This window comes from Streptomyces gottesmaniae, assembly GCF_031845845.1.
GTDB lineage: Bacteria > Actinomycetota > Actinomycetes > Streptomycetales > Streptomycetaceae > Streptomyces > Streptomyces akebiae.
The window spans coordinates 113,729-286,548 of the sequence record NZ_JAVRFJ010000006.1 but is presented as its reverse complement, the minus strand read 5'-3'; the positions used below and the strand labels follow the sequence as shown (position 1 = coordinate 286,548).

The 172,820-nt window shown below is 70.4% G+C and carries 140 protein-coding genes, 1 tRNA gene, 7 pseudogenes and 1 riboswitch (1 of these 149 cut by a window edge); of the genes and pseudogenes, 76 read left to right on the top strand and 72 right to left on the bottom strand.

Annotated features, from left to right (window positions below; genetic code table 11):
* Positions 1–273, bottom strand: a pseudogene (locus tag RM704_RS10015) (hypothetical protein); the annotation flags it as partial.
* Positions 274–546: 273 nt separating this feature from the next.
* Here RM704_RS10015 and RM704_RS10010 point away from each other — a divergent pair.
* The 3 genes from RM704_RS10010 (at position 547) to RM704_RS10000 (ending at position 4,840) form a co-directional block, all read left to right on the top strand.
* Positions 547–1,551: an SCO0930 family lipoprotein gene (locus RM704_RS10010; RefSeq protein ID WP_033532432.1), complete on the top strand. Its 1,005-nt coding sequence runs from the start codon at positions 547–549 to the stop codon at positions 1,549–1,551.
* A 335-nt stretch (positions 1,552–1,886) separates the two neighbouring features.
* Positions 1,887–2,699 (top strand): SAM-dependent methyltransferase, encoded by an 813-nt coding sequence (locus tag RM704_RS10005; RefSeq protein ID WP_033532433.1) that lies wholly within the window; start codon positions 1,887–1,889, stop codon positions 2,697–2,699.
* The gene (locus RM704_RS10000) at positions 2,696–4,840 is read left to right on the top strand and encodes a putative bifunctional diguanylate cyclase/phosphodiesterase (RefSeq protein ID WP_033532434.1); all 2,145 of its coding nucleotides are present in this window, start codon (positions 2,696–2,698) and stop codon (positions 4,838–4,840) included. Before RM704_RS10005 ends, RM704_RS10000 begins: the two co-directional genes overlap by 4 nt.
* Positions 4,841–4,971: 131 nt before the next feature.
* Here the strand turns inward: RM704_RS10000 and RM704_RS09995 are convergent, their stop codons facing one another.
* Positions 4,972–5,856 carry a LysR family transcriptional regulator gene (locus RM704_RS09995; RefSeq protein ID WP_033532435.1) on the bottom strand — a complete coding sequence of 295 codons (885 nt, stop codon included), beginning with the start codon at positions 5,854–5,856 and terminating at the stop codon, positions 4,972–4,974.
* Between the two features lie 93 nt (positions 5,857–5,949).
* On the opposite strand from RM704_RS09995, the gene RM704_RS09990 reads away from it, so the two are divergent.
* From RM704_RS09990 to RM704_RS09965, 6 genes are all read left to right on the top strand, one after another.
* Positions 5,950–6,675, top strand: coding sequence for a succinate dehydrogenase (locus RM704_RS09990; RefSeq protein ID WP_052146611.1), 726 nt, complete (start codon positions 5,950–5,952; stop codon positions 6,673–6,675).
* 2 nt (positions 6,676–6,677) lie between these two features.
* On the top strand, positions 6,678–8,636 hold the full coding sequence (locus RM704_RS09985) for a fumarate reductase/succinate dehydrogenase flavoprotein subunit (protein WP_033532437.1): 1,959 nt from the start codon (positions 6,678–6,680) through the stop codon (positions 8,634–8,636).
* Positions 8,633–9,382, top strand: a complete 750-nt coding sequence (locus RM704_RS09980; protein ID WP_033532438.1) for a succinate dehydrogenase/fumarate reductase iron-sulfur subunit — start codon at positions 8,633–8,635, stop codon at positions 9,380–9,382. The genes RM704_RS09985 and RM704_RS09980 overlap by 4 nt, the downstream gene beginning before the upstream one ends.
* 192 nt (positions 9,383–9,574) lie before the next feature.
* Positions 9,575–10,600, top strand: coding sequence for a hypothetical protein (locus RM704_RS09975; protein WP_033532439.1), 1,026 nt, complete (start codon positions 9,575–9,577; stop codon positions 10,598–10,600).
* Between the two features lie 159 nt (positions 10,601–10,759).
* Positions 10,760–11,551, top strand: a complete 792-nt coding sequence (locus tag RM704_RS09970) for a GNAT family N-acetyltransferase (RefSeq protein ID WP_033532440.1) — start codon at positions 10,760–10,762, stop codon at positions 11,549–11,551.
* Positions 11,552–11,555: 4 nt separating this feature from the next.
* Positions 11,556–12,419, top strand: a complete 864-nt coding sequence (locus RM704_RS09965; RefSeq protein ID WP_078937571.1) for a lysophospholipid acyltransferase family protein — start codon at positions 11,556–11,558, stop codon at positions 12,417–12,419.
* On the opposite strand, the gene RM704_RS09960 is transcribed toward RM704_RS09965, so the two are convergent.
* The 6 genes from RM704_RS09960 to RM704_RS09935 all read right to left on the bottom strand — a co-directional run bounded on the left by RM704_RS09960 (position 12,383) and on the right by RM704_RS09935 (position 23,161).
* Entirely contained in the window at positions 12,383–13,363 is a 981-nt protein-coding gene (locus tag RM704_RS09960; RefSeq protein ID WP_033532441.1) for an LLM class flavin-dependent oxidoreductase, read from the bottom strand. The genes RM704_RS09965 and RM704_RS09960 overlap by 37 nt on opposite strands.
* Before the next feature lie 292 nt (positions 13,364–13,655).
* A complete protein-coding gene (locus RM704_RS09955; RefSeq protein ID WP_033532442.1) occupies positions 13,656–18,854 on the bottom strand; it encodes a family 43 glycosylhydrolase in 5,199 nt (1,732 codons plus the stop codon).
* A gap of 247 nt (positions 18,855–19,101) precedes the next feature.
* On the bottom strand, positions 19,102–20,061 hold the full coding sequence (locus tag RM704_RS09950) for a GNAT family N-acetyltransferase (RefSeq protein WP_033532443.1): 960 nt from the start codon (positions 20,059–20,061) through the stop codon (positions 19,102–19,104).
* 278 nt (positions 20,062–20,339) lie between these two features.
* Positions 20,340–21,062: an FAD:protein FMN transferase gene (locus RM704_RS09945; protein ID WP_033532444.1), complete on the bottom strand. Its 723-nt coding sequence runs from the start codon at positions 21,060–21,062 to the stop codon at positions 20,340–20,342.
* 4 nt (positions 21,063–21,066) lie between these two features.
* Positions 21,067–21,798 carry an FMN-binding protein gene (locus tag RM704_RS09940; RefSeq protein ID WP_033532445.1) on the bottom strand — a complete coding sequence of 244 codons (732 nt, stop codon included), beginning with the start codon at positions 21,796–21,798 and terminating at the stop codon, positions 21,067–21,069.
* 19 nt (positions 21,799–21,817) lie between these two features.
* Positions 21,818–23,161, bottom strand: coding sequence for a ferredoxin reductase family protein (locus tag RM704_RS09935; RefSeq protein WP_192829881.1), 1,344 nt, complete (start codon positions 23,159–23,161; stop codon positions 21,818–21,820).
* 148 nt (positions 23,162–23,309) lie between these two features.
* Between RM704_RS09935 and RM704_RS09930 the strand changes: the two genes are divergently transcribed.
* From RM704_RS09930 to RM704_RS09915, 4 genes are all read left to right on the top strand, one after another.
* Positions 23,310–23,999 carry a response regulator transcription factor gene (locus tag RM704_RS09930; RefSeq protein ID WP_078937572.1) on the top strand — a complete coding sequence of 230 codons (690 nt, stop codon included), beginning with the start codon at positions 23,310–23,312 and terminating at the stop codon, positions 23,997–23,999.
* Positions 23,996–25,441 (top strand): sensor histidine kinase, encoded by a 1,446-nt coding sequence (locus tag RM704_RS09925; protein WP_033532447.1) that lies wholly within the window; start codon positions 23,996–23,998, stop codon positions 25,439–25,441. Before RM704_RS09930 ends, RM704_RS09925 begins: the two co-directional genes overlap by 4 nt.
* A gap of 493 nt (positions 25,442–25,934) precedes the next feature.
* Positions 25,935–27,119, top strand: a complete 1,185-nt coding sequence (locus tag RM704_RS09920; RefSeq protein ID WP_033528402.1) for a sensor histidine kinase — start codon at positions 25,935–25,937, stop codon at positions 27,117–27,119.
* Between the two features lie 70 nt (positions 27,120–27,189).
* On the top strand, positions 27,190–27,834 hold the full coding sequence (locus RM704_RS09915; protein WP_033528403.1) for a response regulator transcription factor: 645 nt from the start codon (positions 27,190–27,192) through the stop codon (positions 27,832–27,834).
* Between the two features lie 47 nt (positions 27,835–27,881).
* Here RM704_RS09915 and RM704_RS09910 read toward each other — a convergent pair whose 3' ends face one another.
* From RM704_RS09910 to RM704_RS09900, 3 genes are all read right to left on the bottom strand, one after another.
* Positions 27,882–29,351, bottom strand: coding sequence for a DUF1996 domain-containing protein (locus RM704_RS09910; RefSeq protein ID WP_033528404.1), 1,470 nt, complete (start codon positions 29,349–29,351; stop codon positions 27,882–27,884).
* Positions 29,352–29,599: 248 nt separating this feature from the next.
* A complete protein-coding gene (locus RM704_RS09905) occupies positions 29,600–30,643 on the bottom strand; it encodes a zinc-dependent alcohol dehydrogenase (protein WP_033528405.1) in 1,044 nt (347 codons plus the stop codon).
* A gap of 111 nt (positions 30,644–30,754) precedes the next feature.
* Positions 30,755–31,522, bottom strand: a complete 768-nt coding sequence (locus RM704_RS09900; protein WP_033528406.1) for an SDR family NAD(P)-dependent oxidoreductase — start codon at positions 31,520–31,522, stop codon at positions 30,755–30,757.
* Between the two features lie 244 nt (positions 31,523–31,766).
* On the opposite strand from RM704_RS09900, the gene RM704_RS09895 reads away from it, so the two are divergent.
* The 7 genes from RM704_RS09895 to RM704_RS09865 all read left to right on the top strand — a co-directional run bounded on the left by RM704_RS09895 (position 31,767) and on the right by RM704_RS09865 (position 40,225).
* On the top strand, positions 31,767–32,486 hold the full coding sequence (locus RM704_RS09895) for a response regulator transcription factor (protein ID WP_033528407.1): 720 nt from the start codon (positions 31,767–31,769) through the stop codon (positions 32,484–32,486).
* Between the two features lie 412 nt (positions 32,487–32,898).
* Positions 32,899–34,140, top strand: coding sequence for a cytochrome P450 (locus RM704_RS09890; RefSeq protein WP_033528408.1), 1,242 nt, complete (start codon positions 32,899–32,901; stop codon positions 34,138–34,140).
* Positions 34,141–34,370: 230 nt separating this feature from the next.
* Positions 34,371–34,568, top strand: a complete 198-nt coding sequence (locus RM704_RS09885) for a ferredoxin (protein WP_033528409.1) — start codon at positions 34,371–34,373, stop codon at positions 34,566–34,568.
* The gene (locus RM704_RS09880; protein ID WP_192829697.1) at positions 34,565–35,794 is read left to right on the top strand and encodes an NAD(P)/FAD-dependent oxidoreductase; all 1,230 of its coding nucleotides are present in this window, start codon (positions 34,565–34,567) and stop codon (positions 35,792–35,794) included. The genes RM704_RS09885 and RM704_RS09880 overlap by 4 nt, the downstream gene beginning before the upstream one ends.
* The gene (locus RM704_RS09875; RefSeq protein ID WP_033528410.1) at positions 35,763–36,602 is read left to right on the top strand and encodes an SDR family oxidoreductase; all 840 of its coding nucleotides are present in this window, start codon (positions 35,763–35,765) and stop codon (positions 36,600–36,602) included. Before RM704_RS09880 ends, RM704_RS09875 begins: the two co-directional genes overlap by 32 nt.
* Positions 36,603–36,674: 72 nt before the next feature.
* Complete coding sequence (locus RM704_RS09870) at positions 36,675–38,507, top strand: flavin-containing monooxygenase (protein ID WP_033528411.1); 1,833 nt, start codon at positions 36,675–36,677, stop codon at positions 38,505–38,507.
* A gap of 17 nt (positions 38,508–38,524) precedes the next feature.
* Positions 38,525–40,225: an NHL repeat protein gene (locus tag RM704_RS09865; protein ID WP_033528412.1), complete on the top strand. Its 1,701-nt coding sequence runs from the start codon at positions 38,525–38,527 to the stop codon at positions 40,223–40,225.
* On the opposite strand, the gene RM704_RS09860 is transcribed toward RM704_RS09865, so the two are convergent.
* Positions 40,210–41,097 (bottom strand): LysR family transcriptional regulator, encoded by an 888-nt coding sequence (locus RM704_RS09860; protein ID WP_052146136.1) that lies wholly within the window; start codon positions 41,095–41,097, stop codon positions 40,210–40,212. The two genes, RM704_RS09865 and RM704_RS09860, sit on opposite strands and share 16 nt — an antisense overlap.
* Positions 41,098–41,165: 68 nt before the next feature.
* Here RM704_RS09860 and RM704_RS09855 point away from each other — a divergent pair, with 68 nt between their 5' ends.
* The 6 genes from RM704_RS09855 (at position 41,166) to RM704_RS09830 (ending at position 46,557) form a co-directional block, all read left to right on the top strand.
* Positions 41,166–42,110 (top strand): EamA family transporter, encoded by a 945-nt coding sequence (locus RM704_RS09855; RefSeq protein WP_078937201.1) that lies wholly within the window; start codon positions 41,166–41,168, stop codon positions 42,108–42,110.
* Positions 42,111–42,219: 109 nt separating this feature from the next.
* Positions 42,220–42,885 (top strand): GntR family transcriptional regulator, encoded by a 666-nt coding sequence (locus RM704_RS09850; protein WP_033528413.1) that lies wholly within the window; start codon positions 42,220–42,222, stop codon positions 42,883–42,885.
* A gap of 66 nt (positions 42,886–42,951) precedes the next feature.
* Positions 42,952–43,707, top strand: coding sequence for a PIG-L deacetylase family protein (locus RM704_RS09845; protein WP_033528414.1), 756 nt, complete (start codon positions 42,952–42,954; stop codon positions 43,705–43,707).
* Positions 43,707–44,426, top strand: coding sequence for a 4-carboxy-4-hydroxy-2-oxoadipate aldolase/oxaloacetate decarboxylase (locus tag RM704_RS09840; RefSeq protein ID WP_033528415.1), 720 nt, complete (start codon positions 43,707–43,709; stop codon positions 44,424–44,426). The genes RM704_RS09845 and RM704_RS09840 overlap by 1 nt, the downstream gene beginning before the upstream one ends.
* A 37-nt stretch (positions 44,427–44,463) precedes the next feature.
* The gene (locus tag RM704_RS09835; protein WP_033528416.1) at positions 44,464–45,552 is read left to right on the top strand and encodes a 4-oxalomesaconate tautomerase; all 1,089 of its coding nucleotides are present in this window, start codon (positions 44,464–44,466) and stop codon (positions 45,550–45,552) included.
* Positions 45,553–45,606: 54 nt separating this feature from the next.
* Positions 45,607–46,557, top strand: a complete 951-nt coding sequence (locus RM704_RS09830; protein ID WP_033528417.1) for a catechol 2,3-dioxygenase — start codon at positions 45,607–45,609, stop codon at positions 46,555–46,557.
* A gap of 381 nt (positions 46,558–46,938) precedes the next feature.
* On the opposite strand, the gene RM704_RS09825 is transcribed toward RM704_RS09830, so the two are convergent.
* Positions 46,939–47,895: an alpha/beta hydrolase gene (locus RM704_RS09825; protein ID WP_033528418.1), complete on the bottom strand. Its 957-nt coding sequence runs from the start codon at positions 47,893–47,895 to the stop codon at positions 46,939–46,941.
* A 78-nt stretch (positions 47,896–47,973) separates the two neighbouring features.
* Here RM704_RS09825 and RM704_RS09820 point away from each other — a divergent pair, with 78 nt between their 5' ends.
* Positions 47,974–48,492: a MarR family winged helix-turn-helix transcriptional regulator gene (locus RM704_RS09820; protein WP_192829699.1), complete on the top strand. Its 519-nt coding sequence runs from the start codon at positions 47,974–47,976 to the stop codon at positions 48,490–48,492.
* A 45-nt stretch (positions 48,493–48,537) separates the two neighbouring features.
* Here the strand turns inward: RM704_RS09820 and RM704_RS09815 are convergent, their stop codons facing one another.
* Positions 48,538–49,635 carry an NAD(P)/FAD-dependent oxidoreductase gene (locus tag RM704_RS09815; protein WP_033528420.1) on the bottom strand — a complete coding sequence of 366 codons (1,098 nt, stop codon included), beginning with the start codon at positions 49,633–49,635 and terminating at the stop codon, positions 48,538–48,540.
* A gap of 133 nt (positions 49,636–49,768) precedes the next feature.
* Between RM704_RS09815 and RM704_RS09810 the strand changes: the two genes are divergently transcribed.
* Complete coding sequence (locus RM704_RS09810) at positions 49,769–50,257, top strand: phosphatase domain-containing protein (protein WP_033528421.1); 489 nt, start codon at positions 49,769–49,771, stop codon at positions 50,255–50,257.
* A 36-nt stretch (positions 50,258–50,293) separates the two neighbouring features.
* On the opposite strand, the gene RM704_RS09805 is transcribed toward RM704_RS09810, so the two are convergent.
* The 5 genes from RM704_RS09805 to egtA form a co-directional block, all read right to left on the bottom strand.
* A complete protein-coding gene (locus RM704_RS09805; RefSeq protein WP_033528422.1) occupies positions 50,294–50,509 on the bottom strand; it encodes a dodecin in 216 nt (71 codons plus the stop codon).
* A 207-nt stretch (positions 50,510–50,716) separates the two neighbouring features.
* Entirely contained in the window at positions 50,717–51,679 is a 963-nt protein-coding gene (egtD, locus tag RM704_RS09800) for an L-histidine N(alpha)-methyltransferase (RefSeq protein WP_033528423.1), read from the bottom strand.
* Entirely contained in the window at positions 51,676–52,485 is an 810-nt protein-coding gene (gene egtC / locus RM704_RS09795; protein WP_033528424.1) for an ergothioneine biosynthesis protein EgtC, read from the bottom strand. Before egtC ends, egtD begins: the two co-directional genes overlap by 4 nt.
* Positions 52,485–53,831, bottom strand: a complete 1,347-nt coding sequence (gene egtB, locus RM704_RS09790; RefSeq protein ID WP_033528425.1) for an ergothioneine biosynthesis protein EgtB — start codon at positions 53,829–53,831, stop codon at positions 52,485–52,487. Before egtB ends, egtC begins: the two co-directional genes overlap by 1 nt.
* A complete protein-coding gene (gene egtA, locus RM704_RS09785; protein WP_033528426.1) occupies positions 53,828–55,102 on the bottom strand; it encodes an ergothioneine biosynthesis glutamate--cysteine ligase EgtA in 1,275 nt (424 codons plus the stop codon). Before egtA ends, egtB begins: the two co-directional genes overlap by 4 nt.
* A gap of 308 nt (positions 55,103–55,410) precedes the next feature.
* Here egtA and RM704_RS09780 point away from each other — a divergent pair, with 308 nt between their 5' ends.
* On the top strand, positions 55,411–56,265 hold the full coding sequence (locus tag RM704_RS09780; RefSeq protein ID WP_033528427.1) for a TIGR02452 family protein: 855 nt from the start codon (positions 55,411–55,413) through the stop codon (positions 56,263–56,265).
* Positions 56,266–56,370: 105 nt separating this feature from the next.
* On the opposite strand, the gene RM704_RS09775 is transcribed toward RM704_RS09780, so the two are convergent.
* The 6 genes from RM704_RS09775 to RM704_RS09750 all read right to left on the bottom strand — a co-directional run bounded on the left by RM704_RS09775 (position 56,371) and on the right by RM704_RS09750 (position 62,415).
* On the bottom strand, positions 56,371–56,817 hold the full coding sequence (locus RM704_RS09775) for a type II toxin-antitoxin system PemK/MazF family toxin (protein WP_033528428.1): 447 nt from the start codon (positions 56,815–56,817) through the stop codon (positions 56,371–56,373).
* Between the two features lie 96 nt (positions 56,818–56,913).
* Positions 56,914–58,317: a flotillin family protein gene (locus tag RM704_RS09770; RefSeq protein ID WP_033528429.1), complete on the bottom strand. Its 1,404-nt coding sequence runs from the start codon at positions 58,315–58,317 to the stop codon at positions 56,914–56,916.
* A gap of 160 nt (positions 58,318–58,477) precedes the next feature.
* Positions 58,478–58,696, bottom strand: coding sequence for an NfeD C-terminal domain-containing protein (locus RM704_RS09765; protein WP_498076432.1), 219 nt, complete (start codon positions 58,694–58,696; stop codon positions 58,478–58,480).
* 40 nt (positions 58,697–58,736) lie between these two features.
* Positions 58,737–60,161 carry an amidase gene (locus RM704_RS09760; protein WP_033528431.1) on the bottom strand — a complete coding sequence of 475 codons (1,425 nt, stop codon included), beginning with the start codon at positions 60,159–60,161 and terminating at the stop codon, positions 58,737–58,739.
* Positions 60,162–60,265: 104 nt separating this feature from the next.
* On the bottom strand, positions 60,266–61,306 hold the full coding sequence (locus tag RM704_RS09755; RefSeq protein ID WP_033528432.1) for a helix-turn-helix domain-containing protein: 1,041 nt from the start codon (positions 61,304–61,306) through the stop codon (positions 60,266–60,268).
* A gap of 134 nt (positions 61,307–61,440) precedes the next feature.
* Positions 61,441–62,415, bottom strand: coding sequence for an alpha/beta hydrolase (locus RM704_RS09750; RefSeq protein WP_033528433.1), 975 nt, complete (start codon positions 62,413–62,415; stop codon positions 61,441–61,443).
* A 532-nt stretch (positions 62,416–62,947) separates the two neighbouring features.
* Between RM704_RS09750 and RM704_RS09745 the strand changes: the two genes are divergently transcribed.
* Positions 62,948–63,982 carry a LacI family DNA-binding transcriptional regulator gene (locus RM704_RS09745; RefSeq protein ID WP_033528434.1) on the top strand — a complete coding sequence of 345 codons (1,035 nt, stop codon included), beginning with the start codon at positions 62,948–62,950 and terminating at the stop codon, positions 63,980–63,982.
* 112 nt (positions 63,983–64,094) lie between these two features.
* On the opposite strand, the gene trxA is transcribed toward RM704_RS09745, so the two are convergent.
* Complete coding sequence (gene trxA, locus RM704_RS09740) at positions 64,095–64,463, bottom strand: thioredoxin (protein WP_192829700.1); 369 nt, start codon at positions 64,461–64,463, stop codon at positions 64,095–64,097.
* Between the two features lie 130 nt (positions 64,464–64,593).
* On the opposite strand from trxA, the gene RM704_RS09735 reads away from it, so the two are divergent.
* Positions 64,594–66,060, top strand: a complete 1,467-nt coding sequence (locus tag RM704_RS09735; protein WP_052146177.1) for a dihydrolipoyl dehydrogenase family protein — start codon at positions 64,594–64,596, stop codon at positions 66,058–66,060.
* A gap of 82 nt (positions 66,061–66,142) precedes the next feature.
* Here the strand turns inward: RM704_RS09735 and RM704_RS09730 are convergent, their stop codons facing one another.
* Positions 66,143–66,799 (bottom strand): peptide deformylase, encoded by a 657-nt coding sequence (locus RM704_RS09730; protein ID WP_033528436.1) that lies wholly within the window; start codon positions 66,797–66,799, stop codon positions 66,143–66,145.
* A 180-nt stretch (positions 66,800–66,979) separates the two neighbouring features.
* Here RM704_RS09730 and RM704_RS09725 point away from each other — a divergent pair, with 180 nt between their 5' ends.
* Entirely contained in the window at positions 66,980–68,392 is a 1,413-nt protein-coding gene (locus RM704_RS09725; RefSeq protein ID WP_033528437.1) for a PepSY-associated TM helix domain-containing protein, read from the top strand.
* Between the two features lie 135 nt (positions 68,393–68,527).
* On the opposite strand, the gene RM704_RS09720 is transcribed toward RM704_RS09725, so the two are convergent.
* Both RM704_RS09720 and RM704_RS09715 read right to left on the bottom strand, forming a co-directional pair.
* Positions 68,528–68,977 (bottom strand): winged helix DNA-binding protein, encoded by a 450-nt coding sequence (locus RM704_RS09720; RefSeq protein WP_033528438.1) that lies wholly within the window; start codon positions 68,975–68,977, stop codon positions 68,528–68,530.
* The gene (locus RM704_RS09715; protein WP_033528439.1) at positions 68,974–69,462 is read right to left on the bottom strand and encodes a MarR family winged helix-turn-helix transcriptional regulator; all 489 of its coding nucleotides are present in this window, start codon (positions 69,460–69,462) and stop codon (positions 68,974–68,976) included. The genes RM704_RS09720 and RM704_RS09715 overlap by 4 nt, the downstream gene beginning before the upstream one ends.
* Before the next feature lie 85 nt (positions 69,463–69,547).
* On the opposite strand from RM704_RS09715, the gene RM704_RS09710 reads away from it, so the two are divergent.
* On the top strand, positions 69,548–70,513 hold the full coding sequence (locus tag RM704_RS09710) for a pirin family protein (protein ID WP_033528440.1): 966 nt from the start codon (positions 69,548–69,550) through the stop codon (positions 70,511–70,513).
* A gap of 633 nt (positions 70,514–71,146) precedes the next feature.
* A tRNA-Ile gene (locus RM704_RS09705) sits at positions 71,147–71,293 on the top strand.
* A gap of 292 nt (positions 71,294–71,585) precedes the next feature.
* Here RM704_RS09705 and RM704_RS09700 read toward each other — a convergent pair.
* Both RM704_RS09700 and RM704_RS09695 read right to left on the bottom strand, forming a co-directional pair.
* Positions 71,586–71,723, bottom strand: a pseudogene (locus RM704_RS09700) (IS110 family transposase); the annotation flags it as partial.
* A 71-nt stretch (positions 71,724–71,794) separates the two neighbouring features.
* A complete protein-coding gene (locus tag RM704_RS09695) occupies positions 71,795–71,989 on the bottom strand; it encodes a hypothetical protein (RefSeq protein WP_033528441.1) in 195 nt (64 codons plus the stop codon).
* A 162-nt stretch (positions 71,990–72,151) separates the two neighbouring features.
* Here RM704_RS09695 and RM704_RS09690 point away from each other — a divergent pair, with 162 nt between their 5' ends.
* Positions 72,152–73,867, top strand: coding sequence for a DUF262 domain-containing protein (locus tag RM704_RS09690; RefSeq protein WP_311590488.1), 1,716 nt, complete (start codon positions 72,152–72,154; stop codon positions 73,865–73,867).
* Between the two features lie 846 nt (positions 73,868–74,713).
* On the opposite strand, the gene RM704_RS09685 is transcribed toward RM704_RS09690, so the two are convergent.
* On the bottom strand, positions 74,714–75,733 hold the full coding sequence (locus RM704_RS09685) for an ImmA/IrrE family metallo-endopeptidase (RefSeq protein WP_157856712.1): 1,020 nt from the start codon (positions 75,731–75,733) through the stop codon (positions 74,714–74,716).
* 431 nt (positions 75,734–76,164) lie between these two features.
* Between RM704_RS09685 and RM704_RS09680 the strand changes: the two genes are divergently transcribed.
* The gene (locus tag RM704_RS09680) at positions 76,165–81,516 is read left to right on the top strand and encodes a sacsin N-terminal ATP-binding-like domain-containing protein (RefSeq protein ID WP_033528444.1); all 5,352 of its coding nucleotides are present in this window, start codon (positions 76,165–76,167) and stop codon (positions 81,514–81,516) included.
* A 1,878-nt stretch (positions 81,517–83,394) separates the two neighbouring features.
* A complete protein-coding gene (locus RM704_RS09675; RefSeq protein ID WP_033528446.1) occupies positions 83,395–83,916 on the top strand; it encodes a hypothetical protein in 522 nt (173 codons plus the stop codon).
* Positions 83,917–84,653: 737 nt separating this feature from the next.
* Here the strand turns inward: RM704_RS09675 and RM704_RS09670 are convergent.
* Positions 84,654–84,953, bottom strand: coding sequence for an integrase core domain-containing protein (locus RM704_RS09670; protein WP_157856713.1), 300 nt, complete (start codon positions 84,951–84,953; stop codon positions 84,654–84,656).
* A gap of 6 nt (positions 84,954–84,959) precedes the next feature.
* Between RM704_RS09670 and RM704_RS09665 the strand changes: the two genes are divergently transcribed.
* From RM704_RS09665 to RM704_RS45535, 5 genes and pseudogenes are all read left to right on the top strand, one after another.
* Positions 84,960–85,259 (top strand): hypothetical protein, encoded by a 300-nt coding sequence (locus tag RM704_RS09665; RefSeq protein ID WP_157856714.1) that lies wholly within the window; start codon positions 84,960–84,962, stop codon positions 85,257–85,259.
* Positions 85,256–85,762, top strand: a complete 507-nt coding sequence (locus RM704_RS09660) for a hypothetical protein (RefSeq protein ID WP_033528447.1) — start codon at positions 85,256–85,258, stop codon at positions 85,760–85,762. The genes RM704_RS09665 and RM704_RS09660 overlap by 4 nt, the downstream gene beginning before the upstream one ends.
* 178 nt (positions 85,763–85,940) lie before the next feature.
* Positions 85,941–86,063 (top strand): hypothetical protein, encoded by a 123-nt coding sequence (locus RM704_RS09655; protein ID WP_311590487.1) that lies wholly within the window; start codon positions 85,941–85,943, stop codon positions 86,061–86,063.
* Between the two features lie 336 nt (positions 86,064–86,399).
* Positions 86,400–86,909: an endonuclease domain-containing protein gene (locus RM704_RS45165; protein ID WP_078937206.1), complete on the top strand. Its 510-nt coding sequence runs from the start codon at positions 86,400–86,402 to the stop codon at positions 86,907–86,909.
* Positions 86,910–87,448: 539 nt separating this feature from the next.
* Positions 87,449–87,577, top strand: a pseudogene (locus tag RM704_RS45535) (IS110 family transposase); the annotation flags it as partial.
* Between the two features lie 141 nt (positions 87,578–87,718).
* Here RM704_RS45535 and RM704_RS09645 read toward each other — a convergent pair.
* The gene (locus RM704_RS09645) at positions 87,719–88,501 is read right to left on the bottom strand and encodes a S1 family peptidase (protein WP_078937207.1); all 783 of its coding nucleotides are present in this window, start codon (positions 88,499–88,501) and stop codon (positions 87,719–87,721) included.
* 277 nt (positions 88,502–88,778) lie between these two features.
* Here RM704_RS09645 and RM704_RS09640 point away from each other — a divergent pair.
* The 4 genes and pseudogenes from RM704_RS09640 to RM704_RS09625 all read left to right on the top strand — a co-directional run.
* Positions 88,779–88,952: pseudogene (locus RM704_RS09640) on the top strand (transporter); the annotation flags it as partial.
* Between the two features lie 367 nt (positions 88,953–89,319).
* Positions 89,320–90,252: a site-specific integrase gene (locus tag RM704_RS09635; RefSeq protein WP_311590486.1), complete on the top strand. Its 933-nt coding sequence runs from the start codon at positions 89,320–89,322 to the stop codon at positions 90,250–90,252.
* On the top strand, positions 90,249–92,948 hold the full coding sequence (locus RM704_RS09630; protein ID WP_311590485.1) for a tyrosine-type recombinase/integrase: 2,700 nt from the start codon (positions 90,249–90,251) through the stop codon (positions 92,946–92,948). The genes RM704_RS09635 and RM704_RS09630 overlap by 4 nt, the downstream gene beginning before the upstream one ends.
* Complete coding sequence (locus RM704_RS09625) at positions 92,869–93,456, top strand: DUF6262 family protein (RefSeq protein ID WP_033528450.1); 588 nt, start codon at positions 92,869–92,871, stop codon at positions 93,454–93,456. The genes RM704_RS09630 and RM704_RS09625 overlap by 80 nt, the downstream gene beginning before the upstream one ends.
* A gap of 364 nt (positions 93,457–93,820) precedes the next feature.
* On the opposite strand, the gene RM704_RS09620 is transcribed toward RM704_RS09625, so the two are convergent.
* Positions 93,821–94,732: a hypothetical protein gene (locus RM704_RS09620; RefSeq protein ID WP_052146138.1), complete on the bottom strand. Its 912-nt coding sequence runs from the start codon at positions 94,730–94,732 to the stop codon at positions 93,821–93,823.
* A 193-nt stretch (positions 94,733–94,925) separates the two neighbouring features.
* Positions 94,926–96,047 (bottom strand): S1 family peptidase, encoded by a 1,122-nt coding sequence (locus RM704_RS09615; protein ID WP_052146139.1) that lies wholly within the window; start codon positions 96,045–96,047, stop codon positions 94,926–94,928.
* Positions 96,048–96,710: 663 nt separating this feature from the next.
* Between RM704_RS09615 and RM704_RS09610 the strand changes: the two are divergent.
* Positions 96,711–97,391, top strand: a pseudogene (locus RM704_RS09610) (DUF5655 domain-containing protein); the annotation flags it as partial.
* 217 nt (positions 97,392–97,608) lie between these two features.
* On the opposite strand, the gene ligD reads toward RM704_RS09610, so the two are convergent.
* The gene (gene ligD / locus RM704_RS09605; RefSeq protein ID WP_033528452.1) at positions 97,609–98,583 is read right to left on the bottom strand and encodes a non-homologous end-joining DNA ligase; all 975 of its coding nucleotides are present in this window, start codon (positions 98,581–98,583) and stop codon (positions 97,609–97,611) included.
* A 185-nt stretch (positions 98,584–98,768) separates the two neighbouring features.
* On the opposite strand from ligD, the gene RM704_RS09600 reads away from it, so the two are divergent.
* On the top strand, positions 98,769–100,628 hold the full coding sequence (locus tag RM704_RS09600) for a protein kinase family protein (protein WP_033528453.1): 1,860 nt from the start codon (positions 98,769–98,771) through the stop codon (positions 100,626–100,628).
* Here RM704_RS09600 and RM704_RS09595 read toward each other — a convergent pair.
* Positions 100,625–100,999 (bottom strand): hypothetical protein, encoded by a 375-nt coding sequence (locus RM704_RS09595; RefSeq protein WP_311590484.1) that lies wholly within the window; start codon positions 100,997–100,999, stop codon positions 100,625–100,627. The two genes, RM704_RS09600 and RM704_RS09595, sit on opposite strands and share 4 nt — an antisense overlap.
* 272 nt (positions 101,000–101,271) lie before the next feature.
* On the opposite strand from RM704_RS09595, the gene RM704_RS09590 reads away from it, so the two are divergent.
* Positions 101,272–101,484, top strand: a complete 213-nt coding sequence (locus RM704_RS09590; protein ID WP_157856715.1) for a hypothetical protein — start codon at positions 101,272–101,274, stop codon at positions 101,482–101,484.
* Positions 101,485–101,693: 209 nt separating this feature from the next.
* Here RM704_RS09590 and RM704_RS09585 read toward each other — a convergent pair whose 3' ends face one another.
* Genes RM704_RS09585 through RM704_RS09575 form a run of 3 tightly spaced genes read right to left on the bottom strand, consistent with a single transcriptional unit; the run spans position 101,694 to position 105,347 of the window.
* Positions 101,694–103,733 (bottom strand): DUF3732 domain-containing protein, encoded by a 2,040-nt coding sequence (locus tag RM704_RS09585; protein ID WP_202808139.1) that lies wholly within the window; start codon positions 103,731–103,733, stop codon positions 101,694–101,696.
* Positions 103,673–104,149 (bottom strand): three component ABC system middle component, encoded by a 477-nt coding sequence (locus RM704_RS09580; protein ID WP_033528458.1) that lies wholly within the window; start codon positions 104,147–104,149, stop codon positions 103,673–103,675. Before RM704_RS09580 ends, RM704_RS09585 begins: the two co-directional genes overlap by 61 nt.
* Entirely contained in the window at positions 104,142–105,347 is a 1,206-nt protein-coding gene (locus tag RM704_RS09575; protein ID WP_033528459.1) for an ABC-three component system protein, read from the bottom strand. The genes RM704_RS09580 and RM704_RS09575 overlap by 8 nt, the downstream gene beginning before the upstream one ends.
* A gap of 783 nt (positions 105,348–106,130) precedes the next feature.
* Between RM704_RS09575 and RM704_RS09570 the strand changes: the two genes are divergently transcribed.
* On the top strand, positions 106,131–107,675 hold the full coding sequence (locus RM704_RS09570) for an NHL domain-containing protein (RefSeq protein ID WP_498076431.1): 1,545 nt from the start codon (positions 106,131–106,133) through the stop codon (positions 107,673–107,675).
* Between the two features lie 51 nt (positions 107,676–107,726).
* On the opposite strand, the gene RM704_RS09565 is transcribed toward RM704_RS09570, so the two are convergent.
* Together RM704_RS09565 and RM704_RS09560 are read right to left on the bottom strand one after the other, a co-directional pair.
* The gene (locus tag RM704_RS09565) at positions 107,727–108,269 is read right to left on the bottom strand and encodes a hypothetical protein (RefSeq protein ID WP_033528461.1); all 543 of its coding nucleotides are present in this window, start codon (positions 108,267–108,269) and stop codon (positions 107,727–107,729) included.
* 43 nt (positions 108,270–108,312) lie between these two features.
* Positions 108,313–109,416, bottom strand: a complete 1,104-nt coding sequence (locus RM704_RS09560) for a hypothetical protein (protein WP_033528462.1) — start codon at positions 109,414–109,416, stop codon at positions 108,313–108,315.
* A gap of 400 nt (positions 109,417–109,816) precedes the next feature.
* Here RM704_RS09560 and RM704_RS09555 point away from each other — a divergent pair, with 400 nt between their 5' ends.
* The 3 genes from RM704_RS09555 (at position 109,817) to RM704_RS09545 (ending at position 113,753) form a co-directional block, all read left to right on the top strand.
* Entirely contained in the window at positions 109,817–110,539 is a 723-nt protein-coding gene (locus RM704_RS09555; protein WP_033528463.1) for a hypothetical protein, read from the top strand.
* A 70-nt stretch (positions 110,540–110,609) separates the two neighbouring features.
* Positions 110,610–112,457, top strand: coding sequence for an FG-GAP-like repeat-containing protein (locus RM704_RS09550; protein ID WP_033528464.1), 1,848 nt, complete (start codon positions 110,610–110,612; stop codon positions 112,455–112,457).
* 243 nt (positions 112,458–112,700) lie between these two features.
* Positions 112,701–113,753 (top strand): PLL family lectin, encoded by a 1,053-nt coding sequence (locus RM704_RS09545; protein WP_157856716.1) that lies wholly within the window; start codon positions 112,701–112,703, stop codon positions 113,751–113,753.
* A 462-nt stretch (positions 113,754–114,215) separates the two neighbouring features.
* Here RM704_RS09545 and RM704_RS09540 read toward each other — a convergent pair whose 3' ends face one another.
* A complete protein-coding gene (locus RM704_RS09540; protein ID WP_033528465.1) occupies positions 114,216–114,728 on the bottom strand; it encodes a hypothetical protein in 513 nt (170 codons plus the stop codon).
* A 100-nt stretch (positions 114,729–114,828) separates the two neighbouring features.
* On the opposite strand from RM704_RS09540, the pseudogene RM704_RS09535 reads away from it, so the two are divergent.
* The 3 genes and pseudogenes from RM704_RS09535 (at position 114,829) to RM704_RS09525 (ending at position 118,203) form a co-directional block, all read left to right on the top strand.
* A pseudogene (locus RM704_RS09535) lies at positions 114,829–115,679 on the top strand (IS5 family transposase).
* 470 nt (positions 115,680–116,149) lie between these two features.
* Positions 116,150–116,620 (top strand): hypothetical protein, encoded by a 471-nt coding sequence (locus RM704_RS09530; protein ID WP_033528466.1) that lies wholly within the window; start codon positions 116,150–116,152, stop codon positions 116,618–116,620.
* A gap of 305 nt (positions 116,621–116,925) precedes the next feature.
* Positions 116,926–118,203, top strand: a complete 1,278-nt coding sequence (locus tag RM704_RS09525; protein ID WP_078937208.1) for an IS701 family transposase — start codon at positions 116,926–116,928, stop codon at positions 118,201–118,203.
* Between the two features lie 224 nt (positions 118,204–118,427).
* On the opposite strand, the gene RM704_RS09520 is transcribed toward RM704_RS09525, so the two are convergent.
* Positions 118,428–118,955 carry a terpene synthase family protein gene (locus RM704_RS09520; RefSeq protein WP_311590483.1) on the bottom strand — a complete coding sequence of 176 codons (528 nt, stop codon included), beginning with the start codon at positions 118,953–118,955 and terminating at the stop codon, positions 118,428–118,430.
* Positions 118,956–119,698: 743 nt separating this feature from the next.
* On the opposite strand from RM704_RS09520, the gene RM704_RS09515 reads away from it, so the two are divergent.
* The 3 genes from RM704_RS09515 to RM704_RS09505 all read left to right on the top strand — a co-directional run bounded on the left by RM704_RS09515 (position 119,699) and on the right by RM704_RS09505 (position 122,124).
* Positions 119,699–120,586 carry a magnesium and cobalt transport protein CorA gene (locus RM704_RS09515; RefSeq protein ID WP_311590482.1) on the top strand — a complete coding sequence of 296 codons (888 nt, stop codon included), beginning with the start codon at positions 119,699–119,701 and terminating at the stop codon, positions 120,584–120,586.
* A gap of 115 nt (positions 120,587–120,701) precedes the next feature.
* Positions 120,702–121,307, top strand: a complete 606-nt coding sequence (locus RM704_RS09510; RefSeq protein WP_033528469.1) for a dihydrofolate reductase family protein — start codon at positions 120,702–120,704, stop codon at positions 121,305–121,307.
* A 184-nt stretch (positions 121,308–121,491) separates the two neighbouring features.
* A complete protein-coding gene (locus RM704_RS09505; RefSeq protein ID WP_311590481.1) occupies positions 121,492–122,124 on the top strand; it encodes a DUF2461 family protein in 633 nt (210 codons plus the stop codon).
* A gap of 386 nt (positions 122,125–122,510) precedes the next feature.
* Here RM704_RS09505 and RM704_RS09500 read toward each other — a convergent pair whose 3' ends face one another.
* The 5 genes from RM704_RS09500 to RM704_RS09480 form a co-directional block, all read right to left on the bottom strand.
* The gene (locus tag RM704_RS09500; RefSeq protein ID WP_369015704.1) at positions 122,511–122,816 is read right to left on the bottom strand and encodes an aromatic-ring hydroxylase C-terminal domain-containing protein; all 306 of its coding nucleotides are present in this window, start codon (positions 122,814–122,816) and stop codon (positions 122,511–122,513) included.
* 221 nt (positions 122,817–123,037) lie between these two features.
* The gene (acnA, locus tag RM704_RS09495) at positions 123,038–125,740 is read right to left on the bottom strand and encodes an aconitate hydratase AcnA (RefSeq protein WP_107072326.1); all 2,703 of its coding nucleotides are present in this window, start codon (positions 125,738–125,740) and stop codon (positions 123,038–123,040) included.
* Entirely contained in the window at positions 125,740–125,913 is a 174-nt protein-coding gene (locus tag RM704_RS09490; protein WP_157856718.1) for a hypothetical protein, read from the bottom strand. Before RM704_RS09490 ends, acnA begins: the two co-directional genes overlap by 1 nt.
* Positions 125,910–126,629: an aspartate/glutamate racemase family protein gene (locus RM704_RS09485; RefSeq protein WP_052146143.1), complete on the bottom strand. Its 720-nt coding sequence runs from the start codon at positions 126,627–126,629 to the stop codon at positions 125,910–125,912. The genes RM704_RS09490 and RM704_RS09485 overlap by 4 nt, the downstream gene beginning before the upstream one ends.
* Positions 126,626–127,717, bottom strand: a complete 1,092-nt coding sequence (locus RM704_RS09480) for an isocitrate/isopropylmalate dehydrogenase family protein (RefSeq protein ID WP_052146144.1) — start codon at positions 127,715–127,717, stop codon at positions 126,626–126,628. Before RM704_RS09480 ends, RM704_RS09485 begins: the two co-directional genes overlap by 4 nt.
* A 311-nt stretch (positions 127,718–128,028) precedes the next feature.
* Here RM704_RS09480 and RM704_RS09475 point away from each other — a divergent pair, with 311 nt between their 5' ends.
* Entirely contained in the window at positions 128,029–128,715 is a 687-nt protein-coding gene (locus RM704_RS09475) for a GntR family transcriptional regulator (RefSeq protein WP_033528472.1), read from the top strand.
* 1 nt (position 128,716) lies between these two features.
* Complete coding sequence (locus RM704_RS09470) at positions 128,717–128,878, top strand: hypothetical protein (RefSeq protein ID WP_157856719.1); 162 nt, start codon at positions 128,717–128,719, stop codon at positions 128,876–128,878.
* A 12-nt stretch (positions 128,879–128,890) separates the two neighbouring features.
* Here the strand turns inward: RM704_RS09470 and RM704_RS09465 are convergent, their stop codons facing one another.
* Positions 128,891–129,775: a helix-turn-helix transcriptional regulator gene (locus RM704_RS09465; protein ID WP_033528812.1), complete on the bottom strand. Its 885-nt coding sequence runs from the start codon at positions 129,773–129,775 to the stop codon at positions 128,891–128,893.
* A gap of 229 nt (positions 129,776–130,004) precedes the next feature.
* On the opposite strand from RM704_RS09465, the gene RM704_RS09460 reads away from it, so the two are divergent.
* From RM704_RS09460 to RM704_RS09445, 4 genes and pseudogenes are all read left to right on the top strand, one after another.
* Positions 130,005–131,021, top strand: coding sequence for a zinc-dependent alcohol dehydrogenase family protein (locus RM704_RS09460; RefSeq protein WP_033528473.1), 1,017 nt, complete (start codon positions 130,005–130,007; stop codon positions 131,019–131,021).
* A gap of 27 nt (positions 131,022–131,048) precedes the next feature.
* Positions 131,049–131,459, top strand: a complete 411-nt coding sequence (locus tag RM704_RS09455) for a (R)-mandelonitrile lyase (RefSeq protein ID WP_033528474.1) — start codon at positions 131,049–131,051, stop codon at positions 131,457–131,459.
* A gap of 51 nt (positions 131,460–131,510) precedes the next feature.
* Positions 131,511–132,068, top strand: a complete 558-nt coding sequence (locus RM704_RS09450) for a cyclophilin-like fold protein (RefSeq protein WP_052146179.1) — start codon at positions 131,511–131,513, stop codon at positions 132,066–132,068.
* Between the two features lie 136 nt (positions 132,069–132,204).
* Positions 132,205–132,557 (top strand): annotated as a pseudogene (locus RM704_RS09445) (SDR family NAD(P)-dependent oxidoreductase); the annotation flags it as partial.
* Between the two features lie 37 nt (positions 132,558–132,594).
* On the opposite strand, the gene RM704_RS09440 reads toward RM704_RS09445, so the two are convergent.
* Together RM704_RS09440 and RM704_RS09435 are read right to left on the bottom strand one after the other, a co-directional pair.
* Positions 132,595–133,254: a response regulator gene (locus RM704_RS09440; RefSeq protein WP_033528475.1), complete on the bottom strand. Its 660-nt coding sequence runs from the start codon at positions 133,252–133,254 to the stop codon at positions 132,595–132,597.
* A gap of 1 nt (position 133,255) precedes the next feature.
* Positions 133,256–134,398, bottom strand: coding sequence for a sensor histidine kinase (locus RM704_RS09435; protein WP_033528476.1), 1,143 nt, complete (start codon positions 134,396–134,398; stop codon positions 133,256–133,258).
* A 234-nt stretch (positions 134,399–134,632) separates the two neighbouring features.
* Between RM704_RS09435 and RM704_RS09430 the strand changes: the two genes are divergently transcribed.
* Positions 134,633–135,262 (top strand): hypothetical protein, encoded by a 630-nt coding sequence (locus RM704_RS09430; protein ID WP_052146145.1) that lies wholly within the window; start codon positions 134,633–134,635, stop codon positions 135,260–135,262.
* A 95-nt stretch (positions 135,263–135,357) separates the two neighbouring features.
* Here the strand turns inward: RM704_RS09430 and RM704_RS09425 are convergent, their stop codons facing one another.
* The 6 genes from RM704_RS09425 to RM704_RS09400 form a co-directional block, all read right to left on the bottom strand.
* On the bottom strand, positions 135,358–136,056 hold the full coding sequence (locus RM704_RS09425; RefSeq protein WP_033528477.1) for a nitroreductase: 699 nt from the start codon (positions 136,054–136,056) through the stop codon (positions 135,358–135,360).
* Between the two features lie 119 nt (positions 136,057–136,175).
* Positions 136,176–136,910 (bottom strand): NADPH-dependent F420 reductase, encoded by a 735-nt coding sequence (locus tag RM704_RS09420; protein ID WP_033528478.1) that lies wholly within the window; start codon positions 136,908–136,910, stop codon positions 136,176–136,178.
* Positions 136,911–137,014: 104 nt separating this feature from the next.
* A complete protein-coding gene (locus RM704_RS09415; RefSeq protein WP_033528479.1) occupies positions 137,015–137,608 on the bottom strand; it encodes a TetR/AcrR family transcriptional regulator in 594 nt (197 codons plus the stop codon).
* Between the two features lie 136 nt (positions 137,609–137,744).
* Positions 137,745–138,584, bottom strand: a complete 840-nt coding sequence (locus RM704_RS09410; protein ID WP_033528480.1) for a helix-turn-helix transcriptional regulator — start codon at positions 138,582–138,584, stop codon at positions 137,745–137,747.
* 425 nt (positions 138,585–139,009) lie between these two features.
* Complete coding sequence (locus RM704_RS09405; protein ID WP_033528481.1) at positions 139,010–139,759, bottom strand: SDR family oxidoreductase; 750 nt, start codon at positions 139,757–139,759, stop codon at positions 139,010–139,012.
* Between the two features lie 1,319 nt (positions 139,760–141,078).
* On the bottom strand, positions 141,079–142,263 hold the full coding sequence (locus RM704_RS09400) for a mandelate racemase/muconate lactonizing enzyme family protein (protein ID WP_192829701.1): 1,185 nt from the start codon (positions 142,261–142,263) through the stop codon (positions 141,079–141,081).
* A gap of 91 nt (positions 142,264–142,354) precedes the next feature.
* Here RM704_RS09400 and RM704_RS09395 point away from each other — a divergent pair, with 91 nt between their 5' ends.
* Positions 142,355–143,035: a GntR family transcriptional regulator gene (locus tag RM704_RS09395; RefSeq protein WP_033528483.1), complete on the top strand. Its 681-nt coding sequence runs from the start codon at positions 142,355–142,357 to the stop codon at positions 143,033–143,035.
* A gap of 76 nt (positions 143,036–143,111) precedes the next feature.
* On the opposite strand, the gene RM704_RS09390 is transcribed toward RM704_RS09395, so the two are convergent.
* The 4 genes from RM704_RS09390 to RM704_RS09375 form a co-directional block, all read right to left on the bottom strand.
* A complete protein-coding gene (locus RM704_RS09390) occupies positions 143,112–143,714 on the bottom strand; it encodes a TetR/AcrR family transcriptional regulator (protein ID WP_033528484.1) in 603 nt (200 codons plus the stop codon).
* Positions 143,715–144,062: 348 nt separating this feature from the next.
* On the bottom strand, positions 144,063–144,644 hold the full coding sequence (locus tag RM704_RS09385) for a hypothetical protein (RefSeq protein ID WP_033528485.1): 582 nt from the start codon (positions 144,642–144,644) through the stop codon (positions 144,063–144,065).
* 389 nt (positions 144,645–145,033) lie between these two features.
* Positions 145,034–145,606 carry a TetR/AcrR family transcriptional regulator gene (locus RM704_RS09380; protein WP_033528486.1) on the bottom strand — a complete coding sequence of 191 codons (573 nt, stop codon included), beginning with the start codon at positions 145,604–145,606 and terminating at the stop codon, positions 145,034–145,036.
* 134 nt (positions 145,607–145,740) lie between these two features.
* Positions 145,741–146,208 (bottom strand): winged helix-turn-helix transcriptional regulator, encoded by a 468-nt coding sequence (locus tag RM704_RS09375; RefSeq protein ID WP_033528487.1) that lies wholly within the window; start codon positions 146,206–146,208, stop codon positions 145,741–145,743.
* Positions 146,209–146,301: 93 nt separating this feature from the next.
* Between RM704_RS09375 and RM704_RS09370 the strand changes: the two genes are divergently transcribed.
* Positions 146,302–146,802, top strand: coding sequence for a PaaI family thioesterase (locus RM704_RS09370; RefSeq protein WP_033528488.1), 501 nt, complete (start codon positions 146,302–146,304; stop codon positions 146,800–146,802).
* 360 nt (positions 146,803–147,162) lie between these two features.
* Here the strand turns inward: RM704_RS09370 and RM704_RS09365 are convergent, their stop codons facing one another.
* Positions 147,163–148,176, bottom strand: coding sequence for an NADP-dependent oxidoreductase (locus RM704_RS09365; protein WP_033528489.1), 1,014 nt, complete (start codon positions 148,174–148,176; stop codon positions 147,163–147,165).
* A gap of 171 nt (positions 148,177–148,347) precedes the next feature.
* Between RM704_RS09365 and RM704_RS09360 the strand changes: the two genes are divergently transcribed.
* The gene (locus tag RM704_RS09360) at positions 148,348–148,821 is read left to right on the top strand and encodes a winged helix-turn-helix transcriptional regulator (protein WP_033528490.1); all 474 of its coding nucleotides are present in this window, start codon (positions 148,348–148,350) and stop codon (positions 148,819–148,821) included.
* Positions 148,822–149,303: 482 nt separating this feature from the next.
* A complete protein-coding gene (gene lpdA, locus RM704_RS09355) occupies positions 149,304–150,716 on the top strand; it encodes a dihydrolipoyl dehydrogenase (protein WP_033528491.1) in 1,413 nt (470 codons plus the stop codon).
* A 1,043-nt stretch (positions 150,717–151,759) separates the two neighbouring features.
* On the opposite strand, the gene RM704_RS09350 is transcribed toward lpdA, so the two are convergent.
* The 3 genes from RM704_RS09350 to RM704_RS09340 all read right to left on the bottom strand — a co-directional run bounded on the left by RM704_RS09350 (position 151,760) and on the right by RM704_RS09340 (position 155,589).
* Positions 151,760–152,656: a geranyl diphosphate 2-C-methyltransferase gene (locus RM704_RS09350; protein WP_033528492.1), complete on the bottom strand. Its 897-nt coding sequence runs from the start codon at positions 152,654–152,656 to the stop codon at positions 151,760–151,762.
* A 15-nt stretch (positions 152,657–152,671) separates the two neighbouring features.
* The gene (gene tcp / locus RM704_RS09345; protein ID WP_033528493.1) at positions 152,672–154,021 is read right to left on the bottom strand and encodes a 2-methylisoborneol synthase; all 1,350 of its coding nucleotides are present in this window, start codon (positions 154,019–154,021) and stop codon (positions 152,672–152,674) included.
* Positions 154,022–154,173: 152 nt separating this feature from the next.
* Positions 154,174–155,589, bottom strand: a complete 1,416-nt coding sequence (locus RM704_RS09340) for a family 2B encapsulin nanocompartment shell protein (RefSeq protein ID WP_033528494.1) — start codon at positions 155,587–155,589, stop codon at positions 154,174–154,176.
* Positions 155,590–155,970: 381 nt separating this feature from the next.
* Between RM704_RS09340 and RM704_RS09335 the strand changes: the two genes are divergently transcribed.
* Positions 155,971–157,755: a VanW family protein gene (locus RM704_RS09335; RefSeq protein WP_078937210.1), complete on the top strand. Its 1,785-nt coding sequence runs from the start codon at positions 155,971–155,973 to the stop codon at positions 157,753–157,755.
* A gap of 66 nt (positions 157,756–157,821) precedes the next feature.
* On the opposite strand, the gene RM704_RS09330 is transcribed toward RM704_RS09335, so the two are convergent.
* Positions 157,822–160,848, bottom strand: a complete 3,027-nt coding sequence (locus RM704_RS09330) for an MGH1-like glycoside hydrolase domain-containing protein (protein ID WP_033528495.1) — start codon at positions 160,846–160,848, stop codon at positions 157,822–157,824.
* Between the two features lie 266 nt (positions 160,849–161,114).
* Here RM704_RS09330 and RM704_RS09325 point away from each other — a divergent pair, with 266 nt between their 5' ends.
* The 3 genes from RM704_RS09325 to cobM all read left to right on the top strand — a co-directional run bounded on the left by RM704_RS09325 (position 161,115) and on the right by cobM (position 165,499).
* The gene (locus tag RM704_RS09325) at positions 161,115–163,196 is read left to right on the top strand and encodes a SpoIIE family protein phosphatase (RefSeq protein WP_033528496.1); all 2,082 of its coding nucleotides are present in this window, start codon (positions 161,115–161,117) and stop codon (positions 163,194–163,196) included.
* A gap of 237 nt (positions 163,197–163,433) precedes the next feature.
* Positions 163,434–164,753 carry a bifunctional cobalt-precorrin-7 (C(5))-methyltransferase/cobalt-precorrin-6B (C(15))-methyltransferase gene (locus RM704_RS09320; protein ID WP_052146146.1) on the top strand — a complete coding sequence of 440 codons (1,320 nt, stop codon included), beginning with the start codon at positions 163,434–163,436 and terminating at the stop codon, positions 164,751–164,753.
* The gene (gene cobM / locus RM704_RS09315; RefSeq protein ID WP_033528497.1) at positions 164,750–165,499 is read left to right on the top strand and encodes a precorrin-4 C(11)-methyltransferase; all 750 of its coding nucleotides are present in this window, start codon (positions 164,750–164,752) and stop codon (positions 165,497–165,499) included. The genes RM704_RS09320 and cobM overlap by 4 nt, the downstream gene beginning before the upstream one ends.
* 222 nt (positions 165,500–165,721) lie before the next feature.
* Here cobM and RM704_RS09310 read toward each other — a convergent pair whose 3' ends face one another.
* Positions 165,722–166,876: a cobalt-precorrin-5B (C(1))-methyltransferase gene (locus tag RM704_RS09310; RefSeq protein ID WP_033528498.1), complete on the bottom strand. Its 1,155-nt coding sequence runs from the start codon at positions 166,874–166,876 to the stop codon at positions 165,722–165,724.
* An 18-nt stretch (positions 166,877–166,894) separates the two neighbouring features.
* Between RM704_RS09310 and RM704_RS09305 the strand changes: the two genes are divergently transcribed.
* Positions 166,895–167,644: a cobalt-precorrin-6A reductase gene (locus RM704_RS09305; protein WP_033528499.1), complete on the top strand. Its 750-nt coding sequence runs from the start codon at positions 166,895–166,897 to the stop codon at positions 167,642–167,644.
* A gap of 532 nt (positions 167,645–168,176) precedes the next feature.
* On the opposite strand, the gene RM704_RS09300 is transcribed toward RM704_RS09305, so the two are convergent.
* The 3 genes from RM704_RS09300 to cobG all read right to left on the bottom strand — a co-directional run bounded on the left by RM704_RS09300 (position 168,177) and on the right by cobG (position 171,711).
* A complete protein-coding gene (locus tag RM704_RS09300; protein WP_033528500.1) occupies positions 168,177–169,667 on the bottom strand; it encodes a precorrin-2 C(20)-methyltransferase in 1,491 nt (496 codons plus the stop codon).
* The gene (locus tag RM704_RS09295; RefSeq protein WP_033528817.1) at positions 169,664–170,296 is read right to left on the bottom strand and encodes a precorrin-8X methylmutase; all 633 of its coding nucleotides are present in this window, start codon (positions 170,294–170,296) and stop codon (positions 169,664–169,666) included. The genes RM704_RS09300 and RM704_RS09295 overlap by 4 nt, the downstream gene beginning before the upstream one ends.
* A 92-nt stretch (positions 170,297–170,388) precedes the next feature.
* Positions 170,389–171,711, bottom strand: a complete 1,323-nt coding sequence (gene cobG, locus RM704_RS09290; protein WP_192829713.1) for a precorrin-3B synthase — start codon at positions 171,709–171,711, stop codon at positions 170,389–170,391.
* A 45-nt stretch (positions 171,712–171,756) separates the two neighbouring features.
* Positions 171,757–171,910, top strand: a riboswitch (cobalamin riboswitch).
* 70 nt (positions 171,911–171,980) lie between these two features.
* Between cobG and cobN the strand changes: the two genes are divergently transcribed.
* Positions 171,981–172,820, top strand: the beginning of a protein-coding gene (gene cobN, locus RM704_RS09285) for a cobaltochelatase subunit CobN (RefSeq protein WP_052146147.1). The gene runs 2,814 nt beyond the window's last position; 840 of the gene's 3,654 nt are visible here — the first part of the coding sequence; it begins with the start codon at positions 171,981–171,983; the stop codon falls past the right edge of the window.

Here is a 172,820-nt window from a genome sequence, read left to right as displayed (position 1 = left end):
CGGCCGCGGCGGGGGCGTCGGGGTGGGCGTCGGCTCCGGCGGGCACGACGGCGTGGGCGTGGGGGTGGGGGTGGGCGACGGGGTCGGCTCGCAGGAGTCGGTGCTCCCGATCGCCACGGCGACCCTGCCTCTGCTGTCCGGGCCGACGGTGGCGTACGCGCAGGCGTCGGCGACCGCCGTGCCGCTCGGCGTTCCGGTGAGGAGCCAGGTCAGTGCGAGCAGGGCCGACAGCCGTAGGGCGAGAGCGGATCGGGTCCGCTGGGGTCCTTGCACGTCGGAGATCATCCGTGCTCGCGCTCGCGCGTACGCGGGAGCGCGGAGGGATTGCTCCAAAGGAGCGAAAAACGGGCCCCGAACGTTTGAGTGCGGGTGCCCGGTGCTGACCTCTCTTTCGATACCCCGGGGGCTCGCGTCGCGCACCGCGACACAGACTTCGGAAAGAAAATCGTGCGGCGTTGAACACAGCAGGCACTCCCACCCGTACCTAGGGCCAGCAAGCAGCGCAGTAGAGCGCTGCGACACCCACCGGATACACGGGGAGTTGGAATGAAGACCTCCTGGCGGAGCGCCTCACTCGTAGCGACAGCTGCGGCTGTGCTGGTGCTGACGACGGCGTGCGGTCAGGAACAGGGGTCCACGTCCTCACAGAACGTGGGCGCCGCTTCCACCCCGACGCTGGGCACCGGCACCATCGCCGGAACCGGATCCGGTACGGCCGGCGCCGGTGCGGCGGGTTCCGGCACGTCGGACCAGGCCCAGTCCACCACGGCGGCCTCCGCGGGCCAGCTGACGGTGTGGAACAGCGACGAGTACGGCAAGGTCCTCACGGACAGCGCCGGTCGCACCCTGTACCGCTTCGACAAGGACTCGTTCGAGCCGCCGAAGACGACCTGTGAGGGCGAGTGCGCCACCACCTGGCCGCCGGTGCCCGCCTCGGGCGCCACCGCCGCCCAGGGTGTCGACAAGGCCCTGCTCGGCGAGGTCAGCCGTCCCGACGGCACCAAGCAGCTGACGGTCGGCGGCTGGCCCATGTACTACTTCGCCAAGGACACCAAGGCCGGTGACATCAAGGGCCAGGGCCTCAAGGGCACTTGGTTCGCGTCGGCCCCCAACGGCAAGAAGGCCTCCGTCAAGGGCGGCGGCGGAGCCGACGCGGGCGGCGACACCGGTGGCGGCGGGGCGGTCGAGCAGGCCGGTCTGACCACCCGCAAGGACGCCAAGCTCGGCGAGATCGTCGTCGACAAGAACGGCATGACGGTCTACCGGTTCCTCAAGGACACCCAGTGGCCGATGTCGACCAAGTGCGTCGGCGACTGCCTCGACAAGTGGCCCGTGGTCGCCCCGGTCGACAAGAACGACACCGAGGGCATCCTGCTGAAGGGTTACACGGTCTTCGACCGTCCCGACGGCATCAAGCAGCAGACCATCAACTGCATCCCGCTCTACACCTTCGCCAACGACAAGGCCCCCGGCGACACCAACGGCCAGGGCGTCGGCGGCACCTGGTTCGCGATCAACGGAGACGGAGAGCCGATCGGCGCCGACAAGTAGGCCGCGCCTTCCCCACGCACCGCGTCAGCGCGGCCGATCCAGGTCCGCCCCCTCCGTACCGCACCGGAGGGGGCGGACCGCTTGGCATGCCCGGGCACGGCCGAACCGGCATGTCCAGGCGCGCTGTTGGGGGTGATGCGGGGAGATCCGCGGGGCGCGCGGAAGGTTCGGCTTCCGAACAGGCATGGTCGGGGCGGCGGTTGGGCATGTGCCATCGGCAGCGGCTTTGAACGGACGGTCAATTTCCGTTTTCGCTCGCTCCTTCGGCGGACGATCAGTAGCCTCAGCTCGAACACCGGATCGCCTACGCCACCCCCGACGCGTTGGAGAAACTGATGGAGCGTCCCGCCTGGGCGCCGCGGAGCATTGACATCTCGATGCCGTCCGTGGCCCGCATGTACGACTACTACCTGGGCGGTTCGCACAACTTCGAGGTCGACCGCGAGGCAGCCCGCCGTGCCATGGAGTTCGTGCCCGGCCTGCCCAAGATCATGCAGGCGAACCGCGCCTTCATGCGCCGCGCCGTGCGGTACGCGGTCGACGCGGGCGTCACCCAGTTCCTGGACATCGGATCCGGGATCCCCACCTTCGGAAACGTGCACGAGGTCGCCCAGGAGGCCAGTCCCGGCGCACGGGTCGTGTACGTCGACCACGACCCCGTCGCCGTAGCACACAGCCAGGCCGTTCTCGAGGGGAACGACGACACGGATGTGGTCGCGGCCGACCTCCGCAAGCCCCGCGAGATCCTCGAGAGCCCCCGCGTCCGGCAACTCATCGACCTGAACCGGCCGGTCGCACTGCTTCTGGTTGCCATACTGCACTTCGTGGAGGACACGGACGACCCGTACGGAGCGGTGGCGGAGCTGCGTGACGCGCTCGCGCCGGGCAGCCTGCTCGTCGTCTCGCACGCCTGCCGCGAGGGAATTCCGCTGCCCGAGGAGCGGGCGGCGGGTGTGGTGGACGTGTACAGGAACATTCGCAATCCGCTGACCATGCGCTCGTCCGACGAGGTCGCGCGGTTCTTCGAGGGGTACGACATGGTGGAACCCGGAGTGGTGCCGATGGCGAAGTGGCGGCCCGACACGGCTTCCGAGGACGACGACCCGTACGCCTACGCACAGTTCGCCGGCGTGGGGACCAAGGCGTGAGGGCGGAGCCGGACGGGCCGGAGGACAGACTCCGCAGGTTCGCGACGATCTGGAGCCGCGCGGTCTTCCCCGCCACCTCCACGTCGCTGACCCGGCCCGAGTTCGAGGAACTGCTCCTGCCGCTGGCCCGCAGGCTCAGCGAGGCGCTGCGGGCCAGGACGTACGACGCCGAGGAGGGCAGGGCCGTCGGCGCCGACCTGGTGGCGGCGCACTGCACCGAACCCGAGGCGCTCAGCCGGACCCTGGACTGCGTCGAGGCCTATCTGGTGCTCTACTGCGGCGGCGACGGACCCCAGGAGGACCTGCGGGCCCGTGCCGCGCGACTGCAGTCCGCGATGGCCGCCGGATACGCCGAGGCGCTCCGGCAGCGCACGCTCGCCGAGCAGGAGGCGATCGCCCGCGCGGCGCTGGAGGCCCAGGGCGCGGTCGCCCGGGCGCTGCACGCCACCGAGGCCCGCTTCCGCGCCGTCTTCGAGGGCGCCGCCATAGGCATCGGCATCGCCGATCTCGACGGCAATGTCCTCCAGGTCAACGGCGCGCTGCTGCGGATGTTCGGCGTCACCGAGCAGTCCATGCGCGGGCGGCCCGTCCCCGACTGGCGACACCCGGACGACGCGCCCCAGGTCTGGCGCCTCTACGACGAGCTGGTCCGCGGAGAGCGCGAGCACTACCACACCGAAAAGGCGTTCTCCCGACCCGACGGAACGGTCCTGTGGACCAATCTCACGGTCTCCCTGCTGCGGGACGCGGACGGCCGGCCCCAGTACCAGCTGGCCCTCATGGAGGACACCACCGAGCGCCGGCTGCTGAACCTCCGCCTCCGCTACGAGGCCACCCACGACGCGCTGACCGGACTGCCCAACCGCACCCTGTTCTTCGAGCGCCTGGAGAAGGCCCTCGCCGGGGGCGACGGCCAGCGCTTCGGCCTCTGCTACCTCGACCTGGACGGCTTCAAGACCATCAACGACAGCCTCGGGCACGCGGCCGGCGACCGGCTGCTCGTCGAGGTCGCCGACCGGCTGCAGTCCTGTGCGACCGCCCCCGGCGAGATGGTCGCCCGGCTCGGCGGCGACGAGTTCGTGGCGCTGACCACCGGCCCCGACACCGAGCGCGAGGTCGACGACCTCGCCGACCGCATCATGAACGCGCTGGTCACCCCCGTCCGCATCGACGGCCGGGAACTGCTGGTGCGCGGCAGCATCGGCATCGTCGAGGGCCCGGCGGGCGAGCGCGGTCCGGCGGAGGTGCTGCGCAGCGCCGACATCACGATGTACCGCGCCAAGTCGGCGGGCGGCAACCGCTACGAGGTCGCGGACGCCGAGGCCGACGCCCGCGCCATCACCCGGCACGGTCTCACCACCGCGCTGCCCGCCGCTCTCGACCGGGGCGAGTTCTTCATCGAGTACCAGCCGCTGGTCCACCTCGGCGACGGCACGGTGCGCGGCGCCGAGGCCCTGGTCCGCTGGCTGCATCCGCAGCACGGTGTCCTCGGCCCCGACCGGTTCATCCCGCTGGCCGAGCACACCGGACTGATCGTGCCGCTCGGCCGCTGGGTCCTGGAGCAGTCGGTGCGCCAGGCCCGGGAGTGGCAGGAGCGCCAGGGGGGCACGGGGGCCACCGGGCAGCTGCGTGTCAACGTGAACCTGTCGCCGTGCCAGTTGACCCACCCCGGACTCGTCCAGGACACCGTCGACATCCTGGAGCGCGCGGGCCTCGAACCCGACGCCCTCTGCCTGGAGGTCACCGAGTCCGCTCTGATCGGCGCCGACGACGACCTGCTCAAACCCCTGCGCAGGCTCTCGGAGATGGGCGTCGACATCGCCCTCGACGACTTCGGCACCGGCTACTCCAACCTCGCCAATCTGCGCCGGCTGCCGGTCCGCGTCCTGAAGCTGGACCGGTCCTTCACCCAGAGCATGCAGCAGTTCCCGGCCGACCCCGTCGATCTGAAGATCGTCGAGGGAATCGTCTCCCTCGCCCACAGCCTCGACCTCGCGGTCACCGTGGAGGGCGTGGAGACCGGCGCCCAGGCCGAACAACTGCGCGTACTCGGCTGCGACACCGCCCAGGGCTGGTACTACGCCCGCCCGGGCCCGCCGGAGCGCCTGCACGAACTGGCACTGGTGGACGCGACGGGTTAGGGGATCGTCTCAGCGCCGGTTCGCGCAGCGCGCCCCTCAGGGGCGCGGGGACTGCGCGACCAGCCGCGACGCACCCGCAGACCCCGACGGCGGCTCACCAGCAACGGTGAGACCGGGACCGCCGGAGCCCCTCACCGCTCCACCAACATCCGCTGCAACTCCCGCGCGGCCCGAGGCGGAGCCACATCGCTGCGGTGGGCGAGAGCGATCGTGCGATGCAGGCCGGGCCGGGCCAGCGGGGTGACTCGCAGGCCCCGCCCGGAGCGGGTGGCGACCATCCGCGGGACGACGGCCACGCCCAGTCCCGCTCGGACGAATCCCAGGACCGCGTCCATCTCTCCGCCCTCCACCGCGAAATCCGGCTCGAACCCCGCGGAGCGGCACGCGGCGACGGTGAGTTCCCGCAGGTCGTAGCCGTGGCGGAACATCACGAGTCGCTCGCCCTCCAGATCGGGGACACCGACCGTGCGACGGCCGTTGCCGGGCTTGGGGGCGTCGGGGGAGGAGACCACCACCAGGTCCTCGCGCAGCAGTTCGACCGTGGTGAGCGCGGGGGAGGGCGTGGGGAGCGGGAGGACCACCAGGGCCAGATCCAGCGCGCCGCGCGCGAGCTGCCGTACGAGGTCGTGCGAACCGCCCTCCTCGATCAGCAGGCGGATGCCCGGATAGCGGTCGTGGAAGGCGCGCAGGACGTCCGGGAGCAGACCGGTGCACAGGCTCGGGGTCGCGCCCAGCCGGACCCGGCCCCGCCGCAGCTGCACCAGCTCCTGCACCTCGTGCCGGGCGGTGTCCGTGTCGGCGAGGATGCGCCGGGCCAGCGGCAGCAGCGCCTCGCCTGCGTCGGTCAGCGTGATGTTGCCGCGCGCCCGTTGGAAGAGGTCGGCCCCCAACTCCCTCTCCAGTGCCTTGATCTGCTGCGAGAGCGACGGCTGCGCCACATGGACCAGCTCCGCGGCCCGGGTGAAATGCCTGGTCTCGGCCACCGCCACGAAGTACTGGAGCTGCTGGAACTGCATCCATCCACCATACGGGACGATAGTTGGCGGCTATCGAAACGAGCTGTTTCATGTCTTGGACCGATGGGGTGACACGGTTCTAGCGTCATGGGCATGGCTCTGGCAACGCGGACGGAACGGGCGAAACGGTCGGCGCGAAAACCGTCCCCGGCGCGCTCGGTGTGGGACAGCTCCCTCGGCAAGAAGACGGTGATGGCCGTCAGCGGACTGATCATGCTGGCGTACCTGGTCGTCCACATGCTCGGCAACCTCAAGATCTTCTTCGGCTCCGACGAGTTCAACGGCTACGCGCACTGGCTGCGCACCCTCGGCGAGCCCTTCCTCCATCACGAGTGGGCCCTGTGGATCGTCCGCGTGGTCCTCGTCGTCGCGGTCGTCGCCCACGCCACGGCCGCCTACCAGCTCAGCCGCCGTGGCATCAGGGCCCGGCCGGACAAGTACGTCCACACCAAGCGCCGGGCGAGCTACGCGACCCGCACCATGCGCTGGGGCGGGGTCATCCTCGGCCTCTTCATCGTCTGGCACATCCTCGACCTGACGACCGGCACCGTCCACCCGAACGGCTTCGAGGCCGGACACCCGTACCAGAACGTGATCGACACCTTCTCCACCTGGTACGGCAACGTCATCTACCTCGTCGCGATGCTCGCGCTCGGCCTGCACATCCGGCACGGCTTCTGGAGTGCCGCGCAGACCCTCGGCGCCGGCAGCCGCACCCGCGACCGCGCCCTGAAGGCCACCGCGAACGTCCTGGCCCTGGTGCTGACCGTGGGCTTCGTCTCCGTACCCGTCGCCGTCATGACCGGAGTGGTGAGCTGACCATGACCACATCCTCCGCATACGCGGACTACGTGACCGGTGCCCCGGTCGTCGACGGCAAGGCCCCCGAAGGGCCGATCGCCGAGCGCTGGGACAAGCGCCGCTTCGAGGCCAAGCTGGTCAACCCCGCCAACCGCCGCAAGCACACGGTCATCGTCGTCGGAACGGGGCTCGCCGGCGGCTCGGCCGGTGCCACGCTCGCCGAACAGGGCTACCACGTCGTCCAGTTCTGCTACCAGGACTCCCCGCGCCGGGCCCACTCGATCGCCGCGCAGGGCGGCATCAACGCGGCCAAGAACTACCGCAACGACGGCGACTCCGTCCACCGGCTGTTCTACGACACCGTCAAGGGCGGCGACTTCCGGGCGCGGGAGTCGAACGTCCATCGGCTCGCGCAGATCTCCGTCGAGATCATCGACCAGTGCGTGGCCCAGGGCGTGCCGTTCGCGCGGGAGTACGGCGGGCTGCTCGACACCCGCTCCTTCGGCGGCGTGCAGGTGTCCAGGACCTTCTACGCCCGCGGACAGACGGGACAGCAACTGCTGCTCGGCGCCTACCAGGCCCTCAGCCGGCAGATCGCCGCCGGCAACGTGGAGATGCATCCGCGCACCGAGATGCTCGACCTGATCGTCATCGACGGCCGGGCGCGCGGAATCGTGGCCCGGGACCTGATCACGGGGAAGATCGACACCTACTTCGCGGACGCCGTGGTCCTGGCGAGCGGCGGGTACGGCAACGTCTTCTACCTGTCGACCAACGCCATGAACTCGAACGCGACCGCCGTGTGGCGGGCGCACCGGCGCGGCGCGTTGTTCGCCAACCCGTGCTTCACCCAGATCCATCCGACGTGCATCCCGCGCACCGGCGACCACCAGTCCAAGCTGACGCTGATGAGCGAGTCGCTGCGCAACGACGGCCGCATCTGGGTGCCCAAGGCGCGGGGCGACCGGCGACCCGCGAACCAGATCCCCGAGGCCGAGCGCGACTACTACCTGGAGCGGATCTATCCCTCCTTCGGCAACCTCGTCCCCCGTGACATCGCCTCCCGCGCCGCGAAGAACGTCTGCGACGAGGGGCGGGGCGTCGGCCCCGGCGGACAGGGCGTCTACCTGGACTTCGCCGACGCCATCGCACGGATGGGCCGGGGGGCCGTCGAGGCCAAGTACGGCAACCTCTTCGACATGTACCAGCGGATCACCGACGAGGATCCGTACGAGGTGCCGATGCGGATCTACCCGGCCGTCCACTACACGATGGGCGGGCTGTGGGTCGACTACGACCTCCAGACCACCGTCCCCGGCCTCTTCGCGATCGGTGAGGCCAACTTCTCCGACCACGGGGCCAACCGGCTCGGCGCGTCCGCGCTGATGCAGGGGCTCGCCGACGGCTACTTCGTCCTCCCGGCCACCATCAACGACTACCTCGCCCGGCATCCGCGGCAGGACGGCATCGGCCCCGAACACCCCGTCGTCCAGGAGGTGCTGGCCGAGACCGAGGACCGGCTGAACCTGCTGCTCGCCGTCGACGGCGACCGTACGCCCGACTCCTTCCACCGTGAACTGGGCGAACTGATGTGGGAGTTCTGCGGCATGGCCCGCACCGACAGCGGACTGCGCAAGGCCCTGGAGCGGATTCCGCAGATCCGTGAGGAGTTCTGGCGGCGGATCAAGGTCCCCGGGACGGGCGAGGAGTTCAACCAGTCCCTGGAGAAGGCCAACCGGATCGTCGACTACCTCGAACTCGCCGAGCTGATGTGCCTCGACGCGCTGCACCGCGGCGAGTCGTGCGGCGGTCACTTCCGCGAGGAGTCCCAGACGGCCGACGGCGAGGCGGAGCGCCGGGACGAGGACTTCTCGTACGCCGCCGCCTGGGAGTTCACGGGGACCGGCACGGCCCCCGTACTGCACAAGGAAGACCTGGTCTTCGAGTACGTCCATCCCACCCAGCGGAGCTACGCATGAGGCTCACCCTGCGCGTATGGCGGCAGCGGGCCGCCGACGCCGACGGCGCCATGTCCACGTACGAGGTGGACGACATCTCGCCCGACATGTCCTTCCTGGAGATGCTCGACACGCTCAACGAGGAACTCATCCTGCGCGGTGAGGACCCGGTGGCCTTCGACCACGACTGCCGGGAGGGGATCTGCGGGGCGTGCTCGCTGGTCATCAACGGGGACGCGCACGGGCCGGAGCGGACGACGACCTGCCAGCTGCACATGCGCTCCTTCTCGGACGGCGACACGATCGACGTGGAGCCGTGGCGGGCTTCGGCGTTCCCCGTCGTCAAGGACCTGGTCGTCGACCGGTCCGCGTTCGACCGGATCATCCAGGCCGGCGGGTACGTCACGGCGCCGACCGGGGCCGCTCCGGAGGCGCACGCCACGGCCGTCCCCAAGCCGGACGCCGACTTCGCGTTCGAGCACGCGGAGTGCATCGGGTGCGGGGCGTGTGTGGCCGCGTGTCCCAACGGGGCGGCGATGTTGTTCACCTCGGCCAAGATCAACCATCTGAACGTGCTGCCGCAGGGGGCGCCCGAGCGGGAGACGCGGGTGCTGGACATGGTGGAGCGGATGGACGAGGAGGGGTTCGGGGGGTGCACGCTCGCCGGGGAGTGCGCCACGGCCTGTCCGAAGGGGATTCCGCTGGTGTCCATCACCAGCATGAACAAGGAGTGGCTGCGGGCTGCTCGTAAGGCCGGGAAACGGTAGCGCCGTTGCGGGCCTGGCCTTCTCGGGCTGCGGGTTCGTCGTGCCTGGCCGCGCCGTTCCCCGCGCCCCTGACGGGCGCGCTGTCGTGGACGGCGGTCACAAAGCGTTCGCCGAATCGTGCGGACGGGCGGGGTCGGGAGTGGTGCTCAGTCCCGGCCCCGTCTGGATTTTCTGTGTAGGTAGGCTGCGCGCATGATGTTCGGGCGGAGGGGGAGACAGCGGTTCCTCGAAGCCGTCGCCGGTTTCGACACCGCCGTGCGGGAGCGGGACGGGGCCAGGATCCAGCGCGCCTACCGTGAGATGCACCGGCGCTTCGAGGGAGCGGCGCAGCACGAGATCGTCCAGGCGGCGCCCCGGCTGGCCGCGTTGCTCCCGGAGCTGCCCGCCGGGCCCGACACCATGGTCGCCATCGTGCTCGGCGCCTGCGTCGAACGGGGCGCGGAGCCGGCCGTCTGCGCGCCGGCGATCTTCCACGGGCTCGACTGGGCGCTCGGCGCCGCGGGCGAGTTCCGCGAGCGCTGGTCGGCGACCGGCGGCGGCGACCACCCCGAACCCGACCACGGGGATCCCGATCCCTCGATCGTCGAACGTGTCGGGATGGAGGCGGCCCTCGGCTGGTGGCTGCTCCCGCGCTGGGAGATGGCGTCCGTCGCCCTGCTCAACCACGCCGCCGTACGCACGGCCCTCGACGCCGAGTGGCGCGCGGGGGTCCTTGGGGCACTGCGGGCCGTGGAGGAGGCGTCCGGGCACGATTTCAAGTGCCTCACGTACGCCCTGCTGGTGCTCGACGACGAGCCGCTGGTCGTGCTGCACCGGCCCAGCGGCACCGGATACGCGCTGCGGATGAGCGGCATCGCGGACAACTTCCAGCTCCACACCCTGCTCGCCGGGGTGCTCGTCGGAGGCGGGCACGTGGCCGGCCGGGCACCGTCCGCGCAGGAGGTCGCCGTGTGCCGGGACGCCCACGGGCAGGTGCCGACGACCGGGTCGTTCAATCTCGTGACGCCCGGCGGGGAGTGGGTGTGGAACGAGGGCACACCCAGCGACATACCCGTCGTCGACGGCGTACGCCTGCTGGTGCTCGATCCACCGCCGTACGAGCGGAGCTGGCCCGCCGGGCGGTTCTTCCCCCGGATGACGGGCGAACTCGTCCTGGAACGGGTCCTCGACGCCGATGAAACCCGCGCGTGGCTCGGGAGTTGCGTCCCGGCCAGGTGACGGCCACCGGGACCGTTCCGTTCAGCAAGCGCACATCCGGGCTCCCGCCATCGGTCACGCGAAGGCCAGACGGCGTCGGAAGAACAGGTACGCGCAGGCCGTACCCGACCGGCCTGTCCTTCCGCTCAGGCCGAACCGGCCCGTGACCTGGAGTGAGCCATGACCGCCGTATCCGCTCTGGACACCCCTCCGCTGCCGTCCCCGGCGCCCCAGTCGGCGGGCTCCAGCCCCTACACCGTCACCCTCGCCCGCGACGAGGACGACGTGCGTGCCGCCCAGCGGCTGCGCCACGACGTGTTCGCCGGGGAACTGGGCGCCCTGCTGGCCGGTACCCAGCCGGGCCTCGACATCGATCCCTTCGACGCGTACTGCGACCACCTCCTCGTCCGGGAGACGCCGACCGGGAAGGTGGTGGGAACCTACCGGCTGCTGCCGCCGGAGCGGGCCGCCGTCGCCGGACGGCTGTACTCCGAGGGCGAGTTCGACCTCGGCCGGATCGACGCCATCCGGCCCGGACTGGTGGAGGTCGGCCGCTCCTGCGTCCACCCCGACCACCGCGACGGCGCGGTCATCGGCCTCATCTGGGCCGGCATCGCCCGCTACATGCTCGACCGGGGCCACGAGTGGCTCGCCGGCTGCTGCTCCATCCCCCTCGCCGACGGCGGCACGCTCGCCTCCGCCACCTGGGACCGGGTGCGGGACAAGCACCTGGCACCCGAGGAGTACCGGGTACGGCCGCTGCTGCCCTGGATCCCGACGAACGAGAGCCCCGCGGCCCGCATGGAGCTGCCGCCGCTGCTGCGCGGCTATCTGCGGCTCGGCGCCTGGGTCTGCGGCGAGCCCGCGCACGACCCGGACTTCGGGGTCGCCGACCTGTACGTGCTGCTGTCGATGCGCCGGGTCAACGCCCGCTACCTGCGCCACTTCCTCTCCCTCGTACCGGCGGCGTGACCCGATGAGCGTCTGGCTGCCGAGCGCGCCCTGCAGCCCGCAGGCCTGCGTTCAGACGCGGGCGTCGATCGCCGCCGTGCCCCGGGCCGTCGTCCGGTTCACGGCGGTCGTGGCCCTGGTCCTCGTCGGGGTGCTGGTCAGCGCCGTCGGTCTGCGGGTTCCGGCCGGGCTCGTGCGGTCGTGGTGCCGGGGTGTCGTACGGGCGTCCGGCGTCCGGGTACGGATCTCCGGCACCGCCCCGCCCGACGGCGGGCTGCTGCTCGTCGCCAACCACGTCTCCTGGCTGGACATACCGCTGCTCGGCGCGGTGCGTCCCGCACGGATGCTCGCCAAGGCGGACATACGGCAGTGGCCCGTCGCGGGCGCTCTCGTCGCGCGGAGCGGAGTGCTGTTCATCGAACGGGACCGGATCCGCGCGCTGCCCGACACGGTCACCCGGATCGCCCACGCCCTGCGCGGTGGTGCGGCCGTCGTCGCGTTCCCCGAGGGGAGCACCTGGTGCGGCCGCGCCCAGGGCCGCTTCCGGCGCGCCGTGTTCCAGGCCGCACTCGACGCCGGCGTGCCCGTGCAGCCGGTCCGCGTCCGCTACCGGCTCACCGAGGGCGGCGCGAGCACCACGCCGGCCTACGTCGGGGACGACTCGCTGCTCGCCTCGGTGTGGCGGGTGGTGACGGCACGCGGCGTCGTCGCCGAGGTGGACGTACGGGCCGTCATCGGCCCGGTCGACCACCCCGACCGGCGGGCGCTGGCATGTGCCGCGCAGACGGCGGTGACCGACGTGCAGGCCATGGTCGAGCACATGCCCGAAGCGCGCGGCGGGAGCCGGTCGGCTCAGCCGAGCCCCGCGATCCGGGCCAGCCTCGTGTAGGAGTCCAACAGCGCCTCACGGTCGTACGTGCTGGTCGTGACCAGGACCTCCTGGGCGCCCGTCTCCTTGATCAGCGACTCCAACTCGTGCGCCACCTGCTCCTCGGTGCCGTGCACCTGACCGGTCAGCCCCCTCTCGTAGAAGCCGCGCTCCCTGGCCGTCATCGTCCGCCGCTCGATCTCCTCCGCCGGGGCCAGCGGCGGGAACGTGCCGTGCGTGCGGGAGTGGGCCATGGCCCACGCCTCGGGGAGCAGGATCCGGCGCGCCTCCTCCGGGGTGCCGGCGACGGCGATCGTTCCGGAGACGACGACGTACGGCTCCTCGGCCCACACGGACGGACGGAACCCCGCGCGGTAGCGGTCGATGCCTTGGCGCATCCGCTCGCGGTCGCGGAGATCGCCGATCACCATCGGCAGGCCCGCCCGCGCGGCGATGTCGGCGCCCTCGCCCATCGCGAGCACGAACGGGGGTACGGTCAGGCCCTCCGGCGGGCGGGCGTGCACGCCGGTCGGGGAGGTGCCCCGGAACCAGGAGAGCAGCTCGTCCAACTGGCCCGCGAAGTCGTCGGCATCGTCCTTGTCCCGGCCCAGCGCCCGCCGTACACCGTCCGTGAAACCGACGGAACGGCCGAGGCCCATGTCGATCCGGCCCGGGAACAGGGACTCCAGAACGCCGAACTGCTCCGCGACGATCAGCGGACGGTGGTTGGGGAGCATGACCCCGCCGGTGCCCACGCGGATGGTGCGGGTGGTGGCGGCGACGGCGGCGGCCAGGACCGTGGGGGCGGAGCCGGCCACGCCGGGTACGCCGTGGTGCTCCGACACCCAGAAGCGGTGGAATCCGAGCCGTTCCACGTCCTGGGCGAACCGCACGGTGTCCCGTAGGGCCTCGGGGGCGGGGTGGTGGTCGCGGGTGCGGGAGCGGTCGAGGACGGAGAGGCGCATATGGGGTTCAACGTTCTGGGGGTGGGGGGATTCCCGTACGTCGCGGGCCGCGGGCCGCGGGCCGCGGGTGCGTGGGGGCTGGTCGCGCAGTTCCCCGCGCCCCTGAAAAGCCGGGGCTGCGCCCCGTGCTTTTCAGGCCCGCAGGGGCCTGAAGTTTTCAGGGGCGCGGGGAACTGCGCGAGAAGCCCCACCGGCCCGCGCGAGACCATCCACCGATACCCCCAAAAAAGGACCGAGCCGCGCCCGGAAAATCCGGACGCGGCTCGGTCAAGGTGTCGCAGGCGCTCGGGGGTTACTTGCGGCCCACCACGACCCCCTTCGTCTTCGCGGCCGTCTTGTTGTCGTAGACGACCGCACCCGTGGACTTCTTCCAGATCTTGATCTTGAAGGTGTCCGGGCCGTCGGTGGCCGTGATGCGGAAGGCGTAGCCGGTCTTGCCGTTGACCGTGCCGGAGCCCTGGTGGACCGCCTTCGAACCGGTGACCACGAGCCAGTCGGAGCCGGTGGAGCGGAACTTCAGCTTGGCCTTGGCGAAGTCGAGCGCGGCCTTGCCGGACGGCCTGGTGTCACCCTTGCCGTACTTGGCGCTGAAGGAGAAGCCCGCCGTACCGGTCAGCTTCGGGCTCGCCGGGAACGCCCCGACCGGCGAGGTGAAGCTGCCCTTGCCGGTCGCGGAACCAGCCGCCCGGTCGTAGACGATCAGCTCGGGCAGCGTGCTGCTCGCCGAGGCGCCGTCGTCGTCGGTGACGGTGACCACCGGGCGGAAGATGCCTGCCTTGCGGTAGGTGTGCTCGGCCTTGCAGACCCCGGCGGAGATCTTGCCGGCGGTGGGCTTGGTGCCGTCCTTCCAGTCGACCTTGCAGGAGTGGGTGTCGCGGGTGCCCGGGTCGGTGAACTTCGCCGAGACCGAGGTGCCCTTGCCCACCGCCACCGGGGACGTCGGGCCGGTCACGGAGGTGATCTTCGGGGACGCGTTGGTGACGGTCACGGTCGCCGTGTCGGAGCTGCGGCCGCCGGTCAGGGTGAGCGTGTACGTGCCGTTGTCGGCGCAGGTGACCGTGGTCTTCGCGGACTTGGCGTCGGCGAAGACACAGGGCACGTCGTTGCCGATCGTCCACTGGGCGCCGCCCGCGCCGGAGACCGTGCCGTTCAGCTGGATCTTGGCGCCTTCCTTGCCGGAGGCGTCCGCGCCGGCCCGGGCGATGGTGACCGGGTCGATGCTCTCCAGGGTCGGGACGACCTTCTTCAGCAGGCCGTCGGCGTCGAACTCCAGCTTGTCGATGGTCGTTTCGCGGTGCGTGCCGTCTCCGCCCGGGATGGCGAAGCGGTGGTAGACGACGTACCAGTCGTCGGTGTTCGGGACGTGGACCACCGAGTGGTGGCCGGGGCCCTTGATGCCGAGCGACAGGTCCTTCTCCAGGATCACGCCCTGCTTGGTCCAGGGACCGGTGGGCGAGGAGCCGGTGGCGTAGGCGACCCGGTAGTTCTCGTCACGCGTGTCGTTCTCCGACCACATGAAGTAGTAGGTGCCCTTGCGCTTGATGACGAAGGTGCCCTCGTTGTAGCCGCTCGGCGTGATGTTGGTGACCTTCGAGGCGTCGAAGGAGACCATGTCGTCGTTGAGCGGGACCACGTAGGCGCGGCCGTTGCCCCAGTAGAGGTACGACGTGCCGTCGTCGTCGGTGAAGACCGCCGGGTCGATCATCTGGCCCGTGTGGTCACCGGCCTTCAGCAGCGGCTTGCCGAGCGCGTCCTTGAACGGGCCGGTGGGCGAGTCGGAGACCGCGACACCGATGTTCGCGTCGGCGCAGAAGTAGAAGTAGTACTTGCCGTTCTTCTCCTCCATCGCCGGCGCCCAGGCCCTGCTGTCCGCCCAGGAGACGTCCGGACCGAGGTCCAGGATGACGCCGTGGTCGGTCCAGTTGACCAGGTCCTTGGAGGAGTACGCCTTGAACTGCGTACCTCTCCAGCCCTCGAAGCCGTCGGTGGTCGGGTAGATGTAGAAGGTGTCACCGAAGCGGACGACGTTCGGGTCGGCGTTGAGACCGGGCAGGACCGGGCTCTTCATGACCACCGCGGAGACGGTCCAGGTGCGCTTCTTCCCGTCCGAGCCCGTGACCTCGTAGGTGACCGGCTCGCTGAAGTCGCGCAGGGTGCCGGAGGCCGGGCTGATGGTCGCGCCGTGGGCGAGGGTGAACGCCGGTGCCAGGGCGGTGACATCGCTGCCCGGGGCCAGCGGCAGGACGACCTTGCTGTCCTTGTCGGTGATGATCGCGTCGGTCTTGAGTGCCGGGTGGGTCGCCGCGGCGATCCCGGTCGTGTTGCCGCCGAGCTCCAGGACCTCGGCCGGTGTCAGGGCCCGGTTGTAGATCCGGAAGTCGTCGACCTCGCCGCCGAAGTACGGGTCCGGGGAGTACAGGGACTTGCCGATGTAGCCGGAGTGGTCCTTGGCGGAGTCGTACAGGTCGGACGGCTTGATGGTGACCCCGCCGACGCGGGCGACCTCGGCGCCGTCCACGTAGAGGACCGCCGTCTCGGTCGCGCCGTTCACGGTGACGGTGAGGTGCTTCCACTCGCCCGGGGTGAGCTGGGAGCCGCCGAGCATCTGCTTCTCACCGGACCAGGTGGCCTTGGTGATCGCGGAGAACAGCTTGCCGCCGCCGTTGGACGGAGTGGCGAAGAGGTACTTGTTGCTGTCGGGGCCGAGCCCGAACAGCCACTGGAAGTTGTCGCCGCCCTTCCACTTCACGTACGTGGAGACGGTGACGCTGTTCGTGTCCTTCAGGACCCCGTTCGGGATCTTGACGTACGGCGAGCTGGAGCCGCTGTTGCCGCCGGACATCTTGAACGAGCCGCCGTCCACGCCGGTCCCGAAGTCGGGCGTACGGACGTAGGTGCCGTGGTAGCCGTGGCCGCTGGAGTCGCGGGCGATGCTGCCGCCGGTCTCGTCGAAGTCGTAGCGCAGGAGCAGGTCGGCGGGGACGTCCGGGCCCTCGGCGGAGACCGTGACCTCCGCCGTGACCTCGATCGCCGAGTCGCCGGCGATGTCGCCCTTCACCGTGAAGGTGCCGGCCTGCGCGTACTGCGACGCGTCCACGGCCTCCCAGATGACCGCGACGGGCCGCTTCACGCCGTCCGCCGACTCGGCGATGACGGTGGCCGGCAGGACCGGCGCGTCACCGACGCGCGTCTTCACCTCGACGTCCTCGACGCCGGTGATGATCTGGTCCGGCTGGTAGGTCCGCAGCAGCCGGTCGTACTCGGCCTGGGTGACCGGGAGGACGGTGCCGTGCCGGGGCTTGGACGGCAGGTCGTAACCGGTGGACGGCGTCCAGACACCGGAGGCCAGGTCCGTCGTCTCGAAGGGGATGTAGCCGCGCCCGCCGAACTCGTCGAGGAACGCGTACCACTTCTCCTCGGTGTTCGACTTGAACACCAACGGGCCCTCGGCCGCGCTCATCTCGCCCTTGCCGATGCCCTCGGCGACGGCGGTCCAGGAGAGGTTGCGCAGCGTGTCGCTCTTCTCCTCGAAGATGAACTTGCTGTTGGGCGTGGAGGAGCTGTTGTTCCGCTCGTCCTTGGAGAGGCGGAAGTACTCGCCGTCGTGCCGGATGACCGTGGAGTCGATGACCGAGTAGCCGCGGTCGATCCAGACCTTGGGCTCGCTGAAGGTGTGGAAGTCACGGGTGGTCGCGTACATCATGCGGTTGTACGTGTCGCCGGAGTGGGCCTCGTTGTCGTACAGCTTGGAGGCCCAGAAGACGACGTACTCGCCGAGCTCCTCGTCGTAGTACGCCTCCGGGGCCCAGGTGTTGCCGGCCGAGTCGGGGGAGACCTTCACCAGGCGCTGGTTGGTCCAGTTGACCAGGTCGGTGGACTCCCAGACCATGATGGACTTGCTGCCGGTGCGCTGGGAGGCGTCCCAGTCGCCGTTGCCGTAGATCCTGAGGTCCGTGGCGATCTGGTAGAACTTGTCGCCCTCGGGGGAGCGGATGATGAACGGGTCGCGCAGACCCTTCTCACCGAGCGTCGAGGTCAGGACGGGCTTGCCGTCGTTCAACTCCCGCCACTTCAACGGGTCGTTGCCCTTGCTGAGGGCCGCGTAGAGCTGCTCGCCGTCCGAGGTGCCCTCGCCGGTGAAGTAGCTGAACATATAGCCCTTGAGGGCTTCCTTCTTCGGCAGCTCCGGCACCTTCGCGGTGAAGGCGCGGGTCTTCTTCGCGTCGCCCTTGGTGACGGTCGCGGTCAGTTCCACGGTGGTCGCGCCGTCGCCGTGCGCGGGCCGGTGGACCACTCCGTCGTCGGTGACGACGGCCGTGTTCGCGGAGGACCAGGACACCTTCGTGGCGAAGTCGCCGGACGTCGGGAGTGTCAGGTTCCCCCGTGCGTCGTCGAGGTTGTGCACGGTCAGTGCCTCGGCGGCCTGGTCGACGGCGGTCGTGTCGTCGAACGTGGGCAGGACCGTGACCTCGAAGGTCTTGGTGGCGCTCACGGTGCCCTTCTTCAGGGTCGCCGTCAGCGTGGCGTGGCCGTCCGGCTGACCGGCGGCGGGGCGGGTCACCGCGCCGGAGTCCGAGACCACGTCGGTGTTGTCGCTCGCCCAGCTGATGGTCGAGCCGCCGGCCGTGCCGGTCTTCGGCAGGTCCAGGTCGGCGGTCACCGCGCTGGTGTCGCCCAGGGTGAGGGCCGCCTTGTCCGCGGCGACGCCCTCCTCGGCGACGGGGAGCGAGAGCTGCTCGACCTCGGCGCCGGCGAGGGCCCGGTCGTAGACCCGGAAGTCACGGATCTTGCCCTTGAAGAGCTTGTCGCTGGTGTAGACCGACTTGCCTATGTAGTTGGCGGTCGTCGTGCCCGAGCCGATGGAACCCGGGGTGGTGGTGACCGAGGTGTTGCGGCCGACCTCCACGCCGTCCTCGTACAGCACGCCCGTGGTGCCGGTCTGCGTGTAGGTGAGCTGCTTCCACACCGAACGGGTCAGGTTGTGCGAGTCGGAGGGGCGGGTGTTCTGCTCGGTCGACCAGTTGCCCGACGCGATGGCCGTGCGCAGGGAGTTGCCGGTGGCGAAGAGGTAGCCGTTGCCCGTGCCGTTGGTGGTGTTGCCGAAGCCGTAGATGAAGTACGGCCCCGTCTGCGACTCGTCCATCAGCACGTCCATGGAGACGCTGATCGAGTTCATGCCCTTCATGACGTCGTTCGGCACCTTGATGTAGGTGTCCGACCCGTTGAAGGTGAGGCCCCGGCCGTCGCCCGTCCAGCCGGCGGTGCCGTTCACCGTGCCGTCGCGGCCGTTGCCGGAGGCGTCGGTGACCGTGGTGCCGGAGGTGGCGTCGAGCTTGTACCAGAGGGCCAGGCCGTCGGTGAGGCCGGCGTCGTCCGCGGCGGCCGGAGCGGCGGGCCCGGCGAGGCCCAGGAGCAGTGACGCGGCGGTGAGCCCGGCGAGCGGACCCGCCCAGCGTCTCGCGCGGCCGCGCAGACGTGCGATGTACGTCATGTGGAGTATCCCTGCTGAGAGCACGACTGATGAAGGGGTGGCGAAGGCGACGGGGGCAAGCGGAAAGGGGGTCGAGAAAGGGCGGGAACCCTCGCCCCGGGTGTCCCGCTGTTTCGGCCGTGTGACGTCGTGTTGCGAGAGTGTCAATCGGCGTGTGGTGGGGCGTCAAGAGGTTTCGAACAATGTCCGACAGGCCGAACAAAGAGCCCCCGTCCTCGGTGGAGAACGGGGGCTCTGCGATCGGGGCCTACCGGACGGGGCGTATCAATTCCCACGTGTCGACCGCGAAGTCCCGCTTCATGCCGTGCCGTTCGTACAGGGCGAGGGCTCCGGTGCTGTTGTCGGTGTCGACGCCGAGGCTGACCCGGTCGCGGCCCAGGGCCGCGTAGTGACCGAACGTGTGGCGGAGCAGCAGACTGCCGAGACCGCGGCCGCGGGCCTCGGGCAGTACACCGATGCTGGAGATCCAGGCCGTGGCGGAACGGTCGTTGCGGGACCGCAGGGCCGCCACGTCACCGAGGCCGTCGACGTGCGCGATCCAGAGCAGCGACCAGTCGACGTTCTCGGCGTCGATGTCGTCCAGCCACTGCTCGTACGTACGCGGCTGGTGGTCGAAGTGGTCGGCGAAGGCCGTCTGCAGCAGGGCGTGGGCCTTCCTGCGGTCCTGCTCGGTGGCACAGGTGCGCAGGGTGATGCCGGGCGGGAGCGTCGGCAGCGGCTCGGCGGGGGACAGGGGACGCTCCATGACGTGGTAGCGGCGGACCGTGCGCCAGCCGCGCCCACGCAGGGCGTCCAGGTCCATCGTGGGCGTGATGTTGAGGTGCATGTGCACGACGGCCCGGTCGGCGCCGTTGGCCGCCGCGCGCTCCGCCGCCCGGGCCTCCATCAGGTCGAACAGGTGCAGCGCGCCGAGCGGTTGGCCCGGCAGCGTGTAGTGGTCCATGTCGATGCGCTCGCCACCGGACTCGTCCCACTGCAGGCCGTACGCCACCAGGCGGTCCCCGTCGAACAGCAGCCAGGAGTCCCGCTCCAGGTCCGCCTCCGGATGCTTCAGATCGGCCTGCACCTCGACGAGCTCGGTCTCCGCGCGGCCGATCTCCAGCAGATCGATCTCGTTGAGCAGCGCGCAGACCGCCTCCGCGTCGTCGAGCGTGGCCGGACGCACGGCCAGGCCGGGCGGGAGGGGGGTGGGGTGGGTCGTGGTCATGGGGCCACTGTCGGGGGGCGGGGGGCATAGCCGCAACGGGATTTCGTGTGGGGGTGGGCCGGAGTGCGAGGGGGTGCCGTCCGCTGGAGCGGGAGGTGCCCCCATCGCCCCAGCGGCACGATTGCCCGCAGCAAGGAGAGGCGGGATGAAGGGCGCAGCCCTTCAGGGGCGCGGGGAACTGCGCGATCAGCCACGTACCACCCGCAGCCGCCGAACGACCCGCACCCCCGAGCCATGAGGCGCCCGCACCCCGCACCCCGCGCCCTCACACCGCACCCCTACGCCGCCACCGGCAACCCCGGGGTGCGGAAGACCCGTTGCTCCGCGTCGACCGCGAAGACCTCGCACCCCTCCCGCGACGCGGCCCACTCGATGCCCTCCGCGCCCATCGCGAAGGCCGCCGTCGCCGTCGCGTCGGCCTCGGTGAGGGACGGGGCCACCACCGTGAGGGTGAGGAGGCCCGTCGCCGGGCGCCCGGTGCGCCCGTCGAGGATGTGGTCGCCGCGCTCGTAGCGGGCGGACGTGGCGACCGCACCGTCCGTGACCGACAGGACCGCGCAGAGGCGGTCGGCCCGCTCCGGGTGACGCACCCCCACCCGCCACGGCCCGCCGGTCGCCGCCACGTCGCCACCCGCGTTGAGGCACAGCCGCTTCGCGCCCAGCCCCGTCAGCAGCTCCGCCGCCCGCTGCACGGCCCAGCCCTTCACCATGGCGCAGGGGTCGAGTCCGCGCCCCGGCAGCCGCACGTCGAACGCACCGCCCGTCGCCACCCGGTACTCCTCGCAGAGGGCGAGGACCTCGGTCAGGTCCGGACTCAGCTCGTGCGGCGCCAACTCGCCCCGGCCCAGCCGCGACACCTCGCTGTCGGCGCGGAACGGGCTGAACCGCGCGTCGACCTCCCGCAGCCACGCGAACGCCGGCTCCGCGGTCTCGGCGGTGGCCTCCTCGTCCTCGATCAGCAGCGAGATCGGGAACCCCATGATGTGTTCGACGCGGCGCACCGGATCAGGCCTTCGCGTCGATCGCGGCCTGGAGGGACTCCCGGTAGCCGTCGCTGGTGATGGTGGCGCCGGAGACCGTGTCGATGTCGGCGCTCTGCGCCGCCAGGGTCTCCTTGATCAGCACCGGGACGGCGGCCTCGGTCTGCGGGTGGTTCGGCTGCTTCAGCATCTCCACGGCAGTGATCTCGTCGCCCGCGAAGGTCACCTGGACCTGGACGTCGCCCTTGGAGGTGCCGACCGTCGGGCCCGCGACGGTCTGGCTCGCGCTCGCCCGCTCCGCCTCCGAGTCCCCCGAAGCAGACCCCGCCGCGGAGTCGGAGTCTGACGCCGACGCCGACTTCTCGTTCTCGTCGATCGCCGCCTGGAGGGACTCCCGGTAGGCGTCGCTGGTGATGGTGGCGCCGGAGACGGTGTCGATGTCGGCGCTCTGCGCCGTCAGGGTCTCCTCGATCAGTACCGGCACCGCCGCCTCGGTCTGCGGGTGGTCCGGCTGCTGGACGAACGCGACGGCGGTGATCTTCTGGCCCTGGAAGGTCGCCCGGACCTGGACGGGTCCCTTCTCGGTGTCGATCGTCGGGCCCGTGACCACGGTGGAGCCCGACGACGTGGACGCGGAGGCCGACGGGGCGGGCTCGGCGGTCGTCGTCGTGGACGTCGTGTCGGTCGAGGGGGCGTAACGCCAGACGGGCACCAGCGCGGCGGCGCTCAGGACCAGGGCGGGTATGGCTCGTTTCACAGTGCTGTCCTCGTGTCCGTCATCCGGCCAGGCTGAAGCGTTCGAAGTGGATCTGCGGCTTGGGCACGTCCAGCTCGCGCAGGCTGCCGAGGACCGCGTTCATCATCGGCGGCGGCCCGCACAGGAACACGTCCCGGTCGGCGATGTCCGGCACCATGCGGAGCAGTTCGCGCGGAGCCAGCAGGTCGGGGCTGACGGGGCCGGAGACCAGGTGCAGCTCGGCGCCCTTGTCGAAGGCGAGCTGCCGCAGCTCGTCGTAGAGGACCGCGTCCTGCTTCGTGGCGACCCGGTAGATGACCACCGCGTGCCCCTCGATCTCCTCCAGCAGGGCCCGGATCGGGGTGACACCGACGCCACCGGCGACGAGCACGGACTCGGGCCGGGTGCGGTGCATCGCGGTGAAGGCGCCGTACGGGCCCTCGGCGAACACCCGGGTACCGACCTTGACGTGGCGCAGGGCGGCCGAACCCGCGCCGGCCGCTTTCGCGGTCAGCCGCAGCTGGGTGCCGTCGGGCGCGGCCGACAGCGAGAACGGGTTGGCCTGCCACCAGCGGTCCCGGGTCAGGAACCGCCACAGGAAGAACTGGCCGGCCCGCGCGGGCATCCGGTCCAGGTCACGGCCGCTCATGTAGATCGAGACGACGTTGTCGGCCTCGGGGACGACCGCGGTGACACGCAGCTGGTGGCGCCAGTTGCGCCACAGCGGGAGCACCAGCCGGCCCATGAACACGGAGGCCAGAGCCACGCCCCACAGCCCGTACCAGTACGCCGTCGCGGTCTTCGACGAGGCGAACGACGTCCCCGCCGCGACCTGGTGCGTGAACGCCAGCACCACGGCGACGTAGGTGTACAGGTGGATGAAGTGCCAGGTCTCGTAGGCCAGCCTGCGGCGGGCGAAGCGGGCCGAGACCACGCCGATCACGACGATGATGCCGAGCGCGACGATCGAGCGCAGCACACCCTCGACGGTCTCGGCGAGGTCCACCAGCTGACTGAGCGGGTCCAGGTCCGAGGACTGGGCGTAGCCGAAGGTGATGAACACTCCGTGCGCGACCAGCAGCCACAGCACGGAGAAACCGGTCCAGCGGTGCCACGAGGTCAGCCGGTCCATGCCGATGCGCCGGTCGAACCACGGCAGCCGGGCCACCAGCACCAGCTGGAACGCCATCAGCAGCGCGCCGTACAGACCGGTCAGGCGGCCCAGCACGATCAGGGCGTTCGAGGCGAAGCCCGCCTGCACGAAGAAGAAGGTCACCACGGCGACGTTCGCCGCCAGCACCGCGTAGAGACCGGTGCGGGCGACCACTTTGGGACGCGCTCCCGAGCGGCTGACCGCCGCGGGGGGTTGTTGGACGGTGGTCACGTGGAGTGCTCCTTGATCGAGTGGGGATACGAGCTTCTCCGGTGACCGCTGTCGTTTTGCTGTCGGACAACTTTCAAGTATTTATCGATCGGGCCGCGAGGCGGTGAGCGGCTATGGCGCACGGCGATCGGTGGCGCAGTATGAGCACGTGGAAAAAGTGCGACTGCTCGTGGTGGACGACGACCCGCCGATCGCGGACCTGGTGGCGACCGTCGCCCGCTATGAGGGCTGGGACGCCGTCACGGCCCACTCCGGTGAGGAGGCGCTGCGGCAGGCGGCCGAGTTCCGCCCCGACATCGTGGTCCTGGACCTGATGCTGCCCGGCGTGGACGGCTTCGGCGTGCTCGACCGGCTCCGCCGGTCCGGCACGATGGTGCCCGTGGTGTTCCTGACCGCCCGCGACGGCGTCGCCGACCGGGTCGCCGGCCTCACCCGGGGCGGCGACGACTACCTGGTCAAACCGTTCGCCGTGGAGGAGCTGATGGCCCGCCTGCGCACCGTGCTGCGCCGCAGTGCCGGGCCGGCCTTCCAGCGGTCCGTGCTCCAGGTCGCCGACCTGTCGATGGACGAGGACACCCGCGAGGTCCGCCGCGGCGACAAACTGCTCACCCTCACGCCCACCGAGTACGAGGTCCTGCGCTATCTCATGCGCAAGTCCCCGACCGTCCTCACCAAGGCGCAGATCCTCGACCACGTCTGGGAGTACGGCTTCGGCGGCCGCTCCAACGTCGTCGAGCTGGTCGTCAGCCGGCTGCGCCGCAAGCTCGACGACACCGGCGAACCGCTCATCCACACCGTCCGCGGCTTCGGCTACGTGCTGCGGCAGGCCACCGAGTGATCGCCCGCCTCAAGCAGGGCTATCGCGGCATGCGCCTCGGCACCAGGCTGGCCCTCGGCCTCGGAGCCGTGGCGCTCGTCGTGTTCGCCGTCGTCGGCAGCGCGCTGACCATGTACATGCGTGACTATCTCTCCGCGCAGCTCACCGAACAACTCAAGATCGCGCAGATCGCCCAGTCCAAGAGCATCGCGGACTACGGCACCCTCCAGGGGAAGAAGTACTACCGCTGGTACTACGCCGTGTACGACACCTCGGGCGGCACACCGGTGCTCCGCAAGCCCGAGGACCCCGGCGACCTGCCCAAGGACATCGACGACTTCACCCTCGTGGCCAAGGCGCTGACCGTCGAAGGCACGGAGGTCACCAGCACCGAGCACCTCAAGGGCCAGGGCCAGTACCGGCTGCGGGCCTGCGAGGTCGAGCCCGGCGTGGTCCTGGTCAGCGCCGCTCCCATGGACGACATCGAGGACACCGTGGGCCGGCTGATCAAGGTGCAGGTCGTCACCTTCGTCCTCGCCCTGATGGCGCTCGTCGTCTTCGGCCGGGCCATGCTGCGGCGCGGCCTGAAACCGCTGAGCGACATGGCGCACACCGCCCGCGGCATCACCTCGCACGACCTGACGGACTCGGCGCGGCTGCCGGTGCGCCACGACAACCGCGACGGCGGCCCCGAGGTCGAGGAACTGCGCACCGCCTTCAACACCATGCTGGAGCACATCGACGACGCGTTCGCCGTCCGCACCGAGGCGGAGCAGCGCCTGCGGCGCTTCGTCGCCGACGCCTCCCACGAACTGCGCACCCCGCTGATGTCGGTACGCGGCTACGCCGACCTCTTCCAGTACGCCGCCGCCCACAGCCCCGAGGAACGCGACAAGCACCTGGCCCGGCTGCGCGCCGAGGCGGCCCGGATGGGCGTCCTCCTGGACGACCTGCTGATGCTGGCCCGCCTGGACGCCGCCGACGTGGAGATTCCGCTGCGGCTGGAGGAGACCGACCTGGTGGAGCTGGCGCGACAGGCGACGGACGGCTTCCGGGCCGGTCACCCCGACCGTCCGCTGACCGTGGAGACCGGCTCCGCCCCGGTCCGGCTGCGTCTGGACCCCCTTCGCCTCCGCCAGGTCCTCGACAACCTCCTCACCAACGCCGCCGTGCACACCCCGCCCGGTACGAAGGTCTCCCTGGAGGTCGCCGAGGAGTCCGGCGCGGCCGAGGTACGGATCACCGACTCGGGGCCCGGTATCCCGGCCGACGATCAGGAGCGCGTCTTCGACCGCTTCTACCGGGTCGACAAGGCCCGCAGCCGCGACCGGGGCGGCAGCGGCCTGGGCCTCGCCGTGGCCCATTCCCTGGTCCGCGCCCACGGCGGCACCATCACCCTGACCAGCCGGCCGGGCACGACGACCTTCACGGTCCGGCTGCCGCTGTCCGGGGCCGCGACCTAGGGGTGCCGCCCACGAGGCGTGCGCTCTCGGCGGGCTGGCATGGGGGCGCGGAGGGTGGTGCGGTGCGGTGCGTGGGGGAGCGGGGGCGTGGGAAGCGGAGCGCGACGGAGCCCCTGCACCGGGCCCCTTGCACCGGGCCCGCCTCCCCCCCCGCCCGCGCTTGCCGTGCCCGCCATGCTCCTCCCCGTCGCCTCGCCCCTACCGGACGCCGCCTCGCCCCACGTCGCTCCGGCCCGTACCCGGTCGCCCCAGACCGCGCCCGTGTCTTTCCGCCTCACCGCGCGCCGGGCCCACGTGGTACCCCCGGCGCTGTGTGCGTCCCACGTCGCTCCGGCCCGTACCCGGTCGCCCCGGACCGCGTCCGTGTCTTTCCGCCTCACCGCGCGCCGGGCCCACGTCGCACCGCCGGCGCCGTGTCCGTCCCACGCCCACCCCTCACGTCCCTCAGCCCCCTCACCGCTCCCGCCTCGCCAGGTCGCCTAATGTGGCCCGCATGAGTGCAACGGTGCGGCAGGCCTGGCGGGCCACGCTCCAGTTGGTCGTCGCCGCCGCGATGGCGTTCGGCATGTACCTCTTCATCACGGTGTTGCTGATCACCGCCGTCGCCACCCTCGCCGTGGTGGGCGCCTGGATGCTGCCCGAGACCGTGATCCTTATCCGCCGCATCGCCGGCGCGAAACGCCACCAGGTGGCCGCCTGGACCGGCCGGGCCGTCCCCGAGGCCTACCAGCCCATCGAGGGCACCCTGCGCGAACGCCTGCGGATCGCCGTCCGTGACCCCGGCACCCGCACCGACGCCCGCTGGATGCTCGCGTACTACGTCTACGGCGCCCTCTTCCTCCTCGCCGTGCCGCTGTGGCCGCTGGGCCTGGTCGTCGACGGAACGCGGTGCGGACTGCTGCGCCGCGACGCCCTCGTCCTGCCGCTGATCAGCCGTCTCGCCGACCTCGACGCCCACTGGTCCGAAGCCCTCCTCAAGCCGTCTCCCGGAGCCCGGCTCGCCGAACGGGTGGAGGAACTGACGGTGACCCGCGCCGACGCGATCGCCGCCCACGGTGCCGAACTGCGTCGTATCGAACGCGACCTGCACGACGGCGCCCAGGCCCGCCTCGTCTCGCTCTCCCTGCGGATCGGGCTCGCCCGGCGCGCGTACGACAGCGACCCGGAGTCCGCACGCGGGCTGCTGCTCGACGCCCAGGAGCAGGCCGAGGCCGCGCTGACCGAACTCCGCCACGTCGTCCGCGGCATCCACCCACCTATCCTCACCGACCGGGGCCTGGCCGGCGCCGTACGGGCCCTGGCCGCCGCCGGCGGCATCGAAGTGGCCGTCGACGTGAGCGGGTTGGAGGACAGCGACGGTCCGCGCCCGCCCGCCGCGGTGGAGGCCGCCGCGTACTTCGTCGTCGCCGAAGCCCTCACCAACGCCGCCAAGCACAGCGGCTGCGACCACGCCGAGGTCCACCTCACCCGCACGGCCCGGGGCGTGGCCGTCCGGGTGCGGGACGACGGTCGGGGCGGCGCGGAGGCGTCCGGCCCGGCCGCCACGCCGTCCACGACCGGCGGATCCGGGCTCCTCGGGATGCGGCGACGGATCGCCGCACTCGACGGGCACATGACGGTGACCAGCCCGGTCGGCGGGCCCACCGTGATCGAGGTGGAGCTGCCCTGCGTATGGTGAGCGAAAGGGAATCAACGACCGAACCGGGGACCTCGCGCACACGGCGGTCGACGACTGAGGCGGTACGGCCGTGCGTGTGGTGATCGCCGAGGACAACGCCCTGCTCAGAGAGGGTCTGGTCCTGCTGCTGACGTCGGCCGGACACGAGGTCGTCGCGGTCGCGGGCAGTGGTCCCGAGGTCCTCCCCGCCCTGCTGGAGCACCGCCCGGACGTCGCCGTCCTGGACGTCCGGATGCCGCCCGGGTTCCGCGACGAGGGCCTGCGCGCGGCGCTGGAGGGCCGTCGGCGCCTCCCCGGCCTGCCGGTGCTGGTCCTCTCGCAGTACGTGGAGGAGTCGTACGCCGCCGAACTGCTGGGCGGGGGAGCGGGCGGGGTCGGCTATCTGCTCAAGGACCGGGTCGGCCGGGTGGACGAGTTCCTGGACGCCCTCGACCGGGTCGCGGCCGGCGGTACCGCGCTCGACCCGGAGGTGGTGACCGAACTGCTCACCCGCCGCAAGGACTCACCGCTCGACTCGCTCACCCCGCGCGAACGCGAGGTGCTGGCCCTGATGGCCGAGGGCCACGACAACGCCGGCATCGCCCGGACCCTGGTCGTCACCGAACGAGCCGTCAGCAAGCACATCGGCAACGTCTTCCTGAAACTCGGCCTGCCGACCGGCGACAGCGGACACCGCAGGGTGCTCGCCGTGCTGGCGTATCTGAACAACACGTAGAAGTGGGGGGTGCCGTCAGGACGACACCCCCCACCCGCTGCCCGGACTCAGCTGCACTTACGCCCGGTGTTGATGCACTGGACCGCCTTGTTCATCAGCTTCTGGTCGAAGACGTTGATGAAGTCGCCGTGGTCGGTGACCGGCTTGTGCTGCTGCTCGGGGAAGCTGTCCAGCGAGTAGAACGGACGGGTCTTGCCGTTGTCCTTCACGCTGGGCGCGTCCACGTCGTACACCAGCCGCTGCACCAGCTGCGGGATGGCCTTGAACCCGGCCGCGCAGTTGCCGTTCGCGTCGGCGAAGGCCACGTGCGTACGGTGGTTGGCGCTGTCGATGTTCTTGCCGTCCCAGCAGCTCTGGAACTTGAAGGTGCGCACCACGTCGCTGCCCGCGGGGCAGAGCGGGTACTTGTCCTTCAACTGCACCTTGTTCTCGAAGCCGGTGCAGCTCCAGGAGGCGTTGGCGTTGCCGGGGCCGTTGACGAACGCCTTGGCGTCACCGGTGATGATGCGCAGCAGCCTGGGCATCGCCACCACCTTGCCGCGGGGGCTGCCCACGAAGTTCAGGGTGGCCTGCTTCGCCGTCAGGATCCGGCCCGTGTTGCCCTCGGCGCCGCCGCCCTGCTGGGCGGCGTCGAACTCCTTGGTGCCGTCCTGGAGCCGCAGCACCGGCCAGAAGTACGACGACCTGTCACCCTTGTTCCGGCAGCTGGTCCCCGCCTTGGCGAGGTCCTGGTCGCTGGAGAAGGCGTCGTTGTCCTGGTTGCCGACGTAGTCGTGCATGTGGTGGGCGCCGTTGGTGACACCGGGCGCGACGATGACGTTGTCGCTGTTGTACAGCTTGTTGGCGTTGACGCCGCACTTGGTGACGAAGGTGCCCTTCGACGCCTGCGCCGACCTGGCCGGTGTGCGCACGTTGGGCCGCACCTTGGTGATGTCCACGAAGTCGGCGGCGACGGGACCGTTGCCGGCCACTCCGGCATTGGTGTTGTTGCCGCCCTGGTTGCCGCCACCCTGGTTGTTGCCGGCGCTCGGAGCAGGGGCGGGCTGGTTGCCGGTGGGGCGCAGCGTGCAGGCCGCGAGCGCGTCGAGACCCTGCGGCTTGGCCGCCACCCGGCCGATGGCGGTGGCGATCCGGTCGATCGTCGCCTTCCGCTTGTCCTTCAGCGGACCCACGATCGCGTTCTGCGCGAAGCCCGGGTCCTGCTGAATCGCCCGCTGCGAGGTGGAGAGGCGCTGGTACGCCTCGGAGATCTGCTTGTCGAGCAGGGCCAGCTCCCTGTCGACCTGAGCCTTGGCCTGGGCCGGCACCGACGTCAGCTTCTGGCCCACGTCGGGGCAGTCGATGGTGGACGTTCCGGCCGCGAGCACCTGGTTCTGGGCGGAGCCCTTCGAGCCGCTCTCGCCGGCCGAGGCGTAGATGTTGACCGCCACCAGTCCGCCGGCACCGATGGCCACCGCGGCTGCCGCGCCCACCGCTCGGCGGGCTGTGTTCGATCTCTTTCGCGTGTTGCGTCTCATCAGGCCTCTCAAGGACAACTCCGGCACCGGAGGGACATCCGGCACGGGTCAAGCGCGTACTCGTCTACGTAGCGGGCACCCAGAATGCTCAGTGAATCCTCAGATTCGTAGCATCCTCCATGCGCGTACCGCGCAAGTGGCCTCATTCCGGACCGAGTTGGCCGTCCGCAGGACCCGGACACAGGGACGGGGGCCTGCCACCCGGCGACAACCGGCGGCAGGCCCCCGTCACTTGGGACCCTCGGGCTCTACTCGTCGAACGTCACGATCACCTTCTCCGCCGCCCCCGGCGTCAGCGCCAGCTCGAAGGCCCGGTCGACGTCGGCGGCGGGCACCCGGTGGCTGATCAGCTTGGCGAAGCGCTCGTGGTGCTCGACGATCTCGGGGGTGACCTCGAAGATCTCGGTGGGGTAGCCCTGGGAGGCGATCAGGGTCAGCTCGCTGCGGAGCATGCCGCCGAGGTCGATCTCCGACCCCTTCTTCTGCACGGCGACCATGACCAGCTTCGCGCCCCACTTGGCGGAGCCCACCACGGTGTTGAACACGGCCGGCGCCCCCGCCGCGTCGATGTAGATGTCGGTGCCGGGCCGGGGCTGCCCGAGCGCGTTGGCGGCCTGCCCGTGCAACTCGGTCAGCCGCGCGGCGACATCCTCCCGCGCCGAGTCGACGACGGCGTCCGCGCCCACGGCCAGTGCCTTCTCCAGCCGGGAGGGGATGACGTCGGCCACGACCACGTGCTTCACCCCGCGCAGTTTCAGCCAGATCGCCGCGCCGAGGCCGATGGGCCCGGCCCCGAAGACCACGACCCTGTCGTCGGGTCCGGCCTCCGAGCGGTTGACGCAGTGCCGGGCCACGGCCATGGGCTCGTTGAGGGAGGCCACGTCGAAGGGCACGAAGTCCGGGAACACCGCCACACCCTTGCCGACCTCGGCGTTCTCGATCAGCAGGTACTCGCTCATCCCGCCGTACGCGCCACCGCAGCCGATGATGCCGGTGGGGGCGTCCTGCGGGTTGACCACCACCCGGTCCCCGACCGCGAGACCGATGACCTCGGCACCGACCTCGACGATCTCACCGGCCGGTTCGTGTCCGAGCGCCACCGGGATCATCTCGCCGCCCAGGTGGGCGCGGGACGGCACGCCTCCCATGTGGAGGAAGGTGACGTCGGTGCCGCAGATGCCGCAGGCACGGACGCGTACGAGCACGTCCGCGGGGCCGGGTACGGGACGCTCGACGTCGACGACCTCGACCTTGCCGACACCGGCGGTCCGTACGCACTTCATCGTCGCCATGGGGTGACTCGCTTTCTGCGGGGAGCGGGAACACGCCGCTCGAGTGGGCGTGCGCGGGGGAGGCGACGCGGGTCGGGGCCGGGGTGGGTCCAGGGCCCGGGACGCGGTCGGTCAGACGGCGGCCCAGGCGTCGTCGACCGGCAGCACCGCGCCGTTGACGAAGGCGGCCGCGTCGGAGGCGAGGAAGACGATCGCGTCGGCCTGTTCCTCGGCTGTGCCGAGCCGGCCGATGGTGGCGCCGATGAGGCCGCCGATGACCGCCGGACCGTGCGCCTGCTGGTCGGCGTCGACCTGGATGTTGGTCATCGTGGGGCCGGGCGCTATCGCGTTGGCCCGGATCCCCTGCTTGCGGTACATCACCGACAGGCTCTTCACCAGGCCGACGACACCGTGCTTCGACGCGGTGTAGGCGGCCCCGGCCGCGCTGCCGCGCAGCCCCGCCTCGGACGCGGTGAAGACGATCGCGCCGCGCTCCGCCTTCAGCATGTGCGGCAGCGCGGCCCGGGTGAGCAGGAACGGCGCGGTCAGATTGACCCGGATGACCCGCTCCCACTCGCTGTCGTCGACATCGGCGAGGGCGGACATCCGGTCCATGATCCCGGCGTTGTTCACCAGCACGTCCAGCCCGCCGAAGGTCTCCACGGCACGCGCCACGACCTCGTCCACGACCGCCTGGTCACTGAGATCGCCGACGACCGCGACCGCGGTGCCGCCGGCCGCCGCGATCGCCTCCACGGTCTCCTCGGCGGCCTTCCCGGAGATGTCGGCCACCAGCACCTTCGCACCCGCCGCGGCGAACTTCAGGGCCGCGGCCCGGCCGATGCCGGACCCGGCTCCCGTGACGACGACGCTGCGGCCGTCGAGACCGTCGATGCTCATGGAATGTCCCTCTTCCCTGGGGTGGGCGGGTCGCCGGACGGATCACCCGGCTGCTCGTCGTCTTGCTTGATTGAGGCAAGCACAGGTGACTTACTTGAGTCAAGCAACGAGAGTAGTAGGGTGCTGTCCACGGTCCACGTCCAGGCCGCCGACGCGGCCCCGGTCCGCAGGGACCGCGCCGCCGTGCGCAGCCACCCGAGCCCACCCGCCCCGCAAGGAAGAGCCGACACGAATGGCCTTAACCATGTACGGCAGTGCCAGTGAGAAACCGTCGCTCCCCAGGGGTGCGGGCCAGCACGTCCTGATCGTCGTCGACGCCCCGGACGTCGCGGAACTGCTCTCCACCACCATGGAGTTGGCGGGATACCGGATCCACACGGCGGAGTCGGGCACGGAGGCCGTCGCCCGGCTCACCGAGCAGCGGTTCGACCTGGTCGTGCTCGACCTCGCGCTGCCGGACCTGGAGGGTCTCGGCCGGGAGCGCCGCCCGCTGACCCACCGCCCACCCGTCCTGTTCCTGACCCGGTACGACTCCCTCGGCGAACTCCTCCCGGAAGTCGGCCTCGGGGAACAGGACTACGTCACCAAACCCTTCCGCATCGCCGAGGTCCTGGCCCGCGCCCAGGTCCTGCTCCGCGGCCGAAAGCCCGTCCGCCGGGACGGCGAACTGTCCTACCGCGACCTGGTCCTGGACGACCCCGCCTGCCAGGCGCTGCGCGCGGGCCGGGCGTTGAACCTCACCCCGGCGGAGTACCGCCTCCTGCGCTACCTCCTCGTCAACGCGCACAAGGTGCTGTCGAAGGAGCAGATCGGCCGCTACGTCTGGGGCGACTTCCACGGCGACAACGCCATCGAGCAACTCGTCTCCCGCCTGCGCCGCAAGGTGGACCGTGAGGCCCCGCCACTCATCCACACCCGCCGCGGCTTCGGCTACTGGCTCGGCGTCTCCTCGGAGGACCGCTGAGCGGACCACCGCGCCCGTAGCCCCGCGTCCACAGTCCCGCGCACACGCAGAGAAGCAAACCGTCGCGGCCACGCGGCAGCGGCTGACACCCGCCGCGCCCCCGAAAGGGCGGCACCGGACCCCTCCGGTGCCGCCCTTTCCCGTCTCCGCGGTGGCCCCACCCCGGACGCGCCAGCGATCGTCAACTGGCCGCAAGAGAGATCCCGTTGGTCGGCCAAAAACCCACCCCGGCCCACGCCGGCGACGCGACCCCCGCCACCACCCTCAGCCCAGAAGTGATCCAGGTCACGTCAGCCTCTTGTCAGGCAACTGGCCGGGAGCCGTCAGACCGTTCTGTTTGCATGTGTTCATCGAGGCCTCGAAGCATCCCCCCGGCGCTCCCCACCGGAGCCCCCACCACCGAGGAGAGACCATGGCCGACACCCTGACCGACGCCGCCCCCGACACCGGCGGACAGGCTCCCGAGTACCCCATGCCGAGGGCGACGGGCTGCCCGCTCGCCCCGCCCCCGGCCGCCGCCGAACTCCGGGGCGACCAGCCGATCACCCAGGTGCGGATCTGGAACGGCACCACCCCCTGGCTGATCACCCGTCACGCCGACCAGCGCACCCTGCTCACCGACCCGCGCGTCAGCAACGACGACCACGAGCCCGCCTTCCCCCACGTCAACGCCCACCGCGCGGCCATCGCCCCGCACACCCCGAAACTGATCACCAACACCGACGCCCCCGAGCACACCCGGCTGCGCCGCTCGGTCAACGCGCCGTTCCTGGTGAAGCGGATCGAGTCCATGCGCCCGGCGGTGCAGAAGATCGTCGACGACCTGATCGACGGCATGCTGGCCGGCCCCAACCCGGCCGACTTGCTCACCGCGCTGGCCCTGCCGGTGCCCTCGCTCGTCATCGCCGAACTGCTCGGCGTGCCCTACGAGGACCACCACTTCTTCCAGGAGAACAGCAACCGCGTCCTCGACAGCTCCCTCACCGCGGAGGAGGCGCAGGGGTCCAGCCGCGCCCTCGCCGGCTATCTGGACACCCTGTTCCGCACGAAGCTCGAACAGCCGGGTGACGACGTGCTGTCGGAGATGGGCACCAAGGTCAAGGCCGGGGAGATGACCCACGAGGAGGCCGTCAGCATGGGCGTCGCCATGTTGATCGCCGGGCACGAGACCACCGCCACGATGATCAGCCTCGGCACGCTCGCGCTGTTCGAGCACCCCGACCAACTGGCCGTGCTGCGCGACACCGATGACCCGAAGGTCGTCGCGGGCGCCGTGGACGAACTGCTGCGCTACCTCTCCATCGTGCACTCGGGCCTGCGCCGGGTCGCCAAGGACGACATCGAGATCGGCGGCCAGGTCATCCGCAAGGGCGACGGCCTCATCTTCGACCTCCAGACGGCCAACTGGGACGGGACCGCCTTCCCGGAGGCCGAGCGGCTGGACCTGAGCCGCCCCGCCCGTCAGCACAACGCGTTCGGCTACGGCCCCCACCAGTGCCTCGGCCAGAACCTCGCGCGCCTCGAACTCCAGGTCGTCTACGGCACGCTCTACCGTCGCGTCCCCACCCTCCGCCCGGCCGCCCCCCTCGACCAGCTGGCCTTCAACCACACCGGCACCACCTACGGCGTGAAGTGCCTGCCGGTCGCCTGGTGACCGTTCTGAGGACTGAGCAGGAGTGAGCCTGGCCCTGACTCAGCCGCACGCGCCCGAACGGTCTTGAGCGCGCCCCCACTGCCTCAAGGGCGGGGGAGGTGCACCCAGGTCCCCGGCGTACGCGACCCCGAGGTTGAACGCGCCCTGGGCAAGCAGTTGCCAACCCCCGACGCCCCACCTCCGACCCTCCCCCCCACAAGTGCCAAGGCACGAGAACCGAGGAGCAACCCATGCGTGTGGAACTCGACGAACCCAAGTGCGTGGCCTCCGGCCAGTGTGTGATGGCCTCCCCCGAGGTGTTCGACCAGCGCGACGACGACGGCGTCGCGATCCTGCTGGTGGAGCACCCCGCCGACGACCTCATGGACGGTGTGCGGGAGGCCATCGCGATCTGCCCGGCCGCCGCGATCCGACTGGTGGAGCGGTGAGGCGGATCCTGGTCGTGGGTGCCTCGGCCGCCGGACTGGCGGCGGCCGAGACACTGCGCCGCGAGGGCTACGACGGCACGCTCACCCTCGTCGGCGACGAACCCCACGCCCCGTACGACCGGCCCCCGCTGTCCAAGCAGCTCCTCTCGGCGGAGTGGGACACCGACCGGCTCACCCTGCGCACCCCGGACCACCTCGACGGCCTCGACCTGGACCTCCGTCTGGGGACCGCCGCGACCGGCCTCGACCTGACAGAACGCCGGGTACGGCTCGCCGACGGTGACGCCGTGCCGTACGACGGACTCATCCTCGCCACCGGTGTGCGGCCGCGCCGGCTGCCCGGTGAGGGCGCGCACGTGCTGCGCACCCTGGACGACGCGCTGACGCTGCGGGACCGGCTGACGCCGGGGACCCGGCTGGTGGTGGTCGGCGCCGGGTTCCTCGGCGCGGAGGCGGCCGCGGTCGCCTGGCGGCTCGGTGCCGAGGTCACCCTGCTCGAACCGGCGCCGGTGCCGCTGGCGCACGCCGTCGGCGGGCAGGTCGGCGCGGTGCTGTCCCGGGCCCACCTCGACCACGGGGTGAACCTGCGCACCGGCGTCACCGTCACCGAGGCGACCGGGGGCGGGGTGCGGCTCGCGGACGGCGAGGTGATCGAGGCCGACGAGGTGCTGGTCGCCATCGGCTCGCTGCCCAACACCGAGTGGCTGGCGGACAGCGGCCTGGGTGTCGGCGACGGCGTGCTGTGCGACGAGTACTGCGAGGCCGCGCGGAACGTGTACGCGGCCGGTGACGTGGCCCGTTGGTACAACCCGTTGTTCGGCACCTCGATGCGCGTGGAGCACCGGACGAACGCCGCCGAGCAGGGCATGGCGGTCGCCCGCAATCTGCTCGCCGCCGATCCGGACGCCCGCAAGGCGTTCGCCCCGGTGCCGTACTTCTGGTCCGACCAGTACGACATGAAGGTGCAGGCCTACGGCTGGCTGCGCGGCCACGACGAGGTGGCGGTCGTCGACGGGGATCCGGCCGAACGTCGCTTCGTCGCCGTCTACCGCACCGACGACCGCGTCACCGGCGCGCTCGCGGTCGGCATGCCGCCCAAGGCGATCAGGCGGTGGCGGCAGGCCATCGCGTCCGGCGCCGGATGGCGCGAGTCGCTCACGCCGACGAGGTCGGCGGCATCGGAGGAGGTCGACCATGGTGGAACAGCAGTCCGGCCCGTCGCGTGACGTGGTCGTCGTCACCGGCGCAGGTGGCATGGGCGTGGCGATAGCGCGCCGGATCGGCAGCGGGCGCACGGTCTTGCTCGCCGACGCCTCGCGCGGTCAACTCGACCGTGTGGCCGGCATGTTGAGTGATGAGGGATACGCGGTGCGGGGCGTCCCGACCGACGTGTCCGATCGCGGGTCCGTCGACGAGCTCGCGGCGGAGGCCGCCGGTGAGGGCCGGGTGGCCGCCGTCGTGCACACCGCCGGAGTCTCCGCCGTCCAGGGGGCCGCCGAGACGGTCCTGAAGGTCAACCTGCTCGGCACCGTCCATGTCATCGACGCCTTCGAGGGCGTGGCGGGGCCGGGGACGGCCATGGTCTGCGTCTCCAGCATGGCCGGCCATGTCGCCGACCTCGGCCGCGAGGACGAGGCCGCCCTCGCGACGGCCCCGGCGGGTGAACTCCTCGGTATCGGTGGCGTGAAAGCCGTCGGGGACAGCGCGACGCGGGCGTACATCGTGTCCAAGCGGGCCAACCAGCTGCGCGTCGAGGCCGCCGCGCTCGCCTGGAGCCGGCGCGGCGCCCGGATCAACAGCGTCAGCCCGGGGGTCGTCGCCACCGCCATGGCGAAGGCGGAGGCCGAGGGCCCGAGCGGCGCGCGCATGCTGCACATGCTGGAGGCGAGCGGCGCGGGCCGCACCGGCACCCCGGCGGAGACAGCCGATGCCGTGGCATTCCTCATCGGCCCCGAAGCGCGTTACATCACCGGAACGGACCTGCTCGTCGACGGCGGCCAGGCCGCCTGGCTGCGGCACCACCGACCGGACTGACGCCCCGGCCGTCCGGGCTCCACGGCACCCCCCCACAACAGCAGAGGTCCAAGGACCGAAGAGAGGACACCGATGTCCACCCCCCACACGCCGTCCCGCCCCCCGTCCCTCGACCCGGAGGAGCTGGGTTTCGACCCGGAGGCCCTCCGCGCCCGCTACCGCGCGGAGCGCGAACGCCGGATCCGCCCGGACGGCGGCAGGCAGTACCAGTCGATCGCCGGCGAGTTCGAGTACTACGACGACGACCCCTACGCCGACGGGGAGTTCACCCGCGAGCCGCTGACCGACCGGGTCGAGGCGGTCGTCGTCGGCGGCGGCTTCGGCGGGCTGCTCGCCGGGGCCCGGCTGCGCCAGGCGGGCGTCGAGTCGATCCGGGTGATCGAGAAGGGCGGCGACTTCGGCGGCACCTGGTACTGGAACCGCTACCCCGGCATCCACTGCGACATCGAGTCGTACATCTATCTGCCCCTGCTCGAAGAACTGGGCTACGTCCCGAAGTGGAAGTACGCGCCGGGCGAGGAGATCCGGCAGCACACCCGGGCGATCGGCCGTCACTTCGACCTCTACCGGGACGCCGCCTTCCGGACGGTCGCCACCGAACTGCGCTGGGACGAGACCGAGTTGGAGTGGATCGTCGCCACCGACCGGGGCGACCGCATGCGCGCCCGGTACGTGGTCGTCTCCAGCGGCACGCTCAGCCAGCCCAAACTCCCGGGCATCCCCGGCATCGAGACCTTCAAGGGCCACACCTTCCACACCAGTCGCTGGGACTACGACTACACCGGGGGCGACGCGGGCGGCGGTCTCACCGGGCTCGCCGACAAGCGCGTGGCCGTGATCGGCACCGGCGCCACCGCCATCCAGGTCGTCCCCCACCTGGGGGCCGACGCGGCCCACGTCTACGTCTTCCAGCGCACCCCCTCGACGGTCGACGTGCGCGGCAACGGGCCCACCGACCCGGAGTGGGCCAAGACCCTCACCCCCGGCTGGCAGGCCGAGCGGATGGACAACTTCCTGAAGACCGTCACCGGGGTCCGGGCCGGCGAGGACCTGGTGAACGACGCCTGGACCAGCAGTGCCCGCCTCCAGGAGAAGCTGATCCCGACGGACGCGTACGCGGACGTCCCGGAGAACGAGCGTGAACGGGCCTACGAGATCGCCGACTTCCAGAAGATGAACGAGCTGCGCGACCGTGTGGCGGCGATCGTCGAGGACCCGGAGACCGCCGAGAAGCTGAAGCCCTGGTACCGCTACATGTGCAAGCGGCCCACCTTCAGCGACCACTACCTCCAGACCTTCAACCGGCCCAACGTCACCCTCGTCGACACGGCCGACACCCATGGCGTCGAGCGGATCACCGAGAAGGCCGTGGTGGTCGGCGGGGTCGAGTACGAGGTGGACTGCGTCATCTTCGCCACCGGCTTCGAGGTCGGTGTCTCGGGGCTGCTCTCCGGCCGCCTCCCGGCCTACGGCCGGGACGGCGTCGGCCTGCTGGAGACCTGGATGACGGCCGGCCCGAAGACCCTCCACGGCTTCTACAGCCACGGCTTCCCCAACCTCTTCCAGCTCGGCCCCCTGCAGAACGCCAGCGCCGTCAACTACGTCCACATCCTCGACCAGCAGTCGATCCACGTCGGCGAGGTCGTCGCCGAGGCCCGCAGGCGCCGTGCCCGGTACGTCGAGCCGAGCGCCGAGGCCCAGGACGCCTGGGTCGCCACCATCCGCGAGAAGGCCGCCGACCTGTACAGGTTCCAGGCGGAGTGCACCCCCGGCTACTACAACAACGAGGGCCGGCCCAGGCAGCGCAGCGAGTCCTACGGCGACGGACCGGTCGCCTTCCACGACCTGCTCCGGCGATGGCGTGCGGACGGCGGCATCGACGACGTCCTCGTCGGCGCCGAGTGAGCCGGGCGGGAGGAGACATGACGACCCTGGAAGAGGCCATGGCCGGGCGGCCCAACCGGTACGACGAGAGCGGCGATCTCCGTACCACCAGCGCTCGTTGGGAGACGCGGCGGCTCAACCCGCCCAACCCGCTGTGGGGTTCCAACGGCGTCGCCTTCGGCCCCGACGGGCGGCTGTACGTCGCGCAGTTCCTCGCGGGCCAGATCAGCGCCGTCGACCCGGCGACCGGGGACGTCGACGTCGTCGTCCCGATGGACGGTCCCGTGCAGTCGCCGGACGATCTCGCCTTCGGCGCCGACGGCTCGATGTACATAGCCGACCTGGTGCCGGGCCGGGTGTGGCGCCGGAGCCCGGCGGGGCAGTACCGCCTCGTCTCCGACGACGTCACCAACCCCAACGGCATCACCTGTGTCGGCGACCGGCTCTTCGTCAACGAGATGAAGCCCCATGGCCGGCTGCTGGAGCTGTTCCCGGACGGCGGCGACCCGGTCGTGCTCACCGAGGGCCTGGCCCTCGGCAACGCGATGCAGCTCGGCCCGGACGGGCACCTGTACTACCCGCACATGATCACCGGTCAGGTCTGGCGGATCCCGCCGGACGGCGGGACGCCCGAGGTGGTCGCCGAGGACGTCCACGAGCCGGTCGCGGTCCGTTTCGACCGGGGCGGTGTCCTGCACGTCCTCTCCCGGGGTGTCGAGGGCATCGTCACCCGCGTCGACCTGCACGGCGGCGGTACGCGCACGCTCGTCGCCAGCGGGCTGAAGGGCCTCGACAACGCGGCGTTCGACGCCGAGAACCGCATGTTCGTCTCCAGCTACGCCAGCGGCGGCGTCACGGAGATGCACCCCGACGGCCGCACCCGCGAGATCGTGCGCCGCGGTCTCGACGGCCCCTACGGCGTGACCGTCGACCTCGGCGGCACGGTCTACGCCGCCGACCACTACCGGCTGGCGAGCCCGGCGGCGACCGACGAGGGCGAGCCGCTCGGCGCGGGCCCGACGACCGGGCCCGGCGGAGTGACGACCCACCGTCTGCTGCACTTCGTCCACGGCGTCACCGCCGACGGCGGACTGCTGCACCACACCTCGCAGTTCGGCGACGTGCAGACCTACGACCCCGCGAGCGGGGAGCTCCGGCCGCGGGCACGGGGGCTGAAGCGGCCCATCGGCATCGCCGTCGGACCGGACGGTGCGCTCGTGGTCGCCGAGACGGGCGCGGGCCGGGTCGTGGCCGTCGGTGACGGCGAGGGCGAGGGCGAGGACACCGTGACCGTGCTCGCCGAGGGCCTGGACCGGCCCACGGACGTGGCCTTCGACGCGGAGGGCCACCTCTATGTGAGCGAGGAGCGGCTCGGCACCGTCCTGCGGATCGAGGCGCACGGCAGCACCAGTGTCGTCCTGGACGGGCTGGGCGCACCCCAGGGGCTGGTGGTCCTCGGCGACGACCTCTTCGTGGTGGAGACCGGGCCCCGCAGGCTGAGCGCGGTCTCCCTCACCACCGGGGCGCGGCGGATCGACGTGGAGGATCTGCCGGTGGGTCCGCCCCCGGGCGTCGTCCCGCGGACAGAACCGGCGCTGTTCGCGGACGTCATGCCCGGGACGGCACGGCGTTTCGCGGGCCTCGCGGCCGCCCCGGACGGGGCCCTCCTGCTGTCCGCCAACGGTGAGGGCACCGTGCTGCGGCTGACCCCGAGGGCGGGGGCTCAGCCGGTGCGGTAGAGCGCGGTGAGCAGTTCGATGGCGGCCGGGGTGGCGGGATGCGGGTCGTCGCGCCACCAGGCCAGCCGGACGGCGATCGGCTCGGCGTCGCGCACCGGCCGGTAGACGACGCCGGGCCGCCGGTACTGGTTGGCGGTGGACTCCGCGGTCACCCCGACGGCGCGGCCCGTCGCGATCGTGGTCAGCCATTCGTCGACGTCGTGCGTGCGCTCCGTCGCGGGACGGGAACCGGGCGGCCACAGGTCGGTGGTGGTCGTTCCGGTGCGGCGGTCGACCAGCAGGGTGTACCCGCTCAGATCGGCGAGCCGTACCGAGCGGCGGCGGGCCAGCGGATCGTCGCTCGCCATCGCGCACAGCCGCCGCTCCAGCCCCACGATCGCCGAGTCGAACCGGCGGTCGTCGACCGCCCGCCGGACCACCGCGAGGTCGCACGAGCCCTCCGCCAGCCCGGCCGTGGGGGAGTTGGCCCGGACGAACTGCAGGTCCGTCCCGGGGTGCGCGGCACCCCAGCGACGCTGGAACGTCAGGGTGTGCCGGCCGAGCGCCGACCAGGCGTACCCGATCCGCAGCCGCACCTGGCCCGAGGTCGCCTCCCGGACCAGGTCGTCGACCTCGCCGAGCACCCGCCGCGCGTGCGAGACCACCCGCAGTCCGGTAGGGGTGGGCGTCACCTCGCGTGAGGTCCGCCGCAACAGCCGTACGCCGAGGGCCCGTTCGAGTGAGGCCAGGGTGCGGGAGACCGCCGCCTGGGAGACGTCGAGCGCGAGGGCCGCGTCGGTGAAGGTGCCCTCGTCGACGATCGCCACGAGACAGCGCAGCTGCCGCAGCTCCACCTTCCCGACGAACGGTGCCGTCTCATCGTCCCCATGCATGACTCCAGCGTATAGATCGCGGAGCGGATGCATTTTGCGCAAGTCATGGCCGGGCGCACGATCTGCTCATGGACACCGCCGCCCGCTCCGCCGCCGGCCCCGCGCCCGCCCCCTCCGGTTCGCTCCCCGTGCCTGCCGCCACGGCTCCGGCTCCCGCTCCCGGCTCTCCTCCCGAGTGGGGTGGCTCGCGACTGGCCGGTGTCCTCACCATGGTCGGCTGCGGCGTGTCCAACCAGGTCGGGGCCGCCCTCGGGTCGCTGGCCTTCCCGGTGCTCGGGCCCGCCGGGGTGGTCGCGATCCGGCAGTACGTCGCCGCGGTCGTCCTCGTGACCGTCGGCCGGCCACGGCTGAGGTCCTTCACCGCGCGGCAGTGGTGGCCGGTGGTGCTGCTGGCGCTGGTGTTCGGGACGATGAACCTGTCGCTGTACACGGCCATCGACCGCATCGGCCTGGGGCTCGCGGTGACCCTGGAGTTCCTCGGCCCGCTCGCCGTCGCCCTGGCCGGCTCGCGCCGCCGGATCGACGCGTGCTGTGCGCTGATCGCCGGTCTGGGCGTGGTCACCCTGATGCGACCGCGGCCCTCCGCCGACCACCTCGGCATGGGCCTCGGCCTCCTGGCCGCCGTCTGCTGGGCGTCGTACATCCTCCTCAACCGCACCGTCGGCCGTCGTATCCCCGGCGTGCAGGGCTCCGCGGCGGCAGCGGGCCTGTCCGCCCTCGCCTTCCTGCCCGTCGGTGCCGTCGTGGTCGTGCGGAACCCGCCCACCGTCGGGGCCCTCGGTTACGCGGTGGCCGCCGGGGTCCTCGCCTCGGCCGTGCCGTACCTCGCGGACGTGTTCACCCTGCGCCGTGTGCCCGCCCAGGTGTTCGGGCTCTTCATGAGCGTCAATCCCGTCCTGGCCGCACTGGCGGGCTGGCTCATGCTCGGGCAGGAGCTGGGCGGGGTCGAGTGGGCGGCGATCGGAGCGGTCGTCGCGGCGAACGCGCTCAGCATGCTCGTGCCGCCCCGCTGAGCGTGCGCATGGCCGCCCGGTCGCCGGAGGACTCTGTGAGAACAAAATTGTTGACAATCTTGTTGACCTAGATTTACGTTCGACAGGCACTCACTCAGGGAGGGCGCGCATGCAGGAGGAAGCCCGTCCGGGCACCGGGGAGCAGGCCAAACAGCTCGCGCTGGCGAAGCTGCGGCAGGCGATCCTGCACGGCGAGATGGCGCCGGCCCAACGGCTGGTGGAGAACGAACTCGCCGAGCAGTTCGGTGTGACACGGGCCAGCATCCGCGCGGCACTGATCGATCTGGAGGCCGAAGGGCTGGTCGAGCGGATCCGCAACCGCGGCTCGCGGGTGCGGGTGGTGACCGTGGAGGAAGCGGTCGCCATCAGCGAGTGCCGCATGGTGCTGGAAGGGCTGTGCGCGGCGAGGGCGGCCACCGTGGCCACCGACGACGAACTCGCCGAACTGGCCGACATCGGCACGGCGATGACCAAGGCCGTGGCCGACGGCGAGCCGGTGACGTACTCCGAGCTGAACCAGCGTCTGCACGCCCGCATCCGGGAGATCTCCGGTCAGCGGGTGGCGGTGGAGCTGCTGGAACGGCTCAACGCCCAGCTGGTGCGCCACCGCTTCCAGCTCGCGCTGCGGCCGGGACGGCCCCAGCACTCCCTGGGTGAACACCTGGCCATGATCGAGACGATCACGGCGAGGGACCCGCGGGCGGCCGAGGAGGCCGTCCGCGCCCACCTCACGAGCGTGATCACCGCGCTGCGCGAAGAGCGCGTCGCCTCCTGAGCGCTCCGGGGTGGCACCACAGGCCTGACCGGCCTGTCCGGTCCGTCCACCGAGGAGACCCATCAGATGACCGACGGCACGGCCCCCGCCCCCGCCCCACCCCGATCGACCCTCGTCGTCACCGCGCACGCGGGGGACTTCGTCTGGAGGGCCGGTGGCGCCATAGCCCTGGCGGCCTCGCGCGGGGAGCGGGTCACCATCGCCTGCCTCACCTTCGGTGAGCGCGGCGAGTCCGCCAAGGCCTGGCGCGAGGGCAGGACGCTCGACGAGATCAAGGCGATCCGCCGGGAGGAGGCCGAGAAGGCCGCCGCGACCCTCGGCGCAGCCATCGTCTTCTTCGACGCCGGCGACTATCCGCTGACCGGCACCCCGGAACTCACCGACCGGCTGGTCACCGTCTACCGCGCGGCCCAGCCGGACGTCGTCCTCACCCATCCGCTCGAGGACCCCTACAACGGCGACCATCCGGCCGCCGCCCGCATGGCCCTGGACGCCCGGGTCCTCGCCCAGGCCATCGGCTACCCCGCCGAGGGTGAGATCATCGGTGCCCCGCCGGTGTTCTTCTTCGAGCCGCACCAGCCCGAGATGTGCGGGTTCAAGCCGGAGGTCCTCCTCGACATCACCGAGGTCTGGGAGACCAAGCGCAAGGCCATGGAGTGCCTGGGCGCCCAGCAGCACCTGTGGGACTACTACACCGACCTCGCCGTACGCAGGGGAGTCCAGCTCAAGCGCAACGCGGGCCCCAACCTGGGCCTCGCGCACAGGACCATGGCCGAGGCGTACATGCGTCCCTACCCGCAGGTCACGGAGGTGTTGGACTGATGGGCGGGGTGATCGTCACCAACCCGCCGAAGGCGGACGCCGAGGATGTCGAGGCGATCGGCCGGTACGGCGTCGCCACCGTCCACGAGGCGATGGGCCGCACAGGTCTGCTCGGCACCCACCTACGCCCGATCCAGCGGGACACCCGCGTCGTCGGCACCGCCGTCACGGTCCTCTCCTGGCCCGGCGACAACCTCATGATCCACGCGGCGGTCGAGCAGTGCGGCGAGGGCGACATCCTCGTCGTCACCACCACCTCGCCCTCCACCGACGGCATGTTCGGCGAGCTCTTCGCCACCGCCCTCCGGCGGCGCGGCGTACGCGGCCTGGTCATCGACGCCGGGGTCCGGGACACCGCCGAACTCCGCGCGATGGGCTTTCCCGTCTGGGCCGCCGCCGTCAGCGCACAGGGCACGGTCAAGGCCACCGGAGGCTCCGTCAACGTGCCGGTGGTCGTCGGAGGCCGGCCCGTCCACCCCGGCGACGTGATCCTCGCCGACGACGACGGCGTGGTCGTCGTCCCCCGGTCGCGGGCCCGCCGGACGGCCGAGGCGTCCGCGGCCCGCGAACAGAAGGAGGCCGCCTCCCGCGCCGCCTTCCTCGACGGCCAACTGGGCCTGGACCGCTACGGGTTGCGCGAGACGCTCGTACGCCTCGGGGTGACCTACCAGTCGTACGAGGAGTACGAGGAGTACGAGAGCGAGCGTGCCGAGTCGTGAGGCCGTACCCGGTGAGCGTCGGCGGAAGGACCCGGCGGTGACCGGGTGGCCCGAGGGGATCCGCTGCATGCTGATGCGCGGCGGCACCTCCAAGGGCGCCTACTTCCTCGCAGGGGACCTGCCCGACGGCGCGGCTGACCGCGACGAGCTGCTGCTGCGCGTCATGGGCAGCCCGGACCCGCGCCAGATCGACGGCCTGGGCGGGGCCCACCCCCTGACCAGCAAGGTGGCCGTGGTGTCCGCCTCGGCCGACCCCGAAGCCGACGTCGACTATCTGTTCCTCCAAGTCGGCGTCGAGAAGGGCGAGGTGAGTGACCGTCAGAACTGCGGCAACCTGCTCGCCGGGGTCGGCCCGTTCGCCGTCGAACGCCGACTGGTGACCGTCGGCGAGCCGGAGACCTCCGTCCGCGTCCGCATGATCAACACCGGTGACCTCGCCGTCGTCACCTTCCCCACCCCCGGCGGCCGCATCGCGGTCACCGGGGACGCGGAGATCTCCGGGGTGCCGGGGACCGCCGCGCCGGTGGTGATCGAGTTCCCGCCGGGCGGCCGCCCGCTGCTGCCCACCGGCAACACCCGGGACGTCGTCGCCGCCACGGAGGTGACCTGCGTGGACAACGGCATGCCCACCGTGCTGATCCCCGCCGCCGTCCTCGGCGTCACCGGCGACGAGGCGCCCGGGGACCTGGAGAGCGATGCCGCCCTGGCCGACCGGCTGCGCGAGATCAGACGGGCGGCGGGGCCACTGATGGGGCTCGGCGACGTCGAGCACACCACCGTGCCCAAACTCTGCCTGCTCGCCCCACCCCGGTACGGCGGCGCGGTCGCCACCCGCACCTTCATCCCGGCCCGCTGCCACACCTCCATCGGTGTGCTCGGCGCCGCGAGCGTGGCCGCGGGGCTGCGCGTCGAGGGCGGAGTCGGAGAGGGGATCGCCCGACTGCCGCCCACCGGTGACCGCTTGCGCATCGAACACCCCACCGGCTTCCTCGACATCGAGGCCCAGGTGACCCACAGCGTCGACGGCAGGTTCTCGGCGCGCCGCACGGCCGTCGTCCGCACCGCCCGCAAGATCTTCGACGGCACGGTGTTCCCCCGGCCCGGCGACCCCGCCCCGCGCCCCTGACCTGGCCTCCCACCCCTGACCCCGCAGCGCCCCACGCCCCCCAAGGAGTCACCGATGACCCCGCCGCTCGGCGACATCGCCCACCTCGGCCATGTCGAACTGCTCACCCCCGACCTCGACGGCAGCCTCTGGTTCTTCACCGAGATCCTGGGCCTGACCGAGAACGGCCGCTCCGGCGGCTCGGTCCATCTGCGGACCTGGGACGACTACGAGCACCACAGCCTCACCCTCACCGCCCACTCCACCAACGGCATCCGCCGCACCGCACTGCGCACCTCCGGTGAGGAAGCCCTGCGGCGCCGGGTCAAGGAACTGGAGAGCACCGGCCGCGCGGGCCGCTGGGTCGAGGACGAACCGGGCATCGGCCCGCTGTACGTCAGCACCGACCCCGACGGCCACGAGATCGCCCTGTACTGGGAGAGCGAGTGGTACGAGGCGCCGGCCGAGCTCAGGCCGGGCCTGAAGAACCAGCCGCAGGCCAAACCCGGGCACGGCGTCGGCGTGCGCCGCCTCGACCACGTCAACTTCCTGGCCTCCGACGTCGAGGCCAACGCCGCCTTCACCCGCGAGGTGCTCGGCGCCCGCGCCACCGAACAGATCGTCCTCGACACCGGGAAGGTCGCCGCCCAGTGGCTCACCTTCACCAACAAGTCGTACGACGTCGTCTACACCGAGGACTGGACCGGCTCACACGGCCGACTGCACCACATCGCGTTCGCCACCGACACCCGCGAGGACATCCTGCGGGCCGCCGATCTCTGCCTGGACCAGGGCGTGTTCATCGAGACCGGCCCGCACAAGCACGCCATCCAGCAGACGTTCTTCCTCTACGTCTACGAGCCCGGCGGCAACCGGATCGAGCTGTGCAACCCGCTCACGCGGCTCGTCCTCGCCCCCGACTGGCCGCTCATCACCTGGACCCAGGCGGAACGCGCCAAGGGGCAGGCGTGGGGCCTGAAAACCATCGAGTCGTTCCACACACACGGCACCCCGCCGGTCGACTGACGGGCAACGATGTCCCCCTCCCCGTCCCCGATCTTTCCTGCCCCGATTCGGCGCACCGCGCGTCTCGGCGATCTGGTGCGCGCTGACCGCCGCCGGGGTCTTCCGGCTCAGTGCCCGGATGTCGCTGGGCGTGACCTTCCTGGCCGCCTTCCTCACGGCCCCTGGCTCGGCGGCCGGCTGCTCGCCGCGGGCGACGGCGACCGGGGCTTCACCGCCTTCGCACTCGCCGGTGTCTCCTCCACGGTCACAGCCTGCATCGGCAGCGCCTCCCTGCGCACGTCCCGCCGTGCCACCCGGTACGAGTCCGCGACATGCCTGACCCGATGGGCTGAACACCGCCGCACGGGCGGGCCCCACCCCGGCGGGGGCCCGCCCCGCCCCCTACAGCGTCTCCTCGGCCGCCCCTCCGTCGAAGGCCTGCCGCACGCGCGCGGCGATCAGTGGGTAGACCTCGCGGGCCCGGGCCTCGTCGTTGGTGTCGTAGCCGTGGTCGGCGCCGCTTACGTCGTGGTGACCGACCAGGGCCCCGGCGGTGCGGAGCCGGTCGGCGTAGGCGACGCCCTCGGCCTTGAGGAGGTCGAACTCGGCGGTGACGACGAAGGCCGGGGCGATGCCCCTGAGATCAGCCGTGTCCGAGGGGTGCGCCGGTGAGACCAGCCGGTCGGCGCGCCGCTTCGGGTCCGGGATGTACGCGCTGTCGAAGACGTCCGCCATCCATGGCCGCAGCATCGGCTTGGCGATCGCGGCCCGCTTGTCGCGGGCGGCGGTGGCGAGGTCGAGCGGCGGGTAGTGCAGCACCTGGAGCGCGATCGAGGGGCCGCCCTCCTCCAGGGCCTGGCGGGCCACCGCCGCCGCGAGGCCGCCGCCCGCGCTCTGCCCGCCCACCGAGAGCCGTGCGCCGTCCCAGCCGTGCTCGCTCCCATGCCCGGCGACCCAGCGCACGATCTCGTACGCCTGCCGGGGCGGCGCCGGGAACGGGTGCTGTGGGGCGACCACGTAGTCCACGTTGAGCACGGCCGCGCCGGCCTCGACGGCTATGCACCGGCACAGCGCGTCGTCCAGCTCGATCTGGGGCATGACATAGCCGCCGCCGTGGAAGTTGACGTGGACCGGCGGGGGGACAGTGTCCTCGGCGGTGGGCAGGTACAGCACGGCGCGGGCCGGGCCGTAGGCGGTGGGGACGGTCAACTCGCGGGTGGCGCAGGCGTACTCGGGCAGCCGGGCGCGCCATCCGGCGGCGGAGCCCGGCCCACGGGACCGGCCGCTCGCCACTGACGCGATACGCTGCATCGCCTTGGCCGCGAAGGCGGCCACCGCCGGGCGGGCGAGAAGGGACATGGGGCTCCGTTCGGTCGCGGGGGTACCCCGGGCCATGAATTTACTTGAGTCAGGCAACAAGATGGTAAAGTAGCTCCCATGTCCCCATCACCGCTACCCTCCGACCCCGCCTCGGCGGAAGTGATCGAGATCGAGCGAGCCCTCACTCGCATCACCTACCTCAGCACCCGGGCGCGGGCCCACGAGCGCCTGATGAGCCTGGCCGGCGTGCCGCTGGACCGTGCCGCCGTGGCGCTGCTGCGGCAGATCGCCGACTCCGAGCCGCTGCGCCCGGGGGAGCTGGCCAACCGGCTCGGTGTCGAGGCCTCCCATGTCACCCGCCAGGTGCAGCAGCTCCAGAGGACCGGCTACGTCACCCGCGTACCGGACCCGGACGACCGCCGCGCCCAGCGCATCGAGCTGACGTCGGCCGGTGAGGAGGCCATAGGACGCATCCGCGAGGCCGGCGTGCGTGGCATGCAGATGGCGCTGTCCGAGTGGTCCCCGGAGGAGCTCCGGCAGCTCGCGGGTCTCTTCCACCGGATGGTCGACGACTTCCTCACGCATGCGAACGACCTGGTGGAGCAGGAGGCGGCGGGACCGGTGCGGGCCGACTGACGGGGTAAGCCCACGCACCCGTGCCCGACCCGCGACGCTCGACCCTCAATAGCCCAACTGCTTGCGCACATACGGCGTCATCAGCGTCTTCGCCTTCGCCAGCGTGGACGTCCGAGCCCCCAGCACGGCCGTCTCGCCGCCCGGCACCGGCAGCAGCGTGATCCCGTCGGCCGAACCGAGAGGGACGATCAGCGGGGTCCGCCGGATCGGCCGGTACAGTCGCGGTTCCTTACGGTGCTTGCCCGAACTCCCCAGATAGGAACGGATGTTGTGGGCGGCGATGTCGGCCTGGGCGAACGCGACGGGGGAGACCTTCTGCTCGCTCACATCGTTCACGTCGCCGACCGCGAACACGTCGAGGCGCCCGTCGACCCGTAGCATCCGGTCGACCTTGACCTGCCCGGCCGCGTTCAGCCACGCCCCGTGCCCGGCCAGCCGCAGCCAGAGCGTGTTCGGCGTGGTGCCGTTGGCCCAGAACGCGAGGTCCGCCTCGACGAGCCCGCCCCGGCCGTCCCGGTAGGTGCCGAAGTCGGGCCCCTGGGAGACGAACGTGTCGAGCCTGACCTCCACGTCGTGCGACTCCAGCCAGGTCAGGGCCCGTCGTCCCGCCCACTTGCTGCCGGTGGAGCTGAGCAGTTCCGATCCCGCGTGCGCGAGGGTGACCCGCGCGTCCGGCCGGGCCAGCCGGACCTCGGCGGCGAGCTCCACACCACCGGGCCCGCCGCCGACGATCAGGACGTGCTCGGCGGCCGCCACGTTCTCCTGGTACGCGGCGAACGTCTTGCCCGCCTCCTCGGGAGTGGTGCCGAGGAAACGCGCCGGCTCGGGATAGTCCGCGCCGGTCGCGATCACCACCACGTCGTACGGCAGCCGCTCACCCGTGGCGAGCTTCACCTGCCGCTCGCCGGTGTCGATGTCGACCGCCTTGCCGACGACCACACGGCCGTGGCGCAGCAGTCGGTCGTACGGGATGAAGGGGGTGGTCGTCCATGCCTCGCGCACGCCCGCGCGCAAGGCGGCGATGCGGTGGAAGAAGACCTCCTTGCGGTCCACGAGGGTGACCCGTGCGATCTCGTCCAGTTGTCTGGCGAGGCGGATGCCGCCGTATCCGCCGCCGATCACGATCACTTCGCCGTCAGGCACGCCGATTCTCCTGTGCTGGGTGGGGGGAGATGACGACCTTAACGTTTGAAACCTCAAGCTGCTGGCGGGCTTCGTGGTTGTTGTGTGAAGCGACGGCGGACGACACGAGTCAGCCGCTGCCTAGGCTGGTGCCGTGACCGACAACGACCGGCCCCTCGCCGTATTCGACCTCGACAACACCCTCGCCGACACCGCGCACCGGCAGCGGTTCCTGGAGCGCAGCCCGCGCGACTGGGACGCGTTCTTCGCCGCCGCGCCACAGGATCCGCCGCTGGCCGAGGGCGTGGCGCTCGCCCGGGAGAGCGCCGAGGAGTGCGAGGTCGTGTATCTGACCGGGCGCCCCGAGCGCTGCCGCCGCGACACCGTCGACTGGCTGGCGGCGCAGGGGCTGCCCGAAGGGCGGATCTGGATGCGCCGGAACAACGACCGCAGGCCCGCCCGCCGCACCAAGCTGGAGATCCTCCGCGACCTCGCCCGGACCCGCGAGATCCGCGTCCTCGTGGACGACGACGAACTGGTCTGCGAGGACGCGGAGCGGGCGGGCTTCACGGTCGTACGGGCGCGCTGGGCCGCGGCCTCCGCCGCGCTGAAGGTGGCGCAGGAACGGGAGGGCCGGACCTGAGGGCCGGAGCCCTACGGGCCGGGCCGCCCCGGTCCGTCACTCCGCCTCGTCCAGCCGGAAGCCGACCTTGAGGCCGACCTGGTAGTGCGCGATCTGCCCGTCCTCGATGTGCCCCCGGACCTGCGTCACCTCGAACCAGTCGAGGTTGCGCAGGGTCTGGGCGGCGCGGGCGACACCGTTGCGAATGGCGTGGTCGACGCTCTCGGCCGAACTGCCGACGATCTCGGTGACCCGGTACACGTGGTCGGTCATGCGGGTTCTCCTTGTCGCGTGCTCCACCGGTGGCCGATACGCCACACGTCACTCCACGGTGCCCCAGGTCGCCCGACGGCGCGAGAGATGCCGGGCGGGTGCGGGTGAGTGGGTTGGAAAAGCAGGGGCGCAGCCCCGCTTTTCAGGGGCGCGGGGAACTGCGCGACCAGCCCCCACGCACCCGCACCCGACAACGCACCCCTCCCCCTACCCCGCCCCACTCAACGACAGCGCGAACCGCCCCTCCTCATCCGTCCACCAATGCGTCAACTCCAGCCCGACAGAAGCCAGTTCGTCCCGAACCCCCTCCTTGCGGAACTTCGCGGACACCTCGGTCCGCACTTCCTCCCCGGCCTCGAAATCGACCGCGAGATCCAGCGCGGGGATCTTCACCGTCTGCGCCGTACGGGACCGCAGCCGCATCTCGATCCACTCGCACTCCGCGTTCCAGAGGGCGACATGGTCGAAGGCGTCGGGGTCGAAGTCCGCCCCCAGCTCCCGGTCGACCACGTTGAGCACGTTCTTGTTGAACTCGGCCGTCACCCCGGCCGCGTCGTCGTACGCGGCGACCAGCACCGCCTCGTCCTTGACCAGGTCCGTGCCCAGGAGCAACGCGTCACCCGGCGCCAGCAGGGCCCGTACGGCGCCCAGGAACGCGGCGCGCTCCGCGGGCACCAGATTGCCGATGGTGCCGCCCAGGAACACCACCAGACGCGGCCCCGGCGTCTCGGGCAGGTCGAGCCCGGCGGTGAAGTCGGCGATCAGGGCGTGCACATTCAGCCCCGGCCGCTCGGCGACCAGCGCCTCGCCCGCCTGCCGCAGGGCGCTCTCGCTCACGTCGACCGGCACATAGGTGTGCAGGCCCGGCATCGCGTCCAGCAGGTGCCGGGTCTTGTCGGAGGAGCCGGACCCCAGCTCGACCAGGGTGCGCGCGCCGCTCGCCGCGGCGATCTCGCCCGCCCGGCCGACGAGGATCTCCCGTTCGGCACGGGTCGGGTAGTACTCGGGCAACTCGGTGATCCGCTCGAACAGTTCACTGCCGCGCGCGTCGTAGAACCACTTCGGCGGGAGTGTCTTCGGGGCGCGGGTCAGGCCCTCCAGGACATCGGCGCGCAGGGCCGCGTCGGTGGCGTCCTCGGGCAGGGTGCGGGTGAGGAGGAACGGGCTCACTCGGAAGGCTCCTTCGGCCGTGCGGGGGCGGTCTCGTCGTGCGGGCGGCTGGGTTCCTCCAGCTCCTTGAGCGGGGTGAGCAGGACGTCGTCACGGCTCGCCGCCAGCAGCGTGCGGTCCGGGACCTCCACCCAGTGCGGATCGTCGTCGTACGGCTCGGAGGCCACGACCGTGCTGCGGCCGGGCTCGGCGAGGTACCAGAGCGTGTCGCCCCAGGCCGTCGCGGTGATCGCCTCCCCGTTGGTCAGCAGGAGGTTGAGCCGTGAACCGGGCGCCGCCCGGGCGACGTCGAGGACCGTGTCGGCCAGCGCCTGGCCCTCCTCGTCGCCCGCGCGCAGCCGGTTCAGGACCAGCGCCCACACGAGCGCGGAGTCGTTGCGGGCCTCCATCGACAGCAGCTCCGCGGCGGGCAGCCCGTCCGCGAGATGCCCCAGCGACCGGGGCCAGCCGGCGACCGCCCCGTTGTGGCTGAACAGCCAGGGCCCGGCGGCGTACGGCGCCGCGGCGGCCTCGTTGTCCGCCCCCGGCACCGTGGCGTCCCGCACGGCGGCCAGCAGCGCCCCGGAACGGACCACCCGGGCGAGGTCGGTGAAGGACAGGTCCCCCCAGATGGGCCCGGACCGGCGGTACCGCCCCGGCACGGGGTCCCCCTCGGCGTACCAACCGACCCCGAAGCCGTCGGCGTTGACGGTCCCGTACCGCTGCCGCCGGGGCGCCCACGACTGCCGGAACAGGCTGTGCGGCGGATCCAGCAGAACCCGGCCCAGCGCCGACTGCGGCCCGAGATAAGCGAGATGGCGACACATCAGACGACCTCCGGGGAGGCGTCCCGCGCCGTGCGGAAGCCGCTGAAGATCTGCCGCCGGATCGGGTAGTCCCAGTTGCGGAACGTCCCCCGGCACGCCACCGGGTCCACGGCGAACGCGCCCCCGCGCAACACCTTGTACTCGGGGCCGAAGAACACCTCCGAGTACTCCTTGTAGGGGAACGCCGTGAACCCCGGGTAGGGCAGGAAGTCGCTCGACGTCCACTCCCACACGTCACCGATCAACTGCCGTACGCCCAGGGGCGATTCCCCCGCCGGATAGCTGCCGGCCGGTGCCGGGCGCAGATGCCGCTGCCCCAGGTTGGCCTGTTCGGGCCCCGGATCGGCGTCGCCCCACGGGTAACGGGCGGAGCGGCCGGTGACCGGGTCGTGCCGGGCCGCCTTCTCCCACTCGGCCTCCGTGGGCAGCCGCCGCCCCGCCCAGCGGGCGTACGCGTCGGCCTCGTACCAGCACACGTGCAGCACCGGTTCGTCTGCCGGTACGACCTCGGTGACCCCGAAGCGCCGCCGCAGCCACTGCCGGCCGTCGCGCCGCCAGAACAGCGGCGCGTGGATGCCGTGCGCACGGATGTGGTCCCAGCCCTCGGCCGTCCACCAGCGCTCGTCGTCGTAACCGCCGTCCTCGATGAACGCCTGGTACGCGCCGTTCGTCACCGGTGTGGTGTCGATGTGGAACGCCGGGACGATCCGCCGGTGCGCCGGCCGTTCGTTGTCCAGCGCCCACGGCTCGGTCGAGGTGCCCATCACGAACTCCCCGCCGGGTACGAGGACTTCGGACGGCCCCGTGTACAGCGGGACCGGCTCCGGGTCCGGCGCCGACAGCACGGCGTGGCCCTTGCGCAGCTGATGGGTGATCAGCATCGTCTCGTCGTGCTGCTGTTCGTGCTGGGCGATCATGCCGAAGGCGAAGCCCGCGTCGGTGAGCCGGGTGCCGTGGAAGTCGACGCTCTCCAGCACGTCCAGGGCCCGGCCGCGCACCTCCGCCAGATACCGCCGGGCCTCCTCAGGCGGCAGCAGCGGCAACGAGGGCCGCTCGGCGCGCGGATGCTCGAAAGCGTCGTACAGTCCGTCGATCTCGGGCCGCATCGCCTCCCGCCCGGCGACGTTCCGCAGCAGCCACAGCTCCTCCTGGTTGCCGATGTGGGCGAGGTCCCACACCAGGGGCGACATCAGCGGCGAGTGCTGCGCGGTGAGATCGGGTTCCTCGACGGCGGTGGTCAGGAGCGCGGTGCGGGCCCGGGCCGTGGTCAGCGCCGCCAGCGCGCGCTCCCGGAGTATGTCGGGGTCGGCGTCGGTCGTCGGAGCCGGCGTCTCGGGTGCGGTCATGCGGGGAGGTCCTTCCCGTGCGACAGGTCGAGCACATCGTCGGCGGGGCAGCGACCCCGGGCCACATAGCGGTCGGTGTACGCCGCGACCGCGTCGATCACCTCGGGGCTCGCCCCGAGTCTGGGCAGCGCCTCGGCCGCCGCGGCGAAGCAGACCACCGCCGCCTCCCGCAGTTCGGGATCGGCCAGCCCGTCCCGGGCCGCCGCCTCCCACAGCGGATTGCGCGGTGGCGGTTGCGAACCGGCCCGCTCCGCGAGGGGCTTGACGGTCCGGTACGCGGTCTCGGCGGCCGCCGGATCCTCGAACAGCGCCGCCGTCACGGCGAGCGGCACGATCCACCCGTCCTCGCCCGGCTGCGCGTCGATCATGCGGAACTCCAGATGGCCACGCGGGCGCACCGGCGGGAACAGGGTCGTCAGGTGGTAGTCGAGGTCGGCCCGGCTCGGCGGGCTGTCGGACCGCGTCCACTCCCGGAACGTCATCGCTCCGGGCACGGCCCAGGGGCCCTCGTCGGCCCGGACGCACATCACGGGCGCGTCCAGCACCAGCCGGGCCCACGCGGCGCGCGGGTCGCCGTCCAGCGACGGCGCGTCCGTACGCCCGGGGTCCATGGCGGCCCACAGCGCCTGCCGGGTCGAACGCCAGCCGGTGACCCGGCCGCGCGCCAGCGGGGAGTGCGCGAACGCCGCCACCAGTACGGCGCCGAGCTGGTGCGCCAGCCACCAGCGCCGCTGGTGACCGAGGGGGCCCGGCTCCTCGTACCCGGCGTCGAGACACACCTGCACCGAGGCGGAGGAGCACATCATGGCCCGCCCCTCGGGTCCGAAGCGGTCGAGATAGACCTCCATCGCGTCGTAGCGGGGCTCATGGAGGTAGCGGGTCGGGGGGTTCCAGGGTTCGTGGCCGAAGCCGCTGATGCCGAGACCCGCCTCACGCAGCGTCGCGCGTACGGCGACGAGGTCGGCCGAGACGGACCCGACGCACTCCATCAGGGAGGCGGCCGGCGCCGAGCTGAGCTCCAGCTGGCCGCCGGGCTCGACGGTCAGGGGCGAGTTCAGGGTCAGGGTCCGCAGTGCGGCGTAGGCCGCTTCGAGTCGTGCGGGTGTTGCCGGGAGCCGCGGATCACGCAGCTCGTGGACGTGCCATTCCAGCTCCACACCGAGGGTGCGGGGTGGACCGGTCTTGAAGCAGATGCCCCGTACCAGGGCCTCGACCTCCGCCTCGGTGACCGGGGAGCGGTGCTCCGTACAGCCACTCGTCGAATCTGACATGTCGGGATCCTCCTGAGATGCCATCTCGTCAACCAAGCCGCCGATCCGCGCCCGGTGGGGCCGGAACGGCAGCGCTCGTCCCACCCAAAACCCTCGCGCCGCTCTCGCACAAGGGGGCACATCGTGGCAATGCGGATCGGTGATCTCTGTTTACGGGAACTCCTGGCACCTCTTCCCGTATGCGTCCCGAGTCATTCACACGAGAAAACTCCGTTGCGGTCACTCACCAGCATCGCCCAGGATGCACCCATGAGCACGACGGGGGAGTACGCGCGGGCGGCGCGCGCGGGAGACACGGCGGCGCCGCGATGAGCGCCCGTCTCCGCGGAATCGCACACGAGACCGAACGGATCGTGGCGGCGGGCGGCTACCGCGCCCCGGCCGGCCACGAGGTCTCCCTGACGGCCGCGATCGAGGCCGCATGCTCCGGCACCCGCCTGTACGGCCCGGACCCGGTGCCGACCCCACCGGTCGACCCCGTCGCGTCGACCGTCGAGGTCACCGGCGAGAGCAGCCTGGAAGCCGCTCACCGCCTGACAGCCACCGACGCCACCCCCGTGGCCGTCCTGAACTTCTCCTCCGCCCGCAACCCCGGCGGCGGCTACCTCAACGGCGCCCAGGCCCAGGAGGAAGCCCTCTGCCGGGCCTCCGCCCTCTACACCTGCGTCCGCGAGACCCGCGCCTTCTACGACCACCACCGCACCCACCGCGATCCGTTCTACACGGACCGTGTCATCCACTCACCCGCCGTCCCCGTCTTCCGCGACGACCGGGCCACCCTCCTCGACACCCCGTACACGACCGGCTTCCTGACCTCGGCGGCTCCGAACGCGTCGGTCGTCCTGCGCACGATGCCCGAGCGCGCCCCGGAGCTGCCGCGCGCCCTGGCCGTGCGCGCCGAACGAGTCCTGGAGACGGCCGTGGCACACGGTTACCGGAGGCTGGTCCTCGGCGCCTGGGGCTGCGGTGTCTTCGGCAACGACCCGGCGCACGTGGCGGGCGCCTTCCGTGCCCTGCTCACCGACGGCGGCCGATTCGAAGGCCACTTCGCGCAGGTGGTGTTCGCCGTGCTGGACCGCACGAGGGGCGCGACGGTCCGGGCCGCCTTCGAACGAGAGCTCAGCCCCGGTTCCGCACGGGCGCGGGCAGCAGGAGCCGGATGATCAGCGCTCGACGGAACGCCCCCGCGCGCACCTCGTCGAGGGCGGCGGACGGCGTCCGGCACGGTGCGGCCGGCCTTCTGCGGAACGACAGTTCGTCGTGACCGCCTAACGCCACCCGTACCGTTCCCGCAGCCGGTGCACCACGGAGTTGAACCGCATCCGGTCCAACGCGCAGGCCTCCCGCCGCATCCCCGCCTCGTGCAGCCGCAGCACCCGGTCCACATCCACCCACGAGTCCCGGCCCGACCGATCCCACGGCCCGCTCCCGATCGGCACCCACTCCCGGTCCCCGTCGTGCCGCTTGCTCGACAACTGCACGGCGAGCAAGGTCCCGCCCGCCTCCCGAGCCACGACCAGCACGGGCCGGTCCTTCCCCCGCCCGTCGTTCTCCTCGTACGGCACCCACGTCCAGACGATCTCCCCGGGATCCGGATCCCCGTCGTGCGCGGGCGCGTACTCGGTGCGCACCCGCCCGACACCGCGGGGATCTGCCTCGATGGTGGCGAAGGGCCCGTAGCGCCCCGGCACGTCCTGCTCAGCGAAGGAAGTCACAGCGCACACGCTAACCCGCGCCCCGTGAGGGGCGCGGGCAACCGCGCGATCAACCACACCGTCCGCGGCCGGCCTCTCCCGGCCGACGTCACGGTGCTATGCCTCCCTGTCCACCTGCACCTTCTCCACCGGCACCCCGTTGACGCCGGCCGGGCCGCCGGCAGGCACCCCGTTCTGGTTCATCGAGGCCAACAACTGCCGCGCCAGCCCCAACCCGGTCCCGCCCATCGTGAGCGCCTTGGCGAACATGTCCGCCATCCCGTCGGCCCCGTTGAGCAGCACCATGTTGTCGACGTTCCCGAACGCGGACGCCCCCGCCTGCACGATCTCCGGCCACCGCTCGGCCAGTTGCTGGGCGATCACCGCTTCCTGGTTCTCCGCCAGCGCGGCGCTCCGCGCCTTGATGCCCTCGGCCTCGGCGAGCCCCTTCGCCCGCGTGGCCTCGGCGGCCGCGAGCCCCTTGGCCTGCCGGGCGGCGGCCTCGGCCTCACCGGTGACCTGCGTCGCGGTCGCCTCGGCGGCGGCCGCCAGTTCGGTCTCCTTGGCCTTGGCCTGCGCGGCCGAGATACGTGCGTCGCGCTCGGCCTCGGCGAGAGTCCGTTTCTCGTAGGCCTTGGCGTCGGCCGGCTTGCGGACGTCGGCCTGGAGCTGCTGCTCGCGCCGGGCCGCCGCCAGCTCCGCGACGCGGGTCTCCTGGACGACGACTTCCTGCAAGGCGGCCGCCTCGGCGAGGGGACCCGCCTGCTTGGCCCGCGCCGAGGCGTTGTCCCGCTCGGCCTGGTAGCCGGCCTGGAGGATCTCGCTGTCCCGGGTGGCCTCCGCCATGCGCGCTGCGGCCTGCTGCTCGGCCTCGGTGGCGAGCCGGTTGGCCTCGGCCTGGGCGATACGGGCGTCCCGCTGGACGGCCGCCGCGTGCGGCATGGCCAGGTTCTTGATGTAGCCGGTCGGGTCCTCGATCTCGTGGATCTGCAGCGAGTCGACGATCAGACCCAGTTTCTCCATCTCCGTACCGCACGCGGCCCGGGTCTGACCGGTCAGCTTCTCGCGGTCGCGGATCATGTCCTCGACCGTCAACCCGCCCACGATGGACCGGAGATGACCGGCGAACACGTTGTGCACCCGCTCCGAGACCCGCTTCTGCTGGCCGAGGAAGCGGCGGGCCGCGTTGGCGATGGACACGAAGTCGTCGCCCACCTTGAAGATGACCACGCCCCGGATCTTCAGCGGAATGCCCTGGAAGGTCACGCACTCCACGGCCAACTCGGTCTGGTTCAGGTCGAGCGACAGCTTGCGCACCGCCTGCATGCCGGGCAGCACGAGCGTGCCGCGCCCGGTGACGATACGGAAGTTCATGCCTTCCGTCAGGCCCTCCATCTTGTGCTTGGAGCCGGAGATGATCAGAGCCTCGTTCGGTTCGGCCACACGCCACATGAGCTTGAACAGAGCGATCAGTACCAGAGCCACCGCTGCGGCGGCCCCCGCGATGATGCCGATGAACATCGGCACACCCCCCTTGGCCAGGTGCCCTTTCGGCACCGAACGTCGGGAGTGTCCCGCGTGGTTCAGCGGTGGTACAGGTGCCGGGGGACCCTTGTTGCAGTCCTGATGCCAACCGGTTCCCGAAAGCCGACAGAGCGCGGTCCGGACACCTCACGGACCGTCAACTGTCGTACGCAGCAGACACGTACACGGTGCGCGGCGGCAGATACTCCATCACCGTCACCAAGGTCCCCGGCTCGATCCGGTCCTTCGCGGAGGCGGGGTAGGCGAGAAAATGCTCGGCGCCGCCCCGCACCCGGACGATCACCTCGCCCACGAGCCCGGGACCGACCGCACCGGTCACCCGTCCCATCAGCCCGACCATCGACGCTTCGTCCATGGTCACAGCGTACGGGTCGGCCCCCGGGCACCGAACCCGCTCACACGGCGGGCGAGTCGGCGGTGGTGTGCTCCGGCGGCCACAGCTCGTGCCAGCGCTGGTCCGCCTCCAACTGCGCGGCCAGCGACAGCAGGAGAGGCTCGCTGTTCGCGGGGCCGAGCAACTGCGCGCCCACCGGCAGCCCGCCGTCCACGAACCCCGCCGGGACGTTCACCCCGGGCCAGCCCAGCACGTTCCACGGCCAGGCGTACGGGCAGGCCGCGATCATCGCGCGGTCGGTGCCGAGTCCGCCGAGGTTCGCCATGGACCCGACGCGGGGCGGGGGAGCGGCCGTCGTCGGCGCCAGCAGCACGTCGTACGTCGAGAAGAGCGCGCCGATCCGCCGGTGCAGCGTGACCTCCGCGCGGCGGGCGAGCCGCAGGGGCGCTCCCCCGAGCAGTCGGCCGAGGCGGGCGGCGTCGAGGGTGCGCCGGTCGAGGAGGCCCTGCTCGGAGATGGCGCCGACCCGCTCGGCGATCCCCGCGGTGGCGCGCGGGACGAACGTCAGCCCGATCTGCCCGTACCGCGGCTCCGCCTCCTCCACGACGTGCCCGAGCGCGGCGAGCCGCTCGGCGACCGCCCGCACCCGCTTCTCCACGCGCGGGTCGAGCCGGGCGGGCAGCGCGGTGAACGGAGGCTTCAGCGACAGGGCGACGCGGAGCCGCCCCGGGTCCCTCCCGACGGCCTCCGAGGCGTTGATGGGGGTCGGCCGGTGCAGATCGCCTTCGTGGTTGCCGCTCGCCGCGTCGAGGAGGAGGGCGGCGTCGGCGACCGTGCGGGCGAGGGTGCCGTTGACGGTGATGCCCTGGAAGGACTCCGCGTGCGGCCAGGTGGAGATGCGGCCGCGCTGGGGCTTGATGCCGACGAGATGGGTCCAGGAGGCCGGGATGCGGACCGAACCGGCGCCGTCCGAGCCCAGCGCGGCCGGAACGAGCCCGGCGGCCACGGCCGCCGCGGACCCACCGGAGGAGCCGCCCGGGGTGTGGTCCGGATGCCAGGGGTTCCGGGTGGCCCCGAAGGCCGGCCCCTCGGTGAACGGCCACTGCCCCAGTTCGCAGGTGTTGGTCTTGCCGACGACGATCGCCCCGGCCGCGCGCAGGCGCCGTACGGCCTCGCCGTCCTCGGGCAGCGACGGGAACTCACCTCGGCAGCCGAACGCGGTCGGTTCACCCGCCACGTCCATGTCGTCCTTCACGGCCACGGGGACGCCGAGCAGCGGCCGCCGGCCGCCCTGCGCCAGCTCCTCGTCCGCCGCCTCCGCCTCCACGAGCGCCGCCTCGGCCCGCACGCGCCGGAACGCGTTCACGGTCCCCTGACTCGCCTCGATCCGCGCGAGCGCCGCCACCACCAACGCCCGTGACGTCACCTCCCCGGCGGCCAGCGCCCGAGCACACTCCACGAGACCCGGCGTACGGTCCACACCCATACGAACACCTCCGGAAGCAGGACTTTCTACCGAACGGTAACGTCCACGCGGCCACGGGGGTACGGAGAAGACGAGTTGGCTGACGGGGGCGGCGTTTCGCGGGCTCAGCCGCGGGCCAAGTGGCGCATGGTGAGGGCCAGGTGGAGGCGGAGCCGGCCCTGGGGCGTGCGGACCGGCCAGCCGAGGAGGGCCTCGGCGTGGATCAGCCGGTCCTGGAGGGTGGAGTGGTGCACGTTGACGGCGGTGGCCGCGGCCCGCAGGCTCGCCGTCGAGGCGACCGCGTGGAGCGTGGCCAGCATCCAGGGCGAGTCCGCCGCGGCCCGCTCCAGGTCCCGTACATCGGGCGGGGGTTCGGCCCCGGGTCCGATCAGCTCGGCGAGGAGGGCGGTCCCGCCGAGGTCGTCGGCGCGCACCACCCGCTCCCCGGGATCCCACGCGGTGCCCTCGGCCGTGAACCGCAACGCGGTCCGCGCGCCGTCCCAGGACCCCGGCAACCCGAGCACGGGCACCGCGGGCCCGACCCCGACCCGCCCCTCGGGAAGGCCGGCCGCCTGTGCGGTGGCGTCGGCCGGCTGCTCGTCCCGGCGTACCCGCAGGATGCGGGGTCGGCCACCCAGGGGGGCGACGGCCCGGGCCAGGGTCGTGGGGTCGTCGGGGTCGAGGCCGAGGAGCCGGGCGGCGTGCAGGCGGGCCCGCTCGGTGGCGGTGCGGTCGAGGACGGTCTCGACGAGCGCCGGGTCGGCGCCGGGGGAGACGGGCGCGCGGCCCCGGGTCCGGTCCAGCACCAGCCGCAGCGCGCCGGCGGCGCGCTCCAGGATGACCGCGTCCACCACGCTCGGCTCGGCGCCACCGGCCCGCTCCAGCCAGAGCGCGGGCACGCCGCCCGGGGCGAGCGCGGCGGACGGCCAGGCCGGGTCCGGCGGCAGATCACTGTCCTGGCGCCGCCCGTCGGGTTCCACCCGGACCCGCACGCGCCGCTCGTCGTCGACGAGCCGCGCGGGGCACCCGGCCAGTACGGCCGCCCCGCGCACCAGCGCCTCCAGCCCGGCCCGCGCCTCGGCCAGCGTGTCGAAGTAGGCGATGACCCGCACGGCCGCCCCGGCATCCGGATCGACCGCCGTAAGCCGCCCAGCCAGCTCTTTCATAAGCCCATAGTGCGCCATGGCTCCGCGGACCGACCGGCGGCCGACAGGCAGGGGCGCCCCTGCCTGTCAGGGCGCGGGACACCGCGCGACCAGCCCCCACCGGACCCGCGGACGGGGGCGAAGGGGCGCAGCCCCTACTCCCCGATCAACCGCCGCAACCACCGCACATGAGCCTCCCGACAGTCCCGCGACACCGCGGCCTGCGGAGCCAACCCGTCGAACCCGTGGAATCCGCCCGCCCACACATGCAGCTCCGCGACCCCGCCCGCCTGCCACAACCGGGACGCATAGGCGACGACCTCGTCCCGGAACGTCTCCGCCGACCCGACATCGAGAAACGCCGGAGGCAGCCCCGACAGATCCTCCGCCCGCGCCGGCGCCGCGTACGCGGACACGTCCGGCCCGCCCCGCCGCGCCCCCAGCAGGGCCGTCCACCCCGTCTCGTTGGCCGTCCGGTCCCACACCCCGCGCCCTGCCATCTGGTGCACGGACGGCGTGTCGTTGCGGTCGTCGAGCATCGGGCACATCAGCACCTGCCCGATCGGCCGGGGCCCCTTCCGGTCCCGCGCGAGCAGCGCGAGCGCGGCCGTCAGCCCACCCCCCGCGCTCGCCCCCGCGATCACGATCCGCCCGGCGTCGCCCCCGAACTCCTCCGCGTGCTCGGCCGTCCACAGCAGCCCCGCGTAGACGTCCTCCACGGGCGCCGGATGCGGATGCTCGGGAGCCAGCCGGTACTCCACGGACACCACGACGGCGCCCAGCTCCCGTGCCCAGGTCAGCGGCTCGTCCACCCCGACCCGGTTGTTGCCGACGACCATGCCGCCGCCGTGGACGTGGTAGATCACCGGCAGCGGACCCCGCTGCGTGGGGGCGACGGGGCGGCAGATGAGCAACGAGATCTCCGGCGCGCCCTCGGGCCCCGGCACCAGCCGGTCCTCGACCTCGAAGAACCCGTCCATGGTGAGGTCCAGCCGGGCGAGCAGCTCGATGCCCGGCCCCTGGCGCATCAGGGGGATGTCGGCCATGCTCAGCTCGCGCGGGACCATGTCCTTCAACGCCTCCAGGGCCGCGGCGAGTTCCGGGTCGAAGGGGGGCGGGATCATGGTCATGGGCTTCTCCTCGTGCGGGTACCGCGTCCACGGTGCGACCGCGACGCGCGCCAACGGTTCGTACCGTGATGATGAGTGTCGCGGCGAGCCACGCGGACGCCGTCGTACGGCGGGGGATGCCCGCCGATCGGCGGGTGGTCGTGGGAGGGCCGAAGCGGCGTCGCTCTCACAGCCAACACATAGTTCGCGCCATAGCTTTCGGGCGCCATCGCCACAGGACACCCGCACGGATGACCGGACACCGGACGGGGGAGAGGCACCCGAGTGCGCTGCCACGACGCGGTCGTACGTCCTTGGCCAGGAAAGGGGGCACCCGGTGGGCGTGCGGGCCGACGGGTCGTCCCTCCGCGCGGGCGGCCCTCGCCCCACCTCGATGGAGCTGGCGCGAAATGGCTGCCGGGTTGCACAGATTTCGAACACATTCGCCAAACTGCCCTGCCACAAAGATCGGTGGCCCGAACCCGAGCTCCCGCATGGCCGGTACGCCCCCGGCCGGAACGACCTTCACCGCTTCTGCAAGGATGCCGTCCTCATGGTGCAGATACCGAAAGAGCCCGCCCCGCCCTCGCCCCTGCAGCGATCCGTGCCCACGAGCGCGGACGTGGCTCGACTCGCGGGTGTCTCACGCGCGACGGTCAGCTACGTCCTGAACAACACCAGCGCGGTCCGCATCAGCGAACCCACCCGCCGCCGGGTCCACGAGGCGGCCAAGGAGCTCGGCTACGTACCCCACGCGGCGGCCCGCAGCCTGCGCGCCGGCCACAGCCGCCTGGTCCTGATGCCCACCCCGAACGTGCCCATAGGCCCGCTCTACAGCCAGTTCATCAACGAGATCCAGTGGGCCCTGAGCCGCCTCGACTACACCGTCGTGCAGCACGGCGGCATCGGCCTGCGCGGCGACGACGCCGCCCGCGCCTGGGCCGAACTGCGCCCGGTCGCCGTGATCGTGCCCGGTGTCGGGATCGGTCCGCAGGGCGTGGCCGTCCTCAAGCGTTCCGGAGCCAAGGCCGTCGTCACCCTCACCCCCGAACCCGTCGAGGGCGCCCACGCGCTGATCCTGGACCACGCGGGCGTCGGCCACAGCGCGGGACGGCACCTGGTCGAGCGCGGCCGCCGCCGGATCGGGGTCGTCGTTCCCGAGGAACCAGGCTTCGGGGTCTTCTCCCAGCCCCGCCTCGCCGGCGTACGACGCGCGGTGCAGGGCACGGAGGCGACGGTCACCGAGCTGCCGCTCGCCTACGACGAGGCGGCCGCGGCCCGGCTCGCCCGTGACTGGCGTTCCCTCGGTCTGGACGCGGTGTTCGCGTACAACGACGAGTACGCGATGCTGCTGATGCGAGCCCTTCAGGACGAGGGCATCGGCATCCCGGAGGAGACGGCCGTGGTCGGGGCCGACGACCTGATGATCGGGCGGCTGCTGCGACCGCGCCTCAGCACCGTCCACCTGGAGCTGCCGTCCGGACGCGACCTCGCGGAACTGGTCGACCGCGTGGTGCGCGACCCCGCCACCGTCCCCACGACGCACGACGTCCTGGCCGCGAGGATCGTCCACCGCGAGTCGAGCTGAACGAGCCGGGCCGAACGAGCCGGACGAGCCGAACCGAACGGACGCCGGAGCGGGGCCCGTTCGACGCGCCGCGCCCTCGCACCCCGGCGCCGGGCACGCCCGGCCGCCCCGCTCACTGACCGTTCTGCTCGGCGACGGCCTTGCGGACCTCGTCCATGTCCAGCCTCCGGGCCTGTCCGATGACGTCGGTCAGCGCGGCCTCCGGCAGCGCGCCCGGCTGCGCGAACACGGCCACCTGGTCACGGACGATCATCAGCGTCGGGATGGACTGGATGCCGAAGGCCTGGGCCAACTCCGGCTGGGCCTCGGTGTCGACCTTGCCGAACACCAGGTCGGGGTTGTCGTCCGCGGCCTTCTCGTAGACCGGGGCGAACTGCCGGCACGGCCCGCACCAGGACGCCCAGAAGTCGATCAGGACGAACTCGTTGTCGGTGACCGTCTGGTCGAAGTTCTCCTTGGTGAGCTCCACGGTGCTGCTCATGGCGTGCATCCCTCTTCCTGGTGTCTCTAGGTGCTCGGGCGAGCCGCTCTCGACAACGCCACCCCACGGTGGCGTATTCCGCGCGCGTACCCGTGTGGCCACGGCGCACACCACCAACCAGACTGGCCCCATGACGGATACGGAAATCACCGAAACCACCGAGAGCGCGGCTGAAGCGACGGCGATCGAGTACGACGTCGTGGTGCTCGGTGCCGGACCCGTGGGGGAGAACGTCGCCGACCGCACCCGCGCCGCCGGACTGTCCACCGCGGTGGTGGAGAGCGAACTGGTCGGCGGCGAGTGCTCGTACTGGGCGTGCATGCCCAGCAAGGCCCTGCTGCGCCCCGCGATCGCCCGCGCCGACGCCCGCCGCGTACCCGGCCTGCGCCACCTCGTCGACGGCCCGCTGGACGCCGCCGAGGTGCTCGCCCACCGCGACTACGAGACCTCCCACTGGAAGGACGACGGCCAGGTCGGCTGGCTGGACAGCGTCGGAGCGGCCCTGTACCGGGGGCACGCGCGCCTGGCCGGGACCCGCCGCGTGGTCGTGGACGCCCCCGACGGCGGGCGGCATGTCCTCACCGCCCGGCGCGCGGTGGTCGTCGCCACCGGCAGCCGCGCCCTCCTCCCCGACCTGCCGGGACTGGCCCAGGTCCGGCCCTGGACCAGCCGGGAGGCCACCAGCGCGCAGCAGGTCCCCGGCCGGCTGATCGTCGTGGGCGGCGGTGTCGTCGCCGTCGAGATGGCCACCGCCTGGCGGTCCCTCGGCTCCGAGGTCACCGTCCTCGTCCGCGGCAAGGGCCTGCTGCCCCGGATGGAACCCTTCGCCGGCGAACTGGTCGCCGAGGCGCTGGTCGAGGCGGGCGCGGAAGTCCGCACGGGCACGTCGGTGACGGCGGTGTCCCGGGAGAACGGGACCGTGGTGGCCCTCACCGACACCGGCGACCGTCTGGAGGCCGACGAGATCCTCTTCGCCACCGGTCGCGCCCCGCGCACCGACGACATCGGTCTCGACACCGTCGGCCTGGAACCCGGCTCGTGGCTGCCCGTCGACGACAGCCTGCGGGTGACGGGCAGCGAATGGCTGTACGCGGTCGGCGACGTCAACCACCGGGCGCTCCTCACCCACCAGGGCAAGTACCAGGCCCGGATCGCGGGGGCCGCCATCGCCGCCCGCGCGGCCGGTGTCCCGCTCCTGGAGAGCGACCCGTGGGGTGCCCACGCGGCCACCGCCGACCACGCCGCCGTCCCCCAGGTCGTCTTCACCGACCCCGAGGCGGCCGCCGTCGGTCTCTCCCTCGCCGAGGCGGAACAGGCCGGCCACCGCGTCCGCGCGGTCGACGTCGAGTTCTCCTCCGTCGCGGGCGCGGGCCTGTACGCCGACGGCTACCGGGGCCGCGCCCGCATGGTCGTCGACCTGGACCGCGAGATCCTGCGCGGCGTCACCTTCGTCGGCCCCGCCGTGGGGGAGCTGATCCATTCCGCCACCGTCGCCGTCGCCGGGGAGGTCCCGATCGGTCGCCTCTGGCACGCGGTGCCCTCGTACCCGACGATCAGCGAGGTGTGGCTGCGGCTGCTGGAGGCGTACCGGGGCTGAACCGGACCGGCGTCGTGTAGGGCCGGCGGGGCTTGCCGCGGGAGGCAACGTCTGCCCGGGGCGAACGTTGCCTGTCGCGGCGCTAGTCGGGCAGGAGGAAGCCCAGTTCCCGCGCGGCCCTGGCCGGGGTCGGGTCGTTCCAGCGGTCGGCCATCGCCTGGTTCGAGGAGAGGGACCGCAGTTCGGCGTGGTCGAGGTAGAGCGTGCCGTTCAGATGGTCCGTCTCGTGCTGGACGATCCGGGCGGGCCATCCCGCGAACTCCTCGTCCACCGCCCGCCCGTGCTCGTCGAGCGCCCGTAGCCGCACCTTGGCGTGCCGGGCCACCACGGCCTGCCAGCCCGGCACGCTCAGACAGCCCTCGTAGAACGCGTCACGGAACGGCCCGACCGCCTCGTACGCCGGATTGACCAGCACGCGGAACGGCTGCGGGGCCCGGCTCCTGGCCAGCCGTACCGCCTCGGGAACCGGCGCGGGGTCCTCGATCACCGCCAGCCGCAGGGGGACGCCGACCTGGGGTGCGGCGAGGCCGACGCCCGGTGCCGCGTGCATGGTGGCGCGCAGGGCGGCGACGAAGCGGGCCAGGAGACCCGGGTCCAGCTGGCCGTCGAAGGGCTCGGCGGTGCGGCGCAGGACCGGGTCGCCCGCGGCGACGATCGGCAGGGGCCCCTCGTGGGCGAGGAGTTCCTCCACCCGGTCGCTCAGGGGGCGGGACTCGGTGCGATCACGTTCGGAAGCCATCGGGCCAGGATGCCAACCGGGCTCGCGCGACGCGAGGCGGCTCTCACGGTCGGTCGTCCGCGGGGAAACACGGACCGGCCAGGCGTATGACCCACATCACACGAAGTGCCGGGAACTCGGAGCGCGTGCGCCCCGACTACTGAACCGCCACGACGTCCCCGCATCCCGGAGCATCCGCCGATGACCATCGCCCCCTCGACCGAGACGGACGAGCCCCAGAAACCCCTCGCCAAGCCGGACGGCTCGACGAGGGGCTGGTCCTCGCTCCGGCCGCTCGTCCTGCGGCTGCACTTCTACGCGGGTGTCCTCGTCGCCCCGTTCCTGCTGGTCGCCGCCCTGACCGGCGGGCTGTACGCGGCCTCGTTCTCGATCGAGGAGATCGTCTACGCGGACCGGACGACCGTCGCGGAGGTGGGCGACGAGAAGCTGCCGATCTCCGAGCAGGTGGCCGCCGCCCGCAAGGCGCATCCCGAGGGCACCCTCTCGGCCGTACGCCCCTCGCCGGAGGACGACGCGACGACCAGGGTGATGCTGACGGGCGTCGAGGGCATCGACGAGACCAACAGCCTCGCGGTCTTCGTCGACCCGTACACGGCAGAGGTGCGCGGGGCGCTGGAGCAGTACGGCTCCACGGGCGCGCTGCCGGTGCGGACCTGGATCGACAAGTTCCACGCCAACCTCCACCTCGGCGAGACCGGCCGTCTCTACAGCGAACTCGCCGCCAGCTGGCTGTGGGTCATCTCGGGCGGCGGCCTGGTGCTCTGGTTCGCCCGCCGCCGCGCCCAGCGCAAGGTGCGCGGCACCTCGGGCCGCCGTCGCACCCTGGGGCTGCACGGCACGGTCGGCGTCTGGGCGGCGCTCGGGTTCTTCTTCCTCTCGGCGACCGGTCTGACCTGGTCCACGTACGCGGGCGCCAACATCGAGGTCCTGCGGACCGAGCTCCACCAGGCGACCCCGGCCGTCTCGGCCGCGGCGGGCGGCGACCACGGCGCCCACGGGGGCGGCTCGACGGACGACGGGACGGCCGCGGAGGGCGACCTGGACAAGATCCTGGCCGCCGCGCGGGCCGAGGGCCTCGGCGACCCGGTGGAGATCGTGCCGCCCGCCGACGCCTCCTCCACGTACGTGATCAAGCAGGTCCAGCGCAGCTGGCCCACCAAGCAGGACGCGGTGGCCGTGGACCCGGCGACCGCAGAGGTCACCGACACCCTCCGGTTCGCCGACTTCCCGATCCTCGCCAAGCTGTCCCGCTGGGGCATCGACGCCCACACCGGCGTCCTGTTCGGCCTGGCCAACCAGCTCGTCCTGATCGCCCTCGCGGCCTCCCTGGTCGTGCTGATCATCTGGGGCTACCGCATGTGGTGGCAGCGCGGCCGCGCCTCGTCCTTCGGGCGCCCGATCCCGCGCGGTGCCTGGCAGCACGTACCACCGCAGATCCTCGTCCCCGCGCTCGCCGTGATCGCCGTCCTCGGCTACTTCGTGCCCTTGCTCGGCATCCCGCTCGCCGTGTTCATCGCGGTGGACGTCGTCCTGGGCGAGATCGCCCACCGGCGCGGCAAGCGCTCGTACGGTGGCAGGGCGGAGGCGAAGTAGCGCGGGCCCGGCGGGGACGTGGGGAGGCCCCTGCCTCCCCGCTCATCTACTGCGCCTGCCTCATCTGCCCGTCTACTCCGTCTACTGCATCTACTGCATCTACTGCATCTACTGCATCTACTGCATCTACTGCATCTACTTCATCGCGGCCAGCTCCGCGTTGGCGCGCTCCGTGACGAGTGTCAGCGTGCGACCGGCGGTGGCCAGGTCCTCGGCCGGGATTCCGGCGTAGATCCGGGCGGAGATGGGTGCGGTCTCGGCGGTGGACCTTGCGTGGGACTCCCGGCCGGCATCCGTGATCCTGAGCCGGGACGGCCGCGCCGGGTCCGGCTCGACCAGCTCCGCGGTGACCAACTCCTCGACCACGGACCGTATCCGGGCCTTCTCGACCTTGAGCGAGTCGACGACCTGGTCCATGAGGGCTTCCCGTTCGACGGGTTCGTCGGCGAGCGCGACGAACCGGAGCGTCACCGACTGCTGGAAGGTGAGGCCCTGCCTGGCCAGCACTTTCTCCAGCACCGCGCGGGCGGCGTAGTGGGCGAGGCCGAGGACCCGGGAGTTGAGAACGGGTGCGGTGGTGGTCATGGTTGCTCCTTCTCGTGTTCCTGTTCGGTGGACGGGACGAGCGGTACGTCGAGCAGGGTGGTCAGTTCGCGGGCGAATTCCCGGGTGCGGGCGCTGTCGAGGCCGCCGAGCGGCTCCAGCAACTGCCCCATCAGTTCCTGGACGACCTCGATCGCGCGCCGGGTGGCTTCGCGTCCCTGCTCGGTGAGTGCCAGCCGCACGGCACGGGGGTCGCGGGGGTCCCGCTCGCGTTCGAGGAGTCCGGCGGTCTCCAGGGCGCGGGCCAGCTTGGAGACGTACAGGGCCTCCAGGCCGGTGTGGTCCGCGAGCTGCCGCTGACTGGGCCGCAGCCCGTCCCGGTGCATGCCGTACAACGACGCCACCAGCGCGTACTGCGCGTGCGTCAGCCCCAGTGGAGCGACGGCGCGGTCGACCGCGACGCGCCATTTCATGGACAGCCGCCAGACGAGAAAACCGGGCGTCGCGCCCTCGATGACCGAACTCATGACGGATACCGTACATGGCTACGATAGCCATGGCTACTATATGGACCGCTGACGACGGGAGCCGGACGGGGCTAGGTTGTGGAGCATGAGCAATCTTGATCGCGAGGCGGTGCCCGCGGTGTGCGGCGGCCGGGGCTTCGTCGTGGCCGAGCCGGTCCGTGAACTCCTCAGCCCCCGCCGGGTGAAGCTCGGCGAGTCCACCGAGGTGCGACGTCTGCTGCCCAACCTGGGCCGCCGCATGGTGGGCGCGTGGGCCTTCGTCGATCACTACGGTCCCGACGACATCGCCGACGAGCCCGGCATGCAGGTGCCGCCGCATCCGCACATGGGTCTGCAGACGGTCAGTTGGCTGCACCAGGGCGAGGTGCTGCACCGCGACTCCACGGGCAGCCTCCAGACCATCCGCCCGCGCGAGCTGGGCCTGATGACCTCCGGCCGGGCCATCAGCCACTCCGAGGAGAGCCCGAGGTCGCACGCCCGCTTCCTCCACGGCGCCCAGCTCTGGGTGGCGCTGCCGGACAGCCACCGGCACACCGACCCGCGCTTCGAGCACCATGCCGAGCTGCCCGTCGTCACGGCGGCCGGACTGAGTGCCACCCTCATCCTCGGCGGCCTGGACGGCGCGACCTCGCCCGGTACGACGTTCACGCCGATCGTCGGTGCCGACCTCACCCTCACACCGGGCGCCGACCTGCGCCTGCCCCTCGAACCCGACTTCGAGTACGCCGTCCTGTCCATGTCCGGCGAGGCCCACGTCGACGGCGTCCCGGTCCTCCCCGGCTCCATGCTCTACCTCGGCTGCGGCCGCACCGAACTGCCCCTGCGCGCCGACTCGAACGCCTCCCTGATGCTCCTCGGCGGCGAACCCTTCGAGGAGGAGCTGATCATGTTCTGGAACTGGATCGGACGGTCGCAGGAGGAGATCGCGCAGGCGCGTCAGGACTGGATGGAAGGGACACGGTTCGGGGAGGTGAAGGGCTACGACGGCGCCCCGCTGCCTGCTCCTGCGCTGCCTCCAGTGCCGCTTAAGCCGCGCGGAAGGGCTCGCTGACCTGCAGGAATGACTGACAGGCTGGTGACAGTCAGTCGGCTGGCCGTCCTGCGTTGTCCCTCACAGATTTCTTGCGAGTGCTGTGCGGGTGGGTGTGGTGTAAGCCGGATGGGCTGTGCAGCGCCCGTCGATGCTATGTCCATCTGTGGGTGGCTGTGGCAGGACACTTGCTAACCCTTTGCTAACTCTACTGACGAGTCATCAGGTGTTGGCGGCGTTCGTGGCGCACCTGTCCCGCAGTGGCGTTGTCATCGCAGGCTGGGTGACTGCCCGATGGGTTCCGAACCAGCGGGAGACCGTCGCAGGCTGTTGCGCACGGATTTGCTGCTCGGGCTGTCATCTTGTGGAAATTCTACAAGAGGTATGCCTGCTGTAGCGGAGGGGCTCGTGGTGCTGCCTCCCGGAGGGGGCGTGCCCTGTCGCAGCGTCGCAGCAGGTTCTTGGTCTCCTGGTGGTACACGAGCAGTACCCCAGTTGACCTGCGGTGACGGGGTGATGTCGGTGGGCAGGTGAGAACGTGGTCCGGAGATGGCCCGGATCTTGGTCTCGGACGAGTGACCCCGGCTACCCCTCCCTCCTTCTTCATACGCGTCGTTCACCGACGCAGCTGCCGCTGGTCGCCAAGCTGCGACGGGGGCGTAGCAAAGGCATTGTTCGGTTCAGTGGCCGGCCTTCGGACGTCGGCGGCGGCCGAAGAGCGTTGAGGAAGCGAACCTTGCCGTTGAGGCGAGCAGCGGACTCATAATCCGTCGGCCGTGGGTTCGAGTCCCACCCGCCCCACTGTGCGCTACGTGTGCAGAAACCTTCTGACCTGCTGGTTTGTGGTGTCCGTTACTGGAGGTCGGTGGTCGCGCAGCCAATCCTGGGCCGCTGTGACGTCCCCAGGGGCCAAGCCAGGGGCCATAGGCTGTCCGATATCGGTGGATTTGTTTGAGGCTTGGCAAGTCAGAAGTAATTCCTTCGCGGGTGTTCCGAACGCTTTGGTGTCGAGCCGCTTGTTGCGACGACTGCAGGTCTGCCGGTGCGTCGGCCCGGCCATGTAACAGCCCGAACAGAAAACGGTCCGGTTGGGGGAGCGCCGGGTGTGCGGCATCGCCCGGGCGGCGTCCGCGATGACTGCGGTGTCCTTGGCGTCGGTCTTCGCCTCGCCCGGGTAGGGATCGGCGATCCGCCGCATCGCCGGGCCGGACAGGTAGGCGACCTGGTTACCGACGCACTGGCCGCGGCCGAAAGATGCCGAAGCAGCCTGGCCGGCGCCGTCATGCGCACCTACCACGGCTCTCAGTGCACGAGCCGGGCGTTCGCCGACGCCTGCCGCCGGGCAGGGGTGGTCCAGAGCATGAGCGCCGTCGGCAGCTCGGCGAACTGTGCACTCGCCGAGTCCTTCAACGCGACCTGTAAGCGCGAGACGCTCCAGGGCCGCCATGTCTGGGCGACGAGCGCGAGGCCCGCCTCGACCTGTTCCGCTGGCTGCACCGTTACAACACCGTCCGCAGCCACTCCAGACTCTGACAAAGCGGTGCATTCACTTACGAAAGCACTCGGCTCGGCATCAACTACCCTGGCCTCAGCCGCATAGCCCGCGTCCAAGATTCCGGGTCAAGGCCCTACGAATCACCTCGACCGAGGACAGTCAATGTGGTCAATTTGGTGACGAGAGCTGAAGTGCATAGACATCATTGGCCCATGCATAAGCTCGAGGCGCACGAGGTGCCCCTGTACAAGGTCTTCAGCAGTGACTACGACTTCCGGATCCCGGATTACCAGCGCCCGTACGCCTGGCAGGAAGAGCAGGCTGTCCAGCTTCTCACTGACCTGGACGAGGCGCTGGACCGCGGATCCGAAGAGCCCTACTTCCTCGGCTCCGTGGTCCTGGTCAAGGACATGGGCACCGCTGTCGCCGACGTCATCGATGGTCAGCAACGGCTGACTACGCTGACGATCCTGTTGTCGGTCCTCCGCGACGTGACGGAGGATGAGGAACTCCGCGCCGAACTGGACCGGATGGTGGTCGAGCCGGGCCGCAAGGTCCTGGGCCTCGCGACCAAACCCAGGCTGGCGCTACGCTCCCGTGACGCGGCGTTCTTCAAGAAGTACGTGCAGGACCGGGGCGCAGTGCCGACACTGCTCGCCCTGGCGGAGAACGCCCTGAAGACCGACGCGCAGAGAGCCGTCCAGACGAATGCCCGTGGCCTGCACCGGATCGTCTCGGTCTGGTCCGAGGACCGGCGCCTGGCCCTGGCCCAGATACTCAGCCACCGCACCTTCCTGGTCATCGTCAGCACGCCAGACCTGGACAGCGCCCACCGCATCTTCAGCGTGATGAACTCCCGTGGCATGGACCTGTCGCCCACCGACATCTTCAAGGCCCGCATCATCGGTGATCTGAAGCCGGCGGCGGCCGAGGAGTGCGCAGCCCGCTGGGAGGACGCCGAGGAGGCGCTCGGACGGGAGGGCTTCGCCGACCTTTTTCTACACCTGCGCATGATTTATGCCAAGAAGCGCGGAGAGAAGGAACTGCTTAAGGAGTTTCCCGATCAGGTGCTCAGCCTCTACTTGCCCGACCGCGCAGAGGAGTTCGTCAACGAGGTGATCGAGCCGTACGCCGAGGCGTACGCGCAGATCCGCGACCGGAACTACAGCGCCGCCATCGGTGCCGAGAAAGTCAACGCCTGGTTCAAGCGTCTCGCACAACTGGATGTCAACGACTGGCGCCCCGCTGCCCTGTGGGCGCTGCGCAACCACGGCGGTGATCCAGAATGGCTCGACGAGTTCTTCCGCGCTCTCGAACGGCTCGCGGCCAGCATGTTCATTCGCCGCGTCTACTCCACCCCGCGTGTCACCCGCTACGCCGAGCTCCTCCGCCAGCTCGACCAAGGGCAGGGTCTGTCCTCCCCGGCGTTTCATCTGAACGCCGGGGAGAAGGCGGAGACCCGGGCCCGGCTCGACGGTGACGTGCATCCCAAGATCCGCAGGTATGTTTTGCTCCGCCTTGACGAGCTGCTCGCCGCCTCGCAGGGCGTGACCTACGACCACGCCCTCATCACCGTCGAGCATGTACTGCCGCAGAATCCGAAGCTCGCCTCGCAGTGGACTCGCCTCTTCGACGGTTACCAGCGCGCCCACTGGACGGACCGGATCGGCAATCTTGTGCTGCTGAACCGGACGAAGAACTCCCAGGCCGGCACCTACGACTTCGCCACGAAGAAGGCGAAGTACTTCACCGGCCGGACCGGCTCCGTCCCCTTTGCGCTCACCAGCCAGGTGCTCCAGCAGACCAAGTGGACTCCCAAGGTCCTCGAGCAGCGGCAGAAGGAGCTGGTCGGCCGCCTGGTCGTTGAGTGGCGCCTGTGACGGGCAAACCGGGGCGAGTGGTGTCACTGGCCCCGGGAGTCTCCGTTCCGTGGTCGGCCGGCTCGGCGAAGACTCCGCCGGGCGACTCCTGCTGGAGATCCCCCTTTTCGCCGCCCCGGCGGCGTGACTGTCGTCGTACGACTCACGGCGTGTTGAGCGACGCGGGCAGCGAGCGCGGCGAGTGGCGGTCTGTGCCCGCCGGCTCAAGGAGAACTGCGACGCACACGCCTGGCTGCAGCGGCACGCTGTCGAACGGCCGAGCTGGACGCGGTGTCGGCGGCGGCTGAACGATTCACCCGTCGCCGAAACGCGGTTAGTGCTCTCCGCGCAAGCGGAGGTGAACCGACACTGCTGTCAGCGACGGCTGTATCGGCTGTGAGACACCCGCAGAGGCTTCGCCCTGAACGCCGGGCGAGCCTCAGGGGAATCCGCTGCGGGGGAGTTCGGGACCCTTCTCTGAGTGTGAGCGTTCATGCAATTCCCCATCGGGGGTACCTTCAGCTCCACGTATTCCCCTGTTGGATGCGGCTGGTGACGGGCCGCCCGACTGCTGAGTGTGGGGCTGGACAGTGCCCTCAAGGGCGCCTTCGGCGGCGCTCCGCGCTGGGCATTCGCCCACCCTTGACCGCCCTGACCAGCCCTAATGATCGGCGGCTATCAGGCGGCCCGGAAACCCTGACGGCCGTGGGGAACGAGGAGCAGCTCCGGCGTCCGCATGGGGACGAAGGCGTCGGAGTCGCGATGTCCCTGGCCCATTCCCTGAGGTTCCAGCTGGGGAATATCGCGACGTTCCACACTCCGTTGCATGCGGCATGCCGGGGTCATCGTTGAGGCAGCAGAACCTGTTCAGGCTCGACGTAGCGTGACGACGTTGCTGGGGAGCGAGGAATGTGCTGTCTTGGCGTGCTCCTGGACTACTGCCGGGGCTTCCCTCAGGCCGGAGGTGACCTGTTCCATCAGGTCGGGGGCCCAGCCGCCGGTGAGCGTGGTGAAGAGGTCTGGGGTAGGCCGTTGCTCCAGACCTCGTTCGGCCATGACGGCGAGGAGGCGTGGCCGCTCGGGTTCCAGGTCGGCCCATCCGGGTTCCTGGATCCGCCAGGTGACTCCTGTATGTGGATCGCGGCGTGCGGAGAACTGCTTGAAGAGGCCCGTGGCGCGGTGCTCCTCAATAAGCCCGAGGTGCTTGCCGTGCGTGATGATCGCCGCGAGCGACATCTTCCAACGCTGCTTCAGCGGCATCAGGGATGTGAGTGTGACGGCACCGGGCCACTCCTCGCGCAGCATGTCAGCGGGAAGCAGGAACTCGTTGGCGAAGCGGTTGGCGGCATCTTCGTCTACCTCGCCCGTGGTTCCACGATGCAGGATCAGGTGGCCTGCCTCGTGGGCGATCGACCAACGCGTGCGCTCCCACGAGTTCACCGGCCGCGCGACGATCAGGGGTTGCTCATGAAAGTCCCCACCCCATACCGAGAAGGCGTCGTGTCTGGAGTCCGGCATGTCGACGTCGGCGACGGCAACGGGAACGCCGGCGCGTTCCAGCGTGTGGATTACGTGGGGGAGCGGCTCGGATGCGGGAAGGTCGAGTGCCTGGCGGGTCTGGCGGGCAGCCTCTTCGGGGCTGATGTCCTGGCGCAGCGCCATCGGCAGACGGAGCGGGGGCTGCGTGGCGTGTTCGCCGAGGGCGGCCACGAGCTCAACGATCATCTCGGCCAAGGCGGTGAGGGCGTCGATCTGCGCCACCTTGATCGACTTCTTGCTGCGGAACAGCAGCGAACCGCGGTGAATGGGCAGCCCCGGAGGCTGGGAGAAGAACTCGGCGGGAAACCTCAAGCGGGTCGCGAGAGTTCTTAGCTTGAGACGCGGCATGTCCGTGGACGTCGAGCGTTCGAGCGCGGTCCACGCCGAGGGCGACATGTCCAGCGATCGCCATCTCCGCTCCGGCCGCCGTCGTAACGCCCGCGGAGATCCGCCAGCTCCGAGGCATACGGGATGCGATGGCGGAAGGACTGTTCGTTGGTGGCAACGAGTACGCGAGCCACCGCACCGGTTACTACACGGCGCTGCAGGCCCTACGGAGCGCGATGCGCGACGACCTCGGCGCCGATGCGTAACAGACGCAGGCAACGATTGCGGGGGCTTTTGCTCGGCCAGGTCGACGTCTGGTGCATTGGCGTAGCGGTTCCCGACGGTGTGTTGGTCAAGCAGATCTGGCGATCTTCACCCGATCGGGGTCTGTGAACGATAAGTGTCAGTGGTGCGGGATACGGTCCCTTCCGACGTTGAGGCGAGGGGGGACCATGACCGGTGACGCGTGTGCGGATCAACTCCGGGAGTACGCGCTCGGAGTTCTGGAAGACTGGCGGCGGCCGACGAGATGGCGGCCGGCCCTTCAACTGCGTGCTCTGTCCTTCAGCAGCGCCCGGGACTACGCCGGACGCTTCCTGCTGGAGCTCCTGCAGAACGGCCATGACGCGCACCCCAGGGAGCGCCATGACGGCCAGGTGCATGTGCTGCTCGACGAGGATGAAGGCGAGTGGGGAACTCTATACGTCGCCAACGGCGGTACACCGTTCACCTGGCAGAACGTTGAGGACGTGTGCAAGATCGCCCAGAGCTCGAAGGTCATCGGAGAGGGGATCGGCAATAAGGGCGTGGGATTCCGGAGCGTCCTGCTGATCAGCAAGGGGCCCGAAATCTACAGCTCTGATCCGGACGGGCCGGGTGGTTCGGGACTGGACGGCTACTGCTTTCGGTTTGCTCGGGAGAGCGACGTAGAGGAACTTCTCGGGGAGGCGGACACGGCGCGCAGAGCAGTCGCTGAATTTCCACCGTTCCAGATTCCATTCCCGGTTGAGCAAGTGCCCCCGATCTGCGCCGAGCTGGCCAAGCTGGGGCACGTCACCGTTGTCCGGATCCCCTTGCAGAGCGAGGCCGCCCGCGCCGAGGCTCGCCTCCGGCTGGAGGAGCTCGCTGAGGCCAAGGCGCCGATCATGCTGTTTCTGGACCGTCTCTCTCGTCTGACACTCGAGCGTAGGGCGGATGGCGAGGTGCGCGATATCCATGAACTCACTCGCGTGGAACGCCCGTTCGCCCCCGAGGACGAAGACGCCTCGACCGCCGCGCTCTTCTTCGCGGAAGTGGATTTGGGACCGGCCGGGGCATTCCTCGTCGCGCGTGGCAGGGTGGCGCCGGCGCGACTGGACCAGACGCTCGTGGAAGCCGTCGACCTCGGCCTCCTTGATGACAAGTGGCGGCAGTGGGCCGATTCTGCTGTGATCGAGATCGCCGCCCCGCTCGCAGTCGCCGGGAAAACACGGCGCGGACAGACCTATACCTTCCTGCCGCTGGGCGAGGGCGTGACGACACCCTTCGCCGGGCACGTCAACGCCCCGTTCTTCACCAAGATGGACCGGACCGACCTCGACCGCGAACACCCGCTGAACGCCATGCTGTTTGACGCCCTCGCCGAGACCTGTCTGGCCGCCTCCGCGCGGCTGCGCACGGTGCAGCACTTGCGGCTTCGGCAGGTGGCGGTAGACCTGGTGAGCTGGGAGAACGGGAGCCGGTCCGCGGGGTTGCTGGTCACAGCGGCCCGGCGTGTGCACGGCTGCGAGCTGGCCGACGTACCGTTCGTGCCCGTCCTCGCCAGCGATGGCGCGGCACCCCACCTGACCTGGGCCTCGCCACGGCGTGCGGTCCTCTGGCCCGATCTCAACTTGTCCGTGCTCACGGCACAGCGCGCGCACGAGGCCGGTGCCGTGGTTGCCGACCCGGAGCTCGGCAGCGATCGTCTCAGGCGACTTGCCGTGATGTGCAAGGGGCTGAAGTGCCCCTGGGAGCCGACACCGGAGGCGCTCGCTGATCACGTGGAGCGGATGGCCGCTACGCTCCCCTTGCCCAAGTCCGGAGCTGGCGAGCCCGTCGGCGTATGGAACGCCGTGTACGACGACTTGGCCGCTCTCTTCGTGGAAGACGGCCGCGTGTTGCGCGGCAAGAGGCTGCTCCTGGCCGACGACGGAACTCTGCGACACGCCAACGGAAATGCAGAGCAGGGTGGTTCGCAAGGCAAGCGGACCGCACGTCGGGCTCGGCGTGACGCGTTCTTCCAGCCCGTGCGCGGGGAGACAGACGACTCGGAGGCGCTGTCGGTTCCCGCACTGCTCGGCAAGCGGCTCTTCTACCTGCACCCAGGCCTTACCTGGACCGATGGCACGGGGCACGTACGGCGCCTGCCCGCCCGCACTTTCCTTGAGAGCGCCGGGCTCGTCCGGCCCTTCGACATGAAGGGCCTGCTGGAACATGTGAGCCGTGCCCTTGTGGAAAGCAAGGACCACAAGCTGCGCCGCCAAGCCCTCCGGTTCGTATTTCGGCTGTGGCGGTCGCGGCGGTCACCGGGCGGATTTGCGGCCTCGTCGCTGGGACTGTATGTGCCGTCCGCGGACGGTGCCTTGATCGAGGCGAACGGCGCGGCCTTCGGCCGAGGGTGGGATGGCACCACCGGGGATGATCTGGCTGCAGTTGTCACCGCTGGACAGGAGGCGTCCCAGAGCCTCAGATGGATCGCCAAGCGACTGATCGCGGCACCGGACGCGTTCGTCAAGCGAGGGGAAACGGCCGACGAGTGGCGGGCGTTCCTGAGCGAAGCGGGGGTGACCGACGGGTTGATCCCGATCTCTACCAGGGGGGCCACAACGCGCGCGGACGGCCATGAACTGACCACCCGCCAGCTGGTCCGCATGGCGAACGTGCCCGCCGAGGTAGTGGCGCAGTGGGAGCCGCACATCGACCGTGGGTGGTCCAACGCGCGCTATCCCCAAACGCCCTACACGGGCACCCCTGCTTACCGGATCCCGGGCCAGGACATTGTCAGCCGGCTCGGCGAAAGCGCCCGGCTGGCGTACGCGAGGCTCGTCCTACACGCTCTCGCCTACTGGAGGGACGCGTACTTCACCAGCACATGGACTAGTGCAGGAAGCCGAAGGGACGACCAGGAGCAGGTGCTGACACCCCTGGCCGCCTTCATCAGGGAGCAACCATGGCTACCGGTACGGGACCGCAGCCGGGCCGTACGGTTCGTACGGCCGGCCGATGCCTGGCACTGCCCGCCCGGGCTGGAGGACGAACCTGCCTACGCGCCGACCGTCGACCACCGCATACGTCATCTGCTCCAACCGGAGAAGGTCAGCACCCGGCTGCGCTCCATGGGGCTGCCCACCTGGGATCACGCAAGGGACAGCGCACGCCTCGTCTCCGCGTTGGGGCGTTTCGTGGCGGAGGGCGCGGTCAGCGGCGAGGACCGGCCCGCCGCGCAGCGCACCAACGAGCGCGCCTGGAAGCACCTTGTGCAGCAGCCATACGGCGTGCTGCCTGAGGACGCAGTCCTGCTCGCCGAGTCGGGGCAGCGGCTGGTAGCCGTGCCGCTGTCCGAACTGAAGGGCACAGAAACCGTGTTGTACGTCAGTGGCGAGCGCGACGGTCTGACCGGCCGGCTGGTACGGGAGATGGAGTGCCCGCTGCTGGTGGTTCCTGGCGTCGCCGCGCAGGTCGCCGAACGCCTCAGGCTTGGCCGTCCGAACGCGGTCCGGCACGTCGATGACGCGACGTTCTCAGTGACCGTCGACGGCGAGGAAGTGAATCCCGCCACCATGGGCGAGCCGCTCGTGGACCGTCTGCCCTGGCTCGCCCTGGCCGTAGGCGTTCTCGCCGACCACGTGGCGGACAGCCCTCGACCGAGCCAGGCGGAACTGACCGACCTGACGTCCGCCGTCCGCCGTATCCGGATGCACCGCTACGGCTCGTGGGAGATCAAACTCGACGGCCGTACCGTGACGATGCCGGACCGACTCGGCGGGATGCTGCCCCTCGCCGATCCCAAGCATCCCCTTCTGCTGGCACGGCAAGCGGACCCGGACTGGGCGGAGGTAGCCCGGCTTTCGGAGGCGCTCGCCGATCTGCTCGGACACCGGGAATTCGCCATCCGGCTGCGCCTCGCCGCCCTCCAGCTCGCGTCCTGCCACGCCGATCTGCGCTCACCCGCGCAAGACGAGCTCGCCGAAGCCCTCGGAGTCATGGTCCATCAGATTGAGGAGACCAGCCGGCGCATCGACGGAGCCATCGGCGTGGTCCTGAAGCGATGCCATCCCTTCCTCGTTCACATCCTTGGTGCCGATACGGCGGACTTGCTGACCGTGCCGCCGCCGCGCGACACCAGGGAGTTCCAGGCCAAGCTCGAGAAATACGCAGACGAACTACCGCTGCCGCCGGCGCAGTTCATCGCTCGGGCTCGCACGGCCCGGAGTATCGACGAACTGCGGCTCGTCCTCGGGATCGACTTCGCCGCGCTGAATGACACACTGCAGTCTCTGGCGCCACACCATGATCCGATCAGCCATGCGGAGGCCCACGAGGAGGCACTACGCGGCTACCTCGACCTACACAAGAAGGAGCTTGTGAACCGGCTGCGCTGGACAGCCAAGAACGACTTCGACGCACGGCGCCCGCTGGCGGACTGGCCGTCGTTGCGCTCACTGGACTGGATCACGGCCCCGGCGGCGTGGGCGTACACCGTGGACACGGCCAGCAGCGAGCTGCTGGAGCGGCACGTCGAAGAGCAGCTAACGCTGCGGCTGGGCGAACCAGCTCCCCGCAAGGGCGACACTCTTCCGGGGATCGACCAGGTGCGGAGCGGAAACAACCGAGTGATCGCCGCCACGGCCGCCGACCTCGTCGCTCTAGTCAATGCAGCGGGGCGCCCGCTACCTGCGGCGCTGTCCGGTGCCAATCCGGCGGAGAGCATCACCGCGCACCTTGACGAGGCCGGCGCGCTGGACTTCCGCCTCCTCACCCCAGACGACGTCGTTGCCTGGCTGGCCGTTCTCGGCCATTGGCCGGACGGGATGCCAGCGACGACCGATCCCGGCCAGCACGGGCTGACCACGGTTGACCTGGACCGGGTGCGGAACGCGGCGGAACACGAGCGTCGCGAGCGGGAGCGCCGACGGAGAATGCTCTCCGTCGGCGGCCGGGAATTCGACGTGCAGTCGGGCGACTTCACCGAACTTACTGTCGAGCTCCAGCGGGCCCTCGACAACGGCGCAGTCCCCGGACTCTCAAGTGGCCGCGCTATCTTCACCCGGCTCCAGCCAATGGAATCCGCAAGTCGGACACCCGCGACCGATCGTAGGCGCGGAAGGCGGTACGGCAGCGCCCCGGACGCTGGGCTGTCGCCGGCCCAGCGCGAAGCCCTCGGATACATGGGGGAGTGGTACGCGTACCACTGGCTCCGCGGGCGCTACTCCGCCGGTATGGACGAGACCAGCTGGGTGTCGAGCAATCGCCGAAAGGCATTCCCCGGGCCGTCCGGAGACGACGGCCTCGGGTTCGACTTCAAGGTCGGATCTGGTAAGCGGCCCATGATGTTCGAGGTGAAGGCGACTCGAGGCGACGGTGGCCAGATCGAACTGGGTGAGAGCGAGGTACGCGCGGCGCAGCAGCACGCAGGCAATGAACGCTGGCGGCTTCTCGTGGTCACCTCCGTCCTCGACCCGGAACGGGTAGACATCCACATGCTCCCGAACCCCTTCGGCAAGCAAGGACGCGGCCGCTACCGCGAGGAGGGCGGTGCGCTGCGCTTCTCCTATCGACTATGACGGCGACACCAGAAGTCCGCTGATGTATCCCGCATCTCGTATGCCCTCGGCTGCCCGTGGGGGCACTGCGAGTCCACAGGGACCTGCATATTCTCTTTTCCGTTGCGGCGATGAGCCGCCCCCGCGGCTGCAGCCCTGATCATCACTCCGTACGGCTGCCGAGGTCTGTGAATGGCAAGCGCCGACCCTGCTGCTACTCCCCGCATTCGCAGGGATGGTCCGCAGCTCCTCGCCCACGAAGGCGGTCGCCATGCTGCTCCCCGTGCCCGTTGGGATAGCTCGGCATCGAGCAGGGGCAGGAACCTCGCCTTGGTGCAGTGACCGGTCGGTAGTCTGCACGTAGATGTCCTGACCTGCGGCTATGGCCACAAAAGCTCCGCCCCGAGTGCCGGGGCGGAGCCTCTGAGCGTTGGAAGGGAAATCCGCTGTGCAAAGGTTCCATGTCCTCGGCTGAACTGGGCGGACGCGGCTGCTGCTGTGGTAAGCGTCCAACTCATCGACCCCCAGGGGCCATTCAGGGGCCACAAGGACAGGAACAGACCGACAAGCACTGCACAGGGCTGACACTGATCAGCACGTTTGATCTGCAAAAACGGCGTGAATCGGCAATGATCGACAAGGACCGCCAAGATCCTCAAAGGACTCATAATCCGTCTGCCGTGGGTTCGAGTCCCACCCGCCCCACTTTCACAGGTCTCTGACCTGCGGAAACGTTCAGTTTGTCCTGTCGGAGCGTCAACTTCGCCTGAACGGACTGAATCCGCTGCTCGTGGGTTGGGGGTCCGGCAGCGTTCCGGGGAGATCCAACCCCTCTGACCTGCGGCGGAGTAGGTGCTCAAGGTTGCCGCTCTCGGTCCGGGCGACTGCTCTGCGGGTCGTCCCCAAGACCAGGGGCCATACAGGGGCCGGGAGGGCGCCACCGGGGCCAGACCGAGAGGGTTTCCGGGCCGATTTCGTAGTCCCGTTTGCTGGTTCGGCGGCATGGAGCTGCCGTCCACCGCGCGGACGGTCCAGTGCCGGGCCGGCACTGGAGGCGGCGCGGATGCTGGTGCGTCTGGCAGACAGGCCCGAAGCCAGGGAAACGGCCCGAAGAGGAAACGGCCCCATGGACGGCGCACCGAGTTCATCAGGGCTGAGCCATGTGCGGTCAGCGCACCATCTGGAGCCGTTGAGGAAGATCGCGGTCGGGCTGGAGCGCAGCCCCTCGACGCCGTCGCCGCCGAACTCAACGGCCGACCACGCAAGACGCTCGGCTGGGAAACCCCAGCCGAGCGCCTGCATGCGCTCCTCACGACCGCCTCACACTGACCACGTGTTGCAACGACCGCTGGAATCCCTCCGGGCGGGGGCGTGGCACGGCCGGACCACATCACGGTCCGCGATGCGAACGTGTACCGGCGCTGGAAGTCCCGGGCGGAGCCCGCCGCGGAGGCGCTGGACCACGGCGGTCTCACCGACGACCTTGTGCCGGTCATCATCGGTCCGGGCCGATTCCGCGAGGAAACGTGCTGGACCACTCCCGCTGACCGTGGCCCGGGGCGGCGCGGTTGCGGTGGGGGGCGTCGGGTCCCAGAGCACTCCGATCGAGGCCAACCCCTCTCCGGAGTGGGGCGACACCGGAGACACCAGCGAGACGTACGCCAGCTCCTACGAGCCGCTGACCAAGTCGACGCCTGTCGCTGCGCTGCAGGCTGCATCCACTACCGCGAGCGAACAGCTGATCGCGAGCTACAAGCCTCTCCCGCGTGTGCGCCCGGAGTCCGCTGCAGGCACTCGGTACCGCTACGTTGCTTCCTACACCAAGCTGCAGTAAGTCCCGTACACGGCCGCCCTGGGCCTATGGCTCCAGGGCGGCCCGCAGCCCATGGAAGGGGACGCGTGGCCACCCCGGACAGCGAGTTCCTCACGCACGCTTCGGAAGTCGCCTTCGAGCTTGGCCTCGACCGCTTCCGCATCTCCGCGCTCACTATCCGGTCGCGGCAGATCACCTTCACCGAGACCGACGGTCCTTCACAAGCGCCCCTCTATGCCGATGGTGAGCCGCCGCAGCCCGGACGCGCGGGCCGCCGAGAATACGACTGGCAGCCCGGGATTGCCGCGCCGTCGTGGATGAACGTGGCCTGGCTTCTGGAAGACCTGGCCGCGTGGGTCCAGCAAATGGCCGAAGACCACATCACCGTGGTTGGTCTTGAAGCACCGGAGCCGGACTGGTGCGACGTGCTCATCCTCGACGGCGACACCACCTACCGAGTCCGTATCGCCGTAGCCGGCCGACGGGAGGTGCTGGACTTCCCTGGAATGTATCTACGAGACCTGTTCGCCGAGGGCCGCTACCGCGCCTACCTGACCCCGGGACTCGCTGGCGAGCTGCCGGTTGTGGATCTGCGTACCGTCTTGTGACGGAGTGTTCGCCACGGCCGATCTCACCTGTCAACCGCGCTGATTCAGCGCTCTGGTCAGGTCCCGGTTGGCCTCCCTCGCGGCATCGAGATCGGATCGGGCTTCCTCCAACGCGGAGGTCAGTTCGACGTTGTGCTGCTCCAGCCTCGTGATCTTCCGCTGGAGCTCCGAGCCCTGACTCCTGCCATGCTTGTGCTCCGGGCGCCAGCGACAGCCGTATCACCGTGCGGCTGCGGCGGACCACGGCGACGGCTTCCTCTATCTGGGCGCGTTCTTCTTCTGACAGGTCGTCGAGATCCGCCTTGACCCGGTTGATCAGGCGGCGAACGCGGCGGATCTCCTCTTCGGAGGGTATGGCCTCGCTGCGGGCCCAGTCGTCGGCTTCGAACGTCGACATGAGCCGCTGGCGGCTGCGGAGCAGGTCAGAGAGGTAGCGCTCCAGGTCGGGAAGGTAGGAGACGTCGGTGCGGAAGTGGTCGCAGCCGACGCAGCGGAAGCGAAGCGGGCAGCTCTGCCCTCCGGCGGCGACGTTGTGCGGTTCCAGGCAGATGCCGTAGGCCGTGGCCACTTCTCCGATGGCCCGCCGTACGTGTTCGGAGTCCAGCATCGCCTGTGCTTTGCGCCAGACGCGGTTGCCCCGACGGTCGAACTGCAAGGCGGTGACCCGGTCGACGGCCTCACGCCGTCGCTCCTGGCTTGAGCTTGTTCCGCTTTGACGGACACCATCGGTGTGGTGGTCAGGCTGCGAGTGCGGTCTCGTATTCGGCGGGACTGCGGTAGCCGAGGCTGCTGTGCAGACGGTGCAAGTTGTACCAGCCCTCGATGAAATCGAAGATCGCGGTGCGGGCGGCGGCCCGGCTGGGCCAGGAGCTGGTGCCGAGCAGCTCCCGTTTGATGGTGGCGAAGAACGACTCGGCGAGTGCGTTGTCCCAGCACTGTCCGGTGCGGCCGACCGACAGACGCACCCCCAACTGGTCTGCCGGCGTGGCGAGTTGGTGACTGGTGTACTGGCAGTCGCGGTCCGAGTGAAAGATCACCGGACCGTGCCGCAACAGCGCACCCTGTTTCCTCTCAGCGTCATCGAGAACAAGATCCAAGACATCCGCAGGAAACTGCAGCGGATCGACGCCGAGTGCAAGCGCCTGCGCGAGCAAGAACGTGACAGCCGCGAGGTGCGCAAGATGATGCGTGCAGAGAAGCAACTGCTCGAACTGCAACTCGCCAAGCTCCAAGAAGCACGCGCCCGGGCCCAGGCCGCCCCGGATGTCGGCCTGGACGACCTCGACAAGCTCGGCCTCGACCCAGACGTACTCGACCTCAACGCCCTGGCGGCACTGCGATGATGCTCTCCTCCCGGGCCTGGCACGACTACTGGAAGGACTTCGTGCCCGTCCGGCAACGCGAACAGCCTCGCGGTGCACACATTGCCGAAGTCGTCACCGCATGCGGCTGCGTCGTCGAGATCCAGCATCAGAGCATGTCCCCGACGAAGATCGGGGGCAGAGAGCTCGACCACGGACACATGGTGTGGATCTGGGACGTACGAGAGCCATATCGCGCCCGGAATCTGATGCTCACCGGGTTCAACTGCGGGGTTGCTACGTTCCGTTGGAGGAATCACCGCAGCAACCTGCGAGCCTGCCGCCGCCCCATGTTCCTTGACCTCGGGCAGCTGAGCGGTACCAGCCAACGGGTCGTGATCAAGACCGAAACGTTCACCGAGGACGGCTACGGGAGCGGCCGCCTGATCTCGCATCACGCCATGCGCCTATGGATGGCAGCCGGAATCCCGTACAGGCAACTACAAACCCTGCCCGACGGCACGAAGATCGGAAACCGTGCGTGAGAACAGTGCAATGGCGCACGCTGGCAGTAGAGTGGGACGGGCTGCTGCGCATCATCCCGGCCAGTACCACCTGTCGGGGCCGCTGGCAGGCAGGATGATCACGGATCCGGTCTTCCAAGGAGAATGCGAGGACACGGGTGTGCATCCCACTCCCGTGCGAATGGCACTCCACCCCCCGATGGCTGCCACGAATCCGCGCCTGGTCGTGGTGGACAACACCGGAAGCCGTTGGGTCCTCAGCTTCCGGGCCTTTCACGATCCCCGCTATTGCAAGATCAACGGCTTCTACCCGGGCCTCTGAACGCCACGGCGGCAGTACACGCCGAAGTGCTGTCGTCACCTATTGCCCAGGCCGCTGCCGTGGGGTGTTCCGCGCCGGGCGATGACCGGGAGGAGCCGACGTGCTCGGCCCGGGTCCGGGTAGCCGTTGTGATCGTATCCTCGGTCGGCGAAGACCGACTCGGGCTTGCCGCATGGCCGTCCGGGGCTGCCCCGGACGGGTGGGACGGCGTCGAGCAGGGCTATGGCGCTGCGGGTCTGGCCGCGCGAGACGGCCGCGGGCTTCCTGCACGCGGCTGAGGGGGATCCGCGCTGACATGGTCGAAGCGATGTCAGTGCCGCCCGCTACTGTCGAAGAATGCCAGGTCACTACGGAGTCCCGCTGACACGCGACACTTTGCACGACTGCGAGGGATGCGGCGTCACCATCAAATACAGGGGAGAGGGACGACGCGGAGGACACTGCCTGAGCTGTAGTCGGATAGCCAGGCAAGGTCGCCGATACAACCTGACGGCAGGCGATGTGCGGGCCATCCTGGAGCTTCAGGGCGGAGTATGCGCGTTGTGCGGGCGCGGGCCCGACCATGACGGAAGCCCCTCGTACTGGCACATCGACCATGATCACGCATGTTGTAAGCCGTCGGACGCCGCTTGGTCCATTTGCGGAGCGTGCGTCCGTGGCCTGCTGTGTAGCGGCTGCAATGCTCGTGGCCTTGCCTGGTACGAACTTCTTCCGAGAGACCGTAGGGACTGGGGGCGCATGAACGACTACCTTGCCAACTCACCGGCCCGTCGCCTTCGCCTTGCTGGAATGCTGGAGTTCTGCCTGGAGTACCTTGCGCTGGCCGGTGCGGCTCGACGCAGGTAAGCCCGCCACTCTCCGCTGGCCTCCGCCAACTCGTGCGGACGTCAGTGGTGTTGGCTACTATGTACGCGGTTGACGAGACCTTGAAGGGCAGGGAGCAGCGGTGCAGATGGCCGGCTATCACGGTGCGGCGGCGGAGTTTCTATAGGGGCGCCTGGCCGGCGCTCTCCTATGGCGACGCCCGTTGGGCGGCGACGTCGTGACTCAGGTCCGGCGGCGGGTTGACTCCTGCCCTGGCTCCGTGACGGCGCTCTGACAATGCCTGGGAGGGTCTTCCTTGTCCGCAACCACTCCTGCCTGTGACCACCGCGTGTATCACGTGGTCGTTGTGGCTTTGATCTCCATCATTGTTGGGCTTACCGCCGGGGTCGGCTTTGCCGCTCTCGGGCAGTCCGCTCTCACCGCTGTTGTTTCCGGCGGGGCTGTCGTGCCGTTCGTCTTCTCTGCCGGCATGACCGCAGTCGCGTACGTGAAGCGGCAGGCACAGTAGGCGACTTTGTGGGGTGGCGCCTTCAGGCCACCCCACGCCCGCCCCTCTGTGGGTCCACCCCGTCGAGCGTTCCTCGGGGCGTCGGCAGGTCCGTTGTCTCAACCGTGGCGGCAATCGTCAGGCCAACGCTGACCTCCATTGCATCATGTTCACCCGCCTGCGGGTCGACCTGCGCACCCAGTGCGAGTGAGCATGCAGGTTGGCGGCCGGAGCGGGTAGCCCTGCCGGCCGAGGTGAACTGGGCGGCGTGCGCGGCCGGAAGGCGTGCCCTGCCCGGAGCGTCATGCGCTCACCGTTGGAATGCCTTGAGCTCCAGCACCGATCAGTAGTTCGGCCAGGGCATCAGCTCGGACGAAGCGCGTAAGAACGCCAGCTGTCTCTCCGCTCGTCTTGATGTGTCCCTCACACCGATCAGGAGAACCTCCTCGAAGTCACCAGCTCCGAGGTCGCCCCAGGTCAGCGCTTTTGGAACGTAGTAGAGCACGGGAGAACCCGACATTCCATTCCAACTGAATGAGTGGGTCAGCACCTCGCTCGGATAGGTGTCGGTTCCCAGAGCCGCCGGGTGGCGTGGGTCTGACGCGATCACCCCTCCAACCAGGATGGGGCGCTCGGCGACCTCGCCCCTGATGCCCGGGTATCCCGGCGTAATGACCCTGCCTCCGACAGTTACCCGACCGAACGCGAAGTCAGTAGCGGTGGCCAGCGCGGATGCCGGGAGGCTGTTGAATCTCCCTTCTCCGGTCAGAGTCTGGGCGCGGCCAATCGGCGCATCGAGCGGAAGGACTGCCAGATCGACCATGTCGCTGTCCAGGAACTTCGGCTCGGGATCAATGATGGTGATCTGCTGGGGAACCGTGCCCAAAATGTCCATCACGGCAGACTGATACTGACCGTCCACCGTCACGGATTCGAGTGACCAGCCACCGAACTTTTCGAAGTTGCGGTCCAGCACATGCCGATTCGTGACGAGGTATCGGTTCTCTGAGTTGTCACTGATGATGAAGCCGGAACCGGTTCCGGCACTCTTGTTGTTAGACCTGTCGAAGAATCCTGCCCGAAGGCGGACAGCTGAGTAGAGCACCGTAGCGTCGATCTTTGCCATGCTGCATGGTGCCACCCCTGGGGCTGGGGCCTCGTCGCGACCATCCTGTCAGTGCTGACCATTCCTGCGACTCCGCACGAACCGGCGCCGCGGACGCTTAACTTGCCAACTGAGGCGCTCCGCGGCTCGGACGTCTTCTCACACCATCTTCGCAGGTCCGAAGCCTCTCGCGGAAACAATCTTGTCCCCATTCGGCGTTGGTGATCTCCGAGTCGAGGGGGGGAAGGCGTCGGGCCTGAAGCTGTTCTGCACGACGAATAGCGGCGTGACTGAGGTCATGCCGCGTCTTGCTGCGGTCGAGGCGGATGTGCAGGACCTCGTCGAGGCGCACATGGAGGCGATGCTGGGCGTCAGGTTCCTCGCGAGCGAGTACGTGATCGACTGTGTCGACGGCGGCCGTATCGACTCGCTCGGGCTGGACGAGAACGGCGCTCCTGTGATCGTGGAGTTTACCGACCGCCCGTAGTCCTGCCCGTGATGTCCGTCTGGGACTGTGACCAGCACGTCCTGGGTTTGTTTACCGACCGTGTCTGGGACGTCTGTCATGTTCTGGAGTCGGTACGGAGGACGAGTGGCACGGCATGTGGTGGTCGGGGACTTGCGGGTCCAGCGGATCGAGCGGAAGGACGGGCGGCGGTCGTGGACGATCGTGTGGCCCGAGGGGATGGTCCATGCGGAGGCCGACCGGTTCCTGCGTCTGCATGATGGTTCGGGAACGCAGAGGACGTACGCGTATCTGCTGGTGGAACACCTGCGGTGGCTGGAGCGGGAGTGCCTGGCCTTCGCCGCAGTCCAACTGCGGGAACCTGGAACGGTATATGGGCATGGTCGGAGCCGAGGTCCGCATGCCGCTCGGCGAACCGTGGCGGGTCGGCAAGCGCCCATACGGCCGGTCCGCGTTGTCGATCGCGGCGGCTTGTCTGAAGGGCTTCTACCTGCATCAGTCCTCCCTCGGCATCAACGGCGAACTCGGCAAGAAGCTCGATAAGTCGCGGCTGCCGTCGCGGGTGGACCGGCGGCGTTCGTTCCTCGGGCATGTGAAGTCGTCGCTGCCCACCAACGCGCTGGCGCCGAAGGGGCCGCATCGCCGGCATCCGAAGATGCTTCCGGACGGTGCCCGGGAGAGGCTGCTGGAGACGGTGAGCGCCGCCCGGGACCGGCTGGTGGTCACCTGGCTCGCCGACGGCGGGCTTCGCGTCGGCGAGCTGTGCGGGCTGCACCTGGTCGACCTGCACTTGCGCGAGAACGCGGCCTGCGGCGAGTGCCGCGCCCCTCACCTGCACGTCTGTCACCGGCCCGGCAATCCGAACCAGGCCGAGGCCAAGAGTAAGTACCCCTGGCGGGTCGAGCACGGCATCGTGACCGGTGGGTTGATCAAACGGGTCAGCCCGGCGATGGTGCATACCTACTTCGAGTACATCACCACCGAGTACCCGCGCGGCGTCGGGCACGGCATGCTCCTGGTTCAGCTGCACGGCGCCGATGCCGGGCAGCCGTGGGCGCCGGTTGGGGCCAGGCGGATGCTGGGCCGGGCCGGGAAGCGCACTGGTCTGGGGCTGGTGAAACCCCATGCCTTCCGGCACTCGTTTACTTCCGCGGTTCTCGACGCCGCCGACGGCAACCTGTTGATCGCCCGGGATGCCGGCGGCTGGGCCTCGGCCGCGATGGGCGATGAGGTCTACGGACATATCGATGTCCACGACCCGGTCTTCGACGCCGCCCTGCGCACGGTCTGGGGTGAGACGAAGTGACGGCGCCGTCGTTGCTGCCGCAGCAGGATGCCCGCACGGGACGGGACCGGCTGGAGGTACTCACCGCGCTGATCAGCGGGCCCGAGTTCGACCCGGCGCTGCGCGGCGGGGTGCTGAAGATCCCCCCGACGCACCCGGTCTATCCGTGGAGCTGTACGGTCGTCGATTGCGCGCGGTCCCGCTGGCGGCGCTATGCGATGTGCTCGGTGCACGCCGGGCAGTGGCAGGAGGCGGAGGCGCGCGGCATGAGCCGCGCTCAGTTCCTGCGAACCGCGGAGCCGCTGTCGGCCACGGAGATGCCGGAGGCGATGATGTGCCGGATCTGCCCACAGCGGCCGGCGTTCAGCCTGCAGCTGGTGCTGTGCTTTCGGCCCCGCAACCGGTGGCTGAGCCACCTGAAGCGGCACCCCGGCGGGGGCGAGGGGGAGTTCGAGCGGTGGCTGGCCGACCAGCCGTCGCTGCCGGGCTACGGCGAGTGCCGCGCGGACGTGTGCGACGAACTGGCCGCCTCGCCGCTGGGGTTGTGCGGCGCGCACGAGCGCGGCTACATCCGGGCCGGGCGACCGGGCGGGGCGAAACTACCGAAGAACTTCTTCGCGACCTACGAGCGCCGTGATCGCCCCGTCCCAGTGATCTGTGGAGACGCGGTCGCCTTCCGCGCCTGGTGCCGCGCACAGCTGCCGGTGCACCGCACCGGAACGGTCAACCTGCGCGGGCTGCGGCCCCTGCTGCAGGCCGAGGTGCAGTGGGGCATGCATGTCCACGGCCTGCAGCCCGTCGCCGTGTGCCACCTGACGTGGATCCAGTCACTCGCGGACGAGTGCCAGCGCCGCGACGTGAACTCCCTGGCCGGCCTGGAGGCGTCCGTCTTCCGCCGCGCCTACCACCAGCGCATGGTCCAGGAGATGCAACAGGCCCTGCGGAAGATCTACTTCACCCCCTCCGACACCCGAGACGCCGGCTACATCGAGACCGAGCACTTCGGGGTGCGCTTCCCGCACCGCTCCAGCTACGTCGACCTGACCTGCATCTCCCAGCGGTGGCTGCGCGACCTCTTGTGGGACCACATCGCCGACGTGCTGCGCTCGCCCACCTGCCCGCGCAGCGCCCAGCCGGTGGACTTCGTGCGCCGCGCCGGCGCCGAACTGTCCGCGTTCTTGGAAGCGGAGACACCGGGCGGCGGCCACGACCCCACGGTGCTGCGAGGCGAGCACGTCCACCGCTTCGTCGCGGACCTGCGCAACCGCGAACGCCTCGGCCTGGCCTTCCGCGGCCAGGCCCGCCTGGACGGCAAAAGGGCGAAAGTCACCGAGAACTCGCGCCGGCTGGTGTTCAACTACGGCCGGGCCCTGCTGCGCGGCGCGCTGGACAGCGGCAGCGGCGAGCAGACCGGTCTGGACCGCGCCTTCATCGCCGCCATGCCGGCCGGCGGCCCGGGCACGCCCCGCAGCCGCAACCCCTTCCCCGACGAAGTCGCCCGGGCGCTTGCGGACGAGGCCAACCTGCAGCAGCTCGCCGCCGGCTACGACCCGCACGACCGGGGCCTGAGGGATATGTGGGAGACCATCATCGTCACCGGCCGGCGCGCCAGCGAGGTCATCCAGCTCCGGCTGGACTGCGTCGGCCGCTACGGCGGGCTGCCCCTGCTCTGGCATGACCAGACCAAGGTCGGCAACCTGAACGCGGCCGTCCGCATCCCCGACCATCTCCTGGACCGGCTCGAAGAACGCCGCCAAAAGACCTTGGCCCACTACGCCGACCGGCACGCCGGCCGCCCGCCCACTCCCGCCGAGCGCGCCCATCTGGCCCTGTTCCCCACCGACATCCTCAACCCCGACGGCCGCCGCGCCTTGTCCTACACCTGGTTCCACACCGGCTTCCGCAGCTGGCTCGCCGAGCTCGACCTCGGCGGTCACTACGTCGCCCACCAGGCCCGACATACGCTGGCCACCCGGCTGCTACGGCACGGCGCGAGCCTGACGCACATCCGCCGCTACCTCGGCCAGGTCTCTGACCGCATGGCCGAGCACTACGTCCACCTGACCCAATCGGACCTGGACAACGTCCTCCAACACGTCTGGGTCGCCGGACCCGGCGCCGCCCACCCCGGCAAACTCCTCACCAGCGACACCACCCCGCTCACCCGCGAGCAGGCCCAGGCCCTGGCCATCGACCTGTCCCGCCGCAGCACCCCCGCGGAGGGTGGGTTCTGCACCTTCCAGCCCGTCGTCGAGGGCGGCGCCTGCCCCTTCAGCCTCGACTGCCACAACTGTGACAGGTCGTCCTGTCCGGCGCGGACCTGCTCTACTGGCGTCGCAAGCGCGAGCAGTGGCTGCTGCTGGCCGAGGGTGCCCCGGACGACGCCACCGCCGACTACCTCCATCGCTACTTCGAGCCCACCGCCCGCGCCATCGACGGCCTGGAAAGGGCCCTGGCCGGCCTTGGCCTCCTCGACGACGCCCTCGCCCTGGACCTGCGCAAACCCCAGGACTACTTCCACCGCGTGTGGTCCACCGCCTTCCGCACCGCCGACCTCGCCGACGCGGGCAGCGACGAGCAGGACGAGTACAGCGATACATGCACAGCCGAGGGAGACGACCCCGAACAGGAAGCCGCATGAACACCGCCGCCATTCCCGCACCCCGCACCGCGGCGGCCCTGGCCGCCCGCCGCCGCAAGACCGAAGTCGCCCTTGAGCGCGTCCACCAGGCCATCGCCCGGCTCCGACGCGAGAAAGCCCAGATCAGTGTCGCCGCCGTCGCCCGCCGAGCGGGCGTCTCGCGCACTTTCCTCTACGACAACGTCGAGGCCAGAGCCGCGGTCGCCGCAGCGATTACGCAGGCCGGCGAACACCAATCCGGCACGCTCGCTGAACAGGGCGACGAACGCGAGGCGACGTGGCGCGAACGCGCCCTGAACTCCGAGGACGCCCTCAAGGCCGCCCACACCGAGATCCTCACCCAGCGCACTCGGATTGGCGAACTCCTGGGCCAGATACGGGACTTGCAGGACGAATGGACCGAGGGCGCTATCCAGCGGATCACCACCGAGAACACCACCCTCAAACAGCGCGTCCGCCAGCTCACCACGGACAACCGCACCCTCGACGAACGACTCAAGGCCGCCCGCTCCAACCTCCGCTTCCAGGACCGGCGCGTCGCCGACCTCGAAGCCCGCATAGCCGAACCGGCACCGAAGTCCTGATCCTCCCGCCCAGCCACTTCACGGCCCGTCCTCCCTCCCGGTGGACGGCTCGTGCACTCCGAATACCACCGTCAGCATCACGCTGGCGACAGCGAACGGGCCAGATAACCCTGCTGACCTGCGAAGCCCTCGTGGCTTGCTTGAGCCGGATGCGCTGAAAGGTGCACGTCCGGTCTGAGGGGGCCGGGTCACGGCAACGTGATCCGGCTACCCGACCACAGCCGGGGACGAGGCGCTCATGCTGGAGCGGGCCTACAGTTCGATCTCGATGTCCTCCACGGTGGTGAACTTCCGCCCCCGCTGCTGCTCGGCGGCGACTGCTCCCGAGTGGACGGCGTACATGGAGGGCTGGATGATGTGGCGCTTACGTCCAGCTCGGTGCCGCCCCTTTGGGGTCTCCGAACGGCACTGGTCGACCGGTGAGGGCGTCCAGGAGGAGGCGGTCACCGAGCGGCCGCGACAGTTCGACCCTCACGTTCTGTTCGATCATGTCGGCGGGGCATGTGCCGCTTTCGGCCCCCTTGATGGAGGCGTACAGTACTACGCTCTCATCCGTCTCCAGCGCTTTGACGGTGGGGCCGTCGTTGCAGGATCCGTGAGTGGCCTTCACAGTTATGGAGCGGCCATCTGCCGCCGTTCCGGCCAACCGGGCGATGCTCCTGAGACCACCAGTAGCCCCTTGTGGGGCTTGTCCGATCGGCGGCTTGGGAAGCTTTGAGGGGGTCACGGCGACACGCTTGAGCGGGGTGTCGTAGCTGTCCAGCGTGAACAACCATGCGGGAACGGTTGCGTTGCCGCGGCTTGTCACGATGGTTGTTGTACCGAGACGGGCCCCAGTCACGGTCAGTTGGGGTCCGTCACTGCGGTTAAGGGCGAACGACTGGTATGCCTTCTTTGCCCCGATCAGTGGGCGGGTGAGATCTTTCCCCTTTCCCCAGTCCACCTTCCCGAGGGCGGGGGCTGTGCTGGGCAGATCGCCGCCCAGGACGAAGTTCTTCGTTTCGTAGGCTCGTTCGTCTGCCTTACTGTGCCAGCCGGATTCCGGCTTCTGCACCGCGTCGGCCATCGGGTAGTAGCCCTGCGCCCAGGCATCGGCGGCTGCCGATGCCCGCCAGGCATCGGCTACTTGCCGGGCGCGCTCTTCCTGCATGCGCAGCGACTGATCGTTCGCATGGCCATCGTCTGTGCGCTGATCATTGCCGCAGCCAGCAAGGAGGCTCGCGCTCAGGAGTGATACCAATAGTATGCAGACGGAGCGCTTCGGTTGCGTATTCATGGAGTCCTCTGTGGCGGTCGACGAGGGTTAGGTACGGAACACAAGGGCGCGGGGACTCTTCAGCGTCCAGCGCTGCCCCACTCCCACACCTTCGACGCGGACGGGCGCATCCGGGTTCACTCACGGCCTCTCGCCGCCTGCTGCATCTGCGTTGGCGTCGCAGCGCCGCAGGCAGCGAGAGGCCGTCTGCGGCCTAGTAGACCTTCAGGCCCTCCCAGGAGAGCACCTTGTATACCGGCTCGTAGAAGCTGGAACGGTCCGCTTGGCTGTCGGAATCCCCACATGGCTGGTCGGCATAGCTGCCGCCCGAATTGATGCCCAGCGCCGTCTCGCCGCTGAAGAGGGGTCCTCCGCTGTCGCCATGCACGGTGCAGTTGCTCGCCTCGACCATGTTGGTGAGGGTGGTGCCGTCGGTGTAGGTGACCGTCGCGTTCGTCGCCAGCACCATGCCCACCAGGTCCTGGCTCATGGTCCCCACGCGCTTCACCTTCTCTCCCTCGAACGCGGAGGCGGAACGCGAGATCTGCCCTTCCGAGCCGTCCCTGTACTGGATCGTTCCGTACGGCGCGACGTCGCTGTTGCTGTACTCCACCACTCCGTAGTCGGACTGATTCACGTCGTTGCCGTAGGCCCAGTCGATGGCCCTTCCGAGGGGAATGTCCCCGCTGCTGCGGCGCCAGGTGACAGCGCCTCCCTCCATGCAATGGCCGGCGGTAAGCATGTACTTCTTACCGCTGGAATTCTGCACGTTGAATCCGGCCGAGCACGTCTTGGTCCAGTTTGTCCCGCCTGACGTGAAATCCGATTTAATGCCGAGGCCGCCGCGCATGGCGTACGCGGTCGATTCGATCTTGCCGGAGTGTTCGGTTATGTCGACCGCGTCCCCGAATCCGGAAACGGCCTCCTCAATTCGAGTCCTGTCGGCGTCGGAGACCCCGTCGTAGATCTTTACGTTTACCCGGTTGCTGCTCTGGTCGATACTCCAGGCAGTGTTGGGTATCCCCGCCAGTTGATCCAGTTCCGCCTTGGCGGAGCTGAGCTCGGCCGCGCTGTGTGGGACGACCTCCGCTGCCGCCCCAGCGCTTCGCACGGTTTCTGCCGCGGCCTGATCGGTAACGGCGACAACGAGTCGTTCGTCCTGGTAGTAGGTGCCGGCTGTGCGCTTGTTGCCCAGCTGATCGGCGATCGCCGCCACCTCCGCCGGATCGGTGAGCGGTGCCGGCGCTGCCTGGGCGGTGGTAAGTGTGGTCAGCGTGAGAACCCCGCCGACCGCCGCCGCTACGATCCCTCGGTACGCGTGATGACGTCTTCGCATGTATGCCCCCCTGCTTGTCGAAGTTGGATTGCGCTCCCTGTGATCGACGTGCTCGGGCGAGACTCACGACAGCAGGTGACCGAGCGGTGAATTAGACATGACAATTCCGCTGGCTGATCACGTTTGGCTTGAATCCACAGGCTGCGGGCCGGAAAGTCCCCAAGGAAAAGCGTCTTGGCCTCACCGCCTACGTATGAATCAGAGCGTGGTGGTGAACCATGCTGTAGCTCGATGATCTGTGGCTTTCCTGTCCCGTCCTGTGCCCGGCCTATGACCCGCGCCCGCCGGTCTGGCAGCCCGGGATGGACGCTCAGTCCCTGCCCGGGGCCTACCGACAGGTGTTCGCGGCGGTCGTGGCTGCTGCGGGACCGGTGTCCGCGCAGGAGCTGACGCGCGTGCTGGGCCGGGACGCGTCGCGGTTGGGGTGCGTTTCTTCTGGAGGGACTAGAAATACCTGGTCAGCACCTTGCGTCTGCGACAAGCGCGGCACAGGAGGTCGCGCCGAGTTCCCAGTACCGACCACGTCCGTGCTGGTCGGCAGCGAGGTCCCTCAAGAAGAAGCGCACCCGAGCCCCAACAACGGCCACAACTCCCCGTGGCGGACATGTGGTCTATGAGTCGTCGCAGTTCAGAGCCGGTTCGCGAGCTCCTGCGGTCGGTAAAATTGAATACAAGCGCGGTACCGACGCAGGGGTGGTCAACCAGGACCTGTACTACATGGCGTGGCTGATGGCGCACAAGGATGCTTTCCGGCAGTTGGTCCGCGAAGGGCTCGGGGTGTCGGCCGCGTCGCAGGTGCTGTGGAGCGCGCCGCGGTTGATCTGTGTCGCCGGTGGCTTCACCCGGTACGACGTGCATGCCGTGCGCGAGCACCGGCACAGCATTGATCTGGTCCGCTACAGGTTCTTCGGCAGTGGCAGGGACCTTGTCGGGCTGGAGACCGTGGCCTCGGCCACCGGGCAGCCGCATGTGCGGAGGCGTGCTCGCCGCCGCACGGTCACGCTCCAGTTGGCCCAGAGGCGCACAGGGGCCATGGCGGAGCTGGCCGAGGCTGCCGACGGGGTGCTTCTCGGGCTCGGGGACGGTGTCACCCGTGTCCAGCGCAAGCAGTACGCGGCCTATCAGCGGCTGCGGAACTTCGCCTGCGTCATCCCGCCGCAGCAGACCAAGGTGCTGGTCTACCTCAAGGCCGACCCCAAGGAGGTGGACCTCGTGCCCGGGTTCACCCGGGACGTGACGGGTCTGGGCCACCACGGCACGGGCGACCTGGAGGTGCAACTGCGCACCGAGCGGGACTTGGAGCGTGCTCAGGACCTGTTCCGGCTCAGTTACGCCGCGGCGTAGAGCCTCCACGGAGACGAAGAGGGCAGGGCGAGCTGTCCGGTGGTGAGTTGGCGGCAGTTGTCCTTTCGTCGTGGCGGTTCCGGCAGTGGCGGTGGATCAACAATGGTGCGGCGGAGTCCCGGTTTCGGTAGCCGGGACTCCGCCGCCGTCGCCCACCATCAGGAAGCGCGACACCTCAACATGCGCGCCTACCGGTCGCAACCTCCAGGACACACTTCTACGAGCGGTTGGGCTCAGGCGAGTCGTCAGGGGCGAGATCGGGGCGGAGCCGGTGCCAGGAGGGGTGGCGCAGGTATCCGGCGCGGGTGCGGGTGGTGTAGGTGATCTCGGCGACGAGGCGGGGCAGGACCCAGCGGGCTCCGGGCACCTTGGGGGCGGGGGTGAAGGGGCAGGTGGTCCAGGCGGCCACCGCGAGAAGGTCGGCGAGCCGACGGCGTTCGCGGTCGCTCCAGCCGGTGCCGACCGATCCGATGTAGCGCAGCGGGCCGTCGCGGAACTCGCCGAGGAGGACGGCGCCGGGCAGTCCGGCCAGCCGGCCGGTGCCGGGCACCCAGCCGCCGATGACGGCATCGGCGGTCCGCACATTTTTGATCTTGAGCCAGTCGGGGGAACGTACGCCCGGCCGGTAGGGCGACGTGAGCCGCTTCGCGATCACGCCCTCCAGCCCGGCTTCCCGAGTCGCCCGAAGTGCGCTTTCGGCGTGGTCGACGACGGCCGCGGGCACCGACCAGGCCGGGCCGTGCAGGCCGAGGCCGGTCAGGCTCTGGCGGCGTTCGGTCCAGGGCCGGCTGGTGAGGTCCCGGCCATCGAGGTAGAGCACGTCGAACACCACCAGGTGCACGGGTACCCGCAGTGCCAGGCGGGCGGCGTGGTCGGGGCTGTGCGCCAGGCCCATGCGGGACTGGAGGAGTTCGAAGTCGGGGCGGCCGTCCGCGTCTGTGGCGATGATCTCCCCGTCCAGCACCGCCGACCGGCCGCCGAGCGCGGCGGGCAGGCCGTGCAGCTCGGGGTAGGCGGCGGTGACCGTGTGCCCGCCCCGGGAGCGGATCGAGACCGTGCCGTCGCCGGGCAAGAAGGCCAAGGCGCGCTGGCCGTCCTGCTTGGTCTCCACCGCCCACCGGTCGTCGCCGCCGGGCAGCGGCAGATTCCCGGCGGAGGCGAGCATGGGTGCGAGGACGGGAAGCGGGTCCATGGGCCAGGTGTGGCCGCAGTCGTGCGCAGTGTCACCTGGGCAGCCGGACATTCCCCCGGACAGCCCCGCCACCAGCGCTGCAGATCACCTGCGGACGAGCCTGCGGGGTAACTCTGCTGTCCATCAGGGCCGGTCAGTGATACGAACGCGCAGACCGCCCTTGGGACCGAGGGGGAATCAGCACGTTGGAGCAGGAACGCGAGCTGTTGGTCGCATACGGCCAGTGGCGCAGGAACGACACTGCCTCGGCCGAGGAGCAGCTGGAGCAGCTGGGCGACATCGTGGCGGCGCTGTTGGTGCGGTCTGTGCCAGCGGACTCCATGCATCTGTACAAGCTCGGTGACACAGGCGCGCGGGCAATGGCATACGAGTTCCAGGGCCGGGAGTTCCTCCTCGTCCTTGCCGGACATCAGGAACCAGCGTGGGGCGGCGTGCTCGCGCACGCAGTGGGAGCGGCCCGTGGTGCTTCCTGGGCAGTGCTGTGCTGGTCCGAGGAGCAGGCGGACCACGAGCTTCTTCACAAGAACGGTGACCGTGGCACAGTCCTCGACCGAACCCATCTGGAAGCGGCGGTCGCCGGTCTGTCTCCGCTGGCCGCCCTAGTGCGCACAGCCCTGCGCCGACGGAAGCCGCATGTGCCGTTGGCCGAGTTGCTCGGCGTCGGCGCCCCGGAGCCGCAGGAATCGGACCTGACGCCGCTGGCACGCCGGATGTCCCCCCTGTCGGTGGAGACCAAGGCCTGGGCGGGGGCAAGTGCCGAGGTACTTCTCGCCGGACGGGCTCAGTCCGAACGGTCCAGCGGTCTGGCCGCTCTGCCCGACGAGCGCGTGCTGATCACCTGCTCCGACGGGCTGCTGGAGGGGGATACCGGCAGCGGTCAGGCTCGCCGGTGCCTGCTCCTGCCCGGGTGCCACGGCGATGCTCTGGTGCGCAGGGACGGCGCCATCCTGGTGATGTGCAGCTCCGCGCTGGTGCGCTGGCATGAAGGACGTCTACGGGTGGTCGCCGGAGCGTTCGAAGAGGGGGCAGTACTGCTGCCCGGGCCGGACGACGAACCGTGGGTATTGTCCGGGTACGGCGCCACCTTCGGCGCCGGTGAGGGGACCCTTGCGCTCACCCGTGCCGGGGAAACGGTCGGCGACCAGCTGCGCTACCCGATCACCTTCAACGCCGCAGTGCGCTCGGCTCTCTGGCTGGACGGCCGCCGGTTCTTCCTCGCCGCGCAAGGGCACAGCGCCGTGGTGCATCTGGCGCGCACGACGGACGCCGGGCAGCGCGAGGATTGGATCGAGACCCCCGTGCACTACCCGGCACACGTACTGCACGCTGGCATCGGCAGCGTGCTGTGCGCGTCGCCCGACCGAGGTGAAGGCGGCGTCGCCATACACCGCACCAACTTCCTCAGCCGCACGAGCGAGCGCCTGGTACACATGCGGCTCGCAGAGGTCTTCGGCCTCGCCCAGGCTCCTGACAGCGGATCCGCCTACCTGCTTACCTCGCTGCCCTCGAACGACGTCGAGAACCCGACCCCGGTCCTGCTACGGATCACGGGCCACCGCCCCGAGGTCTCCCCCTCCACGCCCGAGCCCGCGTCGACGCCGGCGGTCCGCCGCTACGACGTGGTGAGCCGATCGGCCCGCGGCGAGCGCGACGACTACCGTCTGGAACCGCGCCCCTTGGCCCCGCCTGGCGGCCAAGGGGAGGTCTTCCCGGCCACCCACAAGCCCTCGGGTACGGTCGTTGCCTTCAAACTGCGCAAGGGCTTGTTCAAGCAGCGAGGCATCCGACGTATGCATCGCGAAGTGGAGATCGCCCAGCGGCTGGGCGCCAACCCCCACGTCATGGCCGTACTCGACTTCGATCCCGGCTACGAATGGTTCGTCATGCCGAAGGCCGACGACAACGTCGAGGACAGACGTATCGAGCTGCAGGAACCGGGCCAGCTGCGGGCCATGGTGGAGGCCGTCGCCGCCGGCCTGGCCGACGCGCATCAGCACGGCTGGATCCACCGGGACATCAAGAGATCGACGCCTTCCGCGCCCTAGTCGATCGCGAGACCGGCTACCAGGACGAGCTTCCCATCCTCCGTGCGCAGCGCCTCCTCGAGGATGCCAACCAACGCGGCGACACCGCCGCAGCCGCCCAACTCCTCGGCGTCGCCGCCGACCAGCCTGGCTCCTACGAGCTTTACCTCGACGCGGTCACCAAGCTCGACGTCCCCGCCGCCAAGACCGCACTGCTCGCCAACCCCCAGCAGACGACCGCCGTACTCCAGGCCCTGACGGCGCACGCGGTCGGCGACCGAGGCCACTGGGCAAGCCGAGAGGAAGCCGCCCGCACCATCTGGTGGCTCCTCGACGTCGCCCGCCTCGCAGCCGAACAGAATCAGTGGCCGATGCTCGACGCCGCCGTCCAAGGGATCTGCGACTGGGACGGCCGCTGGGACAGGTGGGATCCGCGCAGCTCTATCCGGGAGTGGCTGCGCACCCTGACCGGCCAGGCCGCAGCCACCGTCGCCTCCGCGCTCCGCGCCCAGCCGTACGGCGCACGCCACTCCCACCCCCTTAGAAGCCTCCGCGACCTGCTAAAACGCGGTTTGCGATCTTGTTTCCCCTGTCGTGATTCTTGAGCCGTGCCGAGGCGCCCGGCGCACCCACATCACGACAACGGGAGGAAGGTTTCACCGTGTTGACGCACATCGCAGAGCTAGCCCAGATCGTTCCCGCCATGCTCGGGCTCCTCTGGCTCGTCGCTCTCGCGTCCAATCCGATCGCCCCGTGCGGTCCGTCTGCCAAGCACCCCGCGAAGACCATCACCGAGCACCTGCGCGCCATGGCCAACCACGCCCGGGCGGTGGCGGTGCTGATCGCCCGGAAGTCCGGCGCTGGGGGCGACAAGTAGATCGTGCCCCGGCGGCAGGCGCCATCCGCCGGGGCACCTCGCATGGGGGGCACGAGGTTCCGCATCGATTGGCCGGTGAGCGGCCATGGCGCGCAGGAGCCTGGCCTACACCACGATCCGGGCCGCCTCATCCCGGGCGAAGCCTGCTCGCAGAAGGCCCCCGCCGACGCGATCTGATGCTGCCCGGCCGGGTGCCGACCCTTCACCCGTTATCCGGCGTGCTCATCAATCCAGTCTTGGGGAATGAGAGCGTCTCCGTTCCGCCAGTTGTAGCGGACGCAGTCCTGGTACCACTGGTCGGGCAGGTTGGCGTGATCGCTGACGATGAGTTGGAAGTCGGGGGCGAGGTCGCTGGTGAAGCGGTACATCAGCTCGAACATGCCGTGGACGGTGTTGCGGTCGGCGTCGGAGCGGATGAGGTCGGTGCTACCGCTGTCTTTGGCGACTTCGGAGGGGTAGAAGGGCTGGGTGATCTGGTCCAGCAGGAGCATTCGGGGCACGGGTCGCTGGTGGAGGGTGAAGTAGCGGTGCAGGGCCAGGTGGGCGACGAGGTGGTAGCCGACCCAGTTCTCGCCGCTGCCGATGCGCAGCAGCGGGACGATGCCGTGGTCGGAGTCGGCGAGGACGGTCAGCTTGCGTACGTCGAGGCGGATGCTGCGTGCGCTGTGCTCGAGGTTGAGTTCCTGGGCGTAGGCGGTCATGTCGGTGCTGATGTAGTTGAGAGCGTGATCGAGCCGATCCTGCATGGCGTCGGTGTCGAGTTCGGCTTCGAGGTCCTCGACTTGGGCCTGCGCGAACGCTGCGGCCGAGCGCAACTGAAGGAGGCTGCCTTCGTAGTCGTCTCCGGTGTCCGGGAGCTGACTGAGGTGGGCGTCGATCCGGCCGCGCAGGAAGGCTTGTTCTTCCGCCTGGGCGCGGAAGCGGGTCCGGCTGGCTTCCAGTTCGGCCAGTGAGTTGAGAGCTCCTTCGATTCCACGGAGTTCTTCACGGGCAGTGTCGGCCTGGTCGGCGAGCTCGCGCAGTGTCTGCTCGCGCCGGGGCCGCACCGTGCGCACGGAGGTGAGCTGGCCGCGCAGATCGTTCAGGGTCTGATGCATGTCTTCGACCGCGTGGTCGGGCTGGGGCAGCTGCGATCCGCACAGCGGGCACGCTGTGTCTTCAGCGCGCGGGCCGATGTCTGCGGGAAGCAGGTCGACGGCGTGCAGGCGTGAGATGCCGCGCTGTACCACCTGGGTGTAGCTGTCTTCCGCGGCTTCCTGCCGTATGAGGAACTGCCGCTGTTCGCTGATCTCGCTCAGCTGGGCACGCAGTTGGGTGCGGCGCTCTTGCAGCGCAGCGGTGCGCTCTACGTGGGAGGGCTCCTCGCCGGTTGTCGGCGGTGGGAAGCGGACCGCTTCGCGCAGGGCGTCGAGCAGCGCCTCGCGACTGTCGAACTCTTCGCCGGGCGATATCAGTCCTGCCGTGCGGGCTTGGGCCAGCAGCAGGTGCAGGTGGGCGTCGATGTCGCCGTCGGCGGTCTCGGCCACCTTCAGGTCCTGCTGCCGGCGCCGCAGCAGGCGCCGGGCGGCCGTCAGGTCGTGCTGCTGTTGTGCCTGGTCCTCACCGACCGCGCCGAGGAAGTACGGCAGGGTGGAGGTCAGCCGTGCTCCTCCGTCGCGTTCGCCTTGCCGGTGGAAGAGAATGCTGCGGGTGGTGATCTCGTCCTGGTTCTGCAGGCACAACGGCACCGCGTGCCCGAGGTGTACTGCGAAGGGCGTCTGCAGGCTCCCAGGTTGGGGTTCGCTGCGGACGTCACCCAGACCGATCCTCAGCCCGAGTTGCTGGCGCAGTTCGTCGGAGTCGCAGTTGTTCGCGAGCCTCTCGTAGGGCAGCTGCTGCAGGGCGGATCCGAATTCGAGCATCGCTGTGGAGATGGACTTCCTGCCCTTGGCGGGGAGCCGGCGTGCCACGAACGCCCGGGTGTCGGGCAACTGGAGCAGCACGGCCACCCATTCGACGGTCCTGGTGATCGGGCCGACCGAGACGGGGGCATCGTCCCGCCCCAGGCAGAAGTCGACGATGTCCAGGACGATGCTTTTCCCGGTCCGTGAACTGCCCGTGATGATGTTGAGCTCGCCGAGCCGGAACGTCAGCTCGCGGACCTTGCCGCTCTTGCTGTAAAGGATCAGAGACCGAAGCTGCACGGTGATCAGACTCTCACGCCTAGTAGCGCCAGGAGGGTGGAAGGCTGATCTACGGTCGCCGCCCATTTGCCCACCAGGCGAGCCGCCTTCAACAGCTCCTGCAGCTCCCCTTCGGCACGCCGCGTGGACCAGGGCACGGCGTGCACGGCCCCGCCCTCCACCTGGATCAGGCTGTGGCGCAGAGCAAAACGCAGCCCTTCGCGGAGCACGGGCAACGTCGAGTCCACCCTAAGGCCGAAGCCCGCGAGCAGGGCGGGATTGCGTCCCGCCCAGGTCGGCAGGTGCGTCCTGATGCTGGACGGTAGCGCTTCACGCGTGGACCGGTGCAGCACCAGCACGGGAAGGATCAGCGCCAGCGGCCAGACCATCGCCCGCCCTCGCTTGAGCTCGTACTCCTGAGCCATCACGGCCTGCACCGCACCCACCACCGCCGGATTCAAGAATGCGGCGAAGGCCTGCGGCCGCTGCGCACGGCTAAGCATGTACGGCCCCGACGGTCAGTGCCTGGACCCGCTGCAGGAACTCGGGATGCCATCCCACCCGGGCTTCATCCGCCAGGCAGTGGTGCTGGCCGCGGTGAAAGAAAACCTGGTCGTACTGATCCCGAATCTTGACCGTGACGCTGTCCAGCACCTGCCACAGCAGCTCTTCGCCCGCGTCCTGCCGGTCCTGCTCGCTCGCATCCGCCGGCAGCCGTCGGACCATGCGGGCAAAGAGCCTCTCCCACTCGTCGACCAAGTCGGCCTGATAGCGGCCCAGTTCGTCCAAGCCGATCAGGTCGTTGTCCGCCCAGGCCACTGCCTGGTTGTAGGCCCGGTAGTAGTCCATCATCGCCTTCTCCAGCTCGGGCCGGCCGAGGTTGACCCACCGCAGCTGATGGACGAAGTACCTCTCGCTGTAGTCCGCCCCCTCCCGCTGGGCGGCCTGCCAGTCGCTCCGCTCCACCAGGGTGGGAAGCCGGTCGGCGGCGTAGTCGTCCCGGATCTGCTCCACCCGCCGATGCACCGCCCCCACGGAGACACTCGTCCGGCGCTTCTGCAGCATCTCGACGACCTGGTCGTACCACCACGCCCACAACTGCTCCATGAACGACGCCTGCGGACCGTCACCGGATGGAATGGCGAACAGCAGCCGCTTCCGCACAGCCCCATCGAGGTCGTCGATGCCGAGCGTGCCGTCAATTACGCGCATGCGCTGAACGAACGTCGCGCGCTCACTGGCCGACAGGGCGAGAAAGCGTGCCCGGGCCTCAGCGGTCTCCTTCGACTTCGAATCTGCCGCGGCCGTCTCGAGCCGTCGCAGAGCCATACCAGGCTCCCGACTCGCGCTGCGCAACGCAGCCGCCGCCGAACCGTCGCGCGCGTGCTGGGTGGTGACCAGCGTCAGCCACGGCCCGTCGCCATCACCGGGATCATGGGTGTCCATCCACGACCGGATCGTGCGCCACAGATCGTCATCCCGATCGCCCAACGTACGGGTCGATCGTTGGTGGAGCTTGGTCTGCAGCAGGTCGACAGGACGGCCAGCCACCTCCCACGCCACGTCGTCGTGCAACTCAAGGCTGATCGCTCCATCAGGTCGTTCGGATGACCCCCGTAACAGCTCCAACAGCGCCCACTTCGCCTGGTACAGATAGCCCAGAGCGGAGGCTGACGCGTCGTGAGATACCTGAGAGGCCATGATCCAGTTTCCTCACGTACCACGGACCGTGTCTAGCCGTTTGCATGCAGTGGATGTCCGTGAGCTTGCATGGCCGCAGTGCCCAGCGTGGCGATTGGAGGACGGCACGCGGCGATACCGAGCCGCTGGCCCGTGGGGCTGCCACGGGGCTGGGCACCGCGGGCGGCGCAGCCCGCTGACCGCAGCACGCCCCTGTGGGCCGGGCCGGTGGAGGCGTTCCAGCAGGAGGCAGGCGTCGTCGCCAACCTGACGTCAGCCGACGGCACGAGCGCGGGCAGGGGGTGGCGCTCGATCCCGCCGGCGTCCGCCGGCGGGAGGTCGTGAGCGTCCGACGAGCAGGTCGAGCCGGTCGAGAGCGGGCTGTTCGGCGAGCAGCCGCGGCGCCCCGGGCGATCTGGCTGACACGCTCGGCTTTGAGCGCGCACGCCTCTGCGATGTGCAGCAGATGGGAGAGGCGCTCGGGGTTGGACCTGACGTCACTCCTTTTGCAGGGTGATCGCCTTTCGGCGATGCGGGATGGTTGTCACCGCTGCATGCCGCAACGCGACAGCAACAGCAGGGTCTGCTTTGTCAACGCCGCTCCCGCTGTTCCCCCGTGAGGGTGGCTGGCCTTTCGGTCGCGTGTCGACGAGTGGTTCGCTTTGTGCAGGGAGGCGCTCCAAAGCCGCAGGTGGGCAAACGCTCCGTTTCCGGACAGTGGTGTGATCCGGCGTCCTGCTTTTCGTTCTGTTTGTCCGCTGTCGACGTCATCATCAGGTCGGCGGTCGGGTGGACGGTGAAGGGATGCAGATGAGCACTGGTAGCACGGGAGCTGGAGACGGCGAGGAGTTCACTCCCCTGATCAGCACGGTCGCGGGAACCGGTACTGCGGGGGTGCCGCCCAAGGGGGACAAGGAGCTGGCCGCATCGGCTCTGTTGAACGGTCCTTACGGGGTGGCGGTGGATCGCGAAGGGACCCTCTACATCGTCGAATACGGCGGCCACCGTATCCGGAAGGTCACGACTGACGGGAAGATCAGTACGGTCGCGGGGACGGGGAGCGCGGGACGTGGGGCAGAGGGTGTCTCCGCCGTCTCAGCCGCGCTGAGTCACCCGCGCGGGATTGCCGTGGACACCGCGGGCGATCTCTACATCGCCGATTCCGGCAACAACCGGATCCGGAAGATCACGATGGCGGACGGGAAGGTCCATACGTTCGCCGGCACCGGCGCCGCGACCTACGGTGGTGACGGCGGCTTGGCCACCGCAGCCCACCTGTACAGCCCGTTCGATGTGGTGGTGGATGGCGCGGACAACGTCTACATCGCCGACTGGGGCAACCACCGGATCAGGGTGGTCACGGCTGACGGGAAGATCAGCACGGTCGCTGGGACGGTCGGTGCCGGCTTGGCCCCTGACGGTACCGTCGCCACTGCCGCCCAGCTGAAGTACCCAAGCGCAGTGGCGGTGGACAGTGCAGGCAACCTCTACATCGCCGACTATCACCAACAGCGGGTCCGGAAGGTCACGAAGGCCGACGGGAAGATCAGAACGGTCGCTGGCACGGGCGCCGCGACTTACGGTGGTGACGGCGTCCAGGCAACCTCGGCCCCGTTGCAATCCCCAATGGCGCTGGTGGTGGACAGCAGCGACACCCTCTACATCGCCGACACCAACAACCACCGGGTCCGGAAAGTCGCAGCTGACGGGAAGATCAGCACGGTCGCCGGCACGGGCGCCGCGACCTTCGACGGTGACGGTAAGTCGGCCGCTTCGGCCAAGCTGAGCTCCCCGCACGGGCTCGCTGTGGACTGCGTCGACACTCTTTACATCGCCGACTACACCAACAACCGGGTTCGGAAGGTCACGTCGGCGAAGCTGGTCGGTCTGCCCGACTCGGGCACGGTGGCCTCCTGGGCCAACGTGCGCAGCAGGTTGCGGATGGCGGTCGTGCGTGAGTCCACCAGCGACGGGGCCGAGGTCCACCAGACCCTTGTCGCTCCGAGGGATCACCAACGGTGGCAGCTCATTGCGGCGGGCCAGGACGACGGCCAGGTCCTGTACCGGATCGAGAACGTGCGCAGCGGCAAGGTTCTGGAGGTCGTCGGGGCACAGGAGGGGGCCGGGGCGGTGGTGGCGCAGCGCGCCTACGACGGTGCTGACGCCCGCCATCAGCACTGGCGGCTGATCCCGGTGGGTCCTGTGACCGCCACTCCGCGGGTGTACGAGATCGCGAACTGGAACAGCGGTCTACTGCTGGGAATCGACACCAACGCCCGTACGGTGATCAAGCAGTACGAGGCGGCGGGTGCCTCCCAGGACCGTCAGTGGCAGCTGCTCCCGGTATGACGCACGAGGGGGCCAGGGGCGATCATGCCCCTGGCCCCCGCGGCTGGGGCGCTACTGGGAGCCGGACGGTTTCTTGGTGGTCGTCTCGGTTTCCCCCAGCTGTTGCGGAGTTTCGGCGGTCGTCTGGGGCGCCTTGGGGGGCTGTGCGGCCTTGGGTGCGTCCGGAGCCTTGGGGGCCTTGGCGTATGCCTCCTTGTCCGGATTGTCCTGGAGCTGCCCGTTCTTTTGCAGGCCCTCTTCCCCCTTCACCGTCTCACTCGCCTTTGCCATGCCGGCGGACGCTGTGTCGGAGACCGAGCTGGCGTGTGCGTGCTGGGCCTGGGTACGGGCCGAGTCCCCGGTGGTCTGGATGAAGGAGCCGAGGATGCTCAGGATGACCCGCGCTTCGGGTGACTGTTCCTGCACGACTTTCGCCCGGGAGGAGGCCCCGTGGATCGAATGGATGAACAGGCTCGTGCTCTTGTCGTCGTATGTGTGCTCCCGGGCGTCTTCGAAGTCGACGTCCGCAGCGGGCTGCGATTCGGCTTCGCCGGCCTTCACTGAGAAGAGCCCCGCACTGTTCTGCGCGAAATCGAAAATATTCTTGAACACCATGGTCGTCACTCCTGGTCGTCGTCGTGGCGGTGCTGCCGCCCGGTCAAGGTCCCTTGTGCAGGGCTCGTGGGCTGAAGGTCAGCCTCTCGGCTTCGAAGATCGTGTGGTGGACGTCCAGGGAGGAGACGACCTCCATCCGTCCCTTCATGCGATATCCGCCGCCGGCCAGGTTGATGTCGGCGATGTCGCGGGGGACCACCTGGGCGAGGCTGGGGGTCCCGGCTTGCGGAGGAGACAGGACCGGAACGGGCACGGCGTACTCCACCGCGAGGTAACCGGCGAAGGTCACCGGGATCTCGTAGTCGTAATGCCGGTGGGCGCGCCGCTGCGTGGCGATGGTTTCCACCCGGGAGTCCGCCGGGACCTTGCCGGAGATCTGCGACTTCGACACCCAGCTCGTCGTCAGGGAACCGCCGACGGTGGCTGCCAGGCCCAACGCGAGCTGCGCGTTGAGAGACGCGTTCCCAGTGGCGCTGCCCTGAGTGGTGAACGCCACGGAGTCCGTCACCGAGTTCGACGCGGAGTTGCCCGTCGAGTTTGTCGTGGCTGTTTCGGTGGCGTTGGCGTTGTCGACGCCGACGCTGTCCTTGCTGTTCTTGTTGGTCACCGTGTTGGCGTTCTTGTTCGCCATGTCATTGCGCAACTGCGTCCCGAACTGCGCCTGAAGATCCATCTTGAGCTGGTTCTGCAGCTGCAGCTGCAGCTGCGCGCCGATGGTGCCGCCGAAGGTGAGCTTGGCATCTCCGTGGAGCGACCACGTCACCCCGTTCGACACGGTGAACTCGACCGAGTCGGTGAAAGTAATCTCGTGCTTCTCGCTGCGGTTGACATAGGCGCGTGAGGAGAACGTGTCGGGCCGGGGCGGAGTGATGTCGCCCCGCTCCTCGATCAACGGCTCACCGAGATTCATGTAGGCGAGCCAGCCCAGATCGAACGCACAGCTCTTCGTCCCGGGTGGTCGGAAATTTTCCGTTCTCTCCTTGTTGATGGAAACGCCGACAGGGTGGTGCTGCACGCCGTTGTTGTCGGTGTACACCAGGTTGGGGTGGTTCAGGAGGGACGGCAGGTCGATGCCGAGTTCCCGCAGGTTCTTTTTCGTCAGCGGATGGCGCTTGAACCGTTCCAGGTTGTAAGCAGTGGAAGGCAATTCCCCGTCCTTGGCTGATTCTCTCCGAAACGCGCTCGATGGAATCGAACAGGCATCTGCGCGCTTTCCGAAATTTGAAGCTATCAGCAGCCTCATTCTCTGGGAAGAAGTCTTAGCGCATCATGCTCAATCGAGTGAAAGGCATTCACCGACTGTTCTCAAGGCGCCTAAAAAAACGGTAAGTTGAAGCGCTGTCGACCGCTCGATCGGCACCTTAAAGAAGTCTTGTGCACGAGTGTTGCAGCCGTTATTTATGTGATGGTGGAGGCGTTTGCTTCAGCCGTCCATAAAGGCCGGGCCATTCGAGGTAGGACGGTTGAATCCCTAAGTAATTCGGTGCGACAAAACACTCCATGTGGCTGGACCATCGTTCGCCACTTCAACAACAGGTGAGGTAACGATGTACACCCAAGAACGCACGGCGATGTCGAATCTGGTGGTCGGCGGCCCGGTGGCGGTGAACAGCTACGACAACGCGATCGTGGCCGCGCTGGTCGAGAACCGACCGGTCATGCTCGTCCACGCCTTCAACGGCGGCTTCCTGCGGCCCGCCGACCTGAAGGACAGCGTCCACGACAAGGGGGTCAAGCTGTCCACCGCGCTCGACCCCGCCACCAAGGAGGCGCAGGGCCACCTCTGGTACATCACCCCGGCCGGCTTCTTCGGGCAGCGGCCGCTGTACTTCGTCGAGAGCGCCGCCGGCCCGGTGCCGCCCAAGCCCGCCGGTGCGGGCCAGGCCGATGCCGGGCGCGGCGACGACGGGGTGCCCAAGCCGCAGCGTCGGCGCATCACCGTCCACCAGGACGCCCCCAAGGGCACCACGGCCGACACCGTCCAGGTGGGCCTGCCCGACAAGGTGGGCGACCTGTGGCGCGGGAAGAACGGCGCGCCCGAGGACACCCAGCTGTGGGTCGTCACGCTGACACCGTGGGGCGGGATCACCTTCGTGCCGATCACCCACCCGGACACCATCCTCGGGTTCAAGGACCACGCGGTGGCGGCCGACAGTGAGGTACGCGTGACCTACAACTGGGGCGGGGACTTCACCGGGACCGTCATCAACACGTTCTACCCGCGGCTGCCCAATGAGTGGAGCGTCCCCTACCACCACGTCTTCACGTGACCCGCAGCCACCGGCGCTGCGCCACGCCTGTCCCGAGTCCACGCCCGTACCGCCTGGAAGAGGCACCACGATGCCCGTGCCCACGCAAGAACTGAAACTGGAGATCGTCAACGTCGCCACGGGGAAGACCCTCGGCGCCAAGGCCACGCCGGGAACGGACGGGGCACTGGTCGTGCGCGACTTCCCCGACGGGGGTCCGAGCCCGGAGCAGTGGCAGCTCACCCCCGTACAGGCCGCGCAGAGCGGGTCGGCCCAAGCCGAGCAGGCTTATGTGATCTGCAACGCGGTCAGCGGAAAGGTCCTCGACAACCCGGCCGCCGCGGACCGCGGCGTCCGCCAGTGGGACACCACCGCCGGCAAGAAGAGCCAGCACTGGCACGTCGTCCCCGTGGAGGGCGAAGCCGGCCTCTACGTCATCGAGGACGCCACCGACGGGGTCGTCCTCGACCTCGCCGATCCCGCAGCGGACGACATCCGGGTCGTCCTGCGCGCCTACGACGACAGCGCGACAAGCCAGCACTGGCGGTTCGTCACAACCGAGCCGGAGCGCACCAGCGACCCTGTCCTGCGCTGGGCATCACTGAGCCACTGGAACAGCCGCCAGTCCTGGCGGCTGTCCCGCTCGGCCGCGTTGCGGCCGGCACCCGACGCGACACCCTCCTTCAGCGACATGCTCCTGGTCCTCAAGCGTTTCGGAACCGACCAGGATGCCGGCGCATGGCAGAGCGTCGGAGCCAGTTGTTCCACGGGCGGCCAAGCGGCCTGGTGGGCCGGGCTCGGTGACCGGTTCCTCGCCGACACCACCGGAGCAGGGCAAGCGGACATCGTCGGGCTCAAACCCGCGAAGGGAGCTGTGACGGCCGTCAGCCAAGGCGACGGAAACTTCGACGGCGACGAGCGCGTCCTGCACCCACCCGTGCCCTCTCCCAGTCCCAAGGACCTGTGGACCCTCGCGGACACGACGGACGACGGCAGGCCGGACGTCGTCGTCCTCGCCGCCGACGGTGTCCGCGTGTTGCTGCAGGACGAGAACAAGAAGTTCGTGCCCGTAAGCGGCGAGCCGGTCGTCAAGGCGTTCGGCCACGGGCAGTCGGCCGGCGGATGGGACGCTGACAGGCATCCCCGCTTCGTCATCGACACCACCGGTGACGGTCGCGCCGACATCGTCGGCTTCCACGACGACGGCGTCTGGATCTCACTCCAGGAAGAAGAAGGGAAGTTCACACCGCTCGCCACGGAACCCGCTCTCCAGGCGTTCGGCCACAAGGAGAAGGCGGGCGGATGGGACGCTGACAGGCATCCCCGCTTCGTCATCGACACCACCGGTGACGGTCGCGCCGACATCGTCGGCTTCCACGACGACGGCGTCTGGATCTCACTCCAGGACGAAGAAGGCAAGTTCGCGGACCCTCTGTGGATCCTCGACGACTTCGGGACCGACCAGGGGTGGAGCTCGGTCGAGGAGCACCCGCGGTCCCTGGTCCGGACCGTCGACGGCGAAGCTGTGGACATCGTCGGGTTCGGCCCGCAGGGCGTCGTCGTCGCACGCGGGCGCGGCGACGGCACGTTCGAGCCCTCCGAGCTCGTCCTGAACGACTTCGGCCTCGCCCAGGGGTGGACGAGCAAGAAGCACCTCCGCTTCCTCGCCGACGTCACCGGCGACGGCAACCCGGATGTCATCGGCTTCGGGGACGAAGGGGTCTGGGTGTCGCACAACCGCGGCGACGGCCGGTTCGAGCAGGCGCAACTGGTGTGCCGCGGCTTCGGCCACAACGACGACGCAGGCGCCTGGCGGGTCGGCCACCATCCCCGCTTCGTCGCCGACATCACCGGTGACGGACGCGTCGACATCGTCGGCTTCGGCGGGCCGGGCGTGTACGTGGCCCGCAACCTCTTCCGCCGCTTCAGAACCCGATGATCCTCCAAGGCCCTCCACCGCTGCCGCACGGCGACCGGCCATCGGCGGCGAGGGCGGCTACCAGGCCCTCCAACTCGACACCCATGACCGCGAACCCAACGTCACCGTCGGCCGGCGCTGAACCAGCCTGTCGGTGCATGGCGCGCCGCACGCCAGCCCTGCGGTCACGAATGGCAGTTGTACAAACCCAAGATGTGGCTCCCCTGGTCACAGGGTCGGGGGCGAAAGCAGGAGGGGAAGAACATGACGGTTCCTTCGACGCCGGGTATGTCCTGGGACTCGGTGACCTCGCTCGGCGGGCAGCTGACGGGTAATCCGGCGGTGGCGCCCTCTTCGGACGGCCGGCTGGAGGTGTTCATCAGGGGCCGCGCGGACAACGCGCTGTCGCACTGCCATCAGCTGATTCTGGGCGGCTGGTCCGAGTGGGAGAACCTGGGCGCCGGCACATTGTCCGGCGATCCCTCCGCCCTGCGCACGGCCGCGCGGCGCATCGGGGTGTTCTTCAAGAACGGGCAGGGCAATCTCGAACATCCCTGGCAGACGGTCATCAACGGCGGCTACGGCCCAGGGGCGACGCTGGCCAACAGCATCGGGGGTGACCCGGTCCCCGGGCTGCACGCCGACGGCCGCCCGGCGGCCTTCTTCCGGGGCACCGACAACGCCCTGTGGCATGTGTGGGAGACCACCAAGTCCGGCTACGGCAACTGGACCGGCCCTGCCGCCCTGGGCGGCACCCTGTCGGGCGACCCGGCAGTGGCGACCGACGCCCGCGGCCGTCTGCAGGTGTTCTTCCGCGGTACCGACGGCCACTTGTGGGTCGTCCGGCAGCGGGACCCCAACAACAACACCTGGGAGAGCCCCCAGAACATCGCGCAGAACATCGGCGGCGACCCCGTCGTCGGCACCAACGCCGACGGCCGCCTGGAGGTGTTCTTCCGGGGCACCGACAACGCCCTGTGGCACCTGCCGCAAACAGACGACTACAACGGGTGGTCCACACTGAGCAGCCTCGGCGGCACCCTGACCGGAAAGCCGGCCGTCGCCCGGGCCGCCGACGCCCGGCTGGCCACCTTCCACTGGGGCGGCGGCCACCTGTGGGTCAACGAGCAGACGATCGTCAACGGCACCGACTGGAGCGCCTGGGAGCAGATCGCGCAGAACATCGGAGGCGAGCCCGTCGTCGAGGCCGACGGCCACGGACGCCTGAACGTGTTCTTCCACGGCACGGACCACGCCGTCTGGCACACCGCCCAGACCTTCTTCCGGCCGGGAGCGGGCTACGCGACGTCCCCTTGAACCCCGCCCTCCCCAGCCGGAGGACCAGCGGGTTCTAGTCCGTGGTGGAGGCGTCGCGTAGCCCGCTCACGTTGCGCCAAGGTGTTGCACTGGGTGTTGCGGCAGGTGTTGCGCGAGCCTTTGCGGCGTCCTGAAGTTCACCCAGGTCCCACGGGCGTACGAGCGGTCGGGGTGCTGACATCCCCGTTGCGGCCGCTTTTTGCCCATGTCCCTGACTGGCTTTGAGGAGTGGGGATGGGCGGCCGGGACACATCCGGGGATCGAGGCGCACTCAGCCAGGCTGCGTGTCGGCCCGGGCCGTCGCGCCCGCCGTCCCTGCGGCTCGGCGGCGGGAGCGGAGGATGCCGGCGAGGGCGATTCCGGCAAAAGCGGGGGCCCGCTGCGTGAGTTACGCCGCAGGCCCCCGCTGAAAACTGGCCGGTCTGCCAGCTTGCGTCGGCCGTAGGGCCGCCCATGTGCGTCCTATTTACAAGGGACGTCAGCGACCGTGCGGTTCGGGATGTCAACCTCGGTGTTCTGGTCGTTGCCCTGGATGGTGTGGGCTCCACTCAGGGTGAAGGCGTAGGTGGCGCCGGGCGTGCACGTGAACGTGAAGTTCTGGTTGTAGGTCACGCTGTCGCCGTGGACGGAGTAGGTGTACCTCAGGTTGGCGCGCCTGTCGTAGACCTTGCGGGTCGTGCCGTCCTGGGTCTTGGTGAGGGAGGCGAGACCGGACAGGTCGCAGTCAACGCGGTCCCATCCGATGACCTGCCCCTTCCAGCAGGTGAAGGTGATGGCGCCGTAAGACCACCCCCTGTTGCTGGCCCTCAGGCACAGGTCGGTCTCGGTGGAGGCCCAGTTGTCGGCGCTGCGGTCGTCGCTCTTCCCGCTGCAGGAGGATCCGGCGGCGGCAGCGGGCGTGCCGCTGGAGAAAACCATCGTGCTGGCAGCAAGGACGAGGGCGGGCAGAAGCCGCAGGAGCTTCGCTTCGAGCACAGGGGTCTCCCCAGATAACACTTAGAGGGCATCTGATCTAGGTAGTTGGTGTTCTGGGATGCTTTTGTGACTGGCGGCGTTGGCGGTCGTTGCACGGTGCGTGAGTTCTCGCCGTCCGTATCGCAGTGATGTGTCCGATGCCCGCTGGGCTCTGATCGAGCCGGTCTTCGCCGCCTGGCGGGCGAGACGGACAGGTCCCGGCACGGCGGCCCGGGTGCATGACTTGCGGGAGATCGTCAACGCGATCCTGTACGTCAACTGCACCGGCATCCCGTGGGAGTACCTGCCCCACGACTTCCCGCCGTACAAGACCGTCTACGACTACTACGCGAAGTGGGAAGCGGACGGCACCACCCAGCAGGTGCATGACCTGTTACGTGACAAGACCCGACGAGCCCACGGCCGCAGTACCGAGCCGACCGCGGCCGTGATCGACGCGCAGAGCGTGAAGACCTCGACAAACGTGGCCGAGACCAGCCAGGGCATCGACGCCGGCAAGAAGATCAAAGGACGCAAACGGCACCTGATCACGGACACGCTCGGTCTCGTGCTGGCCGTCGTCATCACCGCCGCGAACGTACAGGACACCACCGGCGGCAAGCTCCTGCTCAACGACGTCGCTGCGAACCACCCAAGCGTGTCCAAGGTCTGGGCCGACGGCGGATACCAGAACAGCGTCTTCAACCACGGCGCCCTCCTCGGCATCGACGTGGAGGTCGTGCAGCGACCTCGAGCGAAGGGGTTCGAGCCCCTGCCGAAACGGTGGGTGATCGAGCGGACATTCGGCTGGCTGAGCAGCACCGCCGCCTGGCCCGGGACTACGAAGCCCTGCCCCAGAGATCTCGAGCAATGATCCACTGGGCGATGGCTAACAAAATGTCCCGCGAACTGACGGGAGAATCCACGCCAACCTGGCGAATCGAAACGGACATGACCACCACACCGGCCTGAATGTTGATCAGATGCCCTCTTACTGTTTCTAACAAAACCTGTTGATCATGTGACTGTGGGCATCTTCGCTCGTTGGCGCACAAGGTGTCCGGGCAACGCTGCGGGCCTTCTCCTTCTACGCGCCATCCCAGAAGGATGCGTCCCCGGGCCCGAACCCAAACGCGGGGCGCGCAAACCGCGCCGCTGACGTCAGCTTCGTTCGCAAGGCAGACCGGTGGGCTGAGAGTGAGGTCACCAACCACCGCACCGGGTACTGGACAGACGTCACCTCCTGGCCGACCGTCGCTCGCGTCCTGGAAGATCTGGGGCTCGGTCGGCTGGCGGCGGCAGCCGAATCCGGACGTTGTCACGGCTGCGCAACAGCACCGCACGCCTCACGGTTCACCCCGGATTCCCGGCTAGCGTTCCCGTCGCCAACGCTGGAGACCCGGCGGCCGTCCAACGGCCGCGGGACATTGGAAGGGAACCTCATGAGGCTCAAGCAACTCGGCCGGATCGGTACGGCTGGTGGGCTCACCGTCGCAGCGGTGGGCGCATCGATCGTCTTCACACCGTCCATGGCGTCCGCGGACAGCACCTGGGAGTGCTACGGCAAGCAGGTCAAGCGCTGTGCGACCGTATGGTGGGACGACGAGGCCGACACATACCGGGCACGGGCGAAGATCACCGACGTCGCCGGCGGTGGCAACTACACGGTCGCGGTCAACGACGTGAAGCTCCTGCGCTTCAACGGCACCAGGACGCTGACGGTGAAGTCCGCCAAGGACGACGACGGCTGGCACCGCACCCAAGACCTGGCAGGCACCTCGTCGGTCAACCCGTGCAGGTGGCCGACGAACAGTTTCCAGGTACAGGCGAAGTTCACCTGGAAGAAGCAGGGCGGGACCGCGAGCACCAAGACCTGGCGCCCCGAAATGGGCTGGGGCCACGCCTGCAACTGACCGTCTCCGCTCCGGTTCCCTGCCCGAAGCGAACCATCGCGCTCTCGCTCCGGCCGGGGGCACCTGCCCACCGCCCCTGGCCGGTCCCCGTACGCACGCATTGAGGACACGGTCATCACCTCCTGATCCCTCGCGCTGCGATGTCCCCGCCGGCCGCGCTCAGCGAGGAGAGCCAACGACCTGCTTCGCGTCCATTTCAGCCACGCCGACCCGGCCCGAATCTTGGACCGCCGCCATACCCGACACGCTCTAGTAGGACTCCGTTAGGTCTTTCGGGCGGTGGTGTTCAGCGGCATGGTGGGTGTGTGGACGCACATGAAGTGAACCGCGCTCGGGCGAAGTTGGCGTTATTCGTCGCTGATGTGTTCGCCTCGGTGCCGCGCAAGGATCAACGGGCGAAGAGCGAGTGCTATCTGCGGGGACTGATGGTGGACGGGCGCCGCAAGTCCATCCAGGCCATGGCGGAGCGGCTGCCGGACGGCAACGAGCAGAACCTGCAGCAGTTCGTGAACCAGTCCACCTGGGATCCGGTGCCGGTGCGGCGGCGTATCGCCCAGCGGATGCTGCCGCTGATCGGCCCGGATGCCTGGGCGGTCGACGACGTCTCGTTCCCGAAGGACGGGAAGATGTCGGTCGCCGTCGCCCGCCAGTACTGCGGGGCCCTGGGCAAGCAGGCCAACTGTCAGGTGGCGGTCAGCGTGCACGCGGTCACCGATGCCGCCTCCGTCCCGCTTCAGTGGCGGCTGTTCCTGCCCAAGGAGTGGGACAGCGACACCGAACGCCGGCGCCGCTGCCAGGTGCCCGATGAGGCCGGGCACCGGGAGAAGTGGCGCCTGGCCCTGGACACCCTCGACGAGCTGGCCGAGTGGGGGCTGGTGCCGCCGGTGGTGGTGGCCGACGCCGGCTACGGGCAGAACGCCGACTTCCGCGCCGGCCTGAGCGAGCGGGGCATCGGCTATGTCGTGGCCGTCCGTTCGGACGTGACCGTGCACCCGCACGACGCGCGGCCGACCGCCCCGGCGTGGTCCGGGAACGGCCGCAGGCCGCAGCCCCGCTACCGGGACAAGCCGTCCTCCGTGTCCGTTCTGGCCACTGGTCACGGACGGCAGGCGTTCACCGAGGTCACCTGGCGTGAAGGCTCCCGCGGGCCGATGAACTCACACTTCCTGGCGCTGCGGGTGCGGCCGGCCAGTGTCCGCTCCCGCAGCCTGGCCCAGGCCGCCGCCACCGCGCAGGAGGGCCTGTGGGACGGTGTTCTGCCCGAGGCCACGCTGCTGATCGAGTGGCCCGAAGACGCCGAAGCACCCACCGACTACTGGCTGTCCAGCCTGCCCGCATCCACCCCGCTCACCGAACTGGTCCGGCTGGCGAAGATCCGCTGGCGCATCGAGCACGACTACCGGGAACTCAAGCACGGCCTCGGCCTGGACCACTTCGAGGGACGTTCCTGGGCGGGGTGGCATCACCACGTCACCCTGGTGACCGCCGCCCACGCGTTCCTCACCGAACAGCGCCTGGCCCCAAAAGCCGCTACAGCGGACTCACCTTCTACCAGATCCTCGACACCATCCAGGACCTGCTGAACTGCTGGACCGGCACATGCACCACCTGCCACCGCCCCCTGCCCAGAACATCCACCACCAGCCCGAACCCAAGATCCAGAGCAACTTAACGAAGTCCTACTAGGACATCGCGTCGAGCCAACACCGGCACATGCCACGGAAAGGGCGCCGGGCCACGGCCACGCTTGATGCCAACAGTCACATGATCAACAGGTTGTGTTAGAAACAGTTAGGCCCGTCATCCCTCAGGGGTTGGGGTGGTCCGGCACGAGGGTTACGGCAACGGGACCGTAACGCCCGGCGGCGCGGGCCCAGTCGTAGTGGCCACGGATCAATGCCCGCATCAGCGCGACATAGCGCCGGACCGCGGAGCTTTCGGGCGGTGTGAGGGCCAGCGCCGCGCACAGCTGCGGGACCTTGTTCTCAAGGTCGAGGAACTGCAGGACAGCTGTGTCGGCCTGCCCGACCACCCGCTCGATTGCCGCTGCCCGCGCCAGACCCTGGTGGCGCATGAGACTGAGGACAAGGTTGGGCTCGCTGGCGCCTTCCTCCTTCTCCAGCGAGATCACCTCGTTGACGAGAAGGGTGTGGTCGATGGTGATACGGCGCAGTTGGCCCAACAGGCTGCTGGACCAGACCACGGGGGGCACCTCGAAGCCGCCGATCCGCTCGCCCATGGCGAGCGAGTTGCGGACGCCGATGGTCTGGCGTCCTAGACCGCCCGTCGCGGGCCTGCACGTCCGGACCGGGCACTCGGGAACAGGGCACTCCACGGTCCTCCCGGGCGGACTTTTCGGCGAGTTCGGCCGGCCCCTGTCGCACGGGGCGACGGCACGGTAGAGGCCGTGGCCACGCCGCCCCACGCCGCTCCACGCCGCCCCGGCGGGCCGACGGCCGGATGTCCGCTGAAACAACTGTGATCTATTTGCTCATCTCAAGAGCTACTTGAGCAACATAATCAAAAGACTTACGCTCATTGCATCCAGTGCAGATCCTCGAGCGCGGGGGAGCCGCTCTTTCGGGATGCCACCGTCGCGACAAGGTCCCGTTCGTGTCCAGTCCGGCCGGAGTCGTAGATGAGCTGACGAACCTGCTCGCCTGCAATTCGGTGGACGACGTGATTCCCGCGGCTTCCCCGCCGACTGGTCCAGGTTCGGGCCGGATACCGCACTGCGGCGCAGGGCCACCCGGGAACCGTCCAGCTCCCGCCGCGGCATCTCTGTGGTGACGTACGGACGCCCACGACTCACCACACCGCGGCGCTGACCGCCATGATTTCGGTCCCGCACAGGCAAATACATGTCATCACCGGGTCATGTGAAGGAAGCGTGCCCGTCGCGTGTGAACCATGTCTGCCTGCTGCCCGCCGGCGGGCAGCAGGCATGCATTCGCCGCAGCGGTGCAGGCGTGAAGGATGAGGTGTGTCATCTACCGTGAGTCAGCGGGCGAGCCGGAACAGGTGGACTGCTGCCAGGCCGACGGTGGCCGTGCGGCGGTGTTGGGCAGTCTGAAGCGTGTGGCGGAACGCGAGTTCTGCTGGGTACATCTGGATGACCCCGACCCGGGTGAACTGGAAGAACTGGCGGGGCCGCTGGGGCTGCATCCGCTGGCGGTCGAGGACGCCGGCGAGGCGCACCAGCGGCCCAAGCGGGAGCGGTACGGGGACGTCTTGGCGGTGGCACTGAAGACGCTGTGGTACGTCAAGGACGGCTGCGAGGTGGAGACCGGCGAGGTGATGGTCTTCACCGGCCCGCGTTTCGCCCTGACAGTGCGTCATGGCCCGGCCGATCCCACGGTCGAGGCGGCCCGGCGGCTCGGTGAGGACCCGCAGATGGTGCGGTTCGGGCCCATCGCCGTGCTGCACGCAGTCCTGGACACGGTGGTCGACTCCTACACCGAGGCCGCCGTCCAGGTCCGTACCGACCTGACCGCCCTGGAGCGGAGCGTGTTCTCCCCGGAGCGCGATGACCTCACCGAGGGCATCTACACCCTCAAACGCGAGGTCCTGGAATTCCGCGACGCCGTCCAGCCCCTGGTCCCCGTGGTGCAGGACTTCGCCGGCCCCCACACCGGGTGGCCCGAGGAGGTGCTGCCGTATTTCCGCGACGTCGCAGACCACATGCACCGCACCGACACCGAGGTGCGCTCCTTGGACGAGCTGCTCAACTCCGCCCTCGACGCCCACCTCGCGCGGGTGGGTACCTGGCAGAACGACGACATGCGCCGCATCTCCGCCTGGGCCGCCATTCTGGCCACCCCGACGCTCGTCGCCGGGATCTACGGCATGAACTTCGCCCACATGCCGGAACTGAGCTGGACGTACGGATACCCGCTCGCCATCACCGTGATGGTGGGCGCCGCTGCCCTGCTGCACCGGACCTTCCGCCGCAACGGCTGGCTGTGAGCGCCAGGCACCGAGGTCGGCCGACGGCGGTGTTTCTCGTATTCCACAGCGTGGCCGATGAGTTTGTGGCTCCTGGCCGGTCCAAGCTCGTGACAGCCTAGGAAAGGACACCGCCATGTCGGAGCTTCTCGTCGACTTCATCACCTCCCTCGACGGCTACGCGTCCGGAGAGGGATGGCCCGGGTTCTGGGGACTCGAGGGCCCGGAGTACCTCGCCTGGCTCGGCGAGCAGCCCGAGGCCACCTACCTGATGGGAGCGAACACCTACCGTCTGATGTCGGGCTTCGCCGCGGGCGAGGTCCCCAGTGGTCAAGATGAGTTCAGGCCCGAGGAAGAGGCGTCCGTCAACGAGCTCACGCAAGCGTCCAAGGTGGTGTTCTCCTCCTCGCTCGAGGAGCCACTGACGTGGGCCAACTCCACGCTCGTCCGCGACGACGCCGTCGAGGCGGTCCGCGCCATGAAGTCGAGTGGCTCGGGGCTCCTCAGCACGATCGGCAGCCTCAGCCTGTGCCGGTCCCTGCTACGAGCCGGGCTCGTCGACCGCTTCCGGGTGGTGATGTTCCCGGTGATCACCGGGGCCACGGGCGAAGAACGCATCTACGACGGCTATCCGGACGTTGCCCTCGAGATGATCGAGCACCGCACCTTCGACGGCCGCATCCAACTGGTCGAGTACAAGCCCCGCGTGCTCGAGCACCCGCCGCTCGGCGTCTCCGCGTGACGTCGCCCCGTCCGCCGGTCTGGACGACAGCCAGGCCGGCGCCGGCGGGCGCGGTGCAAGACGGGCGCGGTGCAAGACGGGTGCGGTGCAAGACGGGTGCGGTGCAAGACCTGAAAGGGGGCGCCCCGCCGCAACACCTCCCACTCCGCCCGCGCTCGGATCACGCGTGAACTATCCTCCGCGCATGCGCGGACAATTCACCGGCTGGCCGGAGCAGGCCATGGACGTGTTGTGGCAGCTCCAGGGCGAACCGACCCACGCGACCCGCGAGCGCTACCGGGCGGACCGCGAGCGCCTGGTCCGGCAGCCGATGATCGCCCTGCTCAACGAGGTCGCGGACACCGACCCCCGGTACGAGGACTTCTCCGTCTGGCACTACCGCACCGACTCCTGGTGGTGGCAGCACCAGGGAGCGGTGATCCGGCTCGGCCGGAAGATCGAGATAGGTCTCCGGTTCGATCTGGACGGCCTGCGGATCCAGGGTGCCTGGTGGTATCCCGATCCCGGCCAGGTGGAGATGTTCCGCATGGCCGTGGCCTCCGAGGGGAGCGGCCGTGAACTGTCCGCCATCGTCGAGGACGTGCGGAAGAAGGGCTACGACATCTCCGGGGACCTGATGAAACGCCCCCCGCGCGGCTATCCGACGGACCACGCCCGTACGGACCTGCTGCGCCACCGTTCGCTGATCGCCGCCCGTTCCCTCGGCTGCGAGGATTGGCTGCACACCTCCGAAGCGGTCGAACGGGTCCTCTCGGCCGCCGCCGACCTGGACGCCCTGCTGATGTGGCTGGTCCGCCACGTGAAGCGCGCCACCTGACATCACGAGGGCGCCCGCGGCACGGGTGGAACCACACCTGAAAGGGGATCGGGCGGTCGCAGGAGCAGCTCGCGCAGGCGCGTCGGGACTGGAGGGAAGGTCAGCGCTTCGGTGAGCTGGAGGGGGCGACCCGACGACCGCACGCCGGAGCCGAGCCGAGCCGAGCCGAGCCGAGCCAGGCCGTGCCCGCCGATGGCGGCTTCCCCGGGACTCGGACCTCCACGACTGTGAGCCTTCGTGTCTTCCTGCTGGTGGGCAGTCCGCGCCGTGGGCTGGGTGAAACGGATCCGAGGTGGGCAGGCGTCCGGACGCTCGGTACGGCGGAGGTGGCGGAAGAGGGGGCTTGCGGATGTGGCCCGGGCGGGCGGGGCCACATCCGCAGGGAGTCAGTGTTCCGGGTGCCCGAACCACCGGTGCAGGGAATCGGCAAGTCCGTCCTGGACCGGCGTGCATTCTGGGGGAGCTGCGTCGTTCTGGGCCGACCGGGCCCAGCAGATGTAGCCGTCGGGGCGTACCAGGAGGGCGTTGACGACGGCTCCGGACACCGGAGGCAGCTCGGACGTCCGGACCGCGTCGACCTGGTCGGCCCACGGCTTGGCCATGGCGGCGTGGCGGTCGTCTTCCGTCAGGAGAAGGCCTTTGCCCGTGCGCGACAGCACGCTCGTGCGTACGGGCGCGCCGTTCGCCGTCAGCTCGATAATGTCATCCTTCGCGGGCGGGTGCCTCGGTGGTGCGGGGCGGGCCCGCGCATGGGGCGTACCGCGACGGCCGACCGGGATCGATCAACGTCCTGGCCAGGGCCGACCCGCCGCGCGGTGATGGAGTGGGCGCGGTGGCCGCCCAAGCCGAGGGGGAGGCGGCCGACGCCCGCAGTACGGTCCTTCGGAGGGCAGGTGGTTCTTTCGGGTACGCCTCACTCCTCGTCTTCGGCCGGGCGGGCCAGCAGGCCGCGCAGGACGTACGGCATGACCCCGCCGTGGCGGAAGTAGTCGGCTTCGCGGGGGGTGTCCAGGCGGACTCGGGCGGTGAACTCGCGGCCGTCGGAGAGGACGCGGACCGTGGCCGGGACGCGTCCGGTGTTGAGGGCTTCCAGTCCGGAGATGGTGATCGTTTCGGCGCCGGTGGGCGCCAGGTCGTGGGGGCCGGCGTCGAGGAGTTCCAGGGGCAGGACGCCCATGGCGATGAGGTTCGACCGGTGGATGCGTTCGAAGGACCGTGCGATCACCGCGCGGACGCCCAGCAGCGCGGGCCCCTTGGCGGCCCAGTCGCGGGAGGACCCGCCGCCGTAGTCCTCCCCGGCCACGACGACCATGGGGACCTTGGCCGCACGGTAGGCGGCCGCCGCGTCATGGATCGCGCTCTCGCGGCCGTCCGCGAGGAAGTCGCGGGTCCGGCCGCCTCGCGTGCCGGGGGCGACCTGGTTGCGCAGCCTGACGTTGGCGAACGCGCCGCGCGTCATCACCTGGTGATTGCCGCGCCTGGAGGCGTACGTGTTGAAGTCCCCTGCGGACACGCCGAGTCGGGCGAGATGACGAGCCGCGGCGCCGGAGGCGGTGATGGCGCCGGCGGGGGAGATGTGGTCGGTGGTGACCTGGTCGCCGAGTTTGACCAGCACCCGCGCCCCGGTGATGTCCCGTACGGCTTCGGGTTCCCTCGTCATGTCGTCGAGGTAGGGAGGGCGCCGGATGTAGGTGGAGTCCTCGTCCCAGGCGAAGCGTTCCGAGGCCGGCACGCTGATGTCCTGCCACCGCCGGTCGCCGGTGAAGACGTCTCCGTAGGCGTCGGTGAACATCGCCGCGTCGATGCTCCCGGCCATCACGGCCTCGATCTCGGCCGGGGCCGGCCAGATGTCGTGCAGGTGGACCGGCTCTCCCCGAGAGTCGTGACCGAGGGGTTCGGTCGCGAGGTCGATGTCCAGGGTGCCGGTGAGGGCGTAGGCGATGACGAGCGGAGGTGAGGCGAGGTAGTTCATGGCCACCTCGGGCTGGATCCGGCCTTCGAAGTTGCGGTTCCCCGAGAGCACGGACGTCACCGTCAGACCGGTCTCGGCTATCGCCTGGGACACCGCGCCGACGAGCGGGCCGGAGGCTCCGATGCACGTCATGCACCCGAACCCGGCCAGGTGGAAGCCGAGGGTCTCCAGGTCCGGGACGAGGCCGGCCCGCCGGTAGTAGTCCATGACGACCCGGGAGCCCGGGCTGAGGGTGGTCTTGACCCACGGCTTGCTGCGCAGTCCCGCCCTGACGGCGTTGCGGGCCAGCAGACCCGCAGCCACCATGACCGCCGGGTTGGAGGTGTTCGTGCAGGACGTGATGGCCGCGATCGCCACCGCGCCGTCGGCCAGCTCGTGCGACCTTCCGTCGATGACGACGGTGGCGACGGTGGCGGTGTCCGAGGACGTCGTGTCGCCGCTCGCGTCGCCCTGCCGACGAAGGGAGTCGACGGCGGTGCGGAAGCGGGACTTGGCCTGGTCCAGCGGAACGCGGTCCTCGGGCCGGGAGGGGCCGGCCAGCGAGGGGACGACGGTCGACAGGTCGAGTGCGACGGTGTCCGTGAACCGGGGCGCGCTTCCGGGGTGGTGCCACAGGCCCTGTTCCTTGGCGTACGCCTCGACCAGCGCGACCCGGGCCTCGGATCTCCCGGTGAACCGCAGATAGCGCAGGGTCTCGTCGTCGACCGGGAAGAGTGCGCAGGTCGAGCCGAACTCGGGGCTCATGTTCGCGATGGTCACGCGGTCGGCCACCGGGAGAGCGGAGACGCCGGTGCCGTGGAACTCGACGAACTTGCCGATGACTCCACGGGCCCGCAGCATTTCGGTGAGCGTGAGCACCAGGTCGGTGGCCGTGGCGCCCGCCAGGAGCTCGCCGGTGAGGCGCACGCCGACGACGTCCGGGACGAGAGCGGACATGGACTGGCCCAGCATCGCCGCCTCGGCCTCGATGCCACCGATGCCCCAGCCCAGTACCCCGAGCCCGTTGACCATGGTGGTGTGCGAGTCGGTGCCGAGACACACGTCCGGGAACGCGAGGCCGTCCTCGACCATGACCACGCGGGCGAGGTGCTCCACATTGACCTGGTGCATGATCCCGGTGCCCGGAGGCACGACCGCGAAGTTCTCCAGCGACCGCTGTCCCCACCGGAGGAAGCGGTACCGCTCGCCGTTGCGGGCATACTCCAGCTCGACGTTGCGCGTCAGCGCGTCCGGGCGTCCGAAGGCGTCGGCGATCACCGAGTGATCGATGACGAGTTCGGACGCGATGACGGGATTGACCAGCCCCGGGTCGCCGCCCAGAGCGGCCATGGCGTCCCGCATGGCGGCGAGGTCGACGATCGTGGGCACTCCGTTGGTGTCGTGCAGGAACACCCGCGAGGCGTACAGGTCGATCGGTGCTCCCGAGGCTCCGCGCGACAGGATCGCCCGCACCTGGTCGTCGCCCCGGCTCGTGCCGTCGTGGAAGCGCGCCACGTTCTCCAGCAGGATCCGCAGACTGACCGGGAGGTCCGCGGGGGCCAGCCCGTCGATGCGGTGGTACGTCAGCGACTGACCGGCGACGTCGAGGCGAGTCCGGGTGCCCAGTGCGTCGAGCCCGGATCCCGCCAGGTGGTTACGGCCCATCACCATGCCTCCACGGCGGACGATTCGGGAAGGCCCCGGGGGAAGGACGGTACGAAGAGGGTGTTGGCTCGACCGGCGACGGCGACGGCGACGGCGACGGCGACCGCGACCGCGACGGCGACCGCGACGGCGTCGACATCGGCGACGCGGCCCGGCCACGGTCGGCCGGTCATGGTGGGCCTCCCTGGAAGGCGCCGGTCTCCGCCGCGACCTTCTCGCGCAGGGAGCGGGCGGCGAGGAGGGGAGCGCTCAGCACCGGCAGACCCAGCGCCTTCTCCACGCCCGCGTGCGCGGGAGAGAGCGAGAACATGCCGAGGATCACCGCGTCCACTTCCCTCAGACCCGGGGTGGCGGCCTCGGTCAGTGACGTCTCCACGGCGTCGAGGTCCCCGCGGGCGGCGGCCGCTGCCGCCCCGGAAGCGGCGCGTCCGGTGACTCTTGTGCGCGTGCCGCCCTCCGTGGAGGAGAGCACTCGCCTCAGCCGGTTCACCGAGTCCTCGACCGCCGGGGCGAGGTGGCCGAGAAGCAGGACGTGACCGAACCGCCGACGGGAGACCTCGGCGAAGAGTGCTTCGTCCGAGCTGAGCATGGGCCGCCCGTGCTCCCGGCGGGCCTGCTCCAGCACCGGCCCGTACATGGAGCAGGACAACAGGACGGCGTCGGCACCGCCGCGCACGGCATGGCCGATCAGGGACAGCATCCGGTCGGACAGCGCGGGCGTGAGACCGCCGGCCGCTTCGGCGTCGCCGATGAGGCGGTCGTCGAGCAGGTTCCACACCGACGCCTCGGGAAACCCCTCCGCGAGCGCGGTCCGCGCGGGCTCTACCGAGGCCGGGGTGGCGTTGACGACGGCCACCAGGGGCTGCCGGTCGGCCCGGCGCCCGCTCACAGCTGCCCGATCGAGGCCGCGACCGCCTCGGTGAATGCGCGGCATCCCGCGGCCCCGCCCATGTCCCTGGTCCTGATTCCCCGTTCGAGCGTGGAGCCCACGCCCTCCTCGACGATCCGGGCGGCACGCACGAGTGCCTCGTCCTGGTGCCGGGTCCCCAGCCACTCCAGCAGCATCGCGGTGGAGAGGATCATCGCCGCCGGGTTGGCGACGTCCTGCCCGGCGATGTCCGGCGCGGAGCCGTGGGCCGCCTGGGCCATCGCGCGGTCCCGGGAGGCGTTCAGGGAGGGGGCGGTCCCCAGCGACCCGGCCAGCTCGCCGGCCAGGTCCGAGAGGATGTCGCCGAACATGTTCTCGGTGACCACGACGTCGAACTCGCGGGCCCGCCGCACCAGATGCACGGTCATGGCGTCGATGTGGAAGTCGTCGACGGCGACGTCGGGGTAGTCCCGCGCGATCTCGCGGCAGACGTCGCGGAACAGGCCGGTGGTCAGCTTGAGGACGTTGGCCTTGTGGACGATGGTGACCCTCTTGCGGCGCCGCGACGCCAGTTCGAACGCCTCCCGGGCGATGCGCTCGCAGGCCGTGCGCGTGATGATGCCCATCGCGATGGCGACATCCGGTGTGGGCATGAACTCGCCCGTGCCCAGGTGGGTGTTGCGGTCGGCGTAGAAGCCCTCGGTGTTCTCCCGGACGATGACCAGGTCGGCGCCGGGGGCGAGGGCGTCGCCGCCCTCGAATGCCTTGGCGGGACGCACGTTGGCGTACAGGTCGAAGTGTTTGCGGATGGTGCCGCTGGGGTTGAGCTCGGAGCGGAACGGTTCGGGATAGGACGCGCTGTCGTGAGGGCCGAGCAGCCATCCGTCGGTCTCGGCGAGGGCGGCGAGAGTGGCCTTGGGAGTCGCCTCCCCGCACTCCTCGATGGCCCGCAGGCCCAGGGGGAGTTCCTGCCAGGTGAGGGGTGCGGCTCCGGCGGCCGAGAGTGCGGCGTCGGCGATCAGAACGGCGGCCGACACGATCTCGGGGCCGATGCCGTCGCCGTACAGAACGCCGAGGGCGTAACGGTGGGGGCTGCCCAGGGTGGCCACGGGACTCCTCAGGTCGAGTTGGCGGATATCGGCTGGTGAGGTTGGCGCCCGGCGGCGCATGGTCGGGGGCGGCGAGCACGTGTCGTGGGAGCCGCCGCAAACAGTGACGGTTATAACCTGTGACGTCAACCCTTCCCGAGAGGTCGGCTCGCCGAACTCCCAGGTGATCCCCTACGTAGAGGCCTTACGTAGAGGCCTTATGGTGAGAGCTGGACGGGGATGGCGCGGCGTACCGCAGAGCGAGATGCCCGCTGGTGGAGTCGGCGAGGACTCTGTACGTTATAACCGTCGTCGCGCACAGAGGGGGCCGCATGTCGCAGCCGGTTGAGGCTTTCGAGACGAAGAGCGACTTCGCCTACCGCCAGGTCCGTGACCGGATCCTCTCCGGGGAGCTGGGGCCCGGATCGGTGATCCAGCAGCGAGAGCTCGCGAGCTCCATCGGCATCAGCACCACCCCGCTGCGCGAGGCGCTGCGCCGCCTCAAGAGCGAGGGCCTGGTCGAGCTGGACGCGCACCGGGACGCCAGGGTCTCGCCGTTGCGGGCGGAGGAGGCGCGCGACCTGCTGGAGATCCGACGGTCCCTCGACCCGCTGGCCGCCTCCCTGGCCGCCGAACGGCGAACCAACGCCGACCTCCAGGCCATCCGTGCGGCGGCGGCCGGGCTCGCCCCGCTTCGCCCCCGCCCGAGCGTCGAGCAGTTGGTCGCGCACCGCCGCTTCCACGCCGCGATCTACACGGCGTCCCACAACGACCTGTTGATCGGGACGCTGGAGGCACTGTGGGACAAGGCCGACCGCTACCGTCTCCTCGCGCTCCGTACGGATCCGGGCCAGGAGGCCCGGGACCAGAAGGCCGGGGAGCATGACGCGCTCGTCGAATGCGTCGCCCTGGGTGACGGCGCCGGCGCGGCGGAGATCATGCGCAAGCACATCGACACCAGCCTCGGAGCGACAGCGGTGTGGCGACTCGGCCACGCCGACGCCGCCGACGGAACCTGACGTGCTCCTGGTCCAGAAGGGCGTTTGCCTGTTCCTGGCTCAGCCGGTGATGGCGCCGCTGACTGGCGCCCCGGCCCGAGTGATGGCCGACCGGGCGCGCGACAACGGACGTGACGTCCTGCACGCGGGCCGCGACGGAGTCGTCCTGCTGCCGCGCCCCTGACCCCGATGATCTTCAGCGGCTCGCGTCCGGTGCGACGGTCCGGGGCGTGGCAGCCCATGAGGCGAGCAGGCGGAGTCCCTCTTCCGAGGGTGAGCCCGGTTCGGCGGTGTAGATGGTGAGGGTGAGGCCGGGTTCGGCGGCCATCTCCAGGCCCTCGTAGGCGAGGGTGAGGTCGCCGACGGCCTGGTGGTGGAAGCGTTTGGTTCCGGTGCCGTGGTGGCGGACGTCGTGGGCGCCCCAGCGCGTACGGAAGTCGTCGCTGCGCGTGGACAGCTCGCCGACGAGGTCGTGCAGGCCCTTGTCGTGGGGGTTGCGGCCGGCCTCGGTGCGCAGGATGGCGACGGCGATGTCGGCCGCGAGGTCCCAGTCGGGGTAGAAGCGGCGGGAGGCGGGGTCGAGGAAGTTGAAGCGGGCCAGGTTCGCCTGGTTGCCGGGCGAGGCGTAGACGTCGGCGTAGAAGGCGCGGGCGAGCGCGTTGGCGGCCAGCACGTCCAAGCGGCCGTTGCGGACGAACGCGGGTCCGGCGGTGATGGCGTCCAGGGTCCACCGCAGGCTGCGGTGCGGCTTCCACTGGTCCTTGGTACGCCGTCGGCGGGGCCGGGTCAGGGCATCGCTGCCGTCGGCGGCCTGGGCCAGACGCAGCAGGTGCGCGCGCTCGGCGTCGTCGAGCTGGAGAGCGCGGGCGACGGCTTCGAGGACGGCCGGGGAGACGCCGGCGAGGTTGCCCCGCTCCAGTTTGGCGTAGTACTCGACGCTGACGTCGGCGAGCGCCGCGACCTCGCTCCTGCGCAGGCCGGGGACGCGTCGGCGCGAGCCGGTGGGCAGTCCCGCCTGCTCAGGGGTGATCTTCGCGCGCCGCGAGGTGAGGAACTCGCGGACCTCGTCCTGGTTGTCCACCCCACGACCGTACGCCCGGCGCGCCGGGGGAGGGATGTACTGCCGGTACACCCCTCGTCAGTGACTCGCTGCGGGCGTGAAATGCGGGTTACCTGGACGGTGTGGCGCTTCCCCGGCCGTTCCCCCGGCGGAGGGGGAGCGCCGCGGTCCCACGGGTTCCCGCTTCCGGGAAGGCCGGCACGCGGGCCGTCACCAGGCGGCCTGAACCCTCGTACGTAAGGAAGACCCCATGCGCGGCGCAGTGATCCACGCCCCTGGTGACGTCCGCTTCCAGACCCTGGACGACCCGAAGATCCTCCGTCCCACCGACGCGATCATCCGGACGGCCGTCACCTGTGTCTGCGGCTCCGACCTGTGGCCCTACCGCGGTGCGGAGCCGATCGGCGAGCCGCACCCGATGGGGCACGAGTACGTCGGCTTCGTGGAGGAGGTCGGCTCCGAGGTCACCTCTCTCCGGCCGGGCCAGTTCGTCGTCGGCTCGTTCGCCACCTCCGACAACACCTGCGCGAACTGCGGGAACGGCTTCCAGTCGAACTGCCTGAACCGCGAGTTCATGTCCACCTGCCAGGCCGAGTACGTGCGCATCCCCAACGCCCAGGGCACCCTGGTCGCCACCGACGAGGCGCCCGGCGAGGATCTCTGGCCCGGTCTGCTCGCTGTCTCCGACGTCATGGGCACCGGCTGGTGGGCCGCCGACGCCGCGGAGGTCGCGCCCGGCTCGACCGCCGTGGTCGTCGGCGACGGCGCGGTCGGCCTGTGCGGCGTGATCGCGGCCAAGGAGATGGGCGCGGAGCGGATCATCGCCATGTCCCGCCACGCACCCCGCCAGAAGCTCGCGCGTGAGTTCGGCGCCACCGACATCGTCACCGAGCGCGGTGAGGAGGGCGTGGCCCGGATCAAGGAGATGACCGGCGGGATCGGCGCCGACAGCGTCCTGGAGTGCGTCGGCACCGCCCAGGCCATGAGCCAGGCCCTGCACTCCGCCCGCCCGGGCGGCAACGTCGGCTTCGTCGGTGTCCCCCACGACGTCGCCGTCGACGGCCAGGAGCTGTTCTTCTCGCACGTCGGCCTGCGCGGCGGCCCCGCTCCCGTACGCCGCTACCTGCCCGACCTCGTCGACCGCGTCCTCACGGGCCGGATCGACCCGGGCAAGGTCTTCGACCTCACCCTGCCCCTCGCCCAGGTCGCCGAGGGCTACCAGGCCATGGACGAGCGCCGCGCCGTCAAGACCCTCCTCGAGCCCTGATCCCCCTCCACCCGAAAAGGAGCGGCCATGCAGATCACCCGCAGCTCGATCGACACTGTCAAGGGCCCGCCCGACTGGTTCACCGGCGACGTCCACATCGACGCCGTCGCCGCCGCCCCGGCCCCCTCCCGGGTCACCGCCGCCCTGGTGCACTTCATGCCCGGCGCCCGCACCCACTGGCACCGCCACCCGCTGGGCCAGACCGTCTTCGTCACCGAAGGCGTCGGCCTGTGCCAGCGCCGCGGCGGCCCCGTCGAGGTCATCCGGCCCGGCGACCGCGTCCTGTTCGAAGCGGACGAGGAGCACTGGCACGGCGCCGCCCCGAACCGGCTCATGGTCCACCTGGCCATCAACGAGGGCGACGACGACCACGCCGTCGTCCACTGGCTGACCCCCGTCACCGACGAGGAATACACCGCCACCCCGGCCAACGACTGACCTGTCCATGCCCACGTCCACGCCCGCATGACGACCCCGGGGACCTTCTCCATGCACTCCGCAGTCCATCGCAATCTGGTCCGCATCGCTCCGGCAGCCACCCTGCTGCTGGCCGTGGCCGCCTGCTCCAGCGACTCACCGGACGCCGCGCCGTCCCGTTCGTCCTCCGTCTCGGCCCCTGCGGGACGGGAGACGGCAGCATCCGACGCCCCGTCCGCCGCACCGGCCTCCCCGTCGTCCGCCTCCAGCAGGAGCACCGCCATGGACATCCGCGTCACCCTCGACGGCCGCTCCGTCGAGGCCACCCTGAACGACAGCCCCGCCGCCCGCGACTTCGCCGAGCTGCTCCCGCTCACCCTTGACCTGGAGGACTTCCACGGCACGGAGCGGGTCGCCGACCTGCCGCGCGCACTGGACACCTCGGGCGCCCCCGAACCAGCCGCGGCCAGGACCGGAGACATCGCCTACTACGCCCCCTGGGGCAACCTTGCCCTCTTCTACCGGGACGGGCCCGCGGCCTCCGCCGACCTGCTGATCCTCGGTCACCTCGACGTCGGCGCCGACCAGCTCGGCCGGGCCGCCCGCATCACCCTCGAAGCCGCCCCCTGATCCCCTCGGTCCGGCGCTGACGCACCTCGGCGTCCCGGCCCGCTCCACCTCTCGACACGCGAAGAGCGGTATGACCCCCACATGCTTGAACCTGAACCCCACGGACTTGAACTCCACCGACTCCAATCCCACCGGCGGCGCCGTCGTCACCTGCTCCTCCCTCGGTGGCCTCGTCGCAACCCCGGCCGCGCCGCCTACCACGCCACCAAGCACGGCGTGATCGGCCTGACGAAGAGCGCCGCCCTCGAGTACGGCGCCCGCGGCGTCCGCGTCAACGCCGTCTGCCCCGGCACCATCGCCACTCCCATGGTCGACACCATGATCGCCAAGGGGGAGCTCGACCGCACGCACATGGAGTCGGGCCAGGCCATCGACCGGCTCGGTACCGCCGAGGAGATCGCCCAGGCCGTCCTGTGGCTGTGCAGCCCCGGCGCCGGCTACGTCACCGGCATCGCCCTCCCCGTGGACGGCGGGTACACCGCCCGGTGACAGTCCTCCGCGTTGCCGTCGGCCTCGGCCCGCGGATTCACAGCAGGCCGAGGTCTCGGGCGCGTAGCGCCGCCTGGGTGCGGTCCCGCAGGGCGAGGCGGGTCAGGATGCGGGACACGTGGTTCTTGACCGTGCCCTCGCTGAGGTACAGGCGCGCGGCGATCTCCCGGTTGGTGTGGCCCTGCGCCACGAGTCGCAGGATGTCCGTCTCGCGTGGGCTCAGGGCGACAGCGGGGGCCTGGGGCGGGCCGGGGCGGGGCAGGGACGCGGTGAGGTGGTGGGCGACGGAGGAGTCGAGCTGTGTGACGCCCGCGTGCGCCAGGCGGACCGCGTGTGCGAGTTCCTCGGCCGGCAGGTCCTTGAGCAGGTAGCCGTGGGCGCCGGCCCGAAGCGCCTGGACGACGTACTCCTCGTCGTCGAACGTCGTCAGCATCACCACCCTGCACCCCGGGGCCCGGCTGCGCAGGACGGCCACCGCTTCGACGCCGTCCAGCTCCGGCATCCGGACGTCCATGAGGACCACGTCCGGGCCCAGTTCCAGTGTCTTCGCCACGGCATCCCGGCCGTTCACGGCCGTGCCGACGACCGCGATGCCCGGCCGGATGGCGAGCAGGGAGGCGATGCCGTCCCGGATGAGGGTCTGGTCGTCCACCACGAGCACGCGTACCGCAGGCCTGGGCTCCGGGTCGTCGTCCATGTCATGTCTCCCGTGTCTTCCCGCGGGGAACGGTCACCGTCAGCCGGGTACCGGTGCCGGGGCCGCTGTCGATGTCGACACGTCCCGCCACGAGGTGCACCCGCTCCCTCATCCCGAGCAGCCCGACTCCCGCGGTGGCCGCGTCCGGTGCGAAGCCCCGACCGTCGTCGGTCACCAGGAGACGGGCGACGTCCTCGGCCAGGTGGAGCACCACCGACACCCGCGTGGCCCGCGCATGCCGACGCGCGTTGGTGACGCCCTCCTGCGCGGCCCGGTACAGGGCGGTCAGTTCGGGCGCACCGTAGCCGTCCTGGTCGCCGCTCACCTCGACCGTGACCCGCGGCCGTGCCTCACCGCCGTGCGCCAGGCCGGCGAGCGCGGTCGACAGCGTGGGATGCGGCGTCTCGCCCCGTAGCGTACGGACGGACTGGCGTACGTCGACCAGCGCGAGCCGTACCGACCTCCGCGCCTCGTTCAGCGCCTGCTGGGCCGCGTCGGGGTCCAGGGCCCGGAACTCCGACGCCATCTCCAACTGCACGGACATCGCCGTGAGATGGTGCCCGAGGCTGTCATGGATGTCCCGGGCCAGCCGGTTGCGTTCGGTCGCGGCGGACAGCTCGGCGACCTGTGCCGCGTACTCCTCCGAGGCGAACCGCGCGCGCTGCTCGCCGACGGCCACGGCGGCCATCGAGAGCGCCAGCATCAGGCCGACGGAGAGCATCAGCAGGTCGGACACGCGCTCCGGGTCGCGATACCAGCCGGGCGCGGTCAGCTGGTACGCGGTGAGCGGCCCGGCCAGGCAGAGCGCGCCGAGCGCGAGCGCGGTCGTACGGCCGAACGCGAAGTAGGCGGTGAACGGCAGCAGGACGAACAGCACGTGCGACAGTCCCGAGGCGTCGAGGAGCACCACCACGCCGATCAGGGAGCAACGCGCCAACAGGATCGGCACCCGTGCGGCGGGTCGGCGCCGGCCGCACGCCTCCAAGGCGAACAGCGCTCCCACCGCGGCGACGAAGCCGACCGTACGCCAGACCGTCGGCCCAGGACCGCCGTCCAGATCGGCCGCCGCGTGGTACAGGCCGCCGAGCAACACCGCGCCGTACAACAGGGGCGGCACCCACCGCACAGGCACATACGCCGCCATGCACACCCCCTCGCCCGCTGCCGCCCAGGCTAGGCCGAACACGGCGTCGAGGGGACACTCGCGCGGGAACTCCGGCAGGGTCGGGCCGGACGGCACATGCCGAACGGCCGTACACCGCCCGGACGATGGTGACCTATGGCCTTCGATGCCCCCCGTTCCACACCTCCCGCCACCGCCCGCCCGCTCCCTACGGTGACGGCCCTGACCCACTGTCCGAGCAACCGGAGCGGCATCATGTCCTCACCCATCACCTCATCGGCATCGGCATCGGCATCGACAGCGGCAGCGGCAGCGGCGGTCCGCGCCGACGCGCTGTGCGGGACACTGGCCGGCCTGCTGATCACCCTGCCCGCGCTGGTCGAGGCGTTCACCGGCGAGACCTCCGCGACCAGCGTCGCGTTCGCGCTCGCACCCGCCTTCGCCCTGCCGCTGCTCACCGGCCTGCAACTCGTGCAGCGCCCGGCCTCCGGACGCTTCGGAGACGTCGCCCGCACCGTCAACCTCGTCGGCCTCGGCCTGTTCGGCGGCGCCGCCTTCGCCGCGAACCTGGTGCTGTTCTACTTCGACGACAACGTCGTCGACGCCACCCTGACCGGCCCCACGGTCCCCGTGCTCATCGGCTCCGCGGCCGTCTTCGCCCTGGGCTGCGCCCTGTTCGGAGCCGCGCTGATCCGTGCCCGGGTGTTCCCGAGGCTCCCGTCGTGGGGCTACGCCGTCGTCCTGCCACTGTTCGCTTTCCTGACCGCGCTCCCCGACTCCCTGCTCACCAGCGCCCTGCACGTCCTGGTCGGCGTGATCCTGCTGTGGCTGTCCGCCGCGCTGTGGCGGATGGCTCGACGTCCGGAACCGGGGTCGCCGCGATGAACAGCGGCTGGATCCTGCGGTGCTCGGCGGCCTGCGAGCAACGCACGAACCGGGTGCGTGTACGGGGAGGCCGGTTCGTTCCAGCGGCGGAGGAACTACGGCCTGCCGAGGACTCCCGGGGTGTCGTGCACGACCACGCTCGAATGCAGCGGAACCCGCTCCGTGCGGAGCGTGTTCACCGGTGCCGCGGGGTCGGCCATGCCGAAGGAGATGCCGAACAGCAGCTTGAGCTCCGCGGGGACCCCCAGGAACTCGCGGACGGTGCCGGCGTAGACGCCGAGTATGGTCTGCGGGATGCCGGCCAGCCCCCGGGCCGCCAGCGAGAGCAGGAAGTTCTGCGCGTACATGCCGATGTCGCCGGCCGTCCGCACCCCGTCGCCGAGCGCCGGCATGAACAGGAAGGCCGCATGGGGAGCGCCGTAGAACTCCAGGTTCCTGCGGACCACCGCCCTCCTGCCGTCCCGGTCCGAGCGCTCGACACCCAGGGCCCGGTAGACACTCGCGCCCAGGGCCTGCGACCGCTGGAGGTAGAGGCCCTCGCCGTAACCATCGGTGAAATCAGGGGAGGTCCGTCCCTCTTCCTCGGCCTGGAGCAGCTCCTTGCTCAGGGCGTCCCGCGCCGCACCTGAGACGACGTGCACCGTCCACGGCTGGGTGTTGCTGTTCGAGGGGGCCGTCTGTGCGTCTTCCAGCACGCCGCGGATGTCCGAAGGGGACAGGGCGGTGGCCAAGAACCGTCGGGGGGAGCGCCTGGAGCGTGCGAGGTCGGTGAAGGATGATGCGGTGCCGGGCAAGGCGGTTCCTTTCCGTAGCGCGGGGGACTGTGCGCTCGTCGTGTGCGTCTTGTTCGTTCGCGGTGTGCCGGCGCAGCCGCCCTCGTGCCGTCGCGTGCGCGAGAGTCGCGCCTGGTGACTCAGCGGTGGGCGGCGCGGTTCATCTCGACGACGTCCTCAAGGGTGGCCGTGGCCGGGAGCGTGGCGAGGCGTTCCGGCACGCTGTCGCGGATGCGGGCGTCCTTGACGCGGTCGGCCGCGGCCAGAGCCGCCGGCAGCTCGTCGAGGGTCAGCTCGGTGCAGTAGGCGGGGCTGTTCGGCTGCTGGCGCCAGGAGTCGGCCAGGGTGCCGGCGTCGTAGGGGTCGAAGCCGGTGTCGTCCACGAGCCGCATGGCCACACGCCGCGCTTCCTCGGAGTCCCCGGCGACGGGGATGGCGAGGCGGCCGGGCGTTCCGGCCGGAACACCCCGGGTGCGCTGGGTTTCGGCCAGGGCGGCGTTCCACGCCTTGACCACGGGGCGCCCCAGCTGCTCGGCGTTCCACAAGCTCTCGACCGCGCCGTTGTCCACGGCCTCGATCTGCCCGTTGAGGTGCGGATAGTAGTTCGAGGTGTCGATGACCACCGTCTCGGCGGGGACCGATGCGAACAGGTCGGCCAGCTTCCCCGCCACTCCGAAGGGGACGGCCAGGACGATGACGTCGCGGCCCTGGACGGCGTCGGCGAGTTCCGTCGCGCGGGCTCCGGACTCCAGCACCTCTGACCGGACGGCCTCGGGGCCGCGGGCGTCGGCCACCTGGACGTCATGACCGGCCGTGCTGAGCTTGGCGGCGAGGTTCCCGCCGATGGCACCGGCGCCTATGACAGTAATTTTCATGATGTGTCCTTCGGGAGGGTGCACTGCCCCTGAGGGCAGCGCGATGTGAGGGCTGGGTGGTGCTGCCACCTGGCGGTGTCGGGGCGGGGTCGGGCGCCCGACGTCTAGGCCCGGGTGTCCTGCTCGCGGTAGCCGCTCGCGATGAGCGTGCGGAGCCGGTCGAGGGATTCTTCCTCCGTGCCGGTGCCCTTGATCCAGGCGATGGAGCAGGCCGCGAGGAACAGGTCGTCGCCCCGCACCGACGCGCGCACGCGCCCCGCGAGCTGCGCGGCTCGCACGTACTGATCGGTGGCGGAGATGAGGATGTCGCAGGGAATCGTGAGCGGGTTCTCCGGCTCCTGCGCCCTGGCCGCGGCCATGAGCGGGTCCGGCAGGCCGCTGAAGGCGCTGAAGTAGTCCTCCATCGCCCGCAGCCACTGCTCCAGCGCCTCGGCGGGATCGTCGAGCCGCTCGATGTCCGCCTGACGGGCCACCAGTTCCTCGGAGCGCGTCTGCAGCACGGCCGCCAGCAGCGCCTCCCGGGTGGGGAAGTGCCGGTACAGGGTGCCGGGTCCGACGCCGGCCTCCTTGGCCACCGCCTCCAGTGAGGTGCCGACCCCGTGCTGCAGGAAGTGACGTTGCGCGGTCTCCAGGAGGGCGGCGCGGTTGCGCTGGACGTCCGCGCGGGGCTTGCGTCCCCGCTGCTCACCGGCGCTCATGCACCCTCCTGCCTTGCCCTGGTCCTGCGGCCGCACCAAAACGGATGCTGCCTCCGTATGCATTCGAGAGTAAAACGGAGGCGGCATCCGGTCAAATCGGCGGGCCGACCCCCGACCCGTTCTCCGGCCCAGGACGTCAGGGCGTGAGCTGCTGGTGCCCGATGACGGAGAGCAGGTCGAGTTTGCTGTGGCTCTCCGTGCCGGGGCGAGTGGTCAGCACCACCAGGGTCTGGGCGCGGTTCTCGGTGAACAGGATCTGGGCGTCGACGTCGATGCGGCCGAGTTGGGGATGGAGGATGGTCTTGCAGTCCTCGTAGCTCTGCGCGACCTCCTGAAACTCCCACATGCGGACGAACTCAGGGCTGTGTTCCTGGAGTTCGGCGAGAATCCGGGCGGCTCGGGCAGTGTCGCTGCCGGCTGTCAGCGCCGCCCGCAGGCGCGCCGCCTGGGCACGGCCGTGGCGTTCGTGGGTCTCCTCGGGAACCATCAGACGTTCGGCCGGGTCCATGAACCAGCGGTAGTAGCCGCTTCGGGCCAGACCGGTGTGGCGGGTCTGGTCGCCGAGCAGCGCCACGGCCAAGGGGTTCATCGCGAGAGTGTCGACCAGGTCGGTCTGCACCAGGGCCGGGCAGTCGTCCAGTCGGTCCAGGACCCGCAGCAGCGTCGGACTGACATGTTCCGAGCGGCGGAAGCGGGCCGGCGCGTTGTGGCCGATGAGGGCGAAGAGATGGTCGCGCTCGTCCAGGGTCAGCCGCAGTGCCCGGGCGAGAGCCGTGGTGATCTGGATGGAGGGCTGCGGGGCCCGCTGCTGTTCCAGCCGGGCGTAGTAGTCGGTGGACATGCCGGCGAGCTGCGCGACCTCCTCGCGGCGCAGTCCTCGGGTACGCCTGCGCGGCCCCTCGGCCAGCCCGACCTCGCGGGGCCGCAGCGTCTCACGCCGGTGGCGCAGGAATTCCGCCAGCTCCTTCTTGTCCATGCCCCCATCCTCGCCGTATCCCGGTCGGCTATCCAGAGACCGCCGATCCATGGCTGAGCACTCCTCTCCCACCGCGCGAAGCCGCCCACGAGTGCGTCCGACGCCGGGGGCGCTCGCGGATGGGACGGCCCGACGGTCCCTTTTTGTCCGCATGACCCGCTGGGAAAATCGCGGGCCGTCGGCGGCGCGCCGCACGCCGTCGGCATGCGAGACGGCCTGCCGCGACGGTCCCCCGTCGACGACGCCCGGCGCTCCGGGAGCGGCCCGGGCCTCGTCGGCCGGCTTGGCCGGGACGTCGAGGTGTGCCGTGTCGTCCGGGGGCGCTCGCGTGCCCGTCGGCGCTCAGGACGGAGCCGGGTCGCCGCCCGTGCGCCGACAGGACCTGCCCGCGTGCCGTTGTTCCGCGGCGGTCACCCACAGGTCGGTCAGCTGCCGCTGACCATGGCGAGGACGTCGTCGTAGGAGCCGGTGGCCACCGCGTCGCGGATGAACCTGGCGCGCTCGACGACCAGCTCCTTCGCGTCGGGCGTCGCGCGCAGCAGGTCGAAGGTCTCGGTGAGGAAGTCCTCCAACGGCATGGCGTGGTCGCTGTCCTGCTGGCCCAGCAGGGTCGTGCGCACGCCCGGCGGGACCACCTCGATCACCTGGACGCCGACGTCGGCACCGGCGAGCTGGATGCGCAGGCTCTCGGAGAAGGAGTGCAGGGCGGCCTTGGTCGCGCTGTAGGTCGGGGTGCTCTGATACGGGACGAACGCCAGCGCCGAGGTGACGTTCATGACGACCGCGTCGTCCTTGCCCACCAGCAGCGGCAGGAAGGCGTACGTCATCCGGATCGTGCCGAGCAGATTGGTCACGACGTGATCCTCGGCGACCTGGAGTTCGGCCGGGTCGAGGAGGTTCTCCCGCAGCATGATGCCGGCGTTGTTGACCAGGACGTTCAGGCCCGGGTGGCTCGCCGCCACGGTCTCACGGGCCCGGGCGATCGAGTCGGGGTCCGCGACATCGAGGACGACCGTGTCGATGCCCGGGTGCTCGCCCGCGATCTCGTCGAGGAGTTCCTTGCGCCGGCCGGCGACGACCACCTTGTTGCCGGCCTCGTGCAGACGCAGGGCCAGACCGAGGCCGATGCCCGAGGTTCCGCCGGTGATCAGGATCGTGTTGCCGGTCATCTTCATGGGGTCTTGCTCCTTCGGTACGGCGGGCCGGTGAGCGCCCGCGACCTCGACCGTAGGGGCGCCCGCGCAGGGGCGGGAGAGGAAGGTTCATCCATGGATCGGCGGTCCCTGGCTGATCCGTGGAAGCAGTCCGTGCGGCAAAAACGGCGATCCGTCGTTGCACCGCGACATCCGTACGGACCCTCTCCCACAAGCTCCAGGCGCTGTGGCCGGCTGACTTCCGTCGCACCGCGCGGACGGCGCCGACCAGCGGTGCCCGACCACTCGGACCTCGGACGCGGCGGGGCCCGGCCTCGCCGGTCACGCCTCCATGGGGCTGGCGGTGACTGAGTACGAAGGGCCGTCGCGTCCCAGAGGACGTGCCCGGCCACCGCGTCAGTACCGGCCGTTGAGGGCACGACGCTCGTCGGCCGCCTGGTGACCCGGCCGGTGCATCGGTCCCGTACCCAGGGTCAGGGACAGGCCCGTGCCCTGGTTGGCTTCCAGTGATCCCGGTCGGCCTGCATCACGTGCTCGATCCGGATGGGCAGCCGTTCTGTCGCTGTCCGGTGGCGGGGAAGACCGCGTTCGCGACAGCGGCTGCCACGCCGATCATCGTGACTTCGCCGAGGCCCTTCACCCCGAGGTCGTTGAGGATCAGGTCGGGCGCGTCGATGAAATCGAAGTCGATCTCCTTTAGGTCGGCGTTGACCGCGACCGGGTACTCCTCGATGTCTTCATCATGGCTTGGTCATCCTTTGTGACAGGGCCCCGACCATGGGGCCTCGACAGCCGCTGCCTCGACTGAGGGAGCGGGCAGCCGGTACTCACGATCCGGCCAGGTCGAGGTGGCTCACAGGGCCTGAGGTGTGGCCCGTCGCGACAGTGATCGTGGCAGTGACCGGCTCAACGCGGCGGGCCGGTGAGCGTCTGCGGACTCGACCGTAGGGGCGGCCAGGCAGGGGGCGGGAGAGGAAGATCTATCCAGGGATCGGCGGTCTCTGCCTGGGGGAGTCGTCCTACCAGCGGCGCACATCCGCCAACAGCGTCGGAATGCCTGGCGGATCCCGGCGGATCCCGGCCTCCCCGCAGGCCCGGCGGTCGGGGGCGGCTCGTTGACGACCGTCCGCGACGAGTCGGAGAGGCCAGGCTCCGCGAGGTACGCCCCTTCCCGGGCTCCACGTCGGCCCTGAGCACGGGGGGCCCTTGGTGAGCGCACATTCGTGGACGGAGGCTCGAACGCGCCTCCCGCCACCGGAGGGCGCATACGGCGGTGTCCGACCGGCAGCCCGACCGGTGGCGTCCGCCCGGTGGCGGGCGCGTCTGCGGTGGGGTGGCCGTCAGTCGTGCAGGGCGCGCAGCACCTTGTAGAAGGCGGCCTTGCTCTCGAAGCCGATGCCGGGGGTGTCGGTCAGGCCGACGCGGCTCTTCTCGACGACGGCGTCGTCGGCGAAGCCGCCGGTGGGCTGGAACTCGCCCGGGTACGACTCGTTGCCGCCGAGTTTGAGGGCGGCGGCGATGTGCAGGGAGAACTGGTGCCCGCCGTGCGGGATGCAGCGCCTCGACGACCAGCCGTGCTGACGGAGCATGTCCTGGATGCGCAGGTACTCCACCAGACCGTAGGAGAGCGCGGGGTCGACCTGGATGGTGTCGCGGTCGGGGCGCAGGCCGCCGTAGCGGATCAGGTTGCGGGCGTCCTGGAGGGAGAAGAGGTTCTCGCCCGTGGCGATGGAGCCGGTGTAGTGCTCGGCCACGGTGGCGTTGAGGTGGTAGTCGAGCGGGTCGCCGATCTCCTCGTACCAGAACAGTCCGTAGGGCTCGATGGCCCGCCCGTACTCCAGCGCCGTGTGGAGGTCGAAGCGGCCGTTGACGTCGACGGCCAGCCGGGAGCCGTCGCCGTCCAGGACGTCGATGACCGCCTCGATCCGGCGCAGGTCCTCCGCCAGGTCGGCACCGCCGATCTTCATCTTGACGACGTCGTAGCCCAGGTCGAGGAAGCCGCGCATCTCGTCCTGAAGGTCGGTGACGGTCTTGCCGGGGGCGTAGTAGCCGCCGGCCGCGTAGACGAAGACGGAGTCGTCGGGCTGCCCGTCGCCGTAGCGCTCGGACAGATATTGGTAGAGCGGCTTGTCCTCGATCTTGGAGGCCAGGTCGAACAGGGCCATGTCCACCACACCGACCGCGACCGAGCGCTCGCCGTGCCCGCCGGGCTTCTCGTTGTTCATCATCACGTCCCACGCCTTGGCGTGGTCCAGGCCGCCCCGCTCGTCGAGCAGGCTGCCGGGCTCTGCCTCGATGAGGCGTGGCAGGACCCGGCGGCGCAGGATCTCACCGGCGCTGTAGCGGCCGTTGGAGTTGAAGCCGTAGCCCACCACGGGCTTGCCGTCCCGGATGACGTCGCTCTCGATCGCCACGATCGAACAGTCCATGGAGCTGAAGTCGATCCAGGCGTTGCGGATCGAGGAGCTGATGGGGACGACGCCCTCGTAGACGTTGGTGATCTTCACCGCCGGTTCCTTTCTCATATCTTATAAGATGTACTGGCTGTTAGGCTGAGCCAGTCCGATGGGGGATGTCAAGGGGTGGGAAACCTCGGAAGGGGGCGGTCAGGGGGCCATGGCAGGACAGAACCTGTTCTTCAGCAAGAGCGACCTCGCCTACGCGGAACTCCGCGATCGGATCCTCTCCGGCACTCTCCCCGCCGGGTCACGGCTCGCCCAGTACGACCTCGCCGAGTCCCTGAACATGAGCATCACGCCCCTGCGTGAGGCCATCCGCCGCCTCAGCAGCGAGGGACTCGTCACCGTCGACACCCACCGCGACGTCCGGGTCTCCGTCATGAACTCGATCGAGGCCCGCCAGCTCTTCGAGGTCCGTCTGTCCCTGGACCCCACCGCAGTCGAACTGGCCGCCCAGCGACGGACCGACGACGACATCGCCACGATGCGGGCCGCCGTCGACAAGCTCCTCCCTGTCACCCGTCAATGGGGGGAGGAGGCGCTGACGGCGCACCGTGCCTTTCACCAGGCGCTGTACCGGGCCTCCCACAACGACGTCCTCATCCGTCTCCTGGACGACCTGTGGGACAAATCCGATCGCTACCGGCGCCTCGGCCTCGAACTCCCGCCCGGTGACGAACCCCGCACCCGGGACCTACAGGAACACCACCAGCTCGTCTCCCTCGTCGTGGAAGGCCGCGCCGCCGAAGCCGCCCAGTTGATGCGAGGCCACATCACCCACAGCCTCACCGCCACCGCCATCAGCGCCCTCGAAGACCGCGAGGCATCGTCCGGATAGCGCTTGGCGTGGGCGCGGCCCAGGCCTGCGGTCTCCGGTGCGGGCGCGTGTTCGTGGGCGCGTGTTCGTGGACGTGTCAGGTCGCGGCCCTGACGTGGTCGTGCTCGACGCCCAACAGGGCGAAGGCGTTGTGGATGCCCTGTTCGAGCAGATCATCGGCGAGCTGCCTGTCGACCAGGGCTCGGGAGAGTTGCAGCGTCCCGGCCATCATGGCGTAGGCGCTGAGCGCCCGGGTTCGTGCCGACCGCGGATCGTCGGGTGCCAGACGGGCGGCGATGCCGTCGACGACCGTCAGCACACCGTCCGTGTAGGCCTGCCTGGTCGAGGTGGGGCAGCGTCGGATCTCGTCGAGCAGGGCGGCGGAGGGGCAGTCGTCGTCCGAGCTGTCACGGTGCCGCGGGGACAGGTACCACCGCACGATCTGCTCCAGTCCGGCGCGGCCGGGTGCCGCCTGGGCGACGATGTTCGCGTTCTGTGTGTGCAGCTGGTCGGCGACCGCGGTGGCCACGAGGTCGTCCTTCGACGTGAAGTGGGTGTAGAAGGCGCCGTTGGTCAGTCCCGCGTCCTTCATGAGTGCCGAGATGCCCGAGCCGTCGATGCCGTCCCGCTTGAACCGGCGCCCGGCCGCCTCGACGATCCGCTGCCGGGTCGCCCGCTTGTGCTCTGTCCCGTATCGCACCGCACGCTCCTTCTCCTCGGATGGGTCGCTCCGCCCCTACGGTCCCCTCATTGTATTGCGAACATAATTCAATGAGTCCGGGGTGCCGCCGTTCTGTTCGACGGGCCGTCGGCACCGCAGACCGCAGACCGCAGACCGCAGCCGCCGAGCACAGGTGACCGCTCGGCTCCCTCCGTGAGAGACGGTGCGCTCGCGAGACCCCTCCGCGAAGTCATGCCGGTGACCTGCGGCTTCGTCCGTCGGGGTAGCGGGCACGGATGCCCCCGTTCCTGCCCGCTGTTCACCGTGGCTGACCCCTGCGTCCGGACGACTGTGGCACGCGACCTCTCGGTCTCGAACCGGGGTCGCTCAGTCCAGGAAGTAGGACCAGAAGGGGATCGTGGCGTACCGATGGTCTTCGGGCGTCGGCACAGGGCGACCGAACTCATGGTGGAAGTAGTCGACCAGATCAGTGCCGTAGTAAATGATGTCCGTCTGGTACATGGACAGCACAGGCGTACCGGTGCGGTCGGGATCGGCCAGCAGGTACCGATGCGAGTAGATCGGCACCATGACAGGCACCTTGGCCAGGTACGTGCGAGCCACGTCCAAGGCGTCCTGGGTGCCCGTCGGCCGTGGCTCCCAGTCCGGATGCCAGAAACCGTTGTGCTGCACGTCGAACAGCACCCCCTCCACTGGCCAGGCCAACCGCTCCGCCAGGTCCTCCGGATCGCCGTCCCGCCAATCGGGCCAACTCCGGCTCCCCGTGGGGAGTCCCGCGCCCAGCAGCGTTCGGTGCTCCGGCGCGAAACGGAACCGCCAGCGTTCCTCGACGTCATCAAGCTCTCGCTCACTCATGCCTCGCTTCACCTCCACGCGGGCGGACAGCATGGCAAGCAACGTCTGGGCGTCATCTGACGTCAGGGGGTTCTCGGGGCTGATCGGATTCATGCGGGGAACGGTAGGACACCCTGAGCACGGCAAGCAGGGGGATTTCGCCGAGCCCTCAGCTCGGGCGCGACTTGGGAGGAGCGGGGATCGGCATATGGACGGGGTGATCGCTGGAGGCAGCGGACCGCGACAGGGCCGGCGGAGAGCCGCTCCCGGCTGCGGCCATTCGAGGCCGGTTCGGGTGCTGACCTGGGCGAACGGCCAAGGAGCTGCCTCGTCGGTCGTGACTGCGTTCACCGTTCACCGTGGTTCCCCGCTGGTCCCCGCTGGTCCCCGCTGCTCCCCGCTCGTTCTGGTGCGGACGAGAGCGGCCCACCGTAGGCGCCTGAAATTGGTGAGCGTTCGGGGCGTGGTTGTCGGCACCCTGAGGCATGAGCCGTGCCCTCCGCTCACCCCAGGACGGCGTAGGCGTTCCGGATGCCCTGCTCGAGGACCTCGTCGGAGAGCTTCCGGTCGGACAGGGCGCGGGACAACTGCAGAGTCCCCACCATCATGCTGTAGAGCCCGATGGCCGTGCCGCGAGCGGACTGAGGGTCCTCGGGTGTCAGGCGGACGGCGAGCTCGTCGATGATGTTCCGCGCGCCGTCGGTGTAGGCCTGCTTGGTCGCGTCTCCGCAGCGGCCGATCTCGTCGAGCAGGGCGGCGGAAGGACATCCGGTACCGGGGTGGTCACGGTGCTCGGGCGACAGATACTCACGCACGAGGTCCTTGAGCCCCTCGCGGCCGGGCCGCCGGGTGCCGTACTGCGCGAGCTGTGTGTTCATTTCGCCGGCCACGACATGGGCGACGAGGTCGTCCTTGGAGGTGAAGTGGGCGTAGAAGGCGCCGTTGGTGAGCCCCGCGTCCGACATCAGGGTGGAGATGCCCGAACCGTCGATGCCGTCCTGCTTGAACCGCTGGCCGGCCTTCTCGATGATGCGTTGCCGCGTCACCTGCTTGTGCTCCTTGGCGTAGCGCACCACGAGCTTCCTCCGTTCGCTCCCCGGGGCGGGTGCCCCGCACTCCAGCCTAATCCATGGTCTGACGTACGTAATATGACGCCCGGTACGCGACCTCGGCCGCTGACCGGTCATCGCGTGACGGGCCGGTCGGGGGCTCAGGTCCGAGCTCGGGCGCCGGGGCCCAGCCGGGCCGTGACGTCCCCGGGGGTGAGGGTCGAGTGCTCCGCGGAGCACTCGACGACGACGCGGACCGGGGCGTCGCAGTCGGTGTGGCGGACGTCCAGCACGGAGCCTTCGGGCCCGACCGCGTACGCCTCGCCCCACTGGCTCAGAGCCATCAGGACCGGCCACAGGTCCCAGCCCTTGCGGGTCAGGCGGTACTCGTTGCGCGAGCGGCTGCCCGGCTCCTGATAGGGGACGGTCTTCAGGACACCGGCCGTGATCAGTTTCCGGAGGCGGTCACTGAGGACGGCCTCGGACAGGCCGATATGGCGGTGGAAGTCGTCGAAGCGGCGGACTCCGTTGACGGCGTCACGCAGGATCAGCAACGTCCACTTCTCTCCGACCACGTCGAGCGTGCGCTGGACGGGGCAGTTCTCCGTGCTCGCCTCAAGCCACTCCATCCCGCCATCGTAGACACCTGGCTTCGTCATTGACAGTCAGGTGAACGCGCAGCTAGCTTCAGTTGCAAAAGTCAGATGGGAAGGTGCCCGGCCGTGGGACGAACGCGTACGTACCAGTGGGAAGATCCCGCGATCCTGGCGGAAGCCGCCGGGCGCATGGCCGGCATCGACTTCCTGCGCGAGCTGAAGGCCGGACGACTGCCGGGCCCGCCCATCAACTACTCCATCGACTTCACCCTGGACGAGGTGGAGTCCGGCCGGGCGGTCTTCTCCCTGACGCCGGGGGAGGAGCACTACAACCCGATCGGCAGCGTGCACGGAGGTATCTTCGCCACCCTGCTCGACTCGGCGGCCGGCTGCGCCGTCCAGTCCACCCTCCCGAAGGGCATGGCGTACACCTCGCTCGACCTGACGGTGAAGTTCCTGCGGCGGATCACCGTGGACACGGGCACGGTGCGCGCCATCGGCACCGTCCTCAGCCAGGGGCGTCAAACGGCCCTCGCCCAGGCGCAGTTGGTCGACGCGTCGGACCGGCTGCTCGCCCACGCCACCAGTAGCTGCATGCTCTTCCCGGTGCCTCCCGCGCAGGGGTGAGCGTCGGCGGCGACCCGGTGACGCCCGAGCGGTGCTGCCGGACTCCCTCGACCTCGGCGTGGAACGCCGAGACACGAGGTGAAGCAACTGCGGCGCACGGCGGTGGCGGCCCGTGACTCCACGGGCCGCCGGACCGTCGTGCGCCGCAGTCGTGCGGGGACGCCCGGAGTCGGTGGTGTGCCGGCACCGCCTCGCTCTGGCCCCGGGCGGTGGAGGGCGGCCGAGACGGCAGCGCAGCGGCACCGAGACGGCTCACTGAGGCGGCTCTCCACGGGCGTGGGCCGCTGTCACATCGCCGGCGGTGGCGGCGTCCCCCTTCCGGGGATCGTGCCGGAACGGAGGGTCCGTGGGGGACCGGTCTCAGCCGTTCTCGGACTCCATCGCGATCACGACCTTGCCGGCCTTGGTGCGGCCCTGCTCGACGTGTGCCATCGCCTCCAGTGTCTGCTCGAACGGGAAGGTGCTGTCGATGACCGGGCGGAGCTTGCCGCTGTCGTAGAGGGCGCCGAGTTCGCGCAGCTGGGCGCCGTTGGCCTCCATGAAGAGGAACTCGTAGCGCACGCCGAGCGTCCTGGCCCGTTTGCGGATCTTGCGGCTGAGTGTGTTCATGATCAGGCCCATGAAGCCGGGGGCGCCGAGCTGCTTGGCGAAGTCGGCGTCCGGCGGGCCGACGACGCTGATGGCCAGGCCGCCGGGCTTCAGCACGGTCAGGGACTTCTCCAGGTTCGCTCCGCCCAGGGAGTCCAGCACCAGGTCGTAGCCGGACAGCACCGTCGAGAAGTCCTCCTTGGTGTAGTCGACGACGATGTCGGCGCCCAGGCTCCTGACCAGCTCCTCGGTCTGGGTGCTCGTGGTCGTTGCCACGGTGGCGCCGAGGTGCTTGGCGAGCTGGATGACCGTCGAGCCGAGGCCGCCGGCGCCGGCGTGGACGAGCACCTTCTGGCCCGGCTTCACATGGGCGCGCTCGACGAGGACCTGCCAGGCGGCCAGGGCCACCAGCGGCAGTGCGGCGGCCTCCCGGAGGGTGAGGGAGGCCGGCTTGGGCGCGACGTCGTCCATGTCGATCGCGATGAACTCCGCGAAGCCTCCGATCCGCAGGTCACGCGGGCGGGCGTAGACCTCGTCACCGACGGCGAAGCCCCGCACGGCGGAACCGACCCGGGTGACGACGCCGGCGACGTCGTGCCCGAGCACGAACGGAAGCTTGTACTTCAGGAGCTGCTTGAACTCCCCGTTGCGGACCATCTTGTCCAGCGGGTTGACGCTGGTGGCGCTCACCTTGACCAGGACGTCGCGCTCGCCGACGGTCGGCTCGGGCACCTCCGCGGCGCGCGCGCCGTCCTTGCCGTACTTCTCGACGACGAAAGCCTTCATGTCGGCCGCCTTTCTGTGTGAGTGTGCCCGTGGACCTGCGCGCCCGTTCCTCGCGTGCGGCCGGGTTGATGTACCGACAGCGACGCTACTGCCTGAGTATGGAAAAGTAAACTCAGCTGAGGTTAGAATCACCCCATGGATGCGAGGATCGAAGATCTCCAAGGTGTCGGCATGGACTTCCGTCTCGACCGGGACACGTCGAACTGTTCGATCGCCCGGACCCTTGAGATCGTGGGTGAGAAGTGGACGATCCTGATCCTGCGCGAGGTCTGGTACGGATCGTCCCGTTTCAGTGACTTCGAACGTATCCTCGGCTGCCCTCGCAATCTTCTCGCGGCGCGACTCAAGATGCTCGTGGAGGAAGGGATCCTGGCCACCGAGACCTACAAGGAGCCGGGCGCGCGGAGCCGGCCGAAGTACGTGATCACGCCCAAGGGCATGGATCTGGTCCCGGCCGTGATGGGGCTGCTGCAGTGGGGTGACCGCTACCGCGCCGACCCGGAGGGCCCGGCCGTGCTGGCGCGGCACCGTGGGTGTGGCGCGCACGTCGACGCCCAGATCCGCTGCGAACGGGGCCACGCCGTGCAGGCGGAGGACATCGAGAGCATCCCCGGCCCGGCGTTTCGGATGAGGTCGGCCGGGTGAGCCGAGCCGGGTCCCCTCTCTGGCCGCCGGAGCCGGCCGGTGGGCCGCCCGCCGTGACGGAGCGGATCGAGGGGCTGCCCCGTCGTGAGCGGTCGGGCGGCACCTCGGCGCGGGCGTCAGGTCGATACCGTCCTCGCATGCGGTGCGTACGGCCGCCCGGTCGCCGCCATCTGCCTCGACCCCTCGGGCTCGGTGTCGCCGAGGCCGTCGGAGTACACGAAGTCGCCGGGGCGTCGGTCCGCCGTCGAGGATGGGGGAGCGGGCATAGATCACGGCGTCGGCGTGCTGAAGTCCACGTCCGGGGAACCGGTGCCGAGCGGGTGAACCACAGGGATGCCTCCCTCGTCCTTCACCGGTCTCCGGGCGGCGGGCGGTGGCCCGGAGAACTACCGTCGCCGTCGCATCGCTGAACAGTTCGTTCGAATCGGGAGCGAGTTGGTCTCTCGCGGGAGCCGGCCGCCCCAGCCGAAAGGAAGCCGTCCATGGACGAGCAGGGTGAGCACTTCGACGTAGTCGTACTCGGCGCGGGCCCCGGCGGATACGTAGCCGCCATCCGGGCCGCCCAACTGGGCAAGAGCGTCGCGGTCGTCGAGGAGAAGTACTGGGGCGGCGTCTGCCTGAACGTGGGCTGTATCCCCACCAAGGCCCTGCTGCGCAACGCCGAGCTCGCGCACATCTTCACGCGCGAGGCGAAGACCTTCGGCATCAAGGTCGACGGTGAGGTCTCCTTCGACTACGGGGAGGCCTTCCGCCGCAGCCGGAAGGTCGCGGACGGCCGGGTCAAGGGCGTCCACTACCTGATGAAGAAGAACAAGATCACGGAGATCAGCGGTCGCGGCACGTTCGTCGACCCGCACACGCTCGAGGTGGCCGACTTCGACGGCAACACCCGCACCATCGGCTTCGACCACTGCGTCATCGCCGCCGGCGCGACCCCCAGGCTCCTGCCCGGCACCCGCCGTACCTCGCGCGTCGTCACGTACGAGGAGCAGATCCTCGCCGAGGACCTGCCGCAGTCGATCGTCATCGCGGGCGCCGGCGCGATCGGTGTCGAGTTCGCGTACGTGCTGCACAACTACGGCGTCAAGGTGACGATCGTCGAGTTCCTCGACCGTGTCGCCCCGCTGGAGGACGCCGAGGTCTCCGCGGAACTGGCCAAGCAGTACCGGAGGTTGGGCATCGACGTGCTCACCTCGACCCGCGTCGAGTCGATCGACGAGTCCGGTCCGCAGGTCCGGGTCACGGTCACCGGCAAGGACGGGACCCAGCAGGTCCTTCAGGCCGACAAGGTCCTCCAGGCGATCGGCTTCGCGCCGAACGTCACGGGATACGGCCTGGAGAACACCGGCGTGCGCGTCACCGAGCGCGGCGCGATCGACGTCGACGGCCGCTGCCGCACCTCCGTGCCACACATCTACGCCATCGGCGACGTCACCGCGAAGCTGATGCTCGCGCACGCCGCCGAGGCGATGGGCGTGGTCGCCGCCGAGACGATCGCCGGCGCGGAGACCATGGAACTGGACTACGTGATGATCCCGCGGTCCACCTTCTGCCAGCCGCAGATCGCCAGCTTCGGCTACACCGAGGCGCAGGCGCGGGAGAAGGGCTTCGACGTCCAGGTCGCCAAGTTCCCCTTCACCGCGAACGCCAAGGCCCACGGCCTGGGCGACGCCACCGGCTTCGTGAAGCTGATCAGCGACGGCAAGTACGGCGAACTCCTCGGCGGCCACCTCATCGGCCCGGACGTGACGGAACTGCTCCCCGAACTGACCCTGGCCCAGCAGTGGGACCTCACCGTCCACGAGGTCGCCCGCAACGTCCACGCCCACCCCACCCTGGGTGAGGCCGTGAAGGAAGCCGTCCACGGCCTCGCCGGCCACATGATCAACATGTAGCGGTGGTTCGACGCCACGACACCAGGGACAGGGCCCGTTGGCGCCCGGATCAGCTTGGCGATCCCGGGCTGCCAAGGGGCCCTGATGCGTTGGCGGGGGGATCCGAGGCGGGGGCCTCGGCCGGAATGATCATGACCGTACTCGCATGAGGGCTGTCGCGGTGCCGCGGTGCGGCGTACGTGCTGCCCGGCGAGTTCCTGTCCGGCTCGCCCGGGTGCGGGTGAGCAGGGGGCGTTCAGTGGGTGCGAGTTTCGGCGGCTTCCGACAGCTGTGCCCGGGCGTCGGTGCGGCGGCGAGCCCGACGTAGCCACGCTGCGGAGGCGGCGGGCGACGAAGGCCAGGCACCGTGCGCAGGGTTCATCGAGCCACTGCGCGTCGTCGGCGACGATCAGCACCGGCTGCTCCTTGGCCAGTTCACCGACGAGCGTCAGTACCGCCACGCTGATCAGGAACCGGTCCGCCACCTCACCGGAGTTGCCGTCCCCCAGTCCGCCATGTGTCGCAGCCCCATGACGGATACGGTGACCGATCCGCTTCCGGGCCTCCCTCCGTAGTGTCGGACATGATCCATCCGCTCGCGCCCCACCGCTCAAGAGCTGTGCGGCCGGGGGAAGGACAGGGGCCGTGTCCCATGAGCGGAGGAGACGGCCCCGCCGCGTGCCGATCCGTGGGGACGTGATCGGCGCGCCGGACGGCCCGGTGGCCGCCTCCCCGTCACGGGATCGGCCGCCGGGCCCTGTCGGAGCAGGGTGATTCGGCGGAAAGAAGACGAGCTCGGGCGGGACGGGCGCCGGGGGACGGGACCGGCCCGCGTTCTCAACCGTCGAAGTCGACCGTGAGGGTGTCGGAGACGGCATACGTCTGGCAAATGAGGATGTAGCCCGCGGCGACTTCGGCCGGTTCCAGGGCCTTCACCGGAGGCGACACCCTGGGGGTCGCCGGTCTCCGGCGGCGGCAATCGCACGCGGAGCGGTGGAGGCGGCTCGTCGCCGCGCCTCGCGGGGCCGGGCCGCCGGTGAGGGCCCGGCCCCGCGAGGTCGGGGTCATACGCGGTCGGCCGCGATCAGCACGTACTGGAAGGAGCCGTCCCGGTAGGACTCGATGAACGCCTCCTCGATCCCGGTGACCAGCGAGGACGTGGCCCGCAGCTCCCAGTAGGGCAGCGTCTGCGGGGTGAGGTCGATGACGGCGTTCGGCACCAGCCGGTTGTCGGCCATGGCACGCAGGTACTCGCGGCGGGAGTGGATGTTGCACTCGAAGTGGGCGTTGATCTGGGAGACCCACTTCGACGGCTGGCCGTAACGGGGGTTCCAGCAGCCGGTGACGGTCACGTACCGGCCGCCGACCTTCAGGAAGCGGGAGTGCTCGGCGAACAGGTCGTGGAGGTCGACGTACATGGTCGACTCGTTGTTCCACGAGGCCGCGATGCTGCCCTTGTCGAAGGGCGTGTCGAGCATGTTGCACACGCGGGAGCGGACGTGGTCCTCGACGCGCAGTTCGCGCGCGCGCCGGTTGCCGAAGTCGGCCTGCGCGGCGGACAGGGTGACGCCCTCGACCTTGGCGCCGAAGCGCTGGTGAGCCATGATCATGGACCCGCCGCGCCCGCAGCCGGCGTCGACGAGGGTGTCGTCGGGGCCGACGGAACCGAGGTGGTCCAGAAGGAACTCCGCCTGCGCCGACTCCAGCCGGTGCAGCTCCGCGATGAGCTTCTTCTCGTACTCGCTGTGTGCCGGGTCGCCGAGCGCGGCGTGGTCCACGGAGCCGATGCCGTAGTGGTGGTGGTAGAGGCCGTCCACGTCGCCGAGGCGCAGGTTGACGGGGCGCGCCTCGTTGTTCCAGTAGCGGGCGATGTCCTCCTGGTACGGCGTCGCCGGGGCCGGGATCTTCGCGGTGGCGGTGGTGGGGGTGGCGGAGTTCGTGGCGGTCGTTTCAGTGGTCATGGAGATATCCGTTCTTCACCAGAAATCGGGCAGGCTGTAGCGGTAGGTATTGGTGCGGTGCCAGTCGTGGTTGCCGTCGACCCAGGCGGCCACGCCCCTGAGGAAACGCAGCACGGTGGGCAGGGGGCAGGCCTGCGCGAGGTCGGCCGCGGCGGCCTCGAAGGCGTGCTGCAGTTCGTTGTGGACCTCGACGGCCTTCAGATAGGCGTCGCGCTCGGAGAGCCGCTCGCGTTCCGCGATCACCACCGGCAGGTTCAGGTGGTGGCCCGGACTGTCGAGTTCCTTCGTGTACGAGTAGAGGTCGTTGACGATGGTCGTCGCGTTGCCGGCGAGAGCGATGACCCTCTGCATCTCCGGTCGGGCGTGCAGGTCCGCGGGCAGTTCGTAGCCGCCGACGGTGTCGGTGATCGTGGGGCAGGGGCGGAAGTTGTTGAACTGGCGCATCGCCAGGTACTCCCACACCTCCGGGACGTGACCGGTCTGCGCCCAGGCGGCCTCGGCGAGGTAGCCCATGTGCAGCCGGGCCATGTCGTGCCGGTAGCGGTCGGCCTGGGAGGGGGTGGCCGCGCGGACGAAGTAGTCCATCGCGCTGTGGTACGCCCGCCGCGGAGGGTCCGAGGCGAGGGACTCCCGCCACTGGGGCGCGTACTCCGCGGTGGTGTGGCAGTGGTCGAGCGCGGTGTGCGCGAGGAGGAGGCGCCCGCCGAGACCGACGGGGGACCCGCCGTGGTCCTCGCAGTAGCAGTCGTCGACCGCGTTCTCCGCGACCATCAGCCGCGTGGCGAGCATCAGGTGGTCGACCGTCGGGGCGTCGGGATGGCAGGCGACCATGTAACGGCCGACGGAGAACCCGTCGAACTCCCCCTCCCACTCCTCGGGATAGAGCTGGACCTCGTCCTCGGCCCAGCGCTTGATCCGGCGGCTCACCTCCTCGACGCGTACGGGATCGGGCTCCGGGACGGGGTGGTGGTAGAGGCCGGGGACCGCTCGCCCCTCGGCGGCCGGAGCGGGTGCCGGGGGCACCGGATCGGAGGGCGGGGCGCTGTACCTGTCGGCCACGGCGAGCGAGGCCGTGCCCGGTCCGGTCGGTCCGCGAAGGACCGCCCGGAGCGCGGAGTCGGCCGCCGTCGTGTCCGGCGCGTCCGGTACGGCGGTGGGGGGCGCCGAGGGCGGGGGCGGTGGAGGGGACGGGGCCTGGGGCCGACCGGGGAGCGTGACCGGCGGATGCAGTGACGCCAGAAAGCCGGAGGGGATCGGCGGGACCGAGAGGTCCGCGCCCACCGGTGCGGGGGCGTCCGGCACGGCTGTGGGCGGTGTCGGACGCTGCTCAGGGGGTGATGATCCGAGGGGCCCGGAGTCGGGCATCGGCGGCTCCTTGCTGCGGTGGGGTGGGTGCTCCGTCGTGCGGGCGTGCACGAGGGCGCACGCGCACGACGGCGTACGTGCGCGCAGGCGTACGTGCGTGCGCGGGGCGTGTGTCGGGCGCGGGACCTGCCGCGTGCCCGCGGATCAGGGCCTCAGCGCGGCCTGTGCGCGATCTGCACGTTCTCCAGCACGCCGAGGGCGTCGGGCAGGAGCACGGCGGCGGAGTAGTAGGTGCTGACGAGGTAGGAGGTGATCGCCTGTGCGTCGATGCCCATGAACCGCACGGAGAGACCCTCTTCGTACTCGTCCGGCAGTCCCGTCTGCCGGAGGCCGATGACGCCCTGGTTCTTCTCGCCGGTGCGCATCGCGATGACGGAGCTGGTCTGCTCCCTGCTGATCGGGATCTTGTTGCAGGGCAGGATGGGCACTCCGCGCCAGGCGGGGACGGACTGCCCGCCGAGGTCGACGTGGTCGGGGTGGAGACCGCAGGCGTTGAAGCCGCGTGCGATGGCGGCGATCGTCCTGGGGTGGGCGAGGAACAGTTTCGTGCCGCGCCGGCGGCAGAGCAGATCGTCCATGTCGTCCGGGGTCGGCGGGCCGGAGCGGGGCTGGAGGCGCTGCTTGAAGTCGGCGTTGTGCAGCAGCCCGAACTCGCGGTTGTTGATCAGCTCGTGTTCCTGACGCTCCCGCAGGGCCTCGACGGTGAGTCGGAGTTGCTCCTCGCTCTGGTCCATCGGACCGTTGTAGAGATCGGCGACGCGGGTGTGGATTCTCAACACGGTCTGCGCGACGGAGAGTTCGTACTCGCGCGGCCGCAGCTCGTAGTCGACGAAGGTGCCCGGCAGGTCGGGCTCGCCGACGTGACCGGCCGCAAGGGCGATCTCGGCCTCGCCGTGCTTGTTCTGCCGCTGCCGCGTGCGGGACCTGAACATGTCGACATGGGCTCGCAGGTGGGGCGCGGAGGCGTGGACGGCGGCGAAGTCGGCACGGGAGAGGGTGAGGAGGGTGCCGGGGGTCTCGGCGGTGACCGTGCAGTCGTGGCGGGCGTCGGAATCCGACAACGCGTTCCCGCCGAAGTGGTCGCCGTCCGCGAGCACCGCGACGGCGACCTCGCCGCCGTACTTGCCTTCGGAGGTCCGGCTGACCCGACCGTGGGCGATCAGATGGATCCGGTCGGCGGGGCTGCCGCGCTCGACGAGGACCTCGCCCGCCGAGAAGTCGCGCTGTACGCAGCGGTCGGCGAGGGCGGTGAGGACGTCCGTGTCCTCGAAGCCGCGCAGAAGGGCCAGTTCACCGAGCTCCCGGGGGATCACCCGGACCGTGGCGCCCTCCTGGACGAACTCGACGCGCCCGTCGCCGAGCGTGTGGCGCAGCCGTCGGTTGACCCGGTAGGCCCCGCCTCCGGCCTCGACCCAGGGCAGCATCCTCAGCAGCCAGCGGGAGGTGATCTCCTGCATCTGCGGGGCGGACTTGGTGGTGGTGGCGAGGTTGCGGGCGGCGGCGGTACTCAGGGACTGCTGCGGTGCGGAGGGTGTGGTCCGAGCTTCCGGGACGCTGTCGACGGACATCGGGGGGCTTTCTCCTAGCGCGACGGGTCGTCCGGCGCACACGGGTGCGCCGACCGGGAGACAGGGAGGGGTGGGCAACGAGGGAGAAGGATCACGGGAATCCGTCCACCTGCAAAAACCTAGCCCCCGGACCGGCCCCAGCCGCCGGGCGGACGAGATGCTTACCTCGAAGCAGTGACAATCGGTGCGAGTCGGTTTATCAGGCCGTGATGGGGCATCGCCCCGTCTCCGCCTGGCTGCCCCGGTCGGCAGGTGAGCGGAGCGCAAGTGATCTGGGACATATGATCCGGTCGCACGTTATGGGTAGCTTGAGGTTCTTGCCCCTTTCGCGGTGGTGTCTCGTCGAGCGCACCGCCTGCCGATGCCCGGTCCGGGAGACCCATGCGCCCTCGAATAGCCTCCGTGCCGCCCCTCGCCCTGGCGGGCGGTGCGCTGACCGTCGGTGTCGGCGGTCTGTATCTGGCCGGCCTGCTCGTCACGGGCGGGGAGATCGAGGCGGGTACGACGGTGCGCGGGGTGGACATCGGGGGCCTCAGCCGCACGGAAGCCGTCCGCGAGCTGGACGACCACCTGGCGGCGGCCGGCTCGCGGGAGCTGGCCGTGCGGGTCGGCGACCGCGGCGGGACCCTCGACCCGCGGCGGGCCGGACTCGCCTTCGACGTCGAGCGGACCGTCGACCGGGCGGCACGCACCGCCTCCGATCCGTTCAGCGTGATCGGCGGCTTCTTCCGCTCGGGGGGTGACATCGAGCCGGTCGTACGCCTGGAGGAGGGGAAGGCGCGCGCCGCTCTCGGGAAGCTGGCGCAGAGCCTCGACCAGCGGGTCCGCGACGGGGCCGTGACCTTCGAGGACGGGCAGGTCGAGCAGGTCGCTCCCCACCGGGGCCACGCACTGGACGTGGACGCCGCGGTCGGCACCCTGCGGGCCTCCTTCCTGCGCGGCACGGCGGACACGGTCACGGCACTGCCCGCACGCGTGACCGAGCCGGAGGTGGAGGCGGCGGAGGTGCGGCGGGCGGTGCGCGAGTTCGCGCGGCCCGCCATGTCGGCGCCCGTCACCCTCACCGCGGGCGGCAGCCGCTTCACGATCAGCCCGGCGGTCGTGGGCGAGCACCTGACGATGCGGCCGGACGACTCCGGCGGACTGATCCCGAAGCTGGACGGCAAGGGTCTGCGCTCCGCCCCCGCGGTGGCCGGCGCCCTGGCCGAGGTCACCGCCACGGCCGAGAACGCCGCACTGCGGCTGGACGGCGACCGGGTCGTGGTGGCCGACGACGCCAGGACCGGCGTGCAGGTCACCGACAAGGCGCTGAGCAAGGCCGTCCTGCCGCTGCTCACGGAGACGGGCGCGGCCCGTACCGGCGAGGTGGCCGTACGACGGACCGAGCCCGAGGTGACCCGGGAGAACGCGGCGCGGCTGGGGCTGACGGAGAAGATGTCGTCCTTCACCGTCAACTTCGAACCGGCCGCGTACCGCACGAAGAACATCGGCCGGGCCGCCCAGCTCATCAACGGCTCCCTCGTCATGCCCGACGAGACCTGGAGCTTCAACCGCACCGTGGGCCGGCGCACCGAGGCCAACGGCTTCGTCGAGGGCGTCATGATCCTCGACGACCAGTTCACCAAGGCGGCCGGCGGTGGTGTCTCCGCCGTGGCCACGACCGTCTTCAACGCGATGTTCTTCGCCGGGGTCAAGCCGGTCGAGTACGGGGCCCACTCCTTCTACATCGAGCGTTACCCGGAGGGCCGTGAGGCGACGGTCGCCTGGGGCAGCCTCGATCTCCGGTTCACCAACGACTCCGGCAAGGCCCTCTACATCCAGGCCGAGGCCACCGACACCTCGGTGACCGTCACCTTCCTCGGCACCCGGAAGTACGACGAGATCACGTCGGTCAAGGGGCCCCGGACCGATGTGAAGCCGCCGGAGAAGAAGGTGAGCACCGACGAGAAGTGCGTGCCGCAGACGCCGCTCGAAGGCTTCGACGTCACCGTCGAACGGGTCTTCCACGACGACGGCAAGGTGGTGCGGCGCGAGCCGTTCCGCACCCACTACACCCCGCGCGACGAGATCACCTGCGAAGCGCCCGAGAAGGAGGCCTCCGAGAAGGAGGCCCCGGAGAAGGAAGCGACCGCGAAGTCCGACGGCGACCGGCCCGACGACGCCTAGGCGGCGCCCGGCGCCGCCCGGGCGGGAGGTCCGCTGCGGCCGTCGAGGGCCGCAGCGGACGGTGGTTCACGAGGTGAACGGTGTGGAGCCGTCCTCCGCGGTGATCTTCCAGAGGTGGTCGGCGGTACCCGTGTCGTCCCACTGCAGGGCCTGGGCCCCGGACGACGTGGACATGTTCTGGATGCCGAGGACCATGCCGCTGTTCTTGTTGACGATCTTGGCGTAGCCGCCGCCCGCGTCGACGATCGACCACAGATGGTCGGCGGTCAGGGTGTCACCCCACTGGAGCGCGGTGGCGCCCGCGGTCTTGGATGCGTCCTTGATGCCGAGGACCTGTCCGCTGTTGGTGTTGAAGATCTTGTAGTAGCCGTTCTCGGCCGGGACGATCTTCCACCAGTGGTTGGCGCCGCTCCCGACGGTCTGCTGCTGGACGGCGCCACCGGCGGCGATGGAGGAGCCGGCGATGCCGAGTTCCAGGTTGCTGTTCTTGTTGGTGATCTTGACCCGGGGTGTCTCGGGGTACCAGGACTCCAGCTCGGTGACGCCGACGAACTTGCCCGCCTGCGGGGTGAACATCACGCGGAACTGGGACGTCGTGATCGTCGGGAAGGTCACCTCGTTGGGGTTGTCGGCGACGGGCGCGGCAGGGCTCTTCGTCTGGCTCGGGACGTTCACCCAGGCGCCGTCCTTGAGGTACTGCACGGTGTAGCTCGCCGGGACACGGATGTTCGCGCCGTCGTCGTACGTGTAGAACTTCACCTCGTTGATCTTGCGAGGAGCCCCGAAGTCGACGCCCAGGTGGTCGGTGGCGTTGGGTGAGCCGGAGTTGGTCCAGCGGTTGTCGGGGATCTTGTCGTACCGGATCCAGCCGTCCGTCGCCCGCAGCGGTGCGTCGAAGGTGGTGGGCTTGCAGGTCTGCCCGCTGTGGCAGTGCGGGCCGTTGGAGACCGTGTTGGTGTAGGAGGCGAAGGCCTTGGGGTAGGGCTGGGTGACGGTGCGGCCCAGCCAGTCCTGCTCGGCGGTGAGCGGGTTGGCGGCCACGTTCATCAGCCGTGTGGGCTGCGCCGGGGTGACCGGGGCGGCCACGTTCACGGTCGTGCTGGTCCCGATCGTCGCGGACTGGTGGATGCGCTGCCCGTCCTGGAAGATCTGCAGGCCGCTGCCCTTGCCGTAGTGCGTGCCGTCCCGGTCCCAGCGGATCGAGAGGGTGTGCCCGTGGTACGGCAGGCTCTCCACCGCGAACCAGTCCCAGCCGGACGGGATCAGCGGCTTCAGCACCAGCGTGTTGTTCGCCTGCGGCTTGATGCCCAGCAGACCGCTCAGCACCAGGTCGTTGAAGCTGGAGTGGTTGTAGTGCTCGCTGAAGTTGAACCCGTCGTAGATCCACTCGCCGGTGTCGCCGTTGGCGGCCTCGGCGACGTAGGGCTCGCCGTCCTTGTGCTGGAGGTCGGCGAACTGGGCCAGCATCGTCTGGTAGTCGGCCTTGGTGACGAAGCTCTGCGAGGGGTAGTCCTGCAGCAGGTTGGCGAGGCCGGTCAGGATCTGGCTGGTCTGGAAGGGCCAGCTCGGGCCGTTCCAGTGGCAGCAGTTGGCGTCGTCGCGCTTCTGCTCGGCGGGTATCGCCTCGTAGTTGAAGTACGGGTTCGCGGTGATCCGGTCCAGCTCGGCGAAGCCGGTGCCCTTGGTGAACTTCAGCGTGTTGGCCCCGGCCTTCATGGGGACCTGCACGGTGACGGACTTCGACTCCGAGAACTGGCCCCAGCTGCCGCCGGGCGCGTAGCTGACGGTCACCGGGCTCGCGGTGTCGCCGTTCACCACGACCTTGTGGGTCGAGGTGGCGGAGGTGGCGTTGGCGTAGTGGACCGTCACCGGGTACGTGCCGTTGCCGGGCGCGTCCACGGTGAAGGTGACCGCGCTGTCGTCGAAGTCGATCTGCCCGACGTACTTGCCGTTGGACGCCGTCGAGGAGTCGTGGGTGTTCGCGTGGACGACGGTGGCCTGCTCGGCCTCGAAGTCGTGCACCCGCTCCAGCGTCGTCGGCCCGAACGGCGCCTTGAACCGCTTGGCGTCCGTCAGGTACTTCCACGCCGACGAGTACTGCGCGTCGGGGAGGTTGAACGCCCAGGGGGCGTAGCCCATCGCCTCGCGCCAGGTGGTCCGGGTCTGCTTCAGCGTGCCGTTGGTGCCGTCCGTGTTGTAGACCTGCATGAAGAAGTTCCGCTGCGGGTCCCACAGCGAGTTCTGCACGGCGGCCTTCAGCTGCGCCGCCTTGCCGTCGTACTCGCTCGCGGTGGCCGTGTCGCCGTTCAACGTGGCGATCTTGCTGATGGCCTGGGCCGCGGCGAACATGTACGCGTTGATCGTGGGCCGGTACCCGCGGCCGCCGCTGAACCAGTTGCTGCTGTGCATCGACGTCTCGGTGTACTCCGTGGCGTCGGACAGCGGGGTCTGGTGGAACAGGTCGCTGGAGGACTGCGTGCCGTTCACCGTGACGTCGGCGTCGAAGTTGGAGTCCCACCGCTTGTAGAGGGCGATCAGGTGGGGGAGCGCGGACTTGATCTGCGCCGCGTCACCGGTCACGAGATAGCGCTGGTACGCGGCGCTGGTGATCCACTCACTGAAGTTGCGCGCACCCGAGTTGCCCGCCCCGCGCAGCCAGAAGTCCAGGTAGTCGCCCGCGTAGTCGCGGTTGTGCAGCCAGCGCCCGTCCAGCAGGTGGTAGCCGGTCGCGTCCGGCAGCGCGGTGTACGGGTTCCCGGCGTAGCCGATCGGCACGTCGTACTCGGTCGACACGTACCCGGTGCCCGGCACGGTGTAGCGCAGCGCCCGCTTGAAGGTGCTCCACCGGTAGTAGTAGACCTCGTCGATGTCGTCGTCGGGGGTGTCCAGGAACGGGATGTTGTCCTTGTACCACTGCCGCTCGTCGAGCTGGTTGGCGGCGAGGATCGCGTTCTTGTCCAGCGCGACCGCGTCGGGGTCGTCGGCCGCCAGGGCCGGGCCCGCTCCCGGGCCGGCCGACAGCAGGCCGGCGGACACCACCGAGGCGCACAGGAAGGCCAGCGCGCGGCGCTTGGGTCTGAGGGGATGACGCATAGAGGTGTCCTCCATTGGGCACTCATGCGGTGGTTCGAAATGTTCGAAATGGCGAACATTGTTCGAAAAGCTGTCAGACGGTAAGGGCGCTGATCGAGGGAAGTCAAGAGAGGGGAGCGGCTGTTCGGGACGCCGGACGCGGGGCGGCTCCGCGGCCATGCCGACCCGTGCGGGAGTGCGGTCTCCCGTGGACGGAGGTATGACTGACAGGGAGCCCGGCGGAAGGGGTGAGCGCACCCCTGTGCGCCGCCGGAAGGAGCCCCGGTATGCCTGAGGAAGAGACCCGGAGCGGGAGCGGTGGGCAGGACCGCATCACCGCCGCCCCGGGTGGGCTGCTGGATGTGCTGCGGGTGGCGGCCCTCGTCCTGGGCAGCGACGGCCGGATCGTGCTGTGGAGCCCCGAAGCCGAGTCCCTGCTCGGCTTCAGTGCCGCGGAGGCGCTGGGGCAGGACGCGGGCGCGCTGCTGGTGGACCCCGATCACCGGTCACTGGCGCACGAACTGTTCGACCGCGTGCGTACGGGCGACCGCTGGGCCGGCGTCTTCCCGGTGCGGCACAAGGACGGCTCCACCCGCCGGGTGGAGTTCCGCACCATGCAGCTGCGCGACGCCCGCGGTGACGTCCACGCCCTCGGCCTGGGCACCGACGCCGACACCGTGCGCAATGTGGAGCGGGACCTGGCCCTCTCCCACATCCTGGTCAGCCAGTCGCCGGTCGGCATCGCGGTCTTCGACACCGACCTGCGGTGGGTGCGGGTCAATCCGTCACTGGAACGCATCAACGGCGTCCCCGAGGCGGCGGTGCTGGGCCGCCGCGTCGGCGAGGTGCTGCCCGCTCTCGACGTGGAGGCCATCGAGTCACGGATGCGGCGGGTCCTGGTGACCGGCGAGCCACTGCTGGACCAGCAGACGGTCGGCAGGACGGCGGCCGACAGCGAGGAACACGCCTACTCGGAGTCGTACCACCGGATCGAGGACGCCAACGGGCGGGTGCTGGGACTGGCGATGGCGATCCTCGACATCTCCGAGCGGCAGCGGGCGACGGCCGAGGTCGCGAAGGCCCGCGAACGCCTGGCGGTGATCGCCGACGCCGGCGTCCGCATCGGCACCACGCTCGACCTGCGCCGCACGGCACAGGAACTCGCCGACGTGGCCGTTCCCGAACTCGCCGACCTCGCGGCCGTCGACGTACTGGACTCGGTGGTCAACCCCGGCGGCACGGCCGCGCCACGTACGGACGGCTCCCTCGACTTCTGGGCGCTCGCGCTCAAGGCGAACCGTCCCACCGACGCGATCGAGGCCCCGGACCCCGTCGGGGAACCCGCCCAGTACGGCCCGTCCCGGCTGGTCACCCGGTGCGTGCGCGAAGCGCGGCCGATCCTGTTGGAGCGCGTGGACGACGCGGCGATCCGGAGTATCGCCCGGAACGAGGCCGCGGCGCGGGCGCTGCGCCGCTCCGGTGTCCACTCCTGTCTGGTCGCTCCGCTGATGGCGCGCGGCGAGGTCCTGGGCACGCTCAGCCTGTACCGCACGACCGGCCCCCGGCCCTTCGACGACCAGGACCTCACCCTCGCCACCGAACTGGCCGCGCGCGCCGCCATCTGCATCGACAACGCACGCCTCTACGGACGCGAACGCGACATCGCGCTCACCCTCCAGCGCAGCCTGCTGTCCCAGGAGCCACCGCAGCACGGCGGCCTGGAGGTCGCCTCCCGCTATGTGCCCGCCATCAGCGAGGTGGGCGGCGACTGGTTCGACGTGCTGCCGCTCAAGGACGGCAAGGTCGGACTCGTCGTCGGCGACGTGATGGGCAAGGGTGTGCACGCCGCGGCGATCATGGGCCAGCTCCGCACGGCCACCCGCGCCCTCGCCCGCCTCGATCTGCCGCCGGCCGAACTGCTGCACCACCTCGACGGCCTCGCCACCTCCCTCGGCGACTCCGACACCCTGGCCACCTGCCTCTACGTCGTCTGCGACCCCCGGCGGGGCCGTTGCGAGCTCTCCCGCGCGGGCCACCTGCCGCCGGTCATGGTCGACCCGCGGGGGAGAGCCGAACTCCTCGACGTCGCCGGCGGGGTGCCGCTCGGAGTGGGTGGTGTGCCGTTCACCGTCGAGGAGCGGGAACTCGCCGAGGGGGCGCTGCTCGTCCTGTTCACGGACGGCCTGGTGGAGAGCCGCGGGACACCCGTCGCGGCGGGACTGCAGCGCCTGCTCGGTCTGCTGGACGACGCCGGGCTCCCCCTGGAGGAGACCTGCGACATGCTCCTCGGCGCCCTGGACCGCGAGCGGAACGACGACGTGGCGCTGCTCCTCGCCCGACGCGCGGGCCCGTACCCACCCCTCACGTGAGATCCCACCCGCAGCGGCGCACCGGCACCGGCGCGGACGGTCCCGGACGAGGCTCGGGCAGCGCTGCCCGAGCCCGGCCGCACCGACCCGCGCGCGGGAGCGCGCCCGTCGGCCCACGGTGACCGCGCGTCCACGTCACCCGACCAACCCCCGGGCCAAGGCGCGCAGGTCACCGCCCAGTAGAGTGCGCCTCTGTTGTTTTCGAGAGCCGCTCCCGAACCGCCGAGGTACCCCCCAGTGACCCCCGCACGACCAGGACCGCCGTACGCCGTCACCGTCGTCGGGCTCGGTGCCGACGGCTGGCCAGGCGTCCCGGACGCCTCCCGGGCCGCCCTGCGCGACGCGGAGGTCCTGATCGGGGGCCCGCGCCAGCTCGACCTGCTGCCCCCGGAGTGCGCGGGCGAGCGGATCGCCTGGCCCTCGCCCCTGCGCCCCGCCGTCCCCGCCCTGCTCGCCGCGCACGCCGGCCGCCGGATAGCCGTCCTCGCCAGCGGGGACCCCATGTTCTACGGCATAGGCCGCGCCCTCGCCGAGGAGGCCGGTGACCGGCTGCGCGTCCTGCCGCACCCCTCCTCCGTCTCGTACGCGACGGCCCGCCTCGGCTGGCCACTGGAGGACGTCGAGGTCGTCACGCTCGTCGGGCGGCCCGCGGCCAGGCTCGCCGCCGCCCTGCACGACGGGCGCCGGCTGCTGGTGCTGAGCGCGGACGCCGGCACGCCCGCCGAGGTCGCCGCCCTGCTGCGGGACCGCGGCTTCGGGCCGAGCCGGATGCGGGTCCTGGAACAGCTCGGCAGCGACCGGGAACGGATCGGTGACGCGACCACCGCCGACCACTGGACGCGGGCGCGGCCGCCGGGCGACCCCCTCAACATCGTCGCCGTCGAGTGCCGGCAGGCCCCGGACACCCTCCGGCTCGGCGCCGTACCCGGCCTGCCCGACGAGGCGTACGAGCACGACGGTCAGCTGACCAAACGGTATGTGCGAGCCGCCACCCTGGCTGCGCTCGCCCCTGCCCCCGGCGAACTGCTCTGGGACGTCGGCGGCGGATCCGGCTCGATCGCGATCGAGTGGATGCGCACCCACCCCTCCTGCCGCGCCGTCACCGTGGAACGGGACCCCGTCCGGGCCGCCCGCATCACCCGCAACGCCGACCGGCTCGGCGTGCCCGGACTGCGGGTCGTCACCGGTGCCGCCCCCGCCGCGCTGGCCGAACTGCCACGGCCGGACGCCGTGTTCATCGGCGGCGGCCTCACCGCGCCCGGCCTCCTCGACGCCTGCTGGGCCGCGCTGCCCGCGGGGGGACGGCTGGTCGCCAACACCGTGACCCTGGAGTCCGAGGCGCTGCTCGCCGACGCCCACCGCCGCCACGGCGGCGAACTGGTACGGCTCGCGGTGGCGCAGGCCGTGCCCGTGGGCGGCTTCACCGGATGGCGGCAGGCCATGCCGGTGACCCAGTGGGCGGTGCGCAAACCCACCGACGCCGCCGATCCCCTCGACCCCCATGACCCGGTCGACCCCCTCGACCCCCGCGACACCGCTTCGGAGGCAGACAGATGACCGTGTACTTCATCGGCGCCGGCCCCGGTGCCGCCGACCTGATCACGGTCCGCGGCGCCCGCCGGCTCGCCGAATGCCGGGTCTGCCTGTACGCCGGCAGCCTCGTCCCCCGGGAACTGCTGGCCGAGTGCCCGCCGGACGCCCGGCTCGTGGACACCGCCCAGCTCGACCTGGACCAGATCACGGCCGAACTGGTCCGTGCGCACGAGGAGGGCCACGACGTGGCCCGACTGCACTCCGGGGACCCCTCGGTGTTCAGCGCGGTCGCCGAGCAGATGCGACGGCTGGACGCGGCCGGGGTGCCGTACGAGGTGGTGCCGGGCGTGCCCGCCTTCGCGGCGGCGGCGGCCTCCCTGAAGCGGGAGCTGACGGTGCCGACCGTCGGCCAGACCGTGATCCTCACCCGGATCGCCCACCGTGCCACGGCCATGCCGGAGGGCGAGGACCTCGCCACCCTCGGCCGCAGCGGGGCACTGATCGTGCTGCACCTGGCCGCGCGGTACGTGGACCGAGTCGTCGAGGAACTCCTCCCGCACTACGGCGCGGACTGCCCCGTCGCCGTCGTCGCGTACGCCTCCCGGCCCGACGAGCTGATCATCCGGGGCACGCTGGAGGAGATCGCCGGGCGGGTGAAGGAGGCGGGTGTGCTGCGCACGGCTGTGATCATGGTCGGACGGACGCTGGGGGCTTCGCAGTTCCGCGACAGCCACCTGTATTCGCCGGGGCGGGACCGGCATGGGTGTTGAGGGGGAGGGGCGCGTTTTCGGGTGCGGGTGAGTGGGGGCTGGTCGCGCAGTTCCCCGCGCCCCTGAAACGCAGGGGCTGCGCCCCATGCTTCTCAGGCCCGCAGGGCCGTCGTCTTTCAGGCCCGCAGGGCCTGGGCCTTTAGGGGCGCGGGGAACTGCGCGAGAAGCCCCACCGGACCCGCACCCGACCACGCACCCCGACCACCCCCCACCCCCCGGCCCTCAAGCCACCGCGCTGCGGCCCACGACCGTGCCCGCGCGGTCGACGCAGATGACGTCGACCGCGACCGGCGCGCCCCGTAGGACGGACAGGGCCTCGTCACGGGCGGCCGTGGCGACCAGGTCACCGAGCGGTACCCCCGCCGCCGCGCACAACTGGAGCGCGGCGAGCCCGGTGTTGGCCTGGGCCACCTCCGTGGCGAGGGCCTCGTCCGCGCCGCCGCGCCGGGCGAGGTCCGCGAGGAAGCCCTTGTCGACCTGGGAGCGGGCGGAGTGCAGGTCGAGATGGCCGGCGGCGAGTTTGGACAGCTTGGCGAAGCCGCCGCAGATGGTCAGCCGGTCAACGGGGTGGCGGCGCACGTACTTGAGGACCGCGCCCGCGAAGTCGCCCATGTCGAGCAGCGCGTCCTCGGGCAGTGCGTACTCCGCGACGACCGTCCTCTCCGAGGTGGAACCCGTGCACCCGGCGACGTGCGTGCGCCCCGCCGCCCGCGCCACGTCGACGCCGCGCCGGATGGAGTCGATCCACGCCGAGCAGGAGTACGGGACGACGATCCCGGTGGTGCCGAGGATGGACAGGCCGCCGAGGATGCCGAGGCGGGGGTTCCAGGTGGACCGGGCGATCTCCTCGCCGTGGTCCACGGAGACGGTGATCTCGACATCGCCGGTGCCACCGTGCCGGGCCGCGACCTCGGCGACGTGGTCCCGCATCATCTGCCGGGGAACCGGGTTCACGGCCGGCTCCCCGACGGCCAGGGGCAGGCCCGGGCGGGTGATCGTGCCGACCCCGGGGCCCGCCCGGAAGACCACCCCGGACCCGGCGGGCAGCAGCCGCACCGTGGCCCGCACCAGCGCGCCGTGCGTGACGTCCGGGTCGTCGCCCGCGTCCTTCACGATCCCCGCCATCGCGCTGTCGCCGGTCAGCTCCTCGGCCGCGAGCGCGAACGCCGGGGTCTGGCCCTTCGGCAGCGTGATGGTCACCGGGTCCGGGAAGTCGCCGGTCAGCAGCGCGGTGTACGCGGCCGTCGTGGCGGCCGTCGCACAGGCACCGGTCGTCCAGCCGTGCCGCAGACCGGTGTGCTTGAGTTGGGCCTCGCGACCGCCCCGCGCCCCGTCGCCGGTCCCACCACCGGCACCTCGTACTTCGTCACCGCTCATGAACGGACCCGGACTCCCATGCACGTACTGATACTCGGCGGAACCACGGAGGCCCGCCGTCTGGCCGAACTGCTGCACGCCACCCCGGGCGTCCGGCCGACCAGCTCCCTCGCCGGACGGGTCGCCAGTCCCCGGCTGCCCCCGGGCGAGGTCCGCGTCGGCGGCTTCGGCGGGGCCGAGGGGCTGGCGGCCTGGCTGCGCGAGCACGGGGTGGACGCGTTCATCGACGCCACCCATCCTTTCGCCGGGACCATGAGTTTCCACGCGGCACGAGCGGCCGCCATGACCCATGTTCCCCTGCTCGCGCTGCGCCGGCCCGGCTGGGTACCGGTCGCCGGTGACGACTGGCACGACGTCGGCTCGCTGACGGAGGCCGCGCGGCTGCTGCCCACGCTCGGGCGGCGGGTGTTCCTCACCACCGGGCGCATGGGCCTGGCCGCGTTCGCCCCCCTGGACGACCTGTGGTTCCTCGTACGGTCCGTCGATGCCCCCGAGGCCCCGCACCCGGCCCGGATGGAGGTGCTGCTCGACCGGGGCCCGTTCACCCTCGACGGTGAGCGGGACCTGCTGGGCCGCCACCGCGTCGACGTCGTCGTCACGAAGGACAGCGGGGGAGCCGCGACCGCGCCGAAGCTGACCGCCGCGAGGGAGGCGGGCCTGCCCGTCGTCGTGGTGCGCAGGCCGCCCGTCCCCGAGGACGTGGCCGTGGTGACGGACCCGGAGGCGGCGGCCCACTGGGTGCTGGAGCGCTCGGGCACCCCGCGCTGACCCCTGGGGCCGGACGCGGCCACGTGGCACCGCGCGCCCGCGACGGCCGCTGGTGGGCCGGTAGCGGCGCCCTCGCGTAGGCCGATGCCACTGGGCGGGGTGTGGCTCCTGCCCGGAGGTCCGGTGCCGCGCAAGTTCGTCCTTGTCGGGTCGGGGCGATGTCCGTCCAGCGGTTCAGCTTCGGCCGGCCGGCCCTCGGCGCCGCCGCGTAGGCCGATGCCACTGGGCGGGGTGTGGCTCCTGCCCGGAGGTCCGGTGCCGCGCAAGTTCGTCCTTGTCGGGTCGGGGCGATGTCCGTCCAGCGGTCCGACGTCGGTCGGCCGGCCCTCGGCGCCCGCCCGGAGGTTCGACGTCACTGGGCGGGGTGTGGCTCCCGCCCGGAGGTCCGGCGCCGCGCAGTCCGTCCTCGTCGGGTCGGGGCGATGCCCGTCCGATGGTCCGGCGCCGGTCGGCCCTCGGCGGTCCGGCGTCGGACGGCCGATCCTCGGCGGCGGCATGCGGCGCGCGTCCGTCGGTCCGGCGCCGCACGCGCTCACCCCTCCGGATACCGGCGAGGCGTCCAGACGATCTCCTCACCCTCCCCGCGCCGTACCGCCCGGGTCTGCGAGGAGCCGACCAGCAGGATCGTGCGCATGTCGACCTCGGCCGGGTCCAGCTCGGCCAGCCGTACGATCCGCACCCGCTCGCCGGAGCCGCCCACGTCCCGCGCGACCACCACCGGGGTGTCCGGCGCCCGGTGCTCCAGCAGCAACTCGCGCGCCTTGCCCACCTGCCAGGTGCGGCTGTGCGAACCGGGGTTGTAGAGGGCGAGCACCAGGTCCGCCGAGGCCGCCGCGCGCAGCCGCTCGGCGATCACCTCCCAGGGCTTGAGCCGGTCGGACAGGGAGATCGTGGCGTAGTCGTGGCCGAGCGGGGCGCCGGCCCGGGCGGCGGCCGCGTTGGCGGCGGTCACCCCCGGCAGCACCCGCACCGGCACGTCGGCGTACTCCTCCTGCGAGGCGACCTCCAGCACGGCCGTCGCCATGGCGAAGACCCCCGGGTCACCCCCGGAGACGACCGCGACCCGCCGCCCGCGCCGGGCCAGATCGAGGGCGAACTCGGCCCGCTCCGACTCGACCCGGTTGTCCGAGCCGTGCCGCACCTGACCCGCCCGGCGCGGCACCCGGTCCAGGTAGGTGGTGTACCCGACGAGGTCGTCGGCGGCGGCGAGCGCGCCCCGCGTCTCGGGCGTCAGCCACAGCGGACCGGCGGGCCCGGTCCCGACCACCACGACCTCGCCCCGCTCCCGGGCCTCGGGCCGCTCGACGTCGACCTGGCTCGGCAGCACGGCCACCGAGAAGTACGGCACCGACTCGGGGTCGACGTCCGCCAGTTCGGCGAGCCGCTCCCCGGACATGGTGGCCCGCTCCACGTAGCGGGCCTCGCCGAGCCGTCCCGAACTCTCCAGCGCGCTGCGCACCTTGGTGAAGGTCCGCCCCAGCTTCATCACCACGGCCACGTCCGTCGCGGCGAGCCGCGCGGTCAGCTCCTCCTCCGGCAGGGTGCCCGGCAGGATCGTCAGCACCTCCTCGCCCTCGGCGAGCGGTGTGCCGAGCCGGGCCGCGGCGGCCGACACGGACGTGACACCGGGGATCACCTCGGTGTCGTAGCGGTCGACCAGCCGCTTGTGCATGTGCATGTAGGAGCCGTAGAACATCGGGTCGCCCTCCGCGAGGACCGCGACCGTGCGTCCCGCGTCCAGATGCGCGGCCAGCCGGGCCGACGCCTCCGCGTAGAACTCCTCCATCGCGCCCTTGTAGCCGCCCGGGTGGTCGGTGGTCTCCGTCGTCAACGGATAGACCAGCCGCTCCTCGATGTGGTCGGCGCGCAGGTGCTTCGCCGCGATCGAGCGGGCGATGGAACGGCCGTGCCGGGCGCTGTGGTACGCGATCACGTCCGCCTCGGAGATCACCTCGACGGCACGGACGGTCATCAGGGACGGGTCACCGGGGCCGAGCCCCACCCCGTACAGCTTGCCGCTCACTCTTCCTCACTCGCGATCGCGTTGAGCGCGGCGGCGGCGATGGCGCTCCCGCCACGACGGCCGCGTACGACGAGGTGCTCCAGGCCCGACGGATGTTCCGCCAGCGCGTCCTTGGACTCGGCGGCGCCGACGAACCCGACCGGCACCCCGATGACGGCGGCGGGCCGGGGCGCGCCCTCGTCGATCATCTCCAGCAGCCGGAAGAGCGCGGTGGGCGCGTTGCCCACGGCCACGACCGACCCCTCCAGACGGTCCCGCCACAGCTCCAGCGCGGCGGCGCTGCGCGTGGTGCCCAGCTTCGCCGCCAGCGCGGGGACGGCCGGGTCGGAGAGCGTGCACAGCACGTCGTTGTCGGCGGGCAGCCGCTTGCGGGTCACCCCGCTGGCCACCATCCTGACGTCGGTGAAGATGGGCGCCCCGGCACGCAGGGCCTCCCGGGCGCGGGCCACGACGCCGGGGGTGTAGGTCAAGTCCCGTACCAGGTCGACCATTCCGCAGGCGTGGATCATCCGGACCGCGACCTGGCTGACATCGGCGGGCAGGGCCGCGAGGTCCGCCTCCGCGCGGATGGTGGCGAAGGACTGCCGGTAGATCGCCGGGCCGTCCTTCTCGTAGTCGTAGGTGGTCACGGTGGTCTTCTCGCTGCTCTCGGTCGTCGTACGGGGGTCGTTCGTGCGGGTCGTGCGTGTACTCGGGTCCACGTCGTGTGTGTTCTCGGCCTTCACGGGGTGATCTCCCCCAGAGCGGCGGCGAGTCGGGAGGGGTCCGCCATGGGCGCGGTGCGGGGCTCTCGGCCGGGGGCGGTGCGGGAGAGCTCGTAGCCGCCGCTCTCCACCGCCACCACGTCGATCCGTTCGCCCCGGGGGTGGCCGCAGCGGCGCTCGCAGCCGGACCAGTACAGCGGGAGCCCCGCGCGGCTCGCCGCCTCCAGACTCCCGGTCGCGTCCGCCCGTACGTCCGCCAGGGACTTCGCGCAGCCGGGCCGTCCGATACAGGCGCCGACGCGCGGCCAGGGGGAGGCGGGATCGGTGACGAGACCGGTCACCGAGAGCCGGGCGAGCGCGTCGGTCACCTGCTCGCCGCGCAGGCCCGGTGCGGGTACGACGACCCCGCGCCAGGGGGTCAGCCGCAGTTCACGGCTCGGTGTCGCCGACGCGAGCGCCGTCAACTCCCGCCATTGCAGGGGGGTGAGACGACCGAGGGGCGCGTGTACGGACAGGGCGTCGCCGACGGCTCCGGGGGGCGGGCCGTCGGCTCCGGCCGTGGCCGTCGCGCTCTCGGGACGAACCCGGATCGCGGCGTCCACGCCGACGGCCGCCGCCAGTCGGTCCCGGACCGTGCCGATCAGCTTGTCCTGGAAGGGGAGTTCGGTCACGCGCCAGACCCGTGCCCCGCTCTCCCGCGCCGCCTCCAGGAAGGTCTCGGCGGCGGTCAGCGCGGCCAGGGCCGCGTGCTCACCCGGGACCGACAGGCTCTCGCGGGCCGTCCCCAGACTCAGCAGCGCGCCGTCGTCCCCGGTCGCCCGGACGGTCACATCGGCGTCCAGCGCGGCCACGTCCCCCCGCCCGTCGTCGAGCGCGAACAGGAACCGGCCCGACAACCGCCGCGCCGCCTCGCTCGCGCACAGCGCGGTGTCCAGGGCGGACAGCCAGGGCCGCACGTCGCGCAGACCACGGTCGTCGAGACCGGACAGGGGCGAGGCCACGATGTTGCGCACCCGCTCGTGCCCGGCGGACGGCAACAGCCCCGCCGCGTCCAGCGACTCGGCCAGCTCGCCCCCGCAGCCGTCGGCCAGTCCGCGCAGTTGCACGTTGCCGCGGGAAGTGAGGTGAAGATCACCATCGCCGAGCCGCCGCGCCGCCTCCGCGAGCGCCTCGGCCTGTCGGACGGTCAGCACACCACCGGGCACCCGGACCCGCGCCAGCGCCCCGTCGTCCGCCGTATGCAGCCGCAGCGTCCCCGGGCAGGCGTCGCCACGGTCCCGTGTGACCGCTGTGGCCTGGGACGATGAACGCAGGGGAGGCGTGGACATGGCGGCGAGCATACCCACCGGCACAACGGACGTATCCTCCGCCCTTTTGAGGCGACCCTTACTATGCTGCTCGGTGGATCATCCGGTCCATCGACGCCACGGAAGGCGACAGGGGAGGAAGCCCGGTGTGAGTCCGGCGCGGTCCCGCCACTGTGAGCCCGTCCCAGGAGGGTCGGGCGAGTCAGGAACTCCCTTCCCCGTACCACTCGGCCCGCCCGAGCAGGGGAGACTCCGATCCGACACCGCCCGGGGCGCGGACCCCGAGGAAGGCCAGCAGCCGCATGCAGCCATCGTCCGGGGAGCGCTCGACGCAGCCCCGCATCCTGCTCCTGTCGACCTCCGACACCGACCTGCTCAGCGCCCGCGCGGCCGCCGGCCCGGTCCCCTACCGCTTCGCCAACCCCTCCCGCCTCGCGCTGGAGGACCTCCCGGCCCTCCTCGACGGCACCGATCTGGTCGTCGTACGCCTCCTCGGCGGCATCCGGGCCTGGCAGGACGGCCTCGACCTGTTGCTCGCCGACGGCCGCCCGGTCGTCGTCCTCACCGGTGAACAGGCGCCCGACGCCCAGCTGATGGCCGCTTCCACGGTCCCGATCGGCATCGCCGCCGAGGCCCACGCCTATCTCGCCCACGGCGGCCCGGCCAACCTGGAGCAGCTGGCCCGTTTCCTCTCCGACACGGTCCTGCTCACCGGCCACGGCTTCGACGCGCCGGCGGCCGCCCCCGCCTGGGGTCCGCTGTCCCGGGAGGCCAGGAACACCGACGGCCCCACCGTCGCCGTGCTCTACTACCGGGCCCACCACATGAGCGGCAACACCGCCTTCGTGGACGCCCTGTGCGCGGCGATCGAGGACCAGGGCGCCCGCGCGCTCCCGCTCTACGTGGCCTCGCTGCGGGCCCCCGAGCCCGAGCTGATCGAGGAACTGCGCGCCGCCGACGCGATCGTCACCACCGTCCTCGCCGCCGGCGGCACCAAGCCCGCCGAGGCCTCGGCCGGCGGCGACGACGAGTCCTGGGACGCCGGCGCCCTGACCGGCCTCGACGTGCCGATCCTGCAGGCCCTGTGCCTGACCGGATCACGCGCGGCCTGGGAGGAGAACGACGAGGGCGTCTCCCCGCTC

Bases quoted from the DNA above. Each gene is read 5' to 3' on its own strand.
- cobG (WP_192829713.1), bottom strand. From the start codon at position 171,711: ATGCTCGCCGCCATGTCCACGCCTCCCCTGCGTTCATCGTCCCAGGCC.
- RM704_RS09475 (WP_033528472.1), top strand. From the start codon at position 128,029: ATGTCGCAGCCGGTTGAGGCTTTCGAGACGAAGAGCGACTTCGCCTAC.
- RM704_RS09745 (WP_033528434.1), top strand. From the start codon at position 62,948: ATGGTGCAGATACCGAAAGAGCCCGCCCCGCCCTCGCCCCTGCAGCGA.
- RM704_RS09395 (WP_033528483.1), top strand. From the start codon at position 142,355: ATGGCAGGACAGAACCTGTTCTTCAGCAAGAGCGACCTCGCCTACGCG.
- RM704_RS09760 (WP_033528431.1), bottom strand. From the start codon at position 60,161: ATGGGTGTGGACCGTACGCCGGGTCTCGTGGAGTGTGCTCGGGCGCTG.
- trxA (WP_192829700.1), bottom strand. From the start codon at position 64,463: ATGAGCAGCACCGTGGAGCTCACCAAGGAGAACTTCGACCAGACGGTC.
- RM704_RS09580 (WP_033528458.1), bottom strand. From the start codon at position 104,149: ATGCTTAGCCGTGCGCAGCGGCCGCAGGCCTTCGCCGCATTCTTGAAT.
- RM704_RS09855 (WP_078937201.1), top strand. From the start codon at position 41,166: ATGGACACCGCCGCCCGCTCCGCCGCCGGCCCCGCGCCCGCCCCCTCC.
- RM704_RS09335 (WP_078937210.1), top strand. From the start codon at position 155,971: ATGCGCCCTCGAATAGCCTCCGTGCCGCCCCTCGCCCTGGCGGGCGGT.
- RM704_RS09405 (WP_033528481.1), bottom strand. From the start codon at position 139,759: ATGAAGATGACCGGCAACACGATCCTGATCACCGGCGGAACCTCGGGC.
- RM704_RS09365 (WP_033528489.1), bottom strand. From the start codon at position 148,176: ATGAAGGCTTTCGTCGTCGAGAAGTACGGCAAGGACGGCGCGCGCGCC.
- RM704_RS09490 (WP_157856718.1), bottom strand. From the start codon at position 125,913: ATGACCGGCCGACCGTGGCCGGGCCGCGTCGCCGATGTCGACGCCGTC.
- RM704_RS09900 (WP_033528406.1), bottom strand. From the start codon at position 31,522: ATGAGCATCGACGGTCTCGACGGCCGCAGCGTCGTCGTCACGGGAGCC.
- RM704_RS09305 (WP_033528499.1), top strand. From the start codon at position 166,895: ATGCACGTACTGATACTCGGCGGAACCACGGAGGCCCGCCGTCTGGCC.
- RM704_RS09805 (WP_033528422.1), bottom strand. From the start codon at position 50,509: ATGACCGACCACGTGTACCGGGTCACCGAGATCGTCGGCAGTTCGGCC.
- RM704_RS09555 (WP_033528463.1), top strand. From the start codon at position 109,817: ATGTACACCCAAGAACGCACGGCGATGTCGAATCTGGTGGTCGGCGGC.
- RM704_RS09340 (WP_033528494.1), bottom strand. From the start codon at position 155,589: ATGTCCGTCGACAGCGTCCCGGAAGCTCGGACCACACCCTCCGCACCG.
- RM704_RS09645 (WP_078937207.1), bottom strand. From the start codon at position 88,501: ATGGCAAAGATCGACGCTACGGTGCTCTACTCAGCTGTCCGCCTTCGG.
- acnA (WP_107072326.1), bottom strand. From the start codon at position 125,740: ATGGGCCGTAACCACCTGGCGGGATCCGGGCTCGACGCACTGGGCACC.
- RM704_RS09890 (WP_033528408.1), top strand. From the start codon at position 32,899: ATGGCCGACACCCTGACCGACGCCGCCCCCGACACCGGCGGACAGGCT.
- tcp (WP_033528493.1), bottom strand. From the start codon at position 154,021: ATGCCCGACTCCGGGCCCCTCGGATCATCACCCCCTGAGCAGCGTCCG.
- RM704_RS09985 (WP_033532437.1), top strand. From the start codon at position 6,678: ATGACCACATCCTCCGCATACGCGGACTACGTGACCGGTGCCCCGGTC.
- egtA (WP_033528426.1), bottom strand. From the start codon at position 55,102: ATGTCAGATTCGACGAGTGGCTGTACGGAGCACCGCTCCCCGGTCACC.
- RM704_RS09955 (WP_033532442.1), bottom strand. From the start codon at position 18,854: ATGACGTACATCGCACGTCTGCGCGGCCGCGCGAGACGCTGGGCGGGT.
- RM704_RS09820 (WP_192829699.1), top strand. From the start codon at position 47,974: ATGTCCCCATCACCGCTACCCTCCGACCCCGCCTCGGCGGAAGTGATC.
- RM704_RS09710 (WP_033528440.1), top strand. From the start codon at position 69,548: ATGAGCAATCTTGATCGCGAGGCGGTGCCCGCGGTGTGCGGCGGCCGG.
- RM704_RS09680 (WP_033528444.1), top strand. From the start codon at position 76,165: ATGACCGGTGACGCGTGTGCGGATCAACTCCGGGAGTACGCGCTCGGA.
- RM704_RS09850 (WP_033528413.1), top strand. From the start codon at position 42,220: ATGCAGGAGGAAGCCCGTCCGGGCACCGGGGAGCAGGCCAAACAGCTC.
- RM704_RS09435 (WP_033528476.1), bottom strand. From the start codon at position 134,398: ATGGCGGCGTATGTGCCTGTGCGGTGGGTGCCGCCCCTGTTGTACGGC.
- RM704_RS09655 (WP_311590487.1), top strand. From the start codon at position 85,941: ATGGCTGCCACGAATCCGCGCCTGGTCGTGGTGGACAACACCGGAAGC.
- RM704_RS09615 (WP_052146139.1), bottom strand. From the start codon at position 96,047: ATGCGAAGACGTCATCACGCGTACCGAGGGATCGTAGCGGCGGCGGTC.
- RM704_RS09845 (WP_033528414.1), top strand. From the start codon at position 42,952: ATGACCGACGGCACGGCCCCCGCCCCCGCCCCACCCCGATCGACCCTC.
- RM704_RS09575 (WP_033528459.1), bottom strand. From the start codon at position 105,347: ATGGCCTCTCAGGTATCTCACGACGCGTCAGCCTCCGCTCTGGGCTAT.
- RM704_RS09875 (WP_033528410.1), top strand. From the start codon at position 35,763: ATGGTGGAACAGCAGTCCGGCCCGTCGCGTGACGTGGTCGTCGTCACC.
- RM704_RS45165 (WP_078937206.1), top strand. From the start codon at position 86,400: ATGCCAGGTCACTACGGAGTCCCGCTGACACGCGACACTTTGCACGAC.
- RM704_RS09750 (WP_033528433.1), bottom strand. From the start codon at position 62,415: ATGACCATGATCCCGCCCCCCTTCGACCCGGAACTCGCCGCGGCCCTG.
- RM704_RS09725 (WP_033528437.1), top strand. From the start codon at position 66,980: ATGACCATCGCCCCCTCGACCGAGACGGACGAGCCCCAGAAACCCCTC.
- RM704_RS09585 (WP_202808139.1), bottom strand. From the start codon at position 103,733: ATGGGCGGCGACCGTAGATCAGCCTTCCACCCTCCTGGCGCTACTAGG.
- RM704_RS09660 (WP_033528447.1), top strand. From the start codon at position 85,256: ATGATGCTCTCCTCCCGGGCCTGGCACGACTACTGGAAGGACTTCGTG.
- RM704_RS09635 (WP_311590486.1), top strand. From the start codon at position 89,320: ATGGGCATGGTCGGAGCCGAGGTCCGCATGCCGCTCGGCGAACCGTGG.
- RM704_RS09860 (WP_052146136.1), bottom strand. From the start codon at position 41,097: ATGCATGGGGACGATGAGACGGCACCGTTCGTCGGGAAGGTGGAGCTG.
- RM704_RS09360 (WP_033528490.1), top strand. From the start codon at position 148,348: ATGGACTTCCGTCTCGACCGGGACACGTCGAACTGTTCGATCGCCCGG.
- RM704_RS10005 (WP_033532433.1), top strand. From the start codon at position 1,887: ATGGAGCGTCCCGCCTGGGCGCCGCGGAGCATTGACATCTCGATGCCG.
- RM704_RS09970 (WP_033532440.1), top strand. From the start codon at position 10,760: ATGACCGCCGTATCCGCTCTGGACACCCCTCCGCTGCCGTCCCCGGCG.
- RM704_RS09310 (WP_033528498.1), bottom strand. From the start codon at position 166,876: ATGAGCGGTGACGAAGTACGAGGTGCCGGTGGTGGGACCGGCGACGGG.
- RM704_RS09825 (WP_033528418.1), bottom strand. From the start codon at position 47,895: ATGTCCCTTCTCGCCCGCCCGGCGGTGGCCGCCTTCGCGGCCAAGGCG.
- RM704_RS09440 (WP_033528475.1), bottom strand. From the start codon at position 133,254: ATGGACGACGACCCGGAGCCCAGGCCTGCGGTACGCGTGCTCGTGGTG.
- egtB (WP_033528425.1), bottom strand. From the start codon at position 53,831: ATGACCGCACCCGAGACGCCGGCTCCGACGACCGACGCCGACCCCGAC.
- RM704_RS09920 (WP_033528402.1), top strand. From the start codon at position 25,935: ATGAGTGCAACGGTGCGGCAGGCCTGGCGGGCCACGCTCCAGTTGGTC.
- RM704_RS09455 (WP_033528474.1), top strand. From the start codon at position 131,049: ATGCAGATCACCCGCAGCTCGATCGACACTGTCAAGGGCCCGCCCGAC.
- RM704_RS09995 (WP_033532435.1), bottom strand. From the start codon at position 5,856: ATGCAGTTCCAGCAGCTCCAGTACTTCGTGGCGGTGGCCGAGACCAGG.
- RM704_RS09415 (WP_033528479.1), bottom strand. From the start codon at position 137,608: ATGAGCGCCGGTGAGCAGCGGGGACGCAAGCCCCGCGCGGACGTCCAG.
- egtC (WP_033528424.1), bottom strand. From the start codon at position 52,485: ATGTGTCGCCATCTCGCTTATCTCGGGCCGCAGTCGGCGCTGGGCCGG.
- RM704_RS09420 (WP_033528478.1), bottom strand. From the start codon at position 136,910: ATGAAAATTACTGTCATAGGCGCCGGTGCCATCGGCGGGAACCTCGCC.
- RM704_RS09960 (WP_033532441.1), bottom strand. From the start codon at position 13,363: ATGCGCCTCTCCGTCCTCGACCGCTCCCGCACCCGCGACCACCACCCC.
- RM704_RS09350 (WP_033528492.1), bottom strand. From the start codon at position 152,656: ATGACCACTGAAACGACCGCCACGAACTCCGCCACCCCCACCACCGCC.
- RM704_RS09375 (WP_033528487.1), bottom strand. From the start codon at position 146,208: ATGGAGTGGCTTGAGGCGAGCACGGAGAACTGCCCCGTCCAGCGCACG.
- RM704_RS09780 (WP_033528427.1), top strand. From the start codon at position 55,411: ATGAGCGCCCGTCTCCGCGGAATCGCACACGAGACCGAACGGATCGTG.
- RM704_RS09910 (WP_033528404.1), bottom strand. From the start codon at position 29,351: ATGAGACGCAACACGCGAAAGAGATCGAACACAGCCCGCCGAGCGGTG.
- lpdA (WP_033528491.1), top strand. From the start codon at position 149,304: ATGGACGAGCAGGGTGAGCACTTCGACGTAGTCGTACTCGGCGCGGGC.
- RM704_RS09895 (WP_033528407.1), top strand. From the start codon at position 31,767: ATGTACGGCAGTGCCAGTGAGAAACCGTCGCTCCCCAGGGGTGCGGGC.
- RM704_RS09460 (WP_033528473.1), top strand. From the start codon at position 130,005: ATGCGCGGCGCAGTGATCCACGCCCCTGGTGACGTCCGCTTCCAGACC.
- RM704_RS09905 (WP_033528405.1), bottom strand. From the start codon at position 30,643: ATGGCGACGATGAAGTGCGTACGGACCGCCGGTGTCGGCAAGGTCGAG.
- RM704_RS09975 (WP_033532439.1), top strand. From the start codon at position 9,575: ATGATGTTCGGGCGGAGGGGGAGACAGCGGTTCCTCGAAGCCGTCGCC.
- RM704_RS09765 (WP_498076432.1), bottom strand. From the start codon at position 58,696: ATGGACGAAGCGTCGATGGTCGGGCTGATGGGACGGGTGACCGGTGCG.
- RM704_RS09715 (WP_033528439.1), bottom strand. From the start codon at position 69,462: ATGAGTTCGGTCATCGAGGGCGCGACGCCCGGTTTTCTCGTCTGGCGG.
- RM704_RS10010 (WP_033532432.1), top strand. From the start codon at position 547: ATGAAGACCTCCTGGCGGAGCGCCTCACTCGTAGCGACAGCTGCGGCT.
- RM704_RS09840 (WP_033528415.1), top strand. From the start codon at position 43,707: ATGGGCGGGGTGATCGTCACCAACCCGCCGAAGGCGGACGCCGAGGAT.
- RM704_RS09885 (WP_033528409.1), top strand. From the start codon at position 34,371: ATGCGTGTGGAACTCGACGAACCCAAGTGCGTGGCCTCCGGCCAGTGT.
- RM704_RS09620 (WP_052146138.1), bottom strand. From the start codon at position 94,732: ATGAATACGCAACCGAAGCGCTCCGTCTGCATACTATTGGTATCACTC.
- RM704_RS09980 (WP_033532438.1), top strand. From the start codon at position 8,633: ATGAGGCTCACCCTGCGCGTATGGCGGCAGCGGGCCGCCGACGCCGAC.
- RM704_RS09625 (WP_033528450.1), top strand. From the start codon at position 92,869: ATGAACACCGCCGCCATTCCCGCACCCCGCACCGCGGCGGCCCTGGCC.
- RM704_RS09530 (WP_033528466.1), top strand. From the start codon at position 116,150: ATGAGGCTCAAGCAACTCGGCCGGATCGGTACGGCTGGTGGGCTCACC.
- RM704_RS09755 (WP_033528432.1), bottom strand. From the start codon at position 61,306: ATGAAAGAGCTGGCTGGGCGGCTTACGGCGGTCGATCCGGATGCCGGG.
- RM704_RS09730 (WP_033528436.1), bottom strand. From the start codon at position 66,799: ATGGCTTCCGAACGTGATCGCACCGAGTCCCGCCCCCTGAGCGACCGG.
- RM704_RS09330 (WP_033528495.1), bottom strand. From the start codon at position 160,848: ATGCGTCATCCCCTCAGACCCAAGCGCCGCGCGCTGGCCTTCCTGTGC.
- RM704_RS09510 (WP_033528469.1), top strand. From the start codon at position 120,702: ATGTCGGAGCTTCTCGTCGACTTCATCACCTCCCTCGACGGCTACGCG.
- RM704_RS09385 (WP_033528485.1), bottom strand. From the start codon at position 144,644: ATGAATCCGATCAGCCCCGAGAACCCCCTGACGTCAGATGACGCCCAG.
- RM704_RS09870 (WP_033528411.1), top strand. From the start codon at position 36,675: ATGTCCACCCCCCACACGCCGTCCCGCCCCCCGTCCCTCGACCCGGAG.
- ligD (WP_033528452.1), bottom strand. From the start codon at position 98,583: ATGGACCCGCTTCCCGTCCTCGCACCCATGCTCGCCTCCGCCGGGAAT.
- RM704_RS09430 (WP_052146145.1), top strand. From the start codon at position 134,633: ATGTCCTCACCCATCACCTCATCGGCATCGGCATCGGCATCGACAGCG.
- RM704_RS09565 (WP_033528461.1), bottom strand. From the start codon at position 108,269: ATGGTGTTCAAGAATATTTTCGATTTCGCGCAGAACAGTGCGGGGCTC.
- RM704_RS09325 (WP_033528496.1), top strand. From the start codon at position 161,115: ATGCCTGAGGAAGAGACCCGGAGCGGGAGCGGTGGGCAGGACCGCATC.
- RM704_RS09990 (WP_052146611.1), top strand. From the start codon at position 5,950: ATGGCTCTGGCAACGCGGACGGAACGGGCGAAACGGTCGGCGCGAAAA.
- RM704_RS09545 (WP_157856716.1), top strand. From the start codon at position 112,701: ATGACGGTTCCTTCGACGCCGGGTATGTCCTGGGACTCGGTGACCTCG.
- RM704_RS09400 (WP_192829701.1), bottom strand. From the start codon at position 142,263: ATGAGAAAGGAACCGGCGGTGAAGATCACCAACGTCTACGAGGGCGTC.
- RM704_RS09720 (WP_033528438.1), bottom strand. From the start codon at position 68,977: ATGACCACCACCGCACCCGTTCTCAACTCCCGGGTCCTCGGCCTCGCC.
- RM704_RS09685 (WP_157856712.1), bottom strand. From the start codon at position 75,733: ATGCCGCGTCTCAAGCTAAGAACTCTCGCGACCCGCTTGAGGTTTCCC.
- RM704_RS09570 (WP_498076431.1), top strand. From the start codon at position 106,131: ATGCAGATGAGCACTGGTAGCACGGGAGCTGGAGACGGCGAGGAGTTC.
- RM704_RS09965 (WP_078937571.1), top strand. From the start codon at position 11,556: ATGAGCGTCTGGCTGCCGAGCGCGCCCTGCAGCCCGCAGGCCTGCGTT.
- RM704_RS09735 (WP_052146177.1), top strand. From the start codon at position 64,594: ATGACGGATACGGAAATCACCGAAACCACCGAGAGCGCGGCTGAAGCG.
- RM704_RS09865 (WP_033528412.1), top strand. From the start codon at position 38,525: ATGACGACCCTGGAAGAGGCCATGGCCGGGCGGCCCAACCGGTACGAC.
- RM704_RS09770 (WP_033528429.1), bottom strand. From the start codon at position 58,317: ATGTTCATCGGCATCATCGCGGGGGCCGCCGCAGCGGTGGCTCTGGTA.
- RM704_RS09550 (WP_033528464.1), top strand. From the start codon at position 110,610: ATGCCCGTGCCCACGCAAGAACTGAAACTGGAGATCGTCAACGTCGCC.
- RM704_RS09450 (WP_052146179.1), top strand. From the start codon at position 131,511: ATGCACTCCGCAGTCCATCGCAATCTGGTCCGCATCGCTCCGGCAGCC.
- RM704_RS09830 (WP_033528417.1), top strand. From the start codon at position 45,607: ATGACCCCGCCGCTCGGCGACATCGCCCACCTCGGCCATGTCGAACTG.
- cobM (WP_033528497.1), top strand. From the start codon at position 164,750: ATGACCGTGTACTTCATCGGCGCCGGCCCCGGTGCCGCCGACCTGATC.
- RM704_RS09950 (WP_033532443.1), bottom strand. From the start codon at position 20,061: ATGACCACGACCCACCCCACCCCCCTCCCGCCCGGCCTGGCCGTGCGT.
- RM704_RS09410 (WP_033528480.1), bottom strand. From the start codon at position 138,584: ATGGACAAGAAGGAGCTGGCGGAATTCCTGCGCCACCGGCGTGAGACG.
- RM704_RS09505 (WP_311590481.1), top strand. From the start codon at position 121,492: ATGCGCGGACAATTCACCGGCTGGCCGGAGCAGGCCATGGACGTGTTG.